This is a genomic window from Cyanobium sp. Morenito 9A2, assembly GCF_024345575.1.
GTDB lineage: Bacteria > Cyanobacteriota > Cyanobacteriia > PCC-6307 > Cyanobiaceae > ATX-6F1.
On the sequence record NZ_JAGQBJ010000002.1, the window covers coordinates 109,424 to 322,696 of the forward strand.

Consider the following 213,273-nt stretch of genomic DNA (forward strand, 5'->3'; position numbering starts at 1 on the left):
AACGCCATGGATGCTCGGCTGCTGCTGGTTGCTGCCCCGATCCTGCTCGCCGTGGGTTGGGCTGCCTTCAACATCGGCCGTGCTGCCTTGGGCCAGGTGCAACTGCTGCTCAAGCGCTCCCGGGCCTGAGGGCTTGCGTGACCGAAACGGTCTGGGTGGTCGGCGCTGGCTTGGCCGGCACAGAAGCGGCCTGGCAGATCGCTGAGGCTGGGGTTCCCGTTCGGCTCATCGAGATGCGGCCCCTCCGCCGCTCCCCTGCCCACCACAGCCCCCATTTTGCTGAGCTGGTCTGCAGCAACAGCTTCGGGGCCCTTTCCAGTGATCGGGCCGCGGGCTTGCTGCAGGAGGAACTGCGTCGCCTGGGATCGGTGGTGATCGCCACGGCCGACCGCCATGCGGTGCCCGCCGGCGGGGCCCTGGCGGTGGATAGGGGTCGTTTCAGCGAGGCGCTCACGGAGGCCTGTGAGCGCCATCCCTTGATCAGCGTGGAGCGGCGCGAGCTCACCGAGCTGCCTCCGCCTGGCGATTTGGCGGTGCTGGCCACCGGACCGCTCACCAGTGATCCCCTGGCCGAGCAGCTGCGGGCCTTCACCGGCCGCGCCGACTGCCACTTCTTCGATGCCGCCAGCCCGATCATCGACGGCGAGAGCATCGATCTGGAGAAGGCCTTTCGCGCCAGCCGTTACGACAAGGGCGACGCCGATTACATCAACTGCCCACTGGACCGCGAGCAGTACGCGGCCTTTCGCGAGGCGCTGCTGGAGGCCGAGCAGGCCGAACTCAAGGACTTCGAGCGCGACAGCGCCACGTTCTTCGAGGGCTGCCTGCCGATCGAGGAGCTGGCCCGCCGCGGCGAGGACACCATGCGCTACGGGCCGCTCAAGCCGATCGGCCTCTGGGATCCCCGCTGGGGTGATCTGCACGATCGGGACGTGCGCCGTGCCAAGCGCGCCCATGCCGTGGTGCAGCTGCGCCAGGAGGACAAGGGCGGCCAGCTCTGGAACCTGGTGGGCTTCCAGACCAATCTCAAGTGGGGCGAGCAGAAGCGGGTGCTGCGCCTGATTCCGGGGCTGGAGCACGCCGAATTCGTGCGCTTCGGGGTGATGCACCGCAACACCTTTCTGGAATCTCCCCAGCTGCTGGAGCCCAGCCTGCAGTTCCGCCGCCGCCCCACCCTGCTGGCGGCCGGGCAGCTCACGGGCACTGAGGGCTACGCCGCCGCCGTGGCCGGGGGCTGGCTGGCGGGCACCAATGCGGCCCGGCTGGTGCGGGGCCAGGAGCCCCTGGTATTGCCTCCCACCACCATGGCCGGCGCCCTGTTCGGCTTCATCAGTTCGGCCCCCTCCGGTCGCTTCCAGCCCATGCCCCCCAACTTCGGCCTGATGCCCGAGCTGAGCGAGCGCGTCCGCGAGAAGCGCGCCCGCTACGGGGCCTACCGCGACCGCTCCCTGGCGGATCTGGCGCCGTTCACCGCCGCGGCCGCCGAGCCCAACCTGCTGGTTGCCTAGCGTCGGCCGATCGCTTGCCGCGCCCTCTCCGGTGACCCTCGCCCCCAGCTCAATCGCCACCGGCCTCAACCCTGAGGCCTCTACGGAACCCTGGGATGTGGTCGTGATCGGCTCAGGCTTCGGTGGCCTGGTGACCGCCACCCAGCTGGCCGCCAAGGGGGCGAAGGTGCTGGTGCTGGAGCGATACCTGATCCCCGGAGGCAGCGGCGGCAGTTTCGAGCGCGAGGGCTACACCTTCGATGTGGGCGCCTCGATGATCTTCGGCTTCGGCGAAACGGGTCACACCAACCTGCTCACCCGGGCCCTGGCCGCCGTGGGCGAACACCAGCCCACCATCCCCGACCCCAGCCAGCTCGAATACCACCTGCCCGGTGGGCTCACCGTTGCCGTCGATCGCGACTACGCGACCTTCATCGAAACGCTCACGGCCCGCTTTTCCCACGAGGCCCGGGGCATCCGCGCCTTCTACGACACCTGCTGGAGGGTGTTCCGCTGCCTCGATGCGATGCCGCTGCTGTCGCTGGAGGATCCGGCCTACCTGGCCAAGGTTTTTTTCAAGGCGCCGTTGGCCTGCCTGGGGCTGGCCCGCTGGCTGCCGGTGAACGTGGGCGCCGTGGCCCGGCGCCACATCCGCGACCCCGAACTGCTGCGCTTCATCGACATCGAGTGCTACTGCTGGTCGGTGGTGCCCGCCGATCGCACGCCGATGATCAATGCCGGCATGGTGTTCAGCGATCGCCATGCCGGCGGCATCAACTACCCCAGGGGAGGCGTTGGTTCGATCGCCCGGCGGCTGGTGCACGGCCTGGAGCGCCATGGTGGCGCGATTCGCTACAAGGCCCGGGTGACACGGGTGCTGCTGGAGGAGGGGCGCGCCGTTGGCGTCGAGCTGGCAGGTGGAGAGTGCCTCCGCGCTCGGCGGGTGGTCTCCAATGCCACCCGCTGGGACACCTTCGGATCGCTGGTGGATGAGGCGCACACCCCGCGCTCTGAGCGCACCTGGCGCCAGCGCTACGAGGAATCGCCGTCGTTCCTGAGCCTGCACCTGGGGGTGAACGCAGGGGTGATCCCCGCCGGCAGCCACTGCCACCACCTGCTGCTGGAGCGCTGGGAGGACATGGAGGCGGAGCAGGGCACGGCTTTTGTCTCGATCCCCACCTTGCTGGATCCGGAGCTGGCCCCCGCCGGCCAGCACATCGTGCACAGCTTCACCCCCAGTTCGATGGCCACCTGGGAGGGACTGCCCCCTCCCGATTACCGCCGGGCCAAGGAGGCGGCCGCCCAGCGACTGATCGCTCGCCTGGAGACTGTGTTTCCGGGGCTGGGGGCCGCCATCACCCTCCAGGAGATCGGCACCCCACGCAGCCACCGCCGTTTCCTCGGCCGCCACCGGGGCAGCTACGGCCCCGTCCCCCGCGGTCAACTGCCGGGCCTGCTGCCGATGCCCTTCAACCGCACCGCCATTCCTGGCCTCTACTGCGTGGGCGATTCCTGCTTCCCCGGCCAGGGCCTCAATGCTGTGGCCTTCAGTGGCTTCGCCTGCGCCCATCGTCTCGGCGCCGACCTGGGCCTCAACCCCTGGGCGCTGCCCGACTGAGCAGAGGCCGGATTGAGCACGGACCGGATGAGGCGCTCAGTGGTGGAAGCCCTGGGTCACCTCCGGGAGCTTGGGCATAGGGGAGGGGAGGCTCTCGAACCACTCCACCGCCCGCTCGATGTCTTCAAGCAGCTGGTCGGCCATGTCGCGGCTGAAACCCGCCCGCACCACGAAGCGCAGCACGGTGATGTGCTGGCAGTCGGCGGGCAGGGTGTAGGCCGGCACGAGCCAGCCCCGCTCGCGCAGCTTGTCTGAGAGCTGAAACAGATCCCAGTGGCTCGCGCTGGGATCCAGCTCCACGGCGAACACCGGCAGCTGGCCGAGCGGATGGCTCGCCAGCCGCAGCGCCGGCAGGGCCGCCAGGCCATCGGCCAGGTGACAGGCGATCGCCTCCAGGGTGGCCATGCGTCTGGCATAGCCCTCGTGCCCCAGCTGCAGGAAGTTGAAGTACTGGCCCACCACCTGGGCCCCCGGGCGCGAGAAGTTCATGCCGATCGTCGGCATCTCGCCCCCGAGATAGTTGACATTGAAACGCAGCTCCTCGGGCAGGGCCGCGCCATCACGCCAGAGCACCCAGCCCACCCCCGGCAGAACGCCGCCGTACTTGTGGCCGCTGGCATTGATCGAGAGCACGCGCGGCAGGCGGAAATCCCAGGCCAGACCGGGCGAGTTGAAGGGGGCAACGAAGCCCCCTGAGGCGGCGTCGATGTGCATCGGAATGTCGAGGCCGCTGCGCGCCTGCAGGTCATCGAGGGCCTGGTGGATCGCCTCGATCGGTTCATAGCTGCCATCGAAGGTGCTGCCGAGAATGCCGACCACGCCGATGGTGTTCTCGTCACAGGCGGCCACCGCCTGCTCAGCCCCCAGCTGCAGGCGCTCAGGCGTGATCGGCACCTCCCGCGCCTCCACATCGAAGTAGGTGCAGAACTTGTGCCAGCACACCTGGGTGTTGCTGCCCATGACCAGGTTGGGGCGTTCGCTACCCAGGCCGGCGGCCCTGCGCCTGTCGCGCCAGCGCCGCTTCAGCACCAGTCCACCCAGCATGCAGCCTTCGCTGGAGCCGGTGGTGGAGGTCCCCAGGGCGTCCTCCGGATTCGGGGCGTTCCAGAGGTCGGCGAGGATGCGCAGGCAGCGCTCCTCGAGCTCGGCGGTTTCGGGATATTCGTCCTTGTCGATGATGTTCTTGTCGGCGCATTCCTCCATCAACCGCCGCGCCTGGGGCTCCATCCAGGTGCCCACAAAGGTGGCCAAGTTGAGCCGGGCATTGCCATCGAGCATCAGGTGGTCGTGGATCAACGCGTAGGCCATCTCGGCCCCCAGGCCCTGGCTCGCCAGCCGGTCGCGGGGGATCTCGTCGGGCAGGTTGGCGGCTGAGAGGCGGGCACTGAGACCGGCGTTCATGCCCAGGGCGGCGGAGCGGTGGCGGGGGGGCATGGGCGCAAGGCAGACGAACCATTCAAGGCCAGTTCTTCGACCCCGTCGGTGTTGGCACCCAAGCGGGTCTGAGACGACACTGGAGCGGCATGGCCCACGGGGGTTCGTGTTTCGATCCCGCCCAAGCGTTCACGTGCTCCACCTGTGACGAACTCCTCCGATCGGCGCCCCCTGGCGCCTTACCGCCTGCACAGTTTTGTGCATCCCCAGCCCCCCGCCCCGGGCACAGGTCTGCGCCTGGGCCTCTGGCAGGGCGAGGGCACGGCGGGGACCGCCGAGGCGGTGGAGGACAACCTGCTGCGGCTCGAGCAGGTGGCCGCCATCGCCGCGGGCCAGGGCGTCCAGCTGCTGGCCTTCCCGGAGCTCTACCTCAGTGGCTACATCGTCACCCCGGCGATCGCCCGGACCCTGGCCGAACCCAGCGATGGTCCCAGCCTCCAGCGCGTCGCCGCCATCGCCCGGCGCCATGGCCTGGCCCTGGCCGTGCCCTACCCGGAGCGGGCCCGGGTGGCGGGCGAGGAGCGCTTCTACGACGCCATCGCCCTGGTCGATGGGGAGGGCACCTTGCTGCGCAGCTACCGCAAGACCCATCTCTGGGGACCCGATGAGAAGCGTTGCTGGAGCCCCGGCTACGTCCATGCCGAGGAGGGTCCCGCCTTCACGGTCCAGAGCGTCAACGGCTTCCCCCTGGGGTTGCTCAATTGCTATGAGGCGGAGTTTCCCGAGCTCAGCCGTCGCCTGGCGCTCGAAGGGGCCAAATTGGTGCTCATTCCCACCGCCGCCGACAGCTTTGCGCTACTCAGCCATGGCGAGCGCACCGACCGTCCGTACCCGGACGTGTCCAGGACTCTGATCCCGGCCCACGCCCTCCACAACAACTGCTTCGTGGCCTATGCCAACCGCTGCGGCCAGGAAACCGTGAACGGCAAGGTGATGGCGGGCTACCTGGGCAACAGCGTGATCGTGGGCCCCCATGGCGATCTGCTGGCGGCGGCGCGGAGCGAACCCACCCTCTTGATCGCTGATTGCCTGCCCAGCGACTACGGGCCCACCCACCCGACGGGCACCAGCTACCTGGCCGACCGGCGCCCTGAGCTCTATTGACCGCCGCTGGGGCCTGCTTGCTCTGGTTCGGGTTTCCGGGCCCGGGCCTGCCACGCCCTGACGGCGTGCTCCATAGGGTTGAGCTCCAACGTTCACGGTTCAGGTGATGGGCGCTTCCCCGCTTCCGAGTTCCGCAGATCTGGCTCTCTACCTGGAGCAGCGGGGCGAGCTGGGTAAGCCCTGGATGTGGCACCTGCTGCGCCAGGCCAAGTTGCGGGAAGCCAAAGCCACGATGGATCCGGAGCAGATGATGGAGTCGATCCAAGATGCCCACGCCGACCTGATGCGCCTGGGGGAGTTCTGGAAGGGGCGCGAGGCGGAGGTGTTCGGTGGGCGCTACGCCCCGAGCACCGTGATTGAACCCCTGCCCGGCTCCCCCGATGACCGATGAGCTCTGAGGCCTCCACCCATCCGATGGCCCCCTTGATCCGCTTCACCCTGCTCGCTCTCTATGGAGCGTTGGTGCTGCCCCTGCCTCTGCTGGCGCCGGATGAACTCCGTGCCTTGATGCTCGTGGCCGTGCCCCTCGGTTGTCTGGCGGTGGTGGCGATCACGAGCGAACGGGTGCGGCTCGAATCCACTGGGATCTCCGTGGGCCACCCTCCCTGGTGCGCCTGGCTCCTGCGCCGGGGCTGGCAGTTGGAGTGGGATCAGATCGTGGCCCTGGTGCCGGTGGCCACGAGTCAGGGGGGCCGAGTTTTTTACCTCCGCAGCCGGGACGGTTCCGCGTACCTCCTTCCCCAGCGCCTTGCTCGCTTCGAGGACTTTCTGGCGCGGCTGCAGGCCGAAACGGGCCTTGATCTGTCGACTGTGGGACGGCTGACACCCCCCTGGACCTACCAGCTCCTGGGGGTGCTCAGTGGTTTGGTGCTGCTCGGCGAATGGGTGGCGTTGATGGTCGTGGGTCAGGGCGGCTGGCCAGCTCGGCTGTTGCCGCTCGGCTGAGCAAGGGGTATGGGCACGAGGGGCGCGTCTGCCTCCGGCAGGGTTTCCAGGCTGAAGCGGTAGCCCTGTTGGCGCACGGTTTCAATGCCGCCCCCCTCCCCCAATCCCGCCTGCTCCAGTTTGCGCCGCAGGGTGAGCACCTGGGTGTCGACCGACCGTGGCCCACCGCTGAAGGGGGGCCAGGCCATGCGCAGCAGTTCCTGGCGGCTGCGCACCACCCCGGGGGGCATCAACAGGGCACAGAGCAGGGCGAATTCCCGCGGGCTGAGTTCCACCGGCTCCTGCCGCAGGGTGACCTGGCGCAACAACACGTGCACCTCCAGGGGGCCCACGCAAACCCGTTCCTGCAGGCCGCTGCCATTGCGGCGCAAGAGATTGCGGCAGCGGGCCGCCAGTTCCTCTAGGCCGAAGGGCTTGCGCAACACATCGTCGGCGCCGGCATCAAGCAAGGCGACGATCGGCTCGGCGCCGGAGCGGGCCGTAAGCACCATCACAGGGCAGCGCAGCTGGGCGGCCAGGCGCATGGCCGAGCTCTCCTCCAGCAACTCGGCGCTCACCAGCAGATCGGGGGTGAGCTCCTCACAGAGCTGCAGGGCCTCGATGGAGCTGGCCACGGCGGCGGTGAGGTGGCCGTCCTGGCGGAGCCGCTGGGCCAGCACTGTGCGCAAGGTGGGGTGGGGGTCGACCACGAGCACCCGCTTGAGATTGGGATCAGCGAAGGCAGCCTCCTTCAGCCCGGCACCATCGCCGCCCGGCGAGGGAACCTGGTTTGAATTCGGTGGGAGTTCCACACGCACGATCCAGCCTTTTACCTACGCTATCGACAAAGCGGGGGAGAGCACCGGTTGCGGGCGATGCCTTTCGATCTGTCCCCCCTTCCCTTCCCGAGCCGCCAGCATCACCTTGGCTGCAGAGGCTCCCAGACCCGGTCATGACCGCCCTCCAGAACCCCGACGCCGTCCGCCACTTTCAGTCCCTCTGCGACGCCTGTCAGGACCTGGCCAGCCGCTACCACGGCCCCTCGGAACTGAGGCTTTATGCTGACGGCTACCTCCATGCCCTGAGGCGGACGGCGGTGCTCGATCCGATTTCCCAGCTGCGGTTGGAGGAGCTGATCGACCGCTGGATCCTTGATCCCTCCAGCTTCATTGGCCCCGACGGCAGCCTGAGAGCGCTGTACGAAAGCGGCCGTTACTGAGGTCCAAGGCCCAGGCCCCAGCGGGCAGGCCCCCAGGAAGCCCGATGTTCAGGACGCCAGGGCCACGGCCAGCTTTTCGCGCAGTTCTCCCGAGTTGTAGAGCTCGATCAGGATGTCGGAGCCGCCGATGAACTCCCCGTTCACATAAACCTGGGGGATGGTGGGCCAGTCGGAGAGCTCCTTGATCCCCTGGCGGATCTCCCCATCGGAGAGCACGTCGAAAGTTTCGAAGGGCACCGCCAGGGAATTGAGAATCTGAACAACGTTGTTGGAGAAGCCGCACTGGGGCATCAGCTTGGAGCCCTTCATGAACACCAGCACGGGACTGCTGCTGATCAGGGTTTCGAGGCGCTGTTGAACGGCAGGATCCATGGGTTGATATCAGGCGGGAAGGGAGGTTTGCAGGGCGAGGGCGTGGATGGCCTCAGTGGCGAGTTCGCGGCGCAGGGCGCCGTAGACCAGCTGGTGCTGGCGCACCCTTGAGAGTCCGTCGAAGGCACTGGAGATCACCTTGACCTGCAGGTGGTCGCCGCCGCCGGTGAGATCTTCGACCTCAATCTGGGCATCGGGCAGAGATTCAAGAATCGCTGCTTTCACCTGTTCCGGTTGAACCATCGGGCACGGGGCCACTCACATGGCGGGAAATCTAGGGGCCATGGGGCCTTAGCTGCCTGGACCGCTCACCGCCGTGTAGGGGATCGTGGCGAAGCCGATCTCCACCAGGCTCTGGTAGGCCTTGCGGCCTTCCTCCCGGGAGGGGGTCATGCTCTTGACCACTTCCACCAGCAGGGGAACGGCGACTTCGGGCTGGTTCTGACGACGGAACACCGCCGCCAGTCGGAGGTTCGCCTGGGCAAGGACTTCGAGCGATTCCAGGGCATTCTGATCCATCTCCCTGGGAATGCGGGCATCAAGGCCGCGGAAGGCCCCACTGAGGTCGCGGTAGAAGGTGAGCAGGCGTCGGGAGCTGTCCCGGGCCAGGTCATAGGACTTGCGCGCCTCGGCGAGGTTGCCGCTGGCGGCGGCGGCATCCCCCTTGGCCAACTGGGCACGCACGGCGGAAAGGTTCAGACCGCCGCTGACGCCCTCCGATGCTTTCGGTGGCTCAGCCTGGGCCCGCACCGCGACGGAAGGGGCCAGCGGGACCAAGGACGCCATCAGGACAAAGCTGAGGGCCACAACAGGCCTGCGCACGGCTGATTGTCGAAGGTGGCGGAAGTTTAGATGGTGCCGATGGGGCGACCCACGGCCGCTCTGGCCGCTTCCTCAGCTGATTGCATCGCCAGGCTGAGGCGCTCGTTCAGATCGCGCACGGCCGTTCGCCCCTCCCCCCGCACCCGCAGCGCCGTACCGAAGCAGATGGCACCCTGCCCCCGCCAGCACGGCGGACTGGTGCTGTAGCCCAGGCCCACGGGCACCACCGGCACATCGAGACCCTGGCTGCGGGCCAGCACCGCCAGCCGCGCCAGGCCCTGGTGCAGGCGGATCGGCTCGTCTGTGCGGCGGATGTGTCCTTCCGGGAACATCACCACCTGTTGGCCCTGGGCCAGCAGGTCGACGGCGTACCGCAAGGGGGCGGTGCCGGGGCGGCCCTGGTCAACGGGAAAGCAGCCCAGCCGGGTCAGAAACCAGCCCTGGAGACCCTGCATCTCGGTGAGGGTGACCATGAAACGGCAATGCCGGCCGCTGACCCTCTGGCCGGCGAAGCTGGAGAGCAGCAGGGCATCCCAGCGGGCCCGGTGGGTGGGAGCCAGCAGCACCGGTCCGTTGTGGGGCAGGTGCTCGGGGCCGAGCACCGTGAGAGCGCTGAAGAAGGACGCCAGGGGCCCGTCCTGGGCGAGCAGCACGGCGATCGGCGCCAGCCAGGGATTAACGCCGTTGCAGAGCCGGCGTTCCCGTTGGATCAGTGCCGTCTGCGCCGTCACCGGAGGGCTTCGATCGACTTTCAAGTTAGGGGCCATGGGCTGCAGCTTTGGTCCGGGTGCGGGCAGTTGCGGCGGCGGCCATGTTGCCTGGGGCGTGCACCCGCCGGCACCTGCCTGGACGCTCCATAGGATCGATGGCCTTGTGGGGCAGCGGCCATGGCCAGCCTGGGGGTGAACATCGACCACATCGCCGGCGTGCGCCAGGCCCGCCGCGCCGCCGAGCCCGACCCTGTCAACCTGGCGTTCCTGGCCGAGCTCGGGGGCGCCGACGGCATCACGGTGCACCTGCGCGAAGACCGGCGCCACATTCAGTTGCGCGACGTGGAACTGCTGCGCGCCACCCTGCGCAGCCGCCTCAACCTCGAGATGGCCGCCACCGCTGAGATGGAGGCGATTGCCCTGCGGCTGCGCCCTGCCATGGTCACCCTCGTGCCGGAGAAGCGCCAGGAGATCACCACCGAAGGCGGTCTGGACATCGCCGGACAGGAGCAGCAGCTCACCGCCCTGGTGGGGCGCTTGAACGCGGCCGGCATCCCCGTGAGCCTGTTCGTGGACCCCGAGGCCGATCAACTGCGCGCCAGCCAGCGCAGCGGTGCCCGCTGGGTGGAGCTGCACACGGGCGCCTACGCCGAAGCCGACTGGGCGGGCCAGCCCAAGGAACTGGCCCGCCTGATCGAGGCCAGCGCCAGGGCCCGTCAGCTCGGGCTGCGCGTCAACGCCGGCCATGGGCTCACCTATCAGAACGTGGAACCCGTGGCGGCGATCGAGGGGATGGAGGAGCTGAACATCGGTCACACGATCGTGGCCCGGGCCCTGGCGGTGGGGCTGGAGGCGGCGGTGCGGCAGATGCGGGCCCTGGTTCAGAATCCCCGCCGGGAACCCCTGTTCAACGCCGCCTTTCCATGAGTGAGTCCTCCGCCCCCCTCTTCCACTTCGTGGCGGCCAGCGAAACCTTCCTGACCGTGGAGGAACCCCTGGCGGAGGTGCTCAAGGAACGCGAGCGCTATTACGGCGAGAAGGGCAAGGCGATCGATTTCTGGCTGGTGAAACGCCCCGCATTCCTGGAGCGTCCAGCCGTCGCAGCGATCGCCGCGGCTGTGCCCCGGCCCGCCGCCGCCGTGGTCTCCACCGACGCCAAGTTCATCGAATTCCTCAAACTGCGCCTTGAATTCGTGCTCAAAGGCAGCTACTCGGCCGCTTCTCAAGCGGAGGCCCTGGCCAGCCTGGGCTGAGGGCCAGAGACAGAGAGCTCCCTGGAGCGACGGCTGGTCGGATCACAGGCGGCGGAGCGGCGAAAAGGGCTCAGAAGAGTCCGAGGAAGCGTTTACGCGGCGGATCTGTGCCAACTGAATCGGGCGACTCATCCTGCTGGCGCTGACGTTCCCGTTGCTGGCGGCCATCCTGCTGGTAGCGGGGCTGTTCGTCGCCGATGGTCAACAGGGCCTCTTTGTTCTTCCACCAGATCCAATCGCGGATCGGTGGGGTCTTCAGCAGGTCTTCGCGGCTGAGGCCCAGCCCCAGCTTGTTGGAGGCGTCCACCAGCACCATCACCATCCCGTCGCCATCACTGCAACGGGCCAGAGCCTCGTTGGTGCGCTCGGCCCCGTTCAAGGCCTTGACCAGAAGTTGCACCCGGCGGGAAACGGGCAGCGACCGAGGGTCCATGGGCCGGACGAGATCTGCAGTCCGAAAGGTAACCGGGGACACCTCCAACCGGTGTTGACGTTCATGGATAGGGGGGCTGACAAATTCACCCCTGCCAGGTCAAACTTCGGCAAGCATGTGCCCTGCATGACACTACGGTCTCAACCCCATCGCCACTGGGTGATCGGTGACGTCCACGGTTGCGCGGAATCGCTCTGGGATCTCCTCCGGCTTCTGCCCACCACCGATCGGCTGGTCCTGTGCGGCGACGTGATCAACCGCGGCCCCGAGATCGAGCGGTCGATGGAACTCGCCTGGTCGCTGGTGACCTCCGGCCGGGGGGTGTGGCTGATGGGAAACCATGAGTTCAAGCTGGTTCGGGCCCTGCGCGAGGGCACCTGGGCGGCCCAGCTGGATCTGGCTGGCTGTGACACCTACCGGCACCTGGGGGACTGGCTCTGCCGTCAGTGGCTGGAGCGGCTGGAGCAGTTGCCCCTGGCCTACTGGGGCCGCGGCTGGGTCGCCACCCACGCCGGCTTTGATCCCCACACCTGGGAGCCGGATCTGTCCGTGCGGGAACCCTTCTGGGACCACTACGACGGACGCTTCGGGGAGGTGATCGTGGGCCACACCCCCGGTCCGCTGGTGCGCCGTCGCCCCAACAACATCGTGACCATCGACACCGGCGCCTGCTACGGCGGCACGCTCACGGCCTACTGCCCTGAAACCCGCGCCCAGCGCCAGGTCTATGGCCGGCGCGGGGACTGCGCCCCCTGGCTGGAGCCCAGCAGGGCGCTGTTGGGCAGCCCTTGCTGATCGTCTATCGCAGCAACCGGGCTGAGCTTCTCGCCCAGTTGCTGGCCGCCCAGTTCCAGCTGAGCCCTCCGGGGCCCTTCGAGCAGGCCCTGGTGGTCGTCAACACGTGGCCCACCAGCCGCTGGCTGGCTGAGCAGCTGGCCCTGCATCTGGGCACGGCACCCCAGCAGGGGGACGGCGACGAGGTTTACGCCGATGGCATTGCCGCCCATCTGCGCTTTCCATTTCCAGGCAGTCGCCTGCGCCAGCTGGTGGATGAGCTGCTGGGGGAGAACGCTGCCCCCACGGCCAGCCCGTCGGCCAACGACCCCTGGCGGGCCACCGAGCTGGTCTGGCCCGTGCTGGAGCTACTTGAAGAACTGGTGCGGGAACCGGAAGCCGCTCTGCTGCGCCGTTGGCTGGAGCGGCGGCAAGGGGAGCGCGCCGAGGGAGGCCGCAGCCTGGGCTTGCCCCTCTGGCGGCTGGGACGGGCGATCGCCGATGCCTTTGATGACTACGCCCTGTACCGCCCGGAGCTGCTGGAGCATTGGTGGCGGGAGGGTCTGGGCGACGGGCGGGGCGGGGAACTGCCGGAGCAGCAGCGCTGGCAGCCGTTGCTGCTGCGGCGCCTGCGCGACCGCCTTGGCGTCGAGCCCTTCGGCCTCCGGGTGAGGCGGGCGATCGAGCACCTGCGCCGGGGCACCCATGCGCCCCTGGCCAGCGACCAACCGTTGCGGTTGTTCGGCCTCAGCAGCCTGGCGCCCGTGCAGGTGGAGTTGCTGCAGGCCCTCTCCGGCACGGTGGATGTGGAGCTCTACCTGCTGACCCCCTGCCGCGACCTCTGGCGCCGCTGTTTCAGTCGACGGCAGCAGCTTCTGGAGGGGGACGGCTGGCGCACGCCCTTCGCCGGCGACTGGGTGCTGGAGGCACCGCGGCTGGAGGGACTGTTCGGGCGCTTGGGGGCCGAGTTCCAGCAGTTGTTGGAGGGTACGGGTGAGGCCCAGCTGGGGCAGTGGGAGGGCCGCGATCTGTTTTTCCTGCCAGCCGGTGTCAGGGCGGGGCTAGGGCACGAGCCCACCGTGCTGGAGCAGTTGCAGCAGGAGCTCGTGGGGCCGACCGAGGATCCGGAGGGCTCCGGGATGGGGCCGCCCACGGATGGGGGCCAGGGGTCCTTGACCCTGGCCGTGGGTGACAGCTCCCTGGAGTTCCACCCCTGCCCGGGCCGTCTACGCCAGGTCCAGATCCTGCGTGACCGCCTGCTGCAGCTCATGGCGGCCGATCCCACGCTCGAACCCCGCGACATTTTGGTGATGACCCCCCAGGTGGAGACCTTCGCCCCCCTGGTGGCCTCAGTGTTTGGCGACGACGCCGCCACCGGTGTGACCTTGCCCTGGCGCCTGACCGACCGCAGCCAGCAGAGCCAGGCGGGCCTGGCCAGTGCCCTGCTGGGCCTGCTGCGCCTGGGGGGCGAACGGCTTACGGCCACGGCCTTGGAGGTGGTGCTCGGCAACGGGGCTCTGCTGGAGCGCTTCGGGCTCAATGTCGGTGAGGGGGCGCGGCTCACGGCCCAGCTTCAGGAGGCGGGCTTCCGCTGGGGTCTTGATGGGGACGATCGCGGCGGCGAGCGCCAGCACAGCCTCAGCTGGGCCATCGATCGCCTGCTGCTGGGTCTGGTGCTGCCCGATCAGCCGGGCCTGGCCCTGGGGGATGCGGCCCCACTGGTCGTGGCCGGCAGCCTGGAGGCCCAGGGCCGCAGCCTGCAGCTGTTGCTGGATCTGCGCCGCTGGCTGTTGCGGCTGCGCCAGGCGCACACCCCGAAGCGCTGGGGGCCGCTGTTGTTGGAGCTGCTCAACGATCTCTTCGGTGAGGACGGTTCCCAGGCCTGGGAGCGCCAGTCGATCCTGGCCGCCAGCGACGACTGGCTCCGCAGCGCCGGCGACACCGAGCTGGCCCTGGCGGCGCCGGTGGTGGCGGCGGTGTTGGAGGAGCGGCTTTCGATCGACAGCGGCCGTTTCGGCCACCGCAGCGGCGCCCTCACCATCAGCGCCCTGGAACCGATGCGGGCCATCCCCCACAAGGTGATCGTGCTGCTGGGCCTCGATGCCGGCGTTTTCCCCCGCCGGAAGGAGCGGCCGGGGTTCCATCTTTTGGAGCGCCAGCGACGCCTGGGCGACCCCAGCTCCTCCGATCAAGACCGCTACGTGCTGATCGAGGCCCTGCTCTCGGCGCGCCGCCACCTCTTGATCAGCTGGAGCAACCGCGAGGAGCGCAGCGGCGCGGAGCTGATGCCGGCGACGCCGGTGCGTCAGCTGCTGGAGACGCTGAACCAGCGGCTGGCCGGCGGGGCCTCAGCCCTGACCATCCCCCACCCGGCCAACCCGCTCGATCGCGCCAACTTCCTGGCCCAGCCCCTCCGGCCCGCCCCCAGCTGTGACCGCCGCCTGCTGCAGGCGCGGCGCTTGCTGGAGCGGGGGGAGGCCCACCGGCCCCTGCCCCTGGCCCTGCGGCAGCCCCCCTCCGCGCTGGCCCTTGATCCCACCACCGCCGCCCTGTTGGCCCGGGATCCCACCGGCGACCTGCGCGACTGGCTGATGGCCCCCCAGAAGCACTGGTTGCGGCAGCTGGGGCTCCATCCCGGCGAGTGGCACACGCCAGTGGAGGACCTGGAGGATCTGACCCTCGACGAACGACAGAGGGCCGCGCTGCTGCGCGGTCAACTGGAGGAGCGAACGAGCGCAGCTCCGCAGGATGGCGATGGGCCGGATTGGTTGGGGCTGGACCGAGGCCGGGGCCGCTTCCCTGCTGGATCGGCAGGGGAGCTGGAGGGGATGGTGATGGGCGGTCGCTGGCGCACGCTTGGGGCCGTGCTGGAAGGGCTCGGGAAGCCCCACACCGGCGTCAGCTGTTGGCAGGGGCTCAGCCTCGAGCTCGATTGGCGTGGACAACTGGTCGTGCTCAGCCACACCGCCAAGGAAGGGGTGGCCCAGCGCCTGGACCTCTGGCTGCGGGTGCTGCTGGCCGCCGCCGCCGGGGAGGCCCCTGCCGGCGGGGTGCTGGTGGCCCGCAGCAGCAAGGACCAATTCGCGGTGGAGCTGCGGCTGGAGCCCCCGGAGGCCGACCAGGCCGTTTTGGAGCTGGAGGCGCTCCTTGCCCTGCGCGAGCAGCTGGGCGGGGCCTGCTGGCCCGTGCCGCCCAGGACAGGCTGGGCGTTCGTGGAGGCCGAGCGCAAGGCGGCGGGCAGCGGCCCAGCCAAGGCGGCCGCAGCCTGGGAAGGGGGCATCCTGTTTCCAGGGGAACGGGAGAGTCCCGTGCTGGCGACCTGTTTCGGCGCCGACACCCCGATCGACGCACTGCTGGGCGGGAGCTTTTCGGCAGCGGCTGAGGCCCTCTATGGGCCCGTCCTCGAGCGGGTGAGCAAGGAAAGGACGCGCAAGCAGAAGCCTGGCAAGGAGAAGGGGCGATGAGCCACCCGATGGGCAGGTTCGATGCTGACACGTTCAGCCTTGGGCCCGGGGTGCGGCTGCTGGAGGCCAGCGCCGGCACCGGCAAGACCTTCACCCTGGCGCACCTGGTGCTGCGGCTGGTGCTGGAACGCGGTTTGCCGTTGGGGGAGCTGCTGGTGGTCACCTTCACCAACGCCGCCGCCGCCGAACTGCGCGACCGCATCGGCCGGAGGCTGCAACAGGCGCTCACGGTGTTGGAGCAGGCCGATCAGGCGCTGCGGACCTTCCCCGATCCGGTGTTGGAGCGCTGGTTCGCGCGTCAACCGATGGATCACGCCGGCCGGCGCCAGCTGATGGGCCGGCTGCTGCTGGCCCTTGATGAACTCGATCGCGCCGATATCACCACCCTGCACGGTTTCAGCCAGCGCAGCCTGCGCCGCCAGGCCCTCGAGGCCGCCCTGGCTCCCGAAGTGGAACTCGACCCCGAAGCCCGCATCCTCGTGCGCCAGGTGGCCCATGACTACTGGCAGGCCCAGGTGGTGGCCCTGCCCGTGGAGCTGCTGGCGGGAGCCCAGTCCCTCGGGGTGACGCCCAAGGCGCTGGAGGATCTCCTCGCCCAGCTGGAGAGCGACACGGCCCTTGAGCTGGATCCAGTGCCCCTGGGCCTCGATCCGAGCGAGCCCCTGGCCCCCCAGCTGGTGGCCCTGTGGCAGCAGCGCTGGAGCCGATTTCAGGAGCTCTGGACGAAGCGGGGGGAGGGCCTCTACGAGGCCTTGAAATCCTCTGCGGCCCGATGGAGGGCGGAAGGTTTCGATCCAAAGCCCTATGCCGCCAAGCCCAGCAACGACTGGATGGGTGGAATCAACGCTTGGCTCGCGACCCAGCCGGAGCAGGGTTCCTACGCCTCCTTGCTCGAGCAGAACGCGCTGCGGAACTACTTCCACCCGGGCCCCTTCAGCGCCGCGGCCCGCAGGGCTGGTGAAACCGATCCCTCCCTGCCCGAGCGTCCCTTGCTGCTGGCGATCGCTGATCTGGTGGAGGGGCCGGCCGAAGCGCTGCTGCTCCACGCCGCCCATTGGGGCCGCTCGGAGCTGGCCCGCCGGCGCCAGAGCAGTGGCCGCCTGGGTTATGCCCAGTTGCTGGAGGGGCTGGATCCGGGGCCCGAGGGGGAGGAGCACGCCGAGCTGCTGGAGGCACTGGGGCGCCGCTACCGCGTGGCGCTGGTGGATGAATTCCAGGACACCGATCCGATCCAGTGGCGTATCCTCCAGCGCGCCTTCACGGGTCCCGAGCACCTGCTGCTGATGGTGGGGGACCCCAAACAGGCGATCTACCGCTTCCGTGGCGGCGATCTGGACACCTACCGCGCCGCCAGGGTGTGCGCCGATTCCGTCAGTGAACTGAGCGAGAACTTCCGCTCCAGCGAGGCCCTGATCGCCAGCCTCAACGCTCTGATGGGCGCCGTGGGGCTGGCCAAGAGCAACCTGCCGGTGCCCCAGGTGCGAGCCAATCCAGCCAAGGCGGCCCTTCACGCCCTGGAACTGCCGGCCGGGGAGTCCCCGCTGCAGTTGCTCTGGCTGGCGGGGGAGCTCACCGAGGCCGAGACGCTGACCCTGGGGGAGATCGACGCGCTCCTGCCGGCCCAGGTGGCCCAGCTGGTGCTCGATCTGTTGCGCCGCGGTCTGAACCTGCGCGAGGGCGAGGCCAGCCGCCCCCTCGCTCCCTCCGACATCGCCCTGCTGGTGAACAAGCACCGGGAAGCGGAGGCCTTGCGCCAGGCGCTGGAGCACCGGGGGATCGCCAGCCGGCTGGTGAGTCAGGGGGATGTCTTCGCCAGCGAGGGGGCCACGGTGTTGCAACGGCTGCTGGCGGCCCTGGCTGATCCGGGCAACGGCGCAGCCCTGCGGCTGTTGGCGGCCACGCCCCTGTTGGGCTGGAGTGGCGCCCAACTGGCCGGCGCCCAGGGCAGCGGGGCGGGCCCCGGCAGCCTTGAGGCCCTCAGCACCCGGATCAGTCATCTGGTGGGCGTCCTGGAGCGCGATGGCCTGCTGGCTGTCCTCGGCGACCTGCTGGGCAGCGCCGAGCTGGCGGGGCTGTCGCTCGGGGGCGGCCTGCTCGCTGACCTGCAGCAGGCAGCCCAGTTGCTGCAGGAGCAGATGCACCGGGAGGGCCTGGGGCCCGCCGCCGCCCTCGACTGGCTGCGGCGCCAGCGCTTGGAGGACGACGGTCCCGTGCCCGATGCCCACCAGCGCCACAGCGATGCCGTCAGCTCTGCGGTGGCCGTGGTGACGGTCCATAGCAGCAAGGGGCTGGAGTACCCGGTGGTGATCACGCCCACCCTCTGGCGGGGTCTTTCGACCCGATCCGGTCAGGGTTTAGGGCGCCGCTGGAGGCCGCCGAACAGCGGCGGTTCCCGCTGGGATCTGCACCTCAATGGCCAATGGGGAACAGGGTTTGCGGCCCGAGCGCAGGCCCGCGCCGCCGAGGCCCAGGAACTGGAGCGCCTGGCCTACGTGGCGGCCACCCGGGCCTGCGATCTGCTCGTGCTGGTCTGGGCGCCCGCCGGGGACCCCGCTTCCGACCCCCTGCGCCCCTGGCTGTTTGGGCGCACACGAGGGGGCACCACCTGGCGGGAGGGGCTGGCTGAGCATCTGGGGGCTTCGGGCCTGCAGCTCCAGCTGATCGAGCCTGCCGAGCTGCCTGCCCCAGCGTCACCGGCCGATCGCTGGCAGCCGCCGGCGCTGAAAGGAGCGCTGACCTGCGGACCTGTACCCCATCGCGCCCTCGATCGCCGCTGGGGCCGCAGCAGTTACTCCAGTTGGACACAGGGTGCCGCCGCGGCCCTCGGCCCCATCGCCCTTGAAGAGGGGCGGGAAACCGATGGGGCGGCCGAGCGGATGGATGAAGGGGAGGGAATAGCCGGCCGGATGAACAACGGGGCGGCCGCGGTGAGCCCCGCTGCCCCGGCGAGCGGCCAGGCGCTCGCCGCCGCCCCCGTTGCAAGACCGGCCTGGCCCGAGCGCGGCCCCCTGGCGGACTTCCCCCGCGGCGCCGCTGCCGGCGATGGCCTCCACCGCATCCTTGAGCAGTTCGATCACCAGCGACCCGCTGGCGATGAGATCCATCGCCAGTTGGTGCGCCGGGAGCTGGAGCGGGCCGGCCTGCCCACCACCCAACTGGAGGCAGTGCTGGAGGGGATGGAGTGGTTACGGCTCACTCCCATGGGCGGAGCTCTGGGCCGCTTCGCCCTGGCGGATCTGCCGCGGCGCCGCTGCCTCAACGAACTGAACTTCGACCTGCCCCTGGCCGTACCCCTGGCCTTGGCCAAGGGCCAGAGCGCCCCTCTCGGCGCCCCGCGGCTCGTGAGCGCCCGGGGGCTGGCCCAGGTGTTCGCGAACCATCCGGGGGGCCGTTTCGGGGCGGCCTATGCCGAGCGACTGGCCCAGTTGGAGGTGGCCAGCAGGGGCTTCCTGACCGGTTCGATCGATCTGCTGTTCACCGCCCCCGACGCCCAGGGTCATCCCCGTTGGTGGGTGGCCGATTGGAAGAGCAACTGGATCGGAGTGCGCGACGGCGAGAACCGGCCGCTGGCCTGCGGTCCCGCCCACTACACCGAGGCGGCGATGGAGCAGCAGATGCTGCACCACCACTACCCACTGCAGGCGCACCTCTACCTGGTGGCCCTGCACCGCTACCTGCGTTGGCGCCTGCCTGGCTATCAGCCCGAGCGTGATCTGGGCGGGTACGTCTACGTGTTCCTGCGCGGGGTAGCGGGGCCCACCACGGCCGATCCCGTGCCGGGGATGCTGGTGGATCAGCCTCCCCTGGAGCGCCTCCTGGCCCTGGATCAGCTGCTGCGGGAGGGAAGTCCGTGAGTCGTTCCAGTCCTGAGAGCCCCAGCGGTCGCAGCGGCACCGACACCACCTGGCTCGGTGCGCTGGGCGACGCCCTCTCCGAAGCCCTGCCCCGGCTCGCTGGAGCCACCCCTGATCCGCTGGTGGCTGAGGCGATCGGCGCCCTGGCATGGGAGCTGGAGCGAGGGGAACTGGTATTGGCTTTGTCAGGCCCAGCTCCTGAGGGCCTCTCGGCCACGGCCTGGCCCGATGGCCACCTCCAGGCTCTGGCCGCCTCCCCCCTGGCGGCTGAGCACCCCGAGGCGCCCCTGGTGCTGCAGGGTGACCAACTCGCCTGGCGCCGCTGGCATGGGCTCAAGGAGCAAGTGATCGGCCGCCTGATCGAGCGGGCCAACCGCCCCTGGCCGCAGGCGCCATCGGCCCAGGCCATCCGCGACGCCGTCGCTCTGGCGGGGAAGCGGGGCGCGCTGGATGTTCGTCAGTGCCAGGCGGTGGCAGCCCTTTTGGGCCAGGGGCTGCTGCTGCTGGGGGGCGGACCCGGCACGGGCAAGACCAGCACCGTGGTGCAGTTGCTGGCGGCGGCCCTCGACCAGGATCCCCTGCTGCGCCTGCACCTAGCAGCCCCCACTGGGAAGGCCGCGGCCCGGCTGAAGGCGGCGATCGGCGAAGGGTTGGAGCGCGTCCCCGCATCCCTTGCCCATCTCCTTGCCAACGCTCCCTGCACCACCCTGCACCGATTGCTGGAGAGCAATGGCGAGCGTTATCGGCGCCATCGCCATCACCTGCTCGATCTCGATCTGCTGGTGGTGGATGAGTTGTCGATGGTGGATCTACCCCTGATGGACGCCCTGCTGGAGGCGCTGCCGGACTCAGCGCAACTCGTGCTAGTTGGGGACCCGGCCCAGTTGCCTCCGGTGGGCCCGGGAGCTGTGCTGCTGGAACTGCAGCGGCCCGAGCACCTCCAGGCCCTTGGGTCCGCCGCCGTCGAGCTGACCACCATCTACCGCAACAACGGAGCGCTGGCGGCGGTGGCGGCCGTGCTGCGGAGCGAGGAGCGGGATCGCCCGGATCCGCACGTCCTGCGCCAGGCCCTAGAGGAAGTTGAGGCGGACGCCAACCTCCAATGGCTGACCGCCCCGCCGGGTCGGCTCCCCCCGCTCCTGCGCCAACGCCTGGAGCAACACCTGCACCATCTGGGCCTGCTGGCGGCCCGGCTCGAGCCTCTCGAGGCCCCCGGGACGCCACCCTCGGCTCAACCATCGAATCAAGGGTCAGGGAACCGGGTGAAGGCCTTGTTGACGGAGCTGGAGAGCTGTGTACTGCTCACCCCCGTGCGCAGGGGGGCCTGGGGCGTCGAAGCGATCCATCGAACGTTGCTCGGTGAGCAGGCCATCCAGCCACCCCGGTTCTGGCCGCTGGGCACGCCACTGCTTTGCCAGCGCAACCTGGCGGAGCAGGGGCTGGCCAATGGCGATGTGGGAGTACTCGTGAACTGGGCCGGTGAGCGGCAGGTGCTGTTCGCCGCGCCAGCCGCCGAGGGGGGGTGGCGGTTGATCCATCCCGATCGGCTCCCCGGTGCTGAGCCGGCCCTGGCCCTGACGATCCATAAGTCTCAGGGCAGCCAGTACGGCGAGGTGCTGCTGCTGCTGCCGGAGCTGGCCCGCTGGGATCCCCGCTTGCTCTACACCGGCCTGACCCGCGCCCGGGAGCGGGCCCTGCTGGTCACCCCGCCGGCACCCAGCTGGTTGGCGGGCGCCCGGGAGCGGAGCCCGCTGCCTTGAACACCATGCCCTGGCGGGTGTGGTGGTTGGTGAGCGCCGGCAAGTACCTCGAGGGTCTGATCGTGTTCATGGGAGGGCTCACCTTTCCCTGGCGGCCCGGGAGCTGCAGCTAGGGGACACGGGCCTGGCCGCCGCAGCGCCGCTGCTGGGCATGCTGCTGGGGGCGCCGGCCCGTGTTCATCGGTGAACTGGGGCTGCTGATGCTGGCGCTGGTGGCCGCGGCCCTCAGCCCCAACGGCCCATGGTTGCTGTGGAACCTGCTGCTGGTGGGCCTGGCCCTCGGCGCCGACAACCCCATGGGCCACCTGATGCTCTCGGAGCGCGCAGCCCCGGAGTGGCGGGCACCCTTGGTGCTCTCGTCCGTCGGTTTTCAGGCCCTCGGGGTGCTCAGAGGTGGCCTGTTGGGCCTGCCCTCGGGCCTTGGTTGGCGGCAGCTCTACCTGCTGCCACTGCTGCCTCTGGTGGTGTTGATCCTTGGGCGGCTGGGGGTGGAGGAAACCCCCGCCTGGAGCCAGCGGCCGCCGGCGGTGCCGCCAACGGCGGGTCGTCCGCCCAGCGATCCCTTGACAGCCGTTCCCCCAGCGAAAGCCAGTCAGCGAGGAGCTCTACACCAACCCAGGGACCGAAGGCCACCGCCCCGTCGCTGGCGCCTCTGGCGCTGGCGGCTGTGCCCTGGTTTCTCCAGGACCTGGCCACCTACGGCCTCAGCATCCACCTGCCCCGGGTGCTGGGTGAAATCTTGCCGGCAGGCAGCAGCGCCGCAGTGGGCACAGTGCTGGAGGAGTCCCTGCTGGTGGCCGGCGGCGTCGGAGCCACGATGCTCTGCCGCTGGGTGGAGGTCATTCCCCAGCAGATCGCGGGCTTCTGTGGCTGCGCCTTCGCCCTTGCCCTGGCGGCCTGGGGCGCCAGGGGCGATCAGCCCCAGCCCCTGCTGCTGGCCATCGGCCTGGGTCTGTTCCTGTTCACCACCAACCTGGGGCCCAATGCCACCACCTACCTGCTGGCGGGAAACGTCTTCCCGGCGGGGGAGCGGGCCCGGGGAGCGGGCCTTGCGACCGCGGCCGGCAAGGGAGGAGCAGTGCTCACGGCTCTCCTGGTGCCGCTGGTGCTGGAGCGCTGGGGCCCGGCTCCCTTGCTGGTGGGTCTCGGGGGCAGCTCTCTGCTGGGGGCGGCGCTGACCTGGGGACTCGCCAGACAATGGAAACAGCGGCTGGATGATGCCACCCCCACGGTCGCTTACGCAACGCAACATGCCAACGAAAAGTGAACGGCAGGGGGCGTCACTGGCCGTTGCGCCCATACTTCAATCACCGGAGGGAGGGTCACTCCAACCCCGGTCGAGGCCAGCACCACTGGCGTCGTTTCCATCAGAGACCCTGCTCCATTAGTCTCCCCTCACGTGTGCCCTTAGGTTCCATCTGGAATCACCTTCTGCATCGATGATCTGACGTCCTTGGATGTTAGTGAGGTGCCCCAAAGGTTACATAGGGCAGCCACTTGGAACACCCGGCCCCAGGCGTCTCTGATGACCCTTTCACCCTCGCCCCCTCGATCGCCTGAAGGCGAACGGGGGCTTGAGGTCTTGATCAACATCAGGCCCTCTGATTGCAGCATCGCTCCCCCAGCAATCACCAGCGACCAAGGAGAGGTGGTGATTGAGCTCGGTGACCGGTAACCCATGCGCTGCGATCGTTTCCAATCAGGAGACGACTCAATCAAAGCGATCGATTGAGTCGTCTCCCCTGTTCCCAGGGCCGATCCCCCCGTCAGCTCCGTTCGCTGATATGTCCCGTAGGGAAGTGAATCGCACGAAGGCTTTCAGTCTTTGGATGGTTGAATCGATCCATTGCTTGGGTGTACTAGGGACCGATCCCACGCATTTCTCAAGGCACCACGGCATCAACACCAACCTTCTGCCGCCGGCCTTGGCCCGCCACGGCATCCACGCCACCATGGTTCAACCTCGGTGCGGTCGGCCATGACACGGGAAGAGCGCCCCTGGGGCTGGTTTGAGGCCCTCGGTGAAGGCCATGGCTACCTGGTCAAGCGCCTGCTGATTCACGCCGGTCAGCGCATCAGCCTCCAGCGCCACCACCACCGTGAGGAGCACTGGGTGGTGGTGGCAGGAAGCGGCTGGCTGGAGCTGGAGGGCCTCCCCCAGCCCTGCGCCGCCGGCAGCACCTTCCACGTGCCCCGGGGCAGCTTGCACCGGGCCCGGGCCGGCGATGGGGATCTGCTGATCATCGAAGTGCAACGGGGCGCAACGCTGCGGGAAGACGACATCGAGCGCATCGATGACGACTATGGCCGCTGACATCGCCCAGGACGGAGAAACGGCCGCCGGGAAGGGAATCCCGCAAGCAGACCCCGGCAGGAGCACGGGTCCGCGCCGCCACCGCCGGCCCGGGGATCCCAGGAGGCCAGAAGGGACCAGGATCAGGTGTTAAGATTGCACCTCACCCTTTGATTAAGGGCAAGGCGTTTTTCTTGGAGTCCCCGTTAAGGGATCCAGCGTGTGACTGCCGGCCTGCATTGAAGGACATCCAGGCCAAGGCCCTTTTCCGAATACGTGACCAACACCACTGCGTGCGAGAGCTTCGGCTGTTCAGTCGATCTCAGCGCGGCTGATCTGCCTGCCTCCGCGGGCGCCATCGAACTCGACACCACCTTGATCGGTCCGCTCGAGACGAACCTCGAAGCCACAACAACCTCCAGCCCCACCACCTCCAGTTCCGCCGAGACCGACTCCGAATCGGAGCTGAGCGCTGCCGCTACAGGGAGTTCACCGGCTGATCGCGCACCGTCCAGCGACGCCACCAGTGGTTTCGCCTCCTTTGGTTTTGCGCCCGAATTGCTGGCGGCTCTCGCCAGCGTCGGCTATCAACAGCCTTCCCCGATCCAAGCCGCCGCGATCCCTGAACTGATGCTGGGCCGCGACCTGGTGGGTCAGGCCCAGACCGGTACGGGCAAGACGGCAGCCTTCGCCCTGCCGCTGCTGGCACGCATGGACCTGCAGCAACGGAGCCCCCAGGTGCTGGTGCTGACCCCCACCCGCGAGCTGGCCCTGCAGGTGGCTGAGGCCTTCAACAGCTATGCCATCAACCTGCCCCACATCCGTGTGCTGCCGATCTACGGCGGCGCAGATTTCCGTGACCAGATCGCCCGCCTCAAACGAGGCGTTCAGGTGGTGGTGGGCACCCCTGGCCGGGTGATGGACCACATGCGCCAGGGCACCCTCGATCTCTCGGCCCTCAAGACCCTGGTGCTTGACGAGGCCGATGAAATGCTGCGCATGGGCTTCATCGACGACGTCGAATGGGTGCTCACCCAGCTGCCCGAACAGCGTCAGGTGGTGCTGTTCTCGGCGACCATGCCCTCGGAAATCCGGCGCATCTCCCACAAGTATCTGAACGATCCCGCCGAAGTCACGATCCGCCAGAAGGGAGACGATGCCAGCCGCATCCGCCAGCGCTACCTCTCGGTGAATGCGCCCCACAAACTGGAGGCCCTCAGCCGCGTGCTCGAGGCCGAAACCAGCGAAGGGGTGATCATTTTTGCGCGCACCAAGGCGATCACCCTCACCGTGGCCGAATCGCTGGAGCAGAAGGGCTACGACGTCGCTGTCCTCAATGGCGATGTGCCCCAGGCCCAGCGCGAACGCACGATCGACCGGCTACGCAGCGGCAAGGTGGATGTGCTGGTGGCCACGGATGTGGCGGCCCGTGGGCTCGATGTGGAGCGCATCAGCCTGGTGATCAACTACGACATCCCCTTCGACAGCGAGGCCTATGTGCACCGCATTGGCCGCACCGGCCGGGCGGGCCGCAGCGGCAACGCCATTCTCTTCCTGACCCCCCGGGAACGCCGCTTCCTCGGCGGCCTCGAGCGCGCCGTCGGGCGTCCGATCGAGCCCATGGAGGTGCCCAGCAACGCCACCATCAACCAGAGCCGGCTCGATCGCCTGCGCCAGAAGTTGACCACCACCGTGCAGCAGCCCAGCTCCAGCGAAGAAGAGCGGGCTCTGCTGGCGGAAATCCTGCAGCGGGTCGCCCAGGAGATCGAGGTCAGCCCCGACCAACTGGCTCTGGCGGCCCTGCAGCTGGCCGTGGGCGCTGGCCCACTCCTGGTCCATGGCGATGAGAACTGGCTCCGTCAATCTTCCCCCTCCCCCCGGGATCGGGACCGTTCCGTGGCCGGTGGCCTTGATCGCCGCGGCGAACGTCCCGCCCGCTCGGCCGGCGGTCGCTTCCCCCAGCGCGCTGAGGTGGGCGACGGCCCCAGCGAAGAGAACATGGATCGTTTTCGCATCGAGGTGGGCTGGCGCGATCGGGTCAAGCCCGGCAACATCGTCGGGGCCATCGCCAACGAAGCCGGTTTGGCCGGTCGCTCGATCGGTCGGATTCAGATCTTCGACACCCACAGCACCATCGACCTGCCCACGGGCATGCCCGAAGAGGTGTTCCAGTCGCTCAAGCGCCTGAAGGTGATGAACAAGGAGCTCCAGATCACCCGATCCTCTGTGTGAACCCCATGACACGGCCGTCCTTATCTTTGTCCTTGCATGTCCCCCTGGCGACGGCCGTCGCTTTGGTGCTCACCGCCCATCCCCTACCGGCCGAGGCCAGTGCTCGCGAAACCATCAACCAACTTTGCCTGGCCGGCTTTTCTGCAGCGCTGAGTGCCGCCGGCAAGGAGCCGCCGGCGGGCATGGCCAGTTACGCCTGCACGTGCTTCGTTGACCAGGTCAGCCAGAACGTCAGCCTGGCGGACGCCCAGGCCAGCTGCACCAGACAGGCCAGCAGCCGTTTCAAGTTCAGCTGAGCTGGGGAGCCCGCTGCCCCCAAGGGGCCGGCCCCACCCGCTCACGCACCAACGAAGGCATGATCGCGGCCTTCAGGCGCAGAGTCCGGTGACACCGCCGGTGGAGACCATGGAAAGCTGTTCCAGGGGCATGTGTTCGATCGCGGCGATCAAGGTGGGCTGGGCAGATTGAGATTCTGAGCAGACCAGGGACTGAAAGAGGTCAAAGCGATCCTGGGGAGCCAGCTCGCCGTCGTCACTCCAAGCCAAACTCCAGGGAACGGGGCCAGCCATGACGCAGGAAACTTCGGTGTTGGTTTCCTGACAATGGAACAAGAAGCTCTGGGCAGGCCGATTCGTTGGCTTTCCTTCAGGTCTCGTTCATGCTTCGCCATCTGGTTCGGCTGAACCAGGGGTAACCCTGTACGATGCTCGTGATTCAAAGGCTTTCAGGCTCCAAACGGCGCGCTCAGTTAGGACCCGCATCCGACCGGCTTTCCTTGAGGAACCCACCAGCATCGCCGAATCAGTTCCAGGTTCCCATCAAGGAATGACCATTTACGTAGGCAATCTCTCGTTCCAGGCCGAACAGGAGGATCTGCTTGATCTTTTCGGCCAATACGGCGAAGTCCGTCAGTGCAGCCTTCCCCTCGATCGTGAAACTGGCCGCAAGCGCGGCTTTGCCTTCGTCGAGTTGGCGAGTGATGCGGAGGAGCAAAAAGCCATCGATGACCTCCAGGATGTGGAGTGGATGGGACGCATGATCCGCGTCAATAAAGCCACCCCTCGTGAACGCACTGGCGGTGGAGGTGGAGGTGGAGGCGGCAACCGCTCTGGCGGCTACGGCGGCGGTGGCGGTGGCGGTGGATACGGCGGTGGGGGCAACCGCTGGTGAACCGCACCGGCCGAGCCGTTTCCCTGCTGCGGAGTTTGATCAGCTCCGCAGCAGGTCTGGCTCTTGCCTGGGCACTGCCTCCAGCATGGGCAGGCAGTGCCACCGCTGACTCCATCTGGAGCAACACCAATGCCTTGGAGCGCGCCCGACAAAGCCTGCCCCAGGGGATGGTGGAGATCGGTAAGCAATGCGAAAGCTTTCAGGTGCGCGGGGATTTTCGCTACCGCTGCACCGTGACCTGGGGGCCGGGGCCTGGCGTGCCAGGGCCGCAGCCTTAAGCTCTCTGCCCCCAGGTGCGGTGTGGTCCAATCGGATCAGGCGACCCTGATGACATCATCCCGATCCCTGAGCTCGGCCAATTGATCGCGCTCCCAGGCGAGACGGCGCAGATCAGCTCCAGGGGTCAGTAGGGCCAATTCACCTTCGCGGGGCTCTGGCAGGGCTGCACGCAGATGGCGCCGGCGCATCTTGGCCGTCCAGCGATGGAAGCGATGGAACGCTCTCGAGCGGGTCATGGGAACCTCCTGGGGGGAGACTTCTCTGGTCTATCGCAAGGAACCGGAACCGCCAAGCCCCGCTTGGTGTGGGTTGCCACTGAACGGGTGATTCATCCCCACGTGCTCCCGAGCCCGTGGGGGAACACCCAGGATGTTCAGCCCTGGCGCCCTCGGTTGGCCCAAGCCCGGAGTGAAGCCCATGGGGAGATCCCCGAGCGATGGGACTGGCCCCTTGAATGGCGTTCTGCCACCGCTTGCCATGGTTCCCCATTCGGCCCCCGCCCCCACAGCACGCTCGTCCAGGCCAGCACTGTCGCGCTTGCTGCTGACCCTTCGCCCCCATCGGCAGCGGGTGGCCCTGGCGGCGGCCTGTTCGGTGCTCAACAAGCTGTTCGACCTGGCGCCACCGGTGCTGATCGGCCTGGCGGTGGATGTGGTGGTCAAGCAGCAGCAGTCCTGGCTGGCCCAATTCGGTGTGGCCAGTGTGCCCGGACAGTTGACGGTGCTGGCGGTGCTCTCGTTCGTGATCTGGAGCGCGGAATCGCTGTTTGAGTACCTCTACGGGGTGCTCTGGCGCAACCTGGCCCAGACCGTGCAGCACGAACTGCGCCTCGAGGCCTACGACCATCTCCAGCAACTGGAGATGGCCTTTTTCGAGGCGGGCAGCAGCGGTCGTTTGATGGCCATCCTCAATGACGACATCAATCAGCTGGAGCGCTTTCTCGACCACGGAGCCAACGAAATCCTGCAGCTGATCACCACGGTGTTGGCGGTGGGCGGCGCCATGGTGGTGCTCTCCCCGGGGGTGGCTGGTGTGGCCTTCCTGCCGATCCCGGTGATTCTCTGGGGATCGCTGGTGTTTCAAAAACGTCTGGCCCCCCGCTACGAAGAGGTGCGCGAACGGGCGGGCGATCTCTCCAGCCGGTTGGCCAACAATCTCGGTGGCATGCTCACCATCAAGAGCTTCGCCGCCGAGGCCTGGGAACAGGAACGGCTCCGCTCGGACAGCGAGGCCTACCGGCTCAGCAACCGCCGGGCGATTCGTCTCTCGGCAGCCTTCATTCCCCTGATCCGTTTCGCGATCCTGTTCGCTTTTCTGGCGATTTTGGTCATCGGCGGCCTGCAGGCCTGGCGCGGGGTGATCGCCGTCGGTAGCTACAGCTTTTTGGTGTTCATCACCCAACGGCTGCTGTGGCCGCTCACCACCCTGGGCCGCACCCTTGATGACTACCAACGAGCGATGGCCTCCACCAACCGGGTGCTGGATCTGCTCGAAACACCGATCGCCATCCCCAGCGGGCGCCGGGGTCTGGAGACCCCTGCAGTGGCCGGGCGTCTGGAGTTTCAGGGGGTCCGTTTCGCCTACCAGGGCCGGGACCCTCTGCTTGAGGGCTTTGATCTGCTGGTGCCGGCAGGCACCACCTTGGGAATCGTCGGCTCCACGGGCTCGGGCAAAAGCACAATCGTCAAATTGCTGCTGCGGCTCTACGCGATCGATCGGGGCCAGATCCTGCTCGACGGGATCCCCATCGTTGAACTGAAGCTGGCCGACCTGCGCCGCGCCATCGGCCTGGTGAGCCAGGAGGTGTTCCTGTTCCACGGCACCGTGGCCGAGAACATCGCCTACGGCAGCTTCGGGGCCAGCCGCGCGGCGATCGAGCGGGCGGCGGAGTTAGCCGAAGCCTCGGCCTTCATCGCCGCCCTGCCCGAGGGCCTCGACACGGTGGTGGGGGAGCGTGGTCAGCGCCTCTCCGGCGGCCAGCGCCAGCGCATCGCCCTGGCCCGGGCGATTCTCAAAAACCCACCTGTCCTGATTCTCGATGAGGCCACCGCCGCCGTCGACAACGAGACCGAGGCGGCAATCCAGCGCTCCCTTGAGCTGATCACAGCCGAGCGCACCACCTTGGTGATCGCCCACCGGTTGAGCACCGTGCGCCACGCCGACCGGATCGTGGTGATGGAGCAGGGCCGCATCGTCGAAAGCGGCCACCACGACGACCTGCTGGCCCTAGGTGGGGCCTACACCAACCTCTGGCGGGTGCAGGCGGGCCTCCGCCAGGACGAAGCCCTCCAGCTTTGAGGGTGACCTGGCCGGGGTTGAGTGTTTGTTCAGGCCAGCGTTGGAAGTGGTCGTGGCGCCGGCCGTGTTTGAACGGCGTGGCGGATGGGATGAAATAAGTTCAGAAAATGAAAAGTTCTGCCTTGAAAAAGCGCGGCGGCTTGAATCCGGTGCTGCTGGCCTCTGTCCTGGGGCTCACTGGCGGTTTGGTGCTGGCGGGCCCCCTCTCAGGCTGGATCAAGGGTGATCTGCTCGATAAGAACCACTCCCTCGGCAATCCTTTTGCTGCCTGGGCCGGCCTGGGGGACCAGGAATTGGTGGTGCTCGGCACCGATGTGGGCGGTGGCAACACCGATGTGATGTACGTGGTGAAGGTGCAGAACGGAGTCACGAGCCTCACCCAGGTCCCCCGGGACACCTACATCGATTCCAACGGTTTCGGGCCGCTCAAGGCCAATGCCCTCTACAGCCTCGGGGGCACCGAGGCGGTGAAGCACGAGCTTTCCCGTCAGCTGGGCCGGCCGATCGAGCACCACATGGTGGTCAATCTCTCGGCGATTCGCCGTCTTGGCGATCAGCTGGGGGGCCTGGAGGTGAACGTGCCCAAGCGCATGTACTACGTCGACAACAGCCAGGGGCTCTACATCGACCTCCAGCCCGGTCTGCAGACCCTCAAGGGCCGGGATCTCGAGGGCTTCATCCGCTACCGCCACGACGAACTCGGAGACATCGGCCGCCTCGAACGGCAGAAGCTGCTGCTCAGCGCTCTCTTCGCCAAGCTCACCCGTCCTGAGAATTTGCTCCGGCTTCCCAGCCTGATCGCCTCGGCCGGCAAGGACCTCAACACCGATCTGGGGCCGATGGAGATCGGTGGATTGGTCACCGCCATGGCCACCACCCAGTTCCACACCAAGCGCCTGGGGGGCCGTCCGTTTGATCGCAACGGCATCAGCTACTGGGAAGCGGAATGGCCCAAAGCCGAGGCACCCGTTGAAGCCGCCCATGGCGGTTCCAGTGGCGAGGGCTCGAACCGCTTCAAGTTTCTGTTCTGATCAGCCCCGGCTTGGACCAATCGTGAGCTCTGCGGCCTTGGCCTAATCAACCTTGGGCGGAGTTCCGTAGCTCGCCGGCACCAGCACCAGGAACAGCAGCCACCAGAGCAGTACCACCAGACCCAATGGGGCGGTGATCCACCAACGTTGCAGCAGCAACCAACTAGCGGATGGCACCAGCACTCCTGTGAGCAGGATGCTCCAGGGCTGGCACCACCAGGGCTTGAGGTGCCAGAAGGAGGCCTCCTTCCCTGCTGGTGCTGCCGTGGTCGGTTCAGCGCTCATCGCTCGGGGCTCACTGCGGCCATTCTCCTTGATGTCGATGGGATCAGGGCCTTCAGCAGGTCCAGCCCGGTTCGCCGTGGAAGCAACCGCAGTGACGCCGAGGGCGGTGGTGAGCCAGATCGAGGCGGAGCTCTGGGAGGGTCCCGGCACCTGCGGGCTACCGGCACGGTTGCTGGGGTGGCGGAGCCATGGTTCCGGAGCTGATGGCCTGGACCAGCCGGGCGCCATAGCCTTGGGCCTGTCTGGGCCAAGGTGGCGGGCATTGCAATCTCAGCTGGTACGCAACAGCCTCCGGCTGGGGCTGAGTGTGTTGTTCACGGCCTCGATCGCCCTGTGGTGCCAGCGGATCGAGTTCGTCTGGTATCCCCTGTTGGCAGTGATCTTCGTCGTTGATGACAACGATGAACTCACCCTCAGGGCCGCCCGCTCGCGCCTCTTCGGAACAGTGGCGGGGGGGCTGGTGGCCTTTCTGGTGCACACCATCTGCCAGGGCTGGCCGGCTGTGTTGCTGAGCCTGGTGATCACCGTGCCGCTGCTGCGGCTGCTGGGTTGGCAGGGGGGGCTCTCCACGGCGGCCACGATCACCCTGCTGTTTCTGCTCGTGCCCCGGTACAGCGCCTTGAACTGGGACTACGTGTTCAACCGCAGCCTCGACACCAGCGTCGGCATCGTGCTGGCGATCGGCGTCAGCCTGTTGTTCTGGCCCCGCGACCGCCTCGCCCGGATCGAGGGCCTCGACCGCGACCTCCATGGGGCCCTGGAGGAGCGGCTGAGGCTCTGGCGGCACTGGCGCCAGGGCAGCGGCCCCCGGCCGCCCCAGGTGAACCCCCGCGGGGCGACCGGCAGCCTCCTGGAACTGGAGCGGTTGGTGGGCATTGAGCGCAGCGGCCACGCCCGCCAGGCGATTCTTCGCGAGCGCTGGAGCCAGCGGCTGTTGCTGTGGAGCACCATCCACCACCACTGGTTCCAGCTGGAGCGACTGCTGGAACGCCAGCCGGAGGCGCCCGCGCAGGCCAGTCCACTGCTGCGCCTGGCCCTGGAGGAGGAGCAGAAACGGCTGGACCTGGCCTTGCGCGCCCAGAGGCGCTGCGAGCGCCATCCCCGCACCGATCGGGACCTCGGCCGGGCGAGGGATCGGGTTCCCCCCCCCCAGGAAAGCCCGGTGGCCGGATGACCCTGTTCAGGCGCGAGGAACTGCGGTTGGCCGTGGTGTGCGGTCTGTGCGCTGGGCTCGCTGCGCTCGCGCCGATCCCGGACGGGTACTACATGCCCATGGCGGTGGTGGCGGTGATGGCCGGAAGCTATGGAGGCTCCTATCGGCTGGGCCTACAGCGGCTGCAGGGAACCCTGCTCGGGGCGGCGATCCTGCTGGTGTGCCAGGCCGGGTTGACGGTGCCCCTGCCGCTGGCGCTGGCCCTTGCCCTCCTGCTCACCCGTCTGCTGGGGGGACTTCTGGGGCTGGAGGTCGGCTACAAGGTGGCCGGATTCGTGGTGGTCATGGGCTGGTTGGTGCATGACACCAACCTCAGCAGCTGGTTGCCCCTGCGGCTCTTCTGGACCTGCCTGGGGATCCTGATCGGTCTGCTGGCGCTGCAGTTGTTCTGGCCCAGCCGGGCGATCGCCATCCGCCACCGGGCCTGCGGCCGCCTGCTCGTCCAGGTCGCCGCTGAGCTGCGGCAGCAGGCCGGACGTCTCGATGACGCCGACCCGCCCCTGGAGGCGCCCATGCTCACCCCCCAGGAACGGCGCGCCGCGCACCGTCGCGACCTGACGGCGCTGATGGAGCTGCGCCGCACCCTGGGGGAGGCGGTCACGGAGCTCGGGCCGAACCCGGAAGCTCAGGCGCTTCTTCCCTTCTGGCGGCAGCTCGATGGCTGCCTGTCGCTGTTGCTGGGCTCCCTCGACAGCCTGCGCAACCTGCGCCCGCCCTTGCGGGCGCTGCCGATCCTCGATCGGGTGCATCGGGCCGAGTCCGAGCTGTTGCGGGCCGTGGCCGATCGCCTCAGTCTCTGGGTCGAGGTGTTGCCCCACGTCCGGAAACTCGACCGGGTGGTGGACGCCACGGGTGCGGCGCTGGCCTCACCGCTAGCTCCCCAGTTGGAGCGCCTGCGGGCGGAGGAGGCGGACCTGTTCAGCAGGCCAATCCCCGAGCTGGGCGCCACCCGGGAGCGCCAGATCGCTGAACGGCTGATGCTCTGCCATCAGGCGGCGGGCGCTGTGGAGCGGATGGAGCAGCGGTGGCGGGAGCTGGATCCGTGAGTCCGGGCCGAGCCCGTTGGGGGCTGATCGTTTCCCTGCTGGTGCCGTCGCCCGGGCTGGCCGCGCTGGCTCCCCTGGGGGCTGGGATCGCCCCAGCTCCGTCGGCCGGCACGACGCCTGGCGCCGCTTTCGCCCCAACTCGGCTTCTGGCCCAGGCAACCTCCATTCAGCCGCCGGCGCGGGGAACCGGAGCTGGAAGCCCCCAGGCCAGCACAGCTGTGCTGGAGCGCTCCTGGCAACGGCTGGATCGGGAGTTGCAGCTGCTCGATGGGGTGCTCAGCGACGACCGGCAGGATCCGCCCCTGGCCCTCCCCACCGCCCAGGGGCTGGAACCCTCCCCCCCCCAGGACATCAGCCTGGAGCAGGCCCTGGCGATTGGTTTCGCCCAGAGCCCTGAACTGCAGATCCAGAGGCTGGAGGTGGCGGCGGCCCTGGCCCTGCTGCAGGCGCGCCTCGGCGCCTACTGGCCCCAGCTGGCCCTGGTGGGCGGCCTCGACCTGGACCAGAGTGCCACCAACTATGCCGTTCCCCGGGGCAATGAGAGCCTTGGTTTCGGCCCCAACTTCGCTGCCGGCGGGGCCTTCGCCGTGCCCAGCGGTGCGCGGGCCTACCTGAACCAGGGCACGGGCTCGGCCGGCGGCGGACTGGAGCTGCGCTATGCCTTGCTCGATTTCGCCCGCGCCCCGGCGGTGGAAGCGGCCCGATTCAGCCTGCGCCAGGCCCGCCAGACCTACGCCAATGGTCTGCGCCTGCTGCAACTTTCGATCACCGAGGCCTACTACCAACTGCAGCGCAACGACGAGTTGGTGCGCATCCGTGAAGCGGACCTGCGCAGCGATGCGGTCGTGCTGCAGGACGTGCTCGCCCTCAAGCAAGCGGGGCTGGTGCCCCGGCTCGATCTGCTGCGCCGCCGGGCGATCGAAGCCGAAGCGGAGGAGCGCCTGGTGCAGGCCCGGGCTGACCGCGCCATCGCCCGGCGACGCCTGGCGGTGCTGCTCAACCTGCCGCTAGATCGGGTGCCCCGGGCCAGCGATGCGATTCAGTTGCAGCCCGCCTGGCCGCTGGATCTGGAGGCGAGCCTGCTGGCGGCCTACCGCGACAACCCTGAGCTGGAGGCGCTGCTGGCGGCCCGCGAGGCCCTGGGGAGGCAAAAGGATGGGCTGGCCGCAGCCCTGTTGCCCAGGCTGAGCCTGGTCGCCGGAGGGGGCGCTCTGGGCACACGAACGAGCCAGTGGAACGCCAGTGGCAACTGCTGCGGCTCCACGGTGATCCCGCTGCTGAACACCGACGGCGCCCAATGGGGGGTGGGCCTCACCTTCCGCTGGCTGTTGTTCGATGGCGGCAGCAGCGCGGCGGAGGTGCGCGCCCTGGCCAGCCGGGAGGCGGCGAGTGCCCAGCGCTACGTCGCCAGCCGGAACGACATCCGCCTGCGGCTGGAGTCGGCGTTCTTCAACCACAGGGCCAGCCTGGAGAAAGTGGTCTCGGCAAGGCGCGCCGTGGCCGCCAGCCTGGAGGCCTTTCGCGATGCCCGCCTGCGCTACCAGAGCGGCCTCTCCAACGAGGTGACCCTCTCGCTCACCCAGGACCGCCTGATTGACAGCCTCGTCCGGCGACTCAACGCCACCATCGACGTCAACCTCACCTATGCCCAACTGCTGCGGGAGCTGCTGCCAGTGCCACGGGATCCGGCCGCGCCGCTCCTTCCTCACCTTCAGTGGCCGCTACCGCCGGAGAGGAACCGCTCAACCCGGTAGGCCAGCACCACCAGAAGCACCACCAGCCAGAACCACAGCTCCGGAGCGTTGGCGTTCGCCAGGACCACCAGCAGCACCACCTCGGCCACCAACCAAGGAAGCTCCTGGCGCAGCAAAGGGTTGGGCCGCCAGGAGAACGGTTTCACCAACGGGCTGCTCCCCCCTGACGCAGGTCGCCAGCGGCCTGGCGGTCGATGCGGCCACTGCGGAAGCCGCCGGTGAGGGTGCGCAACCCCGGCAGCACGTAGGAGAGCGGCGTGCGCCACTCCACGTAGGCGTGGCTTTCCACCGTGAGCCCCTCGCGCACGGGGAACACGCGGCTTCCCTCCGAAAGGGTCCAACGGAAGCCATCAACGCTTCCGGGGTCGCGGCGAAGTTCGATTTCGGTGCGCATCACCGGGCCGGAGGCCACCAGGGCCTTGGCCAGCTGGGGGTTGCCGATGGTGGTGGAGATGTCGTCCTCGGTGGCGGGCAGCAGATTCACGCGCACCACCCTGCCGACGATGCCACCGAAGCGTCCACGCTGGTCCCACTGGGGCACCACCTCGACGGCCATCCCAGGTTTGAGCCTCCGGGCATCCGCCGGGGCGTAATAGGACACGGCGCGCAGGGGGCCGGCCTGGGTGGGGCGGCCGATGGTGCCGAGCCGCTGGCCCAGGTGCACGGTTTGGCCCGGAATCACCTGCAGGTCCAGGACTTGCCCGTCCCGGTCGGCCAGCAGCTGGCCGTCAAAGGCCCGACGAGCCTCGGTGACGCGCAGTTGTCTTGCCAGGTCGTCGATGCGGTAACGGCGCTGCAGGGCCTCGGTTTCGATCTGGAGCTTCACCTGTTGGTAGGCGCTCAGCAGGCGCTTCTCCTCGATGCGCACCTGATCGAGGCTGACGCTGGTGTTGGTGAGCCCCTGCTCCACTCCGACCACCTCCGCTGAGAGGGGCGCCACCACCTCCCGGGCCGCCAGCCAATCGAGCTGTTTGAGCTTGCTGAGGTAGGTGCCCTGGAGGGTTCCGAAGCGGGTGCGGTCGTTGGCAAGCTTGGCCAAGGCCGTGGCCACCGCCTGCTTTTCGGCCCTGAGCCTGAGCCGATCGCGGCCACCCAGGGCCTCGTTCTGACGCACCAACTGACGCAGGTTGGCGCGCTGTTGCTCCAGCTGACGATCGAGCACGGGCAGGTAGAGCTCGACCAGCACCTGGCCGCGGCGCACCGCATCGCCGCTGGCCACATGCACCCGGCGCACCTGGCCAGGGGCGCGGGCATCCAGCAGACCCGCGTTGTCGGGTTGGAGCAGCACCCCCTGGCCCACCACCTCCGTGGGCACCAGCCAGAAGGCTCCCCAGAGACCGACGGCACCTGCCATCGCCGCCAGGCACCAGCCCACCTGGCGGCGGCCCCCGCCCTTGGCCTGCGGCGGATCGGACGGAACGGTGGCCTGCATGGGCGCCAGCATGGAGCCAAATGGTTCCTCTGTCAGCAGGTCTGGGTCCGGCTGCCGCAGGGGAAATCCCAGCGCTCCGCTCGCCCAGCGGCCACGGTCTCAGGGGGACGCCGTGACCGCGGCCAGGGAGGAGAGGGCCCCGGCATCGCCGCCGAGGGCTGCGGCGAGCAACGGAGCCAGGGGTGGCACCAGGGCGAAGGGGCCGCTGAAGCCGCTGAACACCCACAGCCCGGGGCTGCCGGCAACGGGCCCCACCAACGGCCGCCCACAGGTGGTGAACGTGACCGGCGCCTGCAGGAAACGGGCCGGCTGGGCCGCCAGCTCGGGCCAGAGCCTATTCAGCTCCTCGCGGAGGGCGGCCTCCAGCGGAGCCTTTGCCGGTGGCTCCCCCACCCCGGCGCCCGGTCGCACCAGGGTGGTCTGACCCAGCAGGAGCCCCGCGCCGCGGGGGGCCAGGCCCCCATCCACCACCCACTGCTCGGAGCTGAGGGCGAGGGCCTGGGCTTCCAGGGCCTGGCGCCGGCCCTCCAGGGGCATCACGATCGCGCCGTCAGGTTCGTTGCAGGGGAAACCGTGCCACGGGAGCCTTGTTGCGGGTGGCAGCTCTTCGATGTGCAACACCCCGGCCCAGCTCACCAGCAATCTGCCGGCCAGGGCAGGCCAGAGCGCCAGGTTGCCCGCTCCTGCCGCCAGCGCGATCTGATCGGCGCTCAGGGACGGGGCGTCGACCCTCCCCACGGTCCAGCCCCCACTCCGCCTGGGCAGCAGGCCCGTGGCGGCGCCGCTGATCCGCCTCACACCCGCCCGCTCCAGGGCCGCCGGCAGGGCGGTGGCGAAGCGCTCGCCATCGAGCCGGGCGTAGGGGTGACGCTCCAGGCGGCCGCCGGGGCCATGGAGCAGCAGCGCGCAGGACCGCCAGCCCAGGGGCCCGTGGCGCCGCTCCAGGGCCTGCCAACAGTCCGGGGCGGTGGCCATCAGCGCCCCGACCGGCCCCGGGGGACCGGCCCACCAGGGCACGCCGCCGTAGCTCAGCTCCGTCGCCGAGGGGCCCTGGCCACTCAGCAGCTCCACAGTGGAGCCGCGCTCCGCCAGGGCCAGGGCCAGCAGGCCGCCGGCCAGCCCGCCACCGATCACAAGCACCTCAGCCAAGACTCAGCTGGTGAGGTTGAACGAGCCGATCACCTGCTCGAACAGGCCCTGAACCTTGCCCCAGCGCAGGTCGTTGGTGCTGGCCGAAAGCGTGTAGAGACGGCCCCGGTCGGCCACCACCGTGGCCAGCTCATGGCGCTGGCGATCGCTCAGCTGCACCGTGTACTCCAGGTCGTAGAAGGTGCGGCCCTCCTGCTGCCGTTCGCGGGCGGCCACCAGCTCCGCGCTGCGGTCGCCGCCCGCAGGGGCGATCGCCGTGCTGAGAAGGCGCTCCCCCACCGCCTGGGCGCCCGCCTCCTCTGCGGCCTCATTGGCGGGGGTCACCGGGGCCACCATCAGGCTCAGGGTCTCGTCGGTGTGGATCAGGTCGTGGAACACCACCTGGGGGCCGCCGCTCACCTGCACCCGGGTCCAACCGGTGGGATACAGGAACGCATAGCGGCCATCGGGGCTGCGGTAGGCATTCAGACCCGCCGCCGAGGCGCTGCACCCCACCACAACCAGGGCCAGCATCAGAGGCAGCAGCCAACCCGTGAGCCGGGCCCGAAGCTTGCCGGGCAGGTGATGACGGAAAGGGTCCATGGCGATCCGGGGCGGCAGGGCTTTCGCCATTCTCCAGCCCGGGTGCGATGGGTGAGCGCAGGGCCCGGCCGCCCAGCATGGGGTTTCCGTCAACGCAGCGCCACCGATGACCGCCAGCCCAGTCACCCCAGGCCCTCGCCCCCAGCGGCGCAGGAGCTGGGCCCAGATCCAGCGCGAACAGCAGCAGCGATGGTTTTACCGTCTGCTGGATCGCTCGTTCGGTTTCCGTCTGCTGGTGGCCCTCGGGTCAGCGATCCTGCTGCTCGGCGCCGTCAATCGCTGGGAGCAGTGCCGGGATCACGGCGTCAGCGCGGCCTGCGTCCTGCGCGATGCCGGCGGCATCATCAGCGTCAGCAACATCGAATCGCTGAGCATTGTCACCGCGGCTTTCCTTTATGTGCTGGAGGGCAGCAAGCGGCGTCAGCGTGAGAACCAGGAGGCCATGGAGGTGATCCTCACTTTCCAGCAGGCCGGCGCCAAGCTCAGCTATGCCCGCAACAGTGCCCTGGAGCGGCTCAGCGAGAGCGGCCTCTGGCTGGATGGTCTCGACCTGAGCCGCACCCACCTGGATGAGCTTCAGGCGGCCGGCGGCCGCTGGCGGGAGGTGAACCTGAGCCGCGCCAGCCTGCGCCATGCCTGCTTTGAGGATGCCGATCTGCGCGGGGCCGATCTCAGCGAGGCCGACCTCAGCGACGCCAACCTGCGCCATGCCGACCTGCGGGGAGCGAGCCTCCGCGGCGCAGACCTGAGCGACGCGGACCTGCGGGGTGCCGATCTCACGGGAGCCAGCACCGAAGGAGCTCGGCTCAGCGGCACCCGGCTCGAAGGGGCGGCCCTCGGGGACCGCGCTCTGGGCTGAGCGCCTAGATTCCGCCCAGTTGCCCCAGGCTCCTGAGCGGCTTCACCCGGCCCCTGGCCCGCCTGATCGACCAGTTCGAGCGACTTCCAGGGATCGGACCGCGCACGGCCCAGCGGCTGGCCCTGCACGTGCTGCGGCAGCCGGAGGAGCAGATCCGCAGCTTCGCCGATGCCCTGATGGCGGCCCGCACCCAGGTGGGCCAGTGCCAGCGCTGCTTCCACCTCTCGGCCGAACCCCTCTGCGAAATCTGCCGCAATGAGGAGCGCCGCACCGGCGTGCTCTGCGTGGTGGCCGATTCCCGCGACCTGCTCGCCCTCGAGCGCACGCGTGAGTTCAAGGGCGGCTACCACGTGCTCGGCGGCCTGATCTCGCCCATGGATGGGATCGGCCCCGAGTTGCTGCATGTCAAGCCGTTGGTGGAGCGCGTCGATCGCGATGGCATCAGCGAGGTGATCCTGGCCCTCACCCCCAGCGTCGAAGGCGACACCACCAGCCTCTACCTGGCGCGGCTGCTGCGGCCGTTCACCTTGGTGAGCCGCATCGCCTACGGCCTGCCGGTGGGCAGCGAACTGGAGTTCGCCGACGAGGTCACCCTGGCCCGGGCCCTGGAGGGGCGCCGGCGCATGGATGAGTAGCTCCCTTCCTGAACCAGCCATGGCCCCCCGCTCCTCCCGCTACAGCACCATCCCCCCGGCCGAGCGGCTGCCGGAGTGGCTGCGCCAGCCGATCGGCAACGCCTCCCAGCTGGAGAGGGTGCAGGGGATCGTCAAGGGCCAGCGGCTGCACACCATCTGCGAGGAGGGCCGCTGCCCCAACCGAGCTGAGTGCTATGCCGCCGGGACGGCCACCTTTCTGCTGGGGGGGCCGATCTGCACGCGCAGCTGCGCCTTCTGCCAGGTGGACAAGGGACAGGCGCCGGCGCCCTTCGATGCCGGCGAGGCCGAGCGCGTGGCCGGCGCGGTGGAGCAGATGGGGTTGCGCTATGTGGTGCTCACCGCCGTCGCCCGCGATGATCTCGCGGACCATGGCGCCGGCCTGTTCACCGCCACCATGGAGGCGATCCGACGCCGCAACCCGCTGGTGGCGATCGAAGTGCTCACCCCCGACTTCTGGGGGGGCCACCGGGGCGAGGCGGAGGGGTTGGCGGCCCAACGGCAACGGCTCACCGTGGTGTTGGCCGCAAGGCCGGTGTGCTTCAACCACAATCTCGAAACCGTGCGCCGGCTGCAGGGGGAGGTGCGCCGCGGCGCCACCTATGCGCGATCCCTTGGGCTGCTGGAGGCGGCCCGGGAACTGACGCCGCAGATTCCCACCAAATCCGGGCTGATGCTGGGGCTCGGGGAGACCTTCGCGGAGCTGGTGGAGGCGCTGGAGGATCTGCGCGCCGTGGATTGCCAGCGGCTCACCCTGGGCCAGTACCTGCGGCCCTCGCTGGCCCACCTGCCGGTGCAGCGCTACTGGGAACCCGCCGACTTCGAGCGGCTGGGGGCGATCGCCCGGGAGCTGGGCTTCGCCCAGGTGCGCAGTGGCCCGCTGGTGCGCAGCAGTTACCACGCCGGAGCGGAGTCCTAGATGGGCGTTCAACTGGAGAGCTTCGCCACCTTCAACGTCGCGATCGTGGTGCTGGCGGCGGGCCAATGGCTCAACCGGCGCGTTCCCTTGCTCTCGGCGTACAACATCCCCGAGCCCGTGAGCAGCGGTCTGCTGGTGTGTGTGCTGCTGGCGCTGGTGCATGGGATCTGGGGGCTGGAGGTGAGTTTCAACCTCGCCACCCGTGATTTCCTGCTGCTTTATTTCTTTGCCGCCATCGGCCTCAATGCCGATGTGCGCACCCTGCTGGCCGGTGGCCGCCCCCTGGCGCTGCTGGTGGCCCTGACCGCCGCTTACGTCGTCCTACAGAACCTCACGGGACTTGGCGTGGCCAGCCTGCTGGGGCTCAATCCCCTGGTGGGCTTGCTGGGTGGGTCGGTGTCGCTGTTGGGGGGCCATGGCACGGCCATCGCCTGGGCACCGCGCTTCGCTGAGACCCACGGCATCGCCAATGCCATGGAGATCGCGATCGCCTGCGCCACCCTCGGTTTGGTGCTGGCTTCGCTGGTCGGGGGGCCGATCGCCCGCTTCCTGATCGGGCGCCACAAGCTCAAACCCCGGGGACGGGCCAGGGAGGAACTGGAACGCCAGGGAGACGAGGGCGCAGAGGTGGCCGCGATCGATGGCTCCAGCTTCCTGCAGACCCTCTTCTGGCTGAACATGAGCCTGGCGGCAGGGGAGCTGCTGTACGAGTTGCTGCAGGCTTCCGGCAGCAACCTGCCGCGCTTCGTCTGCAGCCTGTTCGGGGCGATCCTGATCACCAACATCGTGCCGCGGCTGCTGCCAGTGATCCCCTGGCCGGCGGAGTCCAGGTCGCTGGCGTTGGTGAGCGAGGTTTCCCTCGGCATCTTCCTGACGATGTCGCTGATGAGCCTGCAGCTGTGGACCATCGCCGAGCTGGCGGGCCCGATCCTGGCGATCCTGCTGGCCCAGTTCCTGATCGCGTCGCTGTTCACCGTGTTTGTGGTCTTCCTGGTGATGGGCCGCGACTACGAGGCGGCGGTGATCTGTTCAGGCTTCGGTGGCTTCGCCCTGGGGGCCACCCCCACGGCGATCGCCAACATGACGTCGGTGGCGAAGCGCTATGGCCCCGCCCACCGGGCCTTCATCGTCGTGCCGCTGGTGTCGGGCTTCTTCGTCGACATCATCAACGCCGTCGTGATCCAGCGGTTCCTGACGTTGTTCGGCTGAAGGCCCTGGGCGGCCGTGACGAAGCGACAACGGGGCTTGCTACTGAACGTCCGCATGATCAGGATGAACTGAGATTCCGTTGTCATCAGCGGCCGAGTCGAGGGGAACGTCTGTGAGAGGTTCATGGGAACCAGATGGTCCTGAAAACTCAATGGTGAGCCGGGAATGGTGCAGCAGGGGGAGGTTCGCAGGGGCATCGGCACTGGAACTGGCACGGGAACTGCCACCGGAGCCGGCACGGCAGCTGAAACCTTGATCGCCCTGCTTCCGGGCCTGAACCGATGGAAGGTCTATCGGCCCGAGTGGTTGCGGGGCGATCTGCTGGCCGGCCTCACCGTGGCGGCCTACCTGATCCCCCAGTGCATGGCCTACGCGGAGCTGGCAGGTGTGGCGCCGGTGGCAGGGCTGTGGGCGATCCTGCCGCCGATGCTGCTCTATGCCCTGATCGGCTCCTCGCCCCAGCTCTCGGTGGGCCCGGAGTCGACCACGGCGGTGATGACGGCGGCGGCGATCGGCCCGATGGCCGCTGGAGATGCGGGCCTCTACGCCAGCCTCGCCAGCCTGCTGGCCCTGGTGGTGGGCCTGATCTGTTTTCTGGGGGCCTGGGGCCGACTGGGGTTCCTCGCCGACCTGCTGTCCAAGCCCATCCTGGTGGGCTACATGGCCGGGGTGGCGGTGATCATGATTGCCGGCCAGATCGGCAAGATCAGCGGCCTGTCGATGGAGGCCGACGGGCTGTTGAGTCAGGTGCTGGAACTGGTGCGTCGTCACGATGAGATCCACGGGCCCACCGTGCTGCTGGCCATCGGGGTGCTGGTGTTCCTGCTGCTGATCCAGCGCCGCTATCCCCAGGCCCCCGGTCCGCTGCTGGCGGTGCTGCTGGCGGTGGCCGCCGTCTCCCTGCTGGATCTCGATCAGCGGGGCGTCGCCGTGATCGGAGCGATCCCCGCCGGGTTGCCGAGTTTCGCTCTGCCGGCCGCCGTGTCCCCGCTGCAGCTGAAGTACCTGGGGGCGACCGCCGTGGGCATCGCGCTGGTGGGCTACTCCGACAACGTGCTCACCGCCAGGGCTTTTGCGGCCCGGGGCGGCTACCGCATCGACGCCAACCAGGAGCTGCTGGCCCTGGGGGCGGTGAACGTGGGCAACGGACTGATGCAGGGGTTCCCGGTCAGCAGCAGCGGCAGCCGCACCGCCATCGGTGATTCCCTCGGCAGCCGCTCCCAGTTGTTCTCGCTGGTGGCCTTCGCGGTGGTGCTGGTGGTGCTGCTGTTCCTGCGGCCGGTGCTGGCGTTGTTCCCCAAGGCGGCCCTCGGCGCGATCGTGATCTATGCCGCCCTGCGCTTGATCGACATCCCGGAGTTCCAGCGGATGCGGCGCTTCAAGCTGAGCGAGTTCCGCCTGGCACTGGTCACCTGCGCCGGGGTGTTGCTCACGGACATCCTGGTGGGTGTGGCCCTGGCGGTGGCGCTGTCGGTGGTGGATCTCTTCGCCCGCCTCGTGCGGCCCCATGACGCGGTCCTGGGCAACGTGCCCAACCTGGCGGGGCTCCACGACGTGGGTGATTGGGAAGGCGCCACCACCATCCCAGGGCTGCTGCTCTACCGCTACGACGCACCCCTCTGCTTCGCCAATGCCGAGGATTTCCACCGCCGCGTCCTTGGGGCCATCGCCGCCGAGCAGCATCCGGTGCGCTGGATCGTGCTGAATGCCGAGGCGATCGTGGAGATCGACATCACCGCCGTGGACATGCTGCTTGAACTCCAGGTCGAACTGACCGGCATGGGGATCGTCATGGCCATGGCCCGGGTCAAGCAGGGGCTCTATCAGCAGCTCTCAAGGGCTGGGGTGGCGGAGCGGATCGGAACGGATCGCTTCTACGCCACCCAATCAACGGCGATCGTCGCCTTTCAGGCCATGGGCACCGTCGCCACAGGCGGTACGCCGTGAGCCTCTCGGATCGCTTCATTCGGGGCCCCGTCCTGACCACGGTGTGCTCCCTGGTGATCCTGCTCCTGGGTGCGATCTCCATTCCCCTGTTGCCGCTGGAGAAACTGCCCCAGCTCGCCCCCACCCAGATCAATGTTTCAGCGGTGAACATCGGTGCCGACGCCCGCACCACCGTGGACACCGTGACGAATCCACTGGAGGAGGAGATCAACGGGGTCGAGAACATGAAATTCATGTACTCCAACACCTCCTCCGATGGGATCGCCAACATCACGGTCGCCTTTCCGGTGGCGGTTGATCGGAACATTGCCCAGGTGAATGTCCAGAACCGGGTCAGTCAGGCCACACCGGGCCTCCCCGATGCGGTCAAGCAGACCGGTGTGACGGTGGAGGCGGCCTCCCCGAGCCTGTTGTTGGCCTTCGGCTTCTATGCCGACACCGATGCCCAGGGCAAGCCCCTCTACGACCCGCTCTTCATGAGCAACTTCATCGACCAGAACCTGATCAATGAGGTGCGCCGGATCCCTGGTATCGGCAACACCGTGATCATCGGCGAGCGAACATTCGCCCTGCGCATCTGGCTGGATCCCCAGAAACTCGCTGCCTACGGCCTCACGCCCCTCGATGTGGAGCGGGCCCTCAAGGAACAGAACATCCAGTCAGGTGCGGGCCGCATCGGCCAGGAGCCGATGGTTCCGGGTCAGCAGGTCGCCATTCCCCTCAAGGCGGAGAGCCGTTTCCGCAACGTCGCCGACGCCGAAAACCTGGTTCTCAAGGTCGGTGAATCCGGCCAGACCACCAAAATCAGTGATGTCGGCCGTGTCGAACTCGGCGCTGAGAACTACGACCTGATCGCCAGCCTCGGGGGGCGGCCCTCGGCGGGCCTGGCCCTCTATCAGCTGCCCGGCGCCAACGCCCTCGACACCGGCAACCGGGCGAAGGCGCTGGTGGAGAAGCTGGCGGCTGAATTCCCGCCTGGTCTGCACTACGAGATCCCCTACGACTCCACCCTGTTCGTGACCACGTCGCTGAAGGATGTGACCTCGAACCTCCTCCAGGCGATCGTGATGGCGGTGCTCACGATCCTGCTTTTCCTGCAGGACTGGCGCTCCACGATCGTGCCGGCCCTGGCGATGCCGGTGGCGATGATCGGTGCCATGTCCGTGGTGCTGGGGTTCCACTTCAGCCTCAATCAGCTCACGATGTTCGGCATCATCCTGGCGATCGGCACCGTCACCGACGACGCTGTGGTGATCGTGCAGGCCGTCAAGGACAAGCTCGGCCAGGGGATGCGGCCGATGCAGGCGGCCCTTGATTCGATGAACGAGCTGGCCACGCCCACCATCACGGCGGCCCTTGTGCAGCTGGCGGTGTTCATTCCTGTGTCGTTCTTCCCCGGCACCACCGGCATCGTCTACCGCCAGTTCGCCATCACCCTGGCGGCCGCGATCGTGTTCTCCACCTTCAATGCTCTCACGTTCTCCCCCACGATTGCGGCCTTGTTCCTCAAGCCGGAGGGGGCCCCACCGGGGGCCATAGACCGGGCGATCAACGTTCTGCTCGGCTGGATTTTCCGCCCCTTCAACAGGGGCTTCGCCGCGCTGTTCGCCTGGTACGGGCGAACGATCGAGTGGCTGGTGAGCTATCGCTACGCGGTGATGGCGGTGTTCGTGGCCGGGCTGCTGGCCACGGTGATGATGCTGAAGATCGTCCCCACCGGCTTCATCCCTGAGGAAGACCAGGGCCTGATGATCCTGCTGGGTGAGGCCCCTCCGAGCGCCTCGCTGGGGTACACCCAGAAGCAGGTGGAGCAGGTGAATGGAATTCTTGCGGACTTCAAGCCTGAGGTTGAGAGCTATCTGGGAGCGGCGGGATTCGGCCTGGAGGGCAACAGCTACAACAAATACCTGTTTTTCATCCGTCTCAGCGCCTGGGATCAAAGGCCCAACGCCGATCAATCGGTGTTCAGCATCCTGGCTCGGCTGAACCAGCGGTTGCGCAAGGAGGTGAACGGGTCGTTGGCGTTTGCCACCAATGTGCCCCCGGTCGATGGCGTCGGAGCGACCGGGGGCCTGGAGTTCCAGCTGCAGAACCGCGGTGGCTTGCCCACCGCAGCCCTGCTCAAGAACCTCAACACCATGATCGAGGCAGCTCAGAAGCGCCCCGAACTGGATCGGGTCACCACCACCTTCACCCCTGGCGTGGAGCAGTTGTCGATCCAGGTCGATCGCAACATGGCCAAAACCCTCGACATCGACATCAGCGAGGTCTTCGGCACCCTGCAGGCCTACATGGGTGGCCGCTATGTGAATGATTTCATCTTTGACAAGGACCAATACCGGGTCTATGTGCAAGCAGATAGTCCGTTCCGCACCGACCCCAGCGTTCTCTCGTCCTTCTTTGTTCGCTCCCGCAAGGGTGATCTGGTCCAGTTCAAGGATCTGGTGACCACGGAGCGTTTCTTCGCCCCCCCCACGATCACCCGCTACAACGTCTACGAGTCGATCAAGATTCAGGCCACACCCGCGCCTGGCTACAGCTCCGGCCAGGGGATCGCTGCCATGGAAGCGGTGGCCGCCGAGGTGCTCGACCCGGGCTTCGGGTACGAGTGGACCGGTCTTTCCCTTGAGGAACGCTCAGCGGGAGGCGCCACTGGCGCTATTTTCGCGCTGGCGACCGTGCTGGTGTTTCTTGTGATGGCGGCCCAGTACGGCAGTTACATCGATCCGCTGATCATCCTGCTCACCGTCCCCCTGGCCGCACTCGGAGCCATGTCGGCGATCTGGTTCCGTGCCAACGCCCTGCAGGCGGGTAGCTTCTGGCCGGTGATCAGCAACGACATCTTCACCCAGGTGGGGTTGCTGATGTTGATCGGAATGGCCAGCAAGAATGCCATCTTGATCGTCGAGCAGGCCAACGAATACCTGCGCCTTGGCATGTCCATCAGCCAGGCAGGGATCTCCGCCGCCAAGGCCCGTTTCCAACCGATCGTGATGACCGCCGCCTCAGGTCTGGTGGGCTACATCCCGCTGATGACCGCCTCCGGCGCCGGTGCGATCAGCCGCTGGTCGATCGGCACCGTGAGCTTCGGCGGCTATCTGGTGGCCACCGTGCTCAGCCTGGGGGTGGCACCGGTGTTGTTCATCGTGATCAAGGGGCTGGAGCGCACCTATCTGCTCAAAACCGCTGAGCCGTGAACCTGCGCCTCGTCGCCTTCGCCGCGCTGATCACCGCCCTTCTGGGCGCCTTGTTCGGCTCCACCCTTTCGTATCTCGGGCAACCGGATCAGGGCCGTCTTCTCTATCAGAGTGCCTTCTACCGCAACCTCTATGACCTGATGCCCATGATCGGCGCCGCCCTTGGTGCCGTCTTCGGCGCCGGTTTCGCCGTGATCGCTCAGAGCGCACGCCGTCGCGATGCGCCTAGAAACCGGCGGTGATCAGCCGCGCCAGGATCAGGTTGGTGATCTTCATGCCGTAGGGCGTGCTCCAGCAGCGCCGGGGCAGGGCCCCGGTGGCGGCGGTTTCGGAAACGTCCTGATCCTGCGGTTCGATGGGCTGCCCGTTTCGGCTCCAGCCGATGCGCTCACAGAACGCCCGGTGGAGCTCCACATCCTGGGCGATCAGGGTGTCGATCGTTCCGCCCAACTCGCGGTAAATCCTTAGCTGAACCCCGAAGCCGAAGCGGTCGCCGCTGTGGCTTCGCCAGATCTGATCGAGGATGCGCAGGGGGGTAACCGGAAAGGTCTCGATGTCCTCCGGGGTGACGTCATCCAGGCTCGAGTTGATGCAGTCGAAGAGGATCCGCTCGGTCTGCTCGTCGGCCTCCTGGATTCGGCCGGCTGCCAACAGATCCCGCAGGGGGGTGTAACGGGCCACATCGCTCACCAGTGAGAGGTTCTCCTCGTGCTGGTGCACTTGTGACGTCAGGCTCTCGAGTCGCCCGGTGAGGGCGGCCAGGGCGGCCTCCAGCGCGGCCAGCCGCCGCTCGATGGGGTCGGTCATCGTTGGAGGGGGCTGGATTTGGCCATGGGTGGAAGGGACTTGTGATGCCTGATCGAGCACCCCCCATCCTGCGCGCTCAGGGCGGCGATGCGTTGGGCGGTTGATCCAGGGATTGGTTGATCCAGGAATCGGCTGTCAGGGTGACCATCCGACCAGATCGACGCGTTTCCCTGAGAAGCCTCTGGATGGATGGACGGAGTTGGTGAGGGGCTGGAGTTGGCCGCCCGGCCTCACTCGGCTGCCGCCCCCAGAAACAGGCCGCTGACGCGGCCCGCGCGCACGGTCACGATCAGCCCGCCGTAGATCGAGCCGACCACCAGGCTGCCGGCCTGGCTTTCCTGGGCATTGAGGTCAGCCCCGTAGACCCGCCGCACCTGGGCTTCGGGGCTGCCGATGCCGATCCCGCCCGCGCTGCGCCAGGGGCTGGGGGCGCCCAGGCGGATCGAGCCCACCACGGGCGGCGGCCCGGGCCGCTCACTCACCAGATCGAGCTCGAGGCCGCAGGCCGGTGCCCGCCAGCGCTGGTGCAGGGCTCCATCGGCGGCCCAGAGCGTGGCCGGGCCCCGCTGGATCGGGCAGGCCACCGCCCGGCGCACCTCGGCGGCCGTGCTGCCGATCCGCAGCGGGCCGAGACGTTCGCGGCTGAGCACGGGGAAAGGCTCGGTGGCGGCGGTGGGGAGCGGCGTCGCAACGGCCAGCGCCCACGGGAGGGTGGCGCCTGTGCCGGCAGACAGCAGGGCGATCACAGCTGCGGTGGTGCGGCAACGGGAAGCAGGGCTCATGGCGTAGGGGTGGTGGGGAAATCCAGCACCGAGAAGAACAGGGGGAACTGATTGGCGCGCGGCGCTGGGGTGGGCAACAGCGTTTGGTTCCAGGCCCCTTTGAAGCCATAGAAGGCGTCGGCCTGCGCTTCTGGGATCTGGCCCGCGAGCTTGAACTGGTCGATCACGTAGGGCAGGCCATCGGAGCCCAGGCTGGGCCCGCGCATCAGGTGGAAATGCAGGTGGGGCGCCGAGGAATGGCCGCTGTTGCCCAGCAGGCCCAGGGGCTGGCCGCGCCTGACCCGCTCGCCGGCGCGCACCCGCACCGATCCGGGCTGCAGGTGGGCGTAGACGGCGTAGGCCTCGGGGCCCACCTGCAGGATCACGTGGTTGCCGAGCACCGTGGCCAAGGACACCGTGCTGGGGGCCGGCAGGTTGGGGGGCACCTGCTCCGGCAGGTCGTTGCGGACATCGACGACGGTGCCATCGGCCACGGCGATCACCTCGGCGCCGAAGGAGGGGTAGCTGCCCACCTTGCTGAGGTCGCCGTTGGCGAGGCGCCCCTGGCCATCGAGGCGCATCCAGTCGATGGCGAAGCGCTGGGCGAAGGCGAGCCGGCCATCGATCGGCAATCCCGTGCTGCGGTGGCCCCCATCGGGGCGGCAGCAGCCGTTGATCGCCACCCAGCCCTTACCGCCCAGGGGTGGTCCGAGCACGAACAGTTGGGGTTCGATGGCGATCGGCGCCACGTCGTAGCTGACGGCCCCCGCCTTCCCCGGAGCCGGGCCGGTGGAGCCACTGACCTTGAGCCGGTGCAGGAGCCGGGCGGGCAAGGGACCGCCGGGTGGAAGGCTGAGATTGATCAGCACCAGGCGGGCCTGATCGAAGGGGATCACCGGATCGGTGGCGGCGCCGTTGCCCAGTGTGCGCAGGCGGGCGAGCAGCTCAGGCCCCGTGAAGGTGGCCAGCACGCGCTCGGGGCGCGTGCCATGGCGCACCTCGAGGGACTCCAGGCGGGCGGGGCTGCGGGTGGCATTGAGCAGCTCGAGTTCGTAGACCAGATGCCGTTGCCCATCCACCCCTGGCACCGCCGGGGCCAGGGGCGTGAGGGTGCGCCCCACCAATGGGGTCCACAGGATCGAAGCCTGGGTTGCTTGAGCCTCCGTGCCTCGGCTGGTGGGTCTGATGATGGTCGGAAGCGGGATCGCCGTCGGGGGGGCCATCGGCTGAGCCCTGATCGGGGCAGGTCCGAGCGCGAGCACCCCCCCGAGGGCCGCGAGGGTCAGGGGCCGCGCCGACGGACGTGCCATGGCGACAGGAGCAGGCAGGCACCAACCTAGGGAAGGCCGCTGAACGGCAGGTTCAGGCAGGCCTGGATCGTCGCCCCTAGATGGCTGTGGCCTCGGACCGCTCCTGGGCCGCCAGGCGCCGCCCGCAGCGCCTCAGGCCCTCGCGGCAGTCGCCCTCCATCAGCAGCCCCGAGCCGCCCCAGATCAGCCGTGGCCCCAGGTCCAGCACCCCTGCCCCGAGCTCCCGCAGGGGCGCAAAACCGAGCCCCCGGAAGTAGCGCACCAGGCGCCGGTGCTGGCGAGCGTCGTCGCGGATCGCCAGCAGGCGGGCCTGGCGGCAGGGGCTGGCCTCCAGGGCCCAGGCGAAGGTGGCGGCCCAGATCAGCGGTCCCACCCCGGCGGTGTCGTGGCCCTGCACCCGCATCGTGTCCAGGTGCAGCCCCCGGGCGGTGGGCAGGGCCCAGCCCTTCAGCTCTCCCAGCAACAGGGGTGCCTGAGCGGGCCGGGGCCTGGCCACCACGACACGCAGGCCCCGCAGGGCGATGGGTCCACTGAGGCGCAGCCGCAGCAGCAATCCCCGCTCAGCGGCCCTGGCCTCGATCGATTCCAGGGTGAGCGGAGCTCCAACGACAGTGGCCTCGATCATGGGTAGGACTCCACGGCCACCACCGCGTCGATCGGCAGAGGGCCGTGGATGTGGGGAAACAGCTCGACGCCGCCTGGGGCCGCCTCCAGGGCCAGGGGCACCGCCAGGCGAGCCGGGTTGATCACCAGTTGCAGCAGCTCGGGGACATCGGCATAGAAGCGGGCGTGGGTGGCCGCCAGCTGGTGCTCGAAGCTGGCGTGGATGAACCCCACCTGCTCCAGCGACAGGCCGCGGGTGGAGCGTTCGTAGACGCCGGCGCGCTCGGCGGCTCGCCACTCCTCGGCCAGGGCCAGGTGATGGATCAAGCGCCCCTTGGGGAACAGCCGCGGCGACTCACCTGGAGCCCAGGGCGGCTCCCGCTCCATCACCACCGCCAGCTCGGGGCTGGCCAGGAAGCGTCCCAGCCAGGTGTGAAGGGGGGCCAGATCGGGGAGGCGATCGAACCAGCCGGCATCGGCCTGGCGGAACTGGCGCACGAAGGGCAGCAGGGCGATGTCCGCCAGGGAGGGGCGCCCCCCCAGAAGCCAGCCCCCCAGCTCCAGCCGGGCATTCCAATCGCGCAGGATGTCCAGGGCGGCCTGGCGGTGGGCCAGGGGATCGGCGCCAGCGAAGCGATGGGCGTACTTGTAGCGATCCAGATGGACCTTGAACGGACCATCGTTGACATCGATCAGGGCGGTGATCTGCGCTCGTTGGTTTGCGGCGGCCGTGCCGTCGCCGGCGCGGCGCCAGTCGCCGGGATCGTGCTGGCCCAGGGCCCAGGCCATCACCGCCAGGCTCTCCTCGATCACCTCGCCAGTGGGGAGCACCAGCACCGGCACGGTGCCCTTGGGGGAGGCCGCGAGCAGCTCGGCGGGCTTGGCCTTCAGCTCCAGCTCCCGCAACTCCACCAGCAAGCCAGCCGCTTCGATCGCCAGCCGGGCGCGGATGGCGTAGGGGCAGCGCCGGAAGCTGTAGAGGATCGGCAAGCAAGGGGGCATCGGAGCAGGCCGGTGAGGCGCCCGGTCGTTGGCCATGGGCAGGGAGGACTCTCTCGAGGCTTCAAGGATGGGCTGCGCTGCCGCCTGGCCGCGCTCAGAAGAAGGCAAAGCTGAGGGCCACCAGGGCCGAGAGGAAGAGGCAACCCAATCCCAGCATCGCGAAGGTGATGAAGCCATCGAGGTTGTTTTCGAAGCAGCTGCCGAGGCTGATCAGCAGCAAGACGGAGCCACCGATGGCGAGCCCTGCCACCAGGTAGCCCCGTTGCCGCTCGAATCGCCTGGGGCGCGCCACCTGGCCGAAGGGCGTGAGGGAACGCCGCTGCCGAGCCGTGGGTGTCACACCGCTGCCGAGCCCTTCCTGGCGACTCCATTCCGCCTGCAGGTCATCGAGCAGGTAGCGGCCGATCACCGCACCATCGCGGTCGATGAGGATGTAGGTGAGATCCGTGGCGCGACAGAGGGCCTCGTCGGCCGCCTCGGCCGAGGGAATCCTGCCTTGCCTCAAGGCCAGGGAAACGGCAGCCGCAAAACAATCCTGGCGCCAGCTCGCTTCCGTCATGGCGTGGCGGTTGGGTCTGCCAAAACCAGGTCGGGTTCGCTCCAGGTTGTCGTTGTGGCGGCTTGGTTCAAAGCTGCAATCACTCCCTCCCCCGCACTGCCTTCACGATAAAAGAGGTTGTAGGTGTCGAAGGGAATCAGGCGGCCATCGGGGTGGACGATGTGGATGCAGGAGCGCTTCACCGAGCGCACATCGAAGTTGTAGGCATCCATGAACTGCACGATCATCACCCGGAACACGTTGGTGTAGGTGAGGCCCTCGGGCACCTGCATCAGCGGCAGGCAGCAGAGCAGTTGCTTCAGGGACGTGGCCGCCGAGGCCGGCGAATGGCTGGTGGAGTAGAGATCGAGGATCCTCTGCTTCAGCTCCGGTTGCTGTTCGTAGATGATCGCGTTGGGCACCATCTCCACATACGACGAGGCATCGAAGAGGCCCGTCAGCGGCACCACCTGGTCGCCGAGTTTGAGCGCATAGGCCATCGCCAGGGCGTCGGGGTGGCAGGGCACGGGCAGCAGATCCTGGGGCTTGAAGTGGGGGCTCTGCTCGAGAATCGCCCGGCGCACTTCGCTGAGGGTGTAGCGGTCGCGTTCCGGCTCAAAGCCCTCCAGTCGCCCGGCCGCCTGGATCGGCTGGAAGGTCACCCCGCGCACGCAGGGTTGGGCCAGGGCGTAGTCGATGATGCGACCGATCTCGTGGTCGTTGAGGCCTTTTTTGAGGGTCACCACCAAGGTGGTGGAAAGGCCCAGGGCATTGAGCCGCTCGATCGCCTGCTGGCGCACGCTGCGCAGGTCCGCGCCACGCAGCTCCCGCAGGGCAGCCTCCTCGAAACTGTCGAACTGCAGGTAGATCTCCAGGCCCGGGGCGTAGCCCGCCAGGGTCTCGGCAAAGGTGGGATCGTGGGCGATCCGGATCCCATTGGTGTTCACCATCAGGTGCTTGATCGGCCGCGCCTTGGCCAGATCCAGCACGTTGAAAAATTCCGGGTGGATCGTTGGTTCACCGCCGCTGAGTTGAACCACCTGGGGTTCCCCTTCGTTGGCCACGACCGCATCGAGCATGCGCTCGATCGTGGCCAGGTCGCGGTGGCGACGAATCTGCTGGTGGCTGTCGGTTTGATCGCTACCGGAATCGGCGTAGCAGATGGGGCAATTGAGGTTGCAGCGGTCGGTCAGCTCGATCAGGGTCAGGCAGCTGTGCTGTTCGTGATCAGGGCAGAGGCCGCAGTCGTAGGGGCAGCCGTGGCGGATCGGTGTGTTGAAGCGCAGGGGCATGTCGCCCGGTTTGATGAACGCCTGGGTCTGGCGGTAGTAGTCGATGTCATCGGCGATCAGCACCTGCTCGCGGCCGTGCACGGGACAGTGCTTGAGCAGATGCACGCCCCCGTCTTGAAAGATGATCTTGGCTTCCACTTTTCCCAGGCAGCGGGAGCAGAGGCTGTTGGTCAGGCCATGGAACAGGTAGGGGCGGGTCGGCATGGGCCCAGGGAGAACAACACCAGCGATGACCTCAGCTTGACGGGCCTGAGAGGCGTTTCAATCTGGGGCGGCAATAGAACACCAGAGCCAGCAGGCAGGCGATCTGGATGGCGCTCAGCCCCAGCAGGGGATGGAACGCAGGCTTCAAAAAGTCAACCAGGAAGCGAAAGCTGAGGTATGTCGCCAGGAAGATCTGAAACAGCAACCCGTTGCGCTGGGGCCGGCGGCTCAGCACCTGGATGGCCAACGCCAGCAGGCCGAGGAACAACACCTCATAGAGCTGGGTGGGATGGCGCGGAATGCCGTCGCCGAAATCCACGCCCCAGGGCAGGCCGGTGGCGATGCCGTAGGTGCGATCGCTCAGCCCCGTGAGGAAGCAACCGAGGCGCCCGATCGCCATGCCGGCGATCAGTGGCAGCACGAACACATCCCCCGTGGCCTGCCTAATCCCAAGCAGCTTCTTGGTCAGCTCCACCCCCAGCACGCCCCCCAGCAGCGCCCCCACCACGGTTTTCCCCTCCAGTGCCTCGACCAGATCCTGAACGCCGCCGGCGGCGATCAGATCGACATGCTGGATCAGCGCCAGGCCCTTGGCCCCCAGCAGCGCCCCCACCAGGCCGCCGGCCATCACCGAGAGCCGCTGGGAGCGATCGAGCACGTCGACCCGGCGACTGCGCAGGATCAACTGGAACGCCACGCTGTAGCCCAGGGCTTCGAACAGCAGGTGGGGGTGGATCCTCCAGGGCCCCAGGCCGATGTAAACGGGGAAGTCCACGGCTCTCAGGTTGGCTGGCCCGCGGGCTGAGGCTCAGCTGCTGCCATAGGGGCGGCCGTCCTTGTGGCTGAACCGCCAGGCCCCCTCCACCAGCTCCGCGCTCAGATCGTCGTCGGGGTAGCTGGCGCCGTCGCCGGGGCTGCGATCGCCGATCTCCAGCAGCACCACATCCATCGCCGTGCGGTTGACCAGATGGTGGGCGTTGCCATTGCCGGCGGCAAAGCCCGCCGCCAGCCCTGGTGCCAGTTCCCGCTCGCCGTCGTTGGTGATCAAGGTGGGATGGCCCTCCAGCACGTAGACCAATTCGTCCTGTTGGCTGTGGGCATGGCGCAGGGCGGTGCGGGCCCCCGGCGCCAGTCGGGTCTGGTTGACGCCGAAATTCCGCAGCCCAAAGCTCTCCCCCAGCACCCGTTTCTCCCGGCCCTTCATCAGGGCAGCGAATGGGGCGGGGTAGTGGCTGCCCCGGGGGCGTGGCGGCGCCGCGGCGGCCCAGAGGGCCTTGGGCCCCAGGTCGGGCTCCAGCCAGCTACGGCGCGCCTCGATCGATTTCAGGCGCCCGGGGCTGTAGGCGGCCAGGGGCCAGTCGCGCTCCGCCAGGGGGGAAGCCAGCAAGGCGGCCAGGGAATCGGCCAGGGGCCAGCCGGGGTGGCGGGCGATGTGGCCACCCACCCCGCGCAGGAAGTGGACCGTGAGCGTTTCGTGGTAGCCGGAGTGATCGCTGTTGGCGGTGCCCGTGGCTTCGTTGTAGGCGCGGATGCGGGTGCGCAGATGGGTGAGGGCGGCACTGAAGGGGCGCTGCTCCAGGGTCTTGAGGGCCACCACCAGGTGGGCTTCGTGGGTCCAGCGAGCCTTGGGCAGGGTGCCGACTTCGAAGGCGCCCACCAGCGCTTCGATATCCGCCGCCGTGGTGGGCCGCTCCAGGGCGCTCATGGGGTGGGGGTCTCCCGGCGGATGGCGCGAAAGCGCAGGCGCACGTAGTCGGCCCGCCAGAGGCCATCGGCCCCCAACAACTGAGGCCGCAGGGCTTCGACCACTTCTGCCACGAACGTCGGCCGCTCCTTGGGCGGCAGCGGTGCCAGGAAGCCGTGGGCAAAGGTGGTGATCCAGTCGCCGACATCGCCGGGCAGGGGCGTGGGACGGGGAATCAGTGCGATTGATTCCACGTTGAAGCCGCCTGCCACCAGCAGGGAGGCGTAGTGCTCCGGGGTGGGGAAGAAGGTGTCGTGGGGGGCCGCCAGCCCCCGGACGTCCAGGGCCCGCTCCAGGGTGCCGTGGATCGCGGCCACGTTGCCCTGTCCCCCCAGCTCGGCCACGAACCGCCCCCCCGGCACCAGGGCCCGGTGCACCCCGGCGATCACCCGCTCGCTCTGCAGCATCCAGTGCAGGGCGGCGTTGGAGAACACCGCCTCGAAGGCGGCCTCAAACGCCAGCGCCTGGCCATCGAGCACCTGGGCCTCCAGCCCCCGGGCGCGGGCGCCTGCCACCATCGCGGCGCAGGCATCGACGCCGATCACCCGGGCCCCCAGGGCCACCAGCTGCTCGGTGAGCGCCCCATCGCCACAGCCCAGATCCAGCACGCGCTCGCCGGGCCTGGGATCGAGCAGGGTCAGCACCGGGGCCCCCAGATCGGAGACGAAGCGGCCCCTGGCCGCGTAGCTCTCGGGGTGCCATTGCTGCTCGGAAGGATCGCTCATGGCGATCAGCTCGCGGGGCTGACCCCAAGGCTCACCCGCACGGGCACGGCGGGGCCCTTGGGCTGGAAACTGCGCTGGGGCTCGACGCTCTCCAGGGTCAGGGCCTGGCCCTGGAGCACCAGCCTGCTTGTCATTGCTGAGGTTTGAAGCGGAGGCTGGCTGAGCACCACCTGCCGGATCGCCTGGCCCGGTGCCTCGCGCACGCCCAGCGTTGCCGCCACGTAGCCCGCCCAGACGCACTGCACACCCTTGGGGCAGCGGTGATCCTCCACAGACTCCAGCCTGACGGTGGCGGTCGTGCCGGGCACGACCACGGTTTGGCCCAGGCCCAGCAGCAGCAGGATCAGGGCCGTCGAACTCATGGTTCCACCGGGGCGCTGCGCTGCCGCTGCCTCTGAAGAAGCATCTGCCGCTGGCGCTCGGCAAACCGCTGGCGATCGCTGTCGCTGAAGCGGCTGAGGCAATGGCGGCAGCTCACCCCCACCACGTAGCTCTCCAGGGCGCGATCCTCCGGGCCCAGGGGCAGCCCGCAGGCATGGCATTGGCTGTGGGTGCCGGGCTGGAGACGGTGGTTGAGGGCCACGCGCCGATCGAACACGTAGCACTCGCCGTGCCAGCGGCTGCGGGCTTCGGGGGTGTCCTGCAGGTACCGCAGGATGCCGCCCTGCAGCTGGTGCACCCCCTCAAAACCCTGCTGGCGCAGGTAGGTGGTGGCCTTCTCGCAGCGGATGCCGCCGGTGCAGAACAGCGCCAGGCGCTCGGGCTGGCGCTCGGCCACCAGGGGGCGTAGCTCCTGCTCCACCCAGGCGGGAAAGTCGCGGAAGCTTTCGGTGCCGGGATCGATCGCCCCGTCGAAACTGCCGATCGCCACCTCATAGGCGTTGCGGGTGTCGATCACCAAGGTGGTGGGATCGTCGATCAGTGCATTCCAGGCTTCCGACGGCACGTTGGTGCCCGCGTCCTGGGTCGGGTCGAGCCCCTCGATGCCGAGGGTCACGATCTCGCGCTTCAGGCGCACCTTGAGCCGCTGGAAGCTGGCCACGGCGCTCCAGCTGGTCTTCAGCTCCAGCTCCGCCAGCCCGGTGCCCGCTTGGAGTGCGCTCAGCAGGGCCTCCACCGCCTCCGGCTCACCGCTGATCGTGCCGTTCACCCCCTCTGGGGCCAGCAGCACCGTGCCGAGCACGCCTGTGGCGCGGCCCAGCTGCTGCAGCTGCTCGCGCAGGGCCGGCAGAACTCCAGCGTTCAGGGCGCCGAAGCGGTAGAAGGCCGCCACCTGCTGGGCCGCTGGCGCTGCGCTCAACACGGGAGCGGCCTCAGCCAGGGGCCACCTCCAGGGTCTTCACCCCAGCAGCGGCCAGCAGTTCCCGGTCGGCTTCCACGGCGGGGTTGCTGGTAGTGAGCAGGGTGTCGCCGTAGAAGATCGAATCGGCCCCCGCCAGCAGGCACAGCAGCTGGGCCTCCCGGTTCATCTGCTCGCGCCCGGCGCTGAGCCGCACGCGGCTGAAGGGCATCAGGATCCGGGCGGTGGCGACCATGCGCACCAGATCGAGGGGATCAAAGGAGGTCTGATCCTCAAGGGGGGTGCCCTCCACAGCCACCAGGCCGTTGATCGGCACGCTCTCGGGGTGGGGATCAAGATTGGAGAGCACCTGCAGCAGGCCGGCGCGGTCCCGCACCGATTCCCCCAGGCCGATGATGCCGCCGCAGCAGAGGTCGATGCCGGCGGCGCGCACGCGGCCCAGGGTTTCCAGCCGCTCCTGGTAGCTGCGCGTGCTGATGATCTGTCCGTAGTGCTCGGGGCTGGTGTCGAGGTTGTGGTTGTAGGCGGTGAGACCGGCTTCGGCCAACCGCGCCGCCTGGGTGTCGGTGAGCATGCCGGCGGTGACGCAGGCCTCAAGCCCCAGCTCCCTCACCCCCCGCACCATCGCCAGCATCGCCTCGAAGGGGGCGCCATCGCGGATGTCGCGCCAGGCCCAGCCCATGCAGAAGCGGTGGGCGCCAGCCTGCCTGGCCGCCCGGGCCCGTTCCAGCACAGGTTCCACCGCCAATGTGGGCCGTGCGGCCACGTCGGCGCTGTGGTGCATCGACTGGGGGCAGTAGGCGCAGTCTTCTTCGCAGCCGCCGGTCTTGACACTCAGCAGGGAGGCCAGTTGCACGTGGTAGCCGGGGTTGGCGGCCCGGTGCACCTGCTGGGCTTCGAACAGCAGATCCATCAAGGGCCGCTCCAGCAAGGTCTGGATCTCTGCGACACTCCAGTCGTGGCGCAGGCTGAGCGGCTTGGCAGGGGCGGTGACGGTCAAGGGCGGGGCTCTAACGGCTGGGGTCGACACCGCCGAAACGGCGTCTGCGGCCCTGGTAGTCCAGCAGGGCGGCCAGCAGGGCGGCTTCGTCGAAATCGGGCCAGAGCACATCGGTGATGTGGAGCTCGGCGTAGGCGAGTTGCCAGAGCAGGAAGTTGCTGATGCGGAACTCACCGCTGGTGCGAATGAGCAAATCGGGGTCGGACTCACCGGCGGTGTGCAGCCCGGCGGCAAAGGCCTCTTCATCAATGGCGGCCGGATCGAGTTCGCCCCGGGCCACCTGCTCCGCCAGCCGTCGGGCGGCCTGCACCAGCTCGCGGCGGCCGCCGTAGTTGGTGCAGACGTTGAAATGAATGCCGTCGTTGGTGGCGGTGCGGGCGGTGGCTTCGGCGATCAACTCCTGCAGACCCGGCGGCAGCTGGTGCAGGTCGCCCAGAAAACGGATCCGCACCCGTTCGCGGTCGAGGCCGTCGATCTCCCGTGCCAGCACGCGCTCGAACAGGGTCATCAGGAAACTCACCTCCTCCCCTGGACGGTTCCAGTTCTCGGTGGAGAAGGCGTAGGCAGTGAGGGCGCCGATGCCCCAGTCGCTGCAGAGCCTCAGGGTGCGCTTGAGCGACTGCACCCCCTCGCGGTGTCCCAGCACCCGCGGCAGTCCGCGTTGGCGGGCCCAGCGACCGTTCCCATCCATGATCACGGCCACGTGGGCGGGCAAGCGGATCGGGTCCAGGGCGCTGGGCAAGTCCAGGTCCATCGACTGGTCGGTGGGCGCTCCGGTGGTCGAGAACGGTTCGGTGGTCGCCAGGGAGCGACTCATGCGCGGGGCTCTGGCTTGTCTTTGGCCACGCTACGACCCCCAGGAAGGGCCGCCACTGCGGTCCCGGGGGGGGGCAGTGTCAGGAGCGGTTTGGCTTCCTGCTTGGCGGGGGCCTTGGTCGCCACCTTCGCGCTCGCCTTGGCGGAGGTGGCTGCGGCCAGGGCAGCGCTGAGCAGCTCCTGCAGGCGGCCGCTGGTGATCGGCCGCTCCAGGCGCCCCTGGCTGGCCAGCGAGATGGTGCCCGTTTCCTCCGAAACCACCACGCACAGGCAGCGGTCGAAGCGTTCGGTGAGGCCCAGGGCGGCAAGGTGCCGAGTGCCGTAGCGGTTCTCGCCCTGGCGGGAGAGGGGCAGGATCACGCCGGCCGATTCGATGCGGTTGCCCTTGAGCAGGACCGCTCCGTCGTGCAGCGGGGTGTCGGTGGAGAACAGGTTGAGCAGCAGGTCCACCGACAGCTGGGCATCAAGGCTGATGCCTGGGTTGAGGAAATCCTCCGGACGCAGGTCGCTGCCGAGGTCAAGCACGATCAGGCCCCCCCGACGGGCCTTCGAGAGCCGCCCGGCGGCCTCCGCCAGCAAGCTCGCCGTGCCGGCACCCATGGATTCGGCCCTGTTGCTGCCGAACAGCACCCCCAGCCGGCCGGTGCCCAGCAATTCCATCAGTCGCCGCAGTTCCCCTTGCCAAAGGATCGCCAGGGCGAGGCTGCAGGCCAGCACCACCGCATCGACCAGTTTGCTGGTGAGAGGCAAGAAGGCGTAACGCTGGACGAACCAGGCCAGGGCCACCAGAAACAGATAACCGCGCAGCAGCCAGAGGGTGCGCGCTTCGTTGACGCGTGAAAGGAGCAGCACCCCGAGGGCGGAGGCGAACAAAAGATCGAGCAGCAGCAGGCGCGCGTCCCAGAGGTGCTGCCAGATCACGGTGTCGGCCCCCTCCTGCGTGGGCTCAGGTTACCGACGAGAACCGTTCGGGCAGCAGGTCGTAGCGCAGCAGTTCGTCCGGCTGCTCCCGCCGCTGCACCAGCTCTGACTGCCCCCCCCCCACGATCACGGCCGCGGGCCGGGGGATGCGGTTGTAGTTGGAGGCCATCGAGGCGTTGTAGGCACCGGTGGCGAACACCGCCAGCACGTCGCCGGGGGCCGCCGGGGGCAGGGACAGGTCCTTGAGAAGCACGTCACCGGATTCGCAGTGCTTGCCCGCCAGCGTCACGGTTTCGCTGGCTTCGACCAGGGGGCGGTCCGCCAGCACGGCCGTGTAGGCCGATTGGTAGGTGATCGGCCGCGGGTTGTCGCTCATGCCCCCATCCACCGACAGATAGGTGCGCAGGCCGGCGATGTCCTTGCGGCTGCCCACGGCATAGAGCGTGACCCCGGCAGTGGCCACCAGGGAGCGACCGGGCTCGCAGAGCAGTCGAGGCAACTCCAGCTGCCGCTCCCGGCACGCCGAGGCCACCGCTTCGGCCACCGTGCGCACCCACTCCTGTATCGACGGGGGGTCGTCGGAGACCACGTAGCGGATGCCCAGGCCGCCGCCCACGTTGAGATCGGTGCAGGGGTGGCCGAGGGAGCGGGCCAGGGCGAGGGCATCGGCCATCACCCCGGCCAGGTCCTGGTGAGGCTGGAGTTCGAAGATCTGGGAGCCGATGTGGGCGTGCAGGCCACGCAGCAGCCCCCAGCTGCAGCCGCTCAGGTGCCGCAGCACCGTCTCCAGCTGGTCGGGATCGAAGCCGAACTTGCTGTCCAGGTGGCCGGTGCGGATGTACTCGTGCGTGTGGCACTCGATCCCTGGGGTGAAGCGCAGCAGCAGGGGCACGGGAGCCTCGGGGCTGGCACCGGCGGCGGGGGCCAGTTCACTGAGCAGCTCGATGTCGCGCCAGTTGTCGAGCACCACGGTGACGCCGCGCTCCAGGGCGAGAGCCAACTCATCCGCGGATTTGTTGTTGCCATGGAAGACGATGCGCTCGGCCGGCATGCCACCGTTCAGCGCCGTGAGCAGCTCGCCGGCTGACACAGCATCAAGCCCCAGGCCCTCGGAGGCCACCAGGGCGCTGATCGCCAGGCTGCTGTTGGCCTTGGAGGCGTAGAGGGCCAGTGAAGGCCCGGGGTAGTGGGCTTCGAGGGCGCCTCTGTAGGCCTGGCAGGTGGCCCGCAGGCTGGCCTCATCGAGCACATACAAAGGCGTTCCGTAGCGCTGGGCCAACGCCGAGAGGGCGACGCCCCCCACCTCCAGGCGCCCCTGGGCGTCGAGGTCGGTGGTGATCGGGGTGAGGTTGCGGTTAGGGCTGAGCAGGTCACGACTGGGCTCAAAGGCCCGTCCGACGAGGGAGCCGGTCGCTGGGCCAGTGGACACGGCCACGGTTTCGGTGCCCATGGCTTGAGCGGCTACAGCTTGTTCACTGGGAACAGCGCTTTGACTGGGTACAGCCGTGGTCATGGGATGTGGGTTCAGCAGCGGGACGTCAATTCGAAGCAATGTAAGGAAGACCGTTGGGCGCGATGGTGATCAATGAACGTCCCTGGGCCCGCTTGGGGCAGGACCAGCACGATTCGAAGGCACAGCAGCCGGAGGGAGGCCCGTGTCGGAGGCTCAATTGAACCCCCTTGACTCGACCGGCGGCGTTCCGGCCCAGGTGCCCCCACCGGAGACCTCACCCGACACCATCACCGGAGATCTGGGCGAGGCCCAGCTGGCGGGCTGCCTGGCCCTGGATCAGGCCGCCCTCGGGGGCTTCTGGAGCGCGGGCCAGTGGGCCACGGAACTGGTCGATCCGCGCCGACCCGGTCTGGGGCTCTGGCGGCAGGGGGCATTGGTGGCGATGGCCTGCGGCTGGCTGATCGTCGATGAGCTGCACCTTTCCCTGGTGGTGGTGGACCCCCGTCAGCGGCGCCAGGGGCTGGGCCGCCGGGTGGTGGAGGCGCTGCTGGAGCGGGCCGAGGGCCTGGGGGCGAAGCGCGCCACCCTCGAGGTGGCCGCCGACAACGTCGCCGCCCTAGGGCTTTATGGGGCCCTTGGATTCCAAACCGCAGGCCGACGTTGCGGTTACTACCGCGATGGTCGGGACGCTCTGATCCAATGGCGCAACCTCGGCCGTGGTGGGGGCTGAAACCGACGGTTGAGCGGGTACGGATTGCCGACCATTGTTGTTGCAATCACCCCCACATTTTCGGGGAATTGGTTGTTTCTTCTTTTGCAGCGGCCCCAGATGCCGCAAGGGGTCTGAGCATTCCTGCTTGTAAGTGCGCAGCCCTCACCCAATCCTGATAGGTTGGGGTGACCTGCAATTGGCACCGCACATGTTCGAGCGGTTTACCGAGAAGGCCATCAAGGTGATCATGCTGGCCCAGGAGGAGGCCCGCCGCCTTGGCCACAACTTCGTTGGAACGGAACAGATCCTGTTGGGGCTGATCGGCGAAGGCACCGGTGTGGCCGCCAAGGTGCTCAAGTCGATGGGGGTGAACCTCAAGGACGCCCGGGTTGAGGTTGAGAAGATCATCGGCCGTGGCTCCGGCTTCGTGGCTGTGGAGATTCCCTTCACACCCCGGGCCAAGCGGGTCCTGGAGCTTTCCCTGGAGGAGGCGCGCCAGTTGGGGCACAACTACATCGGCACTGAGCATCTGCTGCTGGGCCTGATCCGCGAGGGCGAAGGTGTTGCCGCGCGGGTGCTCGAAAATCTCGGCGTCGACCTGGCCAAGGTGCGCACCCAGGTGATCCGCATGCTCGGCGAGACCGCCGAAGTGAGCTCAGGCGGTGGCGGCGGCAAAGGGTCCACCAAGACCCCCACCCTGGATGAGTTCGGCAGCAACCTCACCCAGCTGGCGGCTGACGCCAAGCTCGACCCGGTGGTGGGCCGTCACAACGAGATTGACCGGGTGATCCAGATCCTGGGCCGCCGCACCAAGAACAACCCTGTGCTGATCGGCGAACCGGGCGTCGGCAAGACCGCCATCGCCGAGGGGCTGGCCCAGCGCATCCACCTGGGCGAGGTTCCCGACATCCTCGAGGACAAACGCGTCCTCACCCTCGACATCGGGCTGCTGGTGGCTGGCACCAAGTACCGGGGCGAGTTCGAGGAGCGCCTGAAGAAAATCATGGAGGAGATCCGCAGCGCCGGAAACGTCATTCTCGTGATTGATGAGGTCCACACCCTGATCGGCGCGGGGGCCGCCGAGGGGGCGATCGATGCGGCCAACATCCTCAAGCCGGCCCTGGCCCGCGGTGAACTGCAATGCATCGGTGCCACCACACTTGATGAGTACCGCAAGCACATCGAGCGCGATGCGGCCCTGGAGCGGCGTTTCCAGCCGGTGATGGTGGGCGAGCCTTCCGTGGCTGACACCATCGAGATTCTGCTCGGCCTGCGCGAGCGCTACGAGCAGCACCACCGCCTCAAGATCAGCGATGAGGCTGTCGTGGCCGCCGCCACCCTGGGCGATCGTTACATCAGCGACCGCTTCCTCCCCGACAAGGCGATCGATTTGATCGACGAGGCCGGCAGCCGCGTGCGCCTGCTCAATTCCAAGTTGCCGCCTGCCGCCAAGGAGCTCGACAAGCAACTGCGTGACGTGCAGAAGCAGAAGGAGACCTCCGTACGCGAGCAGGACTACAGCAAGGCCGGCGAACTGCGCGACAAAGAAGTGGAGCTGCGCGAGCAGATCCGCTCGATCCTCCAGGCCCGCCGGGACGAGGAGCCCAGTGCCGCCAATGCCGAAGCGGAGGCCGTTGCTGCCGCCACCGCTGTCCTGGCTGGGGATGCGGGCAGCGCCTTCAGCGGCACCACCACCGATGGCGATGGGGACCGCACTCCCGTGGTCACCGAAGAGGACATCGCCCACATCGTCGCCTCCTGGACGGGCGTGCCCGTCCAGAAGCTCACCGAGAGCGAGTCGGTGAAGCTGCTCAACATGGAGGAGACCCTGCACCAGCGGCTGATCGGCCAGGACGAAGCCGTCAAGGCCGTGTCCAAAGCGATCCGGCGGGCTCGGGTGGGGTTGAAAAACCCCAACCGGCCGATCGCAAGCTTCATCTTCTCCGGTCCCACGGGTGTCGGCAAGACAGAGCTCACCAAGGCCTTGGCCGCTTACTTCTTCGGCAGCGAAGAGTCAATGATCAGGCTCGACATGTCGGAGTTCATGGAGCGCCACACGGTCAGCAAGCTCATCGGATCACCTCCGGGCTATGTGGGGTTCAACGAGGGCGGACAACTCACCGAAGCAGTGCGGCGTCGGCCCTACACCGTGGTGCTGTTCGACGAAATCGAAAAGGCCCACCCGGATGTGTTCAACCTGCTGCTGCAGCTTCTGGAAGACGGCCGGCTGACCGATTCCAAGGGACGCACGGTGGACTTCAAGAACACCCTGATCATCATGACCTCGAACATCGGCTCGAAGGTGATTGAAAAGGGCGGCGGTGGTCTGGGCTTTGAGTTCTCTGGCGCAGGAGCTGAGGAGACAAACTACAACCGCATCCGCTCGCTGGTGAACGAGGAGCTGAAGCAGTACTTCCGCCCCGAGTTCCTCAACCGGCTTGATGAGATCATCGTCTTCCGCCAGCTCAGCCGCGACGAGGTGAAGCTGATCGCCGAGATCATGCTGCGGGAGGTGTTTGCGCGCATGCAGGAGAAGGGCATCACCCTCTCGGTCACCGAGGCGTTCAAGGAGCGCCTGGTGGAGGAGGGCTACAACCCCAGCTACGGGGCCCGTCCCCTGCGGCGCGCCGTGATGCGCCTGCTCGAAGACAGCTTGGCCGAGGAGTTCCTCTCCGGCCGCCTCAAGGACGGCGACTCTGCCCTTGTGGATGTTAACGAGGACAAGCAGGTCTACATCCGCCACCAGACCGTGCTTCCACCTCTACCCGAGCTGGCAGGAGCGAGTGCTTAAAGGGGCGTAGAGCGCTCTTGATTCAGGACTCAGGGTCCTCAGGGGCCCCCTCTTTTTTTGAGTGTTGGCGGCTGGGGATGTGAACAGTCTCCCCTCTCGTAGTGGTTTGCTTCTGCAGCGGAGCTATGGGGGGGGGGCAGGGAAAGACTGATGAGAGATTCCATGCCAGAGAGTAGAAGCACCAAATCCCACAAGCCAGTGGTTCTGGGTGTTTGATTCCCCCAAGCTCAGCGGCGCATGAGTCCTCAAGACGCTGTAAAGATTCAGCAAATCAGATCGGAGTGAAGAGGTCCGACAGTGTTAGGGAGACTCTGGGCAACGCCGTCCGTACAAGCACCAACAACAGCACGATGTCCAAATGAGAACACCTATGGGCATCAAAGCTTTGTTTAGTGAGTTACTGCTAATTTCGTCATAAATCTGTCCTGATCTTTGCCCTGATCGGTGCCCAATGGGCACACCGATCTCCCGTTCAGCTTGTCAGCAGCAGTTGGCCACGGGCCAAGAACAAATGAGTCAGTGCGGCCAGCACATTGATCCTGCAGCGGTTCTGGTCATGCACCGCAGCCGGGTTCTGTGAAAGCAGAACTGCTGCTTGATCACTCGGAAAGGATGTTCCACCTTGGCCCGCATGGGAGCCTTGGCAGCCTCGAGCACATTCTCCAGCCGGCCTTCGGGTGTATCAGGTAAAGCCCGGCGTTTGCCGGGCGCATGGCATTCCGAAACTTGGCGGCATTGCCCTCCATCTCCTACCGTTTCTCAAGTCCTTGTTAGCCAGCGTCCGCATAAACCACCTCCTCCACGCCGTGCAGCAGGTATTCTGCTGGAGAGAGGTCGAACACATTGGCGGCAGTAGTCGCCACCGAGTGGATGAGGCCTGTGTGCTTGTCCACCCCCATGTGGACTTTCATCCCATAGGCTTAGGGAAGCTCTGAGCAGCATGGGTTTGAGAAGCTGCTGAGCTCAAATCCACCATGTCGGACTGCATTTTGAGTGAACAGGACACCCATCAGTGCTCTGCCGTTTAATCCTTCTCTTTTTTCGGGGTTTTCGAGGTTCAATCAGGCCCTCCAGTCACACCATTCGCTCGTTCATGTCGCCGCAAGCAACAAGCGGCGCGCCAGGAACAGATTTGTGAGCGCCGCGATCACGCTGACCTTGCAGCGGTTCTTGGCCATGCCACGCAGCCGGGTCTTCTGAAAACCGAACTGCTGCTTGATCACTCTGAATGGATGCTCGACCTAGTGGCTCCGCCACGCTCGGCCATCGGCCTCGGTATGGAGCGGATGTGTGCCTTGGCCGTCTCGACCAGATCCTGCAGCCTCCCTTCCGACGTATCGGGCAGGGCCTTGCGTTTTCCGGGGCGCATCGCCACTCGAAACGTCGTCGTCTTGCCAGCCATCTCCGCTCTCTTGGCGATGCCCTGGTAACCAGCATCGCCATAGACCACTTCCTCATCGCCATGCAACAGTTCAGCTGCTGACGTGAGGTCATGCACGTTGGCGGCAGTAGTGACGACTGAGTGGATCAGGCCTGAGTCCTTGTCGACGCCGATATGGACTTTCATCCCGTAATACCACTGATTGCCCTTCTTGGTCTGGTGCATCTCTGGATCCCGTTTCCCGTCCTTGTTTTTGGTGGAACTGGCCGCCGCGATCAAGGTGGCATCGACGATCGTTCCCTAGCGCATCGTCATGCCACGCGCGCTGAGATGGACTGTGACGGTTTCAAAAATCTGCACGCCCAGCTCATGCTTCTCCAGCAGGTGCCGGAAGGCAAGGATTGTGCTCTCATCTGGGATCCGCTCACTGATCAGGTCGATGCCGGCAAAGCGGCGCATGGTCGGCACCTCAATCAGGGCCTCTTCCATAGCGGGATCACTGAGCGAATACCACTGCTGCAGTAGGTGTACGCGCAACATCGTCGCCAGTGGGTACGGGGGCCGGCCGCCCTTCTTGCTGGCTTTTGGGTAGTGCGGCTCAATCAGATCAATGAGCGCCTGCCACGGAACCACCTGCTCCATCTCGGCGAGGAATTTCTCGCGCTTGGTGCGCTTCTAGTGGCTCCGCCACGCTCGCCCTGCGGGCTCGGCAAGGGCCGTGGTCAGCTCGTAGTCAGAAAATCCGAGCTGCTTGCCACCCATCACCCCAGTCCTGGCCTGCGATCACGCCTCCATTGTTGCGCGGGTGTCCTGAGTTTTCCAGAGTCTCCTTAGCCTTCCGCGCAGTAGTGATACCACTGCTTGCCCTTCCAGGTCTGGTTCATCTCCGGAACCCCCTTCCCAGCTTTGCTCTAGTGCCTCCGCCACGCTCGGCCTGCGGCCTCGGCAGGGGTGGCACACTGTGCCGCGATCCAGGTGGCATCGATGATCGTGCCCTGCTTCTTGAGATGGGCTCTCACCGTTTCAGAGATCTGCTCTCCCAGGTTGTGCTTCTCCAGCAGGTACCGGAAAGCCAGAATCATCGTCTTATCGGGGATCCGGTCGCTGATCACGTCGATCCCCGCGAAACGGCGCCTTGGGGTTGCCCCGGTTTCGTGGACAGGTCGATAGGAGTCACGCCATGACCCTCAGACTGTCCATTGATGACCAACCCAACCAAGACCAGGCGCCGGTTCACGGCCCAGCAGAAGCAGGAGGCCATTGAGCTTTGCCTCAGTGAGGGGCTCAGCTGCACGGCTGATGTTCAGCGACTTGGCCTCCCTGTCAGCAGCCTGGCCAAGTGGGGTCTGACAGACCCGCATTGACCGGGGTGATTACGGCCCTGCAGATCAGGGGCAGCTCACCGGCGAGGAGAGGGCTGAGCTGGCCTGGCTGCGCAAGGAGAACCGTGAGCTCCGGAGCGAGAAGGATTTTTTAAGGCTGGCGGCAGCGCACTTTGCGTAGCCCGTAGGGCTTCCCTTTGCGGTGAGAGCAGCTGCCGCCGAGAGGTTTCGCCTGATTGAGACCCTGTCGGATCGCTTTTCTGTGTCCTGGCTGTGCAAACAGCTGGGTGTGGCCCGGAGAGGTTTCTATGCCTGGCGGCAGCGGCAGCAGAACCCGGGTCGAGGGGCCCGGGAGAACGGGGCCATCACCCCTGAAGTTCCCGCGGTGTTCGAGCAGCACCGCGGCTTCTACGGCGCCCCACGGATCCACCAGGAACTGAGGGCCACTGGTCGATTGGTGGGCCGGCACCGCGTCGCCCAGCTCCTGCACAAGGCCGCACTCAAGGCCAAGACTCGACGTGGGTACAGGCCATGACGCAACAGCAACAGCAACAGCAAAGCCGCCGGGTGGTCGGCTGGGCCATGGGCGCCACCATGGAGGCCTCCTTGGTGCTGGAGGCCCTGAACCGGGCCCTGGGCCATCGCCCGATCGAACCCGATCAACTCCTGATCCGCACCGATCAGGGCAGCCAGTACCGCGCTACGGCCTACCGACAGCGGCTGGAGGACCACAAGATCAGCTGCAGCATGTCGACCAAGGGCTGCTGCTGGGACAACGCTGAGGTGGAAAGCTATTTCTCCACCCTCAAACACGAGCTCAACCTTGATGATGACTCTGAGGCCCTGCACACGCCCGAGCATCTGCAGCGTGATCTGGCCATCTGGATCGACGGTGACTGCAACCGTGAGCGACGTCACTCAACGATCGGCTACCTCAGCCCGATCGACTACGAGCAGCAGTTCATAACAACCCATAAACTCACCCCCGCAAGGCCCTGATCACGATCCACTGAATCGGGGTAACCCCATAAACCCAGAACCATCGTTACGCCTACATTCTGTGTGTCAGCCATGATCAGAGATAGAGAGGCGAGTGTCTCCAAGAAGCTAAAGCCGCAATCTACATTGTGTGTTGACGATCAACCAGAGAGACTGATTGTGTGTGTCTGCGGGGGGGGTCACCGTATCAACAGCGCTGAAGCTCATTCCATCGCTTCATACGGTCATCAAAGCCGGCTTTGCAAGGCTTTCCTTCTTGCCATAAAGTAAGTTGAATCATTTTGCTCATGAATGGTGTCGCTCCCAATGACTCATACAATCGATCGTAAGGTGAGCCACGCGTTTCGAGCCGGGCTGATCAGCTTGCTGCTCGTGTCGATGCCTATGCTTGGCGCCTGTGGGAAGCGCGACGACGCGGTCAGTCAGGCGGCTCAGCAGGACGTTGTGGTCGGGATCACGGCGCCTGGCATCGAGGAGACGAAGCGCATCGCCCAGCAGGCCTACATCTACGGCTTTCCGATGATCGCTGCCTACAAGGCGATGCATGAGTTCAACGTCGATCGGGCGTCGCCGCAGTTCAAAACCGGCTTCAACCAAGTCTGGAATGACTCCAAGACCTTCACACCCAAGGACACGGCGATCCCGACGCCCAATGCAGATACGCCTTATTCGATGATCCAGGCCGACCTGCGCGCCGAGCCTCTGGTGTTCTGTGTGCCTGAGGTCGATAAGGGGCGCTACTTCTCAGTGCAGCTGGCCGACCTCTATTCGTTCAACTACGGCTATGCTGGAAGCCGTACGACCGGCAACGTCTCGGGCTGCTACTTGGTCGCTGGCCCCAACTGGAAGGGCGACAAGCCCGAAGGGATCGCCAAGGTGTTTCGCTCAGAGACGCAGTTCAGCTTGATCATCTTCCGCACCCAACTTTTCAATGCCGCCGACATCGACAACGTGAAGAAGGTACAGGCCGACCTCCTCGCCGAGCCACTGTCAACCTTCCTGAAGCAGCCGGCGCCACCCGCTGCGCCGGCGATCGATTTTCTGCCCTTCGCGGGGCAGAACCCGTTCAAGACCGACTTTGCGGCCACCCTCGACTTCCTGCTCCAGTTCGCGCCCGTGGTAGCAGAAGAGAAGGAGTTGCGCGCCAAGTTCGCCAGTATCGGCATCGGCCCGGGCAAGACCTTCGACTTCAAGGACCTTTCAATCGAACACAAAGCGGCGGTGGGCCTGGCCGTGAAGCAGGGTTATGAGGCGATCAAGAAGCGGCGTGACAAGATCGGCAAGGATGTCAACGGCTGGCTCATCGGTGCAGCATTCGGCGATCGCGCCTTTTTCAAGGGTGACTACGAGCTTCGTGCCGCCGCCGCGCTGGCCGGCATTTACGGCAACGATGCCGCCGAGGCCATGTACCCGCTGGCTAAGACCGATAACACCGGCGCCGCACTCGACGGCAGCAAGCACCGCTATACGCTGACGTTCGGCAAGAACCAGCTGCCGCCGGTGAATTCGTTCTGGTCGGTAACGATGTACGACGGCAAGACACAGTTGCTGATCGATAACCCGATCAACCGGTATCTGATCAACTCGCCGATGCTGCCCCAGCTGAAAAGGAACACGGACGAATCGCTTACGCTCTACATACAGAAGGATTCGCCTGGCAAAGGCAAGGAAGCCAACTGGCTGCCCGCGCCGAACGGGCCGATCTACATGGTGATGCGCCTTTACTGGCCAAAGCCCACGCCGCCATCGATTCTGCCGCCCGGCACAGGCAGCTGGAAACCGCCTGCGGTGATGCAGACTCAATGATCAGATTCTCCAATCTCGATTTCTGATCAGTGCCAATATCTTTATTAAATCTCGATTCCCCCTCACCCAATCAACCGAAAGGATCGATCATGAAAAGTATTCAGAACCTCCTGTCTGCCTTTCTTACAACTGGAGTGCTTGCCACAGCGGTGGGCTGGCATCCCACTGCGCAAGCGCAAGCCACTGCCCAAAAGGCAGCTGCCCCTCCATCAACACCTCCAGCCGGCCTGTCGAAACCTTGTCCCGTCAAGGGAGAGAACTGGCGCGGAAAGGCCTTTTACGAAATCCTCTTCATGAACCGCGAAGCCAACGGCGGCGGGATAGGCAACTACTACAACTCTCTCGGAAATAGCTTTGACATATCCAACGAAGTCGTGGATGCACGCTTCCGGTCCCTCCAGGCGGAGTCGTTGAAAAAGGAATACGGAAGTGACGGGGTTTTCTTCAATGGCCCGAGACGATTCGTCGCCAACGGATTCACTGCTGTATCTTACAACGACTGCACGAAGAGGGCAATCAATACGATTCCCTTGTACTTATACGGTACGTTTGAAGTCCCAAGTTTCAACGAGTTCGTTGCGGGACCGCCGGTAGCCTACAAGGTATTAGTCTCAAAACGTACCAATACCTTCATTTTCAAGGCTGGCGAGCAGGTCAACGAGCTAATCACTCCCGAAGGCGCCGTTTACACGATGTTCAGTCTCTCGCTGAAAGCGGATCCCACTAACACCATCGAAAACCTCCCGAACCTTGGTAAGCGCCTGACCTTGCCGACGGGATGGAGGTACCGGACGCGCACGCTGGAAAGGGACATGATCCTGTCGTCCAGCTATGATGCCAACCCTCCCAACACGATCGTTCTCGATCAGTTCGAGGGCAACTACCAGCACAACCCTGGTGCCAGATAGCAGCTTATGCAGGGCCTCCTGAGAACGTGAGTCTGGGACTCAACTGGCAACAACAGGTGATTTCTAACACCATACTGGTTGATTCTCAGACCACAGCAGGCTGACCACTCAGCAGCGCCTGCTGCGAGTTCCAGGCTGCTCCAAGATGGGCCAAGAGCAACTCTTGGCAACAAGACTACATCACAAAAAGAAGATCAAAGGGCTTCCCAAGGTTCATGCGAGAACATTCAACGCCATCGCTGAACCACGGGTGACGGCAAGCTTCTCCTGGATCAAATCCCATCGATACAGCCGGTTTCCCTGGTCCAGCGTGCCCTCGACGGCATTCCATTGACGCTGGTCGTCAAGATACGGCTGCTCAGCCCCCTCTGCCAACGCAGGATCGCTCTTGGGACGGCGGAGACGCGGGCCACCCACGACAATGCCATGGCGCTGCCAACGGCCTGATTGGCGAAGGTTTGATCAGTTTGATCTGCACAGATTACTTGGGAAATGTGACACTTCGGCGACGGTAAACTGAGCCTTCGGGTCTTCTTCTTCATGGCAGAAGGTATGGCTCAGCCGATGAAGGAAGGTCACGTCCCCTCCACGCCTTCGAAGCAGCTTTCGGCTAAAGTGAGTAAATATCGCGCAGATCCTGGGCGAAGCTTCTCGAGATCCTTTATCTTGACCATCCTCAACGCCGGAGTGGCCTTGGCAGCCTGACGCCAGCGTCTCTTCTGCAGCCCCCCGCGCGCGGCAGGAGCTGATTACCTCGGTGGCGGCGTCAGACCCAGCGGTCTTCAGCACCACCGTGGCCTTGTCGGCAGCGCTCCAAGCATCTGGTTTTCCTTCATCTGCTGAGGATGATCACCTCGACGGCCAGTTCATCTGGAATCAGGACCAGGCTCTGCCGGTGGAGCCGGCTCATCCGCCTCATCACATCAGACCACTGTTGCGCAAAAGCCATCGGCCAGATGGCTTCGCTGCATGGGCGCATTGGCATGTTTTCAACACCCTGGGTGTGCCGATGAGAGGGATTACATCTTTCATGAACCCGGTCCTGCCAAGGCCCAGTGCTTGTCCTGGCGAGGCATTCATGGGGTGGGGCTGCTGGGGTTCGGCTGCTCCCTCCACGACAGGTCTGGCTGGAGTACGGAAGCATCCCACTGCCGATGCTTCAATCGGCGACCTCACAAAAGTGTGCACCGCAGCCCACGTCTCATTCGGTCCGGTGGTAACGGCTTTCACTTGAGTCCTTCCTGCCACGGTTGATCTGAGGCTCCCCTGCTTCCCCTGTCGGCGTCCAGGATGCACCCCACGACTCCACTTGCAACGAGTTAGTTTCAGGGGTGTTCAGAGCACACCTGCGCAAGGGAGTAGGGAGTAAGGGAGCAGGGAACTCCAGCATCAAAGTTGCACCCAGCACCCCGTCCAGGTCGTTGGACTCCTCGACCAGTTGGCCCTCAACCCCTCCAATCGCTGACGACAAGAGTGTTGCTGGCAAGGTGTCTCCACTGTCCACAGTCTCCTGTGCATCACGTCGGGCAACGCTCATCGAGGGCCTGGTCCTGTTGCTGTGGTATGGGCAGCTTCTGCGTCACGAAACAATCGAGCAGCAGGACCTACCCTCGCGCTGATTGGGGGCGTTCTCAGCCCAATGAGCAGTTGTTTAGTGGTCTAAAGGTTGACCATACTCAGCGAAACAGGGATTGAATCAGGTTGAGTACGCCGCCCAGAGCAGGGTTGACCGCGCCACCACTGTACGGGCCGCTGCCATTAGGACTGCCGTTGTAGGGCATCTCGCTGGTCCCTTGTCGTGTGGCCGAAAGCTGTACATCCCGCCAGCGGAATAGGCCTGTGTTTCCCTGATTCGAGATCGTCACGGGCCAGGTCCCGTAACTATCAATCAACTGAAACTGTCCGCTTCGGTTGGAGAAGTTGTAAGTGGTGCCGTTAGTGAGCCTGACCACGTAACGGGTGGTTCCACTCTGGCTCACCAGACTCAGTCCGCAGCCTCCGCTGAACAGCGCGACCCCACCTTGGCTCAATGTGCACAAACCATCCTCCTTGGTGATGCTCCTGCCTGCAGTGGTGGTTTCTGCATTGAACAGCCGATTGGAAAGTACCGTATCCGGCTGCCGGCGGTTCCAGCCATCACTCCAGCAGCGTCGATCGGCGAGGTTGCAATAGACCCCGTTGCTCAACACAAACTGCTGCTGGGGCGCACGGCCGGCAAGGCTGCTGCTCAGCCGCTGGGCCGCCAGGGAACCGAAGTAGGTCTGGGTGAGAGGGATTGAGCCCCCCCGCTGGTCGTAGCAGATGGACGCACCCCCATCGCAAAGAACTCCGAGAGCAGGGAAGTTCAACCCGGCGGGGCTGGGGGTTCCTGTCCCGCTGGTGTCGGTCATGAACAAGCGCTCGGTGAGCGCAGGATCGAGCTGGCGAGGTTTCCAGCACCGTCGATCGGTGAGGCTGCAAGAAGCCCCGTTGCTCATCTGAAACTGCTGCAGAGGGGCGCGGCCAGCAAGGCTGCTGCTGAGACGCTGGGCCGCAAAAGACCCCAGATATCTCGCGGTCAGGGGGATGGAGGCACCACGCTGGTCGTAACAGATGGATGCACCAGGATCACAAAGCACGCCAGCGGCTGGGAACTGCAGCTCAGCAGCGGAGCCTGGAGCTGGATGAGCGAGGGCCAGGCCACAAACCCCTAGAGCTAGAAACAGACCGCGGCTGGATGACACAGGCATTGAAGAAGTTAGTTGCATACGATCACTCTAGCCTCATTTCATCGACTTGAAAGCAATTGATTTGCTCACATCTTTCCACTGCTGAGTTGCAATTGGGTCGCATCTATATCAACGGCTATTCTGCTCACCAACTGCCTCCCTGGCGCGTTCCTTGTGATCAGCCCTTCGTCGACCTTCCGGCTGACCAGCATGTCTGCCAAACTGAAGCCCAGAAACTGGACCTTTCGCCCAGCGGGCTTCTCCAGGCAAGCAAGCCCGCGCACCAGAAAGCCCCATGAAACGCAGAGACACACCGCTGGGGCCGTGAAGGTCTGCGGAGGTATCTTGATCACCAGCCAACTGCTCACCGCCGAACCACTGATGGGCCTCAGTGGGTCCTTCCGATCCAGTTGTCACAGGACCTGAGCCCAAGAACACACGAAGTGGTTTGGACCGCCGCCTGGACGAAACGTGGTGGTGCTACGGGCAACAAACTCCTAGGGTTTGATCACCTGCTGCCCCACTCCATGCAAAAGCTGCCTCTCGGCCTGGCCACTGTGCTCCTGGGTCTCCCCTTGCTGCTCCCCGAGGCAACGTTGGCTCAAAAGCGGATTCCCAAACTCCCGGGAAATGACCAATGTCCGCTGGGGTATGTGAATGACCTGAAGCAGCATTGCAATTCACCCATCTACTACCAGGTGAAGCCAACTTATGGAAAGCCCTGTGACTCTGGATGGATGAACATTGGAGCTGGCTACTGCAAAAAGAAAACCCTGTGGATTTTCTGATCAGCTGGCAAGCTGAGAACCCAGCGGTTGGCATCTCTTGCACGCGTCAGAGCCCGATTGGCTTTATCTGCCGTCGTGGCCGACCCCAGGCACCGGTGAGCTCTGGCCATCCATCAGCACTGATCGCAGCAGGGCCACCGTTGGGGGCCGATTCCGTGGCGCTAGGGACATGAAAGAACCCCTCGCAAAAGCCCAGGCTGACTCGTCTCCCGTTGGTGGAGCGCCTCTTGCCTGCTTCCGCCAGCCAGCGCTGGAGTCAGTTGGAGTGGGCGGGTCCTACAGAGGAACCCCTGGCATCCAAGGTCACCATCGCCATGGGCACCACCACAACCGTGATCAGGCGATTGATGGCTGTTGAGCCATCGGCGGATAGGCTGTTCAGCCCAGAACGATCTGGGCCAGGAGGCCTTGGCCTGTCAGCAGTTCAGCACCCATGCCGATCACGAATCCGAGCCTGGCCAGGCAGGCGGCCGTTACAGGTTTCAGCAAAAGCAACAAAACCAAAGCGGGCAGTTCAAGCAGCCATGGCTGCAAGGCATGACTTGTCCATTTGCAACAGCCGGTAACGAGCTTCCGGGACTTGGCCCGCCCGCCCGGCGGTTGCCCCAGTTCTGGAGTTCCTCCTGGCAGGGCATTGAGGTCCTGTTGGGCCACCTGGGACCCCCCACTGGCCAGAGCAAGACGCCTCCCTGGCCCATGTGCAGGAGTTCACCGCCCGCGCTCCAGCCGCTGCCGCCACGACTCCTGCCCCTGGCCTGCTGAGGCCAGCGAGGTTCCCCAGGCCAACACACGACGCCATCGACTCGATGAGCGATCTGAACCAGGTTCTGGTGGTGGACCCCAGCCTGTCCCCGCGACCCGGTCGTTCCATACGAGCCTGGCAAAGGGTGGGGTGTTCCATGCGCTCCATCGCCTCGACAAGGACACTCACAGGGGAGGCCAGCCATGGACTGGACGCATCCCGATGCCCCATCAAAACGGCACGACTCGAATCCTGTTCAGCCTCAAATCAATGGCGCAGCAATGGTTCTGAGCAAAGCAGGTGATCCCAGGCCTGCGGAGGGTCAGCGGTTCAAATCCGCTGGGCTCCCTTGAAGGAACCAGGCCAGGCCAGGGTTCTTTGGGGTCTGCTGCCGGGGCCCGTGGGGCGTGCAGCCAGGACCGCGATGCCTTGGCGAAGGCTTCTGGCGACCCATCGGAGCCGCGCCGCGCTCCGAACCTGGGGGTCTTCACCATCGCCATGGCCGACGGAGGCAACAGCCACGGGAAGGCTTCTGCTCAAAGCTGTTCAGCACGCAGACCTTCCACCAGACCACAGGTCGCCGGAGCAAGACGACCTACGTGCCGCCCACCCTGCCGCCTCTGTTCCTGTAGACCCGCATGACCACCACCCCGCCAAGCGCCAACCACAACGGAGCGTCACCCCAGCGGTCGTAAGGGGTGAGGGAGCGGAGCGGCTGAAGCTCCATCACGCCGGTGCGGGTACGGCCGGCCTCCAGGCGCCTCTGAACCCGGCCCTGGGCATCCACCACGAGCGAGGGGCCTGTGTTGGCCGAGCTCACCAGCCAGCGGCCGGTTTCGATGGCCCGCAGGCGGGCCAGGGCCACGAATTGGTCCTGCAGCTGGGCCGGGTACGGATCAAGGTTGGCGCTGGCCAGCAGCCAACCGGCGCCGCCGCGCACGGCGTCGGCCAGGGCGGCCCCATCGCTGAGCTCGTAGCAGATGGCCACCCCGATGGCCCCAACGGGGCTGGAGCCCTGCGCCGCCAGCAGGCGCGAGGGCACTCCCGGCGTGACGCCGCCCACGGCCGAGAGCCCCGCCCAGCGGAACCAGTCGGCGAAAGGCACCCACTCGCCGAGGGGCACCAAGCGGTGCTTGTCGACCCAGTGCCCGGGGAGCTGCTCGCCCGGGGAAAAGCGCAGCAGGCTGCTGCGCAGCTGCTCACTGGCGTAGCGAAAGCCCCCGCCCAGCACCACCGCTTCGGTCCGCAAGGGCAAGGGCTGGCCCAGCGGCAGGGCCCCCTCAGGCAGCACCAGGCCGTCGACGTGACGCTGGTCGGCCTCTCGCTGGGCCATGGCCAGCAGATCGAGTAGACGCTGCTGCTGGCTGAAGCGAAACTTCTCCCGGGTGGGGATGGCAGGTTGCAGCACCAGCAGCCGCACGGGCGGCAGGGCCGCCGTTGCTGGCGCTGCCCCGGAAGGGGCCAAGGCCCCCACCAGGTGAAACGTCAGCACCAGAGCCCCCAGCACCGTCCAGCGCCGCCACGGGGACCCCACGGCCCCGAAGGCGCGCGCCAGGGCCCAAGCCATCAGCAGTTGAGCCGCGGCCACCAGGGCACTCCCCCCCAGGGCCGCCAGCCCCGCCAGGGGCGGATCACCCGGAAGCGCCGCTGCCCCCAGGCCGATCCAGAACAAGGGCCCTTTCGCCAGGAGTGTCTCAGCGAGCCCCCAAAGCAAGGCCCCGATCAGGGCCGTGCTGAAGCGCTCGCTCCCCAGGCGCTCCACCAACAGGCGCCAAACGCCCACCAGCAGTCCCCCCAGCAGGCCAAGACCGATCCAAAGCGCGGTCACGAGCGGCAGACTCAAGGGCAACGGCACCCCCACCCAATCGAGGGGATGCAGCGCCAGCAGCCAACGGTGGGAAACCAGCACCGCGGCGAAACCCCAGAAACAGCCCACCAGAAACGGCCGGGGCCTCGGGCCCACGGACTCCCTCCACAGGGGCACCAGCGCCAGCCAGAGCAGGGGCGGCCATCCCAGTGGCGGCAGAGCGACACCGGCCAGCAGCCCCCCCCCCAGGGCGGTGAGCCCCCCCATACGCCGGTCATTGCCCATCGCAAGGGACGCTAGGGAGCGCCAGGGTCAACCCACGTCCCTTCACCGCCCTCAGGCACCCACCCCATGGCCATGGATCGTGACAACCTTCTCCAGCAAGTGCTGCTCCGGGGTCTGGGGACCACCTCCTTGGTCGCCGATCGCTTGCGGCATGTCACCCAGGACTGGGTCAGCAGCGGACGGCTGGATCCCTCCCAGGCCGCCACCTTGGTGGACGCGGTGCTGACGGGGCTGCGCGGGGAGGATCCCGAGGTGCAGAAGCAGGTGGAGCGAGACTTGGAGCGCAACCTGGATCACTTCCTTCAAGACGTGGGCCTGGCCCGGCAGAAGGAAGTCGATGAGCTCCGCGGTCGGATCGATCGCCTCGAACAACTCCTGCGCAACCGACTGGATCGCAGTGAGGTCCCCGATTGATGCTCCGGATCGACCAGCACCCTTGAAGCTGATGGGCCGATGAAGCTGACTGGCAGAATCGGGCCCACTTGCAGTGGGCCCAGGCCATGCGCGACATCCTGATCAGCTCCGGCGTTTGCGTGGCCTGCCTGCTGCTCGCCCTGGTGAGCCAGCTCGTGGCCCCGACGGCGGTGAACGCCAGCGCCGTCAACGGGGGCGTTACGCAACCGGCCGTTGCCCTCACCTCCACGGCCCTGGCCGGCGGCGGTGCTCCGGGCGCCCCTGCCCAGCCGGCCCTGGGCCGCTTCGAGCTCGATCCCAATGACCCCAACCCCTCCCTGTTCACCATGGCCTCAGACCTCAGCTCCGACTCCAGCGCAACCGCCACCGAGATCGCCCAGGCCGGCGCCCTCGGCGGCGACCTCACTGCGGCCAAGGAGCGGGTCACCCCCAGCGGACTGCGCATCACCGATCTGGTGGTCGGCACCGGTGACGAAGCCGTCGCAGGACAGGCGGTGGTGGTGAACTACCGGGGCACCCTGCCCGATGGCAAGGAGTTCGACAGCAGCTACAGCCGTAACCAACCCTTCAGCTTCCCCCTCGGCGGCGGCCGGGTGATCAAAGGCTGGGACGAGGGGGTGGCCGGCATGAAGGTGGGCGGCAAGCGCAAGCTGGTGATTCCCCCCGATCTGGCCTACGGCGAGCGAGGCGCCGGCGGCGTGATTCCCCCCAACGCCACCTTGATCTTCGAAGTGGAACTGTTACGCGTCGGCGGCTGAGCCTCCAAAAGGAGCACTGGCTTGATCACGGGAGCTGGGTCGCTGGGGCCACCCAGCGGCGGCCAATCCCGTCGTTAAAGTGAGCCTTCAACCTGGAATAGCTCCGATTTCATGGCTCACACGCTCCCCGCGCTCCCCTACGACCTCGATGCGCTCGAGCCCCATATCTCACGCCAGACCCTGGAGTTTCACCACGGCAAGCACCACGCCGCCTACGTGAACAACCTCAACAACCTGGTGGCCGGCACCGATTTGGAGGCCAAGAGCCTGGAAGAGGTCATCCTGGCCGTGGCCGGGGAGGCCACCAAGGCGGGTGTCTTCAACAATGCCGCCCAGGTCTGGAACCACACCTTTTACTGGCAGAGCCTCAAGCCAGGCGGTGGCGGTGCGCCCACAGGCGCCCTGGCCGAGAAGATCAACGCTGATTTCGGGAGTTTCGAGGCGTTCACCGAGCAGTTCAAAGCGGCAGGGGCCACCCAGTTCGGCAGCGGCTGGGCCTGGTTGGTGCTTGATGGCGGCACCCTCAAGATCACCAAGACCGGCAACGCCGACCTGCCCCTGGCCCACGGCCAGAAGGCTCTTCTGACCATGGATGTCTGGGAGCACGCCTACTACCTCGACTACCAGAACCGCCGTCCCGACTACATCAGCACCTTCCTCGACAAGCTGGTGAACTGGGAGTTCGTGGCCGCCAACCTGGCCGCCGCCTGATCCATCCCTGATCGCGACCCCTTGGCCCCCGGAGACCCCGGGGGCTTTTTCATGGCCTCACGGCCTGGCCACCGGCAGCACCGCCTGCGGCGGGATCCACATCGCATCGCCGTAGGAGAAGAAGCGGTAGCCCTGGGCGATCGCCTCGCCGTAGAGCGCCAGCAGCCGCTCGCGGCCCAGCAGCGCACTCACCAGCAGCAACAGCGACGAGCGCGGCAGGTGGAAGTTGGTGAGCAAGCCCTGCACCACCTGGAAGCGGAACCCCGGCTGAATCACCAGGTTCACCGGCCCCATGAACGGCACCAGGGCGCCCCCGTGCAGGGCGGCCACCCCCTCCAGGGCGCGCACGCTGGTGGTGCCGATGGCGATCACCCGCCCGCCCTTCGCGCGGCAGAGCTCCACCGCGGCCACCAATGCGGGGCGGAGCTCCACCCATTCGCTGTGCAGCTCCAGATTCCTGAGGTCCTCCTGCTCCACGGGCCGAAAGGTGCCCAGCCCCACATGCAGGGTGAGGCGCGCGATCGCCACCCCCTTGGCCGCCAGGGCCTCCAACAGCTCATCGCTGAGGTGCAGGCCGGCGGTGGGGGCCGCCACCGCCCCGGGCCGCGCGGCGTAACGGGTCTGGTAGCGGGTCCGGTCTGCGGCGTCGTGCTCGTGGATGTAGGGAGGCAGCGGCATGGTGCCGTAGCGCTCCAGCAGCCCCTCGATCCGCTCGGCGCTGGTGCACTGCGGCGGAAAGCGGACCACCCGGCCGCCACTGGCCTCGTCCACCGCCACCACCGGCAGCTCCAGGGGGGGCTGGCCGGCGGCCTCCAGCTTCAACACCTCCCCGGGGCGCAGGCGCTTGGCGGGGCGGGCCAGGCAGAGCCAGCAGCTGTCGTCCCCCTCGCCGGTGCTCCGCTGGTGCCAGGGCTGCAGCACCAGCAGCTCCACCACCCCGCCGCTCGCGCGCCGGGCGCTGAGGCGGGCCTGGAGCACCCGCGTGTCGTTGACCACCAGCAGATCGCCGGGCTCCAGTTCGTGCTGCAGATCCCAGACCGTGAGCGATCGTGCCAAGGGCCCATGCGCCCCGATCGGCTCCACCGCCAGCAGGCGGGCGCCATGGCGGGGTTCCACCGGCCGCTGGGCGATGGAGCTCTCCAGCAGCTCGAACCCATAACTCGACAGGCTCAGATCCGCCGCGAGGGAGTCACCCGGGCCCATGGCGCTCAGAGGGCCAGGCTTTCCGGGTTGGTCTCGATCAGGCGGGCCAGATCCTGCAGGAAGGCGGCGGCATGGGTGCCATAGATCACCCGGTGGTCGGCGGTGAGATTCACCTGCATCTGACGGCGCACGGCGATCGAGCCATCCTTGAGCGCGACCACCACGGGCCGCGAGGCGGCCACCGCCAGGATCGCGCCGGTGCCGGGGGGAAGAATCGCATCGAAGCGATCGACCCCGAACATGCCGAGGTTGGAGAGCGTGAAGCTGCCGGTGCTGTACTCATCGGGTTTGAGCTGCTTGGTGCGCGCCCGGGCCACCAGGTCGGCCCAGCTGCGCGAGAGGGCATAGAGATCAGTGTGATCGGCGGCCGCCAGTACGGGAGTCACCAGGCCGCCGTCGTCCATGGCCACGGCCACGGCCACGTTGATGGCGGCCGGGTAGGCGATGCCGGCGGGGCTGGTGGCGGCGTTGAGCTGGGGATGACGGGCCAGGGTGAGGGCCACGGCCTTGGCCAGCAGGGCGGTCATGGTGACGCCCTTGGGTTTCACCTGCTTGTAGAAGGCGTCGAGCTTGTCAGTGGTGATCGTGTACCCCACCCGGAAGGTGGGCGCTTCAAGGCTCGCCAGCATCGAGCGGTTGACCGCCTGCTGCAGGGTGTTGAAGGCCACTGTCTCGCCGGGGGAGCCGAAGCTCTGGCCGGCCGGGGCCGGGGCTGTTGCGGCGCCGTTGGAGCCGGGAGCGCCCGGGGCCGCCAGCGCGGCGGGGGCCGTGCCTTCGGCGACCCGGGGCACGCTCACGGCCCGCCCGGCGGCGAGCTCCACGTCTTCAGCCTGAACACGGCCACCGGGGCCGCTGCCGCGCAGACCCGCCAGGGCCACCCCCAGCTGGGAGGCGAGCTTGCGGGCCCGGGGGGTGGCCACCAGACGGCCGTCGCCATTGGCGGGCGCCGGCACAGCTGGGGTGACCACAGGGGCAGGGGCAGCCACGGCCTCAGGTGCTGCAACGGGCGCCGCGGCCCCAGGGGCCGACACGGCAGCGGCAGGAGCGGTTGGGGCTGCGGGAGCGGCTGCCATGGGGGCGGCTGCCATGGGGGCGGCTGCCATGGGGGCGGCGGGCGCCGAGGCCGCCACCGCCGCGATCTCAGCCTCGGTTTCGACGATCAGGCCAATCGTTTCGCCCACGGGCGCCGTGCCACCGGCCGGCAGCAGCACGGTGGCCAGGAAGCCCTCTTCGAAGGCTTCCACGTCCATGTCGGCCTTGTCCGACTCGACCACCAGCACGGATTCGCCGCGGGCGACCTTATCGCCAGGCTTCTTGAGCCACTCCACGATCTTGCCCTCCGTCATCGTGGAGCTGAGGGCGGGCATGAAGATTTCGTGGGTCGCCAACGCTGAATCCCGCACGGGTGATGTGCGCGATTTTACGGGTGCGCCTTGGCGCGATCAGCTCAGAGCTGGCCTTCGATCGATTCGACGATGCCATCGCGCACCACCAGCGCTACCTGCAGCTTCTCCACCAGGTTGTCGCCCACCTTCACCTTGGTGCTGCTCTCGAGCTGGCCCTGCTCGACGATCTGCTCAAACTCCAGCTCCTGCACCTGGCGCTGCTGTTCCAGCAAGGTGCGCTTCTGCTCCTCAAGCTCGGCCCGCTTGGCGGCCACCTGCTGGTGCACCGAATTCACCTGCTCGCCCACCCTGGGATCGAGGGGATTGGCGCTCTGGCGCCGGATCTCATCGATCAGCGCTTGGCCCTCCTGCTCCAACTGGGAGAGCTGGGCATCGCTGTTCGCCACGGCTCCGCTGAGTTCGCGCTCGGCGTCCTCCTTCCAGCGCGGGGTCACCACCGCCCGCACGGTGATCGTGCGTTTGATCGTGAGCGATGAACCGTCCGACATGGGTGCTGACCAACAAGTTCCAGGCTCTCAGCCGAACAGCCTGGGGTCAATCACCTTCAAGGGCGGTGAACCGCCCAACGGCCTCAACGCCCGTAGAGGGCTTCGATCGCGGCCTGATCGCGGGCGGTGATGCGATCGCGGCGTTGCTTGAGGGTCTGGGTGAGCAGGCCGTTCTCCAGGCTGAACGGCTCCACCAGGGCCACACCGCCCAGGCGCTCATCGGGCCGGGAACCTGGCCGCGCCGCCAGCAGCCGGTTGAACTCGCCCTTGAGCGCCCGCAGCAACGCTTCCTGGGACGCGTCCGAAAGCTGCGAGCGGAACGCCGCCAGGGGGTCGGCACGGGGCACCACCAGGGCCCCCAGCAAACGCTCGTCCTGCCCCACCACCAGCACCTGCTCCACCAGGGGGCTCGCCGCCAGGGCCTCCTCCAGGGGGCCCGGTTCGATGTTCTCGCCGCTGCTGAGCACGATCGTGTCCTTGGCCCGGCCAGTCAGCAGCAGGGAGCCATCGGGAATCAGCAGGCCCAGGTCACCGGTGTCGAACCAGCCCTGGGCGTCGATGGCGGAGGCCGTGGCCTCGGGCCTGTGGAAGTAACCGGCCATCACCTGGGGGCCCCTGGCCAACACCAGCCCCCGCTCGCCCCAGCCCAGGGGCGCACGGCTTTCGGGATTGACGATGCGGATGGAGGTGCCGGGCAAGGGGCGGCCGGAGCTGCCGCGGCGGTTGGCCCAGGGGCGCCGGCAGGTGAGCACCGGGCTGGTTTCGGTGAGGCCGTAGCCCACCAGCAACTCGATGCCGATCACCTCGAAGAAGCCATCCACGTGGGGGGCCAGGGCCCCGCCGCCGCTGATGGCGGTGCGCAGGGCGCCGCCCGCGAGCTGCTGGCGCACCTTGGGCCAGAACAACGCCGCCGCGAGCCTCTGCACGGGCCAGGTGATCGCCGCCAGGGCCGCCCCCTGGAGCCGGGCCAGGGGCGCTTCCTGGGTGAGGGTGAGGTCAAGCGCCTGTCGACGGGAGGTGCAGTGGAGCCGCCCCACCGCCAGGGCCGCTTTGAGCAGCTTCTGACGACGGGCGGGCATCGCGGCCAGGGCATCCTCAAAGCCCGAAAGGAGCGCCTCCCAGAGCCGCGGGACGCTGATCATGTAGCTGGGGCGCACCCGCTGGAGGTCGGGGCGCAACTGCTTGAGCGTGGTGTAGGTCTGGTGGCAGCCGCAGGCCAGCAGCAGGTATTCAGCCGTGCGTTCGTAGGCGTGCCAGATCGGCAGGACGCTCACCACCCGATCCCCCGGCGAAGGGTTCACCGCCACCCCGAGGGTGCGGATCTGGTGCAGCAGGTTGGCGTGGCTGAGGGGCACCCCCTTGGGGGCGCCAGTGGTGCCCGATGTGTAGAGAAGCGTCGCCAAGCGCCCTGGATCTGGCGGTGAGGGGGGCGCCTGCGGGGCGGCAGCCCCCCGCTCCAGCAACGCCGCCCAATCCAGGCAGGGCCAGGGGGCAACCGCGGGGGCCTCCCCCTCCAGCACGACCACAAAACGCAGGGCGGCCAGGGCCCCATGGTCGAAACCAAGCTTGCCCAGCAGGGCCGCCGACTCCACCACCAGGGCCACGGAGCCGGAATCCTCAAGGATGTAAAGCAGCTCGTCGCTGGGCGCGGCACTGCCGCGCACGGCATCGGCGGCGCCGGCGCGCATCAGCCCCTGGTCCGCCACCAGCCAGCGGGGGCCGTTCTCGGCGAACAGGGCCACCCGCTCGCCCGGCGCCAGGCCCAGGGCGACAAAGGCCGCAGCCGCCTGCTCGATCCGCAGGTGCAGCTCCCGGTAGGTGAGTTGCTCGGGATGGCGGCCATGGGGGGCGTCAAGGGCGGGAGCCTCGCCATAGAGGCGATCGAGCTCGCCCCAGAGCTGCTCGATTCCGGTGAGCTGGCTCCAGTCGGTGCGGCCGGCCAGGGCGCGGCGGTCATCGGCATCGGCCTGCCAGTGGATCTCGGCGTTCACCGGCCGTGCTGCGGGGGGAGCCCTTCTTTTACAACCCCTCCAGCCCTTCGGTGGGGAGCGGTGGGCGCAACGTCAGGCGAAAGCGCCGGGCCGCCGCCGCCACCAGCCGCGGTTGCAACGCCGCCACCGTCAACCCCGGCCGCCAGTCGCAAAGGCGACCCACCGGCCGGTTCTGGAGGCCACAGGGCACAATCCGCCCAAATCCCTCCAACGCACAGTCCACGTTCAGGGCCAGGCCGTGCTGGCTGATCCAGCGCTTCGCCCCCACGCCGATCGCCGCCACCTTGCGCCCCTCCAGCCACACCCCGGTGAGCCCGTCGATCCGCTCGCCGCCCAGCCCCAGCTCCGCCAGCAGCTCGATCACCACCCCCTCCAGCTCGCGCAGGTAGAGGTGCAGATCGGCGCCGTGGCGCCGCAGGTCGAGCACGGGATAGAGCACCAGCTGGCCCGGCAGGTGGTGGGTCACCTCGCCGCCGCGGTCGATGCGGTGCAGGGGCAGGGGCGGATCGAGCGGATCGAAGCCCAGAAACGCCTCACTGGCGCCGCGGCCCAGGGTGTAGCAGGGGGAATGCTGCAGCAGGAGCAGGGCCTCAGGCGCCCGGGGGTCCTCCAGCAGCCGTTGCTGCAGCTGCCGCTGCCAGCCCCAGGCGCGCTCAAACGGCACCGGATCCGACGGTTCAAAACAGATTGCATCGAGCCTCGGGTCCATCGGAGAACGCTCCTAGCGTGAGGGAGCCCCAACCTCAGGAGGAGTGTTGGCATGAAGCTTCTGATCCACGGTCGCAACCTGGAGGTCACTGCCGCCATCCGCGACTACACCGAAGACAAGCTCGGTCGGGCGATCGGCCATTTCAACGGCTTGGTCAAAGAGGCCGACGTGCACCTTTCGGTGGCACGCAACCCCAGGGTGCCCCAGCAGACGGCTGAGGTCACCGTGTTCGCCAACGGTCTGGTGATCCGCGCCCAGGAACGCAGCGAGAACCTCTACGCCAGCATCGACATGGTGGCGAACAAGATCAGCCGCCAGCTGCGCCGCTTCAAGGATCGCCAGCACGATCACCACCACACCCCCAGCACCGAAGAGTTGCTGGAGGAGCTGCCGATCGGGGGCGACCTCACCGCCGGCCGGGTGGCCGAACTGCCGTTGCCCGCCGTGCGGCGCAAGTACTTCGCCATGCCGGCGATGTCCATCGACGACGCCCTGCACCAGCTGGAGCTGATCGACCACGACTTCTACGTGTTTCGCGATAGCTCCAGCGGCGGCATTCAGGTGGTCTACCGGCGCAACCACGGCGGCTTCGGAGTGATCCAACCGCGAGAATCCTGATTCCCCAGCGCCCGGTCCGGGCGCACCCCCGCCGTGGCCCGCGACCGACCTGACCTCGCACCCCTGATCGACCACGCCCTGCTGGACCCCCACCAAGGGCGTGAGGCGATCGAACGCATCTGCGACGAGGCCCGCCACTTCGGTTTTGCCGGCGTCTGCGTGGCCTCCCGCTGGATGCCCGTGGCCCGGGAGCGCCTGGGAGCCGCCACCTCCGTGCGGCTGGTGTCGGTGGTGGGCTTTCCCTTTGGCGCCATCCCCGCCGAGATCAAGCAACGGGAGGCGGAATGGGCGGCCGCCCAGGGGGCGGATGAGTTGGATGTGGTGCCGGATTTCGGTGGCCTGGCCGATGGCAACGCCTCGGCGGTTTGCGAGGAGCTGGCGGCGATCGTGGCCCTGGACCTGCCGGTGAAGGTGATCCTGGAGGCGGGCCGCCACGACGCCGAAACCCTGGCCCTACTGGTGGAGGTGGCGATCGACGCCGGCGCCGCCTTCCTCAAGACCGGCAGCGGCTTCGGCCCACCGGCCACGGTGGAGCAGGTGCTCCAGCTGCGCCAGCTGGCCCGGGGGCGGGCGGCGGTGAAGGCCTCCGGTGGCATCGCCGATGTGGAACAGGCAATCGCCCTGGTGGAGGCGGGGGCAAGCCGGCTGGGCACCAGCCGCGGCGTGGCCCTGATGCAGGCCCTGCGCCGGGGCCCCCAGGCCGCAGCATCACCCGGGGCGCCGTGAACAGCGAGGATCGCCTTGAGGGTTTGGTCCTCAAGGTCGGTCCGTTGGGGGAGAACGATCGTCTGCTCACGCTGCTCAGCGCCAGCCATGGGCAGATGCGCCTGGCCGCCCCCGGTGCCCGCCGGCCCAAAAGTTCCCTGGCCGCCGCCGTCCCCTTGGCGGTGCTGGCCCTGCAGGTGGGCGGTGGCCGCGGGCTGCGCCGGGTGCGCCAACTGACGGTGCTCCGCAGTTTCGCCGCCCTGGCCGGGCGACTCGAGACGCTGGCCGCCGCCCAGGGTCTGGCGGAACTGAGCTTGCTGCTGGTGCCGGAGGGATCACCGGTGGAAGGCCTGCTGGAGACCCTGCTGCTGCTGCTGGCGCGCCTGGAGCAGGTGGTCAAGGAGCGCCAGGAAGGTCTCGGGGCCCTGGCCCTGGCCGTGCAAGGGAGCGTGCAGCTGCTGGCCCTCGGGGGCTATGCCCTCCCCCTGGCCCACTGCATGCGCAGCGGTGCGCGGCTGGAGCCACCCCTAGGCGACTGGAGCTGGCGCTGCAGCCTGATCCCCGACGAAGGGTTTGTCCTTGGCGCCGTGGCCGGCGCCCATGTGGTCCTCAATGCCTCGGAACTGGCGTTGCTGCAACGGCTCACCCGTCCGGCCCTGCCCCTCTGCCGCGACGGCTCCTTGATGGGGCCGCTGCCGGTGTGGCTGCGGTTGCTGGATCTCGTGGAGCTGTGGAGCCGCCAGCACCTGGGGCGCTCTCCCCGGGCCTGGCGGCTTGTGCGCGAGGCCATCTCCCCGCGGGGACCCGCTGCGTCATCATCAGGGTCCGCACCTCCATCGAGCCCTTGAGCGGAACCGAGCAACCATCCGGCATCCAGGGAGTCCTGGCCTTGCCGATGTTCCGGAGGCTATGGATCGGCCAGGTCTTCAGTCAGCTGGCCGACAAGTTCTACATCGTGTTGATGGTGTTTCTGATCGCCCAGTACTGGGTGACGGACTCGCCGCAGAGCAGCGGAGCCCTGGCGGAGGCGGCGACGGTGCTGCGCATGGATCTGGAAACCCGGGCCCAGATGATCACCCTGCTCGCCACAGGCATCTATGCCGCCAACACCATCCCGGCGATGTTTCTGGGGCTGGTGGCCGGGGTCTGGGCCGACCGCTGGCCCAAGCGGGAGGTGATGGTGGCCTCCAATGGCATTCGCACCGTTCTCACCCTGCTCGTGCCCCTCTGTCTGATCGACGGCCCCCATTGGCTGGGCTTGAGCTGGGGTTACTGGGGCCTGGTGGTGATCACCTTCCTCGAATCGGTGCTCACCCAGTTCTTCGCTCCGGCCGAGCAGGCGGCCATCCCTTTGCTGGTGCCCCAGCCGTTGCTGCTGGCCGCCAACTCGCTTTATCAAGTCACCAGCATGGGGGCCACGATCGTGGGCTTTGCCCTGGGCGATCCGCTGCTGCGCCTGTTGCGCACCTTGCTGTCCCATGTGGGTCTGCAGAACGGTGAATTCCTGCTGCTGCCGCTTTGCTACGGGGCGGCCGCCCTAGTGATCAGCACGATTCAGATCGAAGAGCGTCCCCGCCCAGACAGCACCACCACGGTCTGGAACGAAATCGGCGAGGGCCTTGAGGTGCTGCGCGATCGCGCCACGGTGCGCAATGCCATGTTGCAACTGGTGCTGCTTTACAGCCTGCTGGCGGCCCTCTACGTGCTGGCGATCAGCCTGGCCTCCACGATCGAAAGCCTTGGCCCCACGCAGTTCGGGGTGCTGCTGGCCATGAGCGGCCTGGGGCTGGCCTCGGGCGCTGTGGGGGTGGCCCAGGTGGGCCACGACTTCAGCCGCCGCCGGCTGGCCGCGACGGGCCTGGGCACCATTGCCTTTTCCCTTGTCCTGCTCGGGCAGGTGCGCGGCAACCTGGTGGTCACCCTCGCCCTTTGCGCGGTGCTCGGGGTGGGGGCGGCAATGCTGGCGATTCCAGCCCAGACCACAATCCAGGAAGACACCCCCGAAAGCCTGCGGGGCAAGGTGTTCGGCCTGCAGAACAACATGATCAACATCGCCCTCAGCCTGCCGTTGGTGCTGGCGGGAGCGGTGGTGAGCCGCTATGGCTTGCTGCCGGTGCTCTGGGTGCTCGCTGGACTCGCCGTGGTGGCCGCGTTGCTGGAGCGTCCGTGGGAGCGCTGCTAGCGTTTTCGTCGGAATGAAGCGCGGCCCCGGTGGCTCACATTGCCTGGCTAGGCAAGAAATCCCCTTTCTGCGGCAACGTCACCTACGGCCTCAGCACCACCCATGCCCTGCGCGGGCGGGGCCACCAGATCAGCTTCATCCATTTCGACAATCCCACTGCCCAGCAGTTCAAAGGGCTCAGTCAGTTCGGGCAGTTGGCCGATCAGCTGTTCCACTGGGCTCCTACGGCACCGGAGCCCGGTGAGTCGCCGGAAGTCGCCCTGCCCTACCTGGTCAAGTCGCAGGTGTACACCATCCCTTCCCCGGGGGCCCAGCGGGAGTTCCGCGAATCGCTGGAGCGCCTGCAGCCGGATGTGGTGCATGCCAGCCTCACCCTCTCGCCCCTGGATTTCCGCCTCCCCGATCTCTGCCAGCAGCTGGGCCTGCCCCTGGTGGCCACCTTCCACCCCGCCTTCGACGCCGGTCTGCGCAACCTCACGGCCGGCACCCAGCAGCTCACTTACCAGCTCTATGCGCCCACCCTGGCCCGTTGTGACCGGGTGATCGTGTTCTCCGATCTCCAAGCCGAGGTGCTCGCCCGGTTGGGCGTGAAGGACGACCGGCTGGCGGTGATCCCCAACGGCGTCGACATCGAGGCCTGGCGGCCCGCCGCCCTCGACCCCAGCCCGGCCCTGGCAGCCGTGCGTCAGCGGCTCGGGCCCCGGCGCGTTTTTCTCTACATGGGAAGGATTTCCACCGAAAAGAATGTCGAGGCCCTGATCCGGGCCTGGCGGCTGGTGCGGCCCGCCGGCTGCCTGTTGGTGATCGTCGGCGATGGCCCCCTGCGCAACGGCCTCCAGGCGGGCGCGGAGGAGGACGACCTGCTCTGGTGGGGCTACGAGCCGGATCTGGACCGACGCGTTGCCCTGTTGCAGGCGGCTGAGGTGTTTCTGCTGCCCTCACTGGTGGAGGGACTTTCCTTGGCGCTCCTGGAGGCGATGGCGAGCGGCACCGCCTGTGTGGCCACCGATGCCGGCGCCGACGGCGAGGTGCTGGAGGGCGGAGCCGGCATCGTGATGAGCACCCAAGGGGTCACCACCCAGCTGCGCACCTTGTTGCCGGTGCTTCGGGATCAGCCCGTCCTCACGGCCGAACTTGGCCGTCAGGCCCGGGAGCGCGTCCTCGAGCGCTACACCTTGACGCGCAACATCGATGCCCTCGAAGCGCTTTACCGCGAACTGGTGCCCCAGCAAGCCCTGATCGCCTGAGCCAGCGGCCGCACCAGGGCTGCGGGCCAACGCACCGGGCCTGGGCCAGCCCGAACCGATGCCCCAGGGAGCAGAGGTCAGCGACCGTCCCAGGTTCACCGATTCAGGGGAGAGTGGTGGTGCCCGAGAAGGTCCGGCCATGCGACCAATCGACCGTGGTGGCCGAGGATCCTCCGCCGTAGGTCGTCACCCGCTCGCGCTTCCCGCCGTTGGGCCCGCTCACCGTGGCCTGGGTCACACCAGGCTGTCGATTCACCGAGCGGGTCCAGATGCGTCCACTGGCCCCTGTGGTCGTGGTGGACGTGGTGCCCCACCTGGGGGCCTGGGCCAGCGCCGGAAGGAGCCCAAGTGCGAGCGCGGCCCCAAGGGCAGCGGTCGACGCCACTGACTTGTTCATGACGTTCTCCAAGGGTCGCAGGCCGGGAAACTACCGCGATGGTGGCACCGTTCCCAGGTCGCCATCCCCTCCGACCGGCTCCGATCTGTGACCGGATGCGAACGACGCCCCGCCTCACTCCCGGAGCTCGGAGCAGCAGGCCGTGAAAGCCCCAGCAGGGTCGGCCGCCGCGCTGATGGGCCGTCCGATCACCAAGCGGCTGGCACCGGCGGCGAGCGCCTGGCTGGGAGTCATCACCCGCGCCTGATCGCCCCTGGCCTCGCCGGTGGGGCGAATGCCTGGTGTGACCAGGGAGAAGGGCTGGGGATGGGCGGCGCGCAGGGCCGCCACCTCCAGGGGTGAGCACACCGCACCGCCGATGTCGGCGGTGGCCGCCAGCGCCGCCAGCCGGGGCACGTAGGCCTCCAGGGGCTCTTGGACCTGAAGCTCAGTGGCGAAGCGGGCGGACTCCCAGCTGGTGAGCACCGTGACGGCCAGCAGGGTGGGGGCCGGCAGCCCGCCAGCCCTCGCCCCCTCCCCTGCCGCGGCCTGGGCGGCCGCGAGGGCCTCGGAGCCCGCGCAGGCATGCACGGTGATCAACTCGGCCCCGAGCCGGGCGGCGCTGCGGCAGGCCCCGGCCATGGTGGCGGGGATGTCGTGGAATTTGAGATCGAGGAACACCCGCAGGCCGCGGCCGCGCAGCTGGCGCACCACATCGGGACCTGCTGCCGTGAACAGCTCCAGGCCCACCTTCACCCAGCGCAGCTCGGGAATGGCGCCGGCCAGGGCCAAGGCGGACTGAGCATCCGGGCGATCGAGGGCCAGGATGATGAGATCGGCGGGGTCCTGCGCGCAGGGGCGCACACCAGCGGGAGCCCCAGCCCTGGGAGTCCCAGCATTGGGAGCCCAGCCAGTGGGGTCGATCACGGCGCCACCAGCCGCCGGAAGGTCTTTTTGCCCAGTTGCAGCACCTTGCCCTCCAAAGCGGAAACAGCCCCGAACTCCTGGTTGGGATCGACCAGCTTTTCGCCATCGAGTTTCACGCCTCCACCCTGGATCGCCCGCCGCGCCTCGCTGCTGCTGGCACAAAGGCCCACGGCGGCAAGAAGGTAAAACGCCTTGGCAGGGAACTGAACCAGCCCCAGCGACGCCTCGGGCACCTCCGCAGCGGCGGCACCATCCCCAGCGGCGCCCGCCACCAACCGCCCGGCGTCGGCCTGGGCCGCCCGGGCTGACGCCTCCCCATGGAGCCCGGCGGTGATCGCCAGGGCCATGGCCTTCTGGCGCCCCCGCGGGTTCTCCGGCAGGTCCGCCAGATCCAGGTCGGTGAGCAGGGTGAGGTAACTCTCCACCGCCCCATCCGGCACCTTCTCCAACTTGGAGTAGGTGGAGAGAGGATCCTCCTGGAGCCCCACGGTGTTGCCGAGGCTCTTGCTCATCTTCTGCACCCCGTCGGTGCCGGGCAGGATCGGCAGGAGCAAGGCGAACTGGGGCCGCTGGCCGTGGTGGCGCTGGAGGTCGCGGCCCCTCGCCACGTTGAACTTCTGATCGGTGCCCCCCAGTTCCAGATCGGAGCGCACCGCCACGGAGTCGTAGCCCTGCAGCAGGGGATAGAGGAATTCATGCAGGGCGATCGGGGCGCCGCTGCCGTAGCGGTTGGAGAAGTCCTCCTTGGCCAGCATCTGGCCAACGGTGGCGGTGCCGAGCAGGTCGATGACCGACGGCAGATCCAGGCCGGCGAGCCATTCGGAATTTCGGCGCACCTCCAGACGGCCAGGGGTTTCGAAATCCAGCAGGGCGCTCTCCCTGGGCCGGCCCTGGCCCAACTGGCTGAGGTAGGTGGTGGCATTGGCCTCCACCGCCTCGGCCGAGAGCTGCACCCGGGTGGCGTTCTTGCCGGTGGGGTCGCCGATCCGGGCGGTGAAGTCGCCGATGATCAGCACCGCCGTGTGGCCCGCGTCCTGGAAGGCCCGCAGCTTGCGGAACAGGATCGAGTGGCCCAGGTGGATGTCAGAGCCGGTGGGGTCGATGCCCAGCTTCACGCGCAGGGGTCGGCCTTGCCGCTGCGCTTCCGCCAGACGGGCGCTCAGGCGCTGGTCGGGGTGCTCCTGCTCGCCGGCGGGGAACAGATCCACCACCCCCCGCTGAAGCCAGGTTGGCAAGGATTGGGCCACCGCCGCGACGGCACCATCGCCCCCAAGCGTTTCCGCACCCTCAGCCGCCATGCCCACCCCGCGATGGGCGGATCGTAGGAAGCCGCCCTCAGCGGCTCGCCTCCAGCTCACTCTTCATGCGCTCCAAGGTGAGATTCATCTGGGCGAACATCCCATCGGGGGTGAGCCCGAACTGCCCGAGCTGGGTGCGCAGCTGCTCGACGGTGAGCTTGGCCTGGAAATCCTCCGAGAGCTCAAAGCGCTTCATGAACACCCTGTAGCGGTCCATCAGCTCCTCCATCCGCTCGATGAACAGCTTTTTGCCCTCCCGATCGAACTTCCCGTAGTCACCACCGAGCGCCATCAACTGCTGGTAATCCGTGAACAGGCGCTTGGATTCCTCCTGAACGATCTCCGAATCGAAAAAGGGCATCGCAGCAGCAGTCTTGAGCAGCGCTCCTGATTGTGGTTGGCGCCAAGGCCCTTGGGGAGTGCGGATAGACGTATGGGCCGGCTCCCATCAAACTGGGCCATGGATCTCACGCCCCGACTGGAAGCGTTGCGTCAAACGCACGCCCAGCTGAACGCCGTGCTCGCTGGTCGCACAGTGCTGGCCTGCTTTGGCAAACGCAGCACACTAAGCATCCTGCTGGCCGATCCCAATCGGCCGGAGCTGGTGGGCGGCGCCACCACCCAATCTGAGGGTCTGGCTCTGGTGGAGCGGCATCGGCCCACCCTCTTGATCACCAGCGAGCGGCTCGAGCAGGGGTGCGGCGTCGAGCTCGCCCTCAGCGTCAAGCAACGGCATCCAGCCACCCTTGTGCTGGTGCTGCTGGCCGACGTGAGCGGCCGCAAGCTGTTGCGACGGGCTGTGGAGGCCGATTGCGATGGCCTCTGCCTGGAGAAGCGCATGGGCCTGGGCACGATGGTCGAGGCGATTCGCGCCCTGGTGGGCGGTGGCCTTTACATCGATCCTGAGTTGAGGGTTCTGCTGCGCGAGAGCAAGCGCGGCGAAGGGAGCGAGCTGCTGGATCGCCCCACCGCCCGCGAGTTGGAGGTGCTCGAGCTGATGGTGAAGGGATACCGAAATTCCGAGATCGCCGAGGCGCTTGTCGTCAGCGAACAGACGATCAAGACCCACATCGGCAACCTGCTGCTCAAGCTCCAGGCCCGCAACCGCACCCATGCCGCGGTGCTGGGGTTACGCCACGAGCTGGTGAACTGGCCGAATCCCTGAGTTTCCCTGCCGGCGGCGCACGGTGACAGCACCGGTGCAGCCGCTAACTTCCAGCCAGTTCAGCGCGATCCCCTGCCCATGGCCAAGGGCCACTGGTTGGATCCCATCGCCCGCCGCCTGCTGGTGGCCACCGGTCAGCTGCCGAAGACAGCACGCGCCCCCGCGCCTGAAGCCAGGCCCGATCCTGAGGATGATCGGCTCGAGCGCGAACTTCTGGCCCTGAAACTGCGCCAGAACCCCGCCCTGCGCCTGAGCAGCTTCGACGAGGTCAAGCATGCCGCCGCCCTGGGTTGGTCTCTGGATGTGAACCGGGCCACCGCCGCCGACTGGTTGCGGCTGCCGGGATGCACCCCGCGCCAGGTGGACTTACTCCTGCGTCTGCAGCGGGGCGGTGTGCAGCTGAGTGGGCCCGAAGATCTGCAGCGGCTGCTGGAGTTGCCGGAGCCGCTCCTGCGGGGCTGGCAACCGCTGCTGCGCTTCCGCTGGTACGCGGAGGCAGCGACCTCCGGCGCGGCGCCCCTTGATCTCAACCAGGCCAGCGGCGATCAACTGGAGCGGTGCCTGGGCCTCGCGGCGGAGCGGATCCAGGGGCTGCTGCGGGAGCGTCAGCGGGGGGGGTTCCTGGATCTGGCCGACCTGCAACAGCGGCTGCAGTTGCCCGCCGATGTGGTGGAGGGGCTGATTGGCAAGGTGCGCTTCGGCACCGGGCCCGTGGGGCCCAGCCTGCCGAAACCCGACAGCGGCGGCCGCTAGATGGCACGCCAGGGGGATCTGTTCGGCCCCACAACCCCCCTGCCCCTCGGGGGTGGGGCGTCTGCTGTCCCGGAACTGCCGTTGGCCCGGCACCAGCTAGAGCCGTGGCAACAGCGGCTGGCGGCGTTCCAGCGCCCACTGTTCGAAGCCGAAGGCGAGGGAAGGCCTCCGCAGCCTGCCCAGGCCGATCTATTCGCCGAGGCCGGTGCGGGCGAAGGGGAGCCAGCCCCATCCACCGACACCACAACCCGAGACCCCAGCGCCCGCGCCGCCGCCTTCACCCCCCTGACACTCACCCCCCAACACCTGCAGTTCTGGCGCTGGCCCAGCCCCCCCCAGCGGGGAGCGGCCCTCTACGTGGTGATCGATCAGCCGCCCCATCTGGCCTCGCCCCTGCTGCTCTACGTGGGTGAAACGGGCCGAGCCGACCAGCGCTGGAAAGGGGACCACGACTGCAAGGACTACCTGGCCGCCTACGGTGAAGCGGCCTGCAGCGCCGGGCTCGGGAGCCGACTCAGCATCCGCTTCTGGTTCGATGTGCCCTCCGCCGTACGGCCCCGGCGCGAGCTGGAGCAGGCCCTGATTCGCCGCTGGCAGCCGCCTTTCAACAAGGAAACCCGCCAGCGCTGGGCCACCCCCTTTCAGGCGGAACAGGCCTGATCGAGCCGGTTCCCCCGCCGGCGCTGGCTACGATCGCGGCGCCCGATCAGGCCCACCGATGGAGTTCCGTTGCACCCCCGCCGATCCCGGCAACTGGGCCGGTGACGGGGAGGGTGACACCCTGGCAGTGGGACTGTTCAGTGGTGATGGGGGAAACATCCTTGAGGGCCTGGAGGCCCGCTTGGGCCCAGGGCTGAAGCAGCGGCTTGAGCGACGCCGGTTCAAGGCCAAGCCAGGCGAAACCCAGAGCTTTGACTGGCTGGAGCGCTGCCCCGGCACCCTGATCCTGGTGGGCCTGGGGGATGCCGAGTGCTTTGATCGATCCGCCCTGAGCCGTGCCGCCGCCGCCGCCGCCAAGGCCGCCTCCGCAGCTGGTGCCCATCACCTGGGTCTGGCGATGCCCTGGCAAGGGCTTGAGGCTGCGCCCGCCGCGGCCACGATCGCGGAAGCCGTGCGCCTCAGCCTTTTTGCCGACCAGCGCTTCAAGAGTGAGGTTGAGCCCCAGCACCGCCCTGCGCTGGTCAGCCTGCTGGGCTTCGAGCCGGAGTTGGATGAGGGCCTGGCGGCCGTGGGCGCCACTTGCGCCGGAGTGGAACTGGCCCGGGAGTTGGTGGCGGCGCCCCCGAACGTGGTCACCCCCGAGGCTCTGGCCGAAACCGCCGCCGCCATCGCCGCCGAGTTCGGCCTGGAGCTCAAGCTCCTTGAGCGCGCCGACTGTGAGGCCCTGGGCATGGGCGCCTACCTGGGGGTGGCCCGGGCCTCCAGTCTGCCGCCCAAGTTCATCCATCTCACCTATCGCCCCAGCGGAGCGGTGCGTCGTCGGGTCGCCCTGGTGGGCAAGGGGCTCACGTTTGATTCCGGGGGCTACAACCTCAAGGTGGGGGGCTCGCAGATCGAGATGATGAAGTACGACATGGGCGGCAGCGCCGCCGTGCTCGGAGCAGCGCGGGCCATCGGCGAACTCAAGCCCGAAGGCATCGAGGTGCACGTGATCGTCGCCGCCTGCGAAAACATGATCAGCGGCGATGCCCTCCACCCGGGCGACATCCTCACCGCCTCCAACGGCAAGACGATCGAGGTCAACAACACCGACGCCGAAGGCCGCCTCACCCTGGCGGATGCCCTGGTCTATGCCTGCAAGCTTGAGCTCGATGCGCTGGTCGACCTGGCCACGCTCACCGGCGCCTGCGTGATCGCCCTGGGAGAAGAAATCGCCGGGCTTTGGAGCCCCAGCGACTCCCTGGCCGCGGCCCTGGTGACGGCGGGCCGCGACGGGGGCGAGAGCTTCTGGCGCCTGCCCCTGCAGGCCTCCTACAAAAAGGGCCTCAAGAGTCCCGTGGCGGATCTCAAGAACACCGGCCCCAGGCCAGGGGGATCGATCACCGCGGCGCTGTTCCTCCAGGAATTCGTGCGGCCCGACCTGGCCTGGGCGCACCTGGACATCGCCGGAACGGTCTGGAGCGACAAAGGGCGTGGGCTGGATCCTGCCGGGGCGACGGGCTTCGGCGTGCGCACCCTGGTGAACTGGGTGGCCAGCGGAGGCCAGGCTTAGGTTGGGAGCCACTGACGCCTGACCCCGCTGCCATGGCTGTTCAGAAACTGCGTTGGTATCTGAGGGCCCAGCTGGGGGTGTTGTTGCTGCCCCTGGGCCTCTGCCTGTTCGGGGAAGCGGTGGTGCGCAAGACCCAGCAGGCCATCGGCCAGCCCCACGGACCCTGGTTCTGGTACGGCACCCTCAGCTTGATCTGTGTGACAGCCGGGGTGGGGCTGATGATCGAAAGCGGTCTGCTCCGTGGCTACCCCCGCCACCCCAACTGAGGTGCCCCGGGCGCTCTGAACAGCCCGAAGCTGCCGAGCGGCCGAGCGGTGAACCCGGGGGAGTCGTTTGGCCCGCAGGCCCGTTCACCGCACCAGGTCAAAATCAGATCGGGGCCAACAGCCCCCTGCCTGGGGCTTTCATCGGAGCCCGCCCGAGGGGTTTGTCGGCCTTCTCTTTTCATCAGCGGTCCATCGTCAGCGGCGGTTCGGCGAAGTCACCGCAAGCGCGCTGTGCCACTTCGAGCCGGCTCGACGCTCCAATGCTCAAGACGGAAGCGACAACGCCCAGCCGGCCCGCTGCCCATGGCCATCAAGCTTCGGTGGTCTGCTCTCAGGGGATGCGCAAAGCGGCCATGGAGCTCAACGGAGGCCTGAACCCCAGGGGTCGCTGCGGCGCGCCCTGCGACCCCAGAGCTGATCAAGACGCCGGTCACGGCCGCAAGACCAGCGGTAGTAGTTGTACTTGAGGGCGTTGCGTTCCGCAAAGTTCTGGTGATAAGCCTCGGCGGGCCAAAACGGTGCCGAGGAGCGAATCTGCACCTTCAGCGCCGCAGGCGACCGCTGCAATTCACGCCCCGCAGCGACCTGACTTGCACGGGCTTCCTTCGCCTGCTTCGGGCCTTGGGTGAAGATCACCGGCCGGTAGGAATCACCCCGGTCACAGAACTGACCGCCCCCATCGAGGGCATCCACATGGCGCCAATAGGAACGCAGCAAGGTGGGATAGCTGAGGCGGGCGCCATCAAAGCGCACCTTGACACTTTCCTGGTGACCGGTACCTCCCGCCGACACCTGGGCATAGCTGGGGCGCGCCCCGGCACCGCCGCTGTAGCCGCTCACCACCTCAAGCACCCCGGGGAGACCCTCCAGGTCGTGCTCCAGGCACCAGAAGCAGCCCCCTGCGAAGATCGCCTCCTCGATCGCTGCCTGGGCCGGGGCCGCCAGGGCGAGCAGGAGGACCAGCGCAAGGGCCAGCGGACGCAGGATCGCGGCGGAGCGGCCCATTCAGGCCGCCGAGGTGGAGGGAACAGCGGCAGCCGGCAGCTGGTCGAGGATCGCCGCCGCCGCCCGCTGGGTCACCCCTGGTTCCCCCAGGGCCGCCCGCAGCCGCCCATAGCCCTCCAGGATGCTCTGGCGAGCCGGCCCCTCCTCCAGCAGCGGCACGGCCGCGGCAGCGATCGCGTCGGGGGTGAGGCGTTCCTGGAGCAGCTCCGGCACCAGACGCTCGCCCAGCACCAGGTTGACCGGTGAAATGTGGGGCACCGCGAAGCGGAGCAGGTGACGGGCCACAAACGCCGTTGGCCGGCTCACCCGATAGCCCACCACCTGGGGCACGCCGCGCAGGGCCAGCTCCAGGTTCACGGTTCCAGACTTCGTCAGGGCCAGATCGGCGGCGGCATAGAGCATCGGGCGCAGGCGGTTCGCCTCGGCGGCGGCCAACACCGTGGCCTCAACTCCAGCCTCCGCCACAGCCTGCTTCAAGCAGGATTCGAAGCCTGCCAGCCCCGCAGGCACGATCACGCGCAGGTGCGGGAAACGGCGCTGCAGCCGAGCAGCCGCCACCACCAGCGGGGGCAGCAGATAGCGCAGTTCCTGGGCCCGCGAAGCGGGTGAGACCAGCAAGAGACGCTCATCACCTTCCAGGCCCAGTTGCCGGCGGGAGTCCTCGCGACTGGGTTGATTGGCCAGGGTGTCCAGCAGCGGGTGGCCGACCCAGCTCACCCTGGCGCCCTGGGCCGCATAGAAGCGGGCCTCCTCGGGGAAGATCGCCAGGATGCGGTCTGTGAAGGCGATCAGCCGGGTGGTACTGCCCTCACCGAAGCGCCAGGCCCATTCCTGGGGAGCGATGTAATAGGTGATCGGCATGCCAGGGCACTGGCTCTTGAGTCGGCGGCCCAGGTTCACATTCGCGCCGACATAGTCGATGAGCACCAGGGCATCAGGAGGATGAACCCGCAGCCAACGGCCCACCCGCCGCTGCAACCGCAGGGTGGGCAGGATCAGCGGCAACACTTCCCACAGCCCGATCGAACCCATCGAAGCGGTGTTGGCCAGCAACTGAGCACCGGCACGCTCCATGCGCTCGCCCCCCAGGGCCACGATCTCCAGAGGCTGGCCACGTCTGTGGGCCTCCTTGTGGAGCGCTTCGATCAGCAGGCTGCCCTGGAGGTCCCCAGACACCTCACCGGTGCTGATCAGGAGGCGGCTCATGAACGCTGGGCAGGCAGGGGGCCACGGCGGCCGGGCTGAATCGAGGCCTCAAGGAAGGCACACAAGTCTTCGGCCGGTGGCATCAGGTCTAGGGCACGCACCTGCCGCAGCGCCTCGGCCAGCACCTGGTCGCCCCGGTAGATCAGGTTCCAGACCTCCTGGAGCTGGCGGAGCTGGTCGCCCCCGTCCTGACGATCAAGGCCGCTGCGCCTCAGGCCGACGCGATTGAGGCCTCGCAGCCGCCCCGGATGCCCCTCGACGATCGCAAACGGGGGGATGTCACGGTCGATGCGACTCATGCCGCCCACCATCGCCAGGGTGCCGATGTGGACGAACTGGTGGATGCCCAGCACCCCGCCGATCACCGCCCGATCCCCGATCACCACGTGACCGGCAATGGCGACGTTATTGGCCACCACGATGCGATCCCCCAGCCGGCAGTTGTGACCCAGATGGCTGTAGGCCATCAGGAGATTGCCGCTGCCAAGCCTGGTCTGCTCGCCTTCTGCGGTGGCGCGGTTGATGGTGACGCACTCGCGGATGGCATTGTCATCGCCGATCACCACCTCGGTGGGGGCGCCGTTGTACTTGAGGTCCTGGGGCTCCAGGCCAATGCAGGCGCCGGGGAAGATCCTGTTACCCGTGCCCATGCGCACATGCCCATCGATCACCACGTGGGGGCCCACGGTGCTGCCGGCCCCGATCACCACATCCGGACCGATCACCGCATAGGGACCCACCACCACGCCTGCTGCCAGCTCGGCACGGGGGTCCACCACCGCGGTGGGATGAATGCTCACCTGAACTGCCGAGGACGTCATCGTCTCAGTCCACCAGAGAGAACATCAAGTCTCCGCCGCAGACCAGCTCGCCATCGACGGTGGCCTGGGCGCGCACCTTCCCGAACCGCCTGCGCTTGAGGCTGATCAACTCGCAGCTGATCAGCAACTGGTCGCCCGGCACCACGGGCCGGCGGAAACGGACCCCATCGATGCCGGCGAACACAAACAAGCCCTTTTCGAATTCGGGCATCTGGATCACGATCAGCCCCCCCACCTGGGCCATGGCCTCCACGATCAGCACCCCCGGCATCAGCGGCCGGCCTGGGAAATGGCCCTGAAACTGAGGTTCATTGAGGGTCACGTTCTTGATCGCCACAGCTCGCTTGCCCGGTTCATGCTCGATCACCCGGTCCACCAGCGCGAAGGGGAAGCGATGGGGGAGCAGGGAGAGGATCTGCTCACTGGTGAGGATCGGGGCGCCAGCGGGGGACACAGACAAGCGGCTCAAGAAGGGCGGAACGGGGCAGCGAGGGCCGCGGCCATGGACGTGTGAAGCCCATGGGAGCCGCGGTAGGCGAACACCTGGGCCTGGGGAAGGCCCACCAGTGCCAGGTCCCCCAGCAGGTCCAGCAGCTTATGGCGCACAGGTTCGTCAGCGAAGCGCAGGGGCGGATTGAGCCAGTGATCCCCATCGCAGACCAGAGCGTTGTCCAGGGCGCCGCCCTGGATCAGCCCCGCGGCGCGCAGCTGCTCGATCTGATCGCGGAAGCCGAAGGTGCGGGCCGGAGCCAACTCGCTCACAAAGCTTCTGGGGGTGAGCTCGAGGCTGAACATCTGGCGACCGATGGCGGCCTGGGGATACTCCACAGCGGCCGCCAGGCGCACACGGTCGCAGGGGATCGCAGTGAGGAAACCCAGACCCTGGTGAACACTGATCGGAGCCTGAAGGGTCTGCAGGGGCTCCCGCTCCCCCAGGGCGCTCAGGCCCGCCTCGGCGATCGCCTCGACCCAGCCCTGGGCTGAGCCATCCAGCAGGGGAACCTCCTCTCCCTCCACCCGTAACTCCACGTGGGTGAGGCCGGTTCCGGCCAGGGCCGCCAGCAGATGCTCCACAGTGGCCAGCCGCTGCTGCTCCACCTGGAGGGTGGTGCAGAGCCGGGTGTCCTTGACTTGATGGGGATGGAGCCGGATCAGGGGACTGGACCCCTGCCCCAGACTGCCCAACCAGTAGCCGACACGGTCTGAGGCCTCAAGGCGCACACGGGTCTGGGCGCCGCTGTGAAGGCCCACACCGCTGCGCTCAACGGGCCCAGAGAGCGTCCAAGCCTGCTGAAAGGACTCAGGCCAATCGGTCACTAGAACTTCCAGCCCACCCCGAGGTTGAAGCGCCAGTTGCTGGAGAAGTCCTGACTGGCCACCTCCAGGCGAAGGGGGCCCACCGGTGTAGTCACAATCACACCCGTGCCCACCGAGAAACCCTGGCCTGGTTTGCCCAGCAACTCTCCTGGGTTGCCGGGAACGTTCTTCTGGCTGCCGAAGGCGGTGCCGCCATCGATGAAGAGCTCACCGCTGACAATGCTGAACAGGGGAAATCTGTACTCGATCGTGGCCTCCCCGAAGCTCCGGCCCACCCCCAGGTTGCAGTCGTAGAAGCCACGAACGGAGTTGGAACCACCCAGGCAGAAGGCTTCATAGGTCGGCAACTGACCGATGTTGGCGCCCGCTGAAACCTGGAAAGCCAGGGCCTGCTTGCAATCGGGGGTCTCCCCCCGCTTCGGGCGACAGCCCTTGTAGAACTTCAACCAGTTGACGGGAATGAAATGGGTGTAGCTGCCGCGCAAACGGTTGAATGTCGGGGAATTGGGGCCAACGCTCAGGTATTGCTCGGTTCCAAGACTGAGAAAGTTGCCTGAGGTGGGATTGCGGGGGTCGTTGAGGGTGTTACGGGTGGCGGCCAGGCGAATGCCCACCAATTGGTTTGAGCTGGCGCAGTTGTAGGCAATGCAGATGACGTTGCCAACGTTGGTGGTGGCACCGTTGAAGGACGTGACGCCGTAGGGCATGGAGTCACCCGAGAAGTTCATCGGCCTGACTTCCTGGGCGTTCAAGCCAACGACGACGGTCCAGGGGGCCTTCTTGAACGGATCCCCGCCGTTCAAGGGCCGGATCAGTTGAACACTGCCTCCCATGCGCTGGATCGCGATCGAGTTGCCATCGAAGGCGAACCAGTTGTTGTTGACCCCCAGGGCACCGTTGGCCTGGAGAGCCTGTTGCACGTTGGAGTAAGTGGAGCCGGCCAGGTTGTCACTGCTGAAGATGTTGTTCGCAACAGCCGTGGACGGCGCCTGGTAGAAATTCGAGGAGACGTCGGAAACGGTGCTGAAGTTGCCGTTGTTCTGGCTCTGGAAGATCTGAGGAACATCTCGACTGAGGAACAACCGTGCCCGGAAGGCGGTACGGAAGCGATCACCCTTGATCCAGGGATCGGTGAAGGAGATGTCCGCCAGGCCGCCGTATTGGCCATAGGTGAAGTTGAACGAGGTGTCCCAGGCACGTCCGGCCAGGTTGCTGTCCTGGAGCTGAATCTGGCCAAACACACCCTGGCTCTGGCTGTAGCCCAGGCCGCCGGAGAGGGAGCCTGTGGACTGCTCGACGACGCCCAGAACGATCACCACTTCGCCGGGCTTGGCAGGCACAGGCCTGAGGGTCACCTTGACATCCCCAAACAGGCCGGTTGCGTAGAGGCGCTTGATGTCTTCTTCCAGCTGACGGCGGTTGAACACTTCGCCGGGCTTGATCGAGATCTCACGGCTCACCACCCAGGGCTTGGTCTTGCCCTTGATCGGTTGGCCCTTGTCGTTGGTGGCCGATCCCTCCTTGTTGAGGAACTGCACCTCCACGCCGCTCACGGAGCCCTCCCGCACCTCCAGCTGCACCACCCCCTCCGGGCTCACCCGGCTCGGTCCCGTGACACGGGCGAGGGAAAAGCCCTTGTCGGAGTACCAGCGCTGCAGCTCCTGCATCCGGCTCTGGAGCGTGTTGAGATTGAGGGTCTTGCCGTAGTCGGCGGCGAAGGTGTCCTTGATCACACTGGCGGGCATCTTGGCCTTGGGCGGATCGAGTTCAACCGCCTGCAGCACCGGGTTCGGGGCCACGCTGACCACCAGCTTCACGCCCAGGGGGCTGTCGGTGGGCTGGATGCGCACATCGGAGAACCAGCCGGTGGCATAGACCGCCGAGAGATCGTTCTGCAGTTCACTGCGGCTGACGCGGGTACCCGGCCTGGTGGCCATGGCGTCGTAGACGGCCCGCTCCAGCCGTTCCTGTTCGGGGTGGCCATCCAGTCCCTTGACCGCCACCTCACTGATCAGCACGCGCGGCTCAGTGGGGCTGGGGGTGAAGTTCCCGCCCGTTGGTGGCCCCGCGGGGGCCGGACCCGGGCTGGGCTCGAACTGCTGGGACTGGGGCGTTGAAGGCTGGGGAGTGCCGGGCTGGGTCTGGGCTGGCTGAGCCTGGACCGGCTGGGCCGTGGGAGCGGCGGGTTGCGCCGCGGGGCCCCCTGGGCCCGGGGAGCTGGCCGGCTGGGCCAGAGCCCGGTCTGGAGCCAACAGGGCCACGAGCCCAAAAGAGAGAGCGCCCAGGGACTTGCCGGCCTGGAAGCCCTTCGACCCGCGGAACCGGAAGGAGCGGTTCATGGTTTCGCGGTTGCCGGCCATGGGTTTCGAAGCAAGGCGGCCGAGGCCGCAAAGTGGGCTGACCTTACTGGTAGACGCGGGCCTGCGGACACGCCCCTTGGACCCGTTTGAGGACCTCCCCGTAGGCCTCCACCACGCCGCCCAGATCCTGCCGGAAGCGATCTTTGTCCAGGATGCGCTCCTGGCTGTCCTCCACGTGAACATCCCAGAGGCGGCAGGTGTCAGGGCTGATCTCATCGGCCACCACCAGGGCGCCCGTGCTGGTGAAGCCCAGTTCGATCTTGAAATCCACCAGCCGCAGGCCAACGGCAGCGAAGAACGCCAGCAGCACCTGATTCACCCGCCGGGCCAGAACCTCGATCTCGGCCTGCTGATCAGCGCTGACCAGGCCCAGGATCATCAGGCGCGCCTCGGTGAGCAAGGGATCGCCAAAGGCATCGTCCTTGTAATAGAGATCAAGCAGGGGCGGATCAAGGGGCGTTCCGGCGGCGATCGGCATCTGCTTGCAGAGCGATCCGGCCGCGACGTTGCGGATCACCACCTCGATGGGAACGATCCGCACCGGCCGCACCACCATCCAGTTGGGGCTGAACAGGCCCCGGTAGTGGGTGGGAAGCCCGGCGGCTTCGAGCCGCTCGAACAGCAGGGCGGAAATGCAGCAATTCAGGGTGCCCTTGCCCGCGAGCTGGGCCTTTTTCAGGGCATTGAAGGCGGTGGCATCGTCCTTGAACTCCACCAGAACCAGCTCTGGATCGGCGCTGCTGAAAACGCGTTTGGCCTTGCCCTCGTAGAGCAGTTGACCGATTTCGAGCGCGCTCATGGGGGCGGGATGGCATGACCGCCGGATTCTCGTGGGGAGCGGACCCGACGCTCGAGGACCTGCGCACGCGCGGCCTGGGAAGGGTCCTGCCTGCGCAGCAGCCATTCGCCGTAGGCATCGTCGATGCGCTGGCTCAGGCGCAGGTGCCGGGCCAGGGCGCGGGCCGGATCACCGCCACCGCTGAGCGCCTGCAGCCGCTGCTGCTCCAGCAACTCCGAGGCCAACCCCCAGGCGCCCACGGCGGCCGCCTGGTCAAGGGCCGCTTCGATCATCCGGTCGCGCTCCGCCAGGGGCAGCGTGGCCATCAGTTGGGCGGCCCGGGCCAGGCGCTCGGCGGCGATCGTGCCGGGCATCCGACCCGCCAACAGCACCCGCGCCGCCTGATCGTTCTCCCCGAGCACCTGCAGGTGCTCGGCAAGCACATCGAGAGCGGGACGGGTGGCGAGGGTGCCGTCCTCCCTCAGCAGCAACGGTAGGGCCATGGTTTCCAGGCTCGCCAGGTTGCCTGCTGCCAGGCGGGTGAGGGCTTCTGCGGCCCGGCGATGCAGCAGGGCAGCACTGGCGCCGCGCCACACCTGAATCAGCCATTGGGTCCGCTCGGCGCCAGCGCCAGGCCCGTAGCGGTCCAGCACCGTCAGGGACGTTTCCGGTGCCTTGCAGCTCAGCAGAGCATTGGCGTTGGCCAGCACCACCGTCAGCGGTTGGGGGATGGGCCGCACCACCAGCAAGCGGTCCCGCAGCTGGCGCAGGCGCTCGCTGCGATCGAAGTGGGCCGCGTCCTGGCAGGCCTGTTCCAGTTCGGCCAGATCGCCGTCTTTGAGCACCGCCTGGAACAACGGCTCGGCCATCGCCTCAAGCGGTGCCGCGGCAGGAGCCAGGGGCACAGCCGTAGCAGCTGGCGCGGCGGCGGGCCGCCCAGGGCTGCCCTGGGCCCTGACCCAGGGGGGCAAGGCCCAGAGCATCATCAGCAGGGCGACAACGGCCGCCTTGGGGCCCGGCGCCCTCGGCCTGATTGGAACGGAGCGGCCCAGGACCAGGCCGGCCTTGCGCATCGGCATGTAAAGAGGGGAAGGAACAGCGGCTGGCCATCCGGCCACAACCTAAGGGAGCCGCGCCGCCCTCCCTGGACCCCCTGCCCCGCCCGGCCCCATGACCGCCCCGGAGACCTCCACCCCTACCTCCATCACGACGCACCTCGCCACACCTGCGCCGGAGACCTCCCCCCCTGGTCCGAGGCGGGTGCTGGTGATCGGCAGCGGCGGCCGGGAAAACGCCCTGGCCTGGGCCCTGGCCCGTTGCCAAGGGGTGGAACGGGTCTGGGTGGCACCCGGCAACGGCGGCAGCGATGAGCTGCCGGGCTGCGAGCCCCTGGCCCTGGTCGAAACCGACGGCGCTGGCTTGCTGGCGGCCGCCCTCGAAAGGCGGATCGATCTGGTGGTGGTGGGTCCGGAGGGGCCCCTGGCGGACGGGTTGGCCGATCAGTTGCGCGCCGGCGGCTTGGCGGTGTTCGGGCCCGGGGCCGATGGGGCACGCCTGGAGGCCAGCAAGCAATGGGCCAAGGCATTGATGCTGGAGGCCGGGGTGCCCACGGCGCTCCACTGGCCCGCCACCAGCCTTGAGCAGGCCCTGGCGGTGCTGAATCAGCACCCGGAGCCCTTGGTGGTGAAGGTCGATGGCCTGGCCGCTGGCAAGGGGGTGACCGTGGCCGAAACCCAGGCTGAAACCCTCGCCGCTGTTGAAGAGGTGTTCGCGGGCCGCTTCGGGGCGGCCGGAGCCTCACTGGTGCTCGAGGAGCGGATGAACGGGCCGGAGGTGTCGGTGTTTGCCCTCACCGATGGCCAAGGCATGGTGCTGTTGCCCCCGGCCCAGGACCACAAGCGCATTGGAGAAGGGGACACGGGCCCCAACACCGGCGGCATGGGGGCCTACGCCCCGGCGCCCCTCTTGGATGCGGCCGGCCTGGAGCTGGTGCGGCGCACGGTGCTGGAACCCACCCTGGCGGCCCTGAGAGCGCGCGGCATCGACTACCGGGGCGTGATCTATGCCGGCCTGATGCTCACGGCAGACGGTCCCAGCGTGATCGAGTTCAACTGCCGCTTCGGTGACCCGGAGTGCGAAACACTGATGCCCCTGCTGGGGCCCGAGCTGGCGGCGGTGCTGCTGGCCTGCGCCCGAGGCGATCTGAGCCAGGCCCCAGATCTGACGATTGCCCCGAGCTGCAGCGCCTGCGTGATCGCTGCCGCTGCGGGCTATCCGGGGGAGGTGAACCGTGGTGAAGCGATCAGCAGCACCCTCGAGACCAGTGAAAGGTTGCAACTGTTCCATGCCGGCAGCCGCAGGGATGCCGATGGGGTCTGCCGCACCGCAGGTGGACGGGTGCTGGCGGTGGTGGCCCAGGCGGACGATTTTGATGCCGCCTTCGCTGCGGCTTACGGGGGCCTGGGCCAGGTGCACTTTGAGGGCCTCACCTACCGGCGGGACATCGGCCATCAGGTGCGCCGCCCCTAGGCTGCAAAATCCTCCAGGCCCCGGCTGCTTGACCGCCGACCCCACTACCACGAGCCCCAGCGCGAAGGAGATCCGCAGCCCCGAGGGAAGCGACTCCAAACCCCAGGGTCAGCCCCGCAGAGCTCCCGGACCGAGTGAACATGCGGCCCTGGAAGCTGCTGACCCGGGCGATCCTGCCGCGAGCAACGCCGACCATGCCCCGAGTTGGAGGCCGCCCCCGCCGGCCACTGATGCGACCTTGGACTGGCGCCAACGGCTGGCCCGCTGGTGGGCGGAATTCAGCCTCCAGACCAAGTTGTTGGCGGTGGCCACCCTGGTGGTGAGCCTGGTGATGACTGGCCTCACCTTTTTTGCCCTCAATGGCATCCAGACGGATGCCCGCATGAGCGACACACGTTTCGCCCGCGATCTGGGGCTGCTGCTCTCCGCCAACGTCACGCCGTTGGTGGCTGAGGGCAACGATCGGGAATTGGCGGCGGTGGCCGAGCGCTTCTGGCGCTCCACGCGCAGCCTTCGCTACATCTTTTTTGCCGATCCGGATGGGGTGATCTACCTGGGGATCCCGATCAGCGGCACCAGTGGCAGTAGCGAGCTGTTGCTCAGCCGTCGGTTGGAGCTGCCCGCCGAGCTCAAGCGCCGCCCTCAGAACCCCCTCGTGCGCCAGCACCTCACCCCCGATGGGGAAGTCACCGATGTGTTCCTGCCCCTGGTGAGTGAGGGGCGCGACCTCGGGGTGCTGGCCCTGGGCATCAACCCCAATGAGGCCACGCTCGCCAGTGCTGCTCTCACCCGCGAGGTGACCGTGGCAGTGTTCATCTCGATCTGGGTGCTGGTGATTCTGGGGGCCGTGTTCAACGCCCTGACGATCATTCGCCCCGTCAAGGAACTCCTGCGGGGGGTGCGCGCCATCGCGGGCGGCGATTTCGCCGCCCGCATCGGTCTGCCCATGGGTGGGGAACTGGGGGAGCTGCTGGATGGCTTCAACGTGATGGCCACCCGGCTGGAGTCCTACGACGAGGCCAACATCGAGGAACTGACCGCGGCCCAGGTCAAACAGCAGTCGCTGATCGCCACCATGGCCGATGGGGCCTTGCTCCTGGATGCCGAGGGCCAGATCGTGCTCGTGAATCCCACGGCCCGGCGCTTGTTTCGTTGGGAGGGACGCAACCTGGAGGGGCGCGAATGGGCGGCAGAACTGCCCGAGTTGCTCTCGATCGACCTTCAAACTCCCTTGGAGACCCTGCTCTGCGGTGCCAAGGACAGCAGTGATGTGCGCTGCAGCTTTGGCGATCCGCCCCGCACCCTGCGCATCGTGCTCCAGTCGGTGCGGGACGCCAGCGGCGAGAGCCTCAAAGGCATCGCCGTGACGATCCAGGACCTCACCCGCGAAGTCGAGCTGAACGCCGCCCAGAGCCGCTTCATCAGCAACGTCTCCCACGAACTGCGCACGCCGCTGTTCAACATCAAGAGCTACGTGGAGACCCTCCATGACCTCGGGGATCAGCTCAGCGAAGAAGAGAAGAAGGAGTTCCTGGCGATCGCCAACGACGAGACAGACCGGCTCACACGGCTGGTGAACGATGTGCTCGATCTCTCGCGCCTGGAGTCGGAGCGGGTCTGGACCCTGGAGCCCCTTGAGCTGCGGCCGGCGATCGAGCAGACCCTGCGCACCTACAAGCTCAACGCCGAGGAGAAGGGCGTGAGCCTGGATCTGGAGGTGGACGCCCACTTACCCTTGGTGCGGGGCAACTGGGATTTGCTGCTGCAGGTCTTCGACAACCTGGTGGGCAATGCCCTCAAGTTCACCGCCCCCGGTGGCCAGGTGAAACTGCGCGCTTACCCCTGGCCGGACATCTGCAGCCTCGATCCATCTGCGGCCCCGGATGCACAGAGCCCCTACTGCGCGCTCACCTCACCCCTGCCGCGGCTGCGGGTGGAGGTGGCCGACAGCGGCAACGGCATCTCCCAGGAAGACCAGAAGCGCATCTTCGAGCGTTTCTTCCGGGTGGAGAACGCTGTTCACACCGAAGCCGGCACGGGCTTGGGCCTCTCCATCGTGCGAGGCATCCTCGATAAGCACGGCAGCCAAATCCAGATCGCCAGCGAGTTGGGGGTCGGCACCACCTTCTGGTTCGATCTCCCCCTGGAAGCGGCCGACGGCGATGAGTTGCGCATCAGCGCCGAACGACGCAGCCTGCAGCAGCTCAGTCCCACAGGCGTGGGCTGAACCGCTGGCCTGATCGAACGCCTCAGAGGTTCTCCTCGCTGCCTACACCACGCACAATTCGGGCCAGTTCACTGCGCTCGTCGGTGTTGATGCGGTGGGGCACCCCGCTGATGATGCGCTCAAAGTTGGCGAACGAATCCTTGATTTCAGGGCCGTTGCCCGTAATCACGAATTCGCGGATGCCCTTGTCATGCCAGGAGCCGCGCATCTTGAACACGTTCAGAGCCCTGGCCATCTCACCGCGGATCTCCACGTACTGCAGCAGCAGGATCGTGTCGGTGATCGTAGAAATGTGGGAGTCGGTAATCGAATGGCTGCCCATGAACTCTTCGGATGTGTTCGTGAAGAAGCCTGCGATCTCCTCTTGCTTGGCATAGCCCGTCACCCCGATCACGAACTGGTGGAAGGCGTTGTGGCTCACCCCCCGGGAGAGAGCACTGAGGGAATCGATCGCCATGCGCGAAGGCTTGAACTGGCTGATCTCGGTCTTGATGATCTGCAGGTGATCCTCAAGGCCTGTGGACTCGGGGTAGGCGCAGATGATCTTGAGCAGGCCTTCTTGCTCCATCTGTTCGAAATCGATGCCCCAACTTGTGGCGTTTCGGAGCAGTTGCGCCCTGGATTCCTCGTAGGCGAACAGGATCGCACGCTCCTGATTGATGCAGGCGTTTTCGACGAACTTGCTGACCAGAAGAGTCTTGCCAGTACCGGTGGCACCAGTGGCCAGGATGATCGAATCCTTAAAGAAGCCGCCACCACACATCTCATCAAGCCGCGGAACCCCCGAACTCACACGAACGTTTGAGGATCGCTGGGTGAGGCGCATGGCCCCCAGCGGGAAGATGTTGATGCCGTTAGCGCCCATGGTGAAGGGAAACTCCCCCTTCATATGGGTGGTGCCCCGCAATTTGAGAATCTCCAGGGTGCGGCGTCGGCGCTCGCTCTCAAGCACGTTACGTAGAATCACCACGTTATCGGAGACAAACTCCTCGATGCCGAAGCGGGCAATCGGCCCGTATTCATCAATCCGTTCTGTGGTCATCAGGGTGGTGACGCCAATTTCCTTGAGGCGGGCAATCAGCCGAAAAATTTCACGGCGCACCACGGAAACGGCATCGTATTGCTGAAAGACTGCCGTGATCGAATCGATCGCCACCCGTCGAGCTTTAAACTTATGAATGGCATAGTTGATGCGCTCGATCAGGCCGGAAAGATCGAAACTGCCCGCCACATCCTGGCCATCAGGATCGGGTGAGGCATCAAGGATAAAGAGCTTGTCCTGCTCCACCAGAGACTGCAGGTCCCAGCCAAAGCTGGCGGCATTGCGCAGGATATCGAGGGGTGATTCTTCAAAGGTAACGAAAATGCCCGGTTCGTCGAAATGACGGATCCCGTTGTAGAGAAAATGCAGTGAAAAAACCGTCTTGCCCGTACCGGACGTACCGCTGATCAAAGTAGAGCGCCCAATGGGCAGGCCGCCATGACAGACGTCATCGAATCCCTCGATGCCCGTCGGCAGCTTCTGCACCTGGGCCAAAGAGAAAGAATTTGAGACTGGGTCGGGCATGAATTCAGTGGCGGTCGTCAGTGAAAGGAATCAGCGTTGCCATTCTGCCGATCGATCATGGGGGAAAGTCGAGGCACGTGGCCTACGGCAGATGCCATTCAAGCCCCGTCGTCTTCAAGAAGAAAACTCGTGTCGCCATCCTCGGAGAGCTCGTCATAGAGAAGATCAAGGCCAATCAGCACCCGCTCCCGATCAGAGAGATCACCAATGATGCGTCGCACAGGTGGCGGCAGGATCTTGGCGAGGGTGGGGGTGGCAAGAATCTTGTCGTCTTCGGCGAGTTGGGGATTCTTGAGCACATCGATCACCTTGAGGGCATAGAGCCCCTTGAACTCATTTTCGAGGATGTTACGAAGGGTCTTGAGGGCGCGCATTGAATTCGGGGTGTTGCCCGCCACATAGAGCTTCAAAATGTACGTCTTGCGTGTACTCATGAGGCCACCCCCTGGCTTGACACTGCCGCCTGGAGCTCTAGCCTAGGAGCCAGCTGCTGAGCATCCGTGGGAATCGAGCGTCGGTACATCTCGCAGAGATGGGCCATGACATCGAGCAGGACCAGGCGATAGTCTTGCAGGAAAGAATTACTGTGGGCTTCAAGTTTCAATTGTTTCCAGAAGTCGTCGATGAGATTCATGTGAATCTCCACTGCTTTGGTGGTGGGTAGGTCGCTGAAAAAGGCCGTGTGCACGAAGCTCTCCAGCGCCTGGTTGGCGGCAGCGGGATCGCGGAAGTAACTGATCAACAAATCCCTGTAGGTACGCTCTAGCGACTGCAGCAGGTCTGTGCACTGATCCGGGGGCAAGTTGCGCAGAAAACGGGTGGAATCCCGCTTATAGAACACCCCCAGGTAGCCGAGCCGCTCCTTGAGACGATTGGTCAAGGTCCAGCCCGAGGGCGGCACGACGCCTTCGCCATCGGCAGGGCCGGTCGAGCCCAGCCCCCCGCGCCGCAGCACCCGTGAAACGGCCGCATCGAGGCTGTAAGGGAGTTGCTCGAGCTGATCGGGGCCCAGATGGACTTCGGCGTCGTGGTACTCGAGGCGGCCGCTGACAGGGCCCACCACCACGGCCGGCAGCCGCAGCCCCTGACGGATCAAGTGCTGGTAGGCCTCCGCCGGCAAGGCACCCTGCTCCAGCAGAACGGCATCAAAACCATCCCGGCGTGTCTCCAGCTCCACCACCGGATCAGCCCCCTCGCCCAGGGCCACCAACTCGTAGCGCCCCCCCTTGAGCCAGCGGCCGCAGGCCAGCAGCAGCGGTGGAGCCTTGAGCAGAGAGGCGATCGTGAGGGCCGGCTGGGACATCAAGGCCAGAAAGGACCCCCGCAGTGGGCTCAGTGTTGACGATGGGCTCATCTGCGGGGGAAGATTGTTGTTTGTCTTTCACTTGCCGTGTGCCAGGCCCAATGATGGCGGTCCTTGCTGCGAACACGTGAATTCAGTTGCTCAACGAACACCACTTCAGCGAGCAGCCCATCCCTGAAGCAGCCCCCATCAGCCTGTCCACGCCCCCGACACCCATGAGTTCCTCACCCGCTGCCGCCGCCGAGGCGAACGGCACCTACGCCATCGTCGAGACCTCCGGCACCCAGTTCTGGCTCCAGCCGAACCGCTACTACGACCTGGATCGGATCCACGCCGAGGTCGATGACACAGTGACCCTGGAGAACGTCCTCCTGGTCAAGGACGCCGCCGGCACCACCTTGGGCCACCCCTTCATCGAAGGCGCCTCGGTCGAGCTCAAGGTTCTGGAGCACCGCCGCGGGCAGAAGATCATCGTCTACAAGATGCGCCCCAAGAAGAAAACCCGCCGCAAGAACGGCCACCGCCAGGAGCTCACCCGCGTGATGGTGCAAGCGATCACCGTGGCCGGCAAGGCCCTCGCCTGAGCCTTCGGGCTACCGTCACCCCTATCCTCCCCACTGATCCATGGCCCACAAGAAAGGCACAGGCTCCACGCGCAACGGCCGCGACTCCAACAGCAAGCGCCTGGGCGTCAAGCGCTTCGGCGGAGAAGCGGTCAGTGCCGGATCCATCATCATTCGTCAGCGCGGCACCTCCGTGATTCCCGGTCTCAACGTGGGCCGCGGCAGCGATGACACCCTGTTCGCCCTCGTGGACGGTGTCGTCAGCTTCGACACGATCAAGCGCGGCCTCCGCGCCCGCAAGCGCGTCAACGTGGGCTGAAGCTGGCGTCCTCCGGGGCCGTCGTGTGCGGCCGGGTCAGTTCCCTGAGCACCACCACCAGCCCCAGCAGCGTGAGGCCCAGCACCAGCAGATGGATGGCGGTGACGTGTTCTGCGACCTCAATGACCTCAAAGGGAAGGGTGCAGGTCAGCAGCATGGCGAACAGCACCTCCCCCCAGCGGAGACGGCGCCAGGTGGCCACGGCGGCCACCAACACCACCAAACCGTAACCACCGGCCAGTTCCGCGGTGATCTGCAGGCGGTGGCTGCCCAGATCAAGCCCCTTGAGGATCAGGGCCTGCAACAGGTGACGATCGGCCTCACCCCACTGGTCGGCCAGGGCCGCCAGTCCGTCGTAATGGCGGTATCCATAGGCGGCCAGCACGGAAACCGCCAGCAGCAGCGCCGCCACGATCAACTTTTTGACCACGATCAGGCGCAGGAGAAGGCTCGGACGCTCCATTTCAGGCCGCCAGCCGGTAAGCGCGGGTGGTGATCAACAGGGGGTGAAACACCTCCAGGAATCGGCTCTGCAGCCTGCTGAAGAAGCGCTCCACCAGAAGCGGATCGTCAATGTGGAAAGGGAACTCTCCCGAGAACCCCTTGAAGAAGTACCAGTTGAGCAAGGCGATCGCTGTGGGCCCCATGCGTTGCTCAAAAACCTCCAACTGGGCGGCGGGATCACCCAGGTGTTCAAGCACGTCGAGGCAGACCACGGTGTCGAACTGAGCCGGCAGAGCGGGGTCCTCCAGATCACGGAAACAGCGCAGCTTGGCCCCCAGGCCGAAGGTCTCGGCGCGCTTGGCCACGAAGTCCCGATTGTGGGGATTGAGATCGACGAACCAGACGTTCTCGACCTCTGCCAGGGCCGCCGCCGCAAGGGCGTGGGTGCCGATGCCCCCCCCGAAATCAAGCACCTGGCCGCGGGCGAAGCGCTGCTGCAGGCGCAGGGTGTCGGCGATGTAGGGGGCACTGCCCAGGTGCCAGGCCGCCAAATCAAGCAAGTGGCCCGTGCCGACCTCCTGCTCATAGAAGGCCGTGGCCTGGGCTGGATCGAACGCCCCGGGATGCAAGGCCGCCAGTTCGGCGGTGCTGCTGGGCAGCCGCCGCTCCAGCTCCGGAAGACTGAGATCCAGGTGGTCGGCCAGCTGGGGTTTGAGCGCGAAGCCATCGGCCAGAAACCGCTCCAGATCCAGATCCGATCCCACCACCGCCAAGGACTGCACCAAGGCGTTCACCGTAGATCGCCCCCCAGCTATGCCCCACGGTCGGCCCCAAGTTCAGCCCCGGCGCCGGGCACCTCCAGCCAGCGCCGAAGCCAGGCCACCAGCAGATAAAACGGCAGGGTGTCCAGCAGGGCGGCCACCAGCTTGAACAGGTAGCCGCTGGCGATGAAGGAGCCCAACTGGGGCAGCACCGGCTGGCCCAGATCAACCGGCAACACGTGGGCGGCGTAGTGGCTGATCAGCACCACGGCGCTGGTGTCCACCAGCTGGCTCACCAGGGTGGAGCCGTTGTTGCGCAGCCAAAGAGCCTTGCCGCCGCTGAAGCGCTTCCAGAAATGGAACAGGCGCACGTCGGTGAACTGGGCCGCCAGGTAAGCCACCATCGAGGCCCCCACGGCCCCGAAGGCCAGCCGGCGCACCTCGAAGAAGGTGCTGCCGTCGCTGCCGGGAAGCCCCGGCAGCACCCCGCCCAACCAGAGGATCAGCACGATCCAGCCGTTGAGCAGCAACCCCACCCAGACCAGCTGTCCCGCCTTTTCCTCGCCCCAGATTTCACTGATCAGATCGGTGCACAGAAACGTGATCGGGTACGGCAGCGCCCCCACGGCCACCACCACCGGCCAGCCGCCGATCGAACCGAGGCTGAGAAAGCGCGTCAGGCCAAGGATGTTGAGCATCCCCATGGTGCCCAGGAAGATCCCGGCCAAGACCAGAAAGGCCAGATCGCGGCGGTCGTTGAGCGTCATCGAATCCCGAAGTGGGGCACGGTGACCCATAGGGTGGCGGGCCGTCACCCTCCTGGCCCGTCGTGGCGCCCCCCGAGCAAGCGAACCACTGCGGCTTTCTGGTGCTGGACAAGCCCGCCGGCCTCACCTCCCACGACGGCGTTGCCCGGGTCAGGCGTGCCTATGGCCTCAAGCGTGTCGGCCATGGGGGCACCCTGGATCCTGCTGTCACGGGGGTTTTGCCGATGGCCCTGGGGCCCGCCACCCGATTGCTGCCCTACCTGGAGGGGGCCAAGGCCTACCGGGGGGTAATCCAGTTGGGGCTGACCACCGCCAGCGACGACCTCAGCGGCACAGTGATGGAGCGGCGGACGCTGCCGCCCTTGGGCGAGGCGGACCTGGAGGCCGCCCTGGGCCGCTTTCGCGGCGCGATCCTGCAGCGGCCGCCCCAGGTGTCGGCGCTGCACGTCGACGGGGAACGCGCCCACGTGCGCGCCCGCCGCGGCGAAACGATGGCACTGGCCGCCCGTCCGGTCACCATTGAGTGGCTGGAACTGCTGGCTTGGCAGCCGGAAGCAGGCCGGCTGGAACTGGCCGTGCGCTGCTCGGCCGGCACCTACATCCGCTCCCTCGCCAGGGATCTGGGGGAGCAGCTGGGCTGTGGCGGCTGCCTGGCCTCGCTGCGTCGCACCGCGGCCCTGGGATTCGACCTGGCCGACAGCGTCCCCCTGGAGGCGCTGGACCAGCCTCCCCTGCCGCCCCTGATCAATCCCCTGGCCGCACTGGGGCACCTGCCCCTGCAGCGGTTGGAGGCCCCGGAGCACCCCCGCTGGTGCTGCGGCCGTGCCCTCACAAGCGCCCAGCCGTTGGCGGAGGATCAGGCTGTGGTGATCCTTGATCACGAGGGGCAGCTGGCGGGCATCGCCCGCGCCGATGGCGGCGGCCTGCTGCACCCGAAGCTGGTCCTGGGGGCGCGGGGTTGAGATGGCTGGCCACAGCAAATGGTCCCAGATCAAACGCACCAAGGCGGTGGTGGACGCCAGGCGCGGCGCCGTGTTCACGCGCCTGGGCCGGGAGATCACCGTGGCGGCGCGTACAGGAGCTGATCCCGCCGGCAACTTCCAGTTGCGCACGGCGATCGAAAAAGCCCGCGCCGCCGGAATGCCCAACGCCAACATCGAGCGGGCGATCAGCAAGGGCTCCGGCCGGGCGGAGGCCGGTGCCCTGGCCCTGGAGGAAGTCCGCTACGAGGGCTACGGCCCCGGCGGGGTCGCGGTGCTGGTGGAGGCCTTCAGCGACAACCGGCACCGCACGGCGGCGGACCTGCGCCTGGCCTTCAGCAAACACGGCGGCAACCTGGGGGAGAGCGGCTGTGTGGGCTACCTGTTCGACCTGCGCGGGGTGGTGCATCTGAGCGGCAGCGCTCTAGACGAGGAGGCCCTGCTCGAGAGCGTGCTGGAGCTGGAGGTGATCAGCTACAGCCTCGAAGCCGATGGCGCCGAGGTGCTCTGTGGGCCGGCCCAGCTGGAGGAGCTGCAGGCGGCGCTGGTGGCGGCCGGCTGGAACGTGGAGGGCTGTGAGCTGCGCTGGCAGGCCCAGACCCCCTGCCTCCTCCTTGACCTGGAAACCCTGCGGGCCAGCCTGCGGCTGCTTGAGGCGCTCGAATCCCTGGAGGACGTCCGCAGCGTCAGTTCGAACCTGGAGGCCCCAGGCGCCCTGCTGGAAGCCGCAATGGCCTGAGACGCCTCAGCCCCCTTGACCCATGGCCGCCCGGTCGGCGATCACCAGCAGATGGGGGTGATCCAGCAGCCAGCTGGCGGGCAGGGCTTCCCGGGGAGGCCCCTCGAGCACCCGCCGCAGGATCGACGCCTTCGAGGCCCCGGTGACCACCAGCATCAGGCTTCTGGCCGCCAGAATCTCCGCCAGGCCCACCGTGATCGCCCGCTCCGGCACCCGCTCAGGATCACCCCCGAAGGCGCCGGCGTTCTGACGCCGGGTCGCCGCGCTCAGGCGCACGCAGCGGGTGATGGCCCCTGGGCCGCAGGGGGGCTCGTTGAAGCCCACATGGCCATTCTCCCCCAGCCCGAGCAACTGGAGCCCCAGGCCCCCGGCAGCGGCCAGCGCGTCTGCGTAGCGGCGGGCCTCGGCCTCGGGGTCGGCGGCGGTGCCATCGGGCAAGCGCAGTTGGGCCGGGGAAAGGCCCAGGGGTTCCCCCAGATTCCGGCCCATGGCGGCCTGGAAGGAAGCGGGATGGTCGGGCGCCAGACCGATGTAGTCGTCCAGGTTGAAGCTGCTCCAGCCCTCCAGCAGCCTCCGTCGAACAACCGGATCGAGGTCGTCCAGCCGCCGACGCAGGGCGGCATAGACCGGCTCCATCGTGCGGCCGGTGGCCAGCCCCAGGGGGCGCCGGTCGGCAGCAGTGAGGGCCTGGATCAGCCGTTCCGCCACGCGATCAGCGACCGCGCCGGCGTCTTGCTCCACCAGCAGACGGTCCTGGGGGAAGGAGATCGGGCGTCGAGGCGCGGGCACAGCAAAGCTTGGGCGTGATCTGGAAGCGGCGGGGGGCCCAGGGCCGTTGATGCTCAGCGTTCGCGGTAGGCGATCACCGTCGGGATCCGAAACGGGGTGCTACCCGCGGCAGCAGAGGAGCGGACGGGGGCAACGCTGCTGACGCTGGCGGGAGGACCGCTCAGCTGGGCCACGCTCTCACGGAAGGGTCCCACCTCGACGCCCCGGTAGAAATGGCGCAGGATCGCCTCGAAGCCTTCCCCTCGCCGGGCGAGGCCATAGGCCCCCCACTGGCTCATGCCCACCCCATGGCCGAAGCCGCGCCCGATCGCCACCAGGGCGGTGGCTGCTGGAGGCACTGGTGAAGGGATGACGGGCAGCGGCAGCGGCCCCGGCAGGGCTTCGCCCGTGGCGGAATCGACGGGTGCAGCCGGCGCAGGATCCACTGGATCAGGGCGCCAGAGGCGCCGCGCCCGGGCGAGTGACCAACGGGAGACAGGCGGTCCCCCTAACGCCATCAGGCCCTGAGGCTCCTCTGCCAGGGAACCAGGGCCCAGGGGCTCAAAGCGCACCGTGGTGCTTTTCAGACCGAGGCGGCTGCGCAACTCCGCCCCGCTCAACAGCAACTGGCCGCGGGGGCCCACCACCCGCGCCTGGCGCACCCGACCGGTGCTGGTACTGGAAAGCACCTCGATGCGCTGGGCCCCGCCGATTTCAGCAAAGGTCCGCTGCAGCTGCTCAGGCGCCAGCACCTGGCGCCAGGTGCGCACAGGGCTCTGATCATCGAAATCAGGAACGCTCACCAGGTAGGGGAGCTGGCGGGACCAAAGTTCGCCGCTGTTCTCGGTGCTGCCGCCGCTGCTGCTGTGGAAAACGGCGTTGACCAGGGCCCGCTGGAACGTGATCACCAGGGAGCGCGTGCCCCGTACCGCCTCCCAGGTGGAAGGGGTTTCCGCCTCCATTCCCTTGTAGGCCTGGCTGGCCACGGTGGCCCTGAGGTCGAAAGGAGCCAGGGGCTTGCGTTGCTGCAGGGCGTAGGTGCGCGCGGCCACGGCCTGGGCGCGCAGCGCCTCCTGGGGCCAACTGGCGGGCATTTCACTGCCCACCACGCTGGGCAGATAGGTTTCGATCCCCAGGTGGTTGATCAGCTGGAGCTGGGAGCCCCCGGGCAGCACCTGGAGCCGGCCGCGGTAGCGCCGGTTCTGCACCGCCAGGGCACCATCGCCCCCTGCCTCGGCGATCGGTTCGATCCAGAGTTCATTCACCCTCAGGTCCCTGGACAGTCCCTGGGTCTCGACCTGGAAGGCACTCAGCCGCAGGCTCAGGGATTGCCCGGCGCCGGTCTCCGCCAGCACCGTGCCGCGGCCATCACGCAGGCGCAGGCCCGTGGCCCCACCGTTGACATTGGCGCTGGCCCCCTCCAGCAGCAGCACGCGCACCTGGGGCTCACCGCCCTGCTGGGCGCGACCCGCACCGCTCAGCAGCGCCGGCAGAGCCAGCGCCAACGCCGCCGTCAGGGGAAGGTGGCACCTGAGCACAGGGATCAAAGCAAGGGAGCGTGGCATCGCAGCCCGCATGGGGAAGGGAAGGGCGCCATTGTGACCGCACCGCAGCTCCCGTGCCAGTGTCCGCCCTGACGCCAGCAGGACCAACGGACTCCAGGGCGTGACAGCATGCAGCTGGAGTCATCCTGGGCGTGCAGATCACTTTCCTCGGCACGAGTTCGGGCGTCCCGACCCGTGCCCGCAACGTTTCAGCCGTTGCCCTGCGCCTGCCCCAGCGTTCCGAGCTCTGGCTGTTCGATTGCGGTGAAGGCACGCAGCACCAGTTCCTGCGCAGCGACCTGCGCGTGTCGCAGCTGCGCCGGATCTTCATCACCCACATGCACGGTGACCACGTGTTCGGCCTGCCGGGCCTGCTGGCCAGCCTGGGCATGGCAGGCAGCTGCCCCGGGGTGGACCTCTACGGCCCCGAACCCCTGCGCGACTACCTCGATGGGGTGCTGCGCACTTCCTCCACCCGCATCGGCTACCCCCTGCGCGTGCACCGGGTGGAGGCGGCGGCCCGCAGCGGTGACCCCCTGCTCGAAGACGACGACCTGGTGGTGCGCTGCACGCCCTTGAACCACCGGGTGCCGGCCTTTGCCTACCGCGTCGATCAGCGGCCCCAGGCCGGCCGTTTCGACGTTGGGCGGGCCAGGGAGCTGGGCCTTCCGCCCGGCCCGATCTACGCCGAGCTCAAACAGGGCGCCAGCGTGCGCCTGAGCGATGGTCGCCTGATCGATGGCCGCACACTCTGTGGGCCGCCGCGGCCGGGCCGCAGCGTGGTCTACTGCACCGACACGGTGTTCTCCGAGGCGGCCGTGGCCCTGGCCCGCGGCGCTGACCTGCTCATCCACGAGTCCACCTTCGCCCACCGGGAGGCTGAGATGGCCTACCAGCGGCAGCACTCCACCAGCACCATGGCCGCCCAGACGGCGGCGGAAGCCGGGGTGGGTCGGCTCGTGCTCACCCACCTGAGCCCCCGCTACGCCCCCGGCAATCCACTCACGCCCGATGACCTGCTGGCCGAAGCCCGGACCATCTTCCCCAACACGGTGCTCGCCAAGGATTTCCTCAGCCTCGATGTGACCCCCGCTGGGTCCTGAGCCAGGGGCGCCCCGGAGCGGTGGCTGCAACAGTTCGTGATTCCGCCCCGGCAGGCACTCTGCCCGTGATACAAGGGCTTTGCTGCGGTGCCACCGCCATTTCGCCAGCTTCCTCCATGGCTTCTTTCCTCTCCTCTGCGCTCCGGGTCGCCACCAGAATCTTGCTGGTGCTGCCGCTGGCGCTTCTGGTTTGTTTCGCTGGTCCGGTGGCCGCAGCCAACTGGGATGCCGCCACCTTGACGGTCCCCAGCACCCCCGACGGCAGCCTGGTCACCTTCAGCGAACAGGAGGTCAAGTCCGGGCGAAAACTGTTCAACGAAAGCTGCGGGACGTGCCACGCCGGCGGCATCACCAAAACCAACCAGAACGTGGGCCTCGACCCCGAGACCCTGGCCTTGGCCACCCCTCCCCGCGACTCGGTCGACGCCTTGGTCGATTACATCAAGGACCCCACCTCCTACGACGGGGAGTACAGCATCTCCGACATCCACCCCAGCCTGCGCAGCAGCGACATCTTCGTGAAGATGCGCGATCTCGACGACAACGACCTGCGCCTGATCGCCGGCTACATCCTGGTGGCCCCGAAGGTGCAGGGCATCCAGTGGGGCGGCGGCAAGGTCTACTTCTGATCCACCGCCCCTTCGGGCCCGGGAACAACGCCTTCAGCCGCGGCCACGTCCGCGGCTTTTTCATGGCGCTTGCTGTACCACCACTCCTGCAGCTCGCCATCGAGCCGCTGGGCGAACAAGGTCAGGACCGTGGGCGTGGGGCGTGAGCCCGGCTGCAGCAGCTCCACCACGTAGGAGGGGCAGCGGCGGGCCGCCAGGTCGGCGACGAAACGACGTCCGATCCGGCGCCAGCTCGGCTCCTTGCTGCGCCAGGCCAGACGACAGCAGGGCCAGGGCAGCTCCTCGCGATCAAACAGCCTGCAGCAGGGGCCCAGCACCCTGAAGCTGTACTGGCCCCCAGGGCTGGTGTGGATGCTGCCGGGGGCAAGCAGCGCCCGCACCAGAGTGGGCCTGGACCCTGGGGAAACCTCAACCAAGGCGGCACAGGGGGAAAGGGGCGACAAAAAAGCCACCCCGCAGGGTGGCTACAGCGAACACATCGTTCAACCGTGGGGGGGCCTGGATGAGGGGATCAGAACCTCTCGACCAAGCTCAATAGAGCTCTTCTTCAGCGTGGGTCTTGATGGTGACGTCGGAGGTGGGGTAAGCCACGCAGGTCAGCACGAAACCTGCTTCGATCTGGTCGTCATCAAGGAAGCTCTGATCCGACTGGTCGACGGTGCCGGCGGTGAGCTTGCCAGCACAGGTGGAACAGGCGCCCGCACGACAGGAGTAGGGAAGATCGATGCCCTGCTCTTCAGCGGCATCGAGGATGTACTGGTCGTCGGGAACCTCAATGGTCTTGTTGAGACCCTCGCTCTCGTTGATGAGGGTGACCTTGTAGGAAGCCATGGAAGGGATTGGGGCTCACAGGCGCCTGGAGGATTCCGGGCCTGTAGGACCGCACCTTCCTACATCCGAATGGGGCCATTCCCGTCGATCCAGACGGGCTGGCCAGAGAAGCCCAATCAAAGCGAGGGCACAGATCAGTGTGCCTTATGAGACGTTGGAGGTTTGAGCGCCGGTAGCCCGCAGCTCCAGCAGCCCCCACGGCCCCTGGGAGCCCACCTGTTCCGCCCGCCAGCCCTCGGCCGCCAACGCCCGTTGCAGCCCCTCCACCTGCTCCAGCAACAGACCACTGAGGTAGCCCACCCCGTCGGCCGCCAGCACGGCAGAGAACCGGGGGGCGAGGGCCTCGATCACAGGCGCCAGGATGTTGCAGAGCAGCAGATCGGCGGGCCGCCCCTGCAGCAGCTCCGCCAGCTCCTCCACCGAGCCCTGGGCCACCTGGAGTCGGGGCAGCGCACCCTCCCGGTGCGCCGCCAGCTCGCCGGCCTGATCAAGGCCATTGAGGGCGGCGTTCTCCCCCGTGGCGCGCACCGCCAGGGGATCGGTGTCACTGGCGGCCAGGGAGTTCGCCCCCAGGCGCAGGGCCCCGAGGCCGAGGATGCCGCTGCCACAGCCCAGGTCCGCCACCCGCAGCCCCGCGAGCGTGCCGCCGCGACCACGCGCCAGGCCTTCAAGCGCCTCCAGGCAGAGCCGGGTGGTGGGGTGACTGCCGGTGCCGAAGGCGCTGCCGGGATCGAGGCGGATCACCAGCCGCTCCCGGTGCTCCTCTGGCCGCTCCAACCAGGCCGGCAGGATCAAGAAACGCTCCCCCACCGGATCGGGCTGCCAGTGCTGCTTCCAGCTCAGGCTCCAATCCTCATCGCTCTGGTGGAACCAGGCCAGGGGCGGCAGGGGCAGAGCAAAGGTGTCGGCCAGGGGGGCCAGGGCCCCGGCCAGGCGTGCGCGCTCCGCTTCGGGCCAGTCGATTTCCGGCACCCAGGCCACCAGCAGGTGGGCGCTGGGTTCAGCCGGAATCGAGCGAATCGCCAGCCGCTGGATGCCCAACTGGGGCAATTTCCACAGCAACGATTCCTCCAGCTCCGCTGGGGCCGCCATCTCCAGTCGCCACCAGCCCAGAGCTGCCATCGCCCAGGGGCTCAGAGGGTGACGGGGTGGGCGTCCTGGATGCCGTCGATGGCCACGACCGAGGCCAGCAGGCTGGGGGGGATCGGGTCATCGAGGCTGAGCACCATCAGCGCATCACCGCGCACGATCCGGCGACCCACCTGCATGGCAGCGATGTTGACGTTGTGCTCACCGAGGACCGAGCCAAGCTTGCCGATGATGCCGGGCACGTCCCGGTGACGGGTGAACAGCATGTGGTCGCTGGGGGCCACGTTCACCGGGAAGGCGTCAATGGTGGTGATGCGCAGGTCGCCGTCGGCAAACACCGCCCCGGTGACGGTGTGCTGTCCACTGGCACCGCGGGCACTCAGTTGCAGGGAGCCGCCGGCGAAATCACGGCTGGCCTCATCCTTCACCTCGAGCACGTGGATGCCGCGCTCCTTGGCCTCGAGGGCGGCGTTCACGTAATTGATGCTGTCACCCAGGGCGGTGGAGAGCAGGCCCTTGAGGGCGGCGATCACCAGGGGCTGGGCCGGATGACTGGCAAACTCACCCTGCAGACGCACCTCCAGTTCGCTGATCTGGCCGCCGGCCAGTTGGCTGATCAGCTGGCCCAGGGTTTCGGCCAGCTGCAGATGGGGCTTGAGCCGCTCCATCACCTCGGCGTTGAGGCCGGGAATGTTCACGGCACTGCGGGCGGGCAGCCCCTGGAGCACGTCGCGGATCTGCTCAGCCACATCGATGGCCACGTTTTCCTGGGCCTCTTCGGTGGAGGCGCCCAGGTGGGGCGTGAGAATCAGCCGCTCGCCGACGCTGCGCAGGGGGGAATCGGGCTCCAGGGGCTCTTTGGCGTAAACATCCAACGCCGCCCCGGCGATCACGCCGGTCTTGACCGCCTCAGCCAGGGCCGCCTCATCAACGATGCCGCCGCGGGCACAGTTCACCAGCCGGGCGGTGGGCTTCATCGTGCGCAACAGTGCCGCGTTCACCAGGTTTTCGGTGTCGGGGGTGCGGGGCAGGTGGAGGGTGATGTAATCGGCTTCAGCGAACAGCTCCGGCAGGGGCAACAGCCGCACCTGAATCTGCTGGGCGCGTTCGACAGAGATGAACGGGTCGTAGGCCAGCACCTCCATGCCGAGGGCCTTGGCCACCCGGGCCACGTGGGAGCCGATCTTGCCCAGGCCCACCACGCCCAGCTTCTTCTTGTAGAGCTCGTTGCCCACGTAGGTCTTGCGATCCCAGCCACCGGCGATCGTGCTGGCGTGGGCCTGGGGCACGTGGCGGGAGAGCGCCAGCATCAGGGCCAGGGCCTGCTCGGCGGCCGCGATCGTGTTCCCCTCGGGGGAGTTGACGACGATCACACCGCGGCGGGTGGCGGCCGGCACATCGACGTTGTCGACGCCAACGCCGGCCCGGCCGATGATGCGCAGCTTGCTGGCGGCTTCGATGATCTCGGCGGTCACCTGGGTGCCCGAGCGGATCATCAGGGCGTCGTAGTCGCCGATGATCGCCTTGAGCTGATCGGGGGGCAGACCGGTGCGCACGTCCACCTCGGCCACCTGAGCAAGGATGTCGATCCCCGTCTGGTCGATCGGGTCGGAAACGAGAACCTTTGTCATGAACCAGCCGGGGCGCCGGTGGTGAAGTGTAGTGAGCGGCCTGGAAGTGCCCCTGGCCAGGGAGAATCAGCAGATCTGCAGGAATGATGTGGGGAACTGTGTGGTGGTGGTGCTGGCGGATCGTGGCCGGCTTCACAGGCTCAGGGATCAGCTCGCCCAGATCAGCCCACCCCCCACCGCCTTGGTGGCCGTCGGTGATCAGGAAACCGACGCACTCACGGTGGCTCGGCTGAACCCCGCCATCGGCCGCCGCCTGCGCCAGCGCAGCATGGCCCGTTGGCTGCTGCCCTTTGGCTTCGCCGCCGGCCTCACTTTCACCCAGATCACCGACCTGCAGACCTTCGCTTTCCTCGGCCCCTGGGGGGAGCCGCTGGTGGGTGGCTTGCTGGGCCTGGCCGCCGGCTGGATGGGCAGTTTCGCCGCCGCCGCCAGCATCGTGCCCGAAGATGACGACCGCCTTCGCAGCCTGCGCAACCGGCTCAACGAAGGCAACTGGCTGCTGGTGGTGGAGACCCCGCGCGGCGTTGAGCTGGGCTGGACCTTGCTGCAGAAGGCCGGTGCTGAAACCGTGGTGACCCTGGCGGAAACCTGATGTTGCCGCGCCAGAACCTGCTGGAGGGGAGCCGCTCGCCCGCCGAACTGGGCGCCTTGATCGATCTGGCCGAGCAGGCCCTGCGCACCTGGCAGCCCCGTTGGAGCCTCTTTGTGGCGGCGGCCGTGGCCGAGGAGGCGATCGAGCGTCTGGGGCCGCTCAGCGAACTCTCGCTGGCCTCCGATGGTGGTTGGCCCCAGGCCGAACGGCGGCGCCTGCGCTTCAACCGCCGCCAGCCCGGTGGAGAGGAGGCCCCCAGCGACGACCTGGTGCCCATCGCCGCCCTGGAGCTGGCCGGTAACTTTCTGTTCGATCCCGCCGAAGCCAGCGACTTCCGCAGCGCCCTGCTGGCGGCGGGTGCCGACGCGGAGGAGTTAGGGGATCTGTGGGTCCATGGAGACCGGGGCGCCCAACTGCTGGCCACCCCTGAGCTGGCCGAGCGACTGCTGGAGATCGCGGCCCAGGGCCCATGGCTGGTGCGCACGGTGCCGGTGCAGGTGGAGCCGCTGGCGATCGAGCAGTTGCAGTTCCCCAGCCGGCGCGCACCCAAGCGCCTCAACAGTGTCGAGGCCTCCCGCCGCCTGGATGCGGTGGCCTCCGCGGGATTCGGGATGTCCCGCGGCCGGATGGTCGAGCTGATCCGCGCGGGGGTGGTGCGCCTCAATTGGGCCGCGGTGAGCAGCCCCAGCCGGGAGCTGGTGGTCGGCGACCGCATCCAGCTGGAGAACCGGGGCGAACTGATGATCGAGGCGGTGGAGCCCACCAAGCGCGAGCGCTGGCGGCTGGTGATGCTGCGCCGCTAGGGACGTGCGCTGGCGGCTGCTAGGTTTCGGAGCCTGGGCTGAGGCCCAATCGGGCGATTAGCTCAGAGGTAGAGCACTACCTTGACACGGTAGGAGTCACTGGTTCGATTCCAGTATCGCCCATTGTTCTAAGCAAAAAATCCAAGTAATGGTCACGGCGGATCTACCTTTCACCGTCGTGATTGGCCTGGGACGCTCTGGTATTGGCGCTGCCCGCCTATTGGCTGCCGCTGGCGAGCGCGTCCGGCTGATCGAATCCAAAGGCGACCAAGCGCATCAGGCCCAGGCAAGCGAACTGGAGGCAGAAGGGATTGAGGTGCGGCTGAACACCCCCCTGGCCCCTGAGGCCTTCCACTGGCCGGGGGGACGGGCCGTGAAGGTGGTGGTCAGCCCAGGCATCCGCTGGGACCACCCCACCCTGGTGGCCCTGCGCCAGGGTGGGGTGGCGGTGATCGGCGAGATGGTCGTGGCCTGGGAGGCCCTCGACTCGGTGCCCTGGATCGGCATCACCGGCACCAACGGCAAGACCACCGTCACCCATCTGGTCGCCCATCTGCTGGAAGCGGCCGGCATCGATGCGCCGATGTGCGGCAACGTCGGCCACTCCGCCGCCGAACTGGCCCTGCAACGCCGCGCCCAGGGGCGCGCCCTGCCCGACTGGCTGGTGGTGGAACTGAGCAGCTATCAGATCGAAGCGGCCGACTGCCTTCGCCCCCGCCTTGGCCTCTGGACCACCCTCACCCCGGACCACCTGGAGCGCCACGGCAGCCTGGAGGCCTACCGCGCCATCAAGCGCTCCCTGCTGGAGCGCTCCGCCGTGCGCCTGCTCAACGCAGACGACCCCGACCTCGCCGAGCGGTTCGCCAGCTGGGAGGCCAACAGCGATGTGCGCTGGATCACGGCGGGGCCTCGCTCGGCGTTGGGCCCGCCCATCGATCCCCAGCTCTGGGTCGAGGCCGGCCAGGTGACCAACGCCAGCGGCCCCCTGTTCCCTGCCAGTGCCCTGGCGATGCCGGGGGCCCACAACCGCCAGAACCTGCTGCTGGCCACCGCCGTCGGGCTGGAACTGGGGCTGGCGCCCGCCCAGATGGAGCAGGCCTTCCGCTCGTTTCCCGGCGTGCCCCACCGCCTGGAATTCATCCGTGAACTGAATGGTCTGCGCTTTTACAACGACAGCAAGGCCACCAATTTCGATGCCGCCGAGGTGGCCTTAAAGGCTCTGGAGCGGCCCGTGGTGGTCCTGGCCGGCGGTGAAGCCAAACAAGGCGACCCCACAGGCTGGATCGAACAACTCAAGCGCCATGCCCCTGCCGTGGTGCTCTTCGGAGCCGCCACTGACACCTTGGCCAACCTGCTGGCTGAGCACGGCTACGGCGGTGAGGTGACGCCCTGCGCAGGCCTCGGCGAGGCGCTGCCCCTGGCCCGGGGACTGGCCGAGCTCCTCGGGGCCCAGGCCGTGCTGCTCTCACCCGCCTGCGCCAGCTTCGATCAATACAGCGATTTCGAAGCCCGCGGCGAGCATTTCCGCGCGCTGGTTTTAGGCCTCTGACGGTTCACCGAGGCGGCGGCTCACCAGGTACTGCTGAATGAAGATCGCCGCCAGGGGCCCCGTAACGATCAATGGGACCAGGCAGAAGAGGGCCGAGATCAGCACCAGAAGCCCGGCGAGCAGTTCGTAGCCCACAAGGCCCCAGCCGTACCCGCTGTTGAACAGGTCGCGGAAGCTGGCCAGAAAGGCCGGCCAGATCGGTTCGGCGCTCGTGAACACCCGGCGGATGAAGATCGGCGTGATGATCGCTACGATCATTCCCGGCACCAGACAGGCCAGGAAGCCAATCCCCGTCACCACCGAAGCCAGCAATCCCGCCAGCAAATAGCGCCAGAAGTTCGCGCGCAGCAGCGCCAGGCCGCCCGCGAAATCTGGATGTTGGCCTGTGGCGTAGTAGATCGCGGGGAAGGCCACGATCAACACCCCCAAAAGACTCACCAGCACCTGGTAGACGATCTGGAACGGAAAATTGAGGAGCGCCTGCACCCCGTCGGCCCAACCTGCCCCACTGGACTCAACCATGCCGCCGGTGAGCACCTGGGCGAGCATCGTGGTGAGCGCGGTGATCAGACCAAACCCGATCGCCAGACCCAGGATCACCAGCTGGGTGAGCACGTAAGCCTGCCAGTGGGCCTTGTAGAGGTTCCAGGCGGATTGCAGGGTGGGCTCTGATGGGGTCATGGGGCCCGAAGGGGGTTCCTGTTCAGGGGTGCTGGCCATGGGGGACGAAGCAATGGGCCCTGTTTAATCGCCTTCGCCGCTGCAGCCAACAACGCCGACACAAAGCGCCCTGCATCGGACCACTCCATAGACTGGCCTACCGATCCTGCGGTGCCCAACAAGCGATGGCCTTCTGGCTGATGAAGAGCGAACCGGACGTCTACGGCCTCGCCCATTTGGAAAAGGAAGGCACCACCCTCTGGGATGGGATCCGCAACTACCAGGCCCGCAACTTCATGCGCACCATGGCGGTGGGCGACCAGGCCTTCTTCTATCACTCCAACACGCAGCCCCCTGGAATCGTGGGGTTGATGGAGGTCATCGAAACCCAGCTGGTGGACCCCAGCCAGTTCGACGCGACATCGAAGTATTTCGATCCGGCCTCCAAGCCCGAGGCCCCGCGCTGGGACTGCGTGCGCCTGCGTTACGGGCGCCGCTTCAGCCGGCTGTTGAGCCTCGATGAGCTGCGTCAGAACTTCAGTGTGGAGGAGCTGGCGGTGGTGCGCCGCGGCAACCGGCTCTCGATCCTGCCGGTGCCGGACGCCGCCGCCGATCGAATCGTCGCGCTCGTGGAAGGCCCTGGCTGAGGTCCACCACGGTCACTCCCCAGCCTCAGCGCTGGAACATGTTGGCCAAGTAGCAGCGCGTCACCTCCCGGCTCTGCACCCCGTTCTGTACCAGAAACCCCGCCAGGGCCGCCTGAAACAGCCGGTACTGGTCCCAGTTGGGGTGGGCCTCAATGAAACCGCGCATCGACAGCAGCAGCGCCTCAGGCACTTCAGCCCGCAGGCTGACCATCGAAGCCAGCGCCCCGACCGCAGCCCCGGCAGACGCTTCCGCCGCTGCGACCTCCCACCGCCCAACGCTGACCGGTCCCACCTCCCCCTGCCCCTGGCCGCCAAGCCCTCTGAGGCCCGTCGGCCCTTCCCACGGCACCGGCTGGAGCGGCCCCTGATGCGCCGCTGCGCTCGCCTGGAAGGGGGTCATCGGTTTCATGCAACTCCGGCTGTCTCGGCACCAGTTCCCCACACCGCCGCCGCCCCGTCAAATCGCCAGGTGCGGCGCCCATCCCTGGCGTCGCAGGCTGAGATCCCTGCCCTGACAGCAGTTGTGGCGGGCGTGCTGAACATCACTCCTGGGCCTGGCGCGCTCCGGCGGCGCTGTCAAGGGCGCGACCCCAATCCCTCCGTTTCTCCCCAGGCTGCTGTGGGGGCCAGCGATCCGTGGGCAAGGGGCTGTGGAAAACCAGGGCAAAACCTGGGCCACTTCCGGGGGAACCTTGGGTCAGCCGCTCCGATCAGCAGTGCTGATCGACGGCCAATCGGGGCCCTGGATCTCACCGGTCGGTGCCCACAGGCACCCTCAAGCCTGAGCGCCCAGCGCCGGTTCGCCCAACAGCTCAAGGGCCTGGGGCAACTGCTCAAGGGCCAGGGCGAAAGCGGCACTGGCCCCAGGCCCCCAACTGAGCTCCAGGGCCCGCTGGCCAGGATCTGGCGTGAGCACGATCCTCAAGGCCCAGCGCTGGCGATCCCCCGTCAGGGCCAGCCACCAGGGACCGCTCTCCAGCTCCAGCTCGATCGTCTCCTCGTCCATCAGCTGGTCGGTGAGGGCCATGTGCTGGGCTACCAGGCGCCCCAGGGTCCGGCGCAGCCCAGCCGCCTCGGCTCCGCTGAGTTCCACGGCCCACCCCTGGCCCCCCACCAACACGGAAAAAGGCTGGCGCTGGGGGTCAAACCCCAGGCGCCAGCCCTGTCCGTCCCATTCCTGGGCTGTCAAGCGCTCAGCCCGGCAGCAGGTCAGGCTGGTCCTGCTCATCGCTGAGCTCGACAATGGCGCGCTGCACAGGCTTGATCGTCGAATCCTCGAGCAGCCCATCGAAATCATCGAATCGACGCTGCTTGGCGCGGAAGGCGATCTTCACGGTGGTGAGGTAACGGTTGCTCGACTGACGGATCAGGCTTTCGGCCCGCTGGGCCAGTTCCTTGGGGGTGACGTCAATACCGATGAACATGTTTACCCAACCAGTGAATGCATCTTAGGCGAGGGTCTTCAGGCCCAGGGCGACCTTGGGGTCGATAGAACGGAAGCCCCCGTGTGTCCCGCCGTTCCCATGTCCAAGGACGGCACCCTGGCGATCGACCTGGGCAGCACCACCACGGTTGTGGCCTTCCAGGCCAGCGACGGCAGCCCCCCCCAACTGCTGGACCTCCCCCCCTACAGCTGCGGCGATCCCGTTGTGATCCCCAGCCTGCTCTGGTTCAGCGGACCCGAAGACCGCTATCCCCTGATCGGCCGCCAGGTGCTCGATGCCGGCACCAGGCCGCAGGAGAGCCCACTGCTCTGCAGGGATTTCAAACGACGCATCGGCGCCCCCAGGGACGGCGAAGCTGGGGCGGCGACTCCCCTGGCACCGGAGCGGGTCGGGGGGCTGCTCCTGGAGCGGATCTGGGAGCAGCTACCGGAACAGCACCAGCCCCGACGCCTGGTGCTCACCGCCCCGATCGACAGCTACCGCCGCTACCGGCAGTGGTTGCAGGAAGCCACAGCCGCCCTGCCCGTGGAAGAGATCGCCCTGGTGGATGAACCCACCGCTGCGGCGATCGGCGCCGGCTTGCCCCCCGGAAGCCTCGTGCTGGTGGTGGACCTGGGGGGCGGCACAATCGATCTCTCCCTGGTGGCCCTCGAGGGCGGGGAGGGCAAGGCGGCGCCGATCGCCCAGTTGCTGCGCTTCGCTGGCCGCCGCCTCGATGACAGCCGCCAGGCCCTGCGCTGCGCCCGGATCATCGGCAAAGCCGGTCTGGCCCTGGGGGGACGAGACCTCGACCGCTGGATCGCCGCTGCCCTGGTGCCCCAGGCTGCCCCCTGCGCCAGCCTTCTGGAGGCGGCTGAGCAACTTAAATGCGCCCTCTCCATCGCCCCCCAGGCCCTGGTGCACTGGGCGCCGGAGCTGGGCGGGCCGCCACGGGCCCTGCAACTCGAACGCAACGCCCTCGAGGCCCTGCTGCGTGCCCACGGCCTGCTGGTGGCCCTCGATCAGCTGCTGGAGACGGTGCTAGCGGCAGGCCGGGCGCAGGGCCTGGGCCTGCAGCAGATCGATGCCGTGCTGCCCGTGGGCGGCAGCAGCCGCATTCCCCTGATCCGCCAATGGCTGAGTGAGCGCTGCCCTGGGGTGCCGCTGCGGGATGAGCGCCCGATCGAGGCCGTCGCACTGGGGGCCCTGGCCCTCACCCCCGGCGTTCAGGTGAGGGACGTGCTGACCCGCGGGGTTTCCCTGCGCTGCTGGGACCGGCGCAGCTTCGAGCACCGCTGGCATCCGTTGTTCCTGGCCGGTCAGAGCTGGCCCACGGTCCGGCCCATGGAGCTGGTGCTGGCCTGCAGCCGAGATGGCCAGGCGGAGCTGGAGCTGACCCTGGGCGAGCCGAGGCCAGACGATCGTTCTGAGGTGGTGTTCATCGATGGCCTGCCCCAGTTGCGCCACTGCCCGGCGGGGGCCGTCGCCGTGGAGCCCTGGGCTGGACCGCCTTTGCTGTTGCCGCTGGATCCACCCGGACAGCAGGGTGTGGACCGCCTGCGACTGCTCTTCAGCATCGACAGCGCGGGGCAATTGCGGCTGGAGCGCAACGACCTGAGCACCGGTGACCATGCCCCGGCGCTGGTGCTGGGCGCGGTGCGCTGATTGCAGCGGCCCGGGCCCAACGACTGCCAATGCACCGAGGGACGACGGCCGCTCTGCCCCCTCGAGCCGGTGACGGTACCGGCGTATTCCTAGAACAGAACGACGCTCCGCCCCTCCCCTGCCTTGGCCATCCGCCGGCACAGGCTTCCCCGCTTCTGGCTCGCGCTCACCCTTGGCCTGGTGGGCGGCGCCGTGCTGGCGGCCCACTGGTGGGAAACCCAACTGCCCGGGCGCCTCGAACAGGCCGCCCGCAGCGGCCGCATCGATGACTGCCTGCGCTTCAGCGAGCAGCTGGCGGCCCTGCGCTGGCTGGGGGATCGCGCCCCCCAGGAGCAGGGTCAATGCCGGCGCCTCAAGGCCGAAAGCCTCTGGAAGGCTCAGAAATGGCGAGAGGCCCTGAGGCTGCAATTGCAGCTGGTGAACTCCGAGACGGGGAGCCCCGAAGACCAGCAGCAATTGCTCGCCTGGCAAAAGCAATTGCAGCAGGCCGCCCTCACCCGCTACCGGAAAGGGGATCTGAGCGGCGCCCTGGCGCTGCTGGCCCCCATGAACGAAGACCACCGTCCCGATGGCAGCGCCCTGGGGGACAGCCTCAAAGAGGAGTGGGCGCGCAACCGGCTGCAACTGGAGCGCAGCCGCACGCTGATCGCGGCCAAGCGCTGGTGGGAAGCGCTCGATGCCCTCAACCGCATCGACCAACCCTGGTGGAAGGAACGCTCAAAGGCCCTGCGGCAGCAGGTGAACGCGGGCCTGCTCACCCTCAAGTCCAAGGATGAAGACCATCACAGCCACGAGGGCGCCCTCCCCTCCAACGTGCCGTTGGATCAGCTGGATGCTGCCGTGCGCCGTCACATCGCCCAGGGCATGGACGACTTCAAGGCTTTCAAACTGGGCTGCAGGGACCTGGGGGGGAAAGTGGTGGAGTCCGGTCCCGAGAGTGCCTGCCAGCGCTGAAGGGCCCCCCTTCGTCACTCCCGGGCCACCCATGACAGGATTGGCTCCAGCGCGCCCTCAACCGATGCAGACGGGAGATCAGGTCAAGGTCAGCACCTCGGTGGTGGTATTCACCCACCCCGACCATCGCGGCCAGCCCTTTGATCTCGAAGGCCAGGTGGGCCAGGTGCACCAGGTGCTCAGCGAGTGGAAAGGGCGGCCGATCAGCCCGACCCTGCCTGTGATCGTGGCCTTCGGCAAATTTCGTGCCCATTTCCGGTCCGACGAACTGGCGCCGCTGGCCTGAAACCCTCAAGGCCTGAGCAGAAACACCCCTTCTTCTCCGTCGATCGCTTCAAGGCATAGGGCGATGCTCTCCTGGCGGCTGGTGGGCACCACGCGGCCACAAAAATCAGGCTGGATGGGCAGCTCCCGGTGGCCCCGATCCACCATCACCAGCAGGAACACCCGTTGGGGCCGCCCCCATTCCTGCAGGGCTTCCAGGGCCGCCCGCACGGTGCGGCCGGTGAAGATCACGTCATCGACGAGCACCACCTGGCGCCCATCGAGGCCCCCAGGCAGGGAAGTGGCTTCCACCAGCCGGGTGCCGATGCGCTCGAGATCGTCGCGATGGAAGGTGGGATCGAGGCTGCCTTGGTCGATTGGGTGGCCACAGATCAGCTCCAGTTCCCTCGCCAGTTCCTGGGCCAGGGCCACGCCGCGGGTCGGGATGCCAAGCAACAGCAGGTGCCGGCTGTCAGACACTCCCTCCAGAACTTGAGAGGCCAGGCGTTTGAGCGTGCGCCGCAGGTCGGCAGCCGAAAGGATTTCCAAGCGCCGCAGCGGCGCGTTTGCAGCGGGTATGGCGAAGGTGCGCGCCATGGGCTTCCCAACGGTGCCCCATGCTACGGACGTTCACCCGTGCAGCCCCATCCCGAAAAGCTGACCTGGCCAGATACGAAGTGCCTTGAACCCTGGGACACGCTGTAAATTGAGTTTGAAGTGGCCTTACAACTGAAGCGTCAGGGAGACCGGGTGCAAGCTATTTCGTCCTCCAATTCCCACCTACAGCCGCGGGACTCCTCCATCGTCGCCTTCTCTTCAGTGACGTCCACAGCCCCCACGGCACCTGTCGTCCTGGCGATCCTTGATGGCTGGGGCCACAGCCACAACAGCGAGCACAACGCGATCCGAACGGCGCATACGCCCGTGATGGATGCCCTCTGGCATGCCTATCCCCACACCCTGATTCAGGCCAGTGGCGCCGAGGTTGGACTCCCCGATGATCAGATGGGGAACTCCGAAGTCGGCCATCTCACGATCGGCTCCGGCCGCATCATCCGCCAGGAGCTGGTACGCATCTCCCAGGCCGTCAAGTCCGGTGCGATCAACCACAACCCCGCCCTCAATGCCCTGGCCGAGCGCCTGCGTGCCAATGGCGGCACCCTCCACCTGCTGGGGCTCTGCTCCGATGGCGGCGTTCACAGCCACATCGACCACCTTGGTGGCCTGCTGCGCTGGGCGGCGGCGGCCGACCTGCGCCAGGTCTGCATCCATGTGATCACCGATGGCCGCGACACCGCCCCCCAAGGCGCTCCCGAGTTCCTCCAGCGCATTGAGGCCCAGATCGAGGCGAGCGGGGTGGGGGCCATCACCACCCTCTGCGGCCGCTACTGGGCCATGGACCGGGACAACCGCTGGGAGCGCACCGAGAAGGCTTACCACCTCTACACCGAACCCGGTGTGATCAGTCCGCTCAAGGCTGAAGCGGTGATTGAGACGTCCTACGCCGCCGGCATCACCGACGAATTCATCGAGCCGGTGCGCCTGGCCCCTGGCCACTTCGCCGATGGCGATGGTGTGGTCTGTTACAACTTCCGGCCCGACCGGGTGCGGCAGCTGATCCGAGCCCTTGTGCTGAGCGACTTCGACAGCTTCCCCCGCGACCACCACTGTGAACTCGATGTAGTCACGTTCACCCAATACGCCCTTGGCTTGCCGGTGGCCGTGGCCTTCCCGCCCGAATCTCTCGATGGGCTGCTCGGCCAGGTGGTCTCCGAGCACGGTTTAATGCAGTTACGCACAGCTGAAACAGAGAAATACCCCCACGTCACCTACTTCCTCAACGGTGGCATCGAAAAGCCGTTCCCCGGAGAAGTGCGCCACTTGGTGCCCTCCCCACGGGTGGCCACCTACGACCAGGCACCCGCCATGGCGGCCGAGCAACTCACCGACGACTGCATCGCCGCCATCAACAAGGGGGTCTATGCGCTGGTGGTGATCAATTACGCCAACCCTGACATGGTGGGGCATACCGGCCTGATGGCCCCCACCCTCGAGGCGATCGCCACGGTGGATCGCTGTGTGGGGCGGCTCCTGGAAGCCACCAACCGCGCCGGTGGCACGGTGCTGATCACCGCCGACCACGGCAATGCCGAAGTCATGGAGGGTCCCGATGGGCGTCCCTGGACGGCCCACACCACCAATCCGGTGCCGGTCATCCTGGTGGAAGGCGAAAAGCGCAAGCTGCCCGGCCACGGCAATGACGTTCACCTGCGCGAAGGAGCCGGTCTGGCGGACATCGCCCCCACCATTCTGGACATCCTCGGCCTGCCCCAGCCCGCCACCATGAGCGGCCGCTCCCTGATTGAATCGGTGGGCACCGTTCACCGGCCCGAGCGCCTGCCCGAGAGCCTGCCGGTCTGAGCCTTAGGCTGACCCCATGCTCAAAACCGTGATCACCTGGATCTGGTCAGCCAGTGGCGTCCTGCTGATCATCAGCGTCTTGCTACACAGCCCCAAGGGTGACGGCATGGGGGGCCTGGCCAGCAGCGGAGGCTCCATGTTCAGCAGCGCCCGCAGCGCCGAAACCACCCTTAATCGGATCACCTGGTCGCTGCTGGCCATCTTCCTGGGCCTCGCAGTCGCCTTGAGCGCCGGCTGGCTGCGTTGAAGCCCGTTACCACCATGCCCCGTCGCCAGCTGCTCGCCGGCCTGAGCCTGCTGCTCTCCCCTGTGCTGGGGGCTCGCCGCGCTGGAGCCGCTTCAACCAGCACTGATCCCGCCTGGCAGCTCAGCGAGGCCGAATGGCGGCGTCGGTTGAGCCCGGCCGCCTTTCAAGTGCTCCGCCGGGAGGGCACCGAGCGGCCGTTCAGCAGCCCTTTGAACAACGAGAAGCGTCCAGGCACGTTCGTCTGCGCGGGCTGCCAACTGCCCCTGTTCAGCTCCAAGGCCAAATTCGACAGCGGCACCGGCTGGCCGAGCTTCTTTCAAGCGTTGCCGAACGCCATTACCACCCGCATCGATTTCAAGCTGATCATCCCGCGCACGGAATACCACTGCAGGCGCTGCGGTGGCCACCAGGGCCATGTCTTCAACGATGGCCCCAGGCCCACGGGCAAGCGCTACTGCAACAACGGTGTCGCCCTGGCCTTCGAGCCGAACTGAGCTCGCTCCAGCTGTCGGGGGGGGGTCGCCCTCAGCTCTTGGAATCGGCTAGCTGACCCTGGGACGTTGAACGCGTTGACTGAACTGGTGCTGGCGAAAGCTCCTCTGGCTGCCGTTGCCGCAGAGCGTGGTCGGCACCTGGGTCTTCCCATCCTCAGGCCGGGGCCAGGGCGCCCGCGGCGCAGGGGGCCGGATGGAACGCCCTGTGGGTTGCGGCTCAGACCCGGGCCGGTGTTGAAGAAGCCCATGTCCAGGCCGCGGGGGGGACGATCCTGACCAGAGACCGTCTGCGGAGGGTGCCAAGGCTTGGGAGGCACGTGGCGAAGACCCTTCAGCCGGAAAAAACCCATTCTGCCGCTGACGGCTGGGCCGCCTGCGATGGCCCCTGGTCCTTGCATCTTCACTCAGATGGAAGGCAACCTTGAGCTGTCGAGATCTCGTCGAGATCGAATTGAAGCGGCCTGGCTGATCATTGAGAACGGCCCTCAGGTCCCGTCGCCCGAGCACGCTGCAGGCCCAGCCCTGCAGCGGCCCAGGGGCATGTGCCCGGGGAGCAGACAGCCCAACGTCCTTTACAGGCCAAGCCAAGGACCACCAGGTGCAACCTTGGCGCCTCAGAGGCAGCCCTCTCCATCGGGTTCAGCCGCCGACGGAAGCCTTCGAGCCCGCTCAGCGCCTCAGCAACAGAGGCACCCAGCTCTAACGAGGGCCGGGCCCCATGGCGTTGCATGGAGAGATCGTGAGCTAATTAGCCCTTGCATCGCTGAAGGCGTCTGCCAAGGCGGCGAAGGATGTTCGGACCCAATGGGCACGGCCCGTCCCAGCAGCGGTAGGCCACAACCACTGAGCGCCCATGAAAAAGGGCGGAAGGGTAACCCCTCCGCCCCCGCAGGCCGAGGGAGCGCGTGAGCGCCCCCAAAGCAAGCGATCAGTAGTCGAAGTCGCCGCCCATGCCGCCGCCGCCGGCGGGGGCTGCTTCCTTCTTGTCGGGCAGATCAGCCACAATGCACTCGGTGGTGAGCACCATGCCGGCGATCGAGGCGGCGTTCTGCAGGCCAGAACGGGTCACCTTGGCGGGGTCAACGATGCCAGCAGCCAGCATGTCGACGTATTCGCCCGTTGCGGCGTTGTAGCCCTCGTTGAAGGGCTTGCCCTTGACGTGCTCGGCCACAACAGCTCCGTTGGCGCCAGCGTTCTCAGCGATGCGCTTGAGCGGAGCGGTGAGCGCCGAGGCCACGATGGTGGCGCCGATCAGCTCCTCGCCGGAGAGGTTGGCCGCCGCCCACTCCTCGAGCGCGGGAGCCAGGTGGGCCAAGGTGGTGCCACCGCCAGGAACGATGCCTTCTTCAACGGCCGCCTTGGTGGCGTTGATGGCGTCTTCCAGGCGCAGCTTCTTGTCCTTCATCTCGGTCTCAGTGGCGGCGCCCACCTTGACCACGGCCACACCGCCGCTCAGCTTGGCCAGACGTTCCTGCAACTTCTCCTTGTCGTAGGAGGAGTCGGTTTCGTCGATCTGCTTGCGGATCTGCTCCACCCGGGCCTTGACGGCCACATCGTTGCCTTCGGCGACGATGGTGGTGGTGTCCTTGTTGATGGTGATGCGGCGGGCGGTGCCCAGCATCTCCAGCTTCGTGTTCTCCAGCTTGAGGCCGGCGTCCTCGGTGATCAACTGACCGTTGGTGAGGACGGCGATGTCCTCAAGCATGGCCTTACGGCGGTCACCGAAGCCAGGAGCCTTGACAGCGGCCACGTTGAGCACACCGCGCAGGCGGTTCACCACCAGGGTGGCGAGGGCTTCCTTTTCGATGTCCTCGGCGATGATCAGCAACGGCTTGCCGGTGCGGGCGATCTGCTCGAGCACGGGCACCAGATCCTGCACCAGGCCGATCTTCTTGTCAGTGAGCAGGATGTAGGGCTCGTCGAGCACCGCCTCCATGCGCTCGGTGTCGGTAGCGAAGTAGGGCGAGATGTAGCCCTTGTCGAAGCGCATGCCCTCGGTGACCTCCAGTTCGGTGGTCATCGACTTCCCTTCCTCCAGGGAGATCACGCCTTCCTTGCCGACCTTGTCCATGGCGTCGGCGATCATCCGACCCACTTCTTCGTCGTTACCGGCGGAGATGGTGCCCACCTGGGCAATGGCATTGGAATCGGAGATCGGCTTGGCCTGCTCCTTGATCTTGCCGACCAGGAATTCGGTGGCCTTGTCGATGCCCTTCTTCAGGGTGATGGCGTTGGCGCCGGCGGCCACGTTGCGCAGACCTGCCTTGACCATGGCATGGGCCAGGACGGTGGCGGTGGTGGTGCCGTCACCGGCGGCATCGTTGGTCTTGGACGCGGCCTGACGAATCAGGGCGACACCGGTGTTCTCGATGTGATCCTCGAGTTCGATCTCCTTGGCGATCGTGACACCGTCATTGATGATCTGTGGTGCGCCGAATTTCTTCTCCAGCACCACGTTGCGGCCCTTGGGACCGAGGGTGACAGCAACGGCTTCGGCGAGGATGTCAATGCCGCGTTCGAGGGCCCGGCGGGCTTGCTCGTTATAAATGATTCTCTTGGCCATGGAAGAAGATGTCCTTTCGGTAGAGGGAATGAAGGGGAAGTCTTTCGTGGCGTGCCTGGGGGCGGCCCTGCCGCGGTCCAGGGTTGGCCCGATCCACTAGGCAATCAGTTGACGATCGCGAGGATGTCCTTCTCGGACAGGAGCACGAATTCCTCGGTACCCAGCTTGATGTCGGTGCCGGCGTACTTGCTGTACAGGACCTTGTCGCCAATGCTCACTTCGGGCGCTTGGCGGGTGCCATCTTCATTGCGCTTGCCGGGGCCCACTTGAACCACTTCGCCCACCTGGGGTTTTTCCTTGGCGGTATCGGGCAACAGGATGCCGCCGGCCGTCATTTCTTCCGACTCGGACACCTTGATGAAAATGCGATCTCCAAGCGGTTTGACCGTGGAGACGCTGAGAGAAACAGCAGCCATGGATAAGTTCGAGAGCAACAGGTGCGGCGTCGGTCACGCCGCGGGCTGAATCGAGTTAGCACTCGGACAGCTCGAGTGCCAACTTAGGCGCCCCCTTGCAGGATGGGCAAGGCGCCCAACGTGCGGGTGACCGAACCAGCCCCGGCGGTCGACCCCGGCCAAGGCCGTGCCATGCCCCTCGCCAGGGACTGGTTTGCCCTGGAAAGGGCGGACCGGCAGGGCTCGGTGATAAGGTTGCCCCGCTCCAGTCGGGTGTGCTTCCCGCTGCGCGCCCCTTCAGCGAACTTCCTTACCTATGGCTGCTGCTGCCCCCGCCACGAAAGGCGCCACCACCGGATCCAAGGGGATCGTCCGTCAGGTGATCGGCCCTGTTCTGGACGTGGAATTCCCCGCAGGCAAGCTGCCCAAGATCTACAACGCCTTGGTGATCAAGGCTCAGAATTCTGCCGGTCAGGAGGTCTCCCTCACAGCAGAAGTGCAGCAACTTCTCGGTGACCACCGGGTACGGGCCGTGGCCATGAGCACCACCGATGGGCTGGTGCGGGGCATGGAAGCCCTCGACACCGGAGCCCCGATATCCGTGCCCGTGGGTGAAGCCACCTTGGGCCGCATCTTCAACGTGTTGGGCGAACCCGTCGATGAGCGAGGTCCGGTGACCACCACCCTCACCGCCTCAATCCACCGGGACGCTCCCAAGCTCACCGAATTGGAGACCAAACCCACGGTCTTCGAAACGGGCATCAAGGTGATCGACCTGCTCGCCCCGTACCGACAGGGCGGAAAGGTCGGCCTCTTCGGTGGCGCCGGCGTTGGCAAGACCGTGCTGATCCAGGAGCTGATCAACAACATCGCCAAGGAGCACGGTGGTGTCTCCGTGTTTGCAGGCGTGGGTGAGCGCACCCGGGAGGGTAACGACCTCTACGAAGAATTCAAGGAATCCGGGGTGATCAACCCCGAAGACCTCTCCAAATCGAAGGTGGCCCTCTGCTTCGGCCAGATGAACGAGCCCCCCGGTGCCCGCATGCGCGTCGGCCTTTCGGCCCTGACCATGGCTGAACACTTCCGCGATGTGAACAAGCAAGATGTGCTGCTGTTCGTCGACAACATCTTCCGCTTCGTTCAGGCAGGCTCCGAAGTGAGTGCCCTGCTCGGCCGCATGCCCTCGGCCGTGGGTTATCAGCCCACCCTCGGCACTGACGTGGGTGCACTCCAGGAGCGCATCACCTCCACCCTGGAAGGGTCGATCACCTCGATCCAGGCTGTCTACGTGCCCGCCGACGACCTCACCGACCCGGCGCCCGCCACCACCTTCGCCCACCTGGATGCCACGACCGTTCTGAGCCGCGGTCTTGCCTCCAAGGGCATCTACCCCGCTGTGGACCCTCTCGATTCCACCAGCACGATGCTCCAGCCTTCGGTCGTCGGCGATGAGCATTACCGCACCGCCCGGGCCGTGCAGTCCACCCTGCAGCGCTACAAGGAACTTCAGGACATCATCGCGATTCTGGGTCTCGATGAACTCTCCGAAGACGACCGCCGCACGGTGGACCGGGCCCGCAAGATCGAAAAGTTCCTCTCTCAGCCTTTCTTCGTGGCTGAGATCTTCACCGGTCAGTCCGGCGAATACGTGAAGCTCGAAGAGACCATCAAGGGCTTCAACTTGATTCTTGCCGGCGAGCTCGATGAACTCCCTGAGGCCGCCTTCTATCTGGTGGGCAACATTGACCAAGTGCGCGCCAAGGCCGCCAAGATCCTCGCTGACTCCAAGGCCTGATCCATGGCACTCACCCTTCGCGTTCTGGCCCCTGACCAGAGCGTCTTTGATGGCAGCGCCGACGAGGTGATCCTGCCCAGCACCACCGGTCAACTGGGCATCTTGCCTGGCCACATCTCGCTGCTCACCGCCCTCGATGTGGGCGTCATGAGGGTTCGCGAGGCCGGCGGTTGGAAGGCCATCGCCCTGCTGGGTGGCTTCGCCGAAGTCGAAGCCGATCAAGTCACCGTTCTTGTCAACGGAGCGGAACTCGGCAGCGCCATCGACCCCGCCAGTGCCCAGCAGGATCTCGAGAAGGCGGAGCAGGCCGCCAGCGGCTTTGAAGGCAAATCCGCCAGCACAGAAAAGTTGAAGGCACTGCAGGAGCTGTCCCGAGCTCGCGCCCGCCTGCAAGCGACCCGCGTGTGACGGCGTCTGGCGCGCTTCTGAGCTGAGACCAACACACCCTCGATTGCCAGAGGGCATCGGTCCTGCGTCTCTTCCATGACGGAAGCGGCCAACCGAAGGCCACTCAAGTCAAGGCGAGATCAGTCCCACCAGCTTGTTCAATTGAAAAGGGTTTGAGGCCTCCAGGGTCGGTGTGTCCTCGCAGCCGTCCCAGGCCTTCACCCACTCTGCCTGGCCATCCACTGGCCGGGCCCCCATCCATCAGGCGGGAACGGCAGGTCTAATGGTGGATCGATGGGGCCTGCCGCTCACGTTCCTTGCGGCACATGCCAGCACATCCTTCTCATCGAGAAGGTTTCTTCTCCTACGGGCCCAGGGCTCAAGCCTGGCCACGACCCATAAGTACCTGTCCAGGTTGCGAAAAGGCGTTGGTGCGGCCCAGGCGGATCGACGCGTACTCCGCGCCAGCGGCGGAGTGGGGTGCCTCCGTTCAGTGGACCGGTCGCCAAGGGTCATGGCATGAGCACCAGATTCTCGATCGATGGCGAACCCACCAAGACCAGGCGCCGGTTCACAGCGCAACGGAAACAAAGAGGCTTTAACGTACTGCCTTCAGAAGGTCCTCTTCTGCTCTGTGGTTGCCAGGCGGCCTGGTCTTCCCTCCTTCAACCTGGCCAGCTGGGTGCTCCAGGCCCTGATCGATCCTGGTGATGCTGGGCCAAGGGATCGGGGCCTGCTGCAGAATGCGATAGGGGAGAGCCGAACCGGCACCGTGGCTTCTGAGGATCCCCCCGGATCCATGGGGAACTGCACTCTGCTGGCCAGGAGCGTCGGCCCTCTTCGCGTGGCCAGGCCCATGAAACGCAGGACCTCAAGGACAGGAGCCGCACCTCTGCCCCAAGGCCGGCAACGGCGCCAGGGCCTCTCGCTCAACGAGTGGTGCTCCTGGACCCCCATCACCTACAGCCACACCATGCACATCTAACCTGCCTGCCGGTCTGGATCGATCCCTACGGCCAGTGGGCTATGGGCTGGAAGCTCGGCGGCAGGATAGAGGCTTTCTTGGTGGTGGTGGCGCTCAACCGAGCCCTTGGCCACCGGTAGAAGGAGCCTGAGCAACTGCTCCTCCAGACGGATCAGGGCACCCCATACCAGGCTGTTGACGTCCGCGATGCCCAGATCTCCCCCCAGCAGTTGCACCGTGATCTGGCCTTCTGGCTCGAGGGCCACAGCAACCGCGAGCGGCGCCATTCAGCAATCAAGCGCGTGCTCAGTCAGTCACGAGCAACAGTTCATCACTGCCCCTGCACTCACCCCTGGGGCCCATGAGTGTTGCCCACGACATCGGGGCATTCTCAACTACCAAATCCATTCATTGTCCGTTCAACAGCAGGTTCAGGGACGAGTTTCTGAAGATCGATCCGTTCGTGTCGCTCTTTGAAGCCTGGCCTGTTGGCGGAGCGGCATCGAGCGCAACGCTCGGAACCGCCTGTGTCATTCAATCTTCCGGGACCGTATGCCTGTGGAAGCCCTCCAGCCATGGAGGATGCCATGGCCATCCCCCCAGCATTCATGAGATCTGAACCATGGATAACGGCCACCTCAGCCCTATGCGCTCGCCTGCGCCCACTCAGGCGAGTGGAACCAGTGGGTCCACCCCGCCAGGTCGGGATTTCCCACGGCCGCAGGAGCCCTATGGCCCTGGCAACTCGCACCCCCTGGGAGCCGCTCAGGATGCTGGGGGCAGCACAAGAACGTGATGGAAGATCACAGCTCAGGCGACTGACTCTCTACTTTAAAGAATGGGCGATGGGAGCCACGAAAATCAGGTATCCCCCCAGGTCGTTCCATCCCTTGAGCGCCATGGTGACCCCAGCGTCGCGACCCGCCCGTTGCCCCCCATCGGCCCCGTGGCCCCCACTGATCGGGCGGGCTCCCAACCTCCCCAAGGGGATGACCTTCGACGACCTGGTTCATTGGGGGCCACCGTTCTGTTCCAAGTGGGCTGGGATCGACCGTGGGATCGTTGAGGATGTGGCGTGATCAGTCAGCAACGAAGCATGGACAGGGAAGGGGCGATGGGGGTGCGTGGTCGACTCCGAATCCTGCGGCCCTCCGCCTGGGCCGCCAGCCGAGCGCCACGGAACAAGGGACTCACTGGAGCCTGAATTCAACAGCTTTATCCCCATCGAAACGAGCACAAAGGGTGAGCATCAGATCTTGCGCCCGGAAGCTTGCCCTGCCATAAAAAAGCGCCCCCTCTGGGGGCGCTGAACTTGCCTATGGGGGGATGGAACTGAGTAATTCAGGCTGTCCCGCAGAAAGTGACGTCGGGGAACTTGAGCTTGGCCTCATCGAGCGACTTACCCTTGCCCTCCTCCTGCCAGTAGTTGATCACTTCGGTGGCCTTGTTGAGGATTTCCACCCGTTCGTTGTCGGTGATCCAGCTCTTGCCCTCCAGTTCGCCCTTGAGGGTTTCCCAGGCGTCTTCCCGGGGCCAGAAGAAATAGGCCGTCAGGGGGCTGGGGCCTCCACCGACGATCTGATCGACGGCCAGGGCGACGTTGTCGGGGAGCCAGAGAATCTTGAGCAGAAAACGGCCCTCATCGGCCTTGGGGGTGCGGCCGGAGGGGACGCCGTTTTCATCGAGGGTGGCCGTGGCCAGGGCGGCACTGGCACCACGCAGCACCGGACGGCCCTGGGTGGTGTCGTCGTCGGGGAGGCCAGCCTCTGCAGCGATGGCAGCGCCCACTACTGCGACGCTCTCAGGGCCCGTCATGGTTTCTGCGCTCAAGATTTGGGATCAAACAACTAACCTACCAGCCCCGGCCGCCCTTCCTCTGAGCCCCCGCGCCATCCTGCTGTTTGACATCGATGGCGTCATCCGCGACGTGAGCCGGAGCTATCGGCGGGCCTTGAGCGAAACCGTGCAGCACTTCAGCGGATGGCGGCCCAGTGCCGCCGCCATCGACGCTCTCAAGGGCGAAGGGCGATGGAACAACGACTGGGAGGCCGCCCTGGAACTGCTGCGCCGCGGAGGGCTGGCCCCTCTGCCGGCCTTCAATGACCTGGTGGACGTCTTCAGCGGCTTCTACTTCGGCGGCGATCCCGAGGATGATCCGATGCTCTGGCAGGGCTTCATCCGCAGCGAGCCGCTGCTGGTGGTGCCGGTTTTCTTTGACACCCTCAGCGCCGCGGGCATCGCCTGGGGCTTCGTGAGTGGAGCCGAACCCCCCTCGGCCCGCTTCGTGCTCGAAGCCCGTTTAGGGCTGAGCGATCCGCCCCTGGTCGCCATGGGCGACGCCCCCGACAAACCCGACCCCACCGGGCTGCTGCGCCTGGCCCAACAACTGGCGGGGCGCCCCCTGGGCCCTGGAGCCCCGCCGATTGCGTACTTGGGGGACACTGTTGCTGATGTGTTCACCGTGGTTCAGGCGCGCGTACGCCAACCAGGCCAGGTTCTGCTCAGCCTGGCGGTGGCGCCGCCCCATCTCCATGACAATGCCGCCGCTCGTGGCACCTACGAGCATTCCCTGCGCTCGGCTGGGGCCGATCAGCTCCTCGGGAGCACAGCCGAGCTGGATCCCGAACAGCTCCTGGCCTGGCTTGAAGCATGAGCCGTTCGGAGTTGAGCCCGGCCAGGCTCAGCGCTCCATCGCCGCCACAGCCTTGAGGGCCGCTGCCGTGAGCACCTCGTGGCCCTGGGCGGTGACGGCCACGTCATCCTCGATGCGGATGCCGATGCCCTTCCAGCGCGGATCAATGGCGGGCTGCCCCTCCGGCACCGGCAACCGATCGCTGATGTAAAGCCCTGGCTCCACGGTCAGCACCATGCCCACCTCCAGGGGTACGGGATGCTCCCCGAGCCGGTAGGCCCCCACGTCATGCACATCGAGGCCGAGCCAGTGGCCGGTTCGATGCATGTAGAGGTGCCGGTAGGCGCCCTGCTCGATCACCTGCTCCACCGAACCGCTGAGCAGTCCCAGCTCCAGCAGACCCTCCACCAGCACCCGCACGGCGGTGTCGTGCACCTGCTCGGCATCAGCACCGGGCGCCACCCGCTCGATCGCCGCCAGCTGGGCCGCGAGCACCAGCTCGTAGAGGTCCCGCTGCTCAGGGCTGAAGCGACCGTTGATCGGGTAGGTCCGGGTGATGTCGCCGTTGTAGTAATCGTCAAGGCTGCAGCCTGCATCGATCAGCAGCAGCTCACCCCCCATCAGTGTGCCGCTGTTGCTGGTGTAGTGGAGCACGCAGGCGTTGTCTCCACCGGCCACGATCGAGCCATAGGCGGGGCCCCGCGCCCCCTGCTCAAGGAAGTGCTGCTCAATCACCGCCTGCACCTGGCGCTCCCCCAGCCCCGGGCGGGTGACGCGCCGGGCCAGTTCATGGGCCTCCGCCGAAATCCGCGCCGCCTCCCGGAGGCGGACCAGCTCCGCAGGGGTTTTACGCAGCCGCAGGTCGTGGAGGATCGGGCAGGGGGCCACGAGACCCAGGGCCGCCTGCCCGCTGCGGGGGGCCCGGTCCAGCTGCTGGCCCCAGGCCTTGAGCACCAGAGGCTCGAGCTCAAGGTGCCGTCCCACCCGGAAGGCGATGCCTTCGGCCCCCTGCAGGTAGGCACCAAGGCGCTCGGGCAGTTCGGCCAGGGGATGGGCCAAATCGGCGCCGAAGCGCTCCACGGCCCCCTCGCAACCCCAGCGAAAGCCGTTCCAGACCTCCGCCGTAGGCTCCTTGGGCTGCACGAACAGCACGAAAGGGTTCTCGGGCCGATGGGGCAGAAAAAGGGCGACCGCCCCTGGTTCATCGAAGCCAGTGAGATACCAGAAATCACTGTTCTGGCGAAAGGCATGCTCCACATCGGCGTGGTGCGTCACCAAAGGCGAGGCTGGGATGACCGCCGCCACACCGCCCAGCTGCTCGATGAACCGCGAGCGGCGCTGCTGGAACTCAGCCGGGTCGATCACCATGGGTTGGATGGATGGGACGGGTTGGCTGTGCGGCGGGAAGATGGCACAACCGATTAAATGAGAGTGTCAGATCGTCAGCTCAGCTGTGGCCAGCCCCACCTTCGACGTCAGGTCGGCATGACCCAACGGCCATGAACGAGCTCCTCGGCCTGGCGGGTCTGGTGATGGTGATTTTGGTCGGTTCGGCCGTCTGCTCCGGCGTGGAGGCGGCGATCCTCACCGTAAACCCCCTGAAGGTTCATGAGCTGGCAGGGCGGCCCCACCCGCCCCGGGGGGCCCGTTCCCTGCAGCTGCTCAAGAACCGACTCGGTCGCGCCCTGGCGGTGCTGGTGATCTGCAACAACGCCTTCAACATCTTTGGAAGCCTGATGCTCGGCAGCTATGCCGGCTGGGTGTTTCACAACCAAGGCATCGATGGGATCGCGCTGCCGTTGTTTTCGGTGGGCCTGACGGTGCTGGTGATCCTGCTGGGGGAGATCCTGCCCAAGTCCCTCGGCAGCAGCGCCGCCCTGCCCCTCTCCCTGGCCAGCGCCGCCAGCGTGGCGCTGCTGCTCAAGCTGCTCTTGCCCCTGGTGGTGGTGCTCGAGTGGCTGATGCCGGCCATCACGGCCGAAAACGAGCTGGCCACAGACGAGGAGGAGATTCGCCTGCTGGCCCGGCTCGGCTCCCAGAAGGGTCAGATCGAAGCCGATGAGGCCGCGATGATCGGCAAGGTCTTCCAGCTCAACGACATGACCGCCAGGGATCTAATGGTGCCGCGGGTGGCAGCGCCCACCCTGGCGGGCCATGCCGAGCTGGCCGATCTGCGCGATCACCTGCTCGGCAACGCGGCCCCCTGGTGGGTGGTGCTGGGGGAGGAGGTGGATGAGGTGCTGGGGGTCGCCAGCCGCGAACACCTGCTGACCGCCCTGCTGACCGGCCAGGGTGGATCCAGCGTGGCCAGCCACACCGAGCAGGTGGAATTCGTGCCGGAGATGATCCGCGCCGACCGACTGCTCACAGCCTTCAGGCGCAGCAATCACTCCGTACGGGTGGTGGTGGATGAATTCGGCGCCTTCGTCGGTCTGATCGGAGCGGATGTGGTTTTGGCCGTGCTGGCCGGCTGGTGGAGGCCGCGCTCGACGGTTCCAGCGGAAAGCCCATGAGCTCCGCGCCCCCCAGCCCTGAACGCTGCGCCGCCCTCCTGGAGCGCTGGCGGCCGGAGCTCAGGCTTTCGGCCCGGGAACGTTCGGTGCTGGGGCCGGAACTGACCGCCCTCGACGCCCAGCTGGAGCGGTTGCGGCAACGGCGCCTGCGGGTGGCCGTGTTCGGACGGGTGGGGGTGGGCAAGTCCAGCCTGCTCAACGCCCTGCTGGGTGAGGAGCGCTTCGCCACCGATGTTGCCCACGGCTGCACCCGCCTCCAGGAGCACACGCCGTGGAATCAGGTGATCAGTGGGTTGAAGCGTGTGGAACTGGTGGATACCCCTGGCATCGATGAAATCGCCGCCAGCGGGCGCCAGCGCCTGGCCGCCCGGGTGGCCCTGGGGGCCGATCTGGTGCTGTTCGTGCTTGATGGTGACCTGGCGGCCCCCGAATTGGAGGCCCTTGAGGCCTTGCTTCGTGGCGGCACCCCCCTGCTGCTGGTGCTGAACCGCAGCGATTGCTGGCCCGAAACCGAGCTGAACGCCTTGCTGGCGAGCATCCGCCACCGCTTGCCGGAGGCTGCCGCCGAGCTGGAGCTGGTGACCGTGGCCGCCGCCCCCCGACGGGCCACCCTGCTGGCCGATGGCCGGGTGCGCAGCGAGCTGGAGCCGGCCCGGATCGAACCCCTACGGCAGCAGCTCACAACGTTGCTCCAGCGCAGTGGACTCCTCCTGTTGGCGCTCAACAGCCTGCGGTCCGCTGACCGCTTCAGTCTGCGCTTGCACCAGTGGCGGCTGGGCCACGGGCGTGAGGCGGCCCGGGGCCTGATCGGCCGATTCGCCGCCCTCAAGGCCACCACCGTCGCCGCCAATCCCCTGGTGCTGCTGGATGTGGCCGGCGCCCTGGCTCTGGACACCACCCTGGTGCTCCAGCTCTGCCGTCTCTACGGCCTCGAGCTCGATGGCCCCCAGGCTCGCCTGATGCTGGGGCGGATCTCGGCCCAGGGCGCCCTGCTGGGGGGGGCCCAGCTGGGAATCCAGCTGCTGCTCGGGGGGCTGCGCCAACTGCTGCTGCTGGCCGCCCCTCTCAGTGGAGGCCTGAGCCTGGCGCCGGCGGCGCCGGTGGCCCTGGCCCAGGTCGCCTTGGCGGTTGTAGCCACCCGGCGCACCGGCCGTTTGGCCGCCAGCCAATTGCTGCGCAGCGCCCAGGTGGGGGGTGCCCGCCCCGGCGCCCTGCTGCGCCGCCTGGCCCGCCAGGACCCAGATGTGCGGCGCTGGCTGCTGCAATGGCAAACCCTGGAGCCCAGTCCACCCCTGCAGGCCTTGCTCCCATGAGCGCTCCCGCTGGACCCACAGCGCCCGAGGCCGTGGCCCTGTTCGGCACCAGTGCCGATCCCCCCAGCCTGGGGCACCGTGCCCTGCTGGAGGGCCTGGCCCACCACTACCCGCTGGTGGCCACTTTTGCCAGCGACAACCCCCTCAAGCACCACGGGGCCCCCCTGGCCCTGCGCGCGGCGATGCTGCAGGCCCTGGTGGAGGACCTGGCCAATCCGCGCCTGATCCTTGATCAAACCCTCAGCAGCCCGCGGGCGATCGAGAGCCTTCAAGGCGCCCGCGAGCGCTGGCCAGAAGCCCAGCTGGTGTTCGTCGTGGGCAGCGACCTGGTGGAGCAGATCCCCTCCTGGTACGCCGCCCGCAGCCTTCTGGCCGCCTGCCGGCTGGCGGTGGTGCCCCGCCAGAGCTGGCCCCTGCGCCCAGAGCTGCTCAAGCCCCTGGAAAGCCTCGGCGCCCACCTGGAGGTGCTCCCCCTGGAGATCCCCGCAACCGCCAGCTCCCTGATCCGCCAACAGCCCGATCCCGCCCTGATCCCGATGGTGCTGTGGCCACTGCTAAGGGAGCACAATCTGTATGGACTGGCCTCCTCGGCCCCCGGCGACCCAGCGGCTCTCCGCCCCCGGCGCTGATGCGGCTCGCCCTGGCCCAGATCAATCCGCTGGTGGGCGACCTGCGCGGCAACGCCGAGCGGCTGGCTACGCGATGTCAGGAGGCAGCGGGCCTGGGCGCTGATCTTGTGGTGGCGCCCGAGCTGGCCCTCTGGGGTTATCCCCCCAGGGATCTGCTGCTGCGGCCGTCGTTGCAGCGGGACCAGGATCAGCTGCTGGGGGAGCTGGCCGAGGGGATGCCTCCCAGACTGAGCCTGCTGCTCGGGGTGAGTGATCCGCTGCCGGGGGGCCAGCAGCCGGCCCTGTTCAATGCCGCTGCCCTGGTGCAACGGGGACAGTGGCGAATCGTCGCCCGCAAGCGCCTGTTGCCCAGCTACGACGTCTTCGATGAACGGCGCTACTTCCGCAGCGCCGACCGGCCCTCACTCCTGGAACTGCCCGTGGCCGGTCGCCTCTGGCGGTTAGGGCTCACCATCTGCGAGGACCTTTGGGTGGAGGAAACCCTGCCGATCCCACGCCTGGCCGGACCCGACCCGATCGCCGAGTTGATTCCCCTGGCACCCGAGCTGCTGATCAACCTGTCGGCCTCACCCTTTGGCCAGGGCAAACCGGCCCTGCGGCACCAGCTGGCCCAGGCGGCGGTCGCACGGCTGGGGTGCCCGGTGGTTTACGTGAACCAGGTGGGCGGCAACGACGAGCTGGTGTTCGATGGCGCCAGCTTCGTTGTCGATGCCACCGGCGCCGTGCGGCTGCAGCTGGCCTGCGCCGAAGAGGATCTCGGCCTCTACGACAGCTTGACGGCCACCCCTGACCGGGCGCACCAGGCCAACACAGACAAGGACTTGCCTGCACCCATCGAGCAGCTGTTCCGGGTGCTAGTGCTGGGGCTGCGCGACTACGCGCGCAAATGTGGCTTCCAGCGGGCGCTCCTGGGGCTGAGCGGCGGCATCGATTCGGCCCTTGTGGCCGCCCTGGCCGTGGCCGCCCTCGGCCCGGATCACGTGCAAGCGCTGCTGATGCCCTCCCCCTACAGCTCGCCTGGCTCGATCAGCGATGCTCTGGCACTGGCAGACACCTTGGATCTCGCCCATGACACCGTGGCCATCGAACCGCTGATGGAGCAGTTCGCCGCCTCCCTTGAAGGCCCACTGACGGGGCCGCCCAGGGGCCTGGCGGCCGAGAACCTGCAATCGAGGATCAGGGGCACGTTGCTGATGGCCCTGGCGAACCAGCAGGGCCAGCTGCTGCTCTCCACCGGCAACAAATCGGAACTGGCCGTGGGCTACTGCACCCTCTACGGCGACATGAACGGCGGTCTGGCGGTGATCGGTGACCTGTACAAAACCACGGTCTTCGCCCTCTGCTCCTGGCTCGATGCCCCTGAATCGGCCTCCTGCCGCGAGCATTTCGGCCTGGCCACCGCCGGCGCCCTGATCGGGGAGGCGATTCGCCTGAAGCCCCCCAGCGCCGAACTCAGCCCCGATCAAAAAGACAGCGATTCCCTGCCTGACTACGCCGTGCTCGATCCGATCCTCTCCGCCTGCATCGAGGAGCTGCGCAGCACCGAGGAGCTGATCGCCGCCGGCACCGACCCGGAGCTGGCCCACCGGGTGCAAGGACTGCTGCGGAAAGCGGAATTCAAAAGACGCCAGGCCCCGCCGCTGCTCAAAGTGAGCCGAAGGGCTTTCGGGACGGGATGGCGGATGCCGATCGCCGCCGCCCGCTGATGGGCCAATGCCGATCGTTCTTGGCGATTGGCCCGCTGAGTCGCCAATCTGGTGGGAGCAACTGAACCCCATGGCAGCCTCCGGCCTGGCAGCTCCGATCGCCAGCATCGGCGTTCCCTCCGAAATCAAGCGGGATGAGCAGCGGGTGGCCCTGACCCCCGATGGGGTGCGCGAACTCATCTCCCACGGCCTGGAGGTGCGCATTCAGCATGGCGCCGGCACGGGCGCCGGCATCAGCGACGAAGCCTTTGCCGCCGCCGGCGCCCGCCTGGTGGGCCGGGAGGAAGCCTGGGCCGCCCACCTGGTGGTCAAGGTGAAAGAGCCCCAGCCGGAGGAATTCCCTTTCCTGCGCAGTGATCTGGTGCTGTTCACCTACCTGCACCTGGCCGCCTATCCAGACGTTGGGCAAGCCCTGCTCGAGGCCGGCACCACTGGCGTGGCCTACGAAACGGTGCAGCTTGAGAACGGCAGTCTGCCGCTGCTGGCCCCGATGAGCGAGATCGCCGGGCGGCTGGCCGCCCAAGTGGGCGCCCACCTGCTGGAGAAGCCCCACGGGGGCCGCGGCGTCTTGATCGGGGGCTGCACGGGGGTGAAGCCCGCCCGGGTGGTGGTGCTGGGCGCCGGCACCGTTGGTTGGCATGCGGCCCGTCTGGCCGCCGCCATGGATGCGGACGTGCTGTTGCTGGATCACTCCCCCCAAAGGCTGCGCGTGCTCGAATCCGACCGTCGTGGTCGGCTGGTCAGTTTGGTGAGCAGCCGCGGACTCGTGGAGCGGCTGGTCCCCACGGCCGATCTGCTGATTGGCGCCGTGCTCACCCCCGGAGGCCGCGCCCCAAGCCTGGTGGATGAGCCGCTGGTACGTCAGATGCGGCCAGGCTCGGTGATCGTGGATGTGGCGATCGACCAGGGCGGTTGCATCGCCACCAGCCGCGAAACGACCCACACCGATCCCGTGGTGACCATTCACGGAGTCCAACACTACGCCGTGGGCAACATGCCCGGCGCCGTGCCCTACACCTCCACCGAAGCATTGGTCAGCGTGACCCTGCCTTACATCCTTGCGATCGCTGGCCGCGGTCTGGTGGAGGCGATCACCGAGCGGCCCGAGCTGATGTCCGGGCTCAACACGATCAATGGCGACGTCTGCCACCCTGGGGTCGCCAAGGCCCTGGGGGTGCCCACCCGTCACCCGATGGCCTGCCTGCGCTGAGCGCAACAGCCCAAAGCCCTCAGCCGGCCTCAGGGAAGGGGCCGCAGGGGTCGTCTCAGGGCCTCTGGTTCGATCCCCTCGCGCAGCGCCAACACCCAGCCGGCAGCTTCGGCGTAGCTGGCCGCTGGCAGCACTTTCACCCCCAGGGCTTCGGCGTTGACCGCCAGCAGGGAGGGGTTGCCCGCCACGGCGATCACGGGCACGCCCCGATCCAGGGCCTCCAGCACCGCCTCGCCCCCGAGGGCCCCGGCGGGGGCCACCACGGCGCCGATCTGTGGGCCGAGGAGCGCTCCGGCGGGTGGTGCTGGACGGCCCGGGGCGAGGGGCCAAAGGTTGGGGGCCCGTGAGAGCCCCACCAGCACACAGGGCAAGAAGGTGGTGCCGATCTCTTCCGCCGCCGCCCGCGGATCGAGATCGGGATCCAGGGGCAAAGGCGCCAGGGCCGGGGCATGGGCGCAGGGCAAGGCCAGATGGCGCCCCAACAGGTGGCTAATCACCGCCTCGGCGCCAGCGAGGGCATCCACACCGATGCCCTGGCGGTAGGCCGCCAGGGCCCCACGGCCGGGGTCATCGGGAAAGCGGGACACCACGGCGATCGCCGTAGCCCCCGCCTCCTTCAGCTGCTCTCCGGCGGCCAGCAAGGCCCCAGGCCGCCCCAAGCTCCCCCAACTGCTGCCGCTGGGGCCAAGGCTCAAGCTCACCTCCAGGGACATCTCGGTGGTGACCACCGGTCCGATGGTGAGCCCCAAGGTGCTGCGGCAAGCCTCGATCACCTGCCGGTGCCGCAGCAGCAGGTCACCATCGATCCCCGCATCCAGCAGCACCCCCACCCGCTGGCGGCGCACGGGTTCGAGGGCCAGTTCAGCGGCCACGAAGCGATCCAGGGCCCAGCCCTCGACGTAGTGGATCCGCGGATCGCTCCAGTAGAGCGCCGCCCCGTTCATCACATTGGGATGGGTGATCAGACAACCGCTGGCGGCGGCCAGCAACCGGGCACTAGGCAAACCATCCCCCGCATAGCCGCCGATCTGGCAACCGATGCCGGTGGGGATCACCAGCACCGTGGGGAGTGGGGGGAAGGTGCTCACCGCAGCACCACCGCCTCCAGCCGCACCCGCCGTCCCCCGTCGCCCCGGGACTCGACCGCCGTGAGCGCCCAGCGCAGGGGTTCTCCGTGGGGCGCCAGGGCCGCCAGCACCTGGGATCGCAACGGGCCAGGCCCGAGCTCCACCCAGAGCTCCAATGGCTTGAGCCTCACTTCTGGAATTGACCGAACTGGGCCTCGTAAAGCGCATCCTCCTGGCACGCCAACAGCTTGAGATCGCTCAAGGGCGTGGCCACACAGAGCAGGGCATACCCCTTCACCTGCAGATCCTCCCGCACCCCCATGGCGTCGGGCTGATGCACCTGGCCCTCCTGGAGCAGGGCGGCGCAGGTGGTGCAAACCCCCGAACAGCAGGAGCTGGGCAGCGCCACGCCAGCCGCCTCGGCAGCCGAGAGCACCGTCTGGTCGCTGCGACAGGGAAAGCTGTGCTCCGCACCATGGAGCACGGCGATCACGGTGAAGGTGTCACTCATGGGGTTCCCTGGGGCGCCTGCTCAAACCACAACGCCCCCATCTTCTCGGACGACGGGGCGCCAACGGCTCGGGTGGGGCGCCAGATACTCCGCCGAGGGCGAGCTGTCTGCAGTTCCTGCGGGGGCGGTGAGCACGAAATCGAAGCTGATCGAAAAGCGGCGGTCATCCCCAAGGTTTTCCTCGACGCCGTGGTCGGTGGCGGCGGGGAAGAACACCACCAGTCCCGCCCGGGGGGCCAGCTCCGCCCAAGGCGCATTCCAGGGGGCTCCCGCTTGGATCGGCCCCCCATGGCCCACCGCCAAGCCCCCCACCAGTTCATTCACCTGGCGGGGTGGGTAGAGCCGCAGGCAACCGCTGGCGCCGCTTCCGTCGCCATTGAGATAGACCACCGCACTCAAGTGGGCGTTGGGATGGTGGTGACGTCCCACCCCCTGGCCAGGCTCACTGATCACCGGCCAGCAGCGCTGCAGATGCAGGCCAACGCGTTCCAAGGCAAACCCAAGGCTGGCCAAGTAATCCAGGGCCAGTAGTTCCACCTGCCGGGAAAGGCCCGAAAAACTTGGGTGTCTGTGGAGTTGGTCGACACCGTGGAGATCACCTGTCCAGGCGCAGACCACATCGGGGTTGCCCTCAGCCTTGCCCCTGAGCGCCACGGCGTCTTGAAGCATCACCGCCAGATCGAGCGGATCGAGCCGTAGTTGAGCGCTGCCCAGAGCCAGGGGGAACAGGGGCTGGATCGCCAGCCCAGGGCCCAGAGGCAGCGTTAGGGGCTGAGCGGACGTGCCGTCCATCGTCTGAACCTAAAAAAAGCCGGCCCAGCGGCCGGCACCGGTGCTGGATCAGGCCATCGCCGCAGCGCCGCCCACCACCTCAAGGATTTCCTGGGTGATCGCCGCCTGCCGAGCCTTGTTGTAATCAAGGGTCAGCGTCTTGGCCAGGGCCTTGGCGTTGTCGCTGGCGTTGTTCATGGCCGTCATCCGGCTGGCCAGTTCGCTGGCGGCGGCTTCTTGGAGTGAGCGCAGCAACTGATTCTGAAGATAGAGAGGCAGCAGCGCGTTGAGCAGTTGGGCCGGGCTCTGCTCGAACACGAATGACGAGGGCAGAGCCGGCTGGATGTTCTCCGGGCCCGATCCCACCTCCACCTGCAACCGACCCTCGCGGGTGGTGAGGCGGAAGATCTCATCATCCGGGCTGGCGATGCCCTGGGGGTCGAGGGGGAGCAGGGTCTGGGAGACAGGGTTGGAACTCACCAGGTTGATGAACTTGGTGAAGATGATCTCTACTCGGTCTGTGCTCTCAGAGAGAAACTCCGCCAACACCTCATCGGCAATCCCGCGGGCCTCATCGGCGTTGGGCACCTGCTCCAGTCCGGTGAACGTGGCGCGGATCGGATAGGAGCGGTTCTGGAAATAAGTGATGGCCTTGCGGCCAATCAGCACCATATCCACCGTGAAGCCCTGACCCTTGAGCTCGGCGAACCGCTGCTCAGACCGCTTGATGATGTTGGCGTTGTAGCCCCCGCATAGACCACGATCGGCTGTAACCACAAGCAAGGTGATCGTGGAAACCGGACGGCTCTGCAGCAAGGGCACATCGCTGCCTTCGCCGTTCAGGTTGTCCTGGAGGTTCTCCAGCACCCGAGCGAGACGGTCGGCAAAGGGGCGGCTGCGCAGCACCTGCTCCTGGGCTCGACGCACCTTGGCCGCCGCCACCAGGCGCATGGCCTCGGTGATCTTGCGGGTGTTCTTGACCGAGCTAATCCGGTCGCGGATTTCCTTGAGGTTCGCCATGGGTTCAGGGTGCTCAGGCGACGGCCAGGAGGCTGGCCTTGACTTCGTTGATGGCGCTCTTGAGAAGCGCTTCGGACGCTTCGCTCAGCTGCTTCTCTGTTTGGACCTTCTCGATGTACTCGGCGCGATTGGTCTTGAGGTACTCCCGCAGCTCACGGACGAACAGGGCGACCTGTTCCACGGGAACCTCATCAATCAGGCCTTTGACGCCGGCATAGACGACAGCCACCTGCTCAGCGAGCACGAGCGGGCTGAACTGGGGCTGCTTGAGCAGCTCGCGCAATCGCTTGCCGCGCCCCAGCTGTTTCTGGGTGGCGGCATCGAGATCGGAAGCGAACTGAGAGAAGGCCGCCAGTTCATCGAACTGAGCCAACTCCAGCTTCAAGGTGCCGGCGATCTTCTTGATCGCCTTGGTTTGGGCGGCTCCGCCCACGCGGCTCACGGAAATGCCCACGTTGATGGCAGGGCGCAGACCGGAATTGAAGAGGTCAGAGCTTAGGAACACCTGACCATCGGTGATCGAGATCACGTTGGTGGGGATGTAAGCGGAGACGTCGCCGGCCTGCGTTTCGATGATCGGCAGGGCGGTCATGCTGCCCTTGCCGAGGGCGTCGGAGAGCTTGGCGGCACGCTCAAGCAGGCGGCTGTGGCAATAGAAGACGTCGCCGGGGTAGGCCTCACGACCGGGGGGACGGCGAAGCAACAGGGACATCTGGCGGTAGGCCTGGGCCTGTTTGGTGAGGTCGTCGTAGACGATCAGTGTGGCTTTGCCCTTGTACATGAAGTACTCGGCGATGGCGGCACCGGTGTAGGGGGCGAGGTATTGCAGGGCAGCAGCTTCAGAAGCGCTGGCGAATACCACAACGGTGTAATCGAGGGCGCCGCGCTCGCGCAGCACCTCGACCACGTTGGCCACCGAAGCAGATTTCTGGCCAATGGCCACATAGACACAGACGACGTCCTCACCTTTCTGGTTGAGGATCGTGTCGATGGCGATGGCTGTCTTGCCGGTCTGGCGATCACCAATGATCAGTTCGCGCTGACCACGGCCGATGGGAATCATCGCATCGATGGCGGTGATGCCCGTCTGGAGGGGTTCGTGCACCGACTTGCGTTGGATGATGCCCGGCGCGGGGGACTCGATCAAGCGGTCTTCGGTGGAGGCGATATCGCCCTTGCCGTCGATCGGCAGGCCCAGGGGATTCACCACCCGACCGAGGAGGGCGTCGCCCACGGGCACCGAGGCGATGCGACCGGATGACTTGACAGTGCTGCCCTCCTGGATGCCGCGGCCCTCGCCCATCAACACGACGCCGACGTTGTCGTCTTCAAGGTTGAGGGCGATGCCCTCGGTGCCGTCCTCGAACTCCACCAGCTCGCCGGACATCACCTTTTCGAGGCCATAGACCCGGGCAATGCCATCACCAATCTGAAGCACGGTTCCGACATTGCTGACCGAAACTGACTTGTCATAGTCAGCGATCTGCTGCTTGAGGATGGCGCTGATCTCGTCGGGTCGAATGGAAACCATGGTGGGGGATCCCTTGGAGGGACGGCGGTGGGTGGGGGAAAGGGTGGGAGAAGAAGGGGTGGTTCGGGGTGGCTAGCTCACCCGGGCCAGCTCGAGACCGAGACGACGCACCTGACCCGAAAGGCTGGCGTCGATGACCTGGGAACCGAGGCGCACGATGAAACCGCCGATCAAGGCAGGATCCACCAAGAGCTTGATCTCCACCTTGTCAGTTCCTGCGACGGCCTGCACCCTCTTGCTCAGCAGAACCTGCTGCTCGTCCGAGAGAGGGGTGGCGGAGGTCACCGTGGCCAAAGCGATGTGGCGCTGCTCGCGATAGAGATCCAGCAGACGTTCCAGCACAGCATCCAGAATGCCGATGCGGGAGCGGTCAGTGAGCAGCTTCAGCAGATTCAGGAAAGAAGGGGTGATCTGGTCTGCGAACAGCTTGACCAGAACATCCTTCTTCGCTTCAACTTCGATCACCGGCGAGGCCAGGGCCTCACGAAGGCTCGGGGTCTCGCGCCAGAGGTTCAGAAGTTCCTTGGCCTGGGTAACCACCTCTTCGGTTTCCCCGCGCTGATCAGCCACCTGAAGGAAGGCTTCGGCGTAGGGGGTGGTGAGGGTATTCAGCAGCGGCATCAGGAGGCCCCCAAATTAGCGATGGACTGATCGAGGAGGCTGGATTGGGCAGCCCCATCCAGACGCCCGGGGAGTTCGGCCAGGGCCTTTTCAATGGCCAGACGAGCGGCTTCACGGCGCAGTTGCTGGGTGACCCGGGCGGCCTCTGTGCTGAGATCGGAAGCAGCTCCCTGCTTGACACGAACCATCTCCTCAACGGTGCGGCGCTCGCTGTCCAGGCGAATCGCTTGGGCTCTGGCTTCGCCATCGCTGCGGATCTGAGCAGCCTTCTGCTGAGCCTCGGCGAGCTCCCTTTGAGCCTGGGCTAGGGCCGCTCCAGCGGTGGTCAACCGATCTTCGGCATCGCCGAGGTCGGCCAGAATGGCGGTGCGACGGCGCTCCAGGATGGAGCCCAGGAACCCGGGCAGAAATTTCCAAAGCCCGGCGATCACGATCGCCAGGTTGATGATGTTGGTCTCGAAAGGATCCAGGTTGAAACCGAAGCTTCCGTGGCTGGCCAGGAGTGGGTCCAGGAGCGCTGTCATGAGGCGGCCAGCAGACGGTTGACGATGAGCATGCCGAGTTGGTCGGCGTCGCTGCGGATCTGACCAAGAGCGGTTTCCCGCTGGCTGTCGATCTCGCGGCGGGCCTGCTCTCGACTGGCATTGGCATCGGCAAGGGCCTCAGCCAGGGCTTGACGGTAAAGAAGATCAGTCTCTTCCTCAGCGGCCAGAATCAGCTTCTGGGCTTGCTGGCGAGCATCCCTGAGCTGTTGCTTCAGGTCGGCTTCGAGCCGCTGGGCCTGGGCGAGCTTTTGCTTGGCCTCGGCGCGGCTGGTGGTGATGTAACCCTCACGCTCCTCGACCACCCGGCCGACGGGACGGAAGAAGAGGGCGTTGAGAATGAAGGTGAGAAGCACCACTTGCACCGCCATCAGCGGCAAGGTGGCATCGAGGTCAAAGAGACCTCCCGCCGGTTCACCGGCTGCGGCAAGCAGGAGCCAGCTGGTCATGGAACAGGAGCGCTGGTGAGATCAGGAGATTGAAAAAGGAGACCAACGGATCCAGAGCGCGGGTCGGCGCCCTGGTCGGCTCTCCCCCAGGGGCGATCAGTTGGCGAAGGGGTTGGCGAAAAGGAGCACCAGTGCGACCACGAGGCCGTAGATGGTGAGGGACTCCATGAAGGCCAGCGACAGCAGCAGAGTGCCGCGGATCTTGCCCTCGGCCTCGGGCTGACGGGCAATGCCTTCAACGGCGCCGCCGGACGCGGTGCCCTGACCGATGCCAGGGCCGATCGAGCCCAGGCCGACAGCCAGACCAGCAGCCACAACAGACGCAGCAGAGGTAATCGAATCCATGGTGGGAAGGGGATGAGGGGCGCTGTAGCAGCGCGGAAGAAACCGGAGATTGAAGGCCGCGCTCGGACATTCTCAAGGAATGGGCCCAGGGTGATCCGGACCAACGCGCAGCAGATTTAGCAGACCGCGGGGACCTGCTGTGGCGATCTAATGATGGGACTCGTGGACAGCCTCGCCGATGTAGTAGGCGGCGAGGGTGGCGAAGATCAACGCCTGAATGGCACTGGTGAACAGCCCCAAGAACATCACCGGCAGGGGCACGATCAGAGGCACCAAGAAGGCGAGCACCGCCACAACGAGTTCGTCAGCAAGGATGTTGCCGAACAAACGGAAGGAGAGGGACAGGGGCTTGGTGAAATCCTCGACGATCTTGAACGGGAGCATGATCGGCGTCGGCTCCACGTAATACTCGAAGTAGCGGAAGCCTTTGCGGCTCAGACCCGCATAGAAGTAAGCCAGTGAGACCAGCAGGGCCAAGGCGATAGTGGTGTTGATATCGGCCGTTGGAGCGCCAAGCTCACCACTCGGGAGGTGAATGAGCTTCCAGGGAATCAGGGCGCCGCCCCAATTGCTGACGAAGATGAAGAGAAAAAGCGTTCCGATGAACGGCAGCCAATCCCTGTAGGCCTTCTCTCCGATGTAGTCCCGTGCAATATCACGGATGTATCCCCAAAGATATTCCAGCAGGTTCTGGAGCCCGCGGGGATCGCGATCCAGCTTGCGGGAACCCAGCACCACGAAGGTAAGCAGGGCTCCGATCACAACCCAGGAACTGAGAAAGATCTGTCCGTGGATTTTGACGTTACCCACCTGCCAATAGAGGTGTTGACCCACCTCCAGGGCGGCGAAAGGAAGAGCGAGAGGCAAGGGGACCATCTGGCTGAACGTTCGGTGTCGCTAGGGCGACGAATGGGGGAGAGGCCGGTCGGGGGCCAGAGATTCGAGGCAATCAGCGGCCGCTGGAACTGCTGCGGGCCTCAAGCAAACCCTGGATCAGCAGGGCTGGCTTGTAGAGCAGGAAGCCGATGAGCGCAGGGAGCAGATCCAACTGGTGAATCCGGGCCGAGGCCACAACGAGCACCACCGGCACCAGCAGCTGAACCTTGCCCACCGACTTGGCGCCGTTGCCGAGCTTGTCGACACTGCGTGAGAGAAGACGCAGGTAGAGCAGGCCGGCCAAGGCACCGACCAGAAGGCTGGCGGCGGTGGAGAGATCGAAAACCAGAGCCGTGATCGGAACCGCCGTGGCGGTCGCAATCAACGTGGCCTGGAGCATGCGCCGCTTGAGCTGCGCATAGTCGTCCATGCCATTGGACTTCTCCGATCCCGTACCAGTGGTGAGGATGGCCGCCGAAACGGGCTCCTCAACAGATGGGGCGGAGCTGGGGAGCTCAGCGAGGGCAACCTCCTTGGGGGAGGTCATCGTCACTGAATCAGGCAACTCTGTTGGACCGGATCCTGCTCCCATGGCGTCCTCCGGCCCCGATGTGGGGAGGGGATCCACGGGGTGATGAAGACCGGCCAACAAGGGCGCTGAAACTCTTTTATGGCGCGCGGAATCTATCACGCACCCCTCTCCCCTCCTGGGCGGAGCAGCAGCAGCCGCTGGCTCACCAACTGACGCGCCACCGCGCAGAGATGCTCCGGAGCCCAGCCCAAGCCAAGGGTCTCCAGAGCCGCATCCGGGCTGCTCGCTTCGATCGCTTGAAGCAGGGTGAAGCCATCAGGCTCCAGGTCGAGGGGCTCCAGATCGGGACCCATGAGGCTGGTGCCAGGCCAACCCCACAGACAGGGGTTGCGTTGGCCCCGGGCGGTAAGCAAGGCCCGATCGTCGCTCCAGTCAGCCAGCGTCAGCTCCCCCTGGCTGAGAAAAAACTCGAAATGGCTGATGTCGGGGTCAAGGGCCTCCACCAGTTGCCACTGGTCCCGCGCCGGCAGAGCCTGGGCCCGCTCCAGGAGCTCCCCCTGAAGCAGACGAGCTGGACGCCAAACCTCGGGATTGGAGAAACCCGCAAAGCGCAGGTCGGCGGAGGCCACGAAGTCAAACAGCCGATCGAGGTTGTAGCTGCTCTCCTGGGGATGCAGGTACATGTCAGCGAAGTTGGCATCCGCGGCGGTGTCCAGGGCCCAGCGCTGTTCGTGGTGGCGGCGCAATCGGTTGGCCTCCGGCAACGTCGCCAGAAGCTCGCGGCCCAGGCGAAGCCCATCGGCATCGGCCCCCGCACCCACGAGGGCCAGCGCCCGCTGGGTGCGGTGGACCTCCCAACGCCCCCCGTCGGCGTAAAGGAAGAGATGAAGCAGCCCCCCCGGACGGAGCAGGGCGGCCAAGGCCTTCAGCCCCGACCGGGGTTCCTTGAGGTGGTGAAGCACCCCCACCGAATTGATGTAATCGAAGGGCCCTTCGTCCTCGAGATCCAGCAGGCTGCGCTGCTCAATCCGCACCGAAGCCCGCCCGTGGCCCCCGGAGCGGCGCAGGCGTTCGCGGGCCACCTCCAGGGTTCCAGGGCTGATGTCCACCGCCAGGATCTCAGCGTCCGGATTGAGCAGGGCCAGGTAATCGGTGCTGACGCCGGTGCCGCAGCCCGCATCCAGGATCCGCAGCGGTTGGGGCAACTCAGGCAGGGCGCCAGTGCAGACCGCGTAGGCGCAGGGCACGCACCAACGCCAGTTGTAACCAGGGGGTGGACCGTCCTGGAGGGGGTCACCGGGGTAAGGGAAGCGGTCGTAGAAGGCGCTCACCACGGGGGTGGCGGCATCGGTGGATCCCTCGGGCATGGATGGGGGGACGGCGGAGCGCTGGGCGCTGACCAGGCGAGCTTTTCACGGGGCGGAGCGCCGAGGGAACCCCGCCGCCATCGGGCTGCAAACATTTGTTCATGGCCCCCCGATTGGCCCAAGGGCCAGCCGTAACGTGCCTTGGCCAGGCTCGCTCTCGTTCATGACCGTGACCGCCAGCAGCGGCAGCCCCAGGGTTTCACCCCAGCTGTTTGACACCCTGCCGCTCTCCAGCGTCCGTCAGGCGGAGCAACAGGACCGCTTCCCCGAGCTCGGCGAGCTCGACAACCTCAACACCTTTTTTCAGAGCGGCCTGGTCCGTGTGGAGGTGGCCAGACGTTTATCGGCCAACGCCGACGGCATTGTTGGCCGCGCAGCCAACCGCATCTTCTCGGGCGGTACCCCGCTCTCTTACCTCGACGCCCCGCTGACGCCGAAGACCTCCGTCAGCGCTGAATCCATCCCGTTGGCGGCCGATCAGGTCGCCTTTGCCGCCTCGGTCGCCACCTTCGCCCAAGGCAGTGCCACCCAGGGGCTCCTGGGCAGGGTTCTCGGAGGAATTCAGTCCGAAGCCGATGTGCGCGTCGTCCTGCCCACCGGATTCAGCCCCATCAGTGTGGCCCGTTACGGCACCACGCGCATGCGCAAATCCGTGCGCGATCTGGCCTGGTTCCTGCGTTACGTGGGCTACTCCATCGTGGCCGGCGACCCCAGCATCCTTGTCGTGAACACCCGCGGCCTTCGTGACGTGCTCGAGAAGGGTTGCTCCCTGGCGGCCACGAACGTGGCCCTGCAGGAAATGCGCGCCGCCGCCGCCGGCCTCTTCCCCGGTGAGCAGGAAGCGCGCAGCTTGGTGATCGAGGCCTTCAACGTCTTGATCACCGAACTCGACGTTCCGACCCCCTCCCCGCGCCAACGCCTCGGCAGCCCGGAAAATCAGGGTCTGCAGTTGCCTGCCATCTACGCCTTGGCGGCCCAGGGCAAGGCACCTCGCTACATCATCAAACCCGGCCAGACCGGTGCCCAAAAGGCGGAAGTCATCCGCGCCGCCTACCGCCAGGTCTTTGAGCGCGACATTGTCAAGGGCTACAGCCAGGTGGTGAGTCCTGTGGAGGCCACCCAGGTGCGCCAGGGACAGATCTCGGTTCGCGAGTTCATCCGCTCCCTCGGCCACAGCAAGGAATACCGCCAGCAGTTTTACGGCCGCTTCTCCAACAGCCGTGCCGTGGAACTGGCCTTCCGCCACTTCCTCGGCCGCGGAATCAGCTCCCGCGAAGAGTTCACCCGTTACTTCGACATCGTCAGCGCCCAGGGGCTCAAGGGTCTGGTTGATTCGCTCATCAACACCCTGGAGTACGCCCAGGTCTTTGGCGAGGAAACCGTTCCCTTCCTGCGCGACCTCGGCGAAGAAGCCCAGGAGAGTGCCGGCTGGGGATCCCACCGCAAGCTGTTCAATTTCAGTGCGCCGTTTGAGGGGGCACCGCAGTACGTCACGCTCTACGCCTCCTACCGCCGGCCCTTCGCTGACCAGCACGCCTACGGTGGAGGCAACGACCCGCTTGCCCTCAATTACGGGGCGATTTTCCCGTCGGGCACCGCGTCGGTGGCCACCCGGCCGGCCCCGATCGGTTACGACAACCGCCGAATTCTGATCGGCAACGGCATTGCCCAGCCGGGTCAGATGGACAGTCCGCAGTTCCGCAAGTCCAAGCCACGGCGGGTGGGGCCCAAGCTGGTCCGCCTGCAACAGATAGCCACAGGGGGCTCATCGGTTCCCCGTCGCGGCGGCCAACCCAGTGTGCGCGGCACCGAATCAAGCACAGGCTCTGTAATCAATGCCGTTTATGTGCAGGTGCTGGGCACCGCCGGCTACGCCGGCGAACGCGTCAAGGTGGAGGAGATCAAGCTTGAGAACGGCGACATCAGCCTGAGGGAGTTCATTCGCCAGGTGGCCCGCTCCACCGCTTTCCGACGCCGCTACTGGAACGGCCTGTACATCACCAAGGCAATCGAGATCATCCACCGCCGGCTGCTGGGTCGCCCAACTTTCGGTCGCTGGGAAATCGACGCCTACTTCGACACCGCCGCTCGCAAGGGCTTCTATGGCGTGGTCGATGCGATCATCGACAGCCTGGAGTACAGCGAAAGCTTCGGCGAGGACACCGTTCCCTACGAGCGCTTCATCACCCCCTCCGACCTCAGTGCCCGCCGGGTCCCCGCCCTCAAGCGGCCCTTCAACGCACTGGCCTATGCCGACATTCAGCCGGTCAAGCGGCCCGATGTGAGCACCCAGCAGGGGATCGTGAGCAACGCGGAGATCACACCGCGCAACCTCCCCGACCGCAAACGCGTCGTGCTGCGTGGTTGGAGCGCCAAGATCAGCGGCAACGAAACAGGCGTTACTCCAGATCTTCCAGTCGGTCCCCAGAGCGTCCGCCAAGACCCGCCCCCCACCCGCCGCTGGAGCGCCGCCCGCTGGCAAGCCAACCAGGCAGCAACCCCGGTCTGGACGTCATCGCCCGGTGGATTCAACGCCCCCCACAGCCCAGCCCCATTGGCTTCGCCCTTCCTGAGTGGCGCCAACTGGAAGGCTTTGGTGGGCAGTAGCCGTGGCTTCGTCACCGCTGAACAACCCGTCTCGGCCATGGCCAAGGCCCTGCGCCCCGGCAAGCCCCAGGGGCTGAGCCGACGTCGCAGCCTTCCCCAGCCGGTGCGACTGGCCCGCTTCGCCGGTGAAACAGAACTGCAGAATGTGGTCCGCAATGTTTACCGCCAGCTTCTCAACCGAGAGGTGCTCAGCTCCGAGCGCCTGAGCGATTCCGAATCCCAGCTCCGCGATGGCCACATTTCGGTCTCGGAATTCGTAGCACTCGTGGCCTCCAGCGAACTCTTCCAGCAGAGGATCAAGCGGCTGGCTCCCCTGCGGGCCGCCTCGGCCGCCTACCTCGCCCTGCTGGGGCGGGCCGCCGAGGCCAACGAAGTGAGCAGTTTCCTCGCGACCCGAGCCATTCAGGGTCAACAGCAGGCGCTTGATGCTCTGCTCAACAGTGACGAGTACGCCAGCAGCTTCGGTCGAGATACCGTGCCCTACCTACGGGGTCTTGACACCCTGGACGGCCAACCTCTGAGCACTGTGAACCGCACCGCCAGCTTCTATGGCGGCAACGCGGCCCTCAATCCTCCGATCAAGGGCGCCATCTAGGCCCCAGGCCCTGGCCCACATCCACAACCAATGCATGAAAGCTCCGCCCCCCCAGGCTGGGGCTTTTTAATGGGACACCGATTTTAGGCAAAATTTTGCCCCCCCCTGCAGCGTTCGCCGCCAACGTGAGCGTCCAAATGATTAACATTTGCAGCACGGACGACATGTCAATAACTCCCGCGAAAGCCATTGCGCGCAAAGGGATCTCAAAAACCAACCCGCCGTGAAGAACTGTTACCGGAGACAGGGCCAGATGGACGGTCTGCCGCAGAATGATTCGGCGATCAGTTGAACTGATTTGCAGCTTGGCCGATCCAACGCCCTATGGCACCACCTTCTACAGGTGTCGCCACTGAGCGATGTAGAAGCTGCTCCTTTCACCTCAGGCCTCCTTTTGGAAGCCCCAGTCAAAGAGCAACAGGCATCCACCCTTACCCACCGGATATCGGTCACCTTCACGGCGACCGCTTGTTTCGAGGCAGAACTGCATGAGCATCGTCTCCAACTCGATCATCAACGCGGACGCCGAAGCCCGCTACCTCAGCCCTGGTGAACTCGACCAGATCAAGTCATTCGTTTCCGGCGGTCAACGTCGGCTTCGTGTGGCTCGGGTCTTGAGCGAGAGCCGGGAACGTCTCGTGAAGCAGGCCGGCGGCGCCCTTTTTCAGAAGCGTCCTGATTTGATCTCTCCGGGAGGCAATGCCTACGGCGAAGAGATGACGGCCTCCTGTCTCCGTGACATCGACTACTACCTGCGCCTGGTGACCTACGGGGTCGTGGCCGGTGATGTCACGCCCATTGAGGAAATCGGCATCATTGGGGCTCGTGAGATGTACCGCGCTCTCGGCACCCCTGTGGAAGCTGTGGCGGAAGCCGTACGCGAACTCAAGTCCGCCTCCAGCACGCTGCTCACCGGAGCTGACGCCGAAGAGGCTGGCTTCTACTTCGATTACGTCATCGGCGCCCTTTCCTGAGGCTGCCCACCCCTTCTCCACCGCCTCTTCCTCGGACCTATGCAAGACGCGATCACCAACGTCATCAATCTTTCTGACGTTCAGGGTCTGTATCTCGACGATTCGTCCATCGGTCGTCTTGAGCAGTACTTCGCCAGCGGAGAACTGCGCGTTCGCGCTGCCGCCACTGTTTCGGCTAATGCGGCGGCCATCATCAAAGATGCCGTCGCCAAAACGCTGCTGTACACGGACATCACCCGTCCGGGTGGCAACATGTACACCACCCGTCGCTATGCAGCCTGCATTCGCGACCTCGACTACTACTTGCGCTATGCCACCTACGCGATGCTCGCAGGTGATTCGTCGATCCTGGACGAGCGTGTCCTGAATGGCCTCAAGGAGACCTACAACTCCTTGGGCGTACCCATTGGTGCCACGGTTCAATCCATCCAGGCCATCAAGGAATCGGCCGCCGCCTTGGTGGGCCCTGAAGCCGGCCGGGAGTTGGGTGTCTACCTCGACTACATCAGCTCCGGCCTGGGCAACTGATTCCACAACGGTCTACCCCCGCGAGGATCACAACCCATGCGCCTGTTCAAGATCACAGCATGCATTCCGTGCCCTGAAAAGGCAAGGACCCAACGCGAGTTGCAAAACACCTACTTCACAAAGTGGGTACCATTTCAAAGTTGGTTCGCTGAACAACAGCGCATCATGAAGCAGGGCGGAAAGATTCTGAAAGTCGAGCTTGTTACAGGCCGGCGTCAGATCAACGTTGGTAACTGAATCGTTTCGCTCGCCTCACCTCCCAATCATTCAAGCTCGGCACTGGCCGGGCTTTTTTTTGTCCGTACACTCAGCCTGTACGGCCTACGGCTGGCTGAGATGATGCTCCCCTAAGCCCATGGCCTTGCCCGGCATCGCGACTCGCCCTCCCAACACTGATCCGAGTTCAGCCCCTTCCAAGGCTGGTCTTCTGCCCCTTCCCTTTGCCCTCTGGCCGGCCGAAGCACGCCTGTTGCTGGTCCTGGTCGCGATTTGGAGCCTGCTGGGGATCCTGATCCTCACCTCCGCCAGCTGGTGGGTGGCCGAACGAGAAATGGGAGACGCCACCTACTACCTCAAGCGTCAGCTGCTCTGGATGGCAGCAAGCTGGGGGCTGCTGCTGCTGGCCCTTAGGGTCAACCTGCGCCGCTGGACCAGGCTGGCAGGGCCAGCGCTGCTTCTGGGCTGCCTGATGGTGGCTGCCACCCTCGTGGCCGGCAGCACCGTGAATGGGGCCAGCCGCTGGCTGGTGATTGGCCCCATCCAGATCCAACCGTCTGAACTGGTCAAGCCTTTCGTTGTGCTTCAAGGTGCTGCGCTTTTCGCCCACTGGAAACGCATCGCCCTCGATCAGAAACTGCTCTGGCTGGCGGTGTTCGGGGGACTGATCCTGCTGATCCTCAAGCAACCCAACCTGAGCACGGCGGCGCTCACCGGTTTGCTGCTCTGGCTTATCGCCTTGGCTTCCGGTCTCAACCTGGGCGCCTTGCTGGCCACCGCTGTCGTTGGGGGGCTGGTGGGGGTGTCCAGCATCATGATCAACACCTACCAAAGGGTCCGCGTCACTTCGTTCCTCAACCCCTGGGAGGATGCCCAGGGCGATGGGTATCAGCTGGTGCAAAGTCTTCTGGCCATCGGCTCAGGAGGACCCTTTGGGGAGGGCTTCGGACTCTCCACCCAGAAACTTCAATACCTGCCGATCCAGTCAACGGATTTCATCTTTGCGGTGTATGCCGAGGAATTCGGCTACGTCGGCTCTGTGATGCTGCTCCTTTTTCTGTTGCTGTTCGGTTTCGTGGGGCTGCGGGTGGCCCTGAGCTGCCGCAGCAATCAACAGCGGCTGATCGCGATCGGCTGCACCGCCCTACTGGTGGGCCAATCGATCTTGAACATCGCCGTGGCCAGCGGGGCCATGCCCACCACTGGCTTGCCCTTGCCGCTGATCAGCTACGGAGGCAATTCGCTGCTCGCCAGTCTGCTCACCGCCGGCCTGCTGATCCGCTGCTCCCTGGAATCCGCGGGGCATGATTCGGGCCGTCCTCGCAGGCGGCACCCGCGGGTCGCCCCGATAGGGTGAGGGCTGTGCCAGTCCCCCATGACCAGCTTCGGGCTGACCCTCGTTGAACAGTTAGCCGAACTGGCCCGCTGGACTGAAGAGCTGCTGCGATCCTCCCTGGCGACCCCAGGCCCGCTCACCCTTGCGATCGTCCTGGCGGGCGGACTGCTCACCAGCCTGGGGCCTTGCTCCCTGGGGCTGCTGCCCGTGACCCTGGCCTATCTGGCCGGCTTCAGCGACCGGCAGCGGAGGCCCTGGGTGCGCAGCCTCAGTTTTGCACTCGGCATCGTCGCGTCGCTGGTGCTGCTTGGGCTCGCCAGCGGCCTCTTGGGTCTGTTCTACGGGCGCGTTCCGGGTCTGATTTCAGGGCTGGTGGCGGCCCTGGCCCTGGTGATGGGCCTCAACCTGCTGGGCCTGCTGAAGTTCCGCCTGCCCACCGGCCCCGACCCGGATCGCTGGCGCCAACGGGTGCCGGCCCCCCTGGCGCCCCTGGCGGCGGGCCTGGCCTTCGGGCTGGCGGCCTCCCCCTGCACCACGCCGGTGCTGGCGGTGCTGCTGGCCTGGATGGCCCAGAACGGCAAGCCGGTGGTGGGCATGGTGCTGCTGGCCTGTTTCGGCCTGGGCCAGGTGCTGCCCCTGCTGCTGGTGGGAACCCTGGCGGCCAGCCTGCCCCGCCTGCTGGCCCTGCGCTCCGTCGGACGCTGGGTTCCGGCGATCAGTGGCGTCGTGCTGGTGCTCACCGGCGGCCTCACATTGCTGGCTCAGCTGCCATGACTTCTGCCTCGCCCGAGTTGGCCGCACCGTTGCTGAATGCCCTGGGAAGAGTGGCCGCTTGGATTTCAGATCTCCGTCTGGCGATCGTGCTGCTGCTGGTGGTGGCCATCGCCAGCGGGCTGGGCACCGCGATCCCCCAGCAGGAAAGCAGCGAGTTTTATCACCGCCTCTACGACGAAACCCCCTGGCTGGGGTTCGTGCGCGGGGACGGGATCCTGACCCTCCAACTGGATCACCTCTATTCCAGTGACTGGTTCCTGGCGCTGCTGGGCTGGCTCGGGCTGTCCCTGATGCTGTGCAGCTGGCGCCGCCAGTGGCCGGCCCTGCGCGCCGCCCTGCGCTGGGTCGACTACAGCTCCCCGCGTCAGCTCAGCAAGCTGAGCGTGGCGGAGACCGTGGCCTCCCCTGAACCCCAGGCTGATCTCGATCGCCTGGGGGCCCTGCTCACCGCCCGGGGCTGGCGGGTTCAGAGCCAGGCGGGTCGACTGGCGGCCCGCAAGGGCGTGGCCGGCCGGGTGGGGCCCCTGCTGGTGCATGCGGGGCTTGTGGTGCTGTTGGTGGGATCGGCCTGGGGAGCCCTGGGGGGCCAGCGGGTGGAGCGCTTTCTGGCTCCGGGCCACGAGCTCGAGTTGCTCGATCGCCGCGGCGAGGGCCAGTTGACCTTGGTGCTGGAGCAGTTCGGCATCGACCGCGACCCCGCTGGGCGGCCGGAGCAGTTCCGCTCGCGCTTGCTGCTCAAAAACCCCGCCCAGGCTGATGCCCCAGCCCAGGAGCAACGCGCCGAAATCAGCGTCAACCACCCCCTGCGGCACCAGGGCATGACCATCTACCAGGCGGACTGGGCTTTGGCGGCGATCACGCTGCAACTGGGCAAAAGCCCGCTGCTGGAGCTGCCTCTGCAGAGCTTTCCCCAATTCGGCAACCAGATCTGGGGGTTGGTGCTGCCCACTCGCCCCGATGGCAGCGATCCCGTGCTGCTGAGTGTGACCAACGAGGCCGGACCGGTAGAGATCTACGCCAGCGACGCCCGCCTGCTGGGCCGTCTCGTTCCCGGCGGGGTGCCGTTGGAGGTGAACGGACTGCCCCTGCGAGTGGCCTCGATCTTGCCCGCCAGCGGCCTGCTGCTCAAGCGTGACCCAGGCGTGCCACTCGTGTATGCCGGATTCGCGATCGCCCTGGTGGGATGCGGGCTCAGCCTGGTGGCCACCCGTCAGCTTTGGGCGATCGCTGAGACAGATCGTCAGCGCCTGCACGTGGGCGGCCTCTGCAACCGCAACCTCACGGCCTTCGCGAGTGAGCTGCCCCTGCTCCTTGGAAGCCTGCACGCTCCTCAGCAGGGCTGACGGGTGCCGTGGCTGACCCGCACCACCGTGTGCACGTTGCCGCGGGGGTTGAAGTCGGCTTCGAGTTGAACCCAGCCTGGCTGGGCAGCTGCCACCAGGTCATCAAGGATGCGATTGACGACTTCCTCATGGGAGATCATGCGGTCGCGCCAGCTGTTGACGTAGAGCTTGAGGGCCTTGAGCTCCAGCACCCGGGGGCCAGGCTGATAGATCAAGCGCAGCACAGCGAAATCCGGATAGCCCGAGAACGGGCAGAGGCACGTGAATTCCGGCAGGGTGATCGAGACCTCATAGGGGCGGCCGCCGGCGGGGTTGCCGAAACAGATCAGCTGGGCCTGCTCGATTGCCCGCTGGCCGTAGAGGGGTGTGCTGGTGACAGCCGTGGACGTGGAGCTCGCCGGGTGGTCGGCGGCGGGGCGCCCGTGGGCCAGGTTCCCGTCAGTGGAGGCTGCCGCCTCAGGGGAGGGGGCGCTGGGGGCGGGAGTCGCCATGGATCGGGAAGGGGCCTTTCTTGTTCAAGATGCTACGAAACGGAGGATTCTTTACAACGATCCCAAACGAAATCAGACGATTGTTCGCCGTGGACAACTCAACCGTCTAGACAGGAGATGAGACCAGGGGTCCTCCGTCCCCGCATCACCGTCGTTGGCCCATCTTGGTCCAGCAAACTTCGTCTTGGCCCGTCACCGCTCAAGGACAGGCCCGTAGCAATGGCTACACCAGCTGTCCAGCGCCTGCGGCCTAATGGCTGGAGTCCATTCCTGAAATGGCAGGGCTTCAGCTGAACTCCTCTGCCAGGACGCTTCTCTCTCCACCTCTCAGGCACTGTCCTGGGACACTCCCCCTGAAATGAATCCCCGGATCCATGAAAAAAGTTGAGGCCATCATCCGCCCTTTCAAGCTTGAGGACGTCAAACTCGCCTTGGTGAATGCCGGCATCGTCGGCATGACTGTGAGCGAAGTGCGTGGATTCGGGCGACAGAAAGGCCAGGTCGAGCGTTATCGTGGTTCGGAATTCACAGTCGAGTTTCTGCAGAAGCTCAAGCTGGAAGTCGTCGTTGATGATGACCGTGTGGATACCGTTATCACGGCGGTCCAAGATGCCGCCCGCACTGGTGAAATCGGCGACGGCAAGATCTTCATCACCAACATCGAGTCGGTGATCCGCATCCGCACGGGTGACAAGGACAGCAGCGCGATCTGAGGGCTATCCCTGGGTGGTGGGCACGTCCCACTATTCCTCTGATCAGCTCGACAAGGGCAGATCAGATTCCTTGGTGGTCAGCGTGCTGGCCACCAGTTTTTTTATGGCGGCTCGATCCAATGTTGACGCTTCCGACAGAGGGACGCCGATGTCGGCCGATGGACCGGCTAGCGCCAAGGAAGCATCTCGAACCCAGAGCAGATACTCATGGTTACCGGCCGGTCCGGTGAGCGGAGAGGCCACAAGACCCGCCGCCCACCAGCCCAGGCGCAGTGCAGAAGCGATCACCACCTCGATCGCCTCGATGTGGGCGTCTGGATCCCGCACCACACCACCTTTCCCAACCCGGGAACGCCCCACCTCAAACTGAGGCTTGACCAGCAGCACCGCCTCTTGCCCCTCAGGCGCCATCAACCCTTGAAGGGCTGGCAGTACCAACCCTAACGAAATGAACGACACATCCGCCACCGCCAGATCCGCCCGGGGCTCTTCTGGGCCGTAGAGCTGCTCGGGTTGGAGATGGCGCAGGTTGGTGCGCTCCATGAGCACCAGCCGCGGATCGGTGCGCAGGCTCCAGGCCGTCTGGCCATAGCCGACATCAATGCCATACACCCGCTGGGCTCCGCGTTGCAGAAGGCAGTCCGTGAAGCCACCGGTGGAGATGCCCCCATCGAGGCAGATGCGTCTCTCCACCTGGATCGGGAACGTTTCGAGGGCGCGCACCAGCTTTTCGCCGCCTCGGGAGACGTAGCGCGGCAGATGTCTGACCTGCGGCTCCAGATCAAGTGCGACCTCCATGCCAGGCTTGTCGAGCACCCGATCACCGGCACGCACCCGACCGGCACGAATCAGCTGCTGGGCCTGCTGGCGGCTCTCGACCAGACCGAGGGTCAGCAAATGCAGATCCAGTCGGCGTTTCTGGGCCATCGCGCCATCCAACCACAGGGGAATCGGAACCAACCCCGCAGGTTGCCCTGATCGCTCCCGATCGGCCTGAGGATGACAGGCGTCAGCCCCAGCGCCATGGGGTAGCGCGAATGAGGACGTCGGCCGTAGCGCAGCCCCGCCGATCCCTTTGGACCCTCCCCCGGCGGCGATGATCGATCTGATTTGGCCCGTTGCCTGCTTGCTGGTTGAACCAGCAACGCTGGGGGAAGAAGGTGCCAGGGGAGGTGGCCCACCGGCTGCCGTGCCGCATGGTCAGGGCCTCGCTCCAAGCGCCGCAAGCCAGCCCCATACATTGGGTGCGACGTCGCCACGCGCTGGCCCTTGATCGAGCGTTACACCCTGCCCGAGATGGGCCACATCTGGAGCGAGCAGGCCAAGTTCCAGAGCTGGCTGGACGTGGAGATCGCGACCACCGCCGCCCAGAGCCAGCTGGGCCGCGTGCCGGCCGAAGCCCTCGCTGAGATCCGCGCCAAGGCCGCCTTCGAGGTGGAGCGGATCGAGGCGATCGAGGCGGAGGTACGCCACGACGTGATCGCCTTCCTCACGAACGTGAACGAGCACGTGGGTGAGGCCGGCCGTTACATCCACGTGGGCATGACCAGTTCTGATGTGCTCGACACCGGCCTGGCCCTTCAGCTCAAGGACTCGGTGGCGGTGCTGCGCACGGAACTCAGCTCCCTTGCCGAAGCGCTGCGGGAACTGGCCCGGGCCCACAAGGGCACGGTGATGATCGGCCGCTCCCACGCCATCCACGGCGAGCCGATCACCTTCGGCTTCAAGGTGGCGGGCTGGCTGGCGGAGACCGAGCGCAACCGCGAGCGACTGGAGCGGCTGGAAACCGTGGTGGCCGTGGGCCAGATCAGCGGCGCCATGGGCACCTACGCCAACACCGATCCCCAGGTGGAGGCGCTCACCTGCGCGGCGCTGGGCCTGGTGCCCGACACCGCCAGCACCCAGGTGATCTCCCGCGATCGCCACGCTGAGTACGTGCAGACCCTGGCGCTGGTGGGGGCGACCCTGGAGCGGATCGCCACCGAAATCCGCAACCTGCAGCGCACCGATGTGCTGGAGGTGGAGGAGAACTTCGCCAAGGGCCAGAAGGGCAGCTCGGCGATGCCCCACAAGCGCAATCCAATCCGCAGCGAGCGCATCTCCGGCCTGGCTCGGGTGCTGCGCAGCTACACCGTGGCCGCCCTGGAGAATGTGGCCCTGTGGCACGAGCGCGACATCAGCCACAGCTCGGTGGAACGCATGATGCTGCCGGATTGCTCGGTGACCCTGCACTTCATGCTCCGGGAGATGACCGCGGTGATCAAGGGCCTGGGGGTCTACCCCGAGAACATGGCGCGCAACCTCAATGTCTATGGCGGTGTGGTGTTCAGCCAGCGGGTGCTGCTGGCTCTGGTGGAGAGCGGCCTCAGCCGCGAGGAGGCCTATCGGATCGTCCAGGAGCATGCCCACAGCGCCTGGAACACCAGCGGCGGCAACTTCCGCGCCAACCTCGAAGCTGATCCGGCCGTCACGGCGCGGCTGGGCCCCGGGCAGCTGGCGGAATGCTTTGCCACCGATCTGCACCAGGAGAACCTGAACGTGATCTGGGAGCGGTTGGCGATCTGATCCCTCAGGCCGCCTGTTCCGTGAGGCTCCCTTCGCTTGAGCTGGCTTCGGGGCCACTGCTCCCGTTGAGCTCATCACCCGTGATCTGGGGCTCTGAAGCAGGGGGATTGGCCGTTGCCGCGCCAGGAGTGGGCGGTGGCGGCACGGCCTTGGCCGTGGCCGGATTGAGGCCCGCCCCCACGGGGCTGAGCAGATCGATCGGCTCGCAGACCGGGAAGCGGTTGATCGCCTTGAGGGCCAGCCTGGCCTTGCCGCGCAGCTGTTCGCTGAGGGCCTCGCCGTAGGGGATCTGGGCCAGCAGATCCACCGTGCGGCGCATGATCCGCACCACATCGCCCTCATCGAGGGAGGTGCCCGCGATCAGGTCGTTCCAGCTGGTGCCCTTGGCCCAGGCATGCACCAACCCCATCAGTTCCGGCTCGTACCAGAGAGGCATCACCACGGCGGCCCGCTCCTGCTGGCGCAGCAGCTCCCGGCGGATGCCCCCGAGATCGTGCAGGGCCTCCTCGGCGGCGGGCGGGGTGTTGAAGGCGCTCCAGAGATCGGGGCGGTTCACCTCGGTGGAGATGGCCTCCAGCACCGACGCCAGTTCGGCGGGTTCGAGCTCATCGAGGTGGCCGCTCATCAGCGCCAGCCCCAGCCAGAGCTCATTGTCGCCCCGGAGGGAAGCCACGGTGCGGCCGATGTCGGTGGGCTCGAGATCCTCCAGGCAGCCGAAGAAGCGCAGGATGTCGATCAGGGCCAGGAAGGTGTCCCAGTGGCGGTTGGAGCGGTGGTGCAGCAGGCGCTGGCGTTCGCCGATCTCCTCCTCGAGTTCCTCCATCCGCCGGTGCTGCTTCTTGATCTGCTTGCGATCGCCCGTGCTGTGGGCGGGATGGAGTTCGAGGGCCTGCTCCAGTTGCTGCACCAGAAACGCCTGAGCCTTCACTTCCCCGGCCAGGTCGTACTGGGGGGTGGCCATGTCGTGGCGCCGGGCCATGGAGCCCACCGCCAGGGCCAGCCCGCCACTGGCCTGGTCGCCGTGGCGCAGCTCACCGGGGTGGTGCAGCTCAGGCGCGTCCACATCGCGCACCTGCAGGCAGCTGAGCTCCGCATGGAGGCTCACCACCGCATGGCAGGGCACCAGGATCCAGACGTTCTCATCGGTGAGGCAGAGCAGCAGCGGGAACTGACCGCTGCCCTCCACCTTGGCCACGATCACCGCCGGTGTGACCCGACCCTTGAGCTGGGGTGCCTTGAGGCTCACCAAAGTGCCCTCACTGGCGAATCGCAGGGCAAGGGTGAGCTCATGGGCCAGGGTTTCCTCCGCCTGCTGCTGCAGGATCCGCAGGATGCGCCGCTCCTCCCGCAGCCTGGCCCGCTCCTTTTCATAGAGCTCGAAGTCGTCCCAGGGCACATCACTGACACGGCCCGAAAGACCCTCCAGCTGCTGGCGCAGCTCGCTGATGCGGCGCTCGTCGTCGACCAGATCGAGGGTGGCCAGGTAGCGGCCGAAGCTGCGCTCCACCAGCTCCTTGGCCTTGGGCAGCTCATAGCGCTGCAGCAGGTTGAGCACCATGCCGTAGCTGGGGGTGAACTGACTCACGAGCGGATCGGCGGGGCTGGTGGCCAGCTCCCCCGCTTCGCGCACCCCCTCGAAGCGACTCTGCACCGTCACCACATAGCCCTGGGTGTCGAGGCCGCGGCGGCCGGCCCGGCCCGCCATCTGCAGGAACTCACTGCCCATCAGCGGCCGGTGGCCGCGATCGGTGCGCTTGGAGAGGGCCGAGATCACGGTGCTGCGGGCGGGCATGTTGATCCCGGCCGCCAGGGTTTCGGTGGCGAACACCACCTTCACCAGCCCCTGCTGGAACAGCTCCTCGATCAGCTCCTTCCAGGCCGGCAGCACGCCGGCGTGGTGGGCGGCGATGCCCCGCAGCAGGGCATCGTCGTGGCCCCCTTCGCGCACGGCCTCGGGGGTGGAGGCCACAAAGGCCTGCAGGCGCGCCCTCACCCGGGACTGCTCCTCGTTGGTGAGCAGGTTGAGCCGACCCAGGTCGCGCACGGCCTTGTCGCAGCCGCGGCGGCTGAAGATGAAATAGATCGCCGGCAGCATGTCGCGCTCGGCCATCTGGGCCACCACAAACGGCAGCGGCGCCGCCTCCGGCTGGGGCGGCCTGGGGGACTTGGGGCCGCGGCGGTGGGTGGTTTTCGGAGCCCGCCAGACCTTGCAGTTGGGATGCAGCCCAGTGCCCTCTTCATTGAGCAGGGGGTGCAGCCCCTTGGCACTGCAGAAGCTGAAGGCCAGGGGCACCGGCCGGAAATCGCTCAGCACCAGCCGGGTGGGCCCGTGCACCTTGTCGATCCAGTCGGTGAGCTGCCCGGCGTTGGCCACCGTGGCGGACAGGGCCACCAGCTGCACCGATGACGGGCAATGGATGATCGATTCCTCCCAGACCGTGCCCCGCTGGGAGTCGTTCATGTAGTGGCACTCATCGAGCACCACCGCCTCCACATCGGCGAGGGGATCGTCGCCGCGATCCACCTCCGCGTAGAGCATGTTGCGGAAGATCTCGGTGGTCATCACCACCACCTTCGCCTCCCGGTTCACGCTCAGATCACCTGTCATCAGACCGACGTTCTCGGCCCCGAACTGCTCGCGGAAATCCCGCAGCTTCTGGTTCGAGAGCGCCTTGAGGGGTGTGGTGTAGAACACCTTCTGGCCGTGGGCCAGGGCCCGGTAGATCGCGTACTCGCCCACCAGCGTCTTGCCCGAGCCGGTGGGGGCGCTCACCACCACCGAATGACCCTGGTTGAGCGCGTCGATCGCCTCGAGCTGGAATGGATCCAGCAGAAACGGGAACAGCTCCTCCAGGGGCGGAACGTCGGAGCTGGCGGTCGGCATCAGGGAATCCTATTGGCCAGACTGCGCCCACTCCGGGCCCTGCCGCTTCCCTTGGCCGCCGACCCCCTTGATCCCCTGCGCCGCTCCCTGGGGCGCCTGCCGAACGCCCGCCGGCGCCTGCTGCGTGCCTTCCAGCCCACGGCGGCTGGGGGCCTGCGGCCTGAGGGGGCCGGTGCCATCCCGCTGCTGAATCTGGCCAGCAATGACTACCTTGGCCTGAGCTCGCACCCTCGGCTGCAGGAGGCCGCCTGCGCCGCGATCGCCTCGGGTGGGGTGGGGGCGGGGGCCTCGCGGCTGGTGTGCGGCAGCCGACCGGTCCACAGCGAGCTGGAGACGCGGCTGGCCGCCTGGCTGGGGCGGGAGCGGGTGCTGCTCTTTCCCAGCGGCTTCCAGGCCAACATCGCTGCGGTGGCGGCCCTGGCCGATCGCCACAGCCTGGTGCTCGCCGACCGGCTGATCCACCACTCCCTGCTGGTGGGGGTGCAGGCCTCCGGCGCCCAGCTGCGCCGCTTCCCCCACAACGACCTGGCCGCTCTGGATCGGCTGCTGGGCGAGGCGCGGGCCAGCTCTGCCGAGCGGCGCCTGGTGGTGCTCAGCGAGAGCCTGTTCAGCATGGAGGGCAGCAGCCCCGATCTGCCGGCGCTCTCGGCCCTCTGCCAACAGCATTCGGCCCTGCTACTGATCGATGAGGCCCATGCCCTGGGGGTGCTGGGCCCCGGCGGACGCGGGCTGGCCCACGGGCTGGAAGGGGTGCACCTGGTGAGCGGCACCTTCGGCAAGGCCTTCGGCAGTGGCGGTGCCTTCCTGGCCACGGGCGATCTGCTCGGCGACTGGCTGCTGCAGCGCTCCGGCGCCTTCCGCTACTCCACCGCCCTGGCCCCGCCCCTGGCGGCGGCAGCCCTGGCCGCCCTTGATCTGCTGGAGGAAACTCCCGACCTGGGGTCGAAGTTGTTGGAGCGTGCCGAGCGATGGCGAACCTCCCTGGCGGCGGCCGATTGGCCGCTGGTGGCAGGCCAGGGGCCGATCCTGCCGTTGCTGGTGGGCGAGGACGATCGGGCCCTGGACCTGCAACGGCACCTGGAGACTGAGGGCCTACTGAGCGTGGCGATCCGCCCACCCACGGTGCCGGCTGGAACGGCGAGGTTGCGGCTGGTGCTGTGCCGCGACCTGCCGCCCGGCACCCTGGAGCAGTTGCTGGAGGCCCTGGCCCGATGGCGCTGAGCGATCCTGCTGGGGATGTGCAGCTGCTGGCGATGCACGGTTGGGGGGGCGACCACCGCGCCTGGGCCCCCTGGGGGTCGGCCGCCGCCAGGCGGGGCTGGAGCCTGAACTGGGGGGAGCGGGGCTACGGCCAGCAAGTGCCGCTAGAGCCGCAGTGGTCGGGCACGGGACGCCGCGCCCTGCTGGTGCATTCCATGGGGATTCACCTGGTGCCGTCGCCGGTGCTGGCCGCGGCCGAGGCGGTGGTGCTGCTGGCGAGCTTTGGGCGCTTCGTGCCCCCAGGAGCCCCCGGGCGCCGTGGACATCTGGCCCTGGAGGCCATGACCAGGCGCCTGCGCAACGGCGACAGCGATGGCTTACTCAAGGACTTCCTGGCCCAGGCCGCCGCCCCCGACCCCGAGGAATTGCTGCCCGCCGGGCCCCGGGAGGAGGGGGTGCCCCCCGCCGGCCAGGGTCGCCTGCTCGCCGACCTCGAGCGGCTCAGCCGCCTCACCGGGCCGCCGGAAGCGTTTCCAGCCAGCGCAGCGGTGCTGGTGGTGGAGGCGGGCGACGACCGGATCGTGGCCCCTGAGAGCCGCCGCCTGCTGGTGGAAGCCCTCCCCAGGGCCAGCCACTGGACCCTGGCGGGCGTCGGCCACAGCCTGCTGCGGGCCGATCTGCTCACTCCAGTGCTGAACTGGCTGGAAGCGGCGCTTTCCACGGAGGTCAGCGGCCATGGTTGATCTGCTCACGAAGCCCGGCGGCAGCCCCCCTCAGCCAACCGAACCCTTCCCGCAGGAGGTGCGCCGGCGCTTCGCCCGCAGCGCCCCGAACTACGACAAGCGCGCCCACCTGCAGCGGGCCGTGGCCTGGCGCCTGGGCCACCTCAGCCGCGACCTGCCCCTGCCTCCAGGGCCCGCAGCTGATCTGGGGGCGGGCAGTGGCCTGCTGGCGCGGGCCCTGGAGGCCCAGCGGCCTGAACTCACCCTGCTGCGCCTCGACCACTGCGCCGAGCTGCTGCACCAGGGGGAGCGCTCCGCTTGTCCTGGAGCCGACGGCACCCCACCAGCTCCATCCCTGCTCTGGGATCTCAACGGGGGGCTGCCGGGTGAGCTGGAGGGCGCGGCCCTGCTGGCCTCCAGCTTCGCCCTTCACTGGCTGGAGCAGCCCCTGGCCCAACTGGATCAGTGGTGCCGGGCGCTCCAGCCCGGCGGCTGGCTGGTGCTGGCGGTGCCCACCCAGGGCAGTTTTCGCCAATGGCAGCAGGCGGCCCAGGCGGCGGATGTGCCCTGCAGCGCCCTGCCCCTCCCCAAGGCCCAGGACTTGCAAGCGACCTGCGGCACCTGGCTGGAGCTGCTTGTCGAGCGGAGGCTGCCATTCAGCCGCACAGCCCCCAGCGCCCTGGCCTTGCTGCGCGAGCTCAAGGTGCTCGGGGCCAGCGCCAGCCGCGTGAAGCCCCTGTCGGCAGGGGAGTTGCGGGCCCTGGAGGCCCACTGGCCCAGCCAGGGAAGGGTGAAGGTTCTGAGCTGGGAGCTGCAGATCCTCGTGGGTCAAAAGCCCAGGCGGCGGCCGTGACAGAAGCGCTTCGGCTGGTGGTCTGCGGCACCGACACCGATGTGGGCAAGACCGTGGTCAGTGCCCTGCTGGTGCAGGGGCTGGGGGCCACCTACTGGAAACCCGTGCAATGCGGCCTGGAGGGCGGCGGCGACAGCGACCGGGTGCGGGAGCTGCTGGAGCTGCCTTCTGATCGGGTGCTGCCGGAGGCCTACCGGCTGGCGGCCCCGGTGTCGCCCCACTGGGCGGCGCAGCAGCAGGGACTGCGCATCGAGGCGGCCCGCCTGGCACTGCCGGCGGTAAGCGGCCCGCTGGTGGTGGAGACGGCCGGAGGGCTGCTGGTGCCCCTGCGGCTGGACTGGCTGCAGATCGAGCAGCTGCGCCTCTGGGGCCTTCCAGTGCTGCTGGTGGCCCGCAGCGGCCTGGGCACCCTCAACCACACCCTGCTCTCGCTGGAGGCCCTGGACCGGCGCGGACTCCCCCTGCTGGGGATCGTGCTCAACGGTCCGTCCCATCCCAACAACGCCGCCACCCTCGAAGCTCTCTCGGGCGCGCCGGTGCTCGCCCAACTGCCCCCCCTCCTACGGCTGGATCGGGAGGCATTGGCCCAGCAATGGCAGGTCATCGGACTGGGCGATCGCCTGCAGATGGGCCCTAACCTGCGCCCATGAGCAAGACCCACCTGCTTGTGACGGGGGCCCTGTTTGGCCTGTGTGCCGGCATCCTGGTGCTGTTCACCGACATCGAGGTCGGGGTCTACCGCTGGTTCAGCTGCGGCCCCCTGGCCACGGCCAACGAACACAGCTCCAAGATCTGCCATTGATTGCCTGGTCCCTGTTCTGTCGGTCTTGGCGTCATGGTCCATTGTTCGCCGGCCAGTGCTGGATGGGCCGCTGACGGAACAATCCCTGAATGGTGGGTCATCGGACCCTCTGCCGCTGGGTGATCTGATGTTTGTGGGCCGCCCCATGGCGAGCTGCCAGCCCTTGATCGGCCAAGGCCTGACGGCCGCCACTCGAGCAGCCACTCCTGAGCCGCCTTAACCCGTGCCGACACAGCCCTGGCATCCCCACCTCTGGCACCCCACCACCCAGGTGGCCAGCGCCGATCCACCCCTGCGGGCGGTGCGCGGCCGGGGCGCCCTGCTGGAGCTCGACGACGGCCGCCAGCTGATCGACGCCATCAGCAGCTGGTGGGTGACCCTGCACGGCCACGCCGAACCCTCCATCGCCGCGGCCGTGGCGGCCCAGGCCAGGGAGCTGGAGCAGGTGATCTTCGCCAACTTCCGCCACCCACCGGCGGAACAACTGGCCGAGGCCCTCAGCGCCCGCAGCGGCCTGGAGCGTCTGTTCTTCTCCGACAACGGCTCCACCGCCGTGGAAGTGGCGCTCAAGATCGCCTGGCAGTGGTGGCGGAATCGGGGAGAACCCAGACGCCAACTGATCGCCTTCGAGGGGGCCTACCACGGCGACACGGTGGGGGCGATGGCCCTGGGGGCCCGCTCCCTGTTCACGGCTCCCTTCGACGAGCTGCTGTTTGAGGTGGGCCGCGCCCCCTGGCCCGCCACCTGGTGGGGCGACGTGGGAGTGGAGCAGCGGGAACGGTTGGCCTTGGAGCGCCTGGAGCAGTTGCTGGAAACCCCTACGGCCGCGGTGATCCTGGAGCCCCTGGTGCAGGGGGCGGCCGGCATGGCGATGGTGCGCGAGGGCTTCCTGCGGGAAGTGGAACGACGCGTGCGCGCCACCGGAGCCCTGCTGATCGCCGATGAGGTGCTCACGGGTTTCGGCCGCACCGGCAGCTTGTTCGCCAGCCAGCGGGCCGGCATTAAGCCCGACCTAATCACCCTGTCCAAAGGGCTCACCGGCGGCTTCCTGCCCATGGGCGTCACCCTGGCCAGTGAGGTGCTGCACACGGGCTTCGTGGGTGCCAGCGGGCGCACCTTTCTCCATGGCCACAGCTTCACCGCCAATCCCCTCGGTTGCGCCGCCGCCCTGGCCAGCCTGGCGCTGCTGGAGGCGACCCCTGAACGCTTCGAAGGTTTCGAGGCCCGCCATCGGCCCCACCTGGAGGCCTTGGCCCAGCACCCCAGCGTGCGGTACCCGCGCCTGGTCGGCACGATCGCCGCCATCGATCTGGTGGTGGAGCAGCCCGGTTACCTCAACCCCGCCGGCCGGGCCGTGCAGCGGTCAGCGCTCGCCGAAGGGGTGTTCCTCAGGCCCCTGGGTCAGGTGATCTATCTCTTGCCACCCCTCTGCCTCGACGACGCCCAGCTGGAGCGCTGCTATGGCGCCATCGGCCGCGCCCTGGGGGGGCTCTGACGCACCCTAGGGACCAGCCAGAATCGCCGCTTCGGCATCGGCCCGCGAGAGTCCGTAGGGGAAGCGCCGTTCGCTGGTCTGGCCCTGGTGCTGCCAGCGCACGGAGAGCGCCTCGACCTCCAGCTCGATGCGGGCACTCCACTGGGGCTGATGCAGATCCCACAGGCAGGGGTTCTCGCGCTGCTTGCTTCCCCCCAGCTGTCGCAGCCAGGCCTCAAGCGCCGGCAGCGGGTGGTTGTACAGCGGCGTCTGAGGTGTAGGGAGTGTCGGCATTCCCGAAGCTGACGCCTGGCTGTGATCCACTCTGCACCGCTGCGGCCCCAGGGAGGAGCTGGGCAAGGGTTGGCACCTCAAGCCGGGGGGCCGGGGCCGCCGCTTCGCTCCACCAACTTGGTTGACGCACCAGGTCCGTGCCCCGCACCCAGGCCATCCCCACCCCCAGCACAAGGCTGGCAGCAAGGGCCAACCCCAGCAGCAACAGGGCAAACCATTCGCCACTGGAGAGGGCACGGCGCACGGGTTGGAGCCTCGGCTCACCGCGGCGCAGCACCGTCATCACCACCGGCCGCGGAGGGGCGGTGGGCCTGAGGCGGACGTCGTAGGCCTGCCGCCGAAGTGGATCGCTCAGGGTCCCGTAGGCCTCCTGGAGCAGCCGGAAGTGCTCCTGGGCCTCCGCGGCCGGCAGGCTGGTGGTGTCGGGGTGATAGAGCTTGCTCAGGCGGCGAAACGCCCGCCGCAGTTCCTCCACCGTGGCGCTCGGTGGCAGCTGCAGCAGCTCGTAATGGGTTTGGCCCGTGGGATCTCCGCCAGCCACCAGCGAACGACCGCGTCTGGGGGATCCTAGAGAGAACGACCGTCCCCGTCCGAGCGGATGCCCGCCGAAACCGGAAACGCCCAACCCACGCCCTCTCCCCCTGCTTCCGAACCCCACCCTGGGCTCTGGGAGGCCCTGGGCTGGAGGCCGGATCCGCAGCAATGGACCCTGTTCCAGCAGCTGCAACAGGAACTGCGCCATTGGAACGGCCGGCTCAACCTCACGCGGCTGGTGGAGGGCGACGACTACTGGGTCACCCAGGTGTTCGACAGCCTCTGGCCCCTGAGGGAGCGGCTGAACGACCCCGAGGCCGCGCCCGAGTGCATCGACGTGGGCACCGGCGGTGGCTTCCCAGGCCTGGCGGTGGCGATTGCCCTGCCCAACGCCCGCCTTACGCTTGTAGATTCCGTCGGTCGCAAAACCGAGGCGGTGCGGGCCATGGCGGCGGCCCTGGGTCTGGCCGATCGGGTGCGCCTGCGCTGTGAGCGCGTGGAGCGTACGGGCCAGGAGCGCGCCTGCCGCGGCCACTTCGATCTGGCCCTGGCCAGGGCGGTCGCCACCGCGCCGGTGGTGGCTGAATACTTGCTGCCCCTGCTGCGGCCCCAGGGCCGGGCACTGCTCTACCGAGGCCAATGGAGCCATGACGACGCCGAGGCCCTCGAGCGAGCTCTTCTACCGTTAAGTGGACGACTTGAGCGGGTGCAGCGCCAGGACCTCCCAGGGGAACGGGGCGTCCGCCATGCCATCACCCTGGTGGCCATGGCCCCCTGCCCGCGTACCTACCCCCGGGCCGTTGGAGTGCCTGCCAAGCATCCGCTTGGATCCATCAACGGCGGCTGACGTCAGCCCTGCGCTTCATTCGTGCTGCCGCTGGCCACCAGCCGCGCCGCCGCCTGCCCCCGACCCGCGGGCGCAACGCTCGCAGCAGAACTTGAATCCCCCCCCAGGGGCTGCCCGAAGGCACCGTCCATAGGTGCGCGACGCTCACGTCGCCATCGAGGGCCCCGGGGTTGGCCCCAGGGGACCAACCGACCGCCACGGCCTGAGCGGGCTTCGCGGGCGCGGAGAAAACCCTCCAGATCCCAGGCCTCCGGAAGGTTGTGCCGGCAGAGCAGCACCGGCAGGTTGAGAGCGCCGGGGGTGGCTTCCCAGGGGGAAATCGCTGCTCCCAGCTGGCCGGCCAGTCGAGCCCAGGATCCGGCAGCATCAGCTCGCCCGCCCGGGGCGACAGCACCACCGCCTCGAGGCGATGGTCGAGCGTCTCCAAGCGGGCACCCCCCACGCTGATCCTGGCGATGGCGTCGGCTCTCAGGCCGAACAGATCGTTGAAATGACGGGTGCAGGGGGGTGCACAGCCCTGAAGCCTGTCAGAAGGGGTCTGCAGGTGGCCGCGCTTGTCCCTTGGGCTGATCATGAAAACACCCACGTCGAGGACGCGGGCCGCCTCGATCGACGGGCCTGTGCGGGCCTGTGTCCAGCGGATGAAATCCCAAGCCACGTTGATGGCCTCGATGGCCTCAGTGGCAATCGCCTCAAAGATCAGGCTCTGCGCCAGCTGCTCCGGCCGGTTGAGGCCATGGGGGGTGAGCAGATCAAGCCTTTCCACACCAGGTGCTTGAAGCTGATGGCGAGTTCCATCTCGAAGGGCGCGGGGTCTGCGCGGCTCAGGGCGTGCTGGAAGGGGCCAGCCAGGCTGGAGCTCCGAACGTCCTCAGGCGCGAGCGGTATCGATGTGGTGGAACCCAGCGGCCACCACCATCCCAAGCGTGGTCCGCAGGTTCGCCTGGCCCTCGGCGCCCGTCGCCCGAGGAGACTGATCGCTCCAGCACTGCTGAAAGTGCAGCCCTCCGGGCGGAAAACACGGGCATGGCCAGCTCCCCGGGGCCGAAGCGCCATGGGGGGGCAGCTCCAGGGCAACGGTCAAGGCTGCGGGACGTGGGAGCGGGGCAGGGTGCGTTTCAGCCGGGCGGCCGCAGGCAGCCCCAAGGGCTGGAGCTCCTGACAGCTCAGGCGCGCGTTGAGGCCATCAAGTTCTTCGTAGGCCACCCAGTGGATGCAGTCCACCGGGCAGGTGTCGATCGCCTCCTGAATGATCTCGGTGCTGTCCCCATCCTGGCGCAGGGCCCTGGAACGACCCCAGTCGGGCTCAACCAGGAAAGTGTTGCCAGCCACATGGGTGCAGTAGCGGCAGCCGATGCAGACCGCTTCATCCACCCAGACCGCTCTCTGGCGCAGGGCGCCACCCAACTGGGGCTCCCGGCCGGTGGGCTCAGGCCGTGGGGCCGCCGCCGCTGAAAAGGCCAGGGCGGGATCAGCCACCGCGGTCAGCCGTCCCAGCGCGTGACCACCAGCTCGATGCTGCCGTCGTTGTGCTGGGTCTGCTCGCTCACCTGGAAGCCCTCCTGGGTGGAGGCGGCCAGAATCGAGCGCAGAGCATAGCGCTGGGTGAGCTGCGCCAGGAAGCGCTCCACAGGCACCTGCAGCTTCCAGAGGTCGAGATCGGTGACCAATTCATAGCTGCCGCTGGTCTCGTTCCAGCGAAAACCGATATCGCCGCCTTCCTCTTGGGGCAAGGTCAGATCCGCAAGCACGGTCTGGCCGAGGTAACCACGAACGGGGCGCTGGCCCTCGGTGGGGTGGTGGCCGAGGTCTCTCAGAGCCTCCACCAGGGCCTGGCGATCACGAAGCTCTGTCTTGACAGTGCTGAAGTGCGACATCAGAACGACGGGATCAAGGGATAACGGCGGAGATGGCCTGGGGGGCCTCGACCGGCTGAGCTTGGGGGAGGTAAGCCTCAGAGGTGCTGCGACGCTGCTGCACCACTCCAAGCTTCGCCTCGATCCGCTCAGTGAGCTGCTCGCAGCCCAAGCCGCGCAGGCCCTCAACCAACTCCTCGACGCGCCCGTCTGGGCGGATACGGAAGCGAATGGTGGCCTGGGCCATCCCGGGTGCCGGAAGGTGCCACGAAATCTAGCCGGATCCGATCGCCTTGGGGATCAACTCAGGAACCCATCCTCGATGAGCGTCTGCAAGCGCTCCAGCACCACAGGGTCCTCAAGCTGCTCGAGGGCCACCCGCGCCTCATCGCGCACGGTTGGATCTCCGTCGCCCAGCAACGTCGCCACAAGAGCCTCCACCAACTCCCTCTGGCGCGGCTCCACCAGATCGGCGTAGAGACGCCCCAGGGACCAGGCACTGTTGCTGCGAACCACCGGTTCGCTGTCGATGCGAAGGCTGAGCAGCAACTGGGCGGCGGCCTGGTCTGCCTTGGCCAGGCCTGTGGCGCCCACATCGGCCAGGGAGCTGGCGGCCCAGAGCCGCACCGCCGCCACATCGGCTTCCAGGGCACGGATCAAGGGACCCAGCACCGGGGCATCGGGATAGTTGCCCAGACTCCAGGCCACGGCCTTGCGCACATAGCCATTGCTGTCGTTCTGAAGCAAGGCCAGCAGCGGCGCCACCGAGCGAGCATCGGGGTTGCGACCGAGGGCATAGACGGCGCTCATGCGTTCGATCGGACAGCTGGCCTGCAGCAGAGGCCTCAGCACATCCGTCGCCCGCGGATCACGGTGCTCGCAAAAAATCCGCAGGCCTTGAACCCGTTCGGCGTGGCCACCCTTGAGCAACTCGAGGCCGAGGTCGCACTCGCCGGCCACATCGATCTGGTCAGGATCGAGGGCGTCGATCTCATCGAGCGGATCGCCAAGCAACTCCTTGGCCAACTCGGTGGCCAGCACTTCAGGATCCAGCGCCAGCTCGGGGGGGCTGGTCGAGAAGGGTGGAATTGGAAAGGGCGGCGTGGGATCCGTCATGGGCACGATCGTAAAAGCCCGTCGTCAGAGCGCCCATGCCGCCCGCAGCCCCAGCCCTGGCTCAGGCCAGCGGTGCTGGGGCGGCCATGTCACTGGGCAGCCAGATGCGGGCACTGACGGCAAACAGAGCCAGGCCGAACAGCACCATGATCGCGGCGGGCAGCAGGGTGGAACGGAGAAATTGCACGGTGACCTGGCGATCGCCCCATTCTGGTCGATGCGGCGCCCGTAGGGTTCGCCCAGCCGTCGGATCGCCTTGGACCCCGCGCCCTCCGAAACCACATCTAACGCCCCCCCCCTCACCCCCCCGGACCAACCCAGGGGCCCCGGCGCCAGCAGGCGTCTGGTGGCGGTGGGGCTCTTGGGCTTCGCCAGCGGCGCACCCAATAGTGGCCTGGGGGAAGTTTTGCCGATCTGGCTGGCCACCAACGGTGTAGCCGTGGAGCTGATCGGCTTGCTGCCCCTGGCCGGACTGCCCTACGCGATCAAGTTTCTCTGGGCCCCACTGCTGGATCGCTGGCCGATTCCTTGGCCCGACCGGCGCCGGGGCTGGATCGCGCTGCTCCAGCTGCTGCTGGCGATCGCCATCGCCAGCCTCGCCCTGCTGCAACCGAGCACCAATCCGCGGGCCCTCTTCGCCATTGGATTGATGGCCTTGATCGTGGCGGTGCTCAGCGCCACCCAGGACATCGTGATTGATGCCTATCGAACCGATTTACTGCCCCAGCAAGAGCGGGGCGCCGGAGCGGCAGCCAACTCGCTTGGGTTTCGCGGCGGCACACTGGTCTTGGGATCCGGCGCCCTCCTTGTCACCGGTGTGGCTGGTTACCCACTGGCCTTTGTCGCAGCGGGAGCCTTGATGCTGCTCCTGATCCCCTGCACCCTGGCGGCACCGGAGCTGAAGCCGCTGGAGCAGCCTGTGCTGACCCTTCGTCAGGCCGTCATTGGCCCCGTGCGCGAATTCATCGCCCGCACGGGGAAACGGCGGGCCGTGCAGCTCCTGGCGCTTGTGCTTCTGTATCGCCTGCCGGATGGCCTGCTCGCCCCGATGAGCGGCCCCTTCCTGGTGGCCGAGGGCCTGACAGCAAGCGAAATCGGACTCATCAAATCAGCACTGGGCGTGCTGGCCACGATGGCTGGCGTTGTCATTGGTGGTTTTTTGTTCGGCCGGCTAGGCATGAACCGCAGTCTTTGGCTCTTTGGCATCGCAGGCACGGCCGGCAACCTCGCCTACTGGCTGGTGGCCCGGGGCACGCCGTCGCTCAAAGCCGTTGCTGGAGCAGTGCTGCTGGAAAACCTATCGAGTGGCCTTGTGGCAACCGCATTTGTTGCTTTGCTGATGAGCCTTTGCAACCCACGCTTCTCGGCCACCCAGTACGCCGTTTTTTCGGGCGTTTATGCCGTCAGCAGCAAGGTGCTGGCGGCCCCTTCCGGCCTGCTGGTGAAGCTCACCAGCTGGGAGCATTTTTTCCTGCTTTCAGCGGCAGCGGCCGTGCCAGCCTTTTTACTGATGGCTGTGGTCACGCCCTGGGGCGAGAGCCAGGCCCGCGGCGCCTTCGATCCCGAGCGCGACGCCAGCTGAGGCCCGGCGCCGCAACTGCCCGCAGGCCGCATCGGCATCGAGCCCGCGACTGGCGCGCACGCTCACGGCCACGTGCCGGCGCTCAAGCACGGCCTTGAACGCCTGCACCCGCTGCGGCGATGGCCGCTGGAATTCTTCCTCCTCGATCGGGTTGTAGGCGATCAGGTTCACATGGCTCTGGAAGCCCCGCAGCCGCTGGGCGAGGGCATCGGCGTGGCGGGGCTGGTCGTTGACGCCCCCCAGCAGGATGTACTCGAAGCTCACCCGCCGTCCGGTGATCGCCACGTAGCGGCGGCAATCCTCCAGCAAGGTCTCGATCGGATAGGCCCGAGCAGTGGGAATCAGTTCCTCCCGCAGGGCCTGGTCAGGGGCGTGAAGGCTCACCGCCAGGGTGAACTGGGCCCGCCCCAGCACCGCCAGGGCCCGCTCTGCCAGCTCGGGCAGGGCTCGTGGCACGCCCACGGTGCTGATCGTGATCTGGCGCTGGGCCATGCCCAGATCACGGCAGAGCGATTGAACCGCAACAAGCACGGCCTCAACGTTGAGCAACGGCTCGCCCATGCCCATGAACACCACATGGCTGGGGCGCTCACCCATCACCTCGCGCACGCTCAGCACCTGATCGACGATCTCGTGCACCGCCAATGAGCGCTGGAGCCCCCCCTTGCCGGTGGCACAGAAGCGGCAGGCCATCGGGCAGCCCACCTGGCTGCTGACACAGACCGTGAGACGGTCGGTGGCGGGGATGCCCACCGTTTCCAGGCTGAGGCCATCGTGGGTGGCGAGCAGCAACTTGGTGGTGCCATCACGGGCGACACTGCGCGTCAACTCCCTGGAGCGGCCGATCAGACCGCTACCAGCGCCTGGATGGGCCAGCTCCCGCTCGATCAGGCGTTCCCGCCAGAGCTTGGGCAGCACCGTGATCCCCCCCAGGTCGCGGGCCCCCTTGGCGTAGATCCAATCGTGCAGTTGCCGACCGCGGAAAGCTGGTTGGCCTTCGGCCTGTGCCCAGGCTTCAAGCGCCTCGGGCCCAAGACCCAGCAGAGGCGGCGGCGCCTCGGCGAGTGCTGAGGCAGCACCAGTCAGGGCCATGCCAACAGCCCATGGCCAAGCCAATACTCCAGAGCCAACAAGGCAATGAAGCCGAGCATCGCAAGCCGTCCGTTGAGCCGCTCGGTATGGGGGTGGAAGCCGAAGCGGGGGAGGCGGCGCTGGGGAACGCGCGTCGGTGCGGGCAGGATCATCGGCTGTTCAGGAATCGAACGACGCGAGGGCCGCTCACTCCATTGAAGCGAACGGCCCGGGGGTGGTGCGGAAGAGGCCCCCGGCTCACTCCTCGCTGCTGAGCAGCCCCTCCTCCTGGAGCCCTTCGATCGCGTCGGGATCGGCGATCTGCTCCTCCTCCAGGCCCTCTTCCACGGTGGGGCGGGCAAAGGCGGCAAAGCCGCTGGCCGTGGCCTCGATCCCGTGGCGGCTCCGGGTGGCCTCAAGGGCTTCATCGGAGGGATCATCAAGCACCGCCTGGGAGGCCACCGAAGGGGCCGCTGGGATCTCCACGGTGTAATCCGGACGCAGGTTCTGCATACGGCGGTAGCCCGAGGGATCCTCATCGAGAATGTCGGGGTGGGGACCCGCCTCGGCCCGCAACTCCTCTTCAAAACCACTGAAACCGGTACCGGCAGGGATGAGGCGACCAATGATCACGTTCTCCTTGAGTCCCCGCAGCCAGTCGCTCTTGCCCTCGATCGCGGCTTCGGTGAGCACCCGGGTGGTCTCCTGGAAGGAGGCCGCCGAGATGAAGCTGTCGGTGTTGAGCGAAGCCTTGGTGATGCCCAGCAGCACAGGGGTGAACTCGGAGGGTGCGCCGCCAGTGATCGCCATGGCGCCATTGACCTGCTCCACCTGACGCAACTCGATCAACTCACCGGGCAACAGGGTGGTGTCACCCGCGTCCTCGATGCGCACCTTGCTGGTCATCTGCCGCACGATCACTTCGATGTGCTTGTCATCAATGGTGACGCCCTGGGATTTGTAGACGTTCTGCACCTCCTGCACCAGGCGGAACTGGAGCTTGGAGATCGCCTCCTGGGCCGCCTCCAGGGCGGGCTTGCGGGTGCGCCGATCCTCGAAGTAGCAATCGAGCAGCTCATGGGGGTTCACCGGACCATCGGTCAGGAACTCCCCGGCGGTGACCTGTTGGCCATCACTGACCATCACGTTGCGCCCGAGCAGGATCGGGTAATCCGTGATCACATCGTCCTGCTCGATCACCGAGATGGTGACGGAATCGTCATCCTCGCCGAGCTTGATCTGCACCGTGCCGGGCTTCCGGCAGAGAATCGCCGATTCCCGCGGGCGGCGGGCCTCCAGCAGCTCTTCAATCCGGGGCAGACCCTGCACGATGTCGCCCGTCTTCTGACGCTCAAACACCAACAGCGCGAGGCCATCCCCGCGCTGCACCAGTTCGCCGTCACGCACGTGCAGCACCGAGTCGGGCGAGACCATGTAAGGGCGCCCAAGGCGCAGGGTGACGGTGTGGCCGTCGATGGCCTCCACTTCACCGCAATGGCCGGCCAGAACGCCGGGGGCGAGTTCATCGCCGTCGACAACCCGCTGGCCAATCACCACGTTGGGCGTGGCGGAGCCTAGATCGATGGGCTTGGTGTCGCCGGAACGCTCAACGATCAAGCGGCGGATCGGTTCGCCCTCCACCAGATCGGGCAGTTGAACCACACCGTTTTCCTTGCAGAGGATCTGGGTGGTGGCCACCACATCACCACTCTTGACGGCCATGCCGTCTTCCACCTGCAGTTCGGTATGGGTGGAACCGTGGCTGGCATCAGAGAGAGTGTCGCGGCGCACCAGCAGCGTTTCGAGGATCACCAGCTGCAACCGCTCAATGGTCTTGGCACGCTTGTCGGGCACCGCCTCGACATCGACCGTCATCTGGGGGGTGGTGTCGTGGGTTTCGAGAATCAACTGGGTGCGCAGCAGCTCGACGCTATCGACTGACTTGATCAGCTCACCATCTTTGTAGGTGAGGCGCTGAACGGCCTTGAGGCCCAGGGAGGGGCCGCCGCTCTGCTTGATGGAGCCCAGTTCAGGCAGATGAGCCTCATCAGGAATGGCGTATTCCTCCACCGGCCGCAGCAGCAGAGCGCCGCCTCCGGTGGTGTCGACCGCCTCAACGAAGAGGATCGCCTCAGCCTTCAGCCCCGGGGCAATCTCATCGCCTGGGTTAACCATCTTGCCGTCGCCGCCGTAACGGGCGAGCACCTTGGCCTCGCTGATCAGGTGCAACGTTCCGGAGCGAACGATGATCTCCCGCAGGATGTCGTTCTTCTGGGTCACCGTGACGATGCCGGCGGTCTGGCTGAAGATGTCCTTGACCACCTCGGTGCCGGCCTCAATCCACTGACCGTCCTCAATCATCAACAGGGAGATGTCCTTGTTGATCTCGTGGGTTTCCTGGGGGATCCACAGCAGGGTGCCCCCCTTGTTGACCTCGTAGCCGTTCTTGGCCGAACGCGCCTTCTTGATCGACAGACCAGGGGCATACTTGACCAGGCCACCGGTGCTGGTTCGGAAACGATCATCGGCGAGCTCGGCGATCACCTCACCACCGCTGATCTTGCTGCCCGGCTGAGTCTTGAGCAAGTAGCGAATGCTGTCTTTGCCCTCCAGGTGCCAGATCTCACCGGAGTGCGTGGATTCCCCCTGCAGTTTGCAGTCTTTGAGAGTGAGGCTGGCGGTGACGATCTGCACCTCACGAGAATCCCCGGTGGACTCCCGCAGGCGCACAGCGCCGCCGTACTCACTGACCAGGCGGCTCTCGGCGAGAACGTCGCCGGTGGTGACCGGCTGGGTGCCTGGCACCACCGGTTGGGCATTGGGGGGGAGGTTGTAGACATCGCCACTCAGCACCCAGAGGCGCCCCAGGCGCTGGGCCTTCAGGGTGATGTTGCCCTGGCGGTCTGTGACCTCCTTGGGCTGGATCACATCCTCATAACGCACCTGGCCGGCCAGGTCGCAGATCACATCCTTGGAGGCCTTCTCGACGCTCTTTTTGGTCGTGGCACCAGCGGAAATCTGGGCAAGAATCGTGTCGGCGGGCAGGGTTTGGCCATCAGCGACGAACAGGATCGAGCCGCTGGTGATGTCCAGCTTCTGGACCTTGCCCTTGCCGGTGGGCTTCACCTGCAGGGTGAAATCGAGCTCGGCGATCTGAGCCTCCACGCCGTGGGGGGTGCGGAAGGGACGCACGCGGCCCTTGCTGCCGAATTCGATCGTGCCTTCCACCAGGGAGCGCACCACGCCACTTTCGGCCGTGGACACACCTCCGGTGTGGAACGTACGCATGGTCAGCTGGGTTCCCGGTTCACCGATGGACTGGGCCGCGACGATCCCGACGGCTTCCCCTAAATCAACCAGTTCGTTGTGGGCCAGAGCCCAGCCGTAGCATTTGCGGCAGACCGAACGGGCCGCCTCACAGGTGAGGGGCGAGCGCACTTTCACCGAGCGCACACCCGCAGCCTCAATGCGCTGGGAGAGGGGTGGATCGATCTCACCATCCCGCTCCACCAGGATCTCGCCGTTGGCATCCACCACCCGCTCAGCCGCCAGGCGGCCCACCAACTTGGCAAAGAAACGCCCCCGCTCGTCTGCGTCGATGGGGATGCAGCGGGTGGTGCCGCAGTCGTCCTCACGCACAATCACATCCTGTGCCACGTCCACCAGACGGCGGGTGAGGTAGCCGGAGTCAGCGGTGCGCAGGGCGGTGTCCACCAAACCCTTGCGGGCACCGTAGGAGGAGATGACGTACTCGGTGACCGTGAGGCCCTCTCGGAAATTGGTGCGGATCGGAAGGTCGATGATTTCCCCCTGGGGGTTGGCCATCAGGCCGCGCATACCGACCAGTTGGCGCACCTGGGACATGTTCCCGCGGGCGCCGGAGTTGGCCATCATCCAGACCGAGTTGAGCGGATCGTTCTCGTTGAAGTTGCGCCGCACGGCCTCCACCAGTCGTTCGTTGGTTTCGGTCCAGGTGTCGATCACCTTGGTGTGACGTTCCACCTCGGTGATTTCACCAAGGCGATAGCGCTCCTCCGTTGCAGTGATCTGCTCCTCGGCCTCCTGCAGCAGCGCCGGCTTGTCGCTCGGAATGCGCAGGTCGTCGACGGAAATCGAGACCGCCGCCTGGGTGGCGTAGTGGAAACCGAGATCCTTGAGCTCATCGGCCATCGAGGCGGTGGCCGCCGTGCCGTGGTTCTTGAAGGCCCAGGCGACCAGGTTGCGCAGGGCCTTCTTGTCGATCACGCGGTTTCGAAAACGCGGCGGCTCCTTGCTCAAGGGAGCGGAGGCACCCAGCACCGGGGCTGCCGCCGCCAATTCAGCGGCGGCTTTGGCGGCGGCCTTCTTGGAGATCTTCTTGGCGGGGGTGGTGGTCATGGCGGGGCGCGAAAGGGGAAGCGGGACGGACTAGGGACAGGGGCGTTCGGTTCGGCCCAGAACTCAGGTGGCGGCCACGGCGGAAATGATCGTGTTGTTCATGACGACCCGTCCAACGGTGGTGAGCAGGTAGCGGCTGATCAGGGCACCGTCCTCATCGAGGCGATCACGGCGGTACTTCCACTGTTCGATGCGAGTGCCATCGCTGAGGGTTTCTTCCTTGATCGGTGACTCGCCCTCGTCGTCATCGTCGACGGCGCCGGAGAAGCGCACCCAGATCCAATCGTGAAGGGAGAGGTGCTTCTCATCGAAGGCACTGAGCACATCTGAGAGGCTGGCAAACGTGTGGCGGCGATCACCGAAATCGGGCTTGATCTCCTTGCGATCCACAGCCGTGAGGTAGTAGATCCCGAGCACCATGTCCTGGGAGGGGGTGATGATCGGCTCGCCGGTGGCTGGGGAAAGAATGTTGTTGCTGGCCAGCATTAACATGCGGGCTTCGGTCTGGGCCTCAATCGCCAGGGGCACGTGGACGGCCATCTGGTCACCGTCGAAGTCGGCGTTGAAGGCCGGGCAGACCAGGGGGTGCAGTTGGATGGCACGGCCATCGACAAGTTTGGGCTCGAAAGCCTGGATGCCAAGGCGGTGCAGGGTCGGGGCCCGGTTCAGCAGGATCGGGTGACCTTCGATCACCTCCTGAAGCACCTGCATCACCTCGTCGTCGGCGCGCTGGATCAGCTTCTTGGCGGCCTTGATGTTGTTGACGATGTTCTGGCGGATCAGGCGGTGAATCACGAAGGGCTGGAACAGCTCGATCGCCATCTCCTTGGGAAGACCGCACTGGTGCATCTTGAGCTTCGGTCCCACCACGATCACGGAACGACCGGAGTAGTCGACCCTCTTGCCGAGCAGGTTCTGGCGGAAGCGGCCCTGCTTGCCCTCAATGATGTCGCTGAGCGACTTGAGTGGGCGGTTGTTGGCACCTACAACGGTGCGGCCGCGTCGACCGTTGTCAATCAGGGCATCGACGGCCTCCTGCAACATCCGCTTTTCGTTGCGGACGATGATTTCTGGAGCGAGGATTTCCTGCAACCGCGCCAGGCGGTTGTTGCGGTTGATCACCCGCCGGTAAAGATCATTCAGGTCGCTGGTGGCGAAGCGGCCCCCATCGAGCTGCACCATCGGGCGCAGGTCGGGGGGAATCACCGGAATCACATCGAGCACCATCCACTCGGGGCTGGCGCCGGTGGCGATGAAGTTGTCAATCACCCGCAGTCGTTTGATCAGCTTGGCGCGCTTCTGACCTTTGCTGCCGCTGATCTCCTCGCGCAGCTGCTCGGCGATCTCGGGCAGGTTGAGATCCTCCAGCAGGCGCTTGAGCGCCTCAGCGCCGATGCCCACCTCGGGCTCGTTTTCGATCTCCGAATCCTCGGCGTAGATCTGGTCCTCGATCTCCAGCCACTCGTCTTCGGTCAGGAGCTGCTTGTAGGTGAGGTCCTTGTGGTCGCCCTTCTCGAGCACCACATAGCAGTTGAAGTACACGATCTGCTCCACATCCCGCAGGGGCATGTCGAGCAAAATCGCCACATAGCTGGGAATCCCTTTGAGATACCAAACATGGGACACCGGGGCGGCCAACTTGATGAAGCCCATGCGATGCCGGCGCACCCGGCTCTCGGTGACCTCCACGCCGCAGCGTTCACAAACGATGCCGCGGTGGCGCACACGTTTGTACTTGCCGCAGTGGCATTCCCAATCTTTGGAGGGGCCGAAGATCTTCTCGCAGAAGAGCCCGTCCATTTCGGGCTTGAGGGTGCGGTAGTTGATTGTTTCCGGCTTGGTCACCTCACCCACCACCTGACCGTTCGGCAGGGTGCGCTGCCCCCACTGCATGATCCGCTCTGGGGAAGCGAGCGTGATCTTGACGTAATCGAAGTGGTTCTCGATGCGGGAATTACTGTTGGTCATGGCCGGAGAGCGCGCGGGGGTCGAGGAAGCGGGTGGGATCGAGGGGGGAAGCCGCAGGGGGCTTCCCGATCGATCAGCGATCAGTCGTCATCGAAGTCCGCGACGCCGAGGGATTCGTAGGTGGGGCGGTTGGGGGTGCTGCGGCGGGGATTGACATCCTGCATCAGATCCACTTCCTCACCCGCATCGGTGTAAACAGCGATGTCGAGGCCAAGGGACTGCAGCTCGCGCATCAGCACCTTGAACGACTCCGGTGTGCCGGGGCGGGGAATGGGCTTGCCCTTGACGATCGCGTTGAGCGCTTCGTTGCGGCCCTGCATGTCGTCGGATTTGACGGTGAGCAGTTCCTGAAGGGTGTAGGCGGCGCCGTAGGCCTCCAAAGCCCAGACCTCCATCTCTCCGAGCCGCTGGCCGCCCTGCTGCGCTTTGCCACCCAGGGGCTGCTGCGTCACCAGAGAGTAGGGGCCGGTGGAACGGGCGTGGATTTTGTCGTCCACCAGGTGAACCAGCTTGAGAATGTGGGCGTACCCGACGGTGACCGGCTGGTCGAACGGTTCGCCGCTACGGCCATCGACCAGTTGGATCTTGCCGGGGTTGTCGGGGTTGTAGACCCAATCCTTGCCGGGTTGATCGCGGGCGGCCTCAAGGAACGCCTGCACGGTCTCCTTCGATTTCTCAGCGCCGTGCATCTCATCGAAGGGCACCACCTTGACGCGGGCGTTGAGGTGCGAGGCCGCCCAGCCCATCAGGCACTCGAACACCTGGCCCACGTTCATCCGGCTGGGAACACCCAGGGGGTTGAGAACGATGTCGATCGGGGTGCCATCGGGCAGGTAGGGCATGTCTTCGCGGGGAAGAATGCGGCTGATGATTCCCTTGTTGCCGTGGCGGCCGGCCATCTTGTCGCCCACCTGGATCTTGCGTCTCTGGGCCACATACACCCGCACCACCATGTTGGCGCCGGGCGGCAGTTCATCGCCCTGCTCACGGGTGTAGATCCGCACGTCGACGACGCGGCCGCGCTCGGTGCTGGGCACCCGCAGGGAGTTGTCGCGCACATCTCGCGCCTTCTCGCCGAAGATGGCGCGCAGAAGTTTCTCCTCGGGGGGCTGATCGGATTCGCCCTTCGGAGTCACCTTGCCTACGAGGATGTCGCCCGACTCCACGTAGGCGCCAATACGGATGATGCCCATCTCATCGAGGTGGCCCAGGCTCTCTTCGGCCACATTGGGAATTTCCCTGGTGATCTCCTCGGGGCCGAGCTTCGTCTGACGGGCCTCGATCTCGTACTTCTCGATGTGCACCGAGGTGTAGAGGTCGTCCTGGACGAGCCGCTCGCTCACCAGGATCGCGTCTTCGTAGTTGTAACCCTCCCAGGGCATGTAGGCGATCAGCACGTTCTGGCCGAGGGCGATCTCGCCGCCTTCACAGGCCGAGCCATCGGCCAACACCTGGCCGGCAATCACCGGATCCCCCTGCCTGACGATCGGGCGCTGGTTCAAGCAGGTGTCCTGGTTGGAGCGCTGGTACTTCTGCAGGTGGTGGATGTGGTCCAAGCCCTGCTCATCGCGGATCACGATCGCGGTGGCATCGACAAAGGTCACGGTGCCGTTGACCGTGGTGATCGGCACCATGCCTGAGTCACGGGCGACCTGGGTTTCCAGGCCCGTGCCGACCAGGGGCCGCTCGGGGCGCAACAGCGGCACGGCCTGGCGCTGCATGTTCGAACCCATCAGGGCGCGGTTGGCGTCGTCGTGCTCGAGGAAGGGGATCAAGGAGGTGGCCACCGAGATCACCTGCACCGGCGAAAGTTGGACGTAGTCCACCTGTTCGGGGGGCACTTTTTCGAAATCCTGGCGGTAGCGCACAGGAACCAACTCGGCCGTGATCCGGCTGGTGGAGTCGGTGGGCACATCACCGGGGGCAACGCGGCACTCGTCTTCGAGGTCAGCGGAGAGGTAGATGGGATCGCCGCTCTTGATGACGATGCCGTCTTCGACGCGCCAGAAGGGAGTTTCGATGAAGCCGTACTCGTTGACCCGGGCGTGGGTGGCGAGCGATCCGATCAGGCCGGCGTTGGGACCTTCCGGCGTTTCGATCGGGCAGATGCGGCCGTAGTGAGAAGGGTGGATGTCCCGCACGGCGAAGCCAGCGCGCTCCCGGGTGAGACCACCCGGGCCGAGGGCACTGATCCGGCGCTTGTGGGTCAGCTCGGCCAGGGGATTGGTCTGATCCATGAACTGGCTCAGCTGGCTGGAGCCAAAGAACTCCTTGATCGCCGCCACCAGGGGCTTGGGGTTCACCAATTGGGCCGGGGTGAGCGATTCGGTCTCGCCCACCGTCATCCTTTCCTTGATGATCCGCTCAAGGCGATTCAGGCCCACGCGCACCTGGTTCTGAAGCAGTTCGCCCACCGAGCGCACCCGGCGGTTGCCGAGGTGGTCGATGTCATCGAGGCTGGCGCCACCGACATCAAGCTCCAGGTTGATCAGGTAATCAATTGTCGAGAGCACGTCCTCGGCTGTGAGGGTACGCACCGCATCGGGGATCGTGAGACGCAGCTTCTTGTTGATCTTGTAGCGGCCTACCCGGCCCAAGTCGTAGCGCTTCGGATCGAAGAAGCGGCTGTGCAGCAACTGCTGCCCGCCGCTGACCGACGGCGGTTCGCCGGGCCGAAGCTTCTTGTAGAGCTCCAGCAGGGCCTGATCCTCTGATGAGATGCCCTCGTCGTTGGCGGCCTCAATCGACTTGCGGTAGTACTCGGGGTGCCGCAACTTGTCGAGCACGTCGTTGTCCGACAGGCCGATGGCCCGCATCAGCACGTGGGCGTTGATCTTGCGCGTCTTGTCGACCCGCACATGCAGCAGATCGTTCTTGTCGGTTTCAAACTTGAGCCAGGCACCGCGGTTGGGGATCAAGCTGGCATTGAAGGTCTTGCGGCCGTTCTTGTCCTGCTCATCTTTGAAATAGACGCCAGGACTGCGCACGATCTGATTGACGATCACGCGCTCAGCGCCGTTGATGATGAAGGTGCCACGCTCGGTCATCAGCGGCAGTTCGCCGATGAACACCTCCTGCTCCTTGATCTCACCGGTTTCCTTGTTGACCAGCCGGCAGGTGACGTACATCTGCGAGGCGAAGGTGGCATCACGCCGCTTGGCCTCTTCCACATCGTGGCGGGGGCGCTTCAGGCGGTACTCGCTACCGATGAAGTGCAGCTCAAGCTTGCCGGTGTAGTCGGTGATGGGCGAAAAGCTTTCAAGCTCCTCGATCAGGCCCTTCTCCAGGAACCATTTAAAGCTTGCCCGCTGCACCTCGACCAAATCGGGGAGGTACGTGACGGTCTTGGCGACCTGGATCGCGCTGCTGCTCATGCGGTGTCCTGCAGGAACGGGTTCAAAAGTGGAATGGCCTGGAGCTCCCACGCGAACGGCCGCCCCCTGCGAAGGGACGGCCGATTCATGGCGATGCCTAGTGAGCTCGAATCAGGACTGCCGACGACGACAAAGCACCAGTGATGGTGGTGGACGCTTGTGGAGGGCAGGAGCACGATCGAATGTCGATTTCGCTGCCAGGCCAATAAATCATCATACACTGGCACCGGGAAGGCTGAACAGACTCCGGGCGTTAGCGCTGCTGCAACGGGCCACCTGATCCACGCTTTCCCCCCGCAACTCCGCCATCCGCTCGGCGACGGCGGCCACGAACGCAGGCTCATTCCTTTTGCCCCGCCGCGGCACAGGGGCCAGGAAGGGGCAATCGGTCTCGATCAGAAAGCGTCCTTCCGGCACCAGGCGAGCGCAGGCATGGGTGGCTTCCGCCTTGGGGAAGGTGACCGTACCGCTGAAACTGATGAACAAACCCAGCTCCAGGAAGCCGGCCATTTCCTCGGGAGTGCCACCCCAGCAGTGCATCACCCCACGGGGGCAACGGCCTTCGGTGCGCCGCTGACGGAGGACGCTGAGCATGGCCTCTGCTGCATCGCGGCAGTGAATGATCACGGGTAGATCAAGCTCCACGGCCAAATCCAGTTGGGGGCCCAGCACCGCCAGCTGTTGATCGAGGTTGGAGTCGCGGAACAGGTCGAGGCCCAATTCTCCGATCGCGACCACTCTCGGGTCATCGAGGGCGGCTTGGCGCAACACCCGGGAGGTGTCGTCCTGCCAGTGCTGGGTGTCGAGGGGATGGACCCCTACCGAGTAGCGCAGCTCTGGGAAGCGATCGGCCAGGGCCCTGATCGCTGGGATTTCCCCCGGCTCAACGCAGGCATGAAGCAAGGCTCCGACCCCGGCCGCACGCCAGCGTTGGGCCACCGCATCGAGGTCGTCGTCGAAGTTGCGAAAGACGATGTGACAGTGGCTATCCACCAGTGGCGGCGGGGCCAGTGCCGCATGCCGCGGCTCAGCCACCGGAGCCACCATCGGCTCAGGCCTGGGCGGTGGCGGGTTCGATCGCCTTTTTGACGGCAGCACTCAGGCGCGACTTCTGGTTGGCGCCGGTGTTGCGGTGCAGAACACCGACCTTGATGGCCTTGTCGATCTTGCTGAAGGCAGCGTTGAGGCTGGTCTGCAGGGCCGCTCTGGTGGTGTCACCGGGCTCCTGGGCGTAAGCCCCCACGGCCGTGATCGTGCGCTTGATCAGCGTGCGTACGGCGGACTTGTAGGTGCGGTTCTGCAGCCGGTTGCGCTCGGCGATCAGGATGCGCTTCTTCGAAGAGGTGTTATTGGCCACAGGCGTTTTGGCGCTGACGGAGCAAACAATCATCCTACCGCCTTCCCATGCCCCTCCCTCTTGGGCCTAGCGTTGAAGTCTGCTCATCCGTTGCGGGGACCGTGGCTGCCAGTTCCCTGACCCCTTCCGCGCCCGCCGCTGGCCCCCTGGCCATCGCCCGAATCGACGCTCTTGACGCCGCCGCCACGCGGCTGGAGTCCATCGCCCAGCGCACTGGAGGGAGCCAGAGCCAGGAGGCGGCCCGCACGGTGGACGCGATTCTTGAGCATGTGCGCACGCTGGGTGATGCCGCCCTGCTCGAGCTCAGCGAGCGCTTCGATGGCTTCCGGCCCGACCCCCTGCGCCTAACGGCCGAGACAATCAAGCAAGCCTGGGCCGCCTGCCCGGAAGATCTGAAGGCCGCCCTGGGCCTGGCCCATCGACGCATCCTCGATTTTCACCAGCGCCAGAAGCCCCAGGACCTCCAGGTCAAAGGCGTTCACGGCGAGAGGCTGGGACGTCGCTGGCGGCCTGTGGAGCGTGCCGGTCTTTACGTGCCCGGGGGCCGTGCCTCCTACCCCAGCACCGTGCTGATGAATGCCGTGCCGGCCAAGGTGGCCGGCGTGAAGCAGTTGGTGATGGTCACGCCTCCAGGGCCCGAAGGCCGGGTGAATGGCACGGTGCTGGCGGCGGCCCACCTGGCCGGCGTCGAGGAGATCTACAGGGTGGGGGGCGCCCAGGCGATCGCCGCCCTGGCCTACGGCACCGAATCAGTGCCAAGGGTCGATGTGATCAGCGGCCCCGGCAACCTCTATGTGACCCTCGCCAAAAAAGCGGTCTACGGCACCGTGGGAATCGATTCCCTGGCGGGCCCCAGCGAGGTGCTGGTGATCGCTGATCAGAGCGCCCGCGCCGATCAGGTGGCCGCCGACCTGTTGGCCCAGGCGGAGCACGATCCCCTGGCGGCGGCCATCCTGCTGACCACCAGCTCCGAACTGGCCGAGGCCGTGCCCAAGGCGCTCGCCGAGCAGTTGGAGGGCCACCCCCGCGCCGACTTGTGCCGGGCCGCCCTCAACGACTGGGGACTGATCGTGCTCTGCCCGTCCCTGGAGGCCGCCGCCCAACTCAGCGACCGCTTCGCCCCCGAACATCTGGAGCTGCTGGTGGAACGCCCCGAACCTCTGGCTGGGCGGATCCAGCATGCGGGCGCCATCTTTCTGGGGGCCTGGAGCCCCGAGGCGGTGGGTGACTACCTGGCAGGCCCGAACCACACCTTGCCCACCTCAGGCACGGCCCGCTTCGCTGGGGCCCTGAGCGTGGAGACCTTTCTGCGACACACCAGCTTGATCGAGTTCAGCCGCCAGGCGCTGGAGGCCACAGGCGGCGCCGTGATCGCCCTGGCGGAAAGCGAGGGCCTCCACAGCCACGCTGAATCGGTGCGGCTTCGACTGGGCTGAGGTTGTTCTGCCCAGGAGCCAGCGACGGGGCCTTAACGGCGGGCCAGATCGCGCACGCCTGGCTCCCCATCGACGAGATCGCCCACCAGCACTTGGTCGGTGAGGTTCACGAACAGGCCGTTTTCCAGCACCCCGGGGAGATTGTTGATCGTGGCCTCCAGGGCCACAGGATCCGGGATCCCGCCGGCGAATTTCACATCCAGCACCAGGTTGCCCTGGTCGGTCACCACCGGGCCCGCCTTACGCACGGCCAGGCGCAGCTCCGCAGCCCCGCCCAAGGCGCCCAGCTCTGCCTGCACCTGACGCCAGGCGCCGGGAAGCACCTCCACCGGCAGCAGGAAACCAAGGTTGAGACGCTCCACCAGCTTGGAGGCATCCACCACCACCACGAAACGCTCGGCCCTGCGGGCCACCAGCTTTTCCTGCACGTGGCAAGCGCCACCCCCCTTGATCAGCTGGAAGGCTGGGTCCACCTCATCGGCACCGTCGATGGCCAGGTCGATGCGCTCGACCGCATTGAGGCTCTTCAGCGGAATGCCCAGTTCCGCCGCCAGAACCTCACCTTGAAAGGAGGTGGTGACGCCGGTGATGTCACGCAGCTCGCCCCGCTGCAACCTGGCCCCAAGCTCCCGAATCATCAGCGCGGCGGTGGAGCCTGAGCCCAGCCCCAGCACCATGCCGTCTTGGATCTGCTCCACCGCCGCCCGGGCCACCGCCGCTTTCATGCGGTCCTGTAGATCAGACATCACGGCAACCTCAAAGGGCCGTGACCGTAGCAAGGGCGCCACGATGACCTCCCAGGCACCCCTGAGCAGGTCGGGGCGGGGATACGGGGCCGATGGCCAAGGCAGATGCAGGCGACGGGGCGGGCGAGGCCGGATCCAGCGGTGGGCTCGGCCGGCTGCACGCGATCAGGGACCTCCTCACCCTGCCGCCGCTGCCAGCCGTCTTGGTCAAGGTTGGACGGCTGCAGGCCTGCGCCGGATCGACCCGTACGACCCCAGCCGCTTCGGTCCCGACCGGGATCGACCCCCAGCCGCCAGGTCAGGCAGCCATTGCCGTTTCGCCCCGTCGAGTTCCGCACCGGTCGGGCGTTCGCCCCCCTCGGGGGCCGGGGGAGCGCGCGAACACCCACACCCAGCGAGGGTGATGATCGGAGCTGCCCGCGCCATGGGCGGGGGAGTGGAAGCGGAGCCGAGTTTTGCCAGCCGGCTCCGGGCCGCTGGCATGACGACACGCCTCACCCTGGCGCTGTCCAGCTAAGCCACGGCTCAGGAGCTGCTGCTGCTGGAGCGCTCCGCCCGGCGCCGATCCGCCGACTGGGCCGCCGCTGACGCCGATCTGCAGCCGGGATAGCCGGGCTCAGGCGGGCCGTTGGCCATGAAGCAACTGCTGGTGGTCTCCACCAGCGCCATGTTGAGCCATCCCTGGCTGGCCGCAGCGATCGGAGACGCCCGGGATCGGTCAGGCCCCAGCCTCGGCCTGCCGCAGGACCTGGTCGTTCGTGTTCGATGACCACGCCAACGCCGAAGGGCGCCGCAGGACCGCGCCAACCCCGGGGCCCCCTGTGAAGGCCACTCTCAGCCCGCCTGGGGCAGGGCCGCCGGCCTGATCATCAGCTTCATCTCCGTTTCCCCTCGCACCACCGTCAGGGGCAGCCCCACCCCCACCTTCGACGCCTCGACGGCCAACAGCAGGGCGGCTGGATCACTGATCGGCCGGTCAGCCACGGAGACCACCAGGTCGCCGCGGCGCACCCCCGCCACCTCGGCCGGGCTGTCTTGAAGCACCTTCTGCACCAGTGCTCCATCCCGCTCGGGCAACTTGAGCAAGGCGTTGGGGTCTCCGTTGTTGGCACGGGCGCGGCGGGCCGTCAACGGCACCAGTTGCAGCCCCAGGTAGGGATGCACCACAGGGCTGCCCGTGCTCAGCAACTGAGCCACCCCCTTGGCAAGATTAATGGGGATCGCAAAACCGAGGCCCGCCCCAGGACCGGCCCGCACCAGGGTGTTGATGCCGATCACCTCGCCGCCCGCGTTGATGAGCGGCCCACCGGAATTGCCTGGATTGATCGCGGCATCCGTCTGGATGAGATCGAGGCGCTTATCGGAGAAGCCCAGGCTGTTGATGTTGCGGTGCAGGCTGCTGACGATCCCCAGGGTGACCGTGCGCTCAAGCCCATAGGGGCTCCCCAGGGCGATGGCCCAATCACCCACCTCAAGAGCCTCGGAATCCCCGAGCGGTGCCGCCTGCAGGCCCGCCAATTCGGGGATGCGCACCACCGCCAGATCGGTGATCGGATCGGCACCGAGCACGCTGCCATCCAGCTGGCGCCCGTCGGCGAGGGTCACCTCCACGGAGTCAGCCCGATCGACGACATGGGCATTGGTGAGCACCAATCCGTGGGCATCGATCAACACGCCAGAGCCCTGGCCTCGCTCCCGCGCCCCGCCGGAGGGATCACCGAAGAAGTCCCGGAGGAGGGGGTCGCCGAAACCCTGCTCGAAGTTGGCCTGGGGCACGGCGCGCTCGGTGTCGATGCGAACCACCGCCGGACCCACCTGGCCCACGGCAACAGCCACAAAACTGTGACGACTTGAGGACTCCTCGGCACGGTCAGCGGCCTGGGCTGCAGCGGGCCGCGCCAAGGGGAGGGCCACCAGCTGGATCAACAGCAGGCCCATGAGCAGGGCCCGGCCACAGGTCTGAAGGGGAGCAATGCGCATGACAGGACGCTAGGCAAGCTTCACCTTTGGCCGCCAGGATCGGTCCGTGGTTCTAAGTTGCCGCAACCCGACCACACCCCCATGGCCGTGATCCCCCCCGGCACGCGACAGCGCTGCCGCCTTTGTCAGGTGGAGATTCTGGGCATGGTCGGCGGGAACGATCGGGTGTTGTTCAGCCAGGGGGCGCCGGCCACCCGGGCCAAGCTCTGGGCGCGGGTCTGTCAATTCCTCAAATCCCCCGAGCAGTGCGGCCAGTGCCTCAACCAGGACCCCGCCCTGCGCGGAGACGTGCAGGCGAGCGACTTCTACGCCGAGCCACCTGCCCTGGATCTGCGCCAACCCTGATCGCGTAGGTTGGCCAGGTGCCCGGCGGGCATCACCCTTTTGCGTGGGCCTTGGCTCCCGCCAGGGGCAGGTCACTGCAGCAGCCGGTCGGGCCGAGCGACCCGCCCTGACCGTCCCTTGCCCCATCCGCTCCACGCTGAACTCGAGGCCCTTGCCAGCCAATTGGCTGGTGAGGCGGCATTTGAGCTGTGCGGCCTGCAGGTGCAAACCCACAGGGTGCCAATGACCCTGCTGGTGCAACTGCGGCCGGCCGGGGGCGGTGATGTGAGCCTCGATGACTGTGCCCGGTTCAGCGGCCTCCTCGGTGAGGCCCTGGAGACCGCGGCTCTGCTCGACGAGGCCTACGTTCTGGAAATCAGCAGCCCCGGGGTCTCCGAGGAACTGCGCGATGACCGGGATTTCCGCAGCTTCCGCGGCTTCCCCGTCGCCGTCACGGTCCACGATGGCCAGGGCGGCGAGCAGCGGCGGGAAGGATTGCTGCTGGAGCGGGACGAGCAGGCGGTGCACCTCAACGTGCGCGGTCGTCGCAGCCGCATCCCCCGCTCCGAGGTGATCGCCGTTTGTCTCACCGCTCCGGAGCAGAGCTGACGCTCTCCCCCACTCGCTCCCTACCCCTTTTTCACCCCCGACACGATGGCGCTCGTTCTTCTCCCCGGCCTGCAGAACCTGATCGAGGACATCAGCGAAGAGAAGAAACTGGCGCCCCAGGTGGTGGAGGCCGCCCTGCGCGAGGCCCTGCTCAAGGGCTACGAGCGCTACCGGCGCACCCTTTACCTGGGCATCAGCGAGGACCCTTTCGAGGAGGACTACTTCAGCAACTTCGATGTGGCCCTCGACCTCGACGAGGAGGGCTACCGCGTGCTGGCCAGCAAAATCATCGTTGAGGAGGTGGAGAGCGAAGACCACCAGATCGCCCTCGCCGAAGTGCAACAGGTGGCTGAGGACGCCCAGGTCGGAGACACGGTGGTGCTTGATGTCACCCCTGAAAAAGACGATTTCGGCCGGATGGCCGCCGCCACCACCAAACAGGTGCTGGCCCAGAAGCTGCGGGATCAGCAGCGGCGGATGATCCAGGAGGAATTCGCTGACCTCGAAGACCCCGTGCTCACGGCCAGGGTGATCCGCTTCGAGCGCCAGTCGATCATCATGGCCGTGAGTTCGGGTCTGGGCCGACCCGAGGTGGAAGCCGAGCTGCCACGCCGCGACCAGCTCCCCAACGACAACTACCGCGCCAACGCCACCTTCAAAGTTTTTCTCAAGGAGGTGAGCGAGGTGCCCCGCCGTGGACCCCAGCTGTTCATCAGCCGTGCCAACGCCGGTCTGGTGGTTTACCTGTTCGAGAACGAGGTGCCGGAGATCCAGGAAGGATCGGTGCGCATCGTGGCGGTGGCCCGCGAAGCCAATCCCCCCTCCCGTTCGGTGGGCCCCCGCACCAAGGTGGCCGTCGACAGCGTCGAGCGAGAAGTGGATCCCGTTGGGGCCTGCATCGGCGCCCGTGGCTCCCGGATCCAGCAGGTCGTCAACGAGCTCCGCGGCGAGAAAATCGATGTGATCCGCTGGTCGGCGGACCCTGGTCAGTATCTGGCCAACTCCCTGAGCCCGGCGCGGGTGGAGATGGTGCGCCTGGTGGATCCGGCCGGCTACCACGCCCATGTGCTGGTCCCCCCCGACCAGCTCAGCCTGGCGATCGGCCGTGAGGGCCAGAACGTGCGCCTGGCGGCCCGGCTCACGGGCTGGAAGATCGACATCAAGAACGCCGCCGAGTACGACCAGGCAACCGAGGACGCACGGGTGGCCGAGCTGATTGCCATGCGCGAAGAGGAGGAGGCCCTGCAAGCGGAGGCGGAAGCGCGGCTGGAAGCCGAGCAGGCGATCCGCACCGAAGAAGATGCACGGCTGCGGGAGCTCTACCCCCTGCCGGAAGACGAGGAGGGCTACGAGGACTACGCCGACGAGGAGCCCGAGCAAGCCCCTGCTGAGGTGGAGGCCGGCCCTGAGGCTGACCCAGAACCCGAATTCAGCTCCGAATCGGACGCAGAGCCCGTTGAAGCCCCCCCCTCCGGGGATGGGGTGCGGTGAGCGCCGCCCCCACCTTGCGGCGCTGTGTGGCGTGCCGGGAGCTGCTGGATCGTCAGCAGCTCTGGCGGGTCATCCGACTCGCCGCAGGGGGTCTGGCGCTGGATGCGGGCATGGGCCGATCGGCCTACCTCTGCCCGAAGGCAGCCTGTCTGGAAGAAGCCCGGCGGCGCAAGCGATTGCAACGGGCCCTGCGCTGTCAAGTTGCGGATTCCATCTACGCCAGCCTCGGCCAGAGACTCGACACCAACCCCGGCGCAGTCTCTGAGGCAAGATGAGCAGTGGCCTTACCGCGCGTAGGGCCCGGTAGCACCCGTTGCACCGACCAATTGGAGCACTTAATGACCAGCAGCGGCAAAGTCAGGATTTACGAGCTGTCCCGGGATCTGGGCCTGGAGAACAGGGACGTGCTCGATGCCGCCGAAAAGCTTGCGATCGCCGCGCGGAGCCACAGCAGCTCCATCAGCGACGACGAGGCGGTACGCATCCGTGAATTGATCAAGGGAGGGGCCAAGGCCCCCGCCAGGCCTCCCTCGGGCGCCGGAGAAGCCCCAAAGGCGATCCTCTCCGTCAAGAAGGCCAACCCGGCCCCGACGGCAGAGAAGTCCACAGTCGCAGGCGGCCCCGCAGCACCAGTGGCGCCGGTGGCCAAGCCCCCCATCTTGGTCGCGCCCCCCACAGGTCCCAAGAACTCGAATGCGCCGGCGAGCCCGGCTCCCAGGGCTGTGGCGGCGCCGGTGGCGGCGCCGGTGGCGAAGCCCTCGGCCGCCCCCAGCCGGCCAGCCCCCCCTGCAGCACGGCCCGCGGCACCGGCGCGGGCCTCAGCACCGGCACGCCCTGCCCCAACGGCCACGGCTGATCCACCAAACCAAGCCGGCACGCCCATGGCGGCCCCCGTCAGCCGTAAGCCCGAGCTGAGACCCCAGGAACCAAGACCCCAGGACCCCCGGACCCAAGCGGCTCGGAGCCCCGAACCCCGCAAAGCCGAACCGCTGGTCGTGCGTCCCGCCACCAGCCCCAAGCCGGCACCACCCGCCGCCAGCGCTCCGGTTCCCCGCCCCGCCCCTACCTCCCCGCGGCCCGCTCCGCCCTCCTCTCGTCCGGCAGCACCGCAACGGCCTGGCGCCCCGGCCCGGCCCACACCCGTGGGCGCCGGGAAGCCCCAGCTGGTCGGTCGTAGCCACCCTGTTCAAGCCGGTGGCGCAACGTCATCCGGTGGCAGCGGCATCAGCCAGCGCCCCGCACCGCCGGCGGGCCGCCAGCCCCTGAGCCAGCGCCCCACCAGCGCACCGCCCCAACGCCCGGTCACCGCTGGTGGCGCCCCCAGGCCCGTGCCAGGTCGCCCCAGTGCCCCTGGGCGGCCCCAGCCCAGCCCCCTGGAACTGGTGGGCAAGCCCATCCGCCGCGATGCCACTGCTGGCCCCGCCAACGGCGCCCGGCCGGGTCCCCCCGTGCGACCCGGTGTGCCCCAGGGCATGCGCAAACCGGTGGCCCCCGGCGAGCTCATGCAACTGCAGAAGCCCGGCAACCGTCCGGTAGCTGCCCCGCCCAGACGTCCGGGTGCCGGCGAACCGGGTGCCCCCGGCGAAGCCACCGCCCCACGGCCCGCCGGCGTGGGGCCGGCGGCGCCCAAGCGCCCCGGCTTCCGCACGCCCCAGGCCCCTGGCAAAGCCCGTCGCCCCGACTGGGACGACAGCGCCAAGCTCGAAGCCCTGCGCAGCCGCACGCCCCAGAAGCAGCGGACCAAGGTCCACATCATCGGCGAAAACGATGATGCGCTCACCGCCGAAACCGGTGGCTTCGCCGGCGAACAGGAAGCCCTGGTGCTGCAGGCGAGCCTGGCCCGACCGGCCAAGCCCCGCGGCAGGGCCCCTGTGGCGGCCGCCAAGCCCCTGGTGGCGGTGCGCAAGCGCAAGAAAGAGACCACCCGTCAGCGCCAACGCCGCCGGGCGATGGAACTGCGGGCGGCCCGCGAGGCCAAGGCCGTGCGGCCCGACATGCTGATCGTGCCGGAGGGCAACCTCACGGTGCAGGAGCTGGCCGACCGCCTCGGCGTCGAGAGCTCCGAGATCATCAAATCGCTGTTCTTCAAGGGCATCAGCGCCACCGTCACCCAAACCCTCGATCTCGCCACGATCGAGACCGTGGCGGAGGAATTCGGCGTTCCTGTGCTCGAAGACGACGTCCAGGAAGCCGCCAAGAAGACGGTGGAGATGATCGAGGAAAGCGACCTTGCGCATCTGATCCGACGGCCACCGGTGGTGACGGTCATGGGCCACGTCGACCATGGGAAGACCAGCCTGCTCGATGCGATTCGCAAGACCCGCGTGGCCGCAGGCGAGGCCGGTGGGATCACCCAGCACATCGGGGCCTACCAGGTGGTGGTGCCCCATGCGGGCGAACAGCGCAAGATCACCTTCCTCGACACCCCGGGCCACGAGGCGTTCACCGCCATGCGCGCCCGGGGCACCAAGGTCACCGACGTGGCCGTGCTGGTGGTGGCCGCCGATGACGGCGTGCGCCCCCAGACCCTGGAGGCGATCAGCCACGCCCGCGCCGCGGAAGTGCCGATCGTGGTGGCGATCAACAAGATCGACAAGGAAGGCTCCTCGGCGGAGCGCGTGATGCAGGAACTCTCCGGCCACCAGCTGGTGGCCGAAGACTGGGGCGGCAACACCGTGATGGTGCCGGTGAGCGCCCTCAAGGGCGAAAACATCGACAAGCTGCTGGAGATGATCCTTCTGGTCACCGAAGTCGAAGACCTGCAGGCCAACCCCGACCGCAGGGCCAAGGGCACCGTGATCGAGGCTCACCTCGACAAGGCCAAGGGTCCAGTGGCCACTCTGCTGATCCAGAACGGCACCCTCCGGGCCGGCGATGTGCTGGCGGCAGGGCCGATCCTGGGCAAGGTGCGCGCCATGGTCGATGACACCGGCAAACGCGTGAAGGAAGCGGGGCCGTCCTATGCCGTGGAGGCGTTGGGCTTCAGCGAGGTGCCCACCGCCGGCGACGAGTTCGAGGTCTACACCGATGAAAAGACCGCCCGCTCGGTGGTGGGGGAGCGGGCCACAGAAGCCCGCGCCACCCGCCTCGCGCAGCAGATGGCCTCCCGCCGGGTGTCCCTCACCTCCATCTCCGGACAGGTGAAGGAAGGGGACCTCAAGGAACTCAACTTGATCCTCAAGGCCGACGTCCAAGGCAGCGTGGAGGCGATCCTCGGATCGCTCGAACAACTACCCAAGGATGAGGTGCAGGTGCGGGTGCTGCTCTCCGCCCCAGGCGAGATCACCGAAACCGACGTGGATTTGGCGGCCGCCTCCGGCGCCGTGATCGTCGGCTTCAACACCTCAATGGCGCCGGGCGCCAAACGCGCCGCGGACGCCAACGGCGTGGATGTGCGCGACTACGAGGTCATCTACAAGCTGCTGGAAGACATCCAACTGGCCATGGAAGGCCTGCTGGAGCCGGAGCTGGTGGAGGAGTCCCTGGGTGAAGCCGAGGTGCGCGTCGTGTTCAACATCGGCAAGAGCGCCGTGGCGGGCTGCTACGTCACCAATGGCAAGCTGCAGCGCAACGCCAAGGTGCGGGTGCACCGCGGCAAAGAGAAGGTGTTCGAAGGGGACCTCGACTCTCTGCGTCGCAACAAGGACGACGTCAAGGAGGTGGCCACAGGCTTCGAATGCGGCATCGGCTGCGATCGTTTCGCCAACTGGCAGGAGGGCGACCGAGTGGAGGTCTACAAGCTCGTCACCCAGCGCCGCACCCTCAGCACCTGACGTGAACGCCCGGAGCGAAGCCCTGCTCTGGATCCAGCTGCTGGGCCTGCCGGCCCTGCCCCTGGAAGTGCTGCTCCTGTTGCTCCTGTTCGCCGGGGCCGATCCGGGGCCCGTGCCCTCCGTCGAACGTTTACTCGTCTGGGGGCTCGGCGCCCTGCTGCCGGCGCTGCTGCTCTGGCAACGGCCGCCGGATGTGTGGTCGCTCCTGCTGGCCCAGGTGCCCCTGCGCGGACGCCGGCCGCAGCAGCAGCGGCTGAGTGCCTTGCAGGTGGGGCCAGGGCTTCAACTGGCTCGGGCCTCCGGCGCTGTCCTCTTGCTGCCGATCAGTTGGTGGGCCGATCAGCACGCGGGCCTGGCCACCGGGCTATCGCCCTTCGACTCCAGCGGCCGGCTGGTGGTGCTGCTGATCAGCGTGCCGCTGCTGGCGCTGATGCTGTGGCAATGGCAGCAGCTGGTGCAGGCCCTACGGCTGCTGAGCTTGGATGACGCTGCGCTCGAGGCAGCCCCACCTTTGGCCCTGGCCGAACTGGAGCAGAACCGGTTGAGCCTGGGGCTGCCCGTGCTGATGATCAATCCCCTCAGGCGCGATCAGCGACCTGCCCAGGCATCCCAACCCGAGCCCAGGCCGGTTCCGACACCAAGGCCAACCGCGACGGAGGAGGCGGTACAGGGGAATCCCGCCAAGGGAGTGGCCACGAACCCTGCGAAAACGACGACCACCACGCTCCCGTCGGTTGACCGGGGAGACGGCCCCCCCGAAGGGGAAGAGCTCATTGGGACGAAAGGAAGCACGGGCAAGACAGGCCCTGGGCTCCATCCGCCAGGCGATCTGGAATTCCCGGCAAAGGCGCCCATCGATCGGCCTGCCGAACCATCCGACCCGGCCTTGGCCCCTGGAGCCTCAACAGAGGATCAGCACGAAGGCAACGCGACAGGGAGCGCAGCCCCATCACCTGGGCATGGAGCTGCCGCTGCCGAAGTGCAACCAGCGGTTGGGGATGGGCCCGACGGCCGCCCCAAGGCCCCTGATCCGGCCGACGGGAGCCCTGGGGAGATCAGCGTGACCGGATCAGCGGAAACCGCGCGCCCGGAAGACGAGGGCGCTGAAGCGCCCATACCGGAAACGAAGTGCCCTGAGGGCGCCGCCAGCGAGGAGGTGGCTGCTGAGGCAACTCCGCCCCCCGAACCAGTCCACATCAATGACACCAACGGGGCTCAGGGGTCCTAACCCATTGGAGCCAGGACCCCGCAGACCGCTGGGCCCTCACCCAGGCAGGCACAAGCCTGTGGAACCTGCACACCAAGCTCGTCCAGCCCAATGACCATGGGGACCCTGAAGCTTCCTCCCCCTGGCGCCCAGGCCAAGGCCGCGTCAGGCGGCGGCGGCCAGGGCCGAGGAGGAAGCAAGGGCGCCAGGGATGAGCCAATCGAACGCCGTCCATCCCGTGGCCCCTTGGGGTTAGCGGTGCGGGCTGGCGGATTGAAGGCATCTGGGCCAGCAACGACCAGCCAGCAAAGCCGGTGTTGAAGCCTCACAAACCAATGCCCGTTGACCGTGGCTCAGGTCTCGTCATTGCTGGGGGCTTGCGGACGATCAAGCCACAGCAGCAGAGCGAAAAGGCCCAGGGCACTGACTTGAATTCCGAGATCCGAGAGGGCCACCTCCTCGCCTGCACTGGCCCGAAGGGCCATGGTCGCCAGCCCCACAGCGGCCGATGCACTGAAGGCGAACCAAAGGGCGCGCCGGAGACCTCTCCAGGGGGAACGGGCCTCCTGCAGAAGCCGCTGGCGCAGTTCCGGGTCCAACGGTGCCCGGGGTCCTGATGCCATGGGGAAGGCCTGCGGGCGAGAGGTCTCCGAATGCTAGTTTCAAGGCGTTGCCGGTGTAGCTCAGTGGTAGAGCAACTGATTCGTAATCAGTAGGTCGTCGGTTCAAGTCCGATCACCGGCTTTTCGAAATCTCTCGCTGCAAAGGGCGCGCCTTAACGTCAATGGGTAAGGTTTTTCCTAAGGAAACATTTCCAGAACAGCGACGATCAACCGATCCAAGGGAGTTCATGCTGCAGGGAATCAAGCTGGGAGCCTGATCAATCAATCCGTAGCTCAGCAGTCCAGACACCATGCAGGCAGATACGCATGGCTGTTCTCCGGTGGGGCCCGCGGCGACCACCCTTGAGCTGGGGGTTGTCACGGAGCTGGGGGACTTCGGCTTAACGAGGCTCGCAGGTGATCTTCACGGCCCCAGAGCACTGAGCGGATCACGTCCGATTAAGTGTCCTGGCGGCTTCGATTCAGATCAAGGCCTAGACCCATCAAACCAGTCGATCTGATTCGGCCGCGCCCGTACCAACATCCACCCACAAAAAAGCCCCCTCTCTCGAGGGGGCGATGCCATCAACCGATGGAGGTCGCTAGGCGACTCAACCGATCGCCGGGGCGGTCAGCGCCACGGGGGTGGCTGTGGCGGCCGCCAGGTCAAGAGGGAAGTTGTGGGCGTTGCGCTCGTGCATCACTTCCATACCCAGACCAGCGCGGTTCACCACATCAGCCCAGGTGTTGATCACGCGGCCTTGGCCGTCGAGGATCGACTGGTTGAAGTTGAAACCGTTCAGGTTGAAGGCCATCGTGCTCACACCCAGGGCGGTGAACCAGATGCCGATCACGGGCCAGGCCGCCAGGAAGAAGTGCAGGCTGCGGCTGTTGTTGAACGAGGCGTACTGGAAGATCAGGCGACCGAAGTAGCCGTGGGCGGCCACGATGTTGTAGGTCTCCTCTTCCTGGCCGAACTTGT

At 66.9% G+C, this 213,273-nt stretch carries 206 protein-coding genes, 2 tRNA genes and 6 pseudogenes; 103 read left to right on the forward strand and 111 right to left on the reverse strand.

The annotated features are described in order from the left end of the window. The first annotated feature begins 6 nt into the window (after positions 1–6). The 3 genes from KBY88_RS04060 to crtH are packed head-to-tail and all read left to right on the forward strand — an operon-like array spanning position 7 to position 3,105. Positions 7–129 (forward strand): photosystem II protein Y, encoded by a 123-nt coding sequence (locus KBY88_RS04060; protein WP_254938632.1) that lies wholly within the window; start codon positions 7–9, stop codon positions 127–129. Positions 130–137: 8 nt separating this feature from the next. Next, positions 138–1,508 (forward strand): FADH(2)-oxidizing methylenetetrahydrofolate--tRNA-(uracil(54)-C(5))-methyltransferase TrmFO, encoded by a 1,371-nt coding sequence (gene trmFO / locus KBY88_RS04065; RefSeq protein WP_254938633.1) that lies wholly within the window; start codon positions 138–140, stop codon positions 1,506–1,508. Positions 1,509–1,539: 31 nt separating this feature from the next. After that, positions 1,540–3,105 carry a carotenoid isomerase gene (gene crtH, locus KBY88_RS04070; RefSeq protein ID WP_254938634.1) on the forward strand — a complete coding sequence of 522 codons (1,566 nt, stop codon included), beginning with the start codon at positions 1,540–1,542 and terminating at the stop codon, positions 3,103–3,105. A gap of 36 nt (positions 3,106–3,141) precedes the next feature. Here crtH and gad read toward each other — a convergent pair whose 3' ends face one another. After that, positions 3,142–4,539 (reverse strand): glutamate decarboxylase, encoded by a 1,398-nt coding sequence (gene gad / locus KBY88_RS04075; protein ID WP_254938635.1) that lies wholly within the window; start codon positions 4,537–4,539, stop codon positions 3,142–3,144. Positions 4,540–4,683: 144 nt separating this feature from the next. Between gad and KBY88_RS04080 the strand changes: the two genes are divergently transcribed. From KBY88_RS04080 to KBY88_RS04090, 3 genes are all read left to right on the forward strand, one after another. Continuing rightward, entirely contained in the window at positions 4,684–5,643 is a 960-nt protein-coding gene (locus KBY88_RS04080) for a carbon-nitrogen hydrolase family protein (protein ID WP_254938636.1), read from the forward strand. Between the two features lie 106 nt (positions 5,644–5,749). Continuing rightward, entirely contained in the window at positions 5,750–6,034 is a 285-nt protein-coding gene (locus KBY88_RS04085; RefSeq protein ID WP_254938637.1) for a hypothetical protein, read from the forward strand. Further along, complete coding sequence (locus KBY88_RS04090; protein WP_254938638.1) at positions 6,031–6,588, forward strand: hypothetical protein; 558 nt, start codon at positions 6,031–6,033, stop codon at positions 6,586–6,588. Before KBY88_RS04085 ends, KBY88_RS04090 begins: the two co-directional genes overlap by 4 nt. On the opposite strand, the gene KBY88_RS04095 is transcribed toward KBY88_RS04090, so the two are convergent. Then, positions 6,549–7,322, reverse strand: coding sequence for a response regulator transcription factor (locus KBY88_RS04095; protein WP_254938824.1), 774 nt, complete (start codon positions 7,320–7,322; stop codon positions 6,549–6,551). The two genes, KBY88_RS04090 and KBY88_RS04095, sit on opposite strands and share 40 nt — an antisense overlap. A gap of 197 nt (positions 7,323–7,519) precedes the next feature. On the opposite strand from KBY88_RS04095, the gene KBY88_RS04100 reads away from it, so the two are divergent. Further along, positions 7,520–7,786: a DUF6761 family protein gene (locus KBY88_RS04100; RefSeq protein ID WP_254938639.1), complete on the forward strand. Its 267-nt coding sequence runs from the start codon at positions 7,520–7,522 to the stop codon at positions 7,784–7,786. 48 nt (positions 7,787–7,834) lie between these two features. Here KBY88_RS04100 and grxD read toward each other — a convergent pair whose 3' ends face one another. From grxD to KBY88_RS04120, 4 genes are all read right to left on the reverse strand, one after another. Then, a complete protein-coding gene (grxD, locus tag KBY88_RS04105) occupies positions 7,835–8,158 on the reverse strand; it encodes a Grx4 family monothiol glutaredoxin (protein WP_254938640.1) in 324 nt (107 codons plus the stop codon). Positions 8,159–8,167: 9 nt separating this feature from the next. Then, positions 8,168–8,401, reverse strand: a complete 234-nt coding sequence (locus KBY88_RS04110; RefSeq protein ID WP_254938641.1) for a BolA family protein — start codon at positions 8,399–8,401, stop codon at positions 8,168–8,170. A gap of 48 nt (positions 8,402–8,449) precedes the next feature. Continuing rightward, a complete protein-coding gene (locus KBY88_RS04115; protein WP_261348463.1) occupies positions 8,450–8,944 on the reverse strand; it encodes a hypothetical protein in 495 nt (164 codons plus the stop codon). Positions 8,945–9,006: 62 nt separating this feature from the next. Further along, complete coding sequence (locus KBY88_RS04120; protein WP_254938643.1) at positions 9,007–9,747, reverse strand: lysophospholipid acyltransferase family protein; 741 nt, start codon at positions 9,745–9,747, stop codon at positions 9,007–9,009. A gap of 120 nt (positions 9,748–9,867) precedes the next feature. Between KBY88_RS04120 and KBY88_RS04125 the strand changes: the two genes are divergently transcribed. Together KBY88_RS04125 and KBY88_RS04130 are read left to right on the forward strand one after the other, a co-directional pair. Beyond that, positions 9,868–10,617: a pyridoxine 5'-phosphate synthase gene (locus KBY88_RS04125; protein ID WP_254938644.1), complete on the forward strand. Its 750-nt coding sequence runs from the start codon at positions 9,868–9,870 to the stop codon at positions 10,615–10,617. Beyond that, complete coding sequence (locus KBY88_RS04130; protein ID WP_254938645.1) at positions 10,614–10,943, forward strand: MgPME-cyclase complex family protein; 330 nt, start codon at positions 10,614–10,616, stop codon at positions 10,941–10,943. The genes KBY88_RS04125 and KBY88_RS04130 overlap by 4 nt, the downstream gene beginning before the upstream one ends. 70 nt (positions 10,944–11,013) lie before the next feature. Here the strand turns inward: KBY88_RS04130 and KBY88_RS04135 are convergent, their stop codons facing one another. Next, positions 11,014–11,376 carry a hypothetical protein gene (locus KBY88_RS04135; RefSeq protein WP_254938646.1) on the reverse strand — a complete coding sequence of 121 codons (363 nt, stop codon included), beginning with the start codon at positions 11,374–11,376 and terminating at the stop codon, positions 11,014–11,016. Between the two features lie 126 nt (positions 11,377–11,502). On the opposite strand from KBY88_RS04135, the gene KBY88_RS04140 reads away from it, so the two are divergent. The 8 genes from KBY88_RS04140 (at position 11,503) to KBY88_RS04175 (ending at position 26,049) form a co-directional block, all read left to right on the forward strand. Next, entirely contained in the window at positions 11,503–12,171 is a 669-nt protein-coding gene (locus KBY88_RS04140; protein WP_254938647.1) for a metallophosphoesterase, read from the forward strand. Next, a complete protein-coding gene (locus tag KBY88_RS04145; RefSeq protein WP_254938648.1) occupies positions 12,165–15,614 on the forward strand; it encodes an exodeoxyribonuclease V subunit gamma in 3,450 nt (1,149 codons plus the stop codon). The genes KBY88_RS04140 and KBY88_RS04145 overlap by 7 nt, the downstream gene beginning before the upstream one ends. A gap of 8 nt (positions 15,615–15,622) precedes the next feature. Further along, the gene (locus KBY88_RS04150) at positions 15,623–19,468 is read left to right on the forward strand and encodes a UvrD-helicase domain-containing protein (RefSeq protein WP_254938649.1); all 3,846 of its coding nucleotides are present in this window, start codon (positions 15,623–15,625) and stop codon (positions 19,466–19,468) included. Beyond that, positions 19,465–21,228, forward strand: coding sequence for an AAA family ATPase (locus KBY88_RS04155; RefSeq protein ID WP_254938650.1), 1,764 nt, complete (start codon positions 19,465–19,467; stop codon positions 21,226–21,228). The genes KBY88_RS04150 and KBY88_RS04155 overlap by 4 nt, the downstream gene beginning before the upstream one ends. 667 nt (positions 21,229–21,895) lie before the next feature. After that, a complete protein-coding gene (locus KBY88_RS04160) occupies positions 21,896–22,495 on the forward strand; it encodes an MFS transporter (protein ID WP_254938651.1) in 600 nt (199 codons plus the stop codon). Between the two features lie 711 nt (positions 22,496–23,206). Continuing rightward, positions 23,207–23,542 carry a phosphomannose isomerase type II C-terminal cupin domain gene (locus tag KBY88_RS04165; RefSeq protein ID WP_254938652.1) on the forward strand — a complete coding sequence of 112 codons (336 nt, stop codon included), beginning with the start codon at positions 23,207–23,209 and terminating at the stop codon, positions 23,540–23,542. A 255-nt stretch (positions 23,543–23,797) separates the two neighbouring features. Next, positions 23,798–25,753 (forward strand): DEAD/DEAH box helicase, encoded by a 1,956-nt coding sequence (locus tag KBY88_RS04170; protein WP_396102504.1) that lies wholly within the window; start codon positions 23,798–23,800, stop codon positions 25,751–25,753. 5 nt (positions 25,754–25,758) lie between these two features. Beyond that, positions 25,759–26,049, forward strand: coding sequence for a hypothetical protein (locus KBY88_RS04175; protein ID WP_254938653.1), 291 nt, complete (start codon positions 25,759–25,761; stop codon positions 26,047–26,049). A gap of 72 nt (positions 26,050–26,121) precedes the next feature. Here the strand turns inward: KBY88_RS04175 and KBY88_RS04180 are convergent, their stop codons facing one another. Continuing rightward, complete coding sequence (locus KBY88_RS04180; protein WP_254938654.1) at positions 26,122–26,322, reverse strand: DUF8633 family putative protein; 201 nt, start codon at positions 26,320–26,322, stop codon at positions 26,122–26,124. A 256-nt stretch (positions 26,323–26,578) separates the two neighbouring features. Here KBY88_RS04180 and rbp point away from each other — a divergent pair, with 256 nt between their 5' ends. From rbp to KBY88_RS04195, 3 genes are all read left to right on the forward strand, one after another. Beyond that, a complete protein-coding gene (rbp, locus tag KBY88_RS04185; protein WP_254938655.1) occupies positions 26,579–26,923 on the forward strand; it encodes an RNA-binding regulator in 345 nt (114 codons plus the stop codon). A 756-nt stretch (positions 26,924–27,679) separates the two neighbouring features. Further along, positions 27,680–29,500 (forward strand): ABC transporter ATP-binding protein, encoded by a 1,821-nt coding sequence (locus tag KBY88_RS04190; RefSeq protein WP_254938656.1) that lies wholly within the window; start codon positions 27,680–27,682, stop codon positions 29,498–29,500. A 107-nt stretch (positions 29,501–29,607) separates the two neighbouring features. After that, positions 29,608–30,531 (forward strand): LCP family protein, encoded by a 924-nt coding sequence (locus KBY88_RS04195; protein ID WP_254938657.1) that lies wholly within the window; start codon positions 29,608–29,610, stop codon positions 30,529–30,531. Positions 30,532–30,573: 42 nt separating this feature from the next. Here the strand turns inward: KBY88_RS04195 and KBY88_RS04200 are convergent, their stop codons facing one another. Next, on the reverse strand, positions 30,574–30,816 hold the full coding sequence (locus tag KBY88_RS04200) for a DUF6737 family protein (protein WP_254938658.1): 243 nt from the start codon (positions 30,814–30,816) through the stop codon (positions 30,574–30,576). A gap of 262 nt (positions 30,817–31,078) precedes the next feature. On the opposite strand from KBY88_RS04200, the gene KBY88_RS04205 reads away from it, so the two are divergent. The 3 genes from KBY88_RS04205 to KBY88_RS04215 are packed head-to-tail and all read left to right on the forward strand — an operon-like array spanning position 31,079 to position 34,829. Next, positions 31,079–31,990 (forward strand): FUSC family protein, encoded by a 912-nt coding sequence (locus KBY88_RS04205; protein ID WP_254938659.1) that lies wholly within the window; start codon positions 31,079–31,081, stop codon positions 31,988–31,990. Further along, entirely contained in the window at positions 31,987–33,075 is a 1,089-nt protein-coding gene (locus KBY88_RS04210; protein ID WP_254938660.1) for an FUSC family protein, read from the forward strand. The genes KBY88_RS04205 and KBY88_RS04210 overlap by 4 nt, the downstream gene beginning before the upstream one ends. Next, positions 33,072–34,829, forward strand: coding sequence for a TolC family protein (locus tag KBY88_RS04215; RefSeq protein ID WP_254938661.1), 1,758 nt, complete (start codon positions 33,072–33,074; stop codon positions 34,827–34,829). The genes KBY88_RS04210 and KBY88_RS04215 overlap by 4 nt, the downstream gene beginning before the upstream one ends. Here the strand turns inward: KBY88_RS04215 and KBY88_RS04220 are convergent. From KBY88_RS04220 to psbP, 4 genes are all read right to left on the reverse strand, one after another. Then, on the reverse strand, positions 34,787–34,975 hold the full coding sequence (locus KBY88_RS04220) for a hypothetical protein (RefSeq protein ID WP_254938662.1): 189 nt from the start codon (positions 34,973–34,975) through the stop codon (positions 34,787–34,789). The genes KBY88_RS04215 and KBY88_RS04220 overlap by 43 nt on opposite strands. Further along, positions 34,972–36,261, reverse strand: coding sequence for an NHLP bacteriocin system secretion protein (locus KBY88_RS04225; protein WP_254938663.1), 1,290 nt, complete (start codon positions 36,259–36,261; stop codon positions 34,972–34,974). Before KBY88_RS04225 ends, KBY88_RS04220 begins: the two co-directional genes overlap by 4 nt. A 99-nt stretch (positions 36,262–36,360) precedes the next feature. Then, complete coding sequence (locus tag KBY88_RS04230) at positions 36,361–37,401, reverse strand: FAD-dependent oxidoreductase (protein WP_254938826.1); 1,041 nt, start codon at positions 37,399–37,401, stop codon at positions 36,361–36,363. A 12-nt stretch (positions 37,402–37,413) separates the two neighbouring features. Then, entirely contained in the window at positions 37,414–37,992 is a 579-nt protein-coding gene (gene psbP / locus KBY88_RS04235) for a photosystem II reaction center PsbP (RefSeq protein ID WP_396102578.1), read from the reverse strand. A gap of 106 nt (positions 37,993–38,098) precedes the next feature. Between psbP and KBY88_RS04240 the strand changes: the two genes are divergently transcribed. From KBY88_RS04240 to KBY88_RS04270, 7 genes are all read left to right on the forward strand, one after another. Then, entirely contained in the window at positions 38,099–38,851 is a 753-nt protein-coding gene (locus KBY88_RS04240; RefSeq protein WP_254938664.1) for a pentapeptide repeat-containing protein, read from the forward strand. Between the two features lie 62 nt (positions 38,852–38,913). Continuing rightward, positions 38,914–39,486 carry a recombination mediator RecR gene (gene recR / locus KBY88_RS04245; RefSeq protein WP_396102580.1) on the forward strand — a complete coding sequence of 191 codons (573 nt, stop codon included), beginning with the start codon at positions 38,914–38,916 and terminating at the stop codon, positions 39,484–39,486. 19 nt (positions 39,487–39,505) lie between these two features. Then, positions 39,506–40,423 carry a lipoyl synthase gene (gene lipA, locus KBY88_RS04250; protein WP_254938665.1) on the forward strand — a complete coding sequence of 306 codons (918 nt, stop codon included), beginning with the start codon at positions 39,506–39,508 and terminating at the stop codon, positions 40,421–40,423. Beyond that, positions 40,424–41,632 carry a sodium/glutamate symporter gene (gene gltS / locus KBY88_RS04255; RefSeq protein WP_254938666.1) on the forward strand — a complete coding sequence of 403 codons (1,209 nt, stop codon included), beginning with the start codon at positions 40,424–40,426 and terminating at the stop codon, positions 41,630–41,632. It abuts the gene before it with no gap. Between the two features lie 165 nt (positions 41,633–41,797). Further along, positions 41,798–43,579 carry a SulP family inorganic anion transporter gene (locus KBY88_RS04260; RefSeq protein WP_254938667.1) on the forward strand — a complete coding sequence of 594 codons (1,782 nt, stop codon included), beginning with the start codon at positions 41,798–41,800 and terminating at the stop codon, positions 43,577–43,579. Further along, positions 43,576–46,776, forward strand: coding sequence for an efflux RND transporter permease subunit (locus KBY88_RS04265; protein ID WP_254938668.1), 3,201 nt, complete (start codon positions 43,576–43,578; stop codon positions 46,774–46,776). The genes KBY88_RS04260 and KBY88_RS04265 overlap by 4 nt, the downstream gene beginning before the upstream one ends. Further along, a complete protein-coding gene (locus KBY88_RS04270) occupies positions 46,773–47,018 on the forward strand; it encodes a hypothetical protein (protein ID WP_254938669.1) in 246 nt (81 codons plus the stop codon). Before KBY88_RS04265 ends, KBY88_RS04270 begins: the two co-directional genes overlap by 4 nt. Here the strand turns inward: KBY88_RS04270 and KBY88_RS04275 are convergent. The 16 genes from KBY88_RS04275 to lysA form a co-directional block, all read right to left on the reverse strand. Then, the gene (locus tag KBY88_RS04275) at positions 47,002–47,583 is read right to left on the reverse strand and encodes a GUN4 domain-containing protein (RefSeq protein WP_254938670.1); all 582 of its coding nucleotides are present in this window, start codon (positions 47,581–47,583) and stop codon (positions 47,002–47,004) included. The genes KBY88_RS04270 and KBY88_RS04275 overlap by 17 nt on opposite strands. Positions 47,584–47,813: 230 nt before the next feature. Further along, complete coding sequence (locus KBY88_RS04280; protein WP_254938671.1) at positions 47,814–48,365, reverse strand: hypothetical protein; 552 nt, start codon at positions 48,363–48,365, stop codon at positions 47,814–47,816. Further along, a complete protein-coding gene (locus tag KBY88_RS04285; protein ID WP_254938672.1) occupies positions 48,362–49,654 on the reverse strand; it encodes a M23 family metallopeptidase in 1,293 nt (430 codons plus the stop codon). The genes KBY88_RS04280 and KBY88_RS04285 overlap by 4 nt, the downstream gene beginning before the upstream one ends. A 76-nt stretch (positions 49,655–49,730) precedes the next feature. After that, positions 49,731–50,279 (reverse strand): hypothetical protein, encoded by a 549-nt coding sequence (locus KBY88_RS04290; protein ID WP_254938673.1) that lies wholly within the window; start codon positions 50,277–50,279, stop codon positions 49,731–49,733. Then, a complete protein-coding gene (locus KBY88_RS04295) occupies positions 50,276–51,259 on the reverse strand; it encodes a DUF952 domain-containing protein (protein ID WP_254938674.1) in 984 nt (327 codons plus the stop codon). Before KBY88_RS04295 ends, KBY88_RS04290 begins: the two co-directional genes overlap by 4 nt. A gap of 94 nt (positions 51,260–51,353) precedes the next feature. Further along, a complete protein-coding gene (locus KBY88_RS04300; RefSeq protein ID WP_254938675.1) occupies positions 51,354–51,818 on the reverse strand; it encodes a hypothetical protein in 465 nt (154 codons plus the stop codon). Beyond that, the gene (locus KBY88_RS04305; RefSeq protein WP_254938676.1) at positions 51,815–53,293 is read right to left on the reverse strand and encodes a radical SAM protein; all 1,479 of its coding nucleotides are present in this window, start codon (positions 53,291–53,293) and stop codon (positions 51,815–51,817) included. The genes KBY88_RS04300 and KBY88_RS04305 overlap by 4 nt, the downstream gene beginning before the upstream one ends. Before the next feature lie 31 nt (positions 53,294–53,324). After that, on the reverse strand, positions 53,325–54,068 hold the full coding sequence (locus KBY88_RS04310) for a prolipoprotein diacylglyceryl transferase (protein WP_254938677.1): 744 nt from the start codon (positions 54,066–54,068) through the stop codon (positions 53,325–53,327). Positions 54,069–54,101: 33 nt separating this feature from the next. Then, entirely contained in the window at positions 54,102–54,998 is an 897-nt protein-coding gene (locus tag KBY88_RS16145; protein WP_315858099.1) for a cupin domain-containing protein, read from the reverse strand. Then, positions 54,995–55,762, reverse strand: a complete 768-nt coding sequence (locus tag KBY88_RS04320) for a class I SAM-dependent methyltransferase (RefSeq protein WP_254938678.1) — start codon at positions 55,760–55,762, stop codon at positions 54,995–54,997. The genes KBY88_RS16145 and KBY88_RS04320 overlap by 4 nt, the downstream gene beginning before the upstream one ends. Before the next feature lie 5 nt (positions 55,763–55,767). Then, positions 55,768–56,124 (reverse strand): hypothetical protein, encoded by a 357-nt coding sequence (locus tag KBY88_RS04325; protein WP_254938679.1) that lies wholly within the window; start codon positions 56,122–56,124, stop codon positions 55,768–55,770. After that, entirely contained in the window at positions 56,121–57,065 is a 945-nt protein-coding gene (gene trhO / locus KBY88_RS04330) for an oxygen-dependent tRNA uridine(34) hydroxylase TrhO (protein WP_396102515.1), read from the reverse strand. Before trhO ends, KBY88_RS04325 begins: the two co-directional genes overlap by 4 nt. 10 nt (positions 57,066–57,075) lie before the next feature. Beyond that, positions 57,076–58,062, reverse strand: a complete 987-nt coding sequence (gene bioB / locus KBY88_RS04335) for a biotin synthase BioB (RefSeq protein ID WP_254938681.1) — start codon at positions 58,060–58,062, stop codon at positions 57,076–57,078. Between the two features lie 10 nt (positions 58,063–58,072). Then, a complete protein-coding gene (gene uppS / locus KBY88_RS04340; protein WP_396102517.1) occupies positions 58,073–58,879 on the reverse strand; it encodes an undecaprenyl pyrophosphate synthase in 807 nt (268 codons plus the stop codon). Beyond that, entirely contained in the window at positions 58,876–59,799 is a 924-nt protein-coding gene (locus tag KBY88_RS04345) for a diadenylate cyclase (RefSeq protein ID WP_254938682.1), read from the reverse strand. Before KBY88_RS04345 ends, uppS begins: the two co-directional genes overlap by 4 nt. 25 nt (positions 59,800–59,824) lie before the next feature. After that, positions 59,825–61,249 (reverse strand): diaminopimelate decarboxylase, encoded by a 1,425-nt coding sequence (gene lysA / locus KBY88_RS04350; RefSeq protein WP_254938683.1) that lies wholly within the window; start codon positions 61,247–61,249, stop codon positions 59,825–59,827. A 220-nt stretch (positions 61,250–61,469) separates the two neighbouring features. On the opposite strand from lysA, the gene KBY88_RS04355 reads away from it, so the two are divergent. Next, a complete protein-coding gene (locus KBY88_RS04355) occupies positions 61,470–61,982 on the forward strand; it encodes a GNAT family N-acetyltransferase (RefSeq protein ID WP_396102520.1) in 513 nt (170 codons plus the stop codon). A gap of 190 nt (positions 61,983–62,172) precedes the next feature. Then, the gene (locus KBY88_RS04360) at positions 62,173–64,755 is read left to right on the forward strand and encodes an ATP-dependent Clp protease ATP-binding subunit (protein WP_254938684.1); all 2,583 of its coding nucleotides are present in this window, start codon (positions 62,173–62,175) and stop codon (positions 64,753–64,755) included. 472 nt (positions 64,756–65,227) lie between these two features. On the opposite strand, the pseudogene KBY88_RS16375 reads toward KBY88_RS04360, so the two are convergent. The 3 pseudogenes from KBY88_RS16375 to KBY88_RS16380 form a co-directional block, all read right to left on the reverse strand. Continuing rightward, a pseudogene (locus KBY88_RS16375) lies at positions 65,228–65,672 on the reverse strand (transposase); the annotation flags it as partial. Positions 65,673–65,846: 174 nt separating this feature from the next. After that, positions 65,847–66,898, reverse strand: a pseudogene (locus KBY88_RS04370) (IS5 family transposase). Between the two features lie 89 nt (positions 66,899–66,987). Next, a pseudogene (locus KBY88_RS16380) lies at positions 66,988–67,269 on the reverse strand (hypothetical protein); the annotation flags it as partial. A gap of 69 nt (positions 67,270–67,338) precedes the next feature. Here KBY88_RS16380 and KBY88_RS16230 point away from each other — a divergent pair. The 5 genes from KBY88_RS16230 (at position 67,339) to KBY88_RS04385 (ending at position 71,171) form a co-directional block, all read left to right on the forward strand. Then, entirely contained in the window at positions 67,339–67,500 is a 162-nt protein-coding gene (locus KBY88_RS16230) for a transposase (RefSeq protein ID WP_396102523.1), read from the forward strand. Positions 67,501–67,843: 343 nt separating this feature from the next. After that, positions 67,844–67,993 carry an IS3 family transposase gene (locus tag KBY88_RS16235; RefSeq protein WP_396102582.1) on the forward strand — a complete coding sequence of 50 codons (150 nt, stop codon included), beginning with the start codon at positions 67,844–67,846 and terminating at the stop codon, positions 67,991–67,993. Then, complete coding sequence (locus KBY88_RS04375; protein ID WP_254938685.1) at positions 67,990–68,457, forward strand: DDE-type integrase/transposase/recombinase; 468 nt, start codon at positions 67,990–67,992, stop codon at positions 68,455–68,457. Before KBY88_RS16235 ends, KBY88_RS04375 begins: the two co-directional genes overlap by 4 nt. A 330-nt stretch (positions 68,458–68,787) precedes the next feature. Next, positions 68,788–70,263: a DUF1254 domain-containing protein gene (locus tag KBY88_RS04380; protein ID WP_254938686.1), complete on the forward strand. Its 1,476-nt coding sequence runs from the start codon at positions 68,788–68,790 to the stop codon at positions 70,261–70,263. Positions 70,264–70,352: 89 nt separating this feature from the next. Further along, positions 70,353–71,171 (forward strand): hypothetical protein, encoded by an 819-nt coding sequence (locus KBY88_RS04385; RefSeq protein ID WP_254938687.1) that lies wholly within the window; start codon positions 70,353–70,355, stop codon positions 71,169–71,171. 1,676 nt (positions 71,172–72,847) lie between these two features. Here the strand turns inward: KBY88_RS04385 and KBY88_RS04390 are convergent. Beyond that, positions 72,848–73,561: a YcgJ family protein gene (locus KBY88_RS04390; RefSeq protein ID WP_254938688.1), complete on the reverse strand. Its 714-nt coding sequence runs from the start codon at positions 73,559–73,561 to the stop codon at positions 72,848–72,850. A 12-nt stretch (positions 73,562–73,573) separates the two neighbouring features. Next, positions 73,574–73,918, reverse strand: a pseudogene (locus KBY88_RS16385) (YcgJ family protein); the annotation flags it as partial. Positions 73,919–74,406: 488 nt separating this feature from the next. On the opposite strand from KBY88_RS16385, the gene KBY88_RS04395 reads away from it, so the two are divergent. Beyond that, positions 74,407–74,667, forward strand: a complete 261-nt coding sequence (locus KBY88_RS04395; RefSeq protein ID WP_254938833.1) for a hypothetical protein — start codon at positions 74,407–74,409, stop codon at positions 74,665–74,667. Between the two features lie 378 nt (positions 74,668–75,045). Here the strand turns inward: KBY88_RS04395 and KBY88_RS04400 are convergent. Both KBY88_RS04400 and lnt read right to left on the reverse strand, forming a co-directional pair. Beyond that, positions 75,046–75,178, reverse strand: a pseudogene (locus KBY88_RS04400) (high light inducible protein); the annotation flags it as partial. 826 nt (positions 75,179–76,004) lie between these two features. Then, on the reverse strand, positions 76,005–77,501 hold the full coding sequence (gene lnt, locus KBY88_RS04405) for an apolipoprotein N-acyltransferase (RefSeq protein WP_254938689.1): 1,497 nt from the start codon (positions 77,499–77,501) through the stop codon (positions 76,005–76,007). Between the two features lie 72 nt (positions 77,502–77,573). Here lnt and KBY88_RS04410 point away from each other — a divergent pair, with 72 nt between their 5' ends. From KBY88_RS04410 to KBY88_RS04420, 3 genes are all read left to right on the forward strand, one after another. Further along, positions 77,574–77,915 (forward strand): phasin family protein, encoded by a 342-nt coding sequence (locus KBY88_RS04410; protein ID WP_254938690.1) that lies wholly within the window; start codon positions 77,574–77,576, stop codon positions 77,913–77,915. A gap of 86 nt (positions 77,916–78,001) precedes the next feature. Continuing rightward, positions 78,002–78,673, forward strand: coding sequence for an FKBP-type peptidyl-prolyl cis-trans isomerase (locus KBY88_RS04415; RefSeq protein ID WP_254938691.1), 672 nt, complete (start codon positions 78,002–78,004; stop codon positions 78,671–78,673). A 111-nt stretch (positions 78,674–78,784) separates the two neighbouring features. Next, a complete protein-coding gene (locus tag KBY88_RS04420; protein ID WP_254938692.1) occupies positions 78,785–79,384 on the forward strand; it encodes a superoxide dismutase in 600 nt (199 codons plus the stop codon). Positions 79,385–79,441: 57 nt separating this feature from the next. Here KBY88_RS04420 and queA read toward each other — a convergent pair whose 3' ends face one another. The 5 genes from queA to lipB form a co-directional block, all read right to left on the reverse strand. Further along, positions 79,442–80,587, reverse strand: a complete 1,146-nt coding sequence (gene queA, locus KBY88_RS04425; RefSeq protein WP_254938693.1) for a tRNA preQ1(34) S-adenosylmethionine ribosyltransferase-isomerase QueA — start codon at positions 80,585–80,587, stop codon at positions 79,442–79,444. 5 nt (positions 80,588–80,592) lie between these two features. Continuing rightward, a complete protein-coding gene (locus KBY88_RS04430; protein ID WP_254938694.1) occupies positions 80,593–81,975 on the reverse strand; it encodes a dihydrolipoamide acetyltransferase family protein in 1,383 nt (460 codons plus the stop codon). A gap of 59 nt (positions 81,976–82,034) precedes the next feature. Continuing rightward, on the reverse strand, positions 82,035–82,481 hold the full coding sequence (locus tag KBY88_RS04435) for a YlqD family protein (protein ID WP_254938695.1): 447 nt from the start codon (positions 82,479–82,481) through the stop codon (positions 82,035–82,037). Positions 82,482–82,564: 83 nt separating this feature from the next. After that, entirely contained in the window at positions 82,565–84,472 is a 1,908-nt protein-coding gene (locus KBY88_RS04440) for an AMP-binding protein (protein ID WP_254938696.1), read from the reverse strand. Between the two features lie 28 nt (positions 84,473–84,500). Continuing rightward, complete coding sequence (gene lipB, locus KBY88_RS04445) at positions 84,501–85,181, reverse strand: lipoyl(octanoyl) transferase LipB (RefSeq protein WP_254938697.1); 681 nt, start codon at positions 85,179–85,181, stop codon at positions 84,501–84,503. A gap of 51 nt (positions 85,182–85,232) precedes the next feature. Here lipB and hpf point away from each other — a divergent pair, with 51 nt between their 5' ends. From hpf to KBY88_RS04470, 5 genes are read left to right on the forward strand one after another with little or no spacing between them, the layout of a single operon-like run. Further along, positions 85,233–85,799 (forward strand): ribosome hibernation-promoting factor, HPF/YfiA family, encoded by a 567-nt coding sequence (hpf, locus tag KBY88_RS04450; RefSeq protein ID WP_254938698.1) that lies wholly within the window; start codon positions 85,233–85,235, stop codon positions 85,797–85,799. 33 nt (positions 85,800–85,832) lie between these two features. Then, positions 85,833–86,525, forward strand: a complete 693-nt coding sequence (gene deoC / locus KBY88_RS04455; protein WP_254938699.1) for a deoxyribose-phosphate aldolase — start codon at positions 85,833–85,835, stop codon at positions 86,523–86,525. Further along, positions 86,522–87,352 carry a DNA repair protein RecO gene (recO, locus tag KBY88_RS04460; RefSeq protein ID WP_254938700.1) on the forward strand — a complete coding sequence of 277 codons (831 nt, stop codon included), beginning with the start codon at positions 86,522–86,524 and terminating at the stop codon, positions 87,350–87,352. Before deoC ends, recO begins: the two co-directional genes overlap by 4 nt. A 47-nt stretch (positions 87,353–87,399) precedes the next feature. Next, on the forward strand, positions 87,400–88,686 hold the full coding sequence (locus KBY88_RS04465; RefSeq protein ID WP_254938834.1) for an MFS transporter: 1,287 nt from the start codon (positions 87,400–87,402) through the stop codon (positions 88,684–88,686). 29 nt (positions 88,687–88,715) lie between these two features. Next, positions 88,716–89,933, forward strand: a complete 1,218-nt coding sequence (locus tag KBY88_RS04470) for a glycosyltransferase family 4 protein (RefSeq protein ID WP_254938701.1) — start codon at positions 88,716–88,718, stop codon at positions 89,931–89,933. A 103-nt stretch (positions 89,934–90,036) separates the two neighbouring features. Here KBY88_RS04470 and KBY88_RS04475 read toward each other — a convergent pair whose 3' ends face one another. From KBY88_RS04475 to KBY88_RS04490, 4 genes are all read right to left on the reverse strand, one after another. Continuing rightward, positions 90,037–90,189, reverse strand: coding sequence for a hypothetical protein (locus KBY88_RS04475; protein WP_254938702.1), 153 nt, complete (start codon positions 90,187–90,189; stop codon positions 90,037–90,039). A gap of 255 nt (positions 90,190–90,444) precedes the next feature. Continuing rightward, complete coding sequence (gene pyrF, locus KBY88_RS04480) at positions 90,445–91,173, reverse strand: orotidine-5'-phosphate decarboxylase (RefSeq protein ID WP_254938703.1); 729 nt, start codon at positions 91,171–91,173, stop codon at positions 90,445–90,447. A 59-nt stretch (positions 91,174–91,232) separates the two neighbouring features. Next, a complete protein-coding gene (gene tyrS, locus KBY88_RS04485) occupies positions 91,233–92,534 on the reverse strand; it encodes a tyrosine--tRNA ligase (protein WP_254938704.1) in 1,302 nt (433 codons plus the stop codon). A 37-nt stretch (positions 92,535–92,571) separates the two neighbouring features. Next, positions 92,572–92,895 carry a DUF1825 family protein gene (locus KBY88_RS04490; protein WP_254938705.1) on the reverse strand — a complete coding sequence of 108 codons (324 nt, stop codon included), beginning with the start codon at positions 92,893–92,895 and terminating at the stop codon, positions 92,572–92,574. Positions 92,896–92,994: 99 nt separating this feature from the next. Here KBY88_RS04490 and KBY88_RS04495 point away from each other — a divergent pair, with 99 nt between their 5' ends. The 5 genes from KBY88_RS04495 to KBY88_RS04515 all read left to right on the forward strand — a co-directional run bounded on the left by KBY88_RS04495 (position 92,995) and on the right by KBY88_RS04515 (position 96,930). Next, positions 92,995–93,699: a response regulator transcription factor gene (locus KBY88_RS04495; protein WP_254938706.1), complete on the forward strand. Its 705-nt coding sequence runs from the start codon at positions 92,995–92,997 to the stop codon at positions 93,697–93,699. Positions 93,700–93,777: 78 nt separating this feature from the next. Beyond that, positions 93,778–94,452 (forward strand): ComEA family DNA-binding protein, encoded by a 675-nt coding sequence (locus tag KBY88_RS04500; RefSeq protein ID WP_254938707.1) that lies wholly within the window; start codon positions 93,778–93,780, stop codon positions 94,450–94,452. Next, positions 94,453–95,112, forward strand: a complete 660-nt coding sequence (locus KBY88_RS04505) for a GIY-YIG nuclease family protein (RefSeq protein WP_254938708.1) — start codon at positions 94,453–94,455, stop codon at positions 95,110–95,112. Positions 95,113–95,170: 58 nt separating this feature from the next. Further along, positions 95,171–96,664, forward strand: a complete 1,494-nt coding sequence (locus KBY88_RS04510) for a leucyl aminopeptidase (protein ID WP_254938709.1) — start codon at positions 95,171–95,173, stop codon at positions 96,662–96,664. A 32-nt stretch (positions 96,665–96,696) separates the two neighbouring features. Further along, a complete protein-coding gene (locus tag KBY88_RS04515) occupies positions 96,697–96,930 on the forward strand; it encodes a hypothetical protein (RefSeq protein ID WP_254938710.1) in 234 nt (77 codons plus the stop codon). 360 nt (positions 96,931–97,290) lie between these two features. On the opposite strand, the gene msrA is transcribed toward KBY88_RS04515, so the two are convergent. The 8 genes from msrA to KBY88_RS04555 form a co-directional block, all read right to left on the reverse strand. Continuing rightward, entirely contained in the window at positions 97,291–97,935 is a 645-nt protein-coding gene (gene msrA, locus KBY88_RS04520) for a peptide-methionine (S)-S-oxide reductase MsrA (protein WP_254938711.1), read from the reverse strand. Next, on the reverse strand, positions 97,936–99,141 hold the full coding sequence (lpxB, locus tag KBY88_RS04525; protein ID WP_254938712.1) for a lipid-A-disaccharide synthase: 1,206 nt from the start codon (positions 99,139–99,141) through the stop codon (positions 97,936–97,938). After that, positions 99,138–99,962 (reverse strand): acyl-ACP--UDP-N-acetylglucosamine O-acyltransferase, encoded by an 825-nt coding sequence (lpxA, locus tag KBY88_RS04530; protein WP_254938713.1) that lies wholly within the window; start codon positions 99,960–99,962, stop codon positions 99,138–99,140. Before lpxA ends, lpxB begins: the two co-directional genes overlap by 4 nt. Positions 99,963–99,966: 4 nt before the next feature. After that, positions 99,967–100,422 carry a 3-hydroxyacyl-ACP dehydratase FabZ gene (fabZ, locus tag KBY88_RS04535; protein WP_254938714.1) on the reverse strand — a complete coding sequence of 152 codons (456 nt, stop codon included), beginning with the start codon at positions 100,420–100,422 and terminating at the stop codon, positions 99,967–99,969. A 5-nt stretch (positions 100,423–100,427) separates the two neighbouring features. Next, positions 100,428–101,279: a UDP-3-O-acyl-N-acetylglucosamine deacetylase gene (lpxC, locus tag KBY88_RS04540; RefSeq protein WP_254938715.1), complete on the reverse strand. Its 852-nt coding sequence runs from the start codon at positions 101,277–101,279 to the stop codon at positions 100,428–100,430. Beyond that, the gene (locus KBY88_RS04545; RefSeq protein WP_254938716.1) at positions 101,279–103,618 is read right to left on the reverse strand and encodes a BamA/TamA family outer membrane protein; all 2,340 of its coding nucleotides are present in this window, start codon (positions 103,616–103,618) and stop codon (positions 101,279–101,281) included. Before KBY88_RS04545 ends, lpxC begins: the two co-directional genes overlap by 1 nt. 64 nt (positions 103,619–103,682) lie before the next feature. Beyond that, a complete protein-coding gene (gene purC, locus KBY88_RS04550) occupies positions 103,683–104,438 on the reverse strand; it encodes a phosphoribosylaminoimidazolesuccinocarboxamide synthase (RefSeq protein WP_254938717.1) in 756 nt (251 codons plus the stop codon). Then, entirely contained in the window at positions 104,435–105,490 is a 1,056-nt protein-coding gene (locus tag KBY88_RS04555) for a hypothetical protein (protein WP_254938718.1), read from the reverse strand. The genes purC and KBY88_RS04555 overlap by 4 nt, the downstream gene beginning before the upstream one ends. A 97-nt stretch (positions 105,491–105,587) precedes the next feature. Here KBY88_RS04555 and purD point away from each other — a divergent pair, with 97 nt between their 5' ends. Then, positions 105,588–106,946, forward strand: a complete 1,359-nt coding sequence (gene purD / locus KBY88_RS04560; RefSeq protein WP_254938719.1) for a phosphoribosylamine--glycine ligase — start codon at positions 105,588–105,590, stop codon at positions 106,944–106,946. Positions 106,947–107,184: 238 nt separating this feature from the next. After that, the gene (nblS, locus tag KBY88_RS04565) at positions 107,185–109,173 is read left to right on the forward strand and encodes a two-component system sensor histidine kinase NblS (RefSeq protein WP_254938835.1); all 1,989 of its coding nucleotides are present in this window, start codon (positions 107,185–107,187) and stop codon (positions 109,171–109,173) included. Positions 109,174–109,195: 22 nt separating this feature from the next. Here nblS and kaiC read toward each other — a convergent pair whose 3' ends face one another. The 3 genes from kaiC to KBY88_RS04580 form a co-directional block, all read right to left on the reverse strand. Further along, complete coding sequence (gene kaiC / locus KBY88_RS04570; RefSeq protein WP_254938720.1) at positions 109,196–110,740, reverse strand: circadian clock protein KaiC; 1,545 nt, start codon at positions 110,738–110,740, stop codon at positions 109,196–109,198. 98 nt (positions 110,741–110,838) lie between these two features. Continuing rightward, complete coding sequence (kaiB, locus tag KBY88_RS04575; protein ID WP_254938721.1) at positions 110,839–111,174, reverse strand: circadian clock protein KaiB; 336 nt, start codon at positions 111,172–111,174, stop codon at positions 110,839–110,841. After that, positions 111,171–112,043, reverse strand: a complete 873-nt coding sequence (locus KBY88_RS04580) for a circadian clock protein KaiA (RefSeq protein WP_254938722.1) — start codon at positions 112,041–112,043, stop codon at positions 111,171–111,173. Before KBY88_RS04580 ends, kaiB begins: the two co-directional genes overlap by 4 nt. A 215-nt stretch (positions 112,044–112,258) precedes the next feature. On the opposite strand from KBY88_RS04580, the gene rplU reads away from it, so the two are divergent. Together rplU and rpmA are read left to right on the forward strand one after the other, a co-directional pair. Then, positions 112,259–112,627 (forward strand): 50S ribosomal protein L21, encoded by a 369-nt coding sequence (gene rplU, locus KBY88_RS04585; RefSeq protein ID WP_254938723.1) that lies wholly within the window; start codon positions 112,259–112,261, stop codon positions 112,625–112,627. A gap of 40 nt (positions 112,628–112,667) precedes the next feature. Next, positions 112,668–112,925: a 50S ribosomal protein L27 gene (gene rpmA / locus KBY88_RS04590; protein WP_254938724.1), complete on the forward strand. Its 258-nt coding sequence runs from the start codon at positions 112,668–112,670 to the stop codon at positions 112,923–112,925. Here the strand turns inward: rpmA and KBY88_RS04595 are convergent. The 3 genes from KBY88_RS04595 to KBY88_RS04605 are packed head-to-tail and all read right to left on the reverse strand — an operon-like array spanning position 112,912 to position 114,897. Then, positions 112,912–113,388: a DUF2127 domain-containing protein gene (locus KBY88_RS04595; RefSeq protein ID WP_254938725.1), complete on the reverse strand. Its 477-nt coding sequence runs from the start codon at positions 113,386–113,388 to the stop codon at positions 112,912–112,914. The two genes, rpmA and KBY88_RS04595, sit on opposite strands and share 14 nt — an antisense overlap. Before the next feature lies 1 nt (position 113,389). Next, on the reverse strand, positions 113,390–114,154 hold the full coding sequence (locus KBY88_RS04600; protein ID WP_261348449.1) for a class I SAM-dependent methyltransferase: 765 nt from the start codon (positions 114,152–114,154) through the stop codon (positions 113,390–113,392). A 26-nt stretch (positions 114,155–114,180) separates the two neighbouring features. Then, positions 114,181–114,897, reverse strand: a complete 717-nt coding sequence (locus KBY88_RS04605; protein WP_254938726.1) for a queuosine precursor transporter — start codon at positions 114,895–114,897, stop codon at positions 114,181–114,183. A gap of 62 nt (positions 114,898–114,959) precedes the next feature. Between KBY88_RS04605 and truB the strand changes: the two genes are divergently transcribed. Further along, positions 114,960–115,859 carry a tRNA pseudouridine(55) synthase TruB gene (truB, locus tag KBY88_RS04610; protein WP_254938727.1) on the forward strand — a complete coding sequence of 300 codons (900 nt, stop codon included), beginning with the start codon at positions 114,960–114,962 and terminating at the stop codon, positions 115,857–115,859. Position 115,860: 1 nt separating this feature from the next. Next, complete coding sequence (locus tag KBY88_RS04615) at positions 115,861–116,616, forward strand: YebC/PmpR family DNA-binding transcriptional regulator (RefSeq protein ID WP_254938728.1); 756 nt, start codon at positions 115,861–115,863, stop codon at positions 116,614–116,616. A 6-nt stretch (positions 116,617–116,622) separates the two neighbouring features. Here the strand turns inward: KBY88_RS04615 and KBY88_RS04620 are convergent, their stop codons facing one another. Next, on the reverse strand, positions 116,623–117,405 hold the full coding sequence (locus KBY88_RS04620; RefSeq protein WP_254938729.1) for a glucosamine-6-phosphate deaminase: 783 nt from the start codon (positions 117,403–117,405) through the stop codon (positions 116,623–116,625). Positions 117,406–117,458: 53 nt separating this feature from the next. Further along, a complete protein-coding gene (locus tag KBY88_RS04625; RefSeq protein WP_254938730.1) occupies positions 117,459–118,949 on the reverse strand; it encodes a SpoIID/LytB domain-containing protein in 1,491 nt (496 codons plus the stop codon). Between the two features lie 131 nt (positions 118,950–119,080). Between KBY88_RS04625 and rnz the strand changes: the two genes are divergently transcribed. Both rnz and psbV read left to right on the forward strand, forming a co-directional pair. Then, complete coding sequence (rnz, locus tag KBY88_RS04630) at positions 119,081–120,031, forward strand: ribonuclease Z (protein ID WP_254938731.1); 951 nt, start codon at positions 119,081–119,083, stop codon at positions 120,029–120,031. A 116-nt stretch (positions 120,032–120,147) separates the two neighbouring features. Next, complete coding sequence (gene psbV, locus KBY88_RS04635; protein WP_254938732.1) at positions 120,148–120,660, forward strand: photosystem II cytochrome c-550; 513 nt, start codon at positions 120,148–120,150, stop codon at positions 120,658–120,660. On the opposite strand, the gene KBY88_RS04640 is transcribed toward psbV, so the two are convergent. From KBY88_RS04640 to serA, 4 genes are all read right to left on the reverse strand, one after another. Beyond that, positions 120,651–121,040, reverse strand: a complete 390-nt coding sequence (locus KBY88_RS04640; protein ID WP_254938733.1) for a DUF8632 family protein — start codon at positions 121,038–121,040, stop codon at positions 120,651–120,653. The two genes, psbV and KBY88_RS04640, sit on opposite strands and share 10 nt — an antisense overlap. A 151-nt stretch (positions 121,041–121,191) precedes the next feature. Then, positions 121,192–121,491: a ferredoxin gene (locus KBY88_RS04645; RefSeq protein ID WP_254938734.1), complete on the reverse strand. Its 300-nt coding sequence runs from the start codon at positions 121,489–121,491 to the stop codon at positions 121,192–121,194. Positions 121,492–121,635: 144 nt separating this feature from the next. Next, complete coding sequence (locus KBY88_RS04650) at positions 121,636–122,613, reverse strand: 50S ribosomal protein L11 methyltransferase (protein ID WP_254938735.1); 978 nt, start codon at positions 122,611–122,613, stop codon at positions 121,636–121,638. An 11-nt stretch (positions 122,614–122,624) separates the two neighbouring features. After that, entirely contained in the window at positions 122,625–124,211 is a 1,587-nt protein-coding gene (serA, locus tag KBY88_RS04655; protein ID WP_254938736.1) for a phosphoglycerate dehydrogenase, read from the reverse strand. A gap of 31 nt (positions 124,212–124,242) precedes the next feature. Here serA and KBY88_RS04660 point away from each other — a divergent pair, with 31 nt between their 5' ends. The 4 genes from KBY88_RS04660 (at position 124,243) to murD (ending at position 127,155) form a co-directional block, all read left to right on the forward strand. Continuing rightward, positions 124,243–124,803 carry a hypothetical protein gene (locus KBY88_RS04660; protein WP_254938737.1) on the forward strand — a complete coding sequence of 187 codons (561 nt, stop codon included), beginning with the start codon at positions 124,243–124,245 and terminating at the stop codon, positions 124,801–124,803. Then, entirely contained in the window at positions 124,803–125,606 is an 804-nt protein-coding gene (locus KBY88_RS04665; RefSeq protein WP_254938738.1) for a photosystem II electron transport protein, Sll1252 family, read from the forward strand. Before KBY88_RS04660 ends, KBY88_RS04665 begins: the two co-directional genes overlap by 1 nt. A gap of 51 nt (positions 125,607–125,657) precedes the next feature. After that, positions 125,658–125,729: transfer RNA gene (locus KBY88_RS04670), tRNA-Val, on the forward strand. 25 nt (positions 125,730–125,754) lie between these two features. After that, entirely contained in the window at positions 125,755–127,155 is a 1,401-nt protein-coding gene (gene murD / locus KBY88_RS04675) for a UDP-N-acetylmuramoyl-L-alanine--D-glutamate ligase (RefSeq protein ID WP_254938739.1), read from the forward strand. Here murD and KBY88_RS04680 read toward each other — a convergent pair. Next, entirely contained in the window at positions 127,144–127,836 is a 693-nt protein-coding gene (locus KBY88_RS04680) for a hypothetical protein (protein ID WP_254938740.1), read from the reverse strand. The two genes, murD and KBY88_RS04680, sit on opposite strands and share 12 nt — an antisense overlap. A gap of 164 nt (positions 127,837–128,000) precedes the next feature. Here KBY88_RS04680 and KBY88_RS04685 point away from each other — a divergent pair, with 164 nt between their 5' ends. After that, positions 128,001–128,462, forward strand: a complete 462-nt coding sequence (locus KBY88_RS04685; protein WP_254938741.1) for an EVE domain-containing protein — start codon at positions 128,001–128,003, stop codon at positions 128,460–128,462. A gap of 25 nt (positions 128,463–128,487) precedes the next feature. On the opposite strand, the gene KBY88_RS16245 is transcribed toward KBY88_RS04685, so the two are convergent. The 3 genes from KBY88_RS16245 to KBY88_RS04700 all read right to left on the reverse strand — a co-directional run bounded on the left by KBY88_RS16245 (position 128,488) and on the right by KBY88_RS04700 (position 129,886). Further along, complete coding sequence (locus KBY88_RS16245; protein ID WP_396102542.1) at positions 128,488–128,862, reverse strand: DUF2811 domain-containing protein; 375 nt, start codon at positions 128,860–128,862, stop codon at positions 128,488–128,490. Positions 128,863–129,237: 375 nt separating this feature from the next. Beyond that, on the reverse strand, positions 129,238–129,651 hold the full coding sequence (locus KBY88_RS04695) for a DUF1818 family protein (protein ID WP_254938742.1): 414 nt from the start codon (positions 129,649–129,651) through the stop codon (positions 129,238–129,240). 4 nt (positions 129,652–129,655) lie between these two features. Then, positions 129,656–129,886, reverse strand: coding sequence for a DNA-directed RNA polymerase subunit omega (locus KBY88_RS04700; protein WP_254938743.1), 231 nt, complete (start codon positions 129,884–129,886; stop codon positions 129,656–129,658). 99 nt (positions 129,887–129,985) lie between these two features. Between KBY88_RS04700 and KBY88_RS04705 the strand changes: the two genes are divergently transcribed. From KBY88_RS04705 to KBY88_RS04715, 3 genes are all read left to right on the forward strand, one after another. Beyond that, positions 129,986–131,551 (forward strand): Hsp70 family protein, encoded by a 1,566-nt coding sequence (locus tag KBY88_RS04705; protein ID WP_254938838.1) that lies wholly within the window; start codon positions 129,986–129,988, stop codon positions 131,549–131,551. A gap of 123 nt (positions 131,552–131,674) precedes the next feature. Beyond that, positions 131,675–132,505: a hypothetical protein gene (locus tag KBY88_RS04710; protein ID WP_254938744.1), complete on the forward strand. Its 831-nt coding sequence runs from the start codon at positions 131,675–131,677 to the stop codon at positions 132,503–132,505. Positions 132,506–132,569: 64 nt separating this feature from the next. Beyond that, positions 132,570–132,791 (forward strand): ferredoxin-thioredoxin reductase variable chain, encoded by a 222-nt coding sequence (locus KBY88_RS04715; protein ID WP_254938745.1) that lies wholly within the window; start codon positions 132,570–132,572, stop codon positions 132,789–132,791. A gap of 5 nt (positions 132,792–132,796) precedes the next feature. On the opposite strand, the gene pyrR is transcribed toward KBY88_RS04715, so the two are convergent. After that, on the reverse strand, positions 132,797–133,366 hold the full coding sequence (pyrR, locus tag KBY88_RS04720) for a bifunctional pyr operon transcriptional regulator/uracil phosphoribosyltransferase PyrR (RefSeq protein WP_254938746.1): 570 nt from the start codon (positions 133,364–133,366) through the stop codon (positions 132,797–132,799). A gap of 222 nt (positions 133,367–133,588) precedes the next feature. On the opposite strand from pyrR, the gene gpmI reads away from it, so the two are divergent. Genes gpmI through msrB form a run of 3 tightly spaced genes read left to right on the forward strand, consistent with a single transcriptional unit; the run spans position 133,589 to position 135,931 of the window. Beyond that, positions 133,589–135,190, forward strand: coding sequence for a 2,3-bisphosphoglycerate-independent phosphoglycerate mutase (gene gpmI, locus KBY88_RS04725; RefSeq protein WP_254938747.1), 1,602 nt, complete (start codon positions 133,589–133,591; stop codon positions 135,188–135,190). A 16-nt stretch (positions 135,191–135,206) separates the two neighbouring features. Further along, positions 135,207–135,437, forward strand: coding sequence for a preprotein translocase subunit SecG (gene secG, locus KBY88_RS04730; RefSeq protein ID WP_254938748.1), 231 nt, complete (start codon positions 135,207–135,209; stop codon positions 135,435–135,437). Between the two features lie 14 nt (positions 135,438–135,451). Next, positions 135,452–135,931: a peptide-methionine (R)-S-oxide reductase MsrB gene (gene msrB, locus KBY88_RS04735; protein ID WP_254938749.1), complete on the forward strand. Its 480-nt coding sequence runs from the start codon at positions 135,452–135,454 to the stop codon at positions 135,929–135,931. Positions 135,932–136,859: 928 nt separating this feature from the next. Here msrB and groL read toward each other — a convergent pair. Continuing rightward, positions 136,860–138,494: a chaperonin GroEL gene (gene groL, locus KBY88_RS04740; protein ID WP_254938750.1), complete on the reverse strand. Its 1,635-nt coding sequence runs from the start codon at positions 138,492–138,494 to the stop codon at positions 136,860–136,862. A 104-nt stretch (positions 138,495–138,598) separates the two neighbouring features. Then, entirely contained in the window at positions 138,599–138,910 is a 312-nt protein-coding gene (gene groES, locus KBY88_RS04745; protein WP_254938751.1) for a co-chaperone GroES, read from the reverse strand. A 295-nt stretch (positions 138,911–139,205) separates the two neighbouring features. On the opposite strand from groES, the gene atpD reads away from it, so the two are divergent. Together atpD and atpC are read left to right on the forward strand one after the other, a co-directional pair. After that, positions 139,206–140,684 carry a F0F1 ATP synthase subunit beta gene (gene atpD / locus KBY88_RS04750; protein ID WP_254938752.1) on the forward strand — a complete coding sequence of 493 codons (1,479 nt, stop codon included), beginning with the start codon at positions 139,206–139,208 and terminating at the stop codon, positions 140,682–140,684. Between the two features lie 3 nt (positions 140,685–140,687). Beyond that, the gene (atpC, locus tag KBY88_RS04755; protein WP_254938753.1) at positions 140,688–141,092 is read left to right on the forward strand and encodes an ATP synthase F1 subunit epsilon; all 405 of its coding nucleotides are present in this window, start codon (positions 140,688–140,690) and stop codon (positions 141,090–141,092) included. 960 nt (positions 141,093–142,052) lie between these two features. Here the strand turns inward: atpC and KBY88_RS04760 are convergent. Beyond that, positions 142,053–142,322 (reverse strand): hypothetical protein, encoded by a 270-nt coding sequence (locus tag KBY88_RS04760; protein ID WP_254938754.1) that lies wholly within the window; start codon positions 142,320–142,322, stop codon positions 142,053–142,055. A gap of 1,054 nt (positions 142,323–143,376) precedes the next feature. Further along, the gene (locus tag KBY88_RS04765; protein WP_396102548.1) at positions 143,377–143,865 is read right to left on the reverse strand and encodes a 30S ribosomal protein PSRP-3; all 489 of its coding nucleotides are present in this window, start codon (positions 143,863–143,865) and stop codon (positions 143,377–143,379) included. Here KBY88_RS04765 and KBY88_RS04770 point away from each other — a divergent pair. Further along, on the forward strand, positions 143,849–144,688 hold the full coding sequence (locus KBY88_RS04770; RefSeq protein ID WP_254938756.1) for a TIGR01548 family HAD-type hydrolase: 840 nt from the start codon (positions 143,849–143,851) through the stop codon (positions 144,686–144,688). The two genes, KBY88_RS04765 and KBY88_RS04770, sit on opposite strands and share 17 nt — an antisense overlap. Positions 144,689–144,715: 27 nt before the next feature. Here KBY88_RS04770 and KBY88_RS04775 read toward each other — a convergent pair whose 3' ends face one another. Beyond that, positions 144,716–146,035 (reverse strand): aminopeptidase P N-terminal domain-containing protein, encoded by a 1,320-nt coding sequence (locus KBY88_RS04775; protein WP_254938757.1) that lies wholly within the window; start codon positions 146,033–146,035, stop codon positions 144,716–144,718. Between the two features lie 131 nt (positions 146,036–146,166). On the opposite strand from KBY88_RS04775, the gene KBY88_RS04780 reads away from it, so the two are divergent. From KBY88_RS04780 to ald, 5 genes are all read left to right on the forward strand, one after another. Next, positions 146,167–147,180 carry a CNNM domain-containing protein gene (locus KBY88_RS04780; RefSeq protein WP_254938758.1) on the forward strand — a complete coding sequence of 338 codons (1,014 nt, stop codon included), beginning with the start codon at positions 146,167–146,169 and terminating at the stop codon, positions 147,178–147,180. Beyond that, on the forward strand, positions 147,177–148,493 hold the full coding sequence (locus tag KBY88_RS04785) for a GTP-binding protein (protein WP_254938759.1): 1,317 nt from the start codon (positions 147,177–147,179) through the stop codon (positions 148,491–148,493). Before KBY88_RS04780 ends, KBY88_RS04785 begins: the two co-directional genes overlap by 4 nt. After that, positions 148,490–149,122, forward strand: coding sequence for a nicotinate-nucleotide adenylyltransferase (locus KBY88_RS04790; protein ID WP_254938760.1), 633 nt, complete (start codon positions 148,490–148,492; stop codon positions 149,120–149,122). The genes KBY88_RS04785 and KBY88_RS04790 overlap by 4 nt, the downstream gene beginning before the upstream one ends. Beyond that, positions 149,122–150,828 (forward strand): NAD+ synthase, encoded by a 1,707-nt coding sequence (locus KBY88_RS04795; RefSeq protein WP_254938761.1) that lies wholly within the window; start codon positions 149,122–149,124, stop codon positions 150,826–150,828. The genes KBY88_RS04790 and KBY88_RS04795 overlap by 1 nt, the downstream gene beginning before the upstream one ends. 70 nt (positions 150,829–150,898) lie before the next feature. Then, positions 150,899–152,038, forward strand: coding sequence for an alanine dehydrogenase (gene ald, locus KBY88_RS04800; RefSeq protein ID WP_254938762.1), 1,140 nt, complete (start codon positions 150,899–150,901; stop codon positions 152,036–152,038). Between the two features lie 29 nt (positions 152,039–152,067). Here ald and KBY88_RS04805 read toward each other — a convergent pair whose 3' ends face one another. From KBY88_RS04805 to KBY88_RS04865, 13 genes are all read right to left on the reverse strand, one after another. After that, positions 152,068–153,126 (reverse strand): DUF3326 domain-containing protein, encoded by a 1,059-nt coding sequence (locus tag KBY88_RS04805; protein WP_254938763.1) that lies wholly within the window; start codon positions 153,124–153,126, stop codon positions 152,068–152,070. After that, positions 153,123–153,296, reverse strand: coding sequence for a DUF8621 family protein (locus tag KBY88_RS04810; protein WP_254938764.1), 174 nt, complete (start codon positions 153,294–153,296; stop codon positions 153,123–153,125). The genes KBY88_RS04805 and KBY88_RS04810 overlap by 4 nt, the downstream gene beginning before the upstream one ends. Then, positions 153,293–153,616, reverse strand: coding sequence for a 2Fe-2S iron-sulfur cluster-binding protein (locus KBY88_RS04815; RefSeq protein WP_254938765.1), 324 nt, complete (start codon positions 153,614–153,616; stop codon positions 153,293–153,295). Before KBY88_RS04815 ends, KBY88_RS04810 begins: the two co-directional genes overlap by 4 nt. 21 nt (positions 153,617–153,637) lie before the next feature. Then, a complete protein-coding gene (locus tag KBY88_RS04820; RefSeq protein ID WP_254938766.1) occupies positions 153,638–154,408 on the reverse strand; it encodes a TIGR02466 family protein in 771 nt (256 codons plus the stop codon). 48 nt (positions 154,409–154,456) lie between these two features. After that, positions 154,457–155,407 carry a F0F1 ATP synthase subunit gamma gene (locus KBY88_RS04825; RefSeq protein ID WP_254938767.1) on the reverse strand — a complete coding sequence of 317 codons (951 nt, stop codon included), beginning with the start codon at positions 155,405–155,407 and terminating at the stop codon, positions 154,457–154,459. Between the two features lie 13 nt (positions 155,408–155,420). Then, positions 155,421–156,938, reverse strand: coding sequence for a F0F1 ATP synthase subunit alpha (gene atpA / locus KBY88_RS04830; RefSeq protein ID WP_254938768.1), 1,518 nt, complete (start codon positions 156,936–156,938; stop codon positions 155,421–155,423). A 72-nt stretch (positions 156,939–157,010) separates the two neighbouring features. Then, positions 157,011–157,559, reverse strand: a complete 549-nt coding sequence (gene atpH / locus KBY88_RS04835) for an ATP synthase F1 subunit delta (RefSeq protein ID WP_254938769.1) — start codon at positions 157,557–157,559, stop codon at positions 157,011–157,013. Continuing rightward, positions 157,559–158,083, reverse strand: coding sequence for a F0F1 ATP synthase subunit B (locus KBY88_RS04840; protein WP_254938770.1), 525 nt, complete (start codon positions 158,081–158,083; stop codon positions 157,559–157,561). Before KBY88_RS04840 ends, atpH begins: the two co-directional genes overlap by 1 nt. Then, complete coding sequence (locus KBY88_RS04845; RefSeq protein ID WP_254938771.1) at positions 158,080–158,550, reverse strand: F0F1 ATP synthase subunit B'; 471 nt, start codon at positions 158,548–158,550, stop codon at positions 158,080–158,082. The genes KBY88_RS04840 and KBY88_RS04845 overlap by 4 nt, the downstream gene beginning before the upstream one ends. A 96-nt stretch (positions 158,551–158,646) precedes the next feature. Further along, entirely contained in the window at positions 158,647–158,895 is a 249-nt protein-coding gene (gene atpE, locus KBY88_RS04850) for an ATP synthase F0 subunit C (RefSeq protein WP_254938772.1), read from the reverse strand. Positions 158,896–159,042: 147 nt separating this feature from the next. Further along, a complete protein-coding gene (gene atpB, locus KBY88_RS04855; protein WP_254938773.1) occupies positions 159,043–159,771 on the reverse strand; it encodes a F0F1 ATP synthase subunit A in 729 nt (242 codons plus the stop codon). 73 nt (positions 159,772–159,844) lie between these two features. Beyond that, complete coding sequence (locus KBY88_RS04860; protein WP_254938774.1) at positions 159,845–160,318, reverse strand: ATP synthase; 474 nt, start codon at positions 160,316–160,318, stop codon at positions 159,845–159,847. Positions 160,319–160,458: 140 nt separating this feature from the next. After that, positions 160,459–161,670 (reverse strand): methyltransferase, encoded by a 1,212-nt coding sequence (locus KBY88_RS04865; protein ID WP_254938775.1) that lies wholly within the window; start codon positions 161,668–161,670, stop codon positions 160,459–160,461. A gap of 163 nt (positions 161,671–161,833) precedes the next feature. Between KBY88_RS04865 and KBY88_RS04870 the strand changes: the two genes are divergently transcribed. The 7 genes from KBY88_RS04870 (at position 161,834) to KBY88_RS04900 (ending at position 170,043) form a co-directional block, all read left to right on the forward strand. Then, positions 161,834–164,872: a phycobilisome rod-core linker polypeptide gene (locus tag KBY88_RS04870; RefSeq protein WP_254938776.1), complete on the forward strand. Its 3,039-nt coding sequence runs from the start codon at positions 161,834–161,836 to the stop codon at positions 164,870–164,872. A gap of 488 nt (positions 164,873–165,360) precedes the next feature. Beyond that, complete coding sequence (gene apcA / locus KBY88_RS04875) at positions 165,361–165,846, forward strand: allophycocyanin subunit alpha (protein WP_254938777.1); 486 nt, start codon at positions 165,361–165,363, stop codon at positions 165,844–165,846. Between the two features lie 39 nt (positions 165,847–165,885). Beyond that, complete coding sequence (locus KBY88_RS04880; protein WP_254938778.1) at positions 165,886–166,374, forward strand: bilin-binding protein; 489 nt, start codon at positions 165,886–165,888, stop codon at positions 166,372–166,374. Between the two features lie 36 nt (positions 166,375–166,410). Then, positions 166,411–166,611: a rod-capping linker protein CpcD domain-containing protein gene (locus KBY88_RS04885; protein WP_254938779.1), complete on the forward strand. Its 201-nt coding sequence runs from the start codon at positions 166,411–166,413 to the stop codon at positions 166,609–166,611. A 118-nt stretch (positions 166,612–166,729) separates the two neighbouring features. Further along, positions 166,730–167,947, forward strand: a complete 1,218-nt coding sequence (locus tag KBY88_RS04890; RefSeq protein ID WP_254938780.1) for an FtsW/RodA/SpoVE family cell cycle protein — start codon at positions 166,730–166,732, stop codon at positions 167,945–167,947. Positions 167,948–167,965: 18 nt separating this feature from the next. Beyond that, positions 167,966–168,700 carry a cytochrome c biogenesis CcdA family protein gene (locus tag KBY88_RS04895; RefSeq protein ID WP_254938781.1) on the forward strand — a complete coding sequence of 245 codons (735 nt, stop codon included), beginning with the start codon at positions 167,966–167,968 and terminating at the stop codon, positions 168,698–168,700. A gap of 32 nt (positions 168,701–168,732) precedes the next feature. After that, positions 168,733–170,043 (forward strand): cytochrome c biogenesis ResB family protein, encoded by a 1,311-nt coding sequence (locus KBY88_RS04900; RefSeq protein ID WP_254938839.1) that lies wholly within the window; start codon positions 168,733–168,735, stop codon positions 170,041–170,043. Here KBY88_RS04900 and queF read toward each other — a convergent pair. Then, positions 170,031–170,474 (reverse strand): preQ(1) synthase, encoded by a 444-nt coding sequence (gene queF / locus KBY88_RS04905; RefSeq protein WP_254938840.1) that lies wholly within the window; start codon positions 170,472–170,474, stop codon positions 170,031–170,033. The genes KBY88_RS04900 and queF overlap by 13 nt on opposite strands. A gap of 434 nt (positions 170,475–170,908) precedes the next feature. On the opposite strand from queF, the gene KBY88_RS04910 reads away from it, so the two are divergent. After that, positions 170,909–171,247, forward strand: a complete 339-nt coding sequence (locus tag KBY88_RS04910) for a P-II family nitrogen regulator (RefSeq protein ID WP_254938782.1) — start codon at positions 170,909–170,911, stop codon at positions 171,245–171,247. A gap of 42 nt (positions 171,248–171,289) precedes the next feature. Here KBY88_RS04910 and KBY88_RS04915 read toward each other — a convergent pair whose 3' ends face one another. After that, positions 171,290–172,174, reverse strand: coding sequence for a TlyA family RNA methyltransferase (locus KBY88_RS04915; RefSeq protein WP_254938841.1), 885 nt, complete (start codon positions 172,172–172,174; stop codon positions 171,290–171,292). Positions 172,175–172,516: 342 nt separating this feature from the next. Between KBY88_RS04915 and purB the strand changes: the two genes are divergently transcribed. Beyond that, positions 172,517–173,812, forward strand: coding sequence for an adenylosuccinate lyase (gene purB, locus KBY88_RS04920; RefSeq protein WP_254938783.1), 1,296 nt, complete (start codon positions 172,517–172,519; stop codon positions 173,810–173,812). Positions 173,813–173,816: 4 nt separating this feature from the next. Here the strand turns inward: purB and KBY88_RS04925 are convergent, their stop codons facing one another. Beyond that, positions 173,817–176,696: a DEAD/DEAH box helicase gene (locus KBY88_RS04925; RefSeq protein WP_254938784.1), complete on the reverse strand. Its 2,880-nt coding sequence runs from the start codon at positions 176,694–176,696 to the stop codon at positions 173,817–173,819. A 51-nt stretch (positions 176,697–176,747) separates the two neighbouring features. Here KBY88_RS04925 and KBY88_RS04930 point away from each other — a divergent pair, with 51 nt between their 5' ends. From KBY88_RS04930 to bioA, 6 genes are all read left to right on the forward strand, one after another. Further along, the gene (locus tag KBY88_RS04930; RefSeq protein WP_254938785.1) at positions 176,748–177,917 is read left to right on the forward strand and encodes an aminotransferase class I/II-fold pyridoxal phosphate-dependent enzyme; all 1,170 of its coding nucleotides are present in this window, start codon (positions 176,748–176,750) and stop codon (positions 177,915–177,917) included. Next, positions 177,908–178,639: an alpha/beta fold hydrolase gene (locus KBY88_RS04935; protein ID WP_254938786.1), complete on the forward strand. Its 732-nt coding sequence runs from the start codon at positions 177,908–177,910 to the stop codon at positions 178,637–178,639. The genes KBY88_RS04930 and KBY88_RS04935 overlap by 10 nt, the downstream gene beginning before the upstream one ends. Further along, a complete protein-coding gene (locus tag KBY88_RS04940) occupies positions 178,632–179,471 on the forward strand; it encodes a methyltransferase domain-containing protein (RefSeq protein WP_254938787.1) in 840 nt (279 codons plus the stop codon). The genes KBY88_RS04935 and KBY88_RS04940 overlap by 8 nt, the downstream gene beginning before the upstream one ends. Beyond that, the gene (gene bioD, locus KBY88_RS04945; RefSeq protein ID WP_254938788.1) at positions 179,468–180,121 is read left to right on the forward strand and encodes a dethiobiotin synthase; all 654 of its coding nucleotides are present in this window, start codon (positions 179,468–179,470) and stop codon (positions 180,119–180,121) included. The genes KBY88_RS04940 and bioD overlap by 4 nt, the downstream gene beginning before the upstream one ends. Then, on the forward strand, positions 180,118–180,273 hold the full coding sequence (locus KBY88_RS04950; protein WP_254938789.1) for a hypothetical protein: 156 nt from the start codon (positions 180,118–180,120) through the stop codon (positions 180,271–180,273). The genes bioD and KBY88_RS04950 overlap by 4 nt, the downstream gene beginning before the upstream one ends. 223 nt (positions 180,274–180,496) lie before the next feature. Beyond that, entirely contained in the window at positions 180,497–181,768 is a 1,272-nt protein-coding gene (bioA, locus tag KBY88_RS04955; RefSeq protein ID WP_254938790.1) for an adenosylmethionine--8-amino-7-oxononanoate transaminase, read from the forward strand. A gap of 6 nt (positions 181,769–181,774) precedes the next feature. On the opposite strand, the gene KBY88_RS04960 is transcribed toward bioA, so the two are convergent. Further along, the gene (locus KBY88_RS04960) at positions 181,775–182,041 is read right to left on the reverse strand and encodes a DUF3143 domain-containing protein (RefSeq protein WP_254938791.1); all 267 of its coding nucleotides are present in this window, start codon (positions 182,039–182,041) and stop codon (positions 181,775–181,777) included. Then, positions 181,983–182,582 (reverse strand): J domain-containing protein, encoded by a 600-nt coding sequence (locus tag KBY88_RS04965; protein WP_254938792.1) that lies wholly within the window; start codon positions 182,580–182,582, stop codon positions 181,983–181,985. Before KBY88_RS04965 ends, KBY88_RS04960 begins: the two co-directional genes overlap by 59 nt. 57 nt (positions 182,583–182,639) lie before the next feature. On the opposite strand from KBY88_RS04965, the gene rsmG reads away from it, so the two are divergent. Further along, positions 182,640–183,422, forward strand: coding sequence for a 16S rRNA (guanine(527)-N(7))-methyltransferase RsmG (gene rsmG, locus KBY88_RS04970; RefSeq protein ID WP_254938793.1), 783 nt, complete (start codon positions 182,640–182,642; stop codon positions 183,420–183,422). On the opposite strand, the gene KBY88_RS04975 is transcribed toward rsmG, so the two are convergent. The 6 genes from KBY88_RS04975 to KBY88_RS05000 all read right to left on the reverse strand — a co-directional run bounded on the left by KBY88_RS04975 (position 183,409) and on the right by KBY88_RS05000 (position 186,581). Continuing rightward, on the reverse strand, positions 183,409–184,188 hold the full coding sequence (locus tag KBY88_RS04975; RefSeq protein ID WP_254938794.1) for an aldo-keto reductase family protein: 780 nt from the start codon (positions 184,186–184,188) through the stop codon (positions 183,409–183,411). The two genes, rsmG and KBY88_RS04975, sit on opposite strands and share 14 nt — an antisense overlap. A 314-nt stretch (positions 184,189–184,502) precedes the next feature. Further along, positions 184,503–184,901: a ferredoxin gene (locus tag KBY88_RS04980; protein ID WP_254938795.1), complete on the reverse strand. Its 399-nt coding sequence runs from the start codon at positions 184,899–184,901 to the stop codon at positions 184,503–184,505. A gap of 5 nt (positions 184,902–184,906) precedes the next feature. Beyond that, positions 184,907–185,299, reverse strand: coding sequence for a DUF1257 domain-containing protein (locus tag KBY88_RS04985; RefSeq protein WP_254938796.1), 393 nt, complete (start codon positions 185,297–185,299; stop codon positions 184,907–184,909). A gap of 13 nt (positions 185,300–185,312) precedes the next feature. After that, positions 185,313–185,525 (reverse strand): DUF2997 domain-containing protein, encoded by a 213-nt coding sequence (locus KBY88_RS04990; RefSeq protein WP_254938797.1) that lies wholly within the window; start codon positions 185,523–185,525, stop codon positions 185,313–185,315. Positions 185,526–185,578: 53 nt separating this feature from the next. After that, positions 185,579–186,394: a HEAT repeat domain-containing protein gene (locus tag KBY88_RS04995; protein WP_254938798.1), complete on the reverse strand. Its 816-nt coding sequence runs from the start codon at positions 186,392–186,394 to the stop codon at positions 185,579–185,581. 61 nt (positions 186,395–186,455) lie between these two features. Next, on the reverse strand, positions 186,456–186,581 hold the full coding sequence (locus KBY88_RS05000) for a DUF8624 family small hydrophobic protein (RefSeq protein WP_254938799.1): 126 nt from the start codon (positions 186,579–186,581) through the stop codon (positions 186,456–186,458). Positions 186,582–186,650: 69 nt separating this feature from the next. Here KBY88_RS05000 and KBY88_RS05005 point away from each other — a divergent pair, with 69 nt between their 5' ends. After that, positions 186,651–187,976, forward strand: a complete 1,326-nt coding sequence (locus tag KBY88_RS05005) for an AmpG family muropeptide MFS transporter (RefSeq protein WP_254938800.1) — start codon at positions 186,651–186,653, stop codon at positions 187,974–187,976. On the opposite strand, the gene rlmN is transcribed toward KBY88_RS05005, so the two are convergent. The 7 genes from rlmN to rpsT form a co-directional block, all read right to left on the reverse strand. After that, positions 187,899–189,068 carry a dual-specificity RNA methyltransferase RlmN gene (rlmN, locus tag KBY88_RS05010; protein WP_254938801.1) on the reverse strand — a complete coding sequence of 390 codons (1,170 nt, stop codon included), beginning with the start codon at positions 189,066–189,068 and terminating at the stop codon, positions 187,899–187,901. The genes KBY88_RS05005 and rlmN overlap by 78 nt on opposite strands. Further along, on the reverse strand, positions 189,059–189,220 hold the full coding sequence (locus tag KBY88_RS05015; protein WP_396102563.1) for a CAB/ELIP/HLIP family chlorophyll-binding protein: 162 nt from the start codon (positions 189,218–189,220) through the stop codon (positions 189,059–189,061). Before KBY88_RS05015 ends, rlmN begins: the two co-directional genes overlap by 10 nt. An 85-nt stretch (positions 189,221–189,305) precedes the next feature. Continuing rightward, complete coding sequence (locus KBY88_RS05020) at positions 189,306–193,424, reverse strand: DNA-directed RNA polymerase subunit beta' (RefSeq protein ID WP_254938802.1); 4,119 nt, start codon at positions 193,422–193,424, stop codon at positions 189,306–189,308. A 63-nt stretch (positions 193,425–193,487) separates the two neighbouring features. Further along, positions 193,488–195,392 carry a DNA-directed RNA polymerase subunit gamma gene (locus tag KBY88_RS05025; RefSeq protein ID WP_254938803.1) on the reverse strand — a complete coding sequence of 635 codons (1,905 nt, stop codon included), beginning with the start codon at positions 195,390–195,392 and terminating at the stop codon, positions 193,488–193,490. An 80-nt stretch (positions 195,393–195,472) separates the two neighbouring features. Continuing rightward, a complete protein-coding gene (rpoB, locus tag KBY88_RS05030) occupies positions 195,473–198,766 on the reverse strand; it encodes a DNA-directed RNA polymerase subunit beta (RefSeq protein WP_254938804.1) in 3,294 nt (1,097 codons plus the stop codon). 213 nt (positions 198,767–198,979) lie between these two features. Continuing rightward, positions 198,980–199,813, reverse strand: a complete 834-nt coding sequence (locus KBY88_RS05035; RefSeq protein ID WP_396102566.1) for a TatD family hydrolase — start codon at positions 199,811–199,813, stop codon at positions 198,980–198,982. 4 nt (positions 199,814–199,817) lie between these two features. Further along, on the reverse strand, positions 199,818–200,123 hold the full coding sequence (gene rpsT / locus KBY88_RS05040) for a 30S ribosomal protein S20 (protein WP_254938805.1): 306 nt from the start codon (positions 200,121–200,123) through the stop codon (positions 199,818–199,820). 101 nt (positions 200,124–200,224) lie between these two features. On the opposite strand from rpsT, the gene hisD reads away from it, so the two are divergent. Then, entirely contained in the window at positions 200,225–201,559 is a 1,335-nt protein-coding gene (hisD, locus tag KBY88_RS05045; protein ID WP_396102568.1) for a histidinol dehydrogenase, read from the forward strand. A 32-nt stretch (positions 201,560–201,591) separates the two neighbouring features. Here the strand turns inward: hisD and rpiA are convergent, their stop codons facing one another. The 3 genes from rpiA to KBY88_RS05060 all read right to left on the reverse strand — a co-directional run bounded on the left by rpiA (position 201,592) and on the right by KBY88_RS05060 (position 204,285). Then, positions 201,592–202,305 (reverse strand): ribose-5-phosphate isomerase RpiA, encoded by a 714-nt coding sequence (gene rpiA / locus KBY88_RS05050; RefSeq protein ID WP_254938806.1) that lies wholly within the window; start codon positions 202,303–202,305, stop codon positions 201,592–201,594. A 525-nt stretch (positions 202,306–202,830) separates the two neighbouring features. Then, complete coding sequence (locus tag KBY88_RS05055) at positions 202,831–202,974, reverse strand: hypothetical protein (RefSeq protein ID WP_254938807.1); 144 nt, start codon at positions 202,972–202,974, stop codon at positions 202,831–202,833. Positions 202,975–203,139: 165 nt separating this feature from the next. Next, positions 203,140–204,285 carry a trypsin-like peptidase domain-containing protein gene (locus KBY88_RS05060; RefSeq protein WP_254938808.1) on the reverse strand — a complete coding sequence of 382 codons (1,146 nt, stop codon included), beginning with the start codon at positions 204,283–204,285 and terminating at the stop codon, positions 203,140–203,142. Between the two features lie 81 nt (positions 204,286–204,366). Between KBY88_RS05060 and nblD the strand changes: the two genes are divergently transcribed. The 6 genes from nblD to KBY88_RS05090 all read left to right on the forward strand — a co-directional run bounded on the left by nblD (position 204,367) and on the right by KBY88_RS05090 (position 211,710). Continuing rightward, entirely contained in the window at positions 204,367–204,630 is a 264-nt protein-coding gene (gene nblD / locus KBY88_RS05065) for an NblD family protein (RefSeq protein ID WP_254938809.1), read from the forward strand. Positions 204,631–204,747: 117 nt separating this feature from the next. Next, positions 204,748–205,218, forward strand: a complete 471-nt coding sequence (gene rimP, locus KBY88_RS05070) for a ribosome maturation factor RimP (protein ID WP_254938810.1) — start codon at positions 204,748–204,750, stop codon at positions 205,216–205,218. Positions 205,219–205,263: 45 nt separating this feature from the next. Continuing rightward, a complete protein-coding gene (gene nusA, locus KBY88_RS05075) occupies positions 205,264–206,709 on the forward strand; it encodes a transcription termination factor NusA (protein ID WP_254938811.1) in 1,446 nt (481 codons plus the stop codon). Continuing rightward, positions 206,706–206,984, forward strand: a complete 279-nt coding sequence (locus tag KBY88_RS05080) for a YlxR family protein (RefSeq protein ID WP_254938812.1) — start codon at positions 206,706–206,708, stop codon at positions 206,982–206,984. Before nusA ends, KBY88_RS05080 begins: the two co-directional genes overlap by 4 nt. A gap of 63 nt (positions 206,985–207,047) precedes the next feature. After that, positions 207,048–210,482, forward strand: coding sequence for a translation initiation factor IF-2 (infB, locus tag KBY88_RS05085; RefSeq protein WP_254938813.1), 3,435 nt, complete (start codon positions 207,048–207,050; stop codon positions 210,480–210,482). 1 nt (position 210,483) lies between these two features. Beyond that, a complete protein-coding gene (locus KBY88_RS05090) occupies positions 210,484–211,710 on the forward strand; it encodes a low-complexity tail membrane protein (protein WP_254938814.1) in 1,227 nt (408 codons plus the stop codon). Between the two features lie 332 nt (positions 211,711–212,042). Here the strand turns inward: KBY88_RS05090 and KBY88_RS05095 are convergent, their stop codons facing one another. After that, positions 212,043–212,312 carry a DUF3493 domain-containing protein gene (locus KBY88_RS05095; protein WP_254938815.1) on the reverse strand — a complete coding sequence of 90 codons (270 nt, stop codon included), beginning with the start codon at positions 212,310–212,312 and terminating at the stop codon, positions 212,043–212,045. 49 nt (positions 212,313–212,361) lie between these two features. On the opposite strand from KBY88_RS05095, the gene KBY88_RS05100 reads away from it, so the two are divergent. Next, positions 212,362–212,433: transfer RNA gene (locus KBY88_RS05100), tRNA-Thr, on the forward strand. Positions 212,434–212,902: 469 nt separating this feature from the next. Here the strand turns inward: KBY88_RS05100 and KBY88_RS05105 are convergent. Next, positions 212,903–213,273: pseudogene (locus KBY88_RS05105) on the reverse strand (photosystem II q(b) protein); the annotation flags it as partial.

Coding starts and splice junctions, on each gene's coding strand:
- KBY88_RS04625 (WP_254938730.1), bottom strand. CDS start 118,949: ATGCCACGCTCCCTTGCTTTGATCCCTGTGCTCAGGTGCCACCTTCCC.
- msrB (WP_254938749.1), top strand. CDS start 135,452: ATGCCCCGTCGCCAGCTGCTCGCCGGCCTGAGCCTGCTGCTCTCCCCT.
- KBY88_RS04090 (WP_254938638.1), top strand. CDS start 6,031: ATGAGCTCTGAGGCCTCCACCCATCCGATGGCCCCCTTGATCCGCTTC.
- KBY88_RS04190 (WP_254938656.1), top strand. CDS start 27,680: ATGGTTCCCCATTCGGCCCCCGCCCCCACAGCACGCTCGTCCAGGCCA.
- KBY88_RS04820 (WP_254938766.1), bottom strand. CDS start 154,408: ATGGACGGCACGTCCGCTCAGCCCCTAACGCTGCCTCTGGGCCCTGGG.
- apcA (WP_254938777.1), top strand. CDS start 165,361: ATGAGCATCGTCTCCAACTCGATCATCAACGCGGACGCCGAAGCCCGC.
- KBY88_RS04360 (WP_254938684.1), top strand. CDS start 62,173: ATGTTCGAGCGGTTTACCGAGAAGGCCATCAAGGTGATCATGCTGGCC.
- KBY88_RS04845 (WP_254938771.1), bottom strand. CDS start 158,550: ATGACCAGCTGGCTCCTGCTTGCCGCAGCCGGTGAACCGGCGGGAGGT.
- KBY88_RS04615 (WP_254938728.1), top strand. CDS start 115,861: ATGGCTGGCCACAGCAAATGGTCCCAGATCAAACGCACCAAGGCGGTG.
- KBY88_RS04510 (WP_254938709.1), top strand. CDS start 95,171: ATGGAGTTCCGTTGCACCCCCGCCGATCCCGGCAACTGGGCCGGTGAC.
- rbp (WP_254938655.1), top strand. CDS start 26,579: ATGACCATTTACGTAGGCAATCTCTCGTTCCAGGCCGAACAGGAGGAT.
- KBY88_RS04700 (WP_254938743.1), bottom strand. CDS start 129,886: ATGTTCATCGGTATTGACGTCACCCCCAAGGAACTGGCCCAGCGGGCC.
- atpE (WP_254938772.1), bottom strand. CDS start 158,895: ATGGATTCGATTACCTCTGCTGCGTCTGTTGTGGCTGCTGGTCTGGCT.
- KBY88_RS04645 (WP_254938734.1), bottom strand. CDS start 121,491: ATGGCTTCCTACAAGGTCACCCTCATCAACGAGAGCGAGGGTCTCAAC.
- KBY88_RS04130 (WP_254938645.1), top strand. CDS start 10,614: ATGAGTGAGTCCTCCGCCCCCCTCTTCCACTTCGTGGCGGCCAGCGAA.
- KBY88_RS04865 (WP_254938775.1), bottom strand. CDS start 161,670: ATGCCCGAGGGATCCACCGATGCCGCCACCCCCGTGGTGAGCGCCTTC.
- rpoB (WP_254938804.1), bottom strand. CDS start 198,766: ATGAGCAGCAGCGCGATCCAGGTCGCCAAGACCGTCACGTACCTCCCC.
- atpC (WP_254938753.1), top strand. CDS start 140,688: ATGGCACTCACCCTTCGCGTTCTGGCCCCTGACCAGAGCGTCTTTGAT.
- KBY88_RS16245 (WP_396102542.1), bottom strand. CDS start 128,862: ATGACCCCCTTCCAGGCGAGCGCAGCGGCGCATCAGGGGCCGCTCCAG.
- KBY88_RS04650 (WP_254938735.1), bottom strand. CDS start 122,613: ATGGCAGCTCTGGGCTGGTGGCGACTGGAGATGGCGGCCCCAGCGGAG.
- serA (WP_254938736.1), bottom strand. CDS start 124,211: ATGACAAAGGTTCTCGTTTCCGACCCGATCGACCAGACGGGGATCGAC.
- KBY88_RS04285 (WP_254938672.1), bottom strand. CDS start 49,654: ATGGCACGTCCGTCGGCGCGGCCCCTGACCCTCGCGGCCCTCGGGGGG.
- psbP (WP_396102578.1), bottom strand. CDS start 37,992: ATGGACCCTTTCCGTCATCACCTGCCCGGCAAGCTTCGGGCCCGGCTC.
- KBY88_RS04770 (WP_254938756.1), top strand. CDS start 143,849: ATGGTTTCTGCGCTCAAGATTTGGGATCAAACAACTAACCTACCAGCC.
- KBY88_RS04500 (WP_254938707.1), top strand. CDS start 93,778: ATGGCCAAGGGCCACTGGTTGGATCCCATCGCCCGCCGCCTGCTGGTG.
- KBY88_RS04295 (WP_254938674.1), bottom strand. CDS start 51,259: ATGCCCCCTTGCTTGCCGATCCTCTACAGCTTCCGGCGCTGCCCCTAC.
- KBY88_RS16145 (WP_315858099.1), bottom strand. CDS start 54,998: ATGAGCGCCCTGGAGCGGCCCACCACGGCGGCGGATATCGAAGCGCTG.
- KBY88_RS04385 (WP_254938687.1), top strand. CDS start 70,353: ATGAAAAGTATTCAGAACCTCCTGTCTGCCTTTCTTACAACTGGAGTG.
- gltS (WP_254938666.1), top strand. CDS start 40,424: ATGGGCGTTCAACTGGAGAGCTTCGCCACCTTCAACGTCGCGATCGTG.
- KBY88_RS04870 (WP_254938776.1), top strand. CDS start 161,834: ATGACCGTGACCGCCAGCAGCGGCAGCCCCAGGGTTTCACCCCAGCTG.
- secG (WP_254938748.1), top strand. CDS start 135,207: ATGCTCAAAACCGTGATCACCTGGATCTGGTCAGCCAGTGGCGTCCTG.
- KBY88_RS05015 (WP_396102563.1), bottom strand. CDS start 189,220: ATGATCCTGCCCGCACCGACGCGCGTTCCCCAGCGCCGCCTCCCCCGC.
- KBY88_RS04505 (WP_254938708.1), top strand. CDS start 94,453: ATGGCACGCCAGGGGGATCTGTTCGGCCCCACAACCCCCCTGCCCCTC.
- KBY88_RS04375 (WP_254938685.1), top strand. CDS start 67,990: ATGACGCAACAGCAACAGCAACAGCAAAGCCGCCGGGTGGTCGGCTGG.
- KBY88_RS04150 (WP_254938649.1), top strand. CDS start 15,623: ATGGGCAGGTTCGATGCTGACACGTTCAGCCTTGGGCCCGGGGTGCGG.
- atpH (WP_254938769.1), bottom strand. CDS start 157,559: ATGCCGCTGCTGAATACCCTCACCACCCCCTACGCCGAAGCCTTCCTT.
- lipA (WP_254938665.1), top strand. CDS start 39,506: ATGGCCCCCCGCTCCTCCCGCTACAGCACCATCCCCCCGGCCGAGCGG.
- lnt (WP_254938689.1), bottom strand. CDS start 77,501: ATGGGCAATGACCGGCGTATGGGGGGGCTCACCGCCCTGGGGGGGGGG.
- purD (WP_254938719.1), top strand. CDS start 105,588: ATGACCGCCCCGGAGACCTCCACCCCTACCTCCATCACGACGCACCTC.
- atpD (WP_254938752.1), top strand. CDS start 139,206: ATGGCTGCTGCTGCCCCCGCCACGAAAGGCGCCACCACCGGATCCAAG.
- KBY88_RS04175 (WP_254938653.1), top strand. CDS start 25,759: ATGACACGGCCGTCCTTATCTTTGTCCTTGCATGTCCCCCTGGCGACG.
- KBY88_RS04605 (WP_254938726.1), bottom strand. CDS start 114,897: ATGACGCTCAACGACCGCCGCGATCTGGCCTTTCTGGTCTTGGCCGGG.
- KBY88_RS04990 (WP_254938797.1), bottom strand. CDS start 185,525: ATGGCCCAGGCCACCATTCGCTTCCGTATCCGCCCAGACGGGCGCGTC.
- infB (WP_254938813.1), top strand. CDS start 207,048: ATGACCAGCAGCGGCAAAGTCAGGATTTACGAGCTGTCCCGGGATCTG.
- KBY88_RS04060 (WP_254938632.1), top strand. CDS start 7: ATGGATGCTCGGCTGCTGCTGGTTGCTGCCCCGATCCTGCTCGCCGTG.
- KBY88_RS04165 (WP_254938652.1), top strand. CDS start 23,207: ATGACACGGGAAGAGCGCCCCTGGGGCTGGTTTGAGGCCCTCGGTGAA.
- KBY88_RS04260 (WP_254938667.1), top strand. CDS start 41,798: ATGGTGCAGCAGGGGGAGGTTCGCAGGGGCATCGGCACTGGAACTGGC.
- hpf (WP_254938698.1), top strand. CDS start 85,233: ATGAAGCTTCTGATCCACGGTCGCAACCTGGAGGTCACTGCCGCCATC.
- KBY88_RS04415 (WP_254938691.1), top strand. CDS start 78,002: ATGCGCGACATCCTGATCAGCTCCGGCGTTTGCGTGGCCTGCCTGCTG.
- queA (WP_254938693.1), bottom strand. CDS start 80,587: ATGGGCCCGGGTGACTCCCTCGCGGCGGATCTGAGCCTGTCGAGTTAT.
- KBY88_RS04280 (WP_254938671.1), bottom strand. CDS start 48,365: ATGAGCCCTGCTTCCCGTTGCCGCACCACCGCAGCTGTGATCGCCCTG.
- KBY88_RS04840 (WP_254938770.1), bottom strand. CDS start 158,083: ATGACAGCGCTCCTGGACCCACTCCTGGCCAGCCACGGAAGCTTCGGT.
- kaiB (WP_254938721.1), bottom strand. CDS start 111,174: ATGAGTACACGCAAGACGTACATTTTGAAGCTCTATGTGGCGGGCAAC.
- lipB (WP_254938697.1), bottom strand. CDS start 85,181: ATGGACCCGAGGCTCGATGCAATCTGTTTTGAACCGTCGGATCCGGTG.
- KBY88_RS04785 (WP_254938759.1), top strand. CDS start 147,177: ATGAGCTCCGCGCCCCCCAGCCCTGAACGCTGCGCCGCCCTCCTGGAG.
- lysA (WP_254938683.1), bottom strand. CDS start 61,249: ATGGGCACCGAAACCGTGGCCGTGTCCACTGGCCCAGCGACCGGCTCC.
- KBY88_RS04910 (WP_254938782.1), top strand. CDS start 170,909: ATGAAAAAAGTTGAGGCCATCATCCGCCCTTTCAAGCTTGAGGACGTC.
- KBY88_RS04305 (WP_254938676.1), bottom strand. CDS start 53,293: ATGCCGACCCGCCCCTACCTGTTCCATGGCCTGACCAACAGCCTCTGC.
- KBY88_RS04935 (WP_254938786.1), top strand. CDS start 177,908: ATGGCGCTGAGCGATCCTGCTGGGGATGTGCAGCTGCTGGCGATGCAC.
- KBY88_RS04420 (WP_254938692.1), top strand. CDS start 78,785: ATGGCTCACACGCTCCCCGCGCTCCCCTACGACCTCGATGCGCTCGAG.
- KBY88_RS04960 (WP_254938791.1), bottom strand. CDS start 182,041: ATGCCGACACTCCCTACACCTCAGACGCCGCTGTACAACCACCCGCTG.
- KBY88_RS04140 (WP_254938647.1), top strand. CDS start 11,503: ATGACACTACGGTCTCAACCCCATCGCCACTGGGTGATCGGTGACGTC.
- KBY88_RS04200 (WP_254938658.1), bottom strand. CDS start 30,816: ATGAGCGCTGAACCGACCACGGCAGCACCAGCAGGGAAGGAGGCCTCC.
- KBY88_RS05035 (WP_396102566.1), bottom strand. CDS start 199,813: ATGGTGGCTCCGGTGGCTGAGCCGCGGCATGCGGCACTGGCCCCGCCG.
- KBY88_RS04890 (WP_254938780.1), top strand. CDS start 166,730: ATGGCCTTGCCCGGCATCGCGACTCGCCCTCCCAACACTGATCCGAGT.
- KBY88_RS04885 (WP_254938779.1), top strand. CDS start 166,411: ATGCGCCTGTTCAAGATCACAGCATGCATTCCGTGCCCTGAAAAGGCA.
- KBY88_RS04775 (WP_254938757.1), bottom strand. CDS start 146,035: ATGGTGATCGACCCGGCTGAGTTCCAGCAGCGCCGCTCGCGGTTCATC.
- kaiC (WP_254938720.1), bottom strand. CDS start 110,740: ATGCCCGACCCAGTCTCAAATTCTTTCTCTTTGGCCCAGGTGCAGAAG.
- KBY88_RS04125 (WP_254938644.1), top strand. CDS start 9,868: ATGGCCAGCCTGGGGGTGAACATCGACCACATCGCCGGCGTGCGCCAG.
- KBY88_RS16230 (WP_396102523.1), top strand. CDS start 67,339: ATGACCAACCCAACCAAGACCAGGCGCCGGTTCACGGCCCAGCAGAAG.
- KBY88_RS04495 (WP_254938706.1), top strand. CDS start 92,995: ATGGATCTCACGCCCCGACTGGAAGCGTTGCGTCAAACGCACGCCCAG.
- KBY88_RS04705 (WP_254938838.1), top strand. CDS start 129,986: ATGTCCAAGGACGGCACCCTGGCGATCGACCTGGGCAGCACCACCACG.
- KBY88_RS04410 (WP_254938690.1), top strand. CDS start 77,574: ATGGATCGTGACAACCTTCTCCAGCAAGTGCTGCTCCGGGGTCTGGGG.
- KBY88_RS04780 (WP_254938758.1), top strand. CDS start 146,167: ATGAACGAGCTCCTCGGCCTGGCGGGTCTGGTGATGGTGATTTTGGTC.
- purC (WP_254938717.1), bottom strand. CDS start 104,438: ATGAGCGCGCTCGAAATCGGTCAACTGCTCTACGAGGGCAAGGCCAAA.
- KBY88_RS04985 (WP_254938796.1), bottom strand. CDS start 185,299: ATGTCGCACTTCAGCACTGTCAAGACAGAGCTTCGTGATCGCCAGGCC.
- KBY88_RS04435 (WP_254938695.1), bottom strand. CDS start 82,481: ATGTCGGACGGTTCATCGCTCACGATCAAACGCACGATCACCGTGCGG.
- KBY88_RS04715 (WP_254938745.1), top strand. CDS start 132,570: ATGCAGACGGGAGATCAGGTCAAGGTCAGCACCTCGGTGGTGGTATTC.
- gad (WP_254938635.1), bottom strand. CDS start 4,539: ATGCCCCCCCGCCACCGCTCCGCCGCCCTGGGCATGAACGCCGGTCTC.
- KBY88_RS04580 (WP_254938722.1), bottom strand. CDS start 112,043: ATGTCCCAGCCGGCCCTCACGATCGCCTCTCTGCTCAAGGCTCCACCG.
- KBY88_RS04395 (WP_254938833.1), top strand. CDS start 74,407: ATGCAAAAGCTGCCTCTCGGCCTGGCCACTGTGCTCCTGGGTCTCCCC.
- nusA (WP_254938811.1), top strand. CDS start 205,264: ATGGCGCTCGTTCTTCTCCCCGGCCTGCAGAACCTGATCGAGGACATC.
- KBY88_RS04680 (WP_254938740.1), bottom strand. CDS start 127,836: ATGACCCCATCAGAGCCCACCCTGCAATCCGCCTGGAACCTCTACAAG.
- KBY88_RS04465 (WP_254938834.1), top strand. CDS start 87,400: ATGTTCCGGAGGCTATGGATCGGCCAGGTCTTCAGTCAGCTGGCCGAC.
- rsmG (WP_254938793.1), top strand. CDS start 182,640: ATGCCCGCCGAAACCGGAAACGCCCAACCCACGCCCTCTCCCCCTGCT.
- KBY88_RS04490 (WP_254938705.1), bottom strand. CDS start 92,895: ATGCCCTTTTTCGATTCGGAGATCGTTCAGGAGGAATCCAAGCGCCTG.
- KBY88_RS04790 (WP_254938760.1), top strand. CDS start 148,490: ATGAGCGCTCCCGCTGGACCCACAGCGCCCGAGGCCGTGGCCCTGTTC.
- KBY88_RS04085 (WP_254938637.1), top strand. CDS start 5,750: ATGGGCGCTTCCCCGCTTCCGAGTTCCGCAGATCTGGCTCTCTACCTG.
- KBY88_RS05060 (WP_254938808.1), bottom strand. CDS start 204,285: ATGCGCATTGCTCCCCTTCAGACCTGTGGCCGGGCCCTGCTCATGGGC.
- KBY88_RS04555 (WP_254938718.1), bottom strand. CDS start 105,490: ATGCGCAAGGCCGGCCTGGTCCTGGGCCGCTCCGTTCCAATCAGGCCG.
- KBY88_RS04290 (WP_254938673.1), bottom strand. CDS start 50,279: ATGATCGAGGCCACTGTCGTTGGAGCTCCGCTCACCCTGGAATCGATC.
- KBY88_RS04325 (WP_254938679.1), bottom strand. CDS start 56,124: ATGAGTTCGACGGCCCTGATCCTGCTGCTGCTGGGCCTGGGCCAAACC.
- KBY88_RS04880 (WP_254938778.1), top strand. CDS start 165,886: ATGCAAGACGCGATCACCAACGTCATCAATCTTTCTGACGTTCAGGGT.
- rpmA (WP_254938724.1), top strand. CDS start 112,668: ATGGCCCACAAGAAAGGCACAGGCTCCACGCGCAACGGCCGCGACTCC.
- murD (WP_254938739.1), top strand. CDS start 125,755: ATGGTCACGGCGGATCTACCTTTCACCGTCGTGATTGGCCTGGGACGC.
- KBY88_RS04195 (WP_254938657.1), top strand. CDS start 29,608: ATGAAAAGTTCTGCCTTGAAAAAGCGCGGCGGCTTGAATCCGGTGCTG.
- psbV (WP_254938732.1), top strand. CDS start 120,148: ATGGCTTCTTTCCTCTCCTCTGCGCTCCGGGTCGCCACCAGAATCTTG.
- groES (WP_254938751.1), bottom strand. CDS start 138,910: ATGGCTGCTGTTTCTCTCAGCGTCTCCACGGTCAAACCGCTTGGAGAT.
- KBY88_RS04595 (WP_254938725.1), bottom strand. CDS start 113,388: ATGGAGCGTCCGAGCCTTCTCCTGCGCCTGATCGTGGTCAAAAAGTTG.
- KBY88_RS04275 (WP_254938670.1), bottom strand. CDS start 47,583: ATGACCGACCCCATCGAGCGGCGGCTGGCCGCGCTGGAGGCCGCCCTG.
- KBY88_RS04515 (WP_254938710.1), top strand. CDS start 96,697: ATGGCTGTTCAGAAACTGCGTTGGTATCTGAGGGCCCAGCTGGGGGTG.
- KBY88_RS05025 (WP_254938803.1), bottom strand. CDS start 195,392: ATGACCAACAGTAATTCCCGCATCGAGAACCACTTCGATTACGTCAAG.
- KBY88_RS04300 (WP_254938675.1), bottom strand. CDS start 51,818: ATGACGGAAGCGAGCTGGCGCCAGGATTGTTTTGCGGCTGCCGTTTCC.
- KBY88_RS04110 (WP_254938641.1), bottom strand. CDS start 8,401: ATGGTTCAACCGGAACAGGTGAAAGCAGCGATTCTTGAATCTCTGCCC.
- KBY88_RS04795 (WP_254938761.1), top strand. CDS start 149,122: ATGCGGCTCGCCCTGGCCCAGATCAATCCGCTGGTGGGCGACCTGCGC.
- KBY88_RS04135 (WP_254938646.1), bottom strand. CDS start 11,376: ATGGACCCTCGGTCGCTGCCCGTTTCCCGCCGGGTGCAACTTCTGGTC.
- atpB (WP_254938773.1), bottom strand. CDS start 159,771: ATGGTCCCCTTGCCTCTCGCTCTTCCTTTCGCCGCCCTGGAGGTGGGT.
- msrA (WP_254938711.1), bottom strand. CDS start 97,935: ATGGGCCGCTCCGCCGCGATCCTGCGTCCGCTGGCCCTTGCGCTGGTC.
- KBY88_RS04545 (WP_254938716.1), bottom strand. CDS start 103,618: ATGAACCGCTCCTTCCGGTTCCGCGGGTCGAAGGGCTTCCAGGCCGGC.
- rplU (WP_254938723.1), top strand. CDS start 112,259: ATGAGTTCCTCACCCGCTGCCGCCGCCGAGGCGAACGGCACCTACGCC.
- atpA (WP_254938768.1), bottom strand. CDS start 156,938: ATGGTTTCCATTCGACCCGACGAGATCAGCGCCATCCTCAAGCAGCAG.
- KBY88_RS04390 (WP_254938688.1), bottom strand. CDS start 73,561: ATGACCGACACCAGCGGGACAGGAACCCCCAGCCCCGCCGGGTTGAAC.
- KBY88_RS04120 (WP_254938643.1), bottom strand. CDS start 9,747: ATGGCCCCTAACTTGAAAGTCGATCGAAGCCCTCCGGTGACGGCGCAG.
- KBY88_RS04895 (WP_254938781.1), top strand. CDS start 167,966: ATGACCAGCTTCGGGCTGACCCTCGTTGAACAGTTAGCCGAACTGGCC.
- KBY88_RS04210 (WP_254938660.1), top strand. CDS start 31,987: ATGACCCTGTTCAGGCGCGAGGAACTGCGGTTGGCCGTGGTGTGCGGT.
- KBY88_RS04925 (WP_254938784.1), bottom strand. CDS start 176,696: ATGCCGACCGCCAGCTCCGACGTTCCGCCCCTGGAGGAGCTGTTCCCG.
- KBY88_RS04815 (WP_254938765.1), bottom strand. CDS start 153,616: ATGAGTGACACCTTCACCGTGATCGCCGTGCTCCATGGTGCGGAGCAC.
- KBY88_RS04825 (WP_254938767.1), bottom strand. CDS start 155,407: ATGGCGAACCTCAAGGAAATCCGCGACCGGATTAGCTCGGTCAAGAAC.
- KBY88_RS04915 (WP_254938841.1), bottom strand. CDS start 172,174: ATGGCCCAGAAACGCCGACTGGATCTGCATTTGCTGACCCTCGGTCTG.
- lpxB (WP_254938712.1), bottom strand. CDS start 99,141: ATGAGCCGCCTCCTGATCAGCACCGGTGAGGTGTCTGGGGACCTCCAG.
- KBY88_RS04115 (WP_261348463.1), bottom strand. CDS start 8,944: ATGGCGTCCTTGGTCCCGCTGGCCCCTTCCGTCGCGGTGCGGGCCCAG.
- KBY88_RS04995 (WP_254938798.1), bottom strand. CDS start 186,394: ATGACGGATCCCACGCCGCCCTTTCCAATTCCACCCTTCTCGACCAGC.
- KBY88_RS05095 (WP_254938815.1), bottom strand. CDS start 212,312: ATGGCATCAGGACCCCGGGCACCGTTGGACCCGGAACTGCGCCAGCGG.
- KBY88_RS05020 (WP_254938802.1), bottom strand. CDS start 193,424: ATGACCACCACCCCCGCCAAGAAGATCTCCAAGAAGGCCGCCGCCAAA.
- uppS (WP_396102517.1), bottom strand. CDS start 58,879: ATGAGTCGCTCCCTGGCGACCACCGAACCGTTCTCGACCACCGGAGCG.
- KBY88_RS04180 (WP_254938654.1), bottom strand. CDS start 26,322: ATGGCTGGCCCCGTTCCCTGGAGTTTGGCTTGGAGTGACGACGGCGAG.
- ald (WP_254938762.1), top strand. CDS start 150,899: ATGGCAGCCTCCGGCCTGGCAGCTCCGATCGCCAGCATCGGCGTTCCC.
- KBY88_RS04100 (WP_254938639.1), top strand. CDS start 7,520: ATGACCGCCCTCCAGAACCCCGACGCCGTCCGCCACTTTCAGTCCCTC.
- rpiA (WP_254938806.1), bottom strand. CDS start 202,305: ATGTCTGATCTACAGGACCGCATGAAAGCGGCGGTGGCCCGGGCGGCG.
- KBY88_RS05055 (WP_254938807.1), bottom strand. CDS start 202,974: ATGGCGCTGGTGGAGACCACCAGCAGTTGCTTCATGGCCAACGGCCCG.
- KBY88_RS04860 (WP_254938774.1), bottom strand. CDS start 160,318: ATGACCTCCCCCAAGGAGGTTGCCCTCGCTGAGCTCCCCAGCTCCGCC.
- groL (WP_254938750.1), bottom strand. CDS start 138,494: ATGGCCAAGAGAATCATTTATAACGAGCAAGCCCGCCGGGCCCTCGAA.
- KBY88_RS04760 (WP_254938754.1), bottom strand. CDS start 142,322: ATGGCGCCGCTCGCGGTTGCTGTGGCCCTCGAGCCAGAAGGCCAGATC.
- pyrR (WP_254938746.1), bottom strand. CDS start 133,366: ATGGCGCGCACCTTCGCCATACCCGCTGCAAACGCGCCGCTGCGGCGC.
- KBY88_RS04225 (WP_254938663.1), bottom strand. CDS start 36,261: ATGCAGGCCACCGTTCCGTCCGATCCGCCGCAGGCCAAGGGCGGGGGC.
- nblD (WP_254938809.1), top strand. CDS start 204,367: ATGGCCGTGATCCCCCCCGGCACGCGACAGCGCTGCCGCCTTTGTCAG.
- rlmN (WP_254938801.1), bottom strand. CDS start 189,068: ATGGCCCTGACTGGTGCTGCCTCAGCACTCGCCGAGGCGCCGCCGCCT.
- KBY88_RS04685 (WP_254938741.1), top strand. CDS start 128,001: ATGGCCTTCTGGCTGATGAAGAGCGAACCGGACGTCTACGGCCTCGCC.
- KBY88_RS04240 (WP_254938664.1), top strand. CDS start 38,099: ATGACCGCCAGCCCAGTCACCCCAGGCCCTCGCCCCCAGCGGCGCAGG.
- tyrS (WP_254938704.1), bottom strand. CDS start 92,534: ATGGCGGCTGAGGGTGCGGAAACGCTTGGGGGCGATGGTGCCGTCGCG.
- KBY88_RS04950 (WP_254938789.1), top strand. CDS start 180,118: ATGAGCAAGACCCACCTGCTTGTGACGGGGGCCCTGTTTGGCCTGTGT.
- lpxA (WP_254938713.1), bottom strand. CDS start 99,962: ATGACGTCCTCGGCAGTTCAGGTGAGCATTCATCCCACCGCGGTGGTG.
- KBY88_RS04320 (WP_254938678.1), bottom strand. CDS start 55,762: ATGAGCGATCCTTCCGAGCAGCAATGGCACCCCGAGAGCTACGCGGCC.
- KBY88_RS04940 (WP_254938787.1), top strand. CDS start 178,632: ATGGTTGATCTGCTCACGAAGCCCGGCGGCAGCCCCCCTCAGCCAACC.
- grxD (WP_254938640.1), bottom strand. CDS start 8,158: ATGGATCCTGCCGTTCAACAGCGCCTCGAAACCCTGATCAGCAGCAGT.
- KBY88_RS04665 (WP_254938738.1), top strand. CDS start 124,803: ATGTTGCCGCGCCAGAACCTGCTGGAGGGGAGCCGCTCGCCCGCCGAA.